227 protein-coding genes, 8 tRNA genes, 3 rRNA genes and 6 pseudogenes (1 of these 244 cut by a window edge) are annotated in these 230,686 nt (G+C 45.7%); 62 read left to right on the top strand and 182 right to left on the bottom strand.

What is annotated here, in order from left to right; all coding sequences use genetic code 11:
* From QUD86_RS01220 to QUD86_RS01190, 7 genes are all read right to left on the bottom strand, one after another.
* Window positions 1–257 carry the 5' portion of a CopD family protein gene (locus tag QUD86_RS01220; protein WP_100379329.1) on the bottom strand. The gene continues 169 nt to the left of window position 1, outside the view, so 257 of the gene's 426 nt are visible here — the first part of the coding sequence; the start codon lies at window positions 255–257; the stop codon falls past the left edge of the window.
* Window positions 258–320: 63 nt separating this feature from the next.
* A complete protein-coding gene (locus tag QUD86_RS01215; protein WP_286297443.1) occupies window positions 321–1,598 on the bottom strand; it encodes a glutamate-5-semialdehyde dehydrogenase in 1,278 nt (425 codons plus the stop codon).
* Between the two features lie 103 nt (window positions 1,599–1,701).
* Window positions 1,702–2,793: a DNA polymerase III subunit delta gene (gene holA / locus QUD86_RS01210; protein ID WP_286297442.1), complete on the bottom strand. Its 1,092-nt coding sequence runs from the start codon at window positions 2,791–2,793 to the stop codon at window positions 1,702–1,704.
* 16 nt (window positions 2,794–2,809) lie between these two features.
* The gene (locus tag QUD86_RS01205; protein WP_286297439.1) at window positions 2,810–3,337 is read right to left on the bottom strand and encodes an LPS-assembly lipoprotein LptE; all 528 of its coding nucleotides are present in this window, start codon (window positions 3,335–3,337) and stop codon (window positions 2,810–2,812) included.
* Window positions 3,338–3,403: 66 nt separating this feature from the next.
* On the bottom strand, window positions 3,404–6,088 hold the full coding sequence (gene leuS / locus QUD86_RS01200; RefSeq protein ID WP_286297437.1) for a leucine--tRNA ligase: 2,685 nt from the start codon (window positions 6,086–6,088) through the stop codon (window positions 3,404–3,406).
* 64 nt (window positions 6,089–6,152) lie between these two features.
* Window positions 6,153–6,953: a 4-hydroxy-tetrahydrodipicolinate reductase gene (gene dapB, locus QUD86_RS01195; RefSeq protein WP_286298568.1), complete on the bottom strand. Its 801-nt coding sequence runs from the start codon at window positions 6,951–6,953 to the stop codon at window positions 6,153–6,155.
* 142 nt (window positions 6,954–7,095) lie between these two features.
* A complete protein-coding gene (locus tag QUD86_RS01190) occupies window positions 7,096–7,683 on the bottom strand; it encodes an outer membrane protein assembly factor BamE (protein ID WP_286297436.1) in 588 nt (195 codons plus the stop codon).
* 43 nt (window positions 7,684–7,726) lie between these two features.
* On the opposite strand from QUD86_RS01190, the gene fur reads away from it, so the two are divergent.
* Window positions 7,727–8,185: a ferric iron uptake transcriptional regulator gene (gene fur, locus QUD86_RS01185; protein WP_286297434.1), complete on the top strand. Its 459-nt coding sequence runs from the start codon at window positions 7,727–7,729 to the stop codon at window positions 8,183–8,185.
* Window positions 8,186–8,323: 138 nt separating this feature from the next.
* On the opposite strand, the gene gap is transcribed toward fur, so the two are convergent.
* Window positions 8,324–9,352 (bottom strand): type I glyceraldehyde-3-phosphate dehydrogenase, encoded by a 1,029-nt coding sequence (gene gap, locus QUD86_RS01180; protein ID WP_286297432.1) that lies wholly within the window; start codon window positions 9,350–9,352, stop codon window positions 8,324–8,326.
* 50 nt (window positions 9,353–9,402) lie between these two features.
* Complete coding sequence (tkt, locus tag QUD86_RS01175) at window positions 9,403–11,406, bottom strand: transketolase (protein ID WP_286297429.1); 2,004 nt, start codon at window positions 11,404–11,406, stop codon at window positions 9,403–9,405.
* 43 nt (window positions 11,407–11,449) lie between these two features.
* On the opposite strand from tkt, the gene QUD86_RS01170 reads away from it, so the two are divergent.
* Window positions 11,450–12,211 (top strand): 16S rRNA (uracil(1498)-N(3))-methyltransferase, encoded by a 762-nt coding sequence (locus QUD86_RS01170; RefSeq protein ID WP_286297427.1) that lies wholly within the window; start codon window positions 11,450–11,452, stop codon window positions 12,209–12,211.
* Between the two features lie 38 nt (window positions 12,212–12,249).
* On the opposite strand, the gene QUD86_RS01165 is transcribed toward QUD86_RS01170, so the two are convergent.
* On the bottom strand, window positions 12,250–12,870 hold the full coding sequence (locus QUD86_RS01165; RefSeq protein ID WP_286297426.1) for a barstar family protein: 621 nt from the start codon (window positions 12,868–12,870) through the stop codon (window positions 12,250–12,252).
* A 137-nt stretch (window positions 12,871–13,007) separates the two neighbouring features.
* Complete coding sequence (locus tag QUD86_RS01160; protein WP_286297424.1) at window positions 13,008–15,383, bottom strand: NADP-dependent malic enzyme; 2,376 nt, start codon at window positions 15,381–15,383, stop codon at window positions 13,008–13,010.
* An 84-nt stretch (window positions 15,384–15,467) separates the two neighbouring features.
* On the opposite strand from QUD86_RS01160, the gene thiL reads away from it, so the two are divergent.
* From thiL to QUD86_RS01145, 3 genes are read left to right on the top strand one after another with little or no spacing between them, the layout of a single operon-like run.
* Complete coding sequence (thiL, locus tag QUD86_RS01155; protein ID WP_286297423.1) at window positions 15,468–16,508, top strand: thiamine-phosphate kinase; 1,041 nt, start codon at window positions 15,468–15,470, stop codon at window positions 16,506–16,508.
* A gap of 10 nt (window positions 16,509–16,518) precedes the next feature.
* Window positions 16,519–17,094, top strand: a complete 576-nt coding sequence (locus QUD86_RS01150; RefSeq protein ID WP_286297422.1) for a phosphatidylglycerophosphatase A family protein — start codon at window positions 16,519–16,521, stop codon at window positions 17,092–17,094.
* Between the two features lie 2 nt (window positions 17,095–17,096).
* Complete coding sequence (locus QUD86_RS01145) at window positions 17,097–17,642, top strand: CinA family protein (RefSeq protein WP_286297421.1); 546 nt, start codon at window positions 17,097–17,099, stop codon at window positions 17,640–17,642.
* A 37-nt stretch (window positions 17,643–17,679) separates the two neighbouring features.
* Here the strand turns inward: QUD86_RS01145 and corA are convergent, their stop codons facing one another.
* Complete coding sequence (corA, locus tag QUD86_RS01140) at window positions 17,680–18,651, bottom strand: magnesium/cobalt transporter CorA (RefSeq protein WP_100379342.1); 972 nt, start codon at window positions 18,649–18,651, stop codon at window positions 17,680–17,682.
* A gap of 74 nt (window positions 18,652–18,725) precedes the next feature.
* Here corA and pyrF point away from each other — a divergent pair, with 74 nt between their 5' ends.
* Window positions 18,726–19,571 (top strand): orotidine-5'-phosphate decarboxylase, encoded by an 846-nt coding sequence (pyrF, locus tag QUD86_RS01135; RefSeq protein ID WP_286297420.1) that lies wholly within the window; start codon window positions 18,726–18,728, stop codon window positions 19,569–19,571.
* A gap of 88 nt (window positions 19,572–19,659) precedes the next feature.
* Here the strand turns inward: pyrF and mtgA are convergent, their stop codons facing one another.
* The 6 genes from mtgA to mpl are packed head-to-tail and all read right to left on the bottom strand — an operon-like array spanning window position 19,660 to window position 26,384.
* Window positions 19,660–20,424 carry a monofunctional biosynthetic peptidoglycan transglycosylase gene (gene mtgA / locus QUD86_RS01130; RefSeq protein WP_286297418.1) on the bottom strand — a complete coding sequence of 255 codons (765 nt, stop codon included), beginning with the start codon at window positions 20,422–20,424 and terminating at the stop codon, window positions 19,660–19,662.
* A gap of 21 nt (window positions 20,425–20,445) precedes the next feature.
* Window positions 20,446–21,354 carry a shikimate dehydrogenase gene (gene aroE, locus QUD86_RS01125; protein WP_286297417.1) on the bottom strand — a complete coding sequence of 303 codons (909 nt, stop codon included), beginning with the start codon at window positions 21,352–21,354 and terminating at the stop codon, window positions 20,446–20,448.
* 27 nt (window positions 21,355–21,381) lie between these two features.
* Complete coding sequence (locus tag QUD86_RS01120; RefSeq protein ID WP_286297414.1) at window positions 21,382–22,212, bottom strand: energy transducer TonB family protein; 831 nt, start codon at window positions 22,210–22,212, stop codon at window positions 21,382–21,384.
* Window positions 22,213–22,225: 13 nt separating this feature from the next.
* Window positions 22,226–24,214 carry a ribonuclease catalytic domain-containing protein gene (locus QUD86_RS01115; protein ID WP_286297413.1) on the bottom strand — a complete coding sequence of 663 codons (1,989 nt, stop codon included), beginning with the start codon at window positions 24,212–24,214 and terminating at the stop codon, window positions 22,226–22,228.
* A 2-nt stretch (window positions 24,215–24,216) separates the two neighbouring features.
* Window positions 24,217–24,945, bottom strand: coding sequence for a beta-ketoacyl-ACP reductase (locus QUD86_RS01110; RefSeq protein WP_286297412.1), 729 nt, complete (start codon window positions 24,943–24,945; stop codon window positions 24,217–24,219).
* Window positions 24,942–26,384 (bottom strand): UDP-N-acetylmuramate:L-alanyl-gamma-D-glutamyl-meso-diaminopimelate ligase, encoded by a 1,443-nt coding sequence (gene mpl / locus QUD86_RS01105; RefSeq protein ID WP_286297411.1) that lies wholly within the window; start codon window positions 26,382–26,384, stop codon window positions 24,942–24,944. The genes QUD86_RS01110 and mpl overlap by 4 nt, the downstream gene beginning before the upstream one ends.
* A gap of 26 nt (window positions 26,385–26,410) precedes the next feature.
* On the opposite strand from mpl, the gene QUD86_RS01100 reads away from it, so the two are divergent.
* The 6 genes and pseudogenes from QUD86_RS01100 (at window position 26,411) to QUD86_RS01070 (ending at window position 32,162) form a co-directional block, all read left to right on the top strand.
* Window positions 26,411–26,938, top strand: a complete 528-nt coding sequence (locus tag QUD86_RS01100) for a TlpA family protein disulfide reductase (RefSeq protein WP_286297409.1) — start codon at window positions 26,411–26,413, stop codon at window positions 26,936–26,938.
* A 269-nt stretch (window positions 26,939–27,207) separates the two neighbouring features.
* Complete coding sequence (gene aroQ / locus QUD86_RS01095) at window positions 27,208–27,657, top strand: type II 3-dehydroquinate dehydratase (protein ID WP_286297408.1); 450 nt, start codon at window positions 27,208–27,210, stop codon at window positions 27,655–27,657.
* A gap of 36 nt (window positions 27,658–27,693) precedes the next feature.
* A complete protein-coding gene (gene accB, locus QUD86_RS01090) occupies window positions 27,694–28,164 on the top strand; it encodes an acetyl-CoA carboxylase biotin carboxyl carrier protein (RefSeq protein ID WP_286297407.1) in 471 nt (156 codons plus the stop codon).
* Between the two features lie 10 nt (window positions 28,165–28,174).
* On the top strand, window positions 28,175–29,539 hold the full coding sequence (gene accC, locus QUD86_RS01085) for an acetyl-CoA carboxylase biotin carboxylase subunit (RefSeq protein ID WP_286297406.1): 1,365 nt from the start codon (window positions 28,175–28,177) through the stop codon (window positions 29,537–29,539).
* A gap of 66 nt (window positions 29,540–29,605) precedes the next feature.
* Window positions 29,606–30,526: pseudogene (prmA, locus tag QUD86_RS01080) on the top strand (50S ribosomal protein L11 methyltransferase); the annotation flags it as partial.
* Between the two features lie 676 nt (window positions 30,527–31,202).
* Window positions 31,203–32,162, top strand: coding sequence for a carbohydrate kinase family protein (locus tag QUD86_RS01070; RefSeq protein WP_286297405.1), 960 nt, complete (start codon window positions 31,203–31,205; stop codon window positions 32,160–32,162).
* Between the two features lie 114 nt (window positions 32,163–32,276).
* On the opposite strand, the pseudogene QUD86_RS01065 reads toward QUD86_RS01070, so the two are convergent.
* From QUD86_RS01065 to QUD86_RS01045, 5 genes and pseudogenes are all read right to left on the bottom strand, one after another.
* Window positions 32,277–32,737 (bottom strand): annotated as a pseudogene (locus tag QUD86_RS01065) (histone H1-like DNA-binding protein).
* A gap of 331 nt (window positions 32,738–33,068) precedes the next feature.
* Window positions 33,069–34,229: a ribonucleotide-diphosphate reductase subunit beta gene (locus QUD86_RS01060; protein WP_286297403.1), complete on the bottom strand. Its 1,161-nt coding sequence runs from the start codon at window positions 34,227–34,229 to the stop codon at window positions 33,069–33,071.
* Between the two features lie 45 nt (window positions 34,230–34,274).
* Window positions 34,275–37,244, bottom strand: coding sequence for a ribonucleoside-diphosphate reductase subunit alpha (locus tag QUD86_RS01055; protein WP_286297402.1), 2,970 nt, complete (start codon window positions 37,242–37,244; stop codon window positions 34,275–34,277).
* A gap of 273 nt (window positions 37,245–37,517) precedes the next feature.
* Window positions 37,518–38,333: a 1,6-anhydro-N-acetylmuramyl-L-alanine amidase AmpD gene (gene ampD, locus QUD86_RS01050; RefSeq protein WP_286297401.1), complete on the bottom strand. Its 816-nt coding sequence runs from the start codon at window positions 38,331–38,333 to the stop codon at window positions 37,518–37,520.
* 4 nt (window positions 38,334–38,337) lie between these two features.
* Complete coding sequence (locus QUD86_RS01045) at window positions 38,338–39,126, bottom strand: cytochrome C assembly family protein (protein ID WP_286297399.1); 789 nt, start codon at window positions 39,124–39,126, stop codon at window positions 38,338–38,340.
* A gap of 80 nt (window positions 39,127–39,206) precedes the next feature.
* On the opposite strand from QUD86_RS01045, the gene ffh reads away from it, so the two are divergent.
* Window positions 39,207–40,589 (top strand): signal recognition particle protein, encoded by a 1,383-nt coding sequence (gene ffh / locus QUD86_RS01040; protein ID WP_286297398.1) that lies wholly within the window; start codon window positions 39,207–39,209, stop codon window positions 40,587–40,589.
* 11 nt (window positions 40,590–40,600) lie between these two features.
* Here ffh and QUD86_RS01035 read toward each other — a convergent pair whose 3' ends face one another.
* A complete protein-coding gene (locus tag QUD86_RS01035) occupies window positions 40,601–42,343 on the bottom strand; it encodes a proline--tRNA ligase (RefSeq protein ID WP_286297397.1) in 1,743 nt (580 codons plus the stop codon).
* 48 nt (window positions 42,344–42,391) lie between these two features.
* Between QUD86_RS01035 and QUD86_RS01030 the strand changes: the two genes are divergently transcribed.
* Window positions 42,392–42,988 carry an RNA pyrophosphohydrolase gene (locus QUD86_RS01030; RefSeq protein ID WP_286297395.1) on the top strand — a complete coding sequence of 199 codons (597 nt, stop codon included), beginning with the start codon at window positions 42,392–42,394 and terminating at the stop codon, window positions 42,986–42,988.
* The gene (locus QUD86_RS01025) at window positions 42,985–43,554 is read left to right on the top strand and encodes a CNP1-like family protein (protein ID WP_286297393.1); all 570 of its coding nucleotides are present in this window, start codon (window positions 42,985–42,987) and stop codon (window positions 43,552–43,554) included. The genes QUD86_RS01030 and QUD86_RS01025 overlap by 4 nt, the downstream gene beginning before the upstream one ends.
* A 48-nt stretch (window positions 43,555–43,602) precedes the next feature.
* On the opposite strand, the pseudogene proB reads toward QUD86_RS01025, so the two are convergent.
* The 4 genes and pseudogenes from proB to rplU all read right to left on the bottom strand — a co-directional run.
* Window positions 43,603–44,379, bottom strand: a pseudogene (gene proB / locus QUD86_RS01020) (glutamate 5-kinase); the annotation flags it as partial.
* Window positions 44,380–44,407: 28 nt separating this feature from the next.
* Entirely contained in the window at window positions 44,408–45,496 is a 1,089-nt protein-coding gene (obgE, locus tag QUD86_RS01015; RefSeq protein ID WP_100379365.1) for a GTPase ObgE, read from the bottom strand.
* A gap of 89 nt (window positions 45,497–45,585) precedes the next feature.
* Window positions 45,586–45,843, bottom strand: a complete 258-nt coding sequence (gene rpmA, locus QUD86_RS01010) for a 50S ribosomal protein L27 (RefSeq protein WP_100379366.1) — start codon at window positions 45,841–45,843, stop codon at window positions 45,586–45,588.
* 32 nt (window positions 45,844–45,875) lie between these two features.
* Window positions 45,876–46,187, bottom strand: coding sequence for a 50S ribosomal protein L21 (gene rplU / locus QUD86_RS01005; protein WP_100379367.1), 312 nt, complete (start codon window positions 46,185–46,187; stop codon window positions 45,876–45,878).
* A gap of 75 nt (window positions 46,188–46,262) precedes the next feature.
* On the opposite strand from rplU, the gene QUD86_RS01000 reads away from it, so the two are divergent.
* Entirely contained in the window at window positions 46,263–47,267 is a 1,005-nt protein-coding gene (locus QUD86_RS01000) for a polyprenyl synthetase family protein (RefSeq protein WP_286297391.1), read from the top strand.
* Here QUD86_RS01000 and QUD86_RS00995 read toward each other — a convergent pair.
* Window positions 47,264–48,199 carry a hypothetical protein gene (locus tag QUD86_RS00995; RefSeq protein ID WP_286297390.1) on the bottom strand — a complete coding sequence of 312 codons (936 nt, stop codon included), beginning with the start codon at window positions 48,197–48,199 and terminating at the stop codon, window positions 47,264–47,266. The genes QUD86_RS01000 and QUD86_RS00995 overlap by 4 nt on opposite strands.
* 56 nt (window positions 48,200–48,255) lie before the next feature.
* Between QUD86_RS00995 and QUD86_RS00990 the strand changes: the two genes are divergently transcribed.
* Window positions 48,256–49,023 carry a fumarylacetoacetate hydrolase family protein gene (locus QUD86_RS00990; protein WP_286297389.1) on the top strand — a complete coding sequence of 256 codons (768 nt, stop codon included), beginning with the start codon at window positions 48,256–48,258 and terminating at the stop codon, window positions 49,021–49,023.
* A 78-nt stretch (window positions 49,024–49,101) separates the two neighbouring features.
* Here the strand turns inward: QUD86_RS00990 and QUD86_RS00985 are convergent, their stop codons facing one another.
* On the bottom strand, window positions 49,102–50,121 hold the full coding sequence (locus QUD86_RS00985; protein ID WP_286297388.1) for a 2-dehydropantoate 2-reductase: 1,020 nt from the start codon (window positions 50,119–50,121) through the stop codon (window positions 49,102–49,104).
* A 117-nt stretch (window positions 50,122–50,238) separates the two neighbouring features.
* Complete coding sequence (locus QUD86_RS00980) at window positions 50,239–51,654, bottom strand: high affinity choline transporter 1 (RefSeq protein WP_286297386.1); 1,416 nt, start codon at window positions 51,652–51,654, stop codon at window positions 50,239–50,241.
* Between the two features lie 140 nt (window positions 51,655–51,794).
* On the opposite strand from QUD86_RS00980, the gene QUD86_RS00975 reads away from it, so the two are divergent.
* On the top strand, window positions 51,795–52,745 hold the full coding sequence (locus QUD86_RS00975) for a phytoene/squalene synthase family protein (protein ID WP_286297385.1): 951 nt from the start codon (window positions 51,795–51,797) through the stop codon (window positions 52,743–52,745).
* Here the strand turns inward: QUD86_RS00975 and QUD86_RS00970 are convergent.
* A complete protein-coding gene (locus tag QUD86_RS00970; protein WP_286297384.1) occupies window positions 52,742–53,254 on the bottom strand; it encodes a methylated-DNA--[protein]-cysteine S-methyltransferase in 513 nt (170 codons plus the stop codon). The two genes, QUD86_RS00975 and QUD86_RS00970, sit on opposite strands and share 4 nt — an antisense overlap.
* A 116-nt stretch (window positions 53,255–53,370) precedes the next feature.
* Between QUD86_RS00970 and QUD86_RS00965 the strand changes: the two genes are divergently transcribed.
* Genes QUD86_RS00965 through zapD form a run of 6 tightly spaced genes read left to right on the top strand, consistent with a single transcriptional unit; the run spans window position 53,371 to window position 58,702 of the window.
* Window positions 53,371–54,654: an HlyC/CorC family transporter gene (locus QUD86_RS00965; RefSeq protein ID WP_286297383.1), complete on the top strand. Its 1,284-nt coding sequence runs from the start codon at window positions 53,371–53,373 to the stop codon at window positions 54,652–54,654.
* Window positions 54,651–55,733 (top strand): GspE/PulE family protein, encoded by a 1,083-nt coding sequence (locus QUD86_RS00960; protein ID WP_286297381.1) that lies wholly within the window; start codon window positions 54,651–54,653, stop codon window positions 55,731–55,733. The genes QUD86_RS00965 and QUD86_RS00960 overlap by 4 nt, the downstream gene beginning before the upstream one ends.
* Window positions 55,724–56,797, top strand: a complete 1,074-nt coding sequence (locus QUD86_RS00955; protein WP_286297379.1) for a type II secretion system F family protein — start codon at window positions 55,724–55,726, stop codon at window positions 56,795–56,797. Before QUD86_RS00960 ends, QUD86_RS00955 begins: the two co-directional genes overlap by 10 nt.
* Window positions 56,794–57,297, top strand: a complete 504-nt coding sequence (locus QUD86_RS00950; protein ID WP_286297378.1) for a prepilin peptidase — start codon at window positions 56,794–56,796, stop codon at window positions 57,295–57,297. Before QUD86_RS00955 ends, QUD86_RS00950 begins: the two co-directional genes overlap by 4 nt.
* Entirely contained in the window at window positions 57,252–57,938 is a 687-nt protein-coding gene (coaE, locus tag QUD86_RS00945; RefSeq protein ID WP_286297377.1) for a dephospho-CoA kinase, read from the top strand. The genes QUD86_RS00950 and coaE overlap by 46 nt, the downstream gene beginning before the upstream one ends.
* An 11-nt stretch (window positions 57,939–57,949) precedes the next feature.
* The gene (zapD, locus tag QUD86_RS00940) at window positions 57,950–58,702 is read left to right on the top strand and encodes a cell division protein ZapD (RefSeq protein WP_286297375.1); all 753 of its coding nucleotides are present in this window, start codon (window positions 57,950–57,952) and stop codon (window positions 58,700–58,702) included.
* Here zapD and QUD86_RS00935 read toward each other — a convergent pair.
* From QUD86_RS00935 to secA, 4 genes are all read right to left on the bottom strand, one after another.
* Complete coding sequence (locus QUD86_RS00935; protein ID WP_286297374.1) at window positions 58,699–59,118, bottom strand: NUDIX domain-containing protein; 420 nt, start codon at window positions 59,116–59,118, stop codon at window positions 58,699–58,701. The genes zapD and QUD86_RS00935 overlap by 4 nt on opposite strands.
* A 12-nt stretch (window positions 59,119–59,130) precedes the next feature.
* Window positions 59,131–59,991 carry an ATP-binding protein gene (locus tag QUD86_RS00930; RefSeq protein WP_286297372.1) on the bottom strand — a complete coding sequence of 287 codons (861 nt, stop codon included), beginning with the start codon at window positions 59,989–59,991 and terminating at the stop codon, window positions 59,131–59,133.
* Between the two features lie 11 nt (window positions 59,992–60,002).
* The gene (gene argJ / locus QUD86_RS00925) at window positions 60,003–61,238 is read right to left on the bottom strand and encodes a bifunctional glutamate N-acetyltransferase/amino-acid acetyltransferase ArgJ (protein ID WP_286297370.1); all 1,236 of its coding nucleotides are present in this window, start codon (window positions 61,236–61,238) and stop codon (window positions 60,003–60,005) included.
* A 70-nt stretch (window positions 61,239–61,308) separates the two neighbouring features.
* Window positions 61,309–64,074: a preprotein translocase subunit SecA gene (gene secA / locus QUD86_RS00920; protein ID WP_286297369.1), complete on the bottom strand. Its 2,766-nt coding sequence runs from the start codon at window positions 64,072–64,074 to the stop codon at window positions 61,309–61,311.
* A gap of 55 nt (window positions 64,075–64,129) precedes the next feature.
* On the opposite strand from secA, the gene QUD86_RS00915 reads away from it, so the two are divergent.
* Window positions 64,130–64,633 carry a hypothetical protein gene (locus QUD86_RS00915; protein WP_286297367.1) on the top strand — a complete coding sequence of 168 codons (504 nt, stop codon included), beginning with the start codon at window positions 64,130–64,132 and terminating at the stop codon, window positions 64,631–64,633.
* Window positions 64,634–64,650: 17 nt separating this feature from the next.
* On the opposite strand, the gene lpxC is transcribed toward QUD86_RS00915, so the two are convergent.
* The 19 genes from lpxC to bioB all read right to left on the bottom strand — a co-directional run bounded on the left by lpxC (window position 64,651) and on the right by bioB (window position 85,670).
* Complete coding sequence (gene lpxC / locus QUD86_RS00910; protein ID WP_286297365.1) at window positions 64,651–65,565, bottom strand: UDP-3-O-acyl-N-acetylglucosamine deacetylase; 915 nt, start codon at window positions 65,563–65,565, stop codon at window positions 64,651–64,653.
* A 25-nt stretch (window positions 65,566–65,590) separates the two neighbouring features.
* Entirely contained in the window at window positions 65,591–66,091 is a 501-nt protein-coding gene (locus QUD86_RS00905) for a peroxiredoxin (RefSeq protein ID WP_100379381.1), read from the bottom strand.
* 111 nt (window positions 66,092–66,202) lie between these two features.
* Window positions 66,203–67,543: a cell division protein FtsZ gene (ftsZ, locus tag QUD86_RS00900; protein WP_286297362.1), complete on the bottom strand. Its 1,341-nt coding sequence runs from the start codon at window positions 67,541–67,543 to the stop codon at window positions 66,203–66,205.
* A 55-nt stretch (window positions 67,544–67,598) separates the two neighbouring features.
* Window positions 67,599–68,828 (bottom strand): cell division protein FtsA, encoded by a 1,230-nt coding sequence (ftsA, locus tag QUD86_RS00895; RefSeq protein ID WP_286297360.1) that lies wholly within the window; start codon window positions 68,826–68,828, stop codon window positions 67,599–67,601.
* Window positions 68,829–68,850: 22 nt separating this feature from the next.
* Window positions 68,851–69,717: a cell division protein FtsQ/DivIB gene (locus QUD86_RS00890; protein ID WP_286297357.1), complete on the bottom strand. Its 867-nt coding sequence runs from the start codon at window positions 69,715–69,717 to the stop codon at window positions 68,851–68,853.
* Entirely contained in the window at window positions 69,714–70,727 is a 1,014-nt protein-coding gene (locus tag QUD86_RS00885) for a D-alanine--D-alanine ligase (RefSeq protein ID WP_286297352.1), read from the bottom strand. Before QUD86_RS00885 ends, QUD86_RS00890 begins: the two co-directional genes overlap by 4 nt.
* Window positions 70,720–72,156 carry a UDP-N-acetylmuramate--L-alanine ligase gene (gene murC / locus QUD86_RS00880; RefSeq protein ID WP_286297351.1) on the bottom strand — a complete coding sequence of 479 codons (1,437 nt, stop codon included), beginning with the start codon at window positions 72,154–72,156 and terminating at the stop codon, window positions 70,720–70,722. Before murC ends, QUD86_RS00885 begins: the two co-directional genes overlap by 8 nt.
* Window positions 72,153–73,226, bottom strand: a complete 1,074-nt coding sequence (gene murG / locus QUD86_RS00875) for an undecaprenyldiphospho-muramoylpentapeptide beta-N-acetylglucosaminyltransferase (protein ID WP_286297349.1) — start codon at window positions 73,224–73,226, stop codon at window positions 72,153–72,155. The genes murC and murG overlap by 4 nt, the downstream gene beginning before the upstream one ends.
* Complete coding sequence (gene ftsW / locus QUD86_RS00870; RefSeq protein WP_286298565.1) at window positions 73,223–74,452, bottom strand: putative lipid II flippase FtsW; 1,230 nt, start codon at window positions 74,450–74,452, stop codon at window positions 73,223–73,225. Before ftsW ends, murG begins: the two co-directional genes overlap by 4 nt.
* Before the next feature lie 38 nt (window positions 74,453–74,490).
* Window positions 74,491–76,077 carry a UDP-N-acetylmuramoyl-L-alanine--D-glutamate ligase gene (murD, locus tag QUD86_RS00865; RefSeq protein ID WP_286298564.1) on the bottom strand — a complete coding sequence of 529 codons (1,587 nt, stop codon included), beginning with the start codon at window positions 76,075–76,077 and terminating at the stop codon, window positions 74,491–74,493.
* 42 nt (window positions 76,078–76,119) lie between these two features.
* Window positions 76,120–77,289, bottom strand: coding sequence for a phospho-N-acetylmuramoyl-pentapeptide-transferase (gene mraY / locus QUD86_RS00860; protein WP_286297347.1), 1,170 nt, complete (start codon window positions 77,287–77,289; stop codon window positions 76,120–76,122).
* Window positions 77,280–78,719, bottom strand: a complete 1,440-nt coding sequence (locus QUD86_RS00855) for a UDP-N-acetylmuramoyl-tripeptide--D-alanyl-D-alanine ligase (RefSeq protein ID WP_286298563.1) — start codon at window positions 78,717–78,719, stop codon at window positions 77,280–77,282. The genes mraY and QUD86_RS00855 overlap by 10 nt, the downstream gene beginning before the upstream one ends.
* A 20-nt stretch (window positions 78,720–78,739) precedes the next feature.
* Window positions 78,740–80,281, bottom strand: a complete 1,542-nt coding sequence (locus QUD86_RS00850) for a UDP-N-acetylmuramoyl-L-alanyl-D-glutamate--2,6-diaminopimelate ligase (RefSeq protein WP_286297345.1) — start codon at window positions 80,279–80,281, stop codon at window positions 78,740–78,742.
* Between the two features lie 8 nt (window positions 80,282–80,289).
* Window positions 80,290–82,062: a peptidoglycan D,D-transpeptidase FtsI family protein gene (locus QUD86_RS00845; protein ID WP_286297343.1), complete on the bottom strand. Its 1,773-nt coding sequence runs from the start codon at window positions 82,060–82,062 to the stop codon at window positions 80,290–80,292.
* Window positions 82,059–82,325, bottom strand: a complete 267-nt coding sequence (ftsL, locus tag QUD86_RS00840) for a cell division protein FtsL (RefSeq protein ID WP_100379392.1) — start codon at window positions 82,323–82,325, stop codon at window positions 82,059–82,061. Before ftsL ends, QUD86_RS00845 begins: the two co-directional genes overlap by 4 nt.
* On the bottom strand, window positions 82,322–83,272 hold the full coding sequence (gene rsmH, locus QUD86_RS00835) for a 16S rRNA (cytosine(1402)-N(4))-methyltransferase RsmH (RefSeq protein WP_286297339.1): 951 nt from the start codon (window positions 83,270–83,272) through the stop codon (window positions 82,322–82,324). The genes ftsL and rsmH overlap by 4 nt, the downstream gene beginning before the upstream one ends.
* A gap of 12 nt (window positions 83,273–83,284) precedes the next feature.
* A complete protein-coding gene (gene mraZ, locus QUD86_RS00830; RefSeq protein ID WP_286297336.1) occupies window positions 83,285–83,713 on the bottom strand; it encodes a division/cell wall cluster transcriptional repressor MraZ in 429 nt (142 codons plus the stop codon).
* A 275-nt stretch (window positions 83,714–83,988) separates the two neighbouring features.
* On the bottom strand, window positions 83,989–84,618 hold the full coding sequence (coq7, locus tag QUD86_RS00825) for a 2-polyprenyl-3-methyl-6-methoxy-1,4-benzoquinone monooxygenase (RefSeq protein WP_286297334.1): 630 nt from the start codon (window positions 84,616–84,618) through the stop codon (window positions 83,989–83,991).
* Window positions 84,619–84,632: 14 nt separating this feature from the next.
* Window positions 84,633–85,670, bottom strand: coding sequence for a biotin synthase BioB (bioB, locus tag QUD86_RS00820; RefSeq protein ID WP_286297332.1), 1,038 nt, complete (start codon window positions 85,668–85,670; stop codon window positions 84,633–84,635).
* An 89-nt stretch (window positions 85,671–85,759) separates the two neighbouring features.
* Here bioB and bioA point away from each other — a divergent pair, with 89 nt between their 5' ends.
* Genes bioA through QUD86_RS00800 form a run of 4 tightly spaced genes read left to right on the top strand, consistent with a single transcriptional unit; the run spans window position 85,760 to window position 90,285 of the window.
* Window positions 85,760–87,106, top strand: coding sequence for an adenosylmethionine--8-amino-7-oxononanoate transaminase (gene bioA, locus QUD86_RS00815; protein WP_286297330.1), 1,347 nt, complete (start codon window positions 85,760–85,762; stop codon window positions 87,104–87,106).
* The gene (locus QUD86_RS00810) at window positions 87,103–88,338 is read left to right on the top strand and encodes an aminotransferase class I/II-fold pyridoxal phosphate-dependent enzyme (protein ID WP_286297328.1); all 1,236 of its coding nucleotides are present in this window, start codon (window positions 87,103–87,105) and stop codon (window positions 88,336–88,338) included. The genes bioA and QUD86_RS00810 overlap by 4 nt, the downstream gene beginning before the upstream one ends.
* An 8-nt stretch (window positions 88,339–88,346) precedes the next feature.
* Window positions 88,347–89,063, top strand: a complete 717-nt coding sequence (bioD, locus tag QUD86_RS00805; RefSeq protein ID WP_286297326.1) for a dethiobiotin synthase — start codon at window positions 88,347–88,349, stop codon at window positions 89,061–89,063.
* A gap of 19 nt (window positions 89,064–89,082) precedes the next feature.
* Window positions 89,083–90,285 carry a M20 aminoacylase family protein gene (locus tag QUD86_RS00800; RefSeq protein ID WP_286297324.1) on the top strand — a complete coding sequence of 401 codons (1,203 nt, stop codon included), beginning with the start codon at window positions 89,083–89,085 and terminating at the stop codon, window positions 90,283–90,285.
* Window positions 90,286–90,298: 13 nt separating this feature from the next.
* Here QUD86_RS00800 and QUD86_RS00795 read toward each other — a convergent pair whose 3' ends face one another.
* The 3 genes from QUD86_RS00795 to apaG all read right to left on the bottom strand — a co-directional run bounded on the left by QUD86_RS00795 (window position 90,299) and on the right by apaG (window position 92,770).
* Complete coding sequence (locus tag QUD86_RS00795; protein ID WP_286297322.1) at window positions 90,299–91,075, bottom strand: enoyl-CoA hydratase; 777 nt, start codon at window positions 91,073–91,075, stop codon at window positions 90,299–90,301.
* A 25-nt stretch (window positions 91,076–91,100) separates the two neighbouring features.
* Window positions 91,101–92,270 (bottom strand): murein transglycosylase A, encoded by a 1,170-nt coding sequence (gene mltA, locus QUD86_RS00790; RefSeq protein WP_286297321.1) that lies wholly within the window; start codon window positions 92,268–92,270, stop codon window positions 91,101–91,103.
* 125 nt (window positions 92,271–92,395) lie between these two features.
* On the bottom strand, window positions 92,396–92,770 hold the full coding sequence (gene apaG / locus QUD86_RS00785; RefSeq protein WP_286297319.1) for a Co2+/Mg2+ efflux facilitator ApaG/CorD: 375 nt from the start codon (window positions 92,768–92,770) through the stop codon (window positions 92,396–92,398).
* A 49-nt stretch (window positions 92,771–92,819) separates the two neighbouring features.
* Here apaG and rpe point away from each other — a divergent pair, with 49 nt between their 5' ends.
* Genes rpe through trpC form a run of 5 tightly spaced genes read left to right on the top strand, consistent with a single transcriptional unit; the run spans window position 92,820 to window position 97,441 of the window.
* Window positions 92,820–93,545 (top strand): ribulose-phosphate 3-epimerase, encoded by a 726-nt coding sequence (gene rpe, locus QUD86_RS00780; protein WP_286297318.1) that lies wholly within the window; start codon window positions 92,820–92,822, stop codon window positions 93,543–93,545.
* A complete protein-coding gene (trpE, locus tag QUD86_RS00775; protein WP_286297317.1) occupies window positions 93,545–95,050 on the top strand; it encodes an anthranilate synthase component I in 1,506 nt (501 codons plus the stop codon). Before rpe ends, trpE begins: the two co-directional genes overlap by 1 nt.
* Window positions 95,034–95,600 carry an anthranilate synthase component II gene (locus tag QUD86_RS00770; protein WP_286297315.1) on the top strand — a complete coding sequence of 189 codons (567 nt, stop codon included), beginning with the start codon at window positions 95,034–95,036 and terminating at the stop codon, window positions 95,598–95,600. Before trpE ends, QUD86_RS00770 begins: the two co-directional genes overlap by 17 nt.
* A gap of 2 nt (window positions 95,601–95,602) precedes the next feature.
* A complete protein-coding gene (gene trpD / locus QUD86_RS00765) occupies window positions 95,603–96,625 on the top strand; it encodes an anthranilate phosphoribosyltransferase (protein WP_286297313.1) in 1,023 nt (340 codons plus the stop codon).
* Between the two features lie 12 nt (window positions 96,626–96,637).
* Window positions 96,638–97,441 (top strand): indole-3-glycerol phosphate synthase TrpC, encoded by an 804-nt coding sequence (gene trpC / locus QUD86_RS00760; RefSeq protein ID WP_286297312.1) that lies wholly within the window; start codon window positions 96,638–96,640, stop codon window positions 97,439–97,441.
* Here the strand turns inward: trpC and QUD86_RS00755 are convergent.
* Window positions 97,430–97,990 (bottom strand): hypothetical protein, encoded by a 561-nt coding sequence (locus QUD86_RS00755; protein ID WP_286297311.1) that lies wholly within the window; start codon window positions 97,988–97,990, stop codon window positions 97,430–97,432. The two genes, trpC and QUD86_RS00755, sit on opposite strands and share 12 nt — an antisense overlap.
* 130 nt (window positions 97,991–98,120) lie before the next feature.
* Here QUD86_RS00755 and QUD86_RS00750 point away from each other — a divergent pair, with 130 nt between their 5' ends.
* Entirely contained in the window at window positions 98,121–98,468 is a 348-nt protein-coding gene (locus QUD86_RS00750; RefSeq protein WP_286297309.1) for a hypothetical protein, read from the top strand.
* 83 nt (window positions 98,469–98,551) lie between these two features.
* Here the strand turns inward: QUD86_RS00750 and ychF are convergent, their stop codons facing one another.
* On the bottom strand, window positions 98,552–99,646 hold the full coding sequence (gene ychF / locus QUD86_RS00745) for a redox-regulated ATPase YchF (RefSeq protein ID WP_286297306.1): 1,095 nt from the start codon (window positions 99,644–99,646) through the stop codon (window positions 98,552–98,554).
* Window positions 99,647–99,685: 39 nt separating this feature from the next.
* Between ychF and QUD86_RS00740 the strand changes: the two genes are divergently transcribed.
* Genes QUD86_RS00740 through QUD86_RS00725 form a run of 4 tightly spaced genes read left to right on the top strand, consistent with a single transcriptional unit; the run spans window position 99,686 to window position 104,236 of the window.
* Window positions 99,686–100,960: an FAD-dependent monooxygenase gene (locus tag QUD86_RS00740; protein WP_286297304.1), complete on the top strand. Its 1,275-nt coding sequence runs from the start codon at window positions 99,686–99,688 to the stop codon at window positions 100,958–100,960.
* Entirely contained in the window at window positions 100,953–101,669 is a 717-nt protein-coding gene (locus tag QUD86_RS00735; RefSeq protein ID WP_286297303.1) for a DsbC family protein, read from the top strand. Before QUD86_RS00740 ends, QUD86_RS00735 begins: the two co-directional genes overlap by 8 nt.
* A gap of 6 nt (window positions 101,670–101,675) precedes the next feature.
* Window positions 101,676–103,460, top strand: coding sequence for a M61 family metallopeptidase (locus QUD86_RS00730; protein WP_286297301.1), 1,785 nt, complete (start codon window positions 101,676–101,678; stop codon window positions 103,458–103,460).
* Window positions 103,460–104,236 (top strand): uracil-DNA glycosylase, encoded by a 777-nt coding sequence (locus tag QUD86_RS00725; protein WP_286297299.1) that lies wholly within the window; start codon window positions 103,460–103,462, stop codon window positions 104,234–104,236. The genes QUD86_RS00730 and QUD86_RS00725 overlap by 1 nt, the downstream gene beginning before the upstream one ends.
* A 54-nt stretch (window positions 104,237–104,290) precedes the next feature.
* Here the strand turns inward: QUD86_RS00725 and QUD86_RS00720 are convergent, their stop codons facing one another.
* Window positions 104,291–104,560, bottom strand: coding sequence for a hypothetical protein (locus tag QUD86_RS00720; RefSeq protein WP_286297297.1), 270 nt, complete (start codon window positions 104,558–104,560; stop codon window positions 104,291–104,293).
* A 29-nt stretch (window positions 104,561–104,589) separates the two neighbouring features.
* Between QUD86_RS00720 and hemA the strand changes: the two genes are divergently transcribed.
* From hemA to QUD86_RS00690, 6 genes are all read left to right on the top strand, one after another.
* Complete coding sequence (gene hemA / locus QUD86_RS00715; RefSeq protein WP_286297295.1) at window positions 104,590–105,906, top strand: glutamyl-tRNA reductase; 1,317 nt, start codon at window positions 104,590–104,592, stop codon at window positions 105,904–105,906.
* Window positions 105,907–106,986: a peptide chain release factor 1 gene (gene prfA / locus QUD86_RS00710; protein WP_286297294.1), complete on the top strand. Its 1,080-nt coding sequence runs from the start codon at window positions 105,907–105,909 to the stop codon at window positions 106,984–106,986.
* A gap of 11 nt (window positions 106,987–106,997) precedes the next feature.
* Entirely contained in the window at window positions 106,998–107,876 is an 879-nt protein-coding gene (gene prmC / locus QUD86_RS00705) for a peptide chain release factor N(5)-glutamine methyltransferase (protein WP_286297293.1), read from the top strand.
* Window positions 107,877–107,970: 94 nt separating this feature from the next.
* The gene (gene grxD, locus QUD86_RS00700; protein WP_100379419.1) at window positions 107,971–108,282 is read left to right on the top strand and encodes a Grx4 family monothiol glutaredoxin; all 312 of its coding nucleotides are present in this window, start codon (window positions 107,971–107,973) and stop codon (window positions 108,280–108,282) included.
* Between the two features lie 46 nt (window positions 108,283–108,328).
* On the top strand, window positions 108,329–109,603 hold the full coding sequence (locus QUD86_RS00695; RefSeq protein WP_286297292.1) for a DNA recombination protein RmuC: 1,275 nt from the start codon (window positions 108,329–108,331) through the stop codon (window positions 109,601–109,603).
* Between the two features lie 15 nt (window positions 109,604–109,618).
* A complete protein-coding gene (locus QUD86_RS00690) occupies window positions 109,619–110,944 on the top strand; it encodes an MFS transporter (protein WP_286297291.1) in 1,326 nt (441 codons plus the stop codon).
* An 11-nt stretch (window positions 110,945–110,955) separates the two neighbouring features.
* Here the strand turns inward: QUD86_RS00690 and QUD86_RS00685 are convergent, their stop codons facing one another.
* The 9 genes from QUD86_RS00685 to petA form a co-directional block, all read right to left on the bottom strand.
* On the bottom strand, window positions 110,956–111,630 hold the full coding sequence (locus QUD86_RS00685) for a class I SAM-dependent methyltransferase (protein WP_286297288.1): 675 nt from the start codon (window positions 111,628–111,630) through the stop codon (window positions 110,956–110,958).
* A complete protein-coding gene (locus QUD86_RS00680) occupies window positions 111,627–112,307 on the bottom strand; it encodes a glycosyltransferase (RefSeq protein WP_286297287.1) in 681 nt (226 codons plus the stop codon). The genes QUD86_RS00685 and QUD86_RS00680 overlap by 4 nt, the downstream gene beginning before the upstream one ends.
* Window positions 112,297–114,177, bottom strand: coding sequence for an O-linked N-acetylglucosamine transferase, SPINDLY family protein (locus tag QUD86_RS00675; RefSeq protein ID WP_286297286.1), 1,881 nt, complete (start codon window positions 114,175–114,177; stop codon window positions 112,297–112,299). The genes QUD86_RS00680 and QUD86_RS00675 overlap by 11 nt, the downstream gene beginning before the upstream one ends.
* A 60-nt stretch (window positions 114,178–114,237) precedes the next feature.
* Window positions 114,238–114,313: transfer RNA gene (locus tag QUD86_RS00670), tRNA-Thr, on the bottom strand.
* An 18-nt stretch (window positions 114,314–114,331) separates the two neighbouring features.
* The gene (locus tag QUD86_RS00665; RefSeq protein ID WP_286297285.1) at window positions 114,332–114,739 is read right to left on the bottom strand and encodes a ClpXP protease specificity-enhancing factor; all 408 of its coding nucleotides are present in this window, start codon (window positions 114,737–114,739) and stop codon (window positions 114,332–114,334) included.
* Window positions 114,740–114,769: 30 nt separating this feature from the next.
* Window positions 114,770–115,381 carry a glutathione S-transferase N-terminal domain-containing protein gene (locus tag QUD86_RS00660; RefSeq protein ID WP_286297284.1) on the bottom strand — a complete coding sequence of 204 codons (612 nt, stop codon included), beginning with the start codon at window positions 115,379–115,381 and terminating at the stop codon, window positions 114,770–114,772.
* Window positions 115,382–115,480: 99 nt separating this feature from the next.
* On the bottom strand, window positions 115,481–116,254 hold the full coding sequence (locus QUD86_RS00655) for a cytochrome c1 (RefSeq protein WP_286297283.1): 774 nt from the start codon (window positions 116,252–116,254) through the stop codon (window positions 115,481–115,483).
* Window positions 116,255–116,284: 30 nt separating this feature from the next.
* Window positions 116,285–117,685 (bottom strand): cytochrome b, encoded by a 1,401-nt coding sequence (locus QUD86_RS00650; protein WP_286297282.1) that lies wholly within the window; start codon window positions 117,683–117,685, stop codon window positions 116,285–116,287.
* Window positions 117,686–117,695: 10 nt separating this feature from the next.
* Window positions 117,696–118,298 (bottom strand): ubiquinol-cytochrome c reductase iron-sulfur subunit, encoded by a 603-nt coding sequence (gene petA / locus QUD86_RS00645; protein WP_286297281.1) that lies wholly within the window; start codon window positions 118,296–118,298, stop codon window positions 117,696–117,698.
* A 137-nt stretch (window positions 118,299–118,435) separates the two neighbouring features.
* Between petA and mscL the strand changes: the two genes are divergently transcribed.
* Entirely contained in the window at window positions 118,436–118,858 is a 423-nt protein-coding gene (gene mscL / locus QUD86_RS00640; RefSeq protein ID WP_286297280.1) for a large conductance mechanosensitive channel protein MscL, read from the top strand.
* A gap of 470 nt (window positions 118,859–119,328) precedes the next feature.
* Here mscL and QUD86_RS00635 read toward each other — a convergent pair whose 3' ends face one another.
* A complete protein-coding gene (locus QUD86_RS00635; protein ID WP_286297279.1) occupies window positions 119,329–120,870 on the bottom strand; it encodes a tetratricopeptide repeat protein in 1,542 nt (513 codons plus the stop codon).
* Window positions 120,871–121,469: 599 nt separating this feature from the next.
* On the bottom strand, window positions 121,470–122,636 hold the full coding sequence (locus tag QUD86_RS00630) for a porin (RefSeq protein ID WP_286297278.1): 1,167 nt from the start codon (window positions 122,634–122,636) through the stop codon (window positions 121,470–121,472).
* Window positions 122,637–122,844: 208 nt separating this feature from the next.
* On the opposite strand from QUD86_RS00630, the gene QUD86_RS00625 reads away from it, so the two are divergent.
* Window positions 122,845–124,326 carry an SEL1-like repeat protein gene (locus QUD86_RS00625; protein ID WP_286297277.1) on the top strand — a complete coding sequence of 494 codons (1,482 nt, stop codon included), beginning with the start codon at window positions 122,845–122,847 and terminating at the stop codon, window positions 124,324–124,326.
* Here the strand turns inward: QUD86_RS00625 and tatC are convergent.
* The 10 genes from tatC to hisB all read right to left on the bottom strand — a co-directional run bounded on the left by tatC (window position 124,311) and on the right by hisB (window position 129,992).
* Window positions 124,311–125,108, bottom strand: a complete 798-nt coding sequence (tatC, locus tag QUD86_RS00620; RefSeq protein ID WP_286297276.1) for a twin-arginine translocase subunit TatC — start codon at window positions 125,106–125,108, stop codon at window positions 124,311–124,313. The genes QUD86_RS00625 and tatC overlap by 16 nt on opposite strands.
* Before the next feature lie 6 nt (window positions 125,109–125,114).
* Window positions 125,115–125,594, bottom strand: coding sequence for a Sec-independent protein translocase protein TatB (tatB, locus tag QUD86_RS00615; RefSeq protein ID WP_286297274.1), 480 nt, complete (start codon window positions 125,592–125,594; stop codon window positions 125,115–125,117).
* Window positions 125,595–125,609: 15 nt separating this feature from the next.
* Window positions 125,610–125,843, bottom strand: a complete 234-nt coding sequence (tatA, locus tag QUD86_RS00610) for a Sec-independent protein translocase subunit TatA (protein WP_286298561.1) — start codon at window positions 125,841–125,843, stop codon at window positions 125,610–125,612.
* Window positions 125,844–125,859: 16 nt separating this feature from the next.
* Window positions 125,860–126,216, bottom strand: coding sequence for a histidine triad nucleotide-binding protein (locus QUD86_RS00605; RefSeq protein WP_286297273.1), 357 nt, complete (start codon window positions 126,214–126,216; stop codon window positions 125,860–125,862).
* A gap of 13 nt (window positions 126,217–126,229) precedes the next feature.
* Complete coding sequence (locus tag QUD86_RS00600) at window positions 126,230–126,631, bottom strand: phosphoribosyl-ATP diphosphatase (protein WP_286297271.1); 402 nt, start codon at window positions 126,629–126,631, stop codon at window positions 126,230–126,232.
* A 42-nt stretch (window positions 126,632–126,673) separates the two neighbouring features.
* Window positions 126,674–127,075: a phosphoribosyl-AMP cyclohydrolase gene (gene hisI, locus QUD86_RS00595; protein ID WP_286297269.1), complete on the bottom strand. Its 402-nt coding sequence runs from the start codon at window positions 127,073–127,075 to the stop codon at window positions 126,674–126,676.
* Window positions 127,076–127,108: 33 nt separating this feature from the next.
* On the bottom strand, window positions 127,109–127,867 hold the full coding sequence (gene hisF / locus QUD86_RS00590; RefSeq protein WP_286297267.1) for an imidazole glycerol phosphate synthase subunit HisF: 759 nt from the start codon (window positions 127,865–127,867) through the stop codon (window positions 127,109–127,111).
* An 11-nt stretch (window positions 127,868–127,878) separates the two neighbouring features.
* On the bottom strand, window positions 127,879–128,640 hold the full coding sequence (hisA, locus tag QUD86_RS00585; protein WP_286297266.1) for a 1-(5-phosphoribosyl)-5-[(5-phosphoribosylamino)methylideneamino]imidazole-4-carboxamide isomerase: 762 nt from the start codon (window positions 128,638–128,640) through the stop codon (window positions 127,879–127,881).
* A gap of 31 nt (window positions 128,641–128,671) precedes the next feature.
* Window positions 128,672–129,334 (bottom strand): imidazole glycerol phosphate synthase subunit HisH, encoded by a 663-nt coding sequence (gene hisH, locus QUD86_RS00580; protein WP_286297264.1) that lies wholly within the window; start codon window positions 129,332–129,334, stop codon window positions 128,672–128,674.
* A 70-nt stretch (window positions 129,335–129,404) separates the two neighbouring features.
* Entirely contained in the window at window positions 129,405–129,992 is a 588-nt protein-coding gene (gene hisB, locus QUD86_RS00575) for an imidazoleglycerol-phosphate dehydratase HisB (RefSeq protein ID WP_286297263.1), read from the bottom strand.
* A gap of 113 nt (window positions 129,993–130,105) precedes the next feature.
* Here hisB and hisC point away from each other — a divergent pair, with 113 nt between their 5' ends.
* A complete protein-coding gene (gene hisC / locus QUD86_RS00570; protein ID WP_286297261.1) occupies window positions 130,106–131,173 on the top strand; it encodes a histidinol-phosphate transaminase in 1,068 nt (355 codons plus the stop codon).
* Between the two features lie 6 nt (window positions 131,174–131,179).
* Here the strand turns inward: hisC and hisD are convergent, their stop codons facing one another.
* The 16 genes from hisD to QUD86_RS00490 form a co-directional block, all read right to left on the bottom strand.
* Window positions 131,180–132,499 (bottom strand): histidinol dehydrogenase, encoded by a 1,320-nt coding sequence (gene hisD, locus QUD86_RS00565; protein WP_286297259.1) that lies wholly within the window; start codon window positions 132,497–132,499, stop codon window positions 131,180–131,182.
* A gap of 1 nt (window position 132,500) precedes the next feature.
* Window positions 132,501–133,127 carry an ATP phosphoribosyltransferase gene (gene hisG, locus QUD86_RS00560; RefSeq protein ID WP_286297257.1) on the bottom strand — a complete coding sequence of 209 codons (627 nt, stop codon included), beginning with the start codon at window positions 133,125–133,127 and terminating at the stop codon, window positions 132,501–132,503.
* A gap of 20 nt (window positions 133,128–133,147) precedes the next feature.
* The gene (gene murA, locus QUD86_RS00555) at window positions 133,148–134,422 is read right to left on the bottom strand and encodes a UDP-N-acetylglucosamine 1-carboxyvinyltransferase (protein WP_286297255.1); all 1,275 of its coding nucleotides are present in this window, start codon (window positions 134,420–134,422) and stop codon (window positions 133,148–133,150) included.
* A gap of 41 nt (window positions 134,423–134,463) precedes the next feature.
* Window positions 134,464–134,712, bottom strand: a complete 249-nt coding sequence (locus QUD86_RS00550; protein ID WP_286297253.1) for a BolA family protein — start codon at window positions 134,710–134,712, stop codon at window positions 134,464–134,466.
* 66 nt (window positions 134,713–134,778) lie between these two features.
* Window positions 134,779–135,552 (bottom strand): ABC transporter permease, encoded by a 774-nt coding sequence (locus QUD86_RS00545; protein ID WP_286297251.1) that lies wholly within the window; start codon window positions 135,550–135,552, stop codon window positions 134,779–134,781.
* Between the two features lie 11 nt (window positions 135,553–135,563).
* Window positions 135,564–136,316, bottom strand: a complete 753-nt coding sequence (locus QUD86_RS00540) for an ABC transporter ATP-binding protein (RefSeq protein WP_286297250.1) — start codon at window positions 136,314–136,316, stop codon at window positions 135,564–135,566.
* Between the two features lies 1 nt (window position 136,317).
* Entirely contained in the window at window positions 136,318–136,578 is a 261-nt protein-coding gene (locus QUD86_RS00535; protein WP_286297248.1) for an STAS domain-containing protein, read from the bottom strand.
* A 12-nt stretch (window positions 136,579–136,590) separates the two neighbouring features.
* Window positions 136,591–137,238, bottom strand: a complete 648-nt coding sequence (locus QUD86_RS00530) for an MlaC/ttg2D family ABC transporter substrate-binding protein (protein ID WP_286297246.1) — start codon at window positions 137,236–137,238, stop codon at window positions 136,591–136,593.
* Between the two features lie 89 nt (window positions 137,239–137,327).
* Window positions 137,328–138,077: an MlaA family lipoprotein gene (locus tag QUD86_RS00525; RefSeq protein WP_286297243.1), complete on the bottom strand. Its 750-nt coding sequence runs from the start codon at window positions 138,075–138,077 to the stop codon at window positions 137,328–137,330.
* Window positions 138,074–138,556 (bottom strand): outer membrane lipid asymmetry maintenance protein MlaD, encoded by a 483-nt coding sequence (mlaD, locus tag QUD86_RS00520; RefSeq protein ID WP_286297240.1) that lies wholly within the window; start codon window positions 138,554–138,556, stop codon window positions 138,074–138,076. Before mlaD ends, QUD86_RS00525 begins: the two co-directional genes overlap by 4 nt.
* A gap of 21 nt (window positions 138,557–138,577) precedes the next feature.
* Complete coding sequence (gene mlaE / locus QUD86_RS00515; RefSeq protein ID WP_502928871.1) at window positions 138,578–139,369, bottom strand: lipid asymmetry maintenance ABC transporter permease subunit MlaE; 792 nt, start codon at window positions 139,367–139,369, stop codon at window positions 138,578–138,580.
* Window positions 139,370–139,371: 2 nt separating this feature from the next.
* Window positions 139,372–140,226 (bottom strand): ABC transporter ATP-binding protein, encoded by an 855-nt coding sequence (locus tag QUD86_RS00510; protein ID WP_286297236.1) that lies wholly within the window; start codon window positions 140,224–140,226, stop codon window positions 139,372–139,374.
* 10 nt (window positions 140,227–140,236) lie between these two features.
* Complete coding sequence (locus tag QUD86_RS00505) at window positions 140,237–141,700, bottom strand: glutamate synthase subunit beta (RefSeq protein WP_286297234.1); 1,464 nt, start codon at window positions 141,698–141,700, stop codon at window positions 140,237–140,239.
* A gap of 52 nt (window positions 141,701–141,752) precedes the next feature.
* A complete protein-coding gene (locus QUD86_RS00500) occupies window positions 141,753–146,498 on the bottom strand; it encodes a glutamate synthase-related protein (RefSeq protein WP_286297231.1) in 4,746 nt (1,581 codons plus the stop codon).
* Between the two features lie 206 nt (window positions 146,499–146,704).
* Window positions 146,705–147,409, bottom strand: a complete 705-nt coding sequence (locus tag QUD86_RS00495) for a transposase (protein WP_286297228.1) — start codon at window positions 147,407–147,409, stop codon at window positions 146,705–146,707.
* A 12-nt stretch (window positions 147,410–147,421) separates the two neighbouring features.
* A complete protein-coding gene (locus QUD86_RS00490; RefSeq protein WP_286297225.1) occupies window positions 147,422–149,749 on the bottom strand; it encodes a penicillin-binding protein 1A in 2,328 nt (775 codons plus the stop codon).
* 172 nt (window positions 149,750–149,921) lie between these two features.
* Here QUD86_RS00490 and QUD86_RS00485 point away from each other — a divergent pair, with 172 nt between their 5' ends.
* The 4 genes from QUD86_RS00485 to aroB are packed head-to-tail and all read left to right on the top strand — an operon-like array spanning window position 149,922 to window position 153,393.
* Window positions 149,922–150,602 (top strand): hypothetical protein, encoded by a 681-nt coding sequence (locus QUD86_RS00485; protein ID WP_286297223.1) that lies wholly within the window; start codon window positions 149,922–149,924, stop codon window positions 150,600–150,602.
* The gene (locus QUD86_RS00480) at window positions 150,599–151,735 is read left to right on the top strand and encodes a secretin GspD/PilQ domain-containing protein (protein WP_286297222.1); all 1,137 of its coding nucleotides are present in this window, start codon (window positions 150,599–150,601) and stop codon (window positions 151,733–151,735) included. The genes QUD86_RS00485 and QUD86_RS00480 overlap by 4 nt, the downstream gene beginning before the upstream one ends.
* 12 nt (window positions 151,736–151,747) lie before the next feature.
* Window positions 151,748–152,272 (top strand): shikimate kinase, encoded by a 525-nt coding sequence (locus QUD86_RS00475; protein ID WP_286297220.1) that lies wholly within the window; start codon window positions 151,748–151,750, stop codon window positions 152,270–152,272.
* A gap of 8 nt (window positions 152,273–152,280) precedes the next feature.
* Window positions 152,281–153,393 carry a 3-dehydroquinate synthase gene (aroB, locus tag QUD86_RS00470; RefSeq protein ID WP_286297216.1) on the top strand — a complete coding sequence of 371 codons (1,113 nt, stop codon included), beginning with the start codon at window positions 152,281–152,283 and terminating at the stop codon, window positions 153,391–153,393.
* A gap of 14 nt (window positions 153,394–153,407) precedes the next feature.
* Here the strand turns inward: aroB and cyaY are convergent, their stop codons facing one another.
* Window positions 153,408–153,836, bottom strand: a complete 429-nt coding sequence (gene cyaY, locus QUD86_RS00465) for an iron donor protein CyaY (RefSeq protein WP_502928870.1) — start codon at window positions 153,834–153,836, stop codon at window positions 153,408–153,410.
* Between the two features lie 2 nt (window positions 153,837–153,838).
* Here cyaY and lptM point away from each other — a divergent pair, with 2 nt between their 5' ends.
* Window positions 153,839–154,027, top strand: coding sequence for an LPS translocon maturation chaperone LptM (gene lptM, locus QUD86_RS09500; protein ID WP_353506534.1), 189 nt, complete (start codon window positions 153,839–153,841; stop codon window positions 154,025–154,027).
* Window positions 154,027–155,325 carry a diaminopimelate decarboxylase gene (lysA, locus tag QUD86_RS00460; protein ID WP_286297214.1) on the top strand — a complete coding sequence of 433 codons (1,299 nt, stop codon included), beginning with the start codon at window positions 154,027–154,029 and terminating at the stop codon, window positions 155,323–155,325. Before lptM ends, lysA begins: the two co-directional genes overlap by 1 nt.
* A 70-nt stretch (window positions 155,326–155,395) precedes the next feature.
* Here the strand turns inward: lysA and QUD86_RS00455 are convergent, their stop codons facing one another.
* Complete coding sequence (locus QUD86_RS00455; protein ID WP_502928885.1) at window positions 155,396–156,067, bottom strand: c-type cytochrome; 672 nt, start codon at window positions 156,065–156,067, stop codon at window positions 155,396–155,398.
* 189 nt (window positions 156,068–156,256) lie between these two features.
* On the opposite strand from QUD86_RS00455, the gene yihA reads away from it, so the two are divergent.
* The gene (gene yihA / locus QUD86_RS00450) at window positions 156,257–156,922 is read left to right on the top strand and encodes a ribosome biogenesis GTP-binding protein YihA/YsxC (RefSeq protein WP_286297211.1); all 666 of its coding nucleotides are present in this window, start codon (window positions 156,257–156,259) and stop codon (window positions 156,920–156,922) included.
* Window positions 156,906–157,925, top strand: a complete 1,020-nt coding sequence (gene hemB / locus QUD86_RS00445; protein ID WP_286297208.1) for a porphobilinogen synthase — start codon at window positions 156,906–156,908, stop codon at window positions 157,923–157,925. Before yihA ends, hemB begins: the two co-directional genes overlap by 17 nt.
* Before the next feature lie 55 nt (window positions 157,926–157,980).
* On the opposite strand, the gene dsbD is transcribed toward hemB, so the two are convergent.
* The 53 genes and pseudogenes from dsbD to QUD86_RS00180 all read right to left on the bottom strand — a co-directional run bounded on the left by dsbD (window position 157,981) and on the right by QUD86_RS00180 (window position 198,158).
* The gene (dsbD, locus tag QUD86_RS00440; protein WP_286297206.1) at window positions 157,981–159,654 is read right to left on the bottom strand and encodes a protein-disulfide reductase DsbD; all 1,674 of its coding nucleotides are present in this window, start codon (window positions 159,652–159,654) and stop codon (window positions 157,981–157,983) included.
* Between the two features lie 5 nt (window positions 159,655–159,659).
* Window positions 159,660–159,992 (bottom strand): divalent-cation tolerance protein CutA, encoded by a 333-nt coding sequence (gene cutA, locus QUD86_RS00435; protein ID WP_286297205.1) that lies wholly within the window; start codon window positions 159,990–159,992, stop codon window positions 159,660–159,662.
* A 68-nt stretch (window positions 159,993–160,060) separates the two neighbouring features.
* The gene (gene rplQ, locus QUD86_RS00430; protein ID WP_286297204.1) at window positions 160,061–160,453 is read right to left on the bottom strand and encodes a 50S ribosomal protein L17; all 393 of its coding nucleotides are present in this window, start codon (window positions 160,451–160,453) and stop codon (window positions 160,061–160,063) included.
* A 16-nt stretch (window positions 160,454–160,469) separates the two neighbouring features.
* Window positions 160,470–161,450, bottom strand: a complete 981-nt coding sequence (locus QUD86_RS00425) for a DNA-directed RNA polymerase subunit alpha (RefSeq protein ID WP_286297202.1) — start codon at window positions 161,448–161,450, stop codon at window positions 160,470–160,472.
* A 22-nt stretch (window positions 161,451–161,472) separates the two neighbouring features.
* Window positions 161,473–162,096, bottom strand: coding sequence for a 30S ribosomal protein S4 (gene rpsD / locus QUD86_RS00420; RefSeq protein WP_286297200.1), 624 nt, complete (start codon window positions 162,094–162,096; stop codon window positions 161,473–161,475).
* Between the two features lie 117 nt (window positions 162,097–162,213).
* On the bottom strand, window positions 162,214–162,621 hold the full coding sequence (gene rpsK, locus QUD86_RS00415; RefSeq protein ID WP_011901923.1) for a 30S ribosomal protein S11: 408 nt from the start codon (window positions 162,619–162,621) through the stop codon (window positions 162,214–162,216).
* Between the two features lie 18 nt (window positions 162,622–162,639).
* The gene (gene rpsM / locus QUD86_RS00410) at window positions 162,640–163,005 is read right to left on the bottom strand and encodes a 30S ribosomal protein S13 (RefSeq protein ID WP_100379466.1); all 366 of its coding nucleotides are present in this window, start codon (window positions 163,003–163,005) and stop codon (window positions 162,640–162,642) included.
* Window positions 163,006–163,028: 23 nt separating this feature from the next.
* Window positions 163,029–163,145 carry a 50S ribosomal protein L36 gene (gene rpmJ / locus QUD86_RS00405; protein ID WP_012357167.1) on the bottom strand — a complete coding sequence of 39 codons (117 nt, stop codon included), beginning with the start codon at window positions 163,143–163,145 and terminating at the stop codon, window positions 163,029–163,031.
* Window positions 163,146–163,179: 34 nt separating this feature from the next.
* The gene (gene infA, locus QUD86_RS00400; protein WP_088526684.1) at window positions 163,180–163,398 is read right to left on the bottom strand and encodes a translation initiation factor IF-1; all 219 of its coding nucleotides are present in this window, start codon (window positions 163,396–163,398) and stop codon (window positions 163,180–163,182) included.
* 4 nt (window positions 163,399–163,402) lie between these two features.
* A complete protein-coding gene (secY, locus tag QUD86_RS00395) occupies window positions 163,403–164,740 on the bottom strand; it encodes a preprotein translocase subunit SecY (RefSeq protein WP_286297184.1) in 1,338 nt (445 codons plus the stop codon).
* A 20-nt stretch (window positions 164,741–164,760) separates the two neighbouring features.
* A complete protein-coding gene (rplO, locus tag QUD86_RS00390) occupies window positions 164,761–165,201 on the bottom strand; it encodes a 50S ribosomal protein L15 (protein WP_286297183.1) in 441 nt (146 codons plus the stop codon).
* A gap of 24 nt (window positions 165,202–165,225) precedes the next feature.
* Window positions 165,226–165,414, bottom strand: coding sequence for a 50S ribosomal protein L30 (gene rpmD, locus QUD86_RS00385; RefSeq protein WP_286297182.1), 189 nt, complete (start codon window positions 165,412–165,414; stop codon window positions 165,226–165,228).
* A 24-nt stretch (window positions 165,415–165,438) separates the two neighbouring features.
* On the bottom strand, window positions 165,439–165,957 hold the full coding sequence (rpsE, locus tag QUD86_RS00380; RefSeq protein WP_286297180.1) for a 30S ribosomal protein S5: 519 nt from the start codon (window positions 165,955–165,957) through the stop codon (window positions 165,439–165,441).
* 18 nt (window positions 165,958–165,975) lie between these two features.
* Window positions 165,976–166,329, bottom strand: coding sequence for a 50S ribosomal protein L18 (gene rplR, locus QUD86_RS00375; protein ID WP_286297178.1), 354 nt, complete (start codon window positions 166,327–166,329; stop codon window positions 165,976–165,978).
* Between the two features lie 11 nt (window positions 166,330–166,340).
* Entirely contained in the window at window positions 166,341–166,874 is a 534-nt protein-coding gene (gene rplF, locus QUD86_RS00370; RefSeq protein ID WP_286297177.1) for a 50S ribosomal protein L6, read from the bottom strand.
* A 10-nt stretch (window positions 166,875–166,884) separates the two neighbouring features.
* Window positions 166,885–167,280, bottom strand: coding sequence for a 30S ribosomal protein S8 (gene rpsH / locus QUD86_RS00365; RefSeq protein ID WP_100379473.1), 396 nt, complete (start codon window positions 167,278–167,280; stop codon window positions 166,885–166,887).
* Window positions 167,281–167,304: 24 nt separating this feature from the next.
* Entirely contained in the window at window positions 167,305–167,610 is a 306-nt protein-coding gene (gene rpsN, locus QUD86_RS00360) for a 30S ribosomal protein S14 (RefSeq protein ID WP_100379474.1), read from the bottom strand.
* A gap of 9 nt (window positions 167,611–167,619) precedes the next feature.
* On the bottom strand, window positions 167,620–168,162 hold the full coding sequence (gene rplE, locus QUD86_RS00355) for a 50S ribosomal protein L5 (RefSeq protein ID WP_100379475.1): 543 nt from the start codon (window positions 168,160–168,162) through the stop codon (window positions 167,620–167,622).
* Between the two features lie 16 nt (window positions 168,163–168,178).
* The gene (gene rplX / locus QUD86_RS00350; protein WP_100379476.1) at window positions 168,179–168,487 is read right to left on the bottom strand and encodes a 50S ribosomal protein L24; all 309 of its coding nucleotides are present in this window, start codon (window positions 168,485–168,487) and stop codon (window positions 168,179–168,181) included.
* Window positions 168,488–168,496: 9 nt separating this feature from the next.
* Window positions 168,497–168,865: a 50S ribosomal protein L14 gene (gene rplN / locus QUD86_RS00345; RefSeq protein ID WP_011901910.1), complete on the bottom strand. Its 369-nt coding sequence runs from the start codon at window positions 168,863–168,865 to the stop codon at window positions 168,497–168,499.
* A 187-nt stretch (window positions 168,866–169,052) separates the two neighbouring features.
* Window positions 169,053–169,322: a 30S ribosomal protein S17 gene (rpsQ, locus tag QUD86_RS00340; RefSeq protein ID WP_286297169.1), complete on the bottom strand. Its 270-nt coding sequence runs from the start codon at window positions 169,320–169,322 to the stop codon at window positions 169,053–169,055.
* Window positions 169,323–169,334: 12 nt separating this feature from the next.
* Window positions 169,335–169,529, bottom strand: a complete 195-nt coding sequence (gene rpmC, locus QUD86_RS00335; protein ID WP_286297168.1) for a 50S ribosomal protein L29 — start codon at window positions 169,527–169,529, stop codon at window positions 169,335–169,337.
* Between the two features lie 14 nt (window positions 169,530–169,543).
* Window positions 169,544–169,957 (bottom strand): 50S ribosomal protein L16, encoded by a 414-nt coding sequence (rplP, locus tag QUD86_RS00330; RefSeq protein WP_100379479.1) that lies wholly within the window; start codon window positions 169,955–169,957, stop codon window positions 169,544–169,546.
* A 2-nt stretch (window positions 169,958–169,959) separates the two neighbouring features.
* Complete coding sequence (gene rpsC, locus QUD86_RS00325; RefSeq protein ID WP_286297166.1) at window positions 169,960–170,793, bottom strand: 30S ribosomal protein S3; 834 nt, start codon at window positions 170,791–170,793, stop codon at window positions 169,960–169,962.
* 8 nt (window positions 170,794–170,801) lie between these two features.
* The gene (gene rplV / locus QUD86_RS00320; protein ID WP_198508743.1) at window positions 170,802–171,134 is read right to left on the bottom strand and encodes a 50S ribosomal protein L22; all 333 of its coding nucleotides are present in this window, start codon (window positions 171,132–171,134) and stop codon (window positions 170,802–170,804) included.
* A gap of 7 nt (window positions 171,135–171,141) precedes the next feature.
* Window positions 171,142–171,420, bottom strand: a complete 279-nt coding sequence (rpsS, locus tag QUD86_RS00315; protein WP_011901904.1) for a 30S ribosomal protein S19 — start codon at window positions 171,418–171,420, stop codon at window positions 171,142–171,144.
* Window positions 171,421–171,439: 19 nt separating this feature from the next.
* Window positions 171,440–172,270: a 50S ribosomal protein L2 gene (rplB, locus tag QUD86_RS00310; RefSeq protein ID WP_100379482.1), complete on the bottom strand. Its 831-nt coding sequence runs from the start codon at window positions 172,268–172,270 to the stop codon at window positions 171,440–171,442.
* 2 nt (window positions 172,271–172,272) lie between these two features.
* A complete protein-coding gene (rplW, locus tag QUD86_RS00305; protein ID WP_286297163.1) occupies window positions 172,273–172,587 on the bottom strand; it encodes a 50S ribosomal protein L23 in 315 nt (104 codons plus the stop codon).
* Window positions 172,584–173,204 (bottom strand): 50S ribosomal protein L4, encoded by a 621-nt coding sequence (gene rplD, locus QUD86_RS00300; RefSeq protein WP_100379484.1) that lies wholly within the window; start codon window positions 173,202–173,204, stop codon window positions 172,584–172,586. The genes rplW and rplD overlap by 4 nt, the downstream gene beginning before the upstream one ends.
* A gap of 11 nt (window positions 173,205–173,215) precedes the next feature.
* Window positions 173,216–173,872 carry a 50S ribosomal protein L3 gene (gene rplC / locus QUD86_RS00295; protein ID WP_286298555.1) on the bottom strand — a complete coding sequence of 219 codons (657 nt, stop codon included), beginning with the start codon at window positions 173,870–173,872 and terminating at the stop codon, window positions 173,216–173,218.
* 198 nt (window positions 173,873–174,070) lie between these two features.
* Entirely contained in the window at window positions 174,071–174,382 is a 312-nt protein-coding gene (gene rpsJ, locus QUD86_RS00290; RefSeq protein ID WP_011901899.1) for a 30S ribosomal protein S10, read from the bottom strand.
* A gap of 121 nt (window positions 174,383–174,503) precedes the next feature.
* Entirely contained in the window at window positions 174,504–175,694 is a 1,191-nt protein-coding gene (gene tuf, locus QUD86_RS00285; RefSeq protein WP_286297132.1) for an elongation factor Tu, read from the bottom strand.
* Between the two features lie 50 nt (window positions 175,695–175,744).
* A complete protein-coding gene (gene fusA / locus QUD86_RS00280) occupies window positions 175,745–177,847 on the bottom strand; it encodes an elongation factor G (protein WP_286297147.1) in 2,103 nt (700 codons plus the stop codon).
* A 27-nt stretch (window positions 177,848–177,874) separates the two neighbouring features.
* Window positions 177,875–178,345, bottom strand: a complete 471-nt coding sequence (rpsG, locus tag QUD86_RS00275) for a 30S ribosomal protein S7 (RefSeq protein WP_015420229.1) — start codon at window positions 178,343–178,345, stop codon at window positions 177,875–177,877.
* 164 nt (window positions 178,346–178,509) lie between these two features.
* On the bottom strand, window positions 178,510–178,890 hold the full coding sequence (gene rpsL / locus QUD86_RS00270) for a 30S ribosomal protein S12 (RefSeq protein ID WP_062307031.1): 381 nt from the start codon (window positions 178,888–178,890) through the stop codon (window positions 178,510–178,512).
* A 176-nt stretch (window positions 178,891–179,066) separates the two neighbouring features.
* Window positions 179,067–183,329, bottom strand: coding sequence for a DNA-directed RNA polymerase subunit beta' (gene rpoC / locus QUD86_RS00265; RefSeq protein WP_286297139.1), 4,263 nt, complete (start codon window positions 183,327–183,329; stop codon window positions 179,067–179,069).
* A gap of 1 nt (window position 183,330) precedes the next feature.
* Window positions 183,331–187,431 carry a DNA-directed RNA polymerase subunit beta gene (rpoB, locus tag QUD86_RS00260; protein ID WP_286297137.1) on the bottom strand — a complete coding sequence of 1,367 codons (4,101 nt, stop codon included), beginning with the start codon at window positions 187,429–187,431 and terminating at the stop codon, window positions 183,331–183,333.
* Between the two features lie 227 nt (window positions 187,432–187,658).
* Window positions 187,659–188,030 carry a 50S ribosomal protein L7/L12 gene (rplL, locus tag QUD86_RS00255; RefSeq protein WP_286297135.1) on the bottom strand — a complete coding sequence of 124 codons (372 nt, stop codon included), beginning with the start codon at window positions 188,028–188,030 and terminating at the stop codon, window positions 187,659–187,661.
* Window positions 188,031–188,182: 152 nt separating this feature from the next.
* Window positions 188,183–188,707 (bottom strand): annotated as a pseudogene (rplJ, locus tag QUD86_RS00250) (50S ribosomal protein L10); the annotation flags it as partial.
* 246 nt (window positions 188,708–188,953) lie between these two features.
* On the bottom strand, window positions 188,954–189,655 hold the full coding sequence (rplA, locus tag QUD86_RS00245; RefSeq protein WP_100379491.1) for a 50S ribosomal protein L1: 702 nt from the start codon (window positions 189,653–189,655) through the stop codon (window positions 188,954–188,956).
* Window positions 189,656–189,657: 2 nt separating this feature from the next.
* Entirely contained in the window at window positions 189,658–190,089 is a 432-nt protein-coding gene (gene rplK / locus QUD86_RS00240) for a 50S ribosomal protein L11 (RefSeq protein WP_100379492.1), read from the bottom strand.
* A gap of 153 nt (window positions 190,090–190,242) precedes the next feature.
* Window positions 190,243–190,815 (bottom strand): transcription termination/antitermination protein NusG, encoded by a 573-nt coding sequence (gene nusG / locus QUD86_RS00235; protein ID WP_286297134.1) that lies wholly within the window; start codon window positions 190,813–190,815, stop codon window positions 190,243–190,245.
* A gap of 7 nt (window positions 190,816–190,822) precedes the next feature.
* Window positions 190,823–191,200, bottom strand: a complete 378-nt coding sequence (gene secE / locus QUD86_RS00230; RefSeq protein ID WP_286297133.1) for a preprotein translocase subunit SecE — start codon at window positions 191,198–191,200, stop codon at window positions 190,823–190,825.
* A gap of 20 nt (window positions 191,201–191,220) precedes the next feature.
* Window positions 191,221–191,296 (bottom strand) — tRNA-Trp (locus tag QUD86_RS00225).
* Between the two features lie 10 nt (window positions 191,297–191,306).
* Complete coding sequence (tuf, locus tag QUD86_RS00220) at window positions 191,307–192,497, bottom strand: elongation factor Tu (protein WP_286297132.1); 1,191 nt, start codon at window positions 192,495–192,497, stop codon at window positions 191,307–191,309.
* Window positions 192,498–192,558: 61 nt separating this feature from the next.
* Window positions 192,559–192,633 (bottom strand) — tRNA-Thr (locus QUD86_RS00215).
* Between the two features lie 45 nt (window positions 192,634–192,678).
* Window positions 192,679–192,752, bottom strand: a tRNA-Gly gene (locus tag QUD86_RS00210).
* 84 nt (window positions 192,753–192,836) lie between these two features.
* Window positions 192,837–192,921: transfer RNA gene (locus QUD86_RS00205), tRNA-Tyr, on the bottom strand.
* Window positions 192,922–193,024: 103 nt separating this feature from the next.
* A 5S ribosomal RNA gene (gene rrf, locus QUD86_RS00200) occupies window positions 193,025–193,138 on the bottom strand.
* 106 nt (window positions 193,139–193,244) lie between these two features.
* A 23S ribosomal RNA gene (locus QUD86_RS00195) occupies window positions 193,245–196,118 on the bottom strand.
* Between the two features lie 267 nt (window positions 196,119–196,385).
* Window positions 196,386–196,461 (bottom strand) — tRNA-Ala (locus QUD86_RS00190).
* Between the two features lie 30 nt (window positions 196,462–196,491).
* Window positions 196,492–196,568: transfer RNA gene (locus QUD86_RS00185), tRNA-Ile, on the bottom strand.
* Between the two features lie 57 nt (window positions 196,569–196,625).
* Window positions 196,626–198,158, bottom strand: a 16S ribosomal RNA gene (locus QUD86_RS00180).
* Together the 16S, 23S and 5S rRNA genes with 5 tRNA genes alongside form the textbook arrangement of a ribosomal RNA operon.
* A 495-nt stretch (window positions 198,159–198,653) precedes the next feature.
* Here QUD86_RS00180 and QUD86_RS00175 point away from each other — a divergent pair.
* Window positions 198,654–199,310 carry a GNAT family N-acetyltransferase gene (locus QUD86_RS00175; protein ID WP_286297131.1) on the top strand — a complete coding sequence of 219 codons (657 nt, stop codon included), beginning with the start codon at window positions 198,654–198,656 and terminating at the stop codon, window positions 199,308–199,310.
* Here QUD86_RS00175 and QUD86_RS00170 read toward each other — a convergent pair.
* The 3 genes from QUD86_RS00170 to QUD86_RS00160 are packed head-to-tail and all read right to left on the bottom strand — an operon-like array spanning window position 199,307 to window position 200,979.
* Window positions 199,307–199,672 (bottom strand): c-type cytochrome, encoded by a 366-nt coding sequence (locus QUD86_RS00170; RefSeq protein ID WP_286297130.1) that lies wholly within the window; start codon window positions 199,670–199,672, stop codon window positions 199,307–199,309. The two genes, QUD86_RS00175 and QUD86_RS00170, sit on opposite strands and share 4 nt — an antisense overlap.
* A 13-nt stretch (window positions 199,673–199,685) precedes the next feature.
* On the bottom strand, window positions 199,686–200,345 hold the full coding sequence (locus QUD86_RS00165) for a BON domain-containing protein (protein ID WP_286297128.1): 660 nt from the start codon (window positions 200,343–200,345) through the stop codon (window positions 199,686–199,688).
* Window positions 200,346–200,376: 31 nt separating this feature from the next.
* Complete coding sequence (locus QUD86_RS00160) at window positions 200,377–200,979, bottom strand: phosphoheptose isomerase (RefSeq protein WP_286297127.1); 603 nt, start codon at window positions 200,977–200,979, stop codon at window positions 200,377–200,379.
* A gap of 108 nt (window positions 200,980–201,087) precedes the next feature.
* Between QUD86_RS00160 and rsmI the strand changes: the two genes are divergently transcribed.
* A complete protein-coding gene (gene rsmI, locus QUD86_RS00155) occupies window positions 201,088–201,993 on the top strand; it encodes a 16S rRNA (cytidine(1402)-2'-O)-methyltransferase (protein ID WP_286297125.1) in 906 nt (301 codons plus the stop codon).
* A gap of 46 nt (window positions 201,994–202,039) precedes the next feature.
* Here the strand turns inward: rsmI and QUD86_RS00150 are convergent, their stop codons facing one another.
* Window positions 202,040–202,531, bottom strand: coding sequence for a c-type cytochrome (locus tag QUD86_RS00150; protein ID WP_286297123.1), 492 nt, complete (start codon window positions 202,529–202,531; stop codon window positions 202,040–202,042).
* A 106-nt stretch (window positions 202,532–202,637) separates the two neighbouring features.
* Between QUD86_RS00150 and QUD86_RS00145 the strand changes: the two genes are divergently transcribed.
* The 4 genes from QUD86_RS00145 to gcvH all read left to right on the top strand — a co-directional run bounded on the left by QUD86_RS00145 (window position 202,638) and on the right by gcvH (window position 204,640).
* Window positions 202,638–202,713, top strand: a tRNA-Arg gene (locus QUD86_RS00145).
* Window positions 202,714–202,902: 189 nt separating this feature from the next.
* Window positions 202,903–203,937 (top strand): fatty acid desaturase, encoded by a 1,035-nt coding sequence (locus QUD86_RS00140; protein WP_286298777.1) that lies wholly within the window; start codon window positions 202,903–202,905, stop codon window positions 203,935–203,937.
* 41 nt (window positions 203,938–203,978) lie between these two features.
* Window positions 203,979–204,164: a hypothetical protein gene (locus tag QUD86_RS00135; protein ID WP_129560400.1), complete on the top strand. Its 186-nt coding sequence runs from the start codon at window positions 203,979–203,981 to the stop codon at window positions 204,162–204,164.
* A gap of 83 nt (window positions 204,165–204,247) precedes the next feature.
* Entirely contained in the window at window positions 204,248–204,640 is a 393-nt protein-coding gene (gcvH, locus tag QUD86_RS00130) for a glycine cleavage system protein GcvH (RefSeq protein WP_286297117.1), read from the top strand.
* Here the strand turns inward: gcvH and priA are convergent.
* The 25 genes and pseudogenes from priA to dnaA all read right to left on the bottom strand — a co-directional run bounded on the left by priA (window position 204,637) and on the right by dnaA (window position 230,586).
* Window positions 204,637–206,817: a replication restart helicase PriA gene (priA, locus tag QUD86_RS00125; protein WP_286297116.1), complete on the bottom strand. Its 2,181-nt coding sequence runs from the start codon at window positions 206,815–206,817 to the stop codon at window positions 204,637–204,639. The two genes, gcvH and priA, sit on opposite strands and share 4 nt — an antisense overlap.
* Window positions 206,818–207,029: 212 nt before the next feature.
* Window positions 207,030–208,142, bottom strand: coding sequence for a uroporphyrinogen decarboxylase (gene hemE / locus QUD86_RS00120; protein ID WP_286297115.1), 1,113 nt, complete (start codon window positions 208,140–208,142; stop codon window positions 207,030–207,032).
* Window positions 208,143–208,156: 14 nt separating this feature from the next.
* Window positions 208,157–208,573 carry a F0F1 ATP synthase subunit epsilon gene (locus QUD86_RS00115; protein ID WP_100379504.1) on the bottom strand — a complete coding sequence of 139 codons (417 nt, stop codon included), beginning with the start codon at window positions 208,571–208,573 and terminating at the stop codon, window positions 208,157–208,159.
* Between the two features lie 21 nt (window positions 208,574–208,594).
* Window positions 208,595–209,995: a F0F1 ATP synthase subunit beta gene (atpD, locus tag QUD86_RS00110; RefSeq protein ID WP_100379505.1), complete on the bottom strand. Its 1,401-nt coding sequence runs from the start codon at window positions 209,993–209,995 to the stop codon at window positions 208,595–208,597.
* 57 nt (window positions 209,996–210,052) lie between these two features.
* Window positions 210,053–210,922 carry a F0F1 ATP synthase subunit gamma gene (atpG, locus tag QUD86_RS00105; protein ID WP_100379506.1) on the bottom strand — a complete coding sequence of 290 codons (870 nt, stop codon included), beginning with the start codon at window positions 210,920–210,922 and terminating at the stop codon, window positions 210,053–210,055.
* 17 nt (window positions 210,923–210,939) lie between these two features.
* Window positions 210,940–212,481: a F0F1 ATP synthase subunit alpha gene (gene atpA / locus QUD86_RS00100; RefSeq protein WP_100379507.1), complete on the bottom strand. Its 1,542-nt coding sequence runs from the start codon at window positions 212,479–212,481 to the stop codon at window positions 210,940–210,942.
* Window positions 212,482–212,525: 44 nt separating this feature from the next.
* Window positions 212,526–213,062, bottom strand: coding sequence for a F0F1 ATP synthase subunit delta (locus QUD86_RS00095; protein ID WP_286297109.1), 537 nt, complete (start codon window positions 213,060–213,062; stop codon window positions 212,526–212,528).
* A 1-nt stretch (window position 213,063) separates the two neighbouring features.
* The gene (locus QUD86_RS00090; RefSeq protein WP_286297107.1) at window positions 213,064–213,534 is read right to left on the bottom strand and encodes a F0F1 ATP synthase subunit B; all 471 of its coding nucleotides are present in this window, start codon (window positions 213,532–213,534) and stop codon (window positions 213,064–213,066) included.
* Between the two features lie 63 nt (window positions 213,535–213,597).
* The gene (atpE, locus tag QUD86_RS00085) at window positions 213,598–213,864 is read right to left on the bottom strand and encodes a F0F1 ATP synthase subunit C (RefSeq protein WP_100379510.1); all 267 of its coding nucleotides are present in this window, start codon (window positions 213,862–213,864) and stop codon (window positions 213,598–213,600) included.
* A gap of 46 nt (window positions 213,865–213,910) precedes the next feature.
* Window positions 213,911–214,786 carry a F0F1 ATP synthase subunit A gene (atpB, locus tag QUD86_RS00080; RefSeq protein ID WP_286297100.1) on the bottom strand — a complete coding sequence of 292 codons (876 nt, stop codon included), beginning with the start codon at window positions 214,784–214,786 and terminating at the stop codon, window positions 213,911–213,913.
* Window positions 214,787–214,793: 7 nt separating this feature from the next.
* A complete protein-coding gene (locus QUD86_RS00075) occupies window positions 214,794–215,321 on the bottom strand; it encodes an ATP synthase subunit I (RefSeq protein ID WP_286297099.1) in 528 nt (175 codons plus the stop codon).
* 67 nt (window positions 215,322–215,388) lie between these two features.
* Complete coding sequence (locus QUD86_RS00070; protein WP_286297096.1) at window positions 215,389–216,279, bottom strand: ParB/RepB/Spo0J family partition protein; 891 nt, start codon at window positions 216,277–216,279, stop codon at window positions 215,389–215,391.
* A 23-nt stretch (window positions 216,280–216,302) separates the two neighbouring features.
* Window positions 216,303–217,073, bottom strand: coding sequence for a ParA family protein (locus tag QUD86_RS00065; RefSeq protein WP_286297093.1), 771 nt, complete (start codon window positions 217,071–217,073; stop codon window positions 216,303–216,305).
* Window positions 217,074–217,079: 6 nt separating this feature from the next.
* On the bottom strand, window positions 217,080–217,745 hold the full coding sequence (gene rsmG / locus QUD86_RS00060) for a 16S rRNA (guanine(527)-N(7))-methyltransferase RsmG (RefSeq protein WP_286297092.1): 666 nt from the start codon (window positions 217,743–217,745) through the stop codon (window positions 217,080–217,082).
* Window positions 217,738–219,663, bottom strand: a complete 1,926-nt coding sequence (mnmG, locus tag QUD86_RS00055) for a tRNA uridine-5-carboxymethylaminomethyl(34) synthesis enzyme MnmG (protein ID WP_286297091.1) — start codon at window positions 219,661–219,663, stop codon at window positions 217,738–217,740. The genes rsmG and mnmG overlap by 8 nt, the downstream gene beginning before the upstream one ends.
* 185 nt (window positions 219,664–219,848) lie before the next feature.
* Window positions 219,849–220,778, bottom strand: coding sequence for a branched-chain amino acid ABC transporter permease (locus tag QUD86_RS00050; RefSeq protein WP_286297090.1), 930 nt, complete (start codon window positions 220,776–220,778; stop codon window positions 219,849–219,851).
* 1 nt (window position 220,779) lies between these two features.
* Window positions 220,780–221,700, bottom strand: a pseudogene (locus QUD86_RS00045) (branched-chain amino acid ABC transporter permease).
* A gap of 16 nt (window positions 221,701–221,716) precedes the next feature.
* Window positions 221,717–222,943, bottom strand: coding sequence for an ABC transporter substrate-binding protein (locus QUD86_RS00040; protein WP_286297088.1), 1,227 nt, complete (start codon window positions 222,941–222,943; stop codon window positions 221,717–221,719).
* 22 nt (window positions 222,944–222,965) lie between these two features.
* Window positions 222,966–223,668: pseudogene (locus QUD86_RS00035) on the bottom strand (ABC transporter ATP-binding protein).
* On the bottom strand, window positions 223,665–224,432 hold the full coding sequence (locus QUD86_RS00030; RefSeq protein WP_286297085.1) for an ABC transporter ATP-binding protein: 768 nt from the start codon (window positions 224,430–224,432) through the stop codon (window positions 223,665–223,667). Before QUD86_RS00030 ends, QUD86_RS00035 begins: the two are co-directional and overlap by 4 nt.
* A gap of 90 nt (window positions 224,433–224,522) precedes the next feature.
* Window positions 224,523–224,747 (bottom strand): DUF3717 domain-containing protein, encoded by a 225-nt coding sequence (locus QUD86_RS00025; RefSeq protein WP_286297082.1) that lies wholly within the window; start codon window positions 224,745–224,747, stop codon window positions 224,523–224,525.
* A 10-nt stretch (window positions 224,748–224,757) separates the two neighbouring features.
* Complete coding sequence (locus QUD86_RS00020) at window positions 224,758–225,252, bottom strand: SET domain-containing protein (RefSeq protein WP_286297079.1); 495 nt, start codon at window positions 225,250–225,252, stop codon at window positions 224,758–224,760.
* A gap of 5 nt (window positions 225,253–225,257) precedes the next feature.
* A complete protein-coding gene (gyrB, locus tag QUD86_RS00015) occupies window positions 225,258–227,756 on the bottom strand; it encodes a DNA topoisomerase (ATP-hydrolyzing) subunit B (RefSeq protein WP_286297076.1) in 2,499 nt (832 codons plus the stop codon).
* 11 nt (window positions 227,757–227,767) lie between these two features.
* On the bottom strand, window positions 227,768–228,883 hold the full coding sequence (dnaN, locus tag QUD86_RS00010; protein WP_286297073.1) for a DNA polymerase III subunit beta: 1,116 nt from the start codon (window positions 228,881–228,883) through the stop codon (window positions 227,768–227,770).
* Window positions 228,884–229,146: 263 nt separating this feature from the next.
* The gene (dnaA, locus tag QUD86_RS00005; RefSeq protein ID WP_502928869.1) at window positions 229,147–230,586 is read right to left on the bottom strand and encodes a chromosomal replication initiator protein DnaA; all 1,440 of its coding nucleotides are present in this window, start codon (window positions 230,584–230,586) and stop codon (window positions 229,147–229,149) included.
* Window positions 230,587–230,686: the final 100 nt, after the last annotated feature.

Genomic DNA, 230,686 nt, shown 5'->3' with positions numbered 1-230,686 from the left:
TTAGCGTGCATCCAAATCTCACCACGGCCGATTTTGAAATGCATCCACAGCGTAATGCCCAATATCACCGCTGGCACAGCCAAGATAGTCATAAACCGAAAGAGTCGATCAGCCATTCCTAAAAGGCGGGCATAGACCTCGGGATTTTTCTCATCCGCTAAATTAACAAAAATACGAGGCAGATAAAATAAGCCCGCAAACCAAGAAGTAATCAAAACAATGTGGAGTGTCTTAGTCCACAGGTAAGCATTTCCCATTTTTAGTCCTTTTTCTTTATGTGTATGTTTATTTATTTGTATTCATTGCATTTAACAATGGATTTAACCGCGAATCTCGCCATGACCCTTAACGATGTATTTTAAGGAAGTTAAGCCATCAAGACCCACAGGGCCACGGGCATGGAGTTTGTCATTCGAGATCCCAATCTCGGCACCTAAGCCATATTCAAATCCATCAGCGAAACGGGTGCTAGCGTTGACCATTACGCTTGCACTATCGACTTCACGCAAAAAACGATTGGCTTGTACTGCGTTATTAGTAATGATGGCATCAGTATGCTTACTGCCATATTGCTCGATATGCGCCATAGCTTCATCCATATCAGCAACCGTTTTAATCGACAAGATCGGTGCTAAATATTCTGTTTGCCAATCTTCTTCCGTAGCGTTTACCAAATTACTCAAGCCAGCAGTCTCCAGCGTTTTGCGAGTGAGTCCGTCAACCCGTAGCTCAACTCCTTTAGCTTGGTAGATTTTGCATAATTCAGGGAGAACTTGTGGCGCGATAGCGGCATTGACCAAAAGAGTCTCCATAGCATTACAAGGAGCATAGCGCTGCGTCTTCGCGTTGTCACACACCTTAATCGCCATGGCGATATCGGCATCGGCATCAATATAGGTATGGCAAATTCCATCTAGATGCTTAATCATCGGCACTCGCGCCTCAGCCATCAAGCGCGCAATTAAACTTTTTCCTCCACGCGGCACGATCACATCAATATATTGCGTCATGGTGATCATTTCACCAACGGCAGCACGATCAGTAGTAGTAACTACTTGTACTGCATCCATTGGTAAGTGGGCAGCATCTAAGCCCTCTTGTATCAATTGAGCCAAAAGGGTATTGGAATCAATCGCTTCTGAACCCCCTCGCAGAATGACTGCATTGCCCGACTTTAAGCACAAGGCAGCCGCATCAATCGTAACATTCGGACGAGATTCATAAATGATGCCAATCACCCCTAAAGGTACTCGCATTTGACCTAACTCAATACCTGAGGCCTGCGCTTGCATTGGAGTCATTTGCCCAATAGGGTCAGCCAAAGAAACAATCTGCTCTAAGCCCAGCGCCATCGACTCAATCGTCTTTGGGGTCATTGTGAGTCGATCAATAAAAGCCGCATCTTGGCCGTTGGCTTGCGCCCGGGCAACATCGAGTTGATTTACGTTTTGGATTTCATTTGTACGTTCACGAATGATCTTAGCAATATGCAATAGCGCTTGGTTTTTCTGCTCGCTAGAAGCACGCGCCATCGCACGCGAAGCCTCGCGGGCTCGCATACCAATATCTTGCATCATGTGTTTTATTGCCTGATTCATTTTGTATTGCTCATTCTTTTTGACTCATTCTTTAATATGCTTTCTTTATTATTTATGCTTTATGTTCAGTTGCATCTAATTCAGTTGCATCTAATCCACATTGCTAGCGCAATAAACTACCTACCAAACGCAAGCCATCCCAAGGATCTGCCGGCAATTCTGCCGCATATAGCCCTTTGGCTTGACGATCTAAACCTGCCGCTAACTGCATTGCCCTACGCAATCTCAAAGGCTGCACTCTTTTTAAGGCCAAAGGATACAGTCGCTCTTTATTGCCCCAAATACGATTAGCCCGCATCAGTTGCTGAACCGACTCACCCGCATCGCTTGCGGCCTTTAGTTTCGATAGTATCCGAAGCTCTTCGGTTACGCTCCACAAAATAAGCACTAAGGGCTCACCCTCACCCTTCAGGCCATCTAACATCCGATTTAAACGGGCTAGATCACCAGCCAGCATGGCTTCAGTCAACTCAAACACGTTGTATCGAGCCACTTTCAAGATAGCCGAACGAATTTGCTCTTCCGTGAGCACCCCCGTTGGATGCAATAAGCCCAGTTTTTGGATTTCTTGATGGGCCGCAATGAGGTTGCCTTCCACCTGATCCACCATAAAACTTAAGGCACGTTGACCATTGGGGCCGGGCTCTACCTCTTGGCCCTGGCTTTTCAGGCGCCCTGCAATCCATTGTGGCAATTGCGCTCGATCCAAAGAATCCAACTGAATCGCCATACCTGCCTCATCTAAGGCACTAAACCAGGCGGATGTCTTCGTCTTACCATCTAATTTAGGCAAAATAATACAAACCACGGTGTCTGGGCCTTCAGAGCCAATACTTTGCGACTCAATTTGGGCTGCAAATTGCTTTAACGCTTCAGCACCATCACGCCCCGGTTTGCCAGTAGGTATCCGTAACTCCACCCAGCGCTTGTCACCAAATAGAGACATCGTCTGACCCGCATTTAAAAGCGCACTCCAATCAAAGCCGCGTTCTTGCAACAGAACCTCACGCTCGGTATAGCCTAATTTTTTTGCAGCAGCGCGGAGTTGATCCATGGCTTCCATCATGAGCAGCGGCTCATCACCACTAAAAACATAGAGTGGCTTAATAGATGAGGGCGTGGATGAGGGTGTAGATGTGGATATCGACGCGTTGAGCGACCTCAAATGCACCTGAAACGCATCGCTCTTAACCATGGTGAACCTTCACCCCTTAAAAATCTTTTGTTTTCGGCGCTCTGGCCGAAGCAGCAACCCGACGCAGAATTTGAACGGATAAATCACGTCGCATCGAAGTCAAAAATTGCTGAGTCTGAGCATCCGAAGCCAAGACTGTAGATACCGTGAAATCCATGTCTCGAGTGAGATAGATTTCTGATTCGGGCACTACGTCATTACCCGCACTATCAAAAGCCCTAAATCCAACTCGGATATTTAAACGATAAGCGGATACCTGACCATTAGAGTTGTAAGCCAGAATCTCTCGACCATTTAAATCGCTGGTGATATCCAAAATCAGATCAGCATCTTTAGGGTTGATGGCTACTTTTGCATCTGTACCCGTCAAAATTGCCGTCTGTAAATCTGCACGCAAAGGTGGTGATGGACTACCAGTAATTGCAAGCACTCGGTAAGGTAAATCCACCATGCCACGCAAGCGAAAACCGCAAGCTACCAGACCGCTAAATGGGGCGATCACTAGCAAGCCAAGCAGACTCCGTCGAGAATAATTTACGTCCATGTCTTTGGTTTTTCTTTAATTTCTCTTTAGTTTCTTTAGAGTTTATTTTGAATGTTTACTAATTAACTACGCAACAATATTCACTAAGCGACCAGGAACCACGATCACCTTCTTAGGGGCGGCACCATTGAGTGCCTTGAGTGCTGGCTCGCTCTGTAATGCCAAAGCCTCAATCTGCTCTTTAGTCGCATCCACTGCCACCCGAATGTCACCCCGCAGCTTGCCATTAATTTGAAGCATGATGGTCAGTTCAGTTTGTACTAGCGCCTGCTCATCCACCACCGGCCATGCCGCATCCATCAGGGATCCAAAAGACTGCTTAAAGCCCATCTCTGCCCACAATGCATGGGTCAGATGCGGCACTACGGGATACAAGACCCGCAGCAAAATACTGAGACACTCACGGAGTACCTCTGGGCTTACTGCGGGCTTTGAGGCGACAGTAGCATCCAGTTTGATTGGCTCTAATACATTAAGCATTTTCATGGCAGCGGAGACGACCGTGTTGTACTGGCGTCGCTGATAGTCAAAGTTAGCCTGCTTTAAGATCAAATGTACTTCGCGGCGCAAGGCTAGCTCGGTATTACTAAATGTAGTTGGCAACGCTGCTTTTGCTGCTCGAATCACATCTGCCTGACTACTCGAGTACATCCATACTCGGCGCAAGAAACGAGAAGCACCATCGACCCCAGCGCCAGACCACTCGAGCTGCTGCTCTGGCGAAGCGGCAAACATCACAAATAAGCGCGCAGTATCAGCGCCATACTCATCAATCAAGGCTTGGGGATCAACACCGTTGTTCTTACTCTTAGACATTTTTTCAACGCCGCCAATGATGACGGGCGTATTAGTAACATCTCCACGTAATTTAGCGCTTTGTGGGCGGCCTTTTTCATCTAGGTCTAGTTCAATATCTAGAGGATTGAGCCACACTTTCTTACCAGAGGCTTCTTCAGAGTAGTACGTTTCATTCAGAACCATACCTTGCGTCAGCAGGTTTTGGAATGGCTCGTCAAAAGTAATGAGGTCAAGATCCCGCATGACCTTAGTCCAGAAGCGGGCGTACAACAAATGCAAAATCGCATGCTCTATGCCGCCAATGTACTGGTCCATCGGCATCCAGTATTCATTACGCTCATCAACCATCGTCTTTGCATTTGGACCGGTGTAGCGCATGAAATACCAAGAAGAATCAACAAAGGTATCCATTGTGTCTGTCTCACGACGCGCAGGCTTGCCACATTTAGGACATGCGACATTTAAGAAGTCAGCACGCTTATTTAGTGGATTACCGCTTCCATCAGGGACGCAATCTTCTGGCAATACGACGGGCAAGTCTGCCTCAGGCACAGGAACCGCGCCACACCCTGGAGTGCGTTCATCACCACAATGAATAATCGGAATTGGTGTGCCCCAATAACGCTGACGAGAGATACCCCAATCCCGCAAGCGATACGTAGTCTTCGCCTCGCCAATCCCTAATTTTTTTAGATCTGCAGCAACAGCGTCTACTGCCACCTCGAACGACATGCCGTCATACTTGCCACTATTAAGGCACTCGGTACCCTCTTTCTGGGCATACCAATCTTGCCAGTGGCTAGTATTAAACAGGGTGGATGGGCTACTCAAGGCCACTACCTGCTTAATTGGTAACTGGTATTTCTGAGCAAAAGCAAAATCGCGCTCATCATGTGCGGGCACGCCCATCACAGCACCATCACCATACGACATCAAAACATAATTTCCGACCCACACTGGAATCGGTTCGTTCGTTAAAGGATGAGTGACATACAAACCCGTAAACATGCCTTCTTTATCTTGGGTCGCTAAATCTGCCTCGATAACGCTACCCGTTTTGCATTTCTCAATAAAAGCAGCAAGCTCAGGATTATTTTTACCTGCATGCGCTGCTAAAGGATGCTCTGCAGCAACCGCACAAAAGGTAACGCCCATGATGGTGTCTGCACGTGTCGTAAAGACATATAACTGACCATTCTGAATGGCTTTCCCTTGCGCATCTGCAATTTCATGCTTAAAGGCAAAACGCACACCTTTACTTTTACCAATCCAATTTTGCTGCATCGTTTTGACGCGCTCAGGCCAGCCTAAATTATCCAACCCAGAAATGAGTTGCTCTGCATATGCAGTGATGTTGAAGTAGTAGCCAGGAATCTCACGTTTTTCTACTAAAGCACCTGAGCGCCAACCGCGCCCATCAATCACCTGCTCATTGGCCAAAACCGTTTGGTCAATCGGATCCCAGTTCACTAGTTGGGTTTTACGATAAGCAATCCCTTTTTCAAGCATCTTTAAAAAGAGCCACTGGTTCCAGCAATAGTAATCCGGATTGCAGGTTGCAATTTCTCGTGACCAGTCAATCGATAAACCCATCGTCGACATTTGCTTTTTCATATAAGCAATGTTGTCGTAGGTCCACTGAGCTGGAGGCACTTTATTCTGAATAGCCGCATTTTCTGCTGGCATACCAAACGCATCCCAGCCCATTGGCATCAGCACGTTGTAACCCTGCATACGCAGCTGCCGTGCCATAACATCGTTAATGGTGTAGTTGCGCACATGCCCCATATGCAACTTACCCGATGGGTATGGAAGCATTGAACAGGCGTAATATTTTGGCTTTGGTTTTCCAGAAGCATCTAATGCATCTTCAGAAACCTTATAGACTTGTGCACTGTCCCAATCAGCGCGCGCTGCTGCCTCAATATTGCGGTGATCATAATTCTTAGTCATTCAATACAACTCTTTTCTTTTTTCTTTTTTCTTTATTTTTGTTTCTTGTTTTTTCTAGGCTTGTCTAGTTCCGCAAACCAAGCACATCTTGCATGTCATATAAGCCCGAATTTTGGCTTTGTAAGAACCGCATGGCCCGCAAAGAACCTTGGGCATAAGACTGGCGGCTAGAGGACTTATGACTGATTTCAATCCGTTCGCCCTCTCCGGCGAATAAAACCGTATGGTCGCCCACAATATCGCCTCCGCGTATCGTTGCAAAACCAATAGATCCCGATTTACGCTCACCGGTATGACCTTCTCGAGCATAAACAGCGACATCATCGAGCTTCTCACCTAGGGCCTGGGCAATCACCTCACCCATCTTTAATGCAGTACCTGATGGCGCATCTACTTTATGGCGGTGGTGCGCCTCAACAATTTCTATGTCATAGCCTTCGTTAAGCATCTTGGCGGCAATTTCTAGCAACTTGAATGTGGCATTAACGCCCACACTCATATTGGGGGAAAAAACAATGGCCAGATTTTTAGAGGCTATCTTCAGTGCATCGATTTGCTCTGGACTTAAACCCGTGGTACCAATAATGATTTTGCTGCCCGTCTTTTGGGCTACCTCTAGGTAGGCCATCGTCGCTTCCGGACGTGTGAAGTCAATTAAGAACTGAGCATCACCCAGCGCTTTAGCAATATCAGACGTAATCACAACACCTGTTTTTTTACCTAAGAATGCACCCGCATCTTCGCCTAATTGAGGACAAGCATCATGCTCAAGCGCGCCTACCAGTTCGGTATCCGAACCATTCAAGACAGCCTCGATCAACATTTTTCCCATGCGGCCGGTAGCGCCAGCAATTGCAATCTTCATCATTCGATTCACCACTTCTTATATAAACAATCTAGAAATTCAATCACGCTTAACCTTTGCTTGGCTTTTGCTTAGTGCTTACTTAGTTTTTACTTAGTTCTTACTAAGCACCATTGCTATTTTTAAGCGCAATAGAAGTTATTTATTTCGTAACTGCTGGCAAGTTATTGCTTGGGCTGGGCACCAGGAGTTCTGGCTGCTGCAAGGGAGGCGTCACTGGAGGCTTATTTGATCCAGTCATCACATCCCAAAAAGATCTCTTGGTCTTAGCATAGCCATCAATCTCCGCTACTAACTCAACCTCGGTTGGTAAGGCATCACCTTGAAACTTAACTAACTTGTCGCCCTCAAAGAACACCGTCACACGGCGCTCTTTACCCATCACCTGATTGGCACGCTTGAATTCAAAAACATAATCCCAGCGGTTCGCATGAAAGTAGCTAGCTAATAGCGGTGTACCTAAAATTTGACGAACCTGCTCACGGCTTTGGCCTACAGCTAACTTCGCGTATTGCTCGCTAGAGATAAAGTTGCCCTGAACCACATCGGGAACATAAGGCTGAAATACTTTATTCATCCAAGCGCGTTGCGTATTATCGACAGCGCTACCGCAGCCAGTAATCAGGACTAAGCCACTAAGGGAGGCCATCAGCAAGCCTAAGCGTGCAAGGCTCAAAGCCCCGCAAGTGGCGTTCAGGAGGCGAGTAAAAAGTTGGGGACAATTTTGCATGGCAGGCCGTATCATTAAGACATTGATTTTAGCTCCCAAACCCATGAATATGAACCAAAACCCTACGCCCACTGATTTACGCGATATTGGCCTCAAAGCAACGGGTCCGCGCATCAAAATATTGGACTTTTTTCATCAAAATGGTGGGACCCACTTTAGCGCTGAAGATGTCTTTATGGCTCTTGCCAAAGAGGATAAAGAAATCGGTCTAGCTACCGTTTATCGTGTTTTAACCCAATTTGAGCAGGCCGGCCTCTTGCTACGTAGCCATTTTGAATCGAGCAAAGGCGATAGCCGGGCGATCTATGAGCTCAATGAAGGCCAACATCACGACCACCTGGTTTGCTTAGATTGCGGGCATGTAGAGGAGTTTGTAGACGAAGCCATTGAAAAAAGGCAGCGCGATATCGCCAAAAACCTTGGTTTTAAGCTCCAAGAGCACTCCTTAGCCATGTATGGCCACTGCCAGAAGCGAAATTGTCGTAATAAGCAGAAGATCTAAAAAAGTTAAAAGGGGCTTAATTAAAAGGGGCTTAATCAAGAAGTTAAGCGAAGATCATTAAAAAAGACCCCATTTGAGGTCTTTTTTAACAAATAAAGCTTGTTTTAACAACAATTAAGCATTGTTACAGGCCGCAAATTACTTCACAGCCATCAATGCCTCAGCTGCGTTGAGCATTTGTACAGAATATCCCCACTCATTGTCATACCAAGCCAATACCTTCACTAGCTTGCCATCTGCCGAGACTCGGGTTTGGGAAGCGTCATAAATACTGGGGCGAGGGTCATGATTAAAGTCAATGGAAACTAATGGCAGGGTATTGAAGCCTAAGATCCCTTTTAATTCGCCCTCACTCGCTGCTTTAAGAATGGCATTAACTTCATCCACGCTAGTGGCACGACTAGCGGCAAACGTTAAATCCACAACAGAAACATTGATGACTGGCACGCGCATAGCAAAACCATCAAATCGCCCTGCTAACGCTGGTAACACCAGACCAACGGCTTTTGCTGCACCGGTCTTGGTTGGAATCATGCTGCTAACGGCAGAACGAGCCCGACGCATATCGCTGTGATACACATCCGTCAGTACTTGATCATTGGTAAAAGCATGAATGGTGGTCATTAAGCCAGACTCGATGCCAATTTTTTCGAGCAATGGTTTCACTAACGGGGCTAGGCAGTTAGTAGTGCAGCTGGCATTAGAAACTACGACGTCGCTAGGCTTGAGGACTTCTTGGTTCACACCATACACAATGGTGGCATCGACATCTTGATCTCCTGGCGCAGAGATTAATACCTTTTTTGCACCTTGAGCAATATGCACCAAGGCTTTTTCTTTAGAGGTGAACTTTCCAGAGCACTCTAAAACCAAATCCACGCCCAACTCACTCCATGGGGTTTCTAATGGATTGCGTGTGGAGAACATTTTGATGCGATCGCCATTCACGATCATGCAATCACCATCTACCTTTACTTCAGCAGGAAAACGACCGTGCGCAGAATCGTATTGCGTGAGATGGGCATTGATATCGATTGCACCCATCGCATTGATTGCCACAATCTGAATATCTCGCCTAAGCTTTCCATTGACCTGATCTTCATATAAGGCACGTAAGACCATGCGGCCAATGCGGCCGTAACCGTTAATTGCGACACGAATTGTCATTTCATTTTCCTAACTAATATTAAGTTCTTTAATTACTACCAAAGTATTCATTATTTTTTTGCAATGCATTGCCGCACGGTTTTCGCAATCTGATCAACCGTTAAACCAAAGTACTCATACAGTTGAGGCGCCGGTGCTGACTCACCAAAAGTATCGATGCCATGAACTGCTGCGCAAGCATATTTCCACCAAAAATCACTGACGCCGGCTTCCACTGCAATGCGCGGTACGCCATTCGGTAGTACCGATAATTTGTAAGCGGCATCTTGCTGATCAAAAACCGAAGTCGATGGCATGGAAACCACTCGAATACCCAGCTTACCTGCACTCTCTTTTTCTAAGCGCTCGGCTGTTTGTAATGCAAGTGCGATTTCAGATCCGGTAGCAATGATGACTGCATCCGTTTTCACTTTTGTCGAATGGCGTAAAACATATCCGCCCCGAGCAATATCTTTAATCTGCTGCGCAGTGCGAGATACAAAGGGACAATTTTGACGACTAAAAATCAAGGCACTTGGCCCATTTTTACGTTCCACTGCAGCACCCCAAGCGACAGCACTTTCTGTCGTATCACAGGGGCGCCAGACCATCAGATTTGGAATGAGACGTAGGCTGGCTACTTGCTCAACCGCCTGGTGCGTTGGACCATCTTCACCCAAACCAATAGAGTCATGCGTAAAGACAAAAATACTCCGTAGCTTCATCAAGGCGGCCATGCGTATAGCATTGCGACTGTAATCGGAGAAAGTTAAAAAGGTTCCACCAAAAGGAATATATCCGCCATGTAAAGCAATGCCATTCATGATGGCGCTCATCCCGAATTCACGCACACCATAATTAATATGATTGCCCCACTGATTAGCACGCACAGGCTTGCAAGCACTCCAATTAGTGAGGTTAGAGCCCGTCAAATCTGCAGACCCACCCATAAATTCTGGTAACGCAGGAGCTAGTGCTTCGATTGCATTTTGACTAGCCTTACGGGTAGCGATGGTCTCCGCTTTCGATTGGCAAGTCTTCAGATAAGCATTCAGGGTTGATGAAAAATCTTTTGATAAGTCACCTTGCATACGACGCTGTAATTCAGAAGCGAGTTCTGGGTATTGATTTTTATAGGCTTGGAATGTTTTATTCCATTCATGCTCTGCGTTTTGCCCACGCTTTTTAAAGTCCCATGCTGCGTATATGTCACTAGGGATTTCAAAAGGAGCGTAAGGCCAATTCAGTGCAATGCGTGTCTCGGCAATTTCAGCAGCGCCTAAAGGTGAGCCATGAACTTTATCGCTGCCTGCCATGTTAGGAGAGCCCTGACCAATGGCCGTCTTGCAACAAATTAATGTGGGTTTATCACTCTGCTTTGCTTTTGCAATAGCACTGGCAACGGCCTCTGCATCATGACCATCCACATTGCGAATTACATTCCAGTGATAAGCTTCAAAACGCTTAGGGGTATCTTCATTAAACCAAGAGACGACCTTTCCATCAATTGAGATACCGTTGTCATCCCATAGAGCAATTAACTTTTTTAACTGAAAGGTGCCTGCCAATGAGCAGACCTCATGACTAATACCCTCCATCAAACAACCATCACCTAAAAAGGTATAGGTAAAGTGATCAACAACGTTGTGACCAGGGCGATTAAATTCTTCAGCCAATAACTTTTCTGCCAGCGCCATACCTACTGCGTTAGAAATACCTTGGCCTAAGGGACCGGTAGTTGTCTCTACACCTGGAGTAATTCCAAACTCGGGATGTCCGGGTGTTTTGCTGTGAAGCTGACGGAAATTTTTTAATTCACCAATAGGTAAATCGTAACCCGTGAGGTGCAATAAGGAATACAACAACATCGAACCATGACCATTGGATAAAACAAAGCGATCACGGTTTATCCAATCTGGATCGGTAGGATTATGTTGGAGATGTTCATTCCAAAGACCCACAGCAATGTCAGCCATTCCCATCGGCATCCCTGGATGTCCAGAGTTGGCTTGTTGAACTGCATCCATGGATAAAGCACGAATGGCATTGGCCATACGAATTTGAAGATTAGACATCGTAAATTTGGTCTCGAGAAAATAAATTAGTTATATTGCAGTAATGCCTCAATTTTATCTTCCCGGGCCTTGGGAAATCCAAAAGCCAACTTCTCTCACTCCAGAGCTTGCCCACCACCTACGTGTTCGGCGCATCCAAGCTGGTGAATCTTTCCCTATTTTTGATGGTAAGGGCCAGATTGCACAAGCTAAGCTGCTATCTCTGAGTAATAAGTCTGGGGAGGCAGAACTCAGTGCTATTCGCCTAGATACCCATCGAGAGAGCCCTTACGCCATTACTCTAGCCCAGGGCCTTGCTGGTGGTGACAAGATGGACTGGATCGTCGAGAAGGCGATTGAAACAGGCGCTCAAGTCATTGCCCCATTGCAATGCGAGCGCTCAGTCATCAAATTAACCCGCTCGAGCGATGCCGATCGTGCCCAGAAGCGGGTTTTGCATTGGCAAAGCATTGTGCAGGCAGCCTGCGAGCAATGTGATCGCACTGTTTTAGCCGAAGTTGAACCCATCCAGATCTTTGAGGAATACCTCAAAAAGCCTCAAAAAGCCTCACTTAAGCTACTTTTAAGCCCTGATGCAACACAAAGCCTGCATTCGGTATTGATTGCGGCAACCCCGCAAGACATTGTTTTAATGATTGGGCCTGAAGGTGGCCACTCTCTTATAGAAGAAGAAAAAGCGCAGTTAGCAGGCTTTCAGTTGGTTTCTTTAGGTGCCCGCGTTCTCAGAACAGAAACTGCAGGCATTGTTGCCATTTCTACCGTACACAGCATTTGGGACCCTGAAATGCAAAATCGCCTCAAATAGAGGCGATTCACGCTGATTTTCGGAGTCAATTCCCTAAATCAAACGAAAGAATAAAAGACCCGGTAGGGCGTGCGGCGCTCTGACCAGAAATCTACTGCATCACGAAATACATCCAATAGGGTTTCACGGGCTTCTTTGTCAAACTTCTGAGTACAAGGCAAGCCTTCCAAAACCACTACAAAACCGGTTTGTGGACCACTCTTATCAAGGGTAGTTGTTAAAGAATCCAACAGAGGGTCGTAGTTTTTAGCCTGTTGCTTGGTAAAGGTATAGGCAATTGCAATTGCTTCTAACACTTCACTTTTAGTCATCGCATTTGCGCAGTTTGCGTAAATAAAATGCTGGCCTAGTTCTGTTGCCGCTTCCTGTAGATCAGGTGTACGAAAAGCCCGAATCGATTGAACGATATTAGGGCGCACACTGCGCAACATTGCCGGTGGTCCGGCATCGCGAACTGCCAAGGCGGCACGCCAAGATGCTGTCACTTTTTTTCCCGAGACTTGATTTGCTGCATAGGTTTGTAAACGAGATAAGCCGCCCTGGGCATAGATATTGGCAGCAGATGCCTCAGTTTCGAGTCGATCGTTGCTATCCCAACTTTCAGCTCGGCTGTGTTCTGCAAAGCCTGCTGTGTTGCCGTTTTCAGAGCGATTATTCATGATGGGTGCTAGGTTACCCTTAACACGCCATCAAATCAAGCCCAATTACAGCACTTTTTATATAAACCGTTGATTTATATCAGAATAATTTAAGTTAGCAAGTACTAGCCAACTTAAATTATCCATCAATAACCGCCCTAGACAGCTGCCCTAGCGTTACTAGCAGCCTCAACCACCGCCAAAGTCGTCACATTCACAATTCGGCGCACCGTTGCTGCAGGCGTCAGAATATGAATCGGTTTGGCAACGCCCAACAGCAATGGACCAATTGCAATGCCATTACCAGCTGCTGTTTTGAGTAGGTTGTAAGAAATGTTGGCAGCGTCAATATTGGGTAGCACTAACAAATTAGCATCGCCCTCTAATGGGGAAGACGTTACCGCACCAGCCCGAATAGTCGCATCTAAAGCACTATCTCCGTGCATCTCACCATCCACCTCTAACTTTGGATCGGCCTTTTTGATCAACGCTAAGGTGTCTCGCATTTTGACCGCAGATGGCGCGCTACTGGAGCCAAAGTTGGAATGCGATAAAAGCGCCACCTTAGGCTCAATACCTAACTTGCGCATCTCATTTGCAGCCATGATGGTTAATTCAGCTAACTGTTCAGCAGTAGGATCGATATTGACATGGGTATCGACTAAAAATACTTGGCGACCCGGCAGTATCAAGCCCGACATAGCACCATAAACATTGGCACCAGGTTCATGACCCACTACCTCGTTCACATACTGAAGGTGAGTCGCGAAGTTGCCTACTGTTCCACAAATCATGCCATCGGCCATCCCCTTGCTGATCAGAATCGAACCAATCAAACTATGACGACGACGCATTTCTAGTTTGGCGAACGACTCTGTAACACCCTTACGCTCAGTCAACGCTAAATAGGTTTGCCAGAAATCCCGAAAGCGTGAATCATTTTCAGGGTTGACGATCTCAAAATCTTCACCAGTCTTGATACGTAATCCAAATTTTTCAATGCGATGTTCGATCACAGCCGGGCGTCCAATTAAGATCGGTGTCGCAAGATGCTCATCCACAATAATTTGTACGGCACGTAATACGCGCTCATCTTCACCCTCAGCAAACACAATCCGCTTTTGATTTGCTAGAACATCTTTAGCAATACTAAATAACGGTTTCATCAAAGTGCCAGAGTGATAAACAAATTGTTGCAACTGGTTGCGGTAAGCATCAAAGTCTTTAATCGGACGCAATGCAACACCATCATCCATTGCTGCCTTAGCAACCGCAGGTGCAATGACCGTAATTAAACGTGGATCAAATGGCTTTGGAATTAAATAGTCAGGGCCAAAAGAGAGATTCTCAATGCCATAAACAGAGGTCACTACTTCACTCTGCTCCGCTTGTGCCAATTCGGCTACAGCCTTTACCGCAGCGACTTCCATACCGCGCGTAATCGTCGTCGCGCCCACATCTAAGGCGCCACGGAAGATAAACGGAAAGCATAAAACATTGTTCACTTGGTTAGGGTAATCCGTACGACCGGTAGCCATGATGGCATCTGGGCGAACTTCCTTGACTTCCTCAGGCAGAATTTCTGGGGTTGGATTTGCTAAGGCATACACCAGTGGCCTGGGTGCCATTTTCTTCACCATATCTTGCTTTAGTACGCCGCCTGCAGACAAGCCTAAGAAAATATCTGCGCCTTCAATCGCTTGATCTAAAGTGCGCAGCTCTGTCTCTTGGCAGAAGGGCTCCTTCTCAGGGTCCATTAATTCTTGGCGACCCTTATAAGCAATGCCGGCTAAGTCAGTAACCCAAATATTTTTACGGGGAACGCCTAAATCTACCAACAAATCTAAGCAAGCCAAAGCCGCTGCACCAGCACCAGAGGTAACCAACTTGACGTTACCTACATCTTTGCCCACCACTTTTAAGCCATTCAGAATCGCAGCAGCGACCACAATCGCCGTTCCATGCTGATCATCATGAAAAACGGGAATCTTCATGCGGGCCTGTAACTTCCGCTCAACTACAAAGCAATCCGGAGCTTTAATGTCCTCTAAGTTGATGCCACCAAAGGTAGGCTCCAGTGCCGCAATAATTTCGACTAGTTTATCGGGGTCGTTTTCATTCACTTCGATATCGAAAACATCAATACCAGCAAATTTCTTGAAGAGCACTGCTTTGCCTTCCATCACCGGCTTACTGGCCAGCGGTCCAATATTTCCTAAACCCAAAACAGCAGTGCCGTTGGTGATCACGCCTACTAAGTTACCGCGGGCTGTATAACGAAATGCATTCGCAGGATCTTTGACGATCTCTTCACATGCTGCAGCAACTCCAGGGGTATAAGCTAAAGCAAGATCTCGCTGATTGGTCAGTTGCTTGGTAGCGGCAATCTCAATCTTGCCAGGTACAGGAAACTCATGGTAATGAAGAGCAGCCGCCCTTAAATCAGCTATTTGCTGTTCTTTGGTGCTGCTGTTTGGCTTACTCGTTGGATTGTTTGTTGGCTTATTTGTTGGCTTATTTTCTGGCTTACTCATTCGTTCACACACCCATCAGGCTTATACAGAGGTTTAATTCTAATCCTCTCGGATGTCCAACTCCCAACAGCCATAAAATGGGACATGTATTTTCAACCCCCTCAAGATCCTCAATCTACTCGACTAGGTGAATTTGACCTGATTCAGCGTTTCTTCAAAATGCATTCAGAACAAATGCTTGCCGCTAATCCAGGATCAGTCACTCTGGGAATTGGAGATGATTGCGCGTTATTGGCAAACCAAGCCAATGAAGACATGGCCATTACTAGCGATATGTTGGTAGAGGGTAGGCATTTTTTTGCTGGGGCAAATCCTGGGTGGCTCGGCTGGAAAGCCTTAGCAGTAAACCTCTCAGACCTAGCAGCCATGGGGGCTCAGCCCTTAGGCTTCACACTGGCGATTGCTTTACCTAGCGCTGATCCCCACTGGCTCGAGCGTTTTAGCAAAGGACTGTTTGCCATTGCCAATCGGTTCTCCTGCCCATTAATTGGTGGTGATACTACGGCGGGCCCGCTAAATATTTGTATTACCGCTTTTGGAAGTACCCACAAAAAAAGTGCTATCCGAAGATCCACTGCATTGGATGGCGATGACATCTGGGTATCGGGATGCGTTGGTGATGCCAGGCTCGCTCTTGCTGCATTGCGTCATGAAATACAACTTCCACTAGTAGATCTGGATGCCATTGAATCTCAAATGCACCAACCCGTCCCCCGAGTTGAATTAGGACTCGCTTTACGAGGCATTGCCCATGCCGCGATCGATGTTTCGGATGGTCTACTGGGGGACTTAAAGCATGTCTTGCGTCAATCTCAAAAAGATGCAGAAATCGTATTAGATCAACTACCCAAGTCACCAACGCTATTAAAGCAGCCGCTAGATCTTCAACGCTTATATGCGTCCTGCGGTGGGGATGATTACGAGCTCTGCTTTACAGCGCCCACCCATCAACGAACTGCTATTGAAAATTTGAGCACAACATTACAGTTGCCACTCACCCACATTGGCACCATGAAGCCTATGAAAGGCTCTGAGCCTGAGATGACTCTCATTGACCATGATGGAAAAAAATTGCCTGCATCAACCATAGATACCTTTCTTCAATCTTTTGATCACTTTGCATGAGCACTAAGGCATGAGCCCAAAAACGAGTCAATCCGCCATCACCAAACCGAATCTTCAATGGGTCTTTGCTAGCCCTATACGTGCCTTGGCCTTTGGGTTTGGCAGCGGGCTGGCCCCGTTTGCCCCTGGTACCGCCGGCACACTGTGGGCTTGGGCGATATTTTTGCTGGGTCAATCTTTTTTAAGCACAGAACAGTTGCTGTGGATTGTTGGAATCGGACTACTGCTCGGATGCTGGATCTGCGGACGGGTGAGTGAAGAATTAGGTAAAAAAGATTTTGGCGGAATCGTATGGGATGAAATGGTGGCTTTTTGCTTGCTGCTGATTTGCCTCATGCCGACTCATTTTTGGGTGCAGCTGTTGGCATTTGCACTCTTTCGATTCTTTGATGCAGTTAAACCTGGGCCCATTGGTTGGATTGATGCGCACTTTAAAAAAATAGAAGCCATCGACAGTACTACTCCTTCGAGTAGTCGGCAAATTCTTTGGCGTGGTTTTGGAATCATCGCTGATGATCTTGCGGCTGCACTATTGACATTCCTCACGCTGGCACTGGCGCACGCTGGCCTGATGGTACTCTCGTAAATATGACCACTGCAAACCAACATCAGCCGCCCTTAGCATTGGCTGCGTCACTCACTACGTCACTCGCTACGTCACTCACTAAGCATGGCTGGACCATTGCACTCGCAGAGTCCTGTACTGGAGGCTTAGTGTGTGCTGCCCTAACTGACCTTGCTGGCTCAAGCGATTGGTTCGAGCGTGGCTATATTACCTATAGCAATCAGGCTAAAACAGAATGCTTGGGCGTGTTAGCTCAAACGATTGATTCTTTTGGGGCTGTCAGCGAACAAGTCGCTCAAGAAATGGCTGCGGGTGCCCAAGAGCAAGCCAATGTCAATGTCGCTATTGCGATTACCGGCATCGCTGGCCCTACCGGTGGCTCAGTAGAAAAGCCTGTTGGCACGGTTTGCTTTGCATGGGCTGTGAGAGAAAGTCTGGGAAAAAATACTAGCAACGTCACTAACAACGTCACAGTTGCAACAATGCATTTCACCGGTGATCGTCAAGCAGTTCGTGAGCAAGCGCGTGATTACGCACTGTCTAGATTATTGGCGCTACTGCCTGCCTAAAGCAATATCACTAAGCGCTCAAGCGAAGCTAAAAAAATTAACGAGAGCTTAACCAGCCCTTATGACGGAAGTACCACAATGGAATCATCGCTGAAATCATCATCGAGATGATGGCCACTGGATAACCCCAGGTTTGCTCTAGCTCAGGCATGTAACGGAAATTCATACCCCAGACGCTGGCTAGTAAGGTAGGCGGCATTAAGGCAACTGATACCACCGAGAAGATCTTGATGATCTTACTTTGGTTCAAGTTAATAAAACCAACCGTTGCATCCATCAAGAAGTTAATCTTGTCGAATAAAAATGCCGTGTGGTTTTCTAATGAGTCGATGTCACGCAAAATCTGACGCGCCTCTTCCTGCTGCTCATCAGACAATAATTTACTGCGCATCAAAAAGGACAATGCACGGCGGGTATCCATTACATTGCGACGGATACGTCCATTCGTATCCTCTTCTTTGGCGATGGTTTCGAGCACTTCTTCTGCATCGTTATCGGTAATGTCATCTTGTAGAACGCGCTTACCGGCTTGCTCGAGATTTTCATAAACCTCTTCTAGAGCATCGGCAGAATATTCAGCATCAGTCGAATACAAATCGAGCAAGACATCTTTGGCATTACTAACTGAACCTGGACGTAAACGCGCCCGCAGACGGACTAAACGGAAAACGGGTAAATCCTCATCATGAATCGAGAAGAGGACTTGCTTAGTGAGTACAAAAGCAACCCGAACGTTACGGGAGGTTTCTTGTTCGTCCAGTAAGAAATCGGTACGAATATGGAGATGGCCATCGTCGGCCTCAAAATATCGCGCAGAAGCTTCTAAGTCGCCTAAATCATCTAATTCAGGTAAAAGAACGCCAAAAGCTTCTTTAATCCAAATGAGCTCTTCCTCTTCAGGGTCAACAACATCGATCCAGATCGGGTTTGAATACTGCAACAATTCATTGCGATCTTCCACTTGCTCTTGAGAGAGCCGGCCGTTTTGCAGGACGAACAGGTTGATCATGGTGAACTCCTAAGGAATGAGCGCTAGTTTATCCTATAGAACATGACAGTTTCACTAAAATAAACTTAAATCCAATGAACTCAAGCTCAAATACCTTTACCCAACAACTCCAGTCTGCGTGGGCCTCCCAAGGCAGCATGTTGTGCGTCGGTTTTGACCCAGATCCTAAACGCCTGCCCGCGATCTTTCAGGGAAGGCCTGAGGGTCTCTTTGAGTTTTGCCGTGAAATCGCAGATGCTACTGCAGATGCGGTTTGTTCCTTCAAGCCACAATTTGCCTACTTCGCCTCTCAAAGGGCTGAAGCCCAGCTTGAAAAGCTCATTGGCTACCTGAAGGATCAATACCCCCATATCCCCGTGATCCTAGACTCCAAGCGGGGTGACATCGGAAGCACTGCCGAGCAGTATGCCCTTGAGGCCTTTGAGCGCTATGGCGCCGATGCCGTCACTGTGAACCCGTATATGGGCTTTGACTCGATTGAGCCTTACCTTGCCCACCCAGGAAAAGGGGTCATCGTTTTATGCCGCACCTCAAACCCCGGAGGCTCAGACCTACAATTTTTGAAAGTGAGCCCGGATGGTCAGCCCCTGTATCTGCACGTAGCAACACTAGCCGCGCAGCAATGGAATGCCTCCGGACAAATTAGCTTAGTTGTTGGAGCCACCTTCCCAGAAGAAATCGCACAAGTACGGGCCATTGTTGGAGAGATGCCCCTACTCGTTCCGGGGATTGGTGCTCAAGGTGGCGATATTGACGCTACCGTCAAAGCAGGCTGCATTCCTCATCGGCCCGGCACAGGCATGATGATTAACTCATCAAGGGCCATTTTGTACGCAAGTGCAGGCCCTGATTTTGCCGAGGCCGCAAGAAAAGTAGCCTTTGCTACGCGTGATGCGCTGGGTTTAGCTAGCGCTGAATAAACGATCGTATTACTAGCGGTGCTGTTGCTGGTTGTTGCTAGTTGTTGCTGGTTGTTGCTAATCGTTGCTAGTTGGGCCACTAGCGATCTTATTTCTTCAGGGTGGTTGATGCCAAGGCTACTCTATCCATATTTTCTAGAATAAAGTTTTGTCGCGTTGGAAAATGAATATTCGCCTTACGGCAGTACTGGGCTTTGTCGAAACACTTAGGTGCCGGCAAAGCGGAGGCTAGTGCTGCCGATTGCTCGCGGCCTAATGCATTAGGCGCAATCCCAAAGTAATGCTGTGATGCTGCTCCAATACCAAAAATACCCTCACCCCACTCTACTGAGTTGAGATAAATCTCAAAAAGTCTTTTCTTGGGAAGTATTAGCTCAAGCAAGCCAGTAATGATGAGCTCCTGCCCCTTACGGAAATAATGTTGCTCTGACGATAAGAACAGGTTTTTAGCTAACTGCTGAGTGATGGTGGATCCACCACGTAATGCGGTGCTAGATTGGGCGCTATTAGCGGAGTTGCTTTGCTTGCTTTGCTTGCTTTGCTTGCTTTGGGCATTTTTAACCCAGGCTTTTTGCATATCGTCTACCCGCACACCCAGATGCTGAAAAAAAATATCGTCCTCACTTACAAGAACAGCCCGCTTGAGGTCAACGGAAATGTTGTTGTAAGGCACCCAGGAGGATTGAACTGCGCAAGCCCAACGCAGGCCACATAAGCGCCAATCTTCTGCACGCTGAAAGGCGGTACTGCTGGGGTTAATGAAAACCCATAAACCAATTTGAATTACAAAATAGATCTGCATGGCGATAAAGCCACCGAAAATACACTTTAAAAAATAGCTAAGCCAGCGCATCGGTATTTAATCTAAAGGGGTTTAGATGCTGCGTAGCTCGTTCAATACAGCGCGAGGATCAATCACTTCGCTCCACTGTGAACCACGCCAGATCAGAAATGCATCAGCGGCTTGTTCAACCAACATTCCCAATCCATCGCTGACACGGGCACCTCTTTGTAATGCTTGCCGCATCAACAGCGTCACTTGGCCATAAACCATATCGTAGGCAAATGACTTTGTTGAAAAAATATGATTCGCCACTGCATCAGTAATGGGCGATGCATTACTTAATCCGGCTGCAGTTGCATTAATAACCAAATCAAAAGGAGTATTGCTAATTGCAGAACCTGCTAAGTCAATCAAGCGGGCAGACTGCAGAGCGACCTGGCGCGCACTAGCTAGCTCGCAAAATAATTGCACCAATGCATCTGCTTTAGGAGCAGAGCGATTAGCCAAGACCAATTGTTGCGGTAGTTGGTCTAACAGAGGACCCAATACACCCCGGGCAGCACCGCCGGCACCTAAAACCAGAATACGAGCACCTTGCATCTGAATGCCTTGCGCTAATAAATCTCGCACTAAGCCAGCACCATCCGTATTGTCACCAACAATTTTTCCATTCTGAATCGATAAGGTATTTACAGCACCCGCTAGTTGTGCACGTGGACTAAGTTCTTGAGCGAAAGCTTTAGCGTCTAACTTAAATGGAACGGTTACGTTCATCCCCTTGCCGCCGGCAGCAAAAAATACCTTGGCGGCTGTTTCAAAATCATCTAGTGCGGGCTGCAAGCGGCCATAGTGAATCGCTTGCTGTGACTGCTCTGCAAACCGTTTATGAATAGTAGGAGACTTGCTATGGGCAATAGGATTGCCGGCAACTGCGTAGACATCCAAGCCAGGAAATTGAGCGGGGTCTAGATTACATTCGATGATTTGGTGTTGACTCATATGGATTACAGGATAAGCGTATTTTGATTAACGGCGTAACTCTAAGCGGTCAGAACCATCTCGTGTGAATTCAAAAGTAGAAATCCAATCCAAAATATCAATCTGACGTTGCATTTCAGCTGGGAAGGGTCCAAATGGAGCAGATGCTCTCACAATTGCCATGGCCTGACGATCTAATTCGGGATTGCCTGAACTGCGACCGATACTGAGCCCATCCTTACCTGCTGGATTGCTAGCAATACGGCCTTGAGAATCGACGCTCACCACGATAACTAAGCTGCCATACAGGGGTCGGCCATTAGCCCGAGGAAAAAAAGCACTGCCATAGGTCTCAATTTTTTGACGCATCGCATCGTAATACTGCGCAAACACTACTGCCTTAGTACTAGCGCCCGTTAAGACCTTACGACGTGGCTCACGTCCATTTACTTGTAAACGCTTGGCTAACTCAGCCTCAAGTGCATTGAGTTGTGATGTCACCTTTTTCTCATCCCCACTTTTGCGACCGCCAGAAAGTGCTTTTTCTGCATCTAGCTTTGCCAACATCTGCTGTTGTTGTTTTTCTAATACCTCCACTCGCGCCTCACTACCTAGCCTAGCTCGGTGCATTGCCGTTGCATCTTGATTTGCGGTATTGCCACCCCCACTCAAATCTGCCTGCGCTAACTTACTAGCCTGCTTGGGACTGGTTTGATTGCTAGCATTTACCAACACAACACTGAGTGGCGTATTCAGGCGTCTGCTCTGGATCTCTCCAATACCCCAGCGAAAAGATAAGAAAATAAGGTGCAGAACAATCGATACGCACAAAGCTGAACGGAACGGGTGACGCTGCCAATGGCCTTGCAAGAAAGCCAAGAAGGACCTCAATCTAGGTAGCGCTGACATCACTCGCAATGACTTCAGGTGTGACAATATGAAGCACCCGCACTCCAGCACTTAATTGCAATAGATCAACATCATCGATCATGACTTCTGCACGCGTCATGCGAGGATGCGTTGCCAACTCCGGTACGGATAAGTGCAAAGGAATAGGCTCTAACCGTGACATACCCTCTTTTAAATGCCTGACAAATACTTGCTTAGGCAACGCCTCTTGTCCAATCCAGCGTAAGCACCAGTATTTTTCAAGTCGGTCTTGATATTCACCATAGGCCTGATAACAAGATTCAAAGTCGGCGGCAATACCCATTAAAGCGGCGTCTCGTGGCGGAAAAGGAGCAACCATTTTTGCCATGACACCATGCTTAGCAATCGCCAGCAATTGTGATTGATTGACCAAATCAGAATAACGGCGCAGAGGCGATGTACACCAAGCGTAATAATCTAAACCCAAGCCTTCATGTGGTCCTGGAGTAGTTTGCATGCGGGTCCTCAATGGGCCCCAGCCCTTTTGGGTGCGAAAGATCCCGGGCAAACCATGATCAGCCAATAAACGTCCCGATGCACTATTACAGTAGATCATCCACTCAGCCACAATCGTATCGAGAATGGATCCCCGTTGACGCGCAGTAATGTCTACACGCTGGACACCATCGTGCTCTTGAATTTGAAAATGAAAATCTCTTGCCAGCGCATTAGGGTCAATGACGCCTAATTTTTCTGGGCGCAATCCATTCACGACCCGTTGCTCTTGGCGACCTGCATGTAACAGCTTGGCAGCATTCCAAAGCACCGACAGTTCTTGGCGATAAGAAAATTGAGCCTGCGTATCAACCAGGCTTTCTTCAGTTACTTGATGCTCTAGATTTTCCAAACGCAAATTCGAACCCATTGGAACCATCTCGGCACGCAACTGCAAAGAATCTTTATCTACTACTCCCGCACTATCAAGATCAACATAAATAGATAAAGCTGGACGTGGCGCACCCTCATCCAATGAAAACTGCCCAATCACCGCATCGGGCAGCATCGTGATCTTATCCCCAGGAAAATAGACTGTAGACATGCGTGAACGGGCAGCTTGATCTAAGGGATCATCCTTAGTAATAACCAGTCCTGGAGCCGCAATATGAATACCAATGCGATGACCACCTCCATCAATGGATGCCACTGATAAAGCATCATCAATTTCTGTAGTGCCAGCGTCATCAATGGAAAAGGCAATGACCTTGGCTACAGGGAGTCCTGCAATAGCTTGCTCAAAGACCGCCTGATCCACCACTAGTGAAGCATCGTGAGCAGAGCCACCAGGAAAATGGGCTTTCAAAAACATCCCTTGGTGATAATCCAAAGGCGAATCAATCGCCTTACATCGGATCATCAGTTGTGCTGGAGATTCACCTGATTCTGTACACGCTGCAATAAATGCTTTGTATGCTGAAGTATTTTTATCGGGAGAGAACAATAACTGGCTTGCTTGCGATGCAAGCGCTTCAGGGAAAACTCCGCAAACCAATTCTTTTTGCCAGATCGCCTGTTGCTCTGATTCTTTTTGCTTGCGCTCTATAGCAGCTAAGCCCGCTTGCAACTGCTCTAGCGGCGCCCGCTGAAATCGTCCGCGCCCTTTACGACGAAAAAACACGGGTGCACTTTGTAACGCAATAGCTAAGGCAGTCTGTTGCAAAATATTAGCTCCAGCGCCAAAGTATTCAAGCGCTACATCCACCAGACTAAACTCTTCATCGGGAGCACAGTCCCATAAAAAGGATAGATCGATTTCTTTGGCTAGCGTACTGGCCTCATCCATTAATGCTTGTGGCTCAGGCTTTTCAAATCGTAGCCAGACTTCCTTAGCCTTAAGCTTGATTTTCTTACCAGACAGACTGGTGGCTTGCCAGGACTCTGTATCCCCACTACCAGATGCTGACTGCACTGTGGCGACCTTGATGTCACCACCCTCCTCATATAAAAGATGCATATTTAAAGAGAGATCCCGCCGCTGGCTTCAAGTGCAACCCCATTTACATAGCTAGCTTCATCGCTTGCTAAAAATAAATAGATATTGGCTATTTCTTCTGGAGTTCCGAGTCGCCCGAGCCAACTTCGTCGCTCAATATCGCGCAAAATATTTTCAGGCATCGCGTTGACCATTTCAGTAGCAATAAAACCTGGGCAGACTGCATTCACACGCACTCCTTTAGCCCCGAGTTCTCGGGCCCATGTTTTGGTGAAACCGATGACTCCAAACTTGCTCGCAGCATAGTTTGTCTGCCCAAAGTTTCCATAAATACCAACAACGCTCGAGGCGTTCACGATAGAACCCTGGCCAGCTTCTAACATGTGGGGTACCACCAATTGAGCGCAATTAAATACCCCCTTCAGATTGACATCAATAACTGCATCAAACTGTGCTTCGGTCATCTTGACCAAGCGGGCATCTTGAGTAATGCCTGCGTTATTAATCAAAATATCAATCCGGCCATGGCGCTGCATGATTTGATCTACCGCTGCCTGAATACTCACGCGATCGGTGACATTGACCACATGAGCCTCAGACCCCGGAACTTGATCGACGGCGGCTTTTATTGCCTCTGGATCAATATCCGCAATCATCACCTTTGCACCCTCTTGAGCAAAACGCTTGGCAGTTGCAAAACCAATACCCTTAGCAGCCCCCGTGATGATGGCTACCTTATCCTTTAATCTCATCGGATTGACCCGCTTTCTGGTTTCTGGTTTTTGTCTAATGCTATTTTTTTAATTGCAGTTAAGATTTTCTGATGAATTCCACCGAATCCGCCATTGCTCATGACCAACACGTGATCACCAGGTCTGGCCTCTTGTGCAATTGCTTGCGCTAATGCATCGATATTATCGTAGGCTCTGGCACGATCTGTTTGAGTAATGTTGAGCGGGGATAACACTGTATTTAAATCCCACCCCAATGATTCTTTTCCGGCATCTGCGCCATAGGCAAATATTTTGTCCGCCGCATCTAAGCTAGCCGGTAGCTGGGCTTTCATAACGCCTAGCTTCATGGTGTTCGAGCGTGGCTCGAGCACCGCCAAAATGCGCGCTTGACCTACACGTCGACGTAAGCCATCTACCGTAGTGGTAATCGCGGTAGGGTGATGCGCAAAATCGTCATAGACCGTCACCTCATTTTCAACCCCAATTGTTTCTAGGCGTCGCTTAACGTTTTTAAATTCTGCTAGCGCTCTAGCAGCGTCAGCAGGCGTAATACCAATGTGATTTGCAGACGCAATAGCGGCTAATGCATTGAGTTGATTATGGCGACCCATGACTCCTGAATCCGCTGCCCAGGTCACGGCGGCAAGGGCTTTACCACCCTTCATCACAGTAAAGCCGTCACCTTCTTCAGAGATCAAAGACCATTCATTTTTCTCAGCTTGGCCAAAACGCTCTACTGGAGCCCACGCACCCCGCTCAATCACACGCTCTAAAGCGGGCTCTTCGCCATTGACTACCAGCAAACCATCACTAGGCACCGTTCGCACGAGATGGTGAAATTGGGTTTCGATAGCGGGCAAATCCGCAAAAATATCCGCATGATCAAACTCTAAGTTATTGAGTAAAGCAGTGCGGGGTCGGTAGTGTACGAATTTACTGCGCTTATCAAAAAAGGCTGTGTCATATTCATCTGCCTCAATAACAAAATATTGACCTTCACCTAAGCGAGCTGAGACTGTGAAATTCAGTGGCACGCCACCAATTAGATACCCTGGCTTATATCCGGAAAATTCTAAGATCCAAGCCAGCATGGCTGATGTCGTTGTTTTCCCATGAGTGCCCGCCACTGCCAATACGTGCCTACCAAACAAGACCTGCTCACCAAGCCACTGTGGACCCGAGGTGTATGGGAGGCCCTGATTAAGAATGGCCTCCATCAATGGATTGCCTCGAGAAACCACATTGCCGATCACAAATAAATCGGGCATTGTCTGAAACTGTAATAATTGATCTGGCGAAAATCCCTCAATGAGATCAATGCCCTGGGCTTCAAGCTGTGTACTCATTGGTGGATAAACGTTGGCATCACAGCCGGTAACGCGGTGTCCGGCCTGCCGAGCGATAGCGGCAATACCGCCCATGAAGGTGCCGCAAATGCCTAAGATATGAATATGCATCACTGAATTTTAGCGAAGGAGTTGGAATGAACAGAAGACAATGGGTAATCATCGCCATTACGGGTGCCTTGGCATTACTTGCTGGTGTGCTGACTTCCCAATGGATTTATCAAGCAGGTCTCGCAAAAGATCCAGCAATTAAGGCTTTTTTTGCTAATTCCTGGAAAACACCAGACGGAAATGCTGTTGATACAGCCCAATGGCAGGGGAAAGTCTTAGTCGTGAACTTTTGGGCCTCCTGGTGCCCTCCTTGCGTAGAAGAAATGCCTACCCTAGATAAACTACAGGCTGAGTTTAAAAATCAAAATGTCTTATTTGTTGGCATTGGCATCGATTCACCCTCTAACATTCGTCAATTCTTAGAAAGTACCCCTGTTTCTTATCCCATCGTTATTGGAGGGTTAGAAGGCAGTAGCCTGTCAAAGCAAATGGGCAATGCTCAGGGCGCCCTCCCGTACACCGTTGTAATTGATGCCCAGGGTAAAGCCACTAGCAGTAAGCTTGGCAAGATAAGCGAAGAAGAGCTCAGAAAATACATAAAATCCGCTTTATAAGCATTTTTATTGTGTTTTATCGTCAATTAAATTAGGGTTAGCAGTATTGTGTAAGCATTATTTAAGCCTACTCAACCCCATTTTTTTATTTGAAGCACTTAAAAAATATAAATAAGCGCCACTTTTGGGCTTTTTTACAGGCGTCAGGGTTATACTCATTTAAGAGCTTTGCAAACCGTTTGACAGGGTAAATTCGTATTTTCTTATTGAAAAATTTTCCTTGGCTAAGATATTCAATCTAACTTAACTGTTGCTAAAAAGACTGATAAATGTCAAAAAATATCTCAATTCTTGTTATCCAAGGCCCAAACCTCAATTTACTGGGGACACGCGAGCCAGAGATATATGGCAAAACGACGATGCAAGATATTCATATCAAGCTTGAAGCGATCGCAAAGTCAGCGTCTGTGGATCTATCGACCTTCCAAAGCAATCATGAGGGCGAGTTGATTGACCGTGTTCAAAAAGCTAAACAAGACGGCATCGACTTCATCATCATCAATCCTGGTGCCCTTACCCATACTAGTGTTGCCTTACGGGATGCTTTGGCGGGTGTTGCCATTCCATTCACAGAAGTGCATCTTTCCAATATTCATCAGCGTGAAGAGTTTCGCAAACACTCTTATCTATCTGACATTGCCACTGGCGTCATTTGTGGCTTAGGCCCTATTGGCTATGAGCTGGCCCTACAAGCGGCTGTTGCACGTTTAAACCCATAACTATTTGTTCAGCATTACTAAAAAGGAATCCCTCCCATGGACCTGAGAAAACTCAAAACCTTAATCGACCTTGTTTCTGAATCAGGCATTTCTGAATTAGAAGTCAATGAGGGTGAAGACCGCGTACGTATTGTTAATGCTGGATCCTCAGTGCCAGCGGGCCAGATTGTGTACGCTAACCAGGCTCCGATACAGCAGATGCAAGGCAATCCGGCAGCAATTGTTTCGCCAGCTGCTGAGGCGCTCATTCCTCAAGAAGCTCCGGCTGAAACAGGTTTTGTGGCTCGCTCCCCGATGGTTGGCACTTTCTATCGCGCAGCAAATCCGGAATCTGCAAATTTTGTCAACATAGGCGATACCGTCAAGATTGGACAGACCCTATGCATCATTGAAGCTATGAAACTACTCAATGAGATTGAATCTGAAAAAGATGGCGTAATTAAGCAAATTCTGTGTGAAAACGGTCAAGGGGTTGAATTTGACCAGCCGCTTTTCATCATCACCTAGATCGGCCCATATGTTCACTAAGATCCTCATCGCTAATCGCGGTGAAATTGCACTTCGCATCCAACGCGCCTGTCGTGAGTTGGGAATTAAGACGGTAGTGGTGTATTCAACTGCCGACAAAGAAGCTAAATACGTCAAACTTTCAGATGAAGCCGTTTGTATTGGACCTCCCCCTTCCACCCTCAGTTACCTCAATATGCCGGCCATTATTTCTGCGGCAGAAGTGACTGATGCCGAAGCGATTCATCCAGGCTACGGCTTTCTGTCAGAGAATGCCGATTTTGCAGAGCGGGTAGAAAAATCTGGGTTTTCTTTTATTGGTCCTACCTCGGCATCCATTCGCTTAATGGGTGACAAAGTGTCTGCCAAGCGCGCCATGATTAAGGCGGGCGTTCCTTGTGTACCAGGATCTGAAGGCGCCTTGCCAGATAACCCAAAAGAAATTATTGCCACAGCTAAAAAAGTAGGCTACCCAGTCATCATCAAGGCTGCTGGCGGGGGTGGTGGACGTGGAATGCGTGTTGTTCACACCGAAGCGGCATTAATTAATGCTGTGAATATGACCAAAGAAGAAGCTGGTCGCGCTTTTGGTAATCCAGAAGTCTATATGGAGAAGTTTCTTGAGAAGCCTCGCCATGTAGAAATTCAAATTTTGGCCGATACCCATGGAAACGCTATTTGGCTAGGTGAGCGTGATTGCTCTATGCAGCGTCGCCATCAAAAAGTAATTGAAGAGGCGCCAGCACCGGGTATTGATCGTCGCTTAATCGCCAAAATTGGCGAACGCTGTGCTGAAGCATGCCGAAAAATTGGTTATCGCGGTGCCGGTACTTTTGAATTTCTGTTTGAAGATGATGAGTTCTTCTTTATTGAGATGAATACCCGTGTCCAAGTCGAGCACCCAGTGACTGAAATGATTACCGGTGTTGACATTGTTCAGGAGCAGATTCGGATTGCCGCTGGCCTCAAATTAAGTTACCGCCAAAAAGATATCGTCTTTCGCGGCCATGCGATTGAATGCCGCCTCAATGCAGAAGATCCATTTAAGTTCACCCCTAGTCCTGGTCGCATTGGTTCATTCCATATGCCAGGAGGCCCTGGTATTCGGGTAGATTCCCATGCTTATAGTGGCTATGTAGTGCCCTCTCATTACGATTCTATGATCGGAAAATTGATTGCTTATGGCAATACTAGAGAGCAGGCAATCCGCAGGATGCAAATTGCCCTCTCTGAGATGGTGATCGATGGCATCACCACCAATGTGCCACTGCATCGTGAGCTTATGCTTGATCCCAACTTTATTGAGGGTGGTACCAGCATTCACTACCTGGAGCATCGCCTTGAAGAACAGGCCGCTAGTCGGGGTAAGCCGTAAGTTGTAAGCCAAGAGTTTAAAGCCTTGATCCTGACGTGCAATTCATTTCATCTATGTGGGTAATACATGTCTTATCGTGAGTTAGTTTTTACAGTCCCCGCAGAAATTGCAGAGCCTTTTGGTGATGCTTTGTTAGAGCTAGGTGCACTTTCAGTCACGGTGGAAGATGATGCTGCCGGTGGTTACGATGAGAATCCCCTTTATGGCGAGCCAGGTCTCTCTCCCGAAGTTCAGGCCTGGGATCGCTCCTCGGTCACAGCATTATTTAATCCAGAGATTGATGGTTCTGCAGCCGAACATTTCATTCCAGAACTCTTAAGCTCTCTCAAGGTGGCCGGATTTCATCTACCGACACCTCAAGAAAGAATTGTTGAGGACCAAGATTGGGTACGCTTAACGCAAAGTCAGTTTGCCCCCATTCAAATTGGTGAGCGTATTTGGGTGGTTCCCTCATGGCATGAAGCACCTATCGACCCAAACGCTATTTGTTTAGCAGTTGACCCGGGGCTAGCATTCGGTACGGGTAGTCATCCCACAACACACCTATGCCTACTGTGGCTTGAGCAAAACAGCCAACTTCAAAATCAAAGTCTCTTGGATTATGGCTGTGGATCTGGAATTCTTGCGATTGCCGCAGCAAAATTAGGCTGTAGCCCAGTCGTAGGAACCGATATCGATCCTCAAGCGATGGTGGCTGCTAGCAGCAATGCGGAAATCAATCACACAACAATCCGATTTGTTCTACCCAATGCTGGCGAGCCGGAGTTAGCAGCGCAGACAAAATATGACATCGTGATGGCCAACATCTTGGCAAATCCACTGCAAGTGCTCGCACCTGCACTAGTAAATAAGATGCGTGTTGGCGGAAAAATTGTCTTGTCTGGTGTTCTAGCGCGCCAAGCAGAAGAGGTCATCGCAACTTACAGCCAATGGTTAACCCTAGCTGTCTGGAAAGAGAGTGACGGTTGGGTTTGCTTGCATGGCACCCTCAATGCAAAAATGGATGACACCAATCATTCTTTTGCGGTAACTCAAAAAAAAAGTCTTAAATTTATTGCCTTAGGTCTATTTTTTATTCTGCTCATCCTTTTTGCTGAGCACCTTTCAAGAAATGCACTATTGCCAGCGCTTGCAACCCGCGTTGATGGAACATCTTCACCGATAGCATCAAGTGCATTTTCAATTTTGCAGCAGGTGGATGAAAAATTATGTCGTGCGCTAGGGTGCGTCAATCGCTCTACAAGCGATTTCTCTGCGTGGAAAATAACTACTGCCACCCTTGCGTCAGAAAACTCGCGAGAGGGCCTTAAAACAGCTTCAAATCAATCTGTACTGCAAGTGGAAATACAAAATCGTCTTGCGATCTCTGTTTTATTTCCAAATTTAGAAATTTCTCTCACTGATGCTGAGGAATCTGAAATGAAATTAATTTTGCTGACTCCACAAGATTGGGTACCAAGCGCTTGGCAAACATCGCATCCCAATTTTTTACTTCGCGGCGCTCCCTCTGGTGAAATTTATCGCTTAGAACTGCCGCTATCTCTTCCGCAAAACGCGGCAGGCTATCGCGTTAGGGTTTTTTATCCTTAATTCCTTTGCACCTTAATTCATTCACTCCTTTGCTCCCTCACTCCTTCATTTATCTTTTATTAGAAAGTAACTTATGGCCAGCTTGATCTGCGGCTCAATTGCATACGACACCATCATGAACTTTGAAGGCAAATTTGCCGATCAAATTTTGCCTGAGCAAATTCATATTCTGAATGTGGCCTTTTTAGTACCGACCATGCGCCGCGAATTCGGTGGGTGTGCAGGCAATATCGCTTACAACCTCAATTTACTGGGTGGTGACCCCATCATCATGGCTACCGTCGGAAATGACGCAGGCCCTTACCTAGATCGATTAAAGCAATTGCAGATTGATGCGACACACATTCGTCAAATAGAGACTGGTTTTACAGCCCAAGCCATGATTACTACGGATCAAGCAAATAATCAAATCACGGCATTTCATCCGGGAGCTATGAATGAATCTCATCTCAATTTAGTTTCAGCAGTAATACAAGAGCGTACGCAAAGCGCCAAAGGCACCGCAAAATTTGGCATTGTTGCGCCCGATGGTCGTCAAGGCATGTGGGAGCACTGCCACCAATTAGCCGAAGCTGGTGTTCCATTTATCTTTGATCCAGGCCAAGGTCTGCCTATGTTTAATGGTCCAGAGCTACTAGAGCTGATTGATATAGCCAGCTATCTCGCTGTTAATGACTACGAAGGTGAGATGCTTTCCCAAAGAACCGGACTTAGTCTGGCAACAATTTCAGAAAGAGTGAAGGCTTTGATTGTGACCAAAGGTGCTGAAGGGGCAGATATTTACGTTGACGGCAAATGTATTGCCATTCCGCCCGTGACAGCGGCAAAAATAGTGGATCCCACCGGATGTGGTGATGCATTTCGTGGGGGACTGCTCTTTGGATTAGAGAATGGCATGGACTGGGAATCCACTGGTCGACTGGCCAGCTTAATGGGTTCGATCAAAATTGCCCACCAAGGGCCTCAAAATCATCAAATCAGTAAAGATGAGATTGTGTCTCAATTTAAATCCGCCTTTGGTTTTGCATTCTAAAACCCCATAAGGACTAAAAATTCCCTTTATCTAGGGCATTTGAGGATCAAACGGCAATAAAAAAGGGATCTCGTGAGAGATCCCTTTGAACTTAACCCGCTCACAAGTCAAAACTTATGGGCGTGTAACAGTTGGGAAGGGCCAAGCGGCAGCCGGATTCAACGTAGTTGAAGCGGCAACTTTTTTAGCCACGGGCTTTTTTACTGCTTTGCCCGCTTTCTTCGCAGCAGGCTTACTTACTTTTTTTTTGCTACTTTTTTGGCAGCAGGCTTCTTAGCAGCAGCTTTTTTGGCAGCAGGCTTCTTAGCAGCAGCTTTTTTAGCAGCAGGCTTCTTAGCAGCTACTTTTTTAGCAGCAGGCTTCTTAGCAGCTACTTTTTTAGCAGCAGGCTTCTTTTTTGCTACTTTTTTAGCGGCTGGCTTTTTAGCAGCTACTTTTTTAGCAGCAGGCTTCTTTTTTGCTACTTTTTTAGCGGCTGGCTTTTTAGCAGCTACTTTTTTAGCAGCAGGCTTCTTAGCAGCTACTTTTTTAGCAGCAGGCTTCTTTGCAGCAACTTTCTTCTTGGCGATTGCCATAGTAATACTCCTTCACGTGAAGATGAATACGAACTACCGATTAAGAAAACCCGACCATTCAATCCCGGCTTGCTTTGCAGCATGCTGGGTGACGAGCGAGCTATTCATCGGCGCGCGGCTTGATGCTAGGTGCTGCACGCTAATGAATCTTGGAAAAAAAGCCGTTGCCCCAAGGGACAACGGCTTTTTAAATTTGCTAGAAAAAATAGAGAGAGTAATCCAGACACCCTTGAATAAGGGTTTTCGGATTTGAGTCTGGTTTTGCTGACTTTTAAAACTATCCAACCGTCTAATCTCCTATTTAGCCGGCTATGCACTTTTTAGTAAGCTACTACTCCCAACTTAGTGCACCACCAGTTTGGTACTCAATAACGCGTGTCTCAAAAAAGTTTCGTTCTTTTTTCAGATCAATCATTTCTGACATCCATGGGAATGGATTCTCTTCATTTGGGAACATGGCGTCAAGTCCTATTTGCAAACATCTGCGATTACAGATGTATCTTAGGTAACCTTTGAACATGGGCGCGTTCAATCCGAGCACTCCGCGAGGCATCGTATCTTCGGCATAACGGTACTCTAATTCCACCGCTTTTTCGAAGATCGATTTGATCTCATCTTTGAACTCGGAGGTCCATATCTGGGGGTTCTCCAGCTTAATTTGATTAATTAAATCAATGCCAAAATTGCAGTGCATAGACTCGTCACGCAAGATGTATTGATACTGCTCAGCAGCACCTGTCATTTTGTTTTGACGACCCATTGCAAGTATTTGCGTAAAACCAACATAAAAGAACAAACCTTCCATGACGCAAGCAAAAACAATCAATGAACGAAGCAACTTTTGATCGTTTTCTAATGTACCTGTCTTGAAATTTGGGTCAGTTAATACATTAATAAACGGAATTAAGAACTCATCTTTAGCGCGAATCGATTCAATTTCGTTATACGCATTGAAAATTTCACTCTGATCTAGGCCTAAAGATTCCACAATATATTGATAGGCATGGGTGTGAATCGCTTCTTCAAAAGCCTGGCGCAGTAAGTATTGACGGCACTCTGGGGCAGTAATATGGCGATACGTTCCCAAAACGATATTGTTTGCCGCTAAAGAATCCGCAGTGGTGAAGAAACCAAGGTTGCGCTTAATAATGCGACGCTCATCCTCTGTAAGGCCGTTTGGATCTTTCCAAAGCGCGATATCGCGGTTCATATTGATCTCTTGTGGCATCCAATGGTTTGCACAGCCAGCTAAATACTTTTCCCATGCCCACTTATATTTGAATGGCACAAGCTGATTTACATCAGTCTTGGCATTAATAATGCGCTTATCCGCTACATTGACGCGGCTGGTCATTTTTTCGGCAACGATTGCCGCCAACGGAGCCAAAGCAACCTCATCCATCTTTGGACGCGGCGTCTCTGCAACCATTGGTTGATCGACAAGACCTGATTTTACAAATGCTGGGGCAACTTCTTCTTCCCAATTCAACATAAACTTCTCCCTAATTTTTCTTTTTAGATCCAATAAGCAAATGGCTTATTGGCATGCTTCACATTCTTCAAATCCATCATCACCTGGGCGCATCGTGCACGCCGGACCATCTAATTCTTGAGCTGCTGCCGCTGCATCCGTGCCGTTCACACCGCCGCCGCTAGAAACCGCATTGAGTTGGCCGCCTTTCACAGTAGACTTCTCAATATGAGTCGCCGCCATGGTACGAAGGTAATACGTTGTCTTTAGACCGCGCAACCAAGCCAACTTGTACGTGTCATCTAATTTCTTGCCAGATGCACCACCCATATAGATATTGAGTGACTGCGCCTGATCAATCCACTTCTGACGACGGGATGCTGCTTCAACCAACCAACTTGGCTCTACTTCAAATGCAGTAGCGTACAAATCACGTAAATCTTGTGGAACACGATCAATCTTGGATAAAGTGCCATCAAAGTACTTCAAATCCGCAATCATCACTTCATCCCACAAACCACGATCTTTTAAGTCGCGTACCAAATACTCATTAACTACCGTGAACTCACCTGACAGATTGGACTTCACAAACAAATTCTGGAATGTAGGCTCAATACATGCCGACACACCAATGATATTGGAAATCGTCGCAGTCGGTGCGATGGCAACGCAGTTTGAATTACGCATACCAAACTGCTTAATACGCGCACGTAAACCTTCCCAGTTCATTGTGGAAGAGCTATCAACTTCTAAGTAACCGCCGCGCTGCTCTGCCAACATTGCTACTGAGTCTTGCGGAAGAATGCCGCGATCCCACAATGAGCCCTTATAGGTCGTATAGACGCCCCGCTCTTCAGCCAATTCGTTTGAAGCTTGATAGGCGTAATAACAAACGGCTTCCATCGATGAATCTGCAAACTGCACTGCCTCATCACTAGCGTATGGAATGCGCTGCATGTGCAAGCAATCCTGGAAGCCCATGATGCCCATACCCACAGGGCGATGCTTTAAGTTTGAATTCCGCGCCTTAGCAACCGCGTAATAGTTGATGTCAATTACGTTATCGAGCATACGCATTGCCGTGCGCACTGTCTTTTGCAGTTTCTCGTGATCCAAAATCATTTTGCCAGATGCATCTGTTGTCATGTGTGCCGTTAGGTTCACAGAACCTAAGTTACAAACAGCAATCTCACTTTCATTGGTATTGAGCGTGATTTCAGTACACAAATTTGATGAGTGAACTACGCCAATATGCTGTTGTGGGCTACGGATATTGCAAGGATCTTTAAAAGTGATCCATGGGTGACCCGTTTCAAACAACATGCCTAGCATTTTGCGCCAGAGTTGCTGCGCAGGAATACGGCGGAATGGCTTTAATTGACCATCGTCTGCTTTTTTCTCGTAAGCAACATAAGCCTCTTCAAATGCTTTACCGTACTTGTCATGCAAATCAGGAGTGGTCGATGGTGTAAATAAAGTCCAATCAGCACCCTCCATGACACGCTTCATAAACAAGTCAGGAATCCAGTTGGAGGTATTCATATCATGGGTACGACGACGATCATCGCCCGTGTTCTTACGCAACTCTAAGAACTCTTCAATGTCTAAGTGCCATGTTTCTAAATAAGCACAGACTGCACCCTTACGCTTACCACCTTGATTAACTGCAACTGCCGTGTCGTTCACTACCTTTAAGAAAGGCACAACACCTTGAGACTTACCGTTGGTACCTTTAATATGACTTCCCAAGGCGCGAACATTGGTCCAGTCATTACCTAAGCCACCAGCAAATTTAGATAAGAGTGCATTTTCTTTGAGTGCCTCATAAATGCCTTCCAAATCATCATCTACGGTTGTCAAATAGCAGCTTGATAGCTGCGGACGTGTCGTCGCTGAGTTAAACAAGGTTGGCGTACTGGACATGAAATCAAAAGTAGATAGGATTTCATAAAATTCAATGGCACGACGTTCACGATCTAACTCGTTTAAAGACAAGCCCATGGCAACGCGCATGAAAAACGCTTGTGGCATTTCAATACGGCGATCTTCAATATGCAAGAAGTAGCGGTCGTACAAAGTCTGTAGGCCAAGGTAGTTAAACTGCAAATCGCGGCTTGCGTCTAATGCAGCAGCCAATCTTGGCAGATCAAACTCACGCATACGTGGGTCTAACAACTCAGCGGTAATGCCTTCATTAATGTAACTAGCAAAGTAAGGGGCATATTCCGCCTGCATATCGCCTTGCAATACTTCGCGACCCAAAATTTCTTTACGGATCACGTGCATCAAAATACGTGCAGTAACCTGGCTATACGCTGGGTCATTTTCAATGAGGGTACGTGAAGCCAAAATAGCGGAGTCGTATACCTGCGCCAATGGCACGCCATCATATAAGTTCTTGATGGTTTCGGTAATGATCGGGCCTGCAACGATTTGAGTACCCAAACCTTCGCAGGCAGCCTCAATAATCGTACGCAAAGCCGCCATATCGAGCCATTTCTCCTGGCCGTTATCGTTCACCTTCAGTCCAGATTGGGCAGCATCGGTCGCGGCCTGACTTTCTTGCGCGGCACCTTGCTGAGTGGCACGCTCTTGATTTCGCTTTTCGCGATACAAGACATACGCACGAGCAACGTTATGCTCGCCACTGCGCATCAAAGCTAATTCAACTTGATCTTGGATATCTTCAATATGAAAAGTGCCGCCATTGGGACGACTGCGCAATAAGGCGCGAACGACCGCATGGGTTAACTGTTCTACTTGCTCGCGAACACGTGCTGAAGCCGCACCTTGACCACCATTGACCGCCAAAAATGCTTTTGTGACCGCGATCGCAATTTTAGAGGGCTCGAATGCCACAACAGAACCATTGCGTCGAATAATTTTGTAGTCGGACAGCTGAGTGGCTTGGCCACCACCAATACCGCCTGCAATAAAGCCGGCAGATGGGGTCTGACTCATCGAGTCCGAAGGGTTCATTCCTGGGTTATTGCTACTGGTAGTTTGTTCTGCTGTCTGAGGGTTAGCGTATGTCATCTGTTTCCTGCTTATTTATAGTTATTTGGACAAAAAATTATTAAAAATTAAGGGGGTAAAACTGTCTCCAACCACTACATCTAGTGTCTGAAATTGAATTTGGTACTAAGTATAGGGAATAAATGGGAATTTAGAAATCAATTATCTCAAATAATTGTAAGTATTTTCCCTAGGATTTCGGCTTATTTTGGGGCCACTTTGGTGCAGGATATTCTCCCCTATTCATGCAAAGGGCAAGAAAGTGAGCAAGTACTCACGTACTAAAAATTAGTACTAGCGGGAATGCAATCCAAAGGGTAATTTTTCTGATGAGATGTTGCTTTTTGTCCGAAACTTTTCCCAGTCGAAGGAGATGCCTGGATCTGTTTTTCTATTTGGAGCGATATCACTATGTCCAGCAAAAGCAAGATTTGGGTACATTGACTGCAATTGCCCCGATAAGGTTGCTAGCGACAAATATTGAATTTCTTCAAAAGGATGGTTGCCATCACCCTCTAATTCCACTCCAATCGAAAAATCATTGCACTTCTCGCGCCCCAAGAAAGATGAAAGCCCCGCATGCCAAGCCCTGTTGTGGGTTGACACTAATTGAAAAATCTCGCCACTGCGAGCAATCAAAAAGTGACTGGAAACAGTCTGATCAGCGATTTCTTCAAAGTAGGGGTCTAAAGCAGAATCCAGCTTATTTTGAAAAAAATCAACCACAAATTGAGTACAACGGCCCTTAACGAAGCCCCCTGGGGGCAAGCTGATGTGATGAATGACCATTAAATCAGGATTCGTACCCTCCGGTCTGGCGTCTTGATTTGGGGACACTCTCCAAAGAGCAGATCCCAGCCAACCTGAGGCATCGATCGCATTCAGATGCCCCATAGAACAGTAATACCGCTCTTCATTGATGAGGGCGCTTGATTTTGGTAAATGCAATTGGCAGTACTGACATTGCACCATCGCTTCAGGAGCTGACCTTTTAGGCTGCAGAGCGCAATCTCCTAAATCCTGGTTCGCGCTGACTTTCGCCCGATTTTTGCCTTTAAACCATAGATAAAAAATGATCACACCAGCAAATAATAAAATCCACTTAGTCAAAATATCACGCTCTGTGAAGAATCACTTCTAAAACAAATCGACTACCTGCGTAGGCCAGTAACAATGCCGTATAGGCGCTCAGGACCCAACGTAGGGCGACGCGCCCTCGCAAACCGACACTCCAGCGCGCAATTAACAAACTGCCAAATAAAAACCAAGAAAGTAAGGCAAAGATTGTTTTGTGATCAAAAACCAAAGGTTTGCCAAATAGGGTTTGCGAGAACAGCAGGCCTGAGAATACCGTCAGACTTAAAAGTGCAAAACCCACATAGAGTAAATTAAATAGGAGACTTTCCATCGTCATCAACGGTGGCAGATCTTCCAGCCAATGCGCTGAGCGGCCTCTGGGGGCAATTGCTAATTGGCGATGTAAGGCACGGTCTTGCACGGTCATTAAAATGGCATGCATTGCTGCCAGGGTTAGTAAACCAACCGCAATCGTAGCCACAATAAAGTGCCCTTTAAACCAGGGGTCCGAGACGGCAGTAGGTGAAATAATCGTTCCGGAAAATAGCAACGGTAGAGTGGAGCACAGCAGCGCAAAAAATAAAACCATCCAACGCAAACTGGCGATAGGTAAAAACCAAGATTGAAACCAGTAAAACGCGAGCCCGACCCACGCTATTAAAGAAAGGTCTTGTGCAAAGCCAAAGACAAAGCCCTGTGCCGTGAAAACAGAGTCATGTAGTTGTAAACCATGAATCAGCAAAGCCAGCAGAATGGTGGCCTGAATGAGAAAAGTGAATACGGGAGGCTCGACTTTTGCCTTGGATCTCCAACTTAAAAAAGTCAAAAGAAACAAATAAATTGTGAATGGGAGCCATCCGCTGCCCGAGTAACCTAAAATGTCCATCTGGAAAGTCTAATCGATAAATGCTAGAGAACCTCACTGATCGCCTATCTCGTGTTGTAAAAACAATGCGTGGAGAGGCTCGCCTCACCGAAAGTAACACGTCAGAAATGTTACGGGAGATCCGCCTTGCCTTACTGGAGGCTGACGTAGCGCTTCCTGTCGTGAAATCTTTACTCGAACAAATCAAATTTAAAGCCCTAGGTGAAGAGGTTGTTGGCAGCCTTAGTCCAGGCCAAGCTTTAGTGGGAGTAGTCCAGCGCGAACTTGCCCAAGTCATGCGTGGCGATGGCGCACAAGCTGGGGAGCTCAATTTAGCGACCCAACCACCGGCAGTCATACTGATGGCGGGCCTCCAAGGTGCGGGTAAAACGACTTCAGTCGGCAAGCTAGCTAAGTACCTACAAGAGAAGAAGAAAAAGAAGGTTTTAACAGTCTCCTGTGACGTCTACCGCCCAGCAGCGATTGAGCAGTTAGAGATGGTCACCAAACAAGTAGGTGCTGAGTTTTTTCCGAGCAATATCAATCAAACGCCAAATGCAATAGCACTTGCCGCCTTAGATTGGGCGCGACGTCATTATTTTGATGTTTTATTAGTCGATACGGCTGGACGCCTGGGTATCGATGAAGCATTAATGCAAGAAATCAATACTCTGCATACCAGCCTAAATCCTATTGAGACCCTATTTGTAGTTGATGCCATGTTGGGGCAGGATGCTGTCAACACAGCCAAAGCATTTCATGAAGCTCTTCCACTCACTGGCGTGATCTTAACCAAGCTAGATGGTGATGCTCGTGGAGGCGCCGCATTATCAGTACGTCAAATCACTGGGGTGCCACTTAAATTTATTGGTGTCGCCGAAAAAATGGATGGCCTTGAGGCATTTGATGCTGATCGTATGGCTAACCGTATTTTGGGCATGGGTGACATTCTGGCGCTTGTTGAACAAGCTCAACAAAACGTTGATGTTGCCAAAGCAGAAAAGTTAGCCGGCAAAATTGCCAAGGGCGGATTTGATTTAGGTGACTTCAGAGATCAACTATCTCAAATGCAAAAAATGGGCGGCATGGCCAGCTTGATGGATAAATTGCCAAGTCATATGGCACAAGCAGCCTCTAAAACTAATCTGAGTGTTGCCGATAAGCAAACACAGCGGATGCGCGGCATCATCGATAGCATGACCCCACGCGAACGCATGAAGCCCGAATTACTGAAAGCCAGCCGTAAACGCCGCATTGCTGCCGGTGCCGGTGTTCAAGTACAAGAAGTCAACCGCCTACTAGCGCAGTTTGATCAAATGCAAACGATGATGAAACAGTTTAAAGGTGGCAAGATGGCACGCACGATGGCGTCGATGGCTGCAAAAGGAGCCGCCAAAGGACTTGGCGGCTTGTTTAAGAAGTAATTCAGAAGTAATCAAGCAATCAATTGCTTTGCAGTCTGTACTGCTGCAATAACTTTCTCCTTAATCTCTGACAGTGGAATATTTTGGGATTCTGCATCCGTACGCCCCTTAAATTCCGCCTGAGAATCTGCCAAGCCACGGTCGCCGATAACCACCCTGAATGGCACTCCGATCAATTCCCAATCAGCGAACATGACACCCGGTCTCTCGCCACGATCATCCAGAACTACATCGATTCCAGCGGCGACTAATTCACCATGCAATTGATCTACGGCAGAACGCACAGCCTCTGACTTATCGTAGCCCATTGGGCAGATCACCACTTCAAATGGAGCCATTGAAATCGGCCAAACAATGCCGCGCTCATCATTGCCTTGCTCAATAGCAGCCCCTAGCAAACGCGTTACGCCGATACCATAGCAACCCATTACCATCGGTTGCGCTTTGCCCTGTTGGTCTAAATAGGTACAACCCATCGCTTCAGAGTAACGAGTGCCTAGCTGAAACACATGCCCAACCTCAATACCGCGACAAATATCTACCGCACCCTTGCCGTCAGGAGAGGGATCGCCTACCACCGCGTTACGAAGATCCATAACCATAGGCTCTGGTAAGTCTCGACCCCAGTTCACCCCAGTCAAGTGGTATCCAGACTCGTTCGCACCGCAAACAAAATCAGCCATATGGGCAACAGTATGGTCTGCAACGATCGTGACAGACGGAGCAATACCGACCGGGCCTAAATAACCTGCCAGTGAATTGCATGCAAGTTTAATTTCTGCCTCGGTTGCAAAGCGCGATTGCGCCATACCGGGAATCTTGCTCGCCTTAATTTCATTTAACTCGTGATCTCCCCGAATCAACAGCATAAATAAGGCGGCTTCACCCTCTGTTTGCTCTGCAGCAAATAGCAATGACTTCACTGTTTGCTCAAGTGGCAATCCTAAGAATTTTGCAACGTCAGCGCAATGGGTTTGATCTGGCGTCGCAATTTTTGTCATATCTTTCGTAGCATCGGCGCGCACCGCTAACAAGGAAAGCGATTCTGCCGCCTCGAGATTGGCTGCGTAATCTGAGTTCGGGCAATACACAATTGCATCTTCACCAATATCGGCAATGACGTGAAACTCCTGACTACCAGACCCGCCAATAGCGCCGTTATCCGCAGTAACTGCGCGAAACTTCAAACCCATCCGAGTAAAAATACGGGTGTATGCATCAAACATGATTTGATAAGACTTCTTTAATCCTTCGGTATCACGATCAAAGGAATAAGCATCTTTCATACTAAACTCACGACCACGCATAATGCCGAATCGAGGACGGCGCTCATCTCGGAACTTGGTTTGGATTTGGTAAAAATTAACTGGGAGTTGCTTATAGCTTTTGATTTCGTTACGCGCTAAATCCGTCACCACTTCTTCAGAGGTAGGCTGAATAAGAAAATCGCGGTCATGACGATCCTTGATGCGGAGTAACTCCGGCCCCATCTCTTCCCAACGACCGGTTTCTTGCCATAGCTCAGCAGGCTGAATCATAGGCATCAATAACTCGATCGCACCAGCACGATTCATTTCGTCACGAATAATGCTTTCGACCTTACGAATGACCTTTAACCCTAGCGGCAAGTAATTATAAATACCAGCATTAAGCTTACGGATTAGGCCGGCGCGCACCATCAGCTTGTGCGAAACCACCTCAGCGTCCGAAGGGGCTTCTTTAAGTGTGGCGAGGAATGACTGTGATGCTTTCATGTATGGATATAATCAAATCATTGATTTTAAAGGATTTGAGACGCGATCATGCTTGACCGTGAAGGATATCGACCCAATGTCGGCATAGTCCTCCTCAACGACCTAAACGAGGTTTTCTGGGGAAAACGCGTTGGGCAGCATTCGTGGCAGTTCCCGCAAGGCGGAATTCAGCATGGTGAAAGCCCTGAACAAGCCATGTATCGCGAATTGCAAGAGGAAGTGGGTTTGCTGCCAGAACACGTCCAAATCATTGGGCGAACAAAGGATTGGCTTCGTTACGAAGTCCCTGAGGAGCTTTTACGCCGCCAACACACCAGCAGAGCCCATCGCGTGAACTACCGCGGTCAAAAACAAATTTGGTTTTTATTGCGCTTAGTGGGTCAAGACCATAATATTGACCTGAATGCCTCCGAGCATCCCGAATTCGATTCATGGCGCTGGGTTCCTTTTTGGATTCAACTCGATAGCGTGATTGATTTCAAGCGCGAGGTTTATCAATTAGCCCTTTCTGAGCTGGCAAGATACCTTTCCAAAGGTATTCGGATGCAACAGCTGGCTTGGGGCTCGCCACTAGACTTGTTTCAATCTTTTTATGCAGACGAAGCCAATCAATCCAATGATACAAAACCGACCGATAAGCCATGACAACACATTATTTTGACCGCATTGCTCTGTATTCTTTTGGCTTAGCGTTGTGTACCGCTTTAGCGGGCTGCGCCGGTGACCCGCTAGAAAGTGGGGTCGATCCTTTTGCGCCGATGATTTTTAAGGAAGGGAGCACGGCTATGCCCTTGAACCCACCCAATAAAGCGAGCCTGCAGCCATTTTACGTTTCTCAGCAAACGGTTTTTAAGTTTGCAGTAGATACCGACTCGATTCTCATTGGTGCAGACGGCATTACTCGATATACGGTTGTGCTAACCAGCCCGAACGGAAACACCCAGACCCAATATGAGGGCATCCGCTGTGATTCTTTTCAGTGGCGCTTATATGGCACATTCGATAACAACAAATGGCAAGAAAATCCACTGAGCACTTGGTTGCCCATTAAAGACCACACCCCTAATCGGTATCAAGCCGCATTGGCTCAGGGCGCTTTTTGTAGTTTTAATACCCAAGAGAAAGACCTGAAATCAATCGTCAAATCGCTCAATCCGAATGGCTTTACAGGTCAAACAAAACCGACGAATTCTTTTGGAGTAGTGAATTAATTCATTGAAGAAAAAACCACTTAGCTATTTGTAAAGCAGTGCTTAAGCTGCGGTAAGGCGAGTGCCCATTTTTTCACCGTTAATTAAGCGGGTGAGTACCTGTGTTTCATGACCAGAAGCGATCACGGTAGAGGCGCCTGTTTGTGCTGCTACTTTTGCAGCAAGTACCTTGGTTAGCATGCCGCCTTTACTCAGTTCACTAGCAGCGCCACCGGCCATTTTTTCTAAAGCAGGATCTCCCGCTACCGCTGTGTTTAGCAAAGTAGCACTAGCATCTTGACGTGGATCGGCAGTAAACAATCCACCTTGATCCGTCAAAATCACGAGTAGATCGGCGTGCACTAAATTCGTTACTAGTGCAGCTAAGCTATCGTTGTCACCAAACTTGATTTCATCCGTAACAACGGTGTCATTTTCGTTGATGATGGGAACCACACCCAACTCAAGCAAAGTCTCCAGAGTGGCCTTTGCATTTGCGTTGCGTTCTGCATCGGCTAAATCGGCATTGGTTAATAAAACCTGTGCGCTTCGTAAATTAAACCGCGCAAAGCAGCTTTCGTACACCTGAACCAGACCCATCTGGCCGACAGCCGCAGCTGCTTGTAATTGATGAATGTCTTGTGGGCGCTTAGTCCAACCCAATCGCTGCATTCCTTCAGCGATTGCCCCAGAGCTCACCATTAAGACTTCGTGACCCGCGCCCAATAATGTCGCTATTTGTTCAGCCCATTTCGCTATGGCAGCATGATCCAAACCCTCGCCATTATTAGTGACGAGGCTTGATCCGACTTTGACAACAATCCGCTGGGGTTTCTGAATATCCATATTGAATGTGAATTTCAAATAAAACTAATTAATCTGGGGTTTTGTCTTCTGGATGATCTTGATAGCGAGGATCTGCAGCACGCTCATCTGCATCGTCCCGATCTTTTCGAACAGAATCTAAATAATCTTGCAAGGCATAGCAAAGCTTATCGCAACCCAATCCCGTTAAAGCAGAAATCTCAAATACAGGGCCAGTCCACTTAAACTTTTTAATAAAGTTAGCCACTACCTTCGCACGATCCTCTTCAGGAATCATGTCGACTTTATTCAGAACCAACCAACGGGGTTTCTCAACAAGTGCCTCGTCGTACTTACGCAACTCATTCACAATCGCTTTGGCATCTGCTACGGGGTCAATATTGTCATCGAAAGGTGCCACGTCCACCAGATGCAAGAGCACACCAGTGCGTTGCAAATGCCTTAAGAATCGATGTCCCAAACCAGCGCCCTCTGCAGCACCTTCAATCAAGCCAGGAATATCTGCAATGACAAAACTGCGCTCACTACCTACTCGCACTACGCCTAAATTAGGATGTAAGGTAGTAAATGGGTAATCAGCAATTTTGGGACGTGCATTAGAAACCGCTGTAATCAGAGTGGACTTACCAGCATTAGGCATGCCTAACAACCCGACATCAGCCAAGACTTTCAATTCTAATTTGAGTTTGCGGCGCTCGCCATCTTTACCGTTAGTCTTCTGACGTGGAGCTCGGTTAGTACTACTTTTAAAGTGAATATTTCCCCAGCCACCAACGCCACCTTGAGCTAAGCAGAGACGCTCACCGTGGGTAGTTAAATCAGCAATGGGTTCACCTGTGTCGTAGTCAGCAATGATGGTGCCTACTGGCATCCGCAATTCAATGTCATCACCTGCGCGACCATAGCAATCGGCACCACGGCCAGGTTCCCCATTTTTTGCAGTGTGGGTTTTAGCGTAGCGATAGTCGATCAGCGTGTTGATATTGCGATCAGCCGTAGCCCAGACGCTTCCGCCCTTGCCGCCATCGCCACCATCAGGCCCACCGAATTCGATAAACTTTTCGCGGCGCATAGAGGCGCTTCCGGCGCCACCTTGGCCAGCAATCACTTCAATACGTGCTTCGTCAATAAATTTCATGAATAAAAAAGGCCTCGCTTAGCGAGGCCTGTTCCTAAGAGTTAAATTCGGATAAATCGGAATAAAACGAATCTCAGTCAGGCGCCTAATTACAGAGGCAAAACTGAAACCTGGGCCTTCTTCAAAGCACCCTTAACGCCAAATTCCACTTTACCTTCAATTAATGCAAATAAAGTGTGATCTTTTCCAATGCCAACGTTTGCACCAGGATGAACCCGTGTTCCACGTTGACGAATAATGATGCTGCCAGCATTAATATGCTCGCCGCCAAAAACCTTAACGCCTAAACGTTTCGATTCTGAATCGCGACCATTTCGCGTCGAGCCGCCGCCTTTTTTCTGTGCCATATTTTTCTCCTGCTATTCGCCGTTAGCCTAAATTAAGCTTTGATGGTGTTAATCAGAATTTCTGTGTAATTCTGACGATGGCCTTGGTGCTTTTGATAGTGCTTGCGACGGCGCATCTTAAAGATTGTCACTTTATCGTGACGTCCCTGGGAGACGACAGTGGCTATCACAGCTGCACCATTAACCAATGGATCACCCAATTTGAGTGAAGCGCCTTCGCCTACGGCGAGGACCTGATCAAGAGTAATTTCGCTGCCGATTTCCGCTGGTATCTGTTCTATTTTCAATTTTTCACCAGCAGCAACTTTATATTGTTTGCCACCGGTTTTTATGACCGCGTACATGGTTTGAAACCTTAATTAATATCTACATTTAAGCTAATCCACCCTGGATGAGCTAAGCCGATTATTATATCTTGCATGACGAGCACTGTCAAAACCCATCAATTAAGTCAAATTTTGACCCCAATTTCCTTAGATTTCAAGGGTTTAGACGATGTTATTCGCCTACGCCTAGCGTCTAAAGTCGCCCTGATAGACCAAATCTCGGCTTATATCATCCAGGCAGGGGGGAAACGGATCAGGCCAGCCTTACTCCTGCTGGTCAGCAAGGCCCTAGCCCCTGGTCAGGAAAACCCCCACGCACTGGAATTGGCAGCTGTAGTCGAATTCATTCACACAGCCACCCTGCTGCATGATGATGTCGTGGATGAATCTACCCTCAGAAGGGGGCGTGAGACGGCCAATGCTGCATTTGGTAACGCTGCCAGCGTGCTCGTGGGTGACTTTCTCTATTCAAGAGCTTTTCAGATGATGGTGGGGCCAAATGACCCCCGAATCATGGAAATCCTTTCTGACGCCACCAATACGATTGCTGAGGGGGAGGTCTTACAACTCCTCAATATGAATGATCCAGAGGTAGATGAAGATAGCTATCTTCGCGTAATCCGCTTTAAAACAGCCAAGTTATTCGAGGCTTCCGCTGAGCTTGGTGCTATTTTGGCTGGCGCCGATGCCAAACAACGGGAACAATCCGCAGCATTCGGTAGGCATATTGGAACCGCCTTTCAATTAATGGACGATCTGCTGGATTACACCGCAGATGCAGCCCAGATGGGAAAAAATGCTGGGGATGATTTACGTGAAGGCAAGCCTACGCTTCCATTGATTTACCTTTTAGAGAACGGTAGCCCGGAAGAACGTTTACTAGTACGCGAAGCTATTGAACAAAATCAAGATCTCCCAGAAGATGTATTTGCGCAGATTCTTAATGCGGTCCAACATTCAGGCGCTTTGGAATATACCCATGCCACCGCAAAAAGAGAGATCGATCTAGCGTTGGAGTACATTGCGGATTTTCCACAAAACGAAGCTACTACCGCATTACGGGCTCTTTGCGAATATTCCCTGGCAAGACAGACCTAAACTCCAACACTTTTCATTCTCAGCTCTCGCGCTGTCTCTCTAGCGCACTCGACCTCTTCACGCAATCGGGCAAGCTCAAGCGCAGAAAGCTTTTCAAGATTGGAGTAGTCTAATTTCCAATGAGGATCTTTTGACCAAATCAGCGGTGACTGCACGGTGGTGCGGGGTCCAGGAGCGCTTTCCAAGACACGCAATGCTAAAGCAAAGTTAGCTGATTGCGCTTGAGGATTATTAGGTAAACCTGCAGCATTTCCCAGAGGAAAATCGCTAAATAACAAGCGCGGCACGCCGCAATACTCCACGATATCTTTTGCCGATCCCATGACTACCGTTGGGATTCCCGCCTCCTCCAAATAACGTGCCAATAAACTTTGGCTTTGATGACAAATAGGACAGTTCGGAATTAATACAGCTACATCGACTTGGTCCGCACGCAGCATCTTCAAAATCAATGGGGCATCGACTTCCAATGTATGTCGCTGACTCCGGTTGGTGGGTAGCCCATAAACATTTCTTGATAGTGACTGAATGCGGCCATTATTTACTTCTTGCATAGCAGCATTAAGCGGAAGCCAGCATTGCATGTCTGCCATATCGGCATTTTTTCTATCGATACCGACATGCGCAATACGCAGATCTATCTCACCAACCATCGGCAAACCATATGGCTCATAAAATTTTGCTGCTGCGTTGTATGGCGCCCCACTTCCTTGTGGCCCTTTGCTAGCATCAAACGGGACGGCAGTGGTCACCAATCCCACAACGGATTGGCTTAATGGCTTCTTTAAAGCGGTAAAGGGAACGTCCCCATAGTGCGCCCATACATACGGTGTGTCGTATCCGAGGCCAAGGTAATAACTCCGCGTACGCTCTATATATCGAATCGGCTGATCAAATTCAGGTGCAAATGTTAATTCAGTGGGTTGATTCATAGCTCTAACTCTGTAAGATAATGCTTCATCAATATTAACTACCAAGAGAAATGATTATGGCTCAATGGCTTAGATTTCAATACCAAGGTAAACCTGGCCTTGGACAAATGCAAGGGGAACAGATTGCCGTCTATGAAGGTGACCTCTTTCAAAATCCACAGGCCACTGGAGAAACCATCAAACTGACGGATGTCACGATCGATATTCCCTGCACTCCCTCCAAGATGGTGGCAATGGTGGATAACTTTCATGCCTTAGTAGCCAAGCTTGCGCATACAGTACCTACGGAACCCCTCTACTTTCTTAAGGGCAACAACTCATTTTTAGCCGCAAATCAAACGATTCGTACGCCTGACTCATACTCAGGAAAAGTAGTCTATGAAGGCGAATTAGGAATCGTCATCGGCAAAGACTGCCACCAAATGAATGAGGCAGAAGCTGCAAGAGCCATTTTTGGCTACACCTGTATTAACGATGTCACCGCTATTGAAATTCTGAATCGCGATCCAGGATACGCCCAGTGGACACGTGCAAAAAGTTTCAATACGTTTGGCGTGTTTGGACCCTACATCACAACTGATATCGATCCAAGCAAGCTGACGGTTAAAACAATATTAAATGATCAGGAGCGTCAAAATTATCCCATTGCCGATATGATTTTTTCACCGGCACAATTAGTTAGCCTCATTTCACAGGACATACCACTGCTACCAGGCGACATTATTGCCTGCGGCACCTCTGTGGGTGTTGGCTCCATGAAGCCAGGCAGCAAGGTCAGCATCATCATTGATGGCGTCGGTCAATTAGATAATGTATTCGAGTAAGTCTACTGCGTATCTGCCTTAAAAAATAAAGCTTCACCCCAGAAATAGGGTGAGGCTTTTTGTTGCAGACAATATTTTTTAATATCCCGATACTGACGGTAAAGCCAAACTTCCTTTTGAAGCCTGTACGTTGTCATCCAGGTATTTAGTGAGTGCGAACACCGTGCTTAAACAAGGGGTAGGTGTCTCAGTAATGTTGCCCAACTCAATGACTGAACCTAGTAAGGCATCTACCTCTAAGCTGCGACCGGCCTCCAAATCTTGCAGCATCGAAGTCTTATGTTTACCTACTTTTTCTGCGCCAGCAATACGGCGATCAATATCAACTCGGAAGGTAACGCCTAACTTTTCTGCGATAGTTTGTGCCTCGGCCATCATGCTACGTGCCAACTCTTTCGTTAATGGGTTTTGGCAAATACCTTCTAAGGTTCCATGAGTTAATGAGCTGATTGGATTGAAGGTCATATTTCCCCATAGCTTCAACCAAATCTCAGAACGAATATCTTCCAAGATCGGTGACTTAAATCCCGCAGCAGTCATCATGTCAGAGATCTTCTGAATACGGTCCGTAACTACACCATCTAACTCACCCAAAGGAAATCGATTGCCTTCAACGTGGCGAATCACTCCCGGAGCCTGAGTAAAAGTAGCCGGGTAAACAACACACCCAATAATATTGTTTGGATTGATGGCTTTTTTAGCAACACCACCAGCATCTACTGTTTCTACTGAGTGATCTGGATAATCTCCCTCTAGCTTTTGAAAGTACCACCATGGAATCCCATTTTGCATCGGGATCAAAATGGTATCTGGGCCCATGATTGAAGCGAGATCATGAATGATCGGTTCAACTTGATGCGCTTTAACAGCCAAAATAATGACATCAGGTGTCTCTACATCAGCAATTTTTTCAACGGCTTTTACTTGGGCAACTAAGGGTGCAGGTTGGTCAGCCATAATTAAAGCAAGGCCACGTTCTTTAATTGCCGCTAGCGTAGCGCCACGGGCAACTACAGTCACCTCATTGCCCGCTCGCGCCAGCATCACTGCAAGATAGCCGCCAATAGCACCACCTCCACCGATTACACAAATTTTCATAAAAACTCCATCAGAAGAAAAAATATTGAATTGAAGTCATATTAGATGAGAATAATGTGCTACGCAATGAGGTGCCGCAACTACTATTAAATTTTACTTAGTCTTAACAATTACTAGTTAAATTGGGCTCAATCGACCCCTGGGCACCAATCCGCCTAAAAGCATGCCAACAATACTGGCAAACAAACCGGCTAATTGAGGGGGAAGGATGGCATGCGGTGCTAACGTTTCGCAACTTATCCACACAGTCAGGCCGCATACGACTGATAGCAAACCCCCTAAAGAGTTCGCCCTAGACCAGTACACACCAAAAGCAAGCGGAACAAAAGCGGCAACCAAGGTGACCTTATAGGCGTTCTCAACCATCTTGAATATCGATAATTCAGAATTAATGGCAAAAAAGGTAACGACAACTGTAAAACACAAAACAGTCATTCTCATCACCTTGAGTAAGTCTTGATCAGATAAATGCTTAAAGAACCCTCTAACGATATTTTCCGCAAAGGTTACCGATGGCGCCAGCAGGGTAGCGCTTGCACAACTCTTAATTGCAGAAAGAAGTGCTCCAAAAAACATCACTTGGGCAATCATGGGCGCATGATTCAAGATCAACTTAGGCAAAATCATTTGAGGATCAGTATTGAGATATTGCTTCACTAGATCCGGACTAATAATAGTGGCCGCATAGGCTAGGTAGAGAGGGACAAAAGCAAAAATGAAATACATCACCCCTCCCAATAATGCAGCCTGCACTGCAATATTGGCGTTCTTAGATGAAGTAATCCTCTGAAATACATCCTGCTGTGGAATGGATCCCAACATCATGGTGCATAAGGCAGCAGTAAAACCCAGGATAGAGGCGAGATTCATATCAGGCCAAAAGTTTGAGAATTGACCGGCGGCAGCTGCATGCTCAATCACCACGCTAATTCCACCCGTTTGAGAGGTGATTTCACCACCGATGTACAGCATGCCAATCACAATGATGATCATCTGAATAAAGTCTGTAATCGCTACCGACCACATGCCTCCAAACAAGGTATAGATCAATACACTACCAGCACCGATCAACATACCGCCAGTTTGGGAAATACTGCCGTCGGACACCACACTAAAAACCAAGCCTAGGGCCTTAATCTGCGCTGCAACCCACCCTAAATAGGACACCACAATACACAGCGTGACTAAAACCTCAACGGTACGCCCATATTTTTCCCTGAAAAAATCGCCAATTGTTAGCATTCGGCGGTTATAGAGATGACGGGCAAAAAAGAGACCCACCAGTATTAAGCACAAAGAAGAACCAAAGGGATCGGAAACAATCCCTCCTAGCCCTTCCTTTAAAAAGGTTGCGGGAATACCGAGAACAGCCTCAGAACCAAACCAAGTGGCAAACACGGTAGCGGTCACCACTGGCAGGGGCAGGCTATGTCCTGCTGCTGCAAAGTCAGCGGTATTTTTAACCCGTAGAGCTGCCCACAGACCGATGCCTACCGATATCACCCAATAGATGATGACAAACCAAATCAACATCGCCTTATGTCTCCTCAAGGAATTTTGTCAAATTATATGGCTTTGTCACTTATGTCATCTAATGCCGTCTGATGCCATCTAATACCGAAGAGATCAATCCGGCTATGGCTGTCTGAGATAATTCATGAGTGCATTTATCAGTGAACCCCCAAGAAGATTTGGCTTATCAAAAAGCCATCTTAGGCTCTGTTTCGCGCACTTTTGCTCTCACCATTCCCCTGCTCCCACCAGAAATGGAAGTGGTGGTCGGAAATACCTATTTACTGTGCCGCATCGTCGATACCATTGAAGATGCGGTAGAACTCACTCCGACTGAAAAACAAACCCTATCTAAGTTATTTTTAGACTCTGTTTTAGGAGCTGCCCCCGCTGAGTCCTTTGTTGCCCCCTGTTTGTATGCACTAAAAAATCACTCCAATACAGATGAGCTTGATTTAATTGCTCACATCCCAACTGTTTTACGCATCTTTCATACTTTTCCCCAAGCTAACCAAGCAGCCATTAGTCGTTGCGTTTCTATCATGTCGGATGGGATGACTCGCTTTCATCATCGACAAAATAAGGATGGCCTCAAAGACTTAGCTGAATTTGAAGACTATTGCTACGTCGTTGCCGGAGTAGTTGGAGAACTCCTCACAACACTTTTCGCTTCCTATTCGCCAGTATTTGACAGGCGCATTAAAGGACATGAAGCATTAGCTATTGGATTTGGACAGGCCTTACAAATGACCAATATCCTCAAGGACTCCCCAGAGGACCAGGCGCGCGGCGTGAACTGGAAGCCCGCACGACTGAATCAGTCAGACCTCCTCCAAATCGCTACCGATAAATTAGCAGACTCCTTAAAATATATTCTCCTGATCCCAAAAAATGAGGCTGGTATGAGGCGCTTCTGCTTCCTTGCTTTTGGTCTTGCGGTAATGACCTTAGGAAAAATTGCTGATAGATCGGCAATGTTCAATTCATCAAGCGTAAAGCTCTCCCGAAATACCGTATGGATTTTTTATGCCTTTACAAAGGTCGCTGCAACGAGTGATTACTTAGTAAAGGCGTTCTATTTTGTTGCTTCTCGTAGGCTGAGACAGCCTTAAATAGCGCCCTCATGCTTTAGTAGCCAAACTTTAATTTGGCGATAAAAACCAGGATTATCTTCCCCCATAAATCCGCCAATACCCTGAGTCGACACTACTCGATGACAGGGGATCACTAATGGATAAGGATTGGCTCCGCAAGCCGATCCCACAGCCCGAGGCCCACTTTGAATGCCCTTTGCAATCGCCCCATAACTTGTAGTATTGCCAGTCTTGATTCCTGAAATAGCGCCCCATACTTTTTGTTGGTGCACAGTTCCAGTAGGCTTTAAGGGCAAATCAAATATAGCTGCCGCATCAATAAAGTACCGGGCACACTGTTTTACAAACACCTTCGCCAATGCATTGCCAGGCGAAAGACCGACGCTTCCCAGGGGGAGGTAGTCTATTTTAGAGATCATCAGGCTCCCCTCCACTAGTTCAGTCTGAAGACCCAAGCAAGCAAAAGGGGCTTCAATGATGCAATATTCAACTGATTGGGGGGTGGAGATCAGTTTGATGTCAGTCATGCGACGATTCTGACATACATCTCAGTCCGCATGAACCCAGTTTTCTAATCTGCCTATAGCTAGTGAAACCACACTTTGCTATATTGAATCCTCCTTATTCTTTCTAGGCATATTTGATGGACACTTTTTTTGATGACTGGCCGTTTGTTGGTCAAGTTGCACTAGTCCTGTTTTTGCTAGCACTTTCGGGCTTCTTCTCGATGACCGAGACAAGCATGCTGTCTTCTAACCGGCATCGACTCAGGGCAATGGCCAATAACGGCAATCCTGGCGCTGCACTGGCCGAGCGACTACTAAAAAGAATCGATTCTTTACTCTCTGTTCTGCTCATCTCCAACAATTTGATCAATACCATTCTGCCGATCTTAGTGACTGGGATTGCATTGCACTTATTTGGCGATAGTGCATTAGTTCTATCGATTGCTACCTTAGTTGTGGCAATGTTAATTATCATTTTTAGTGAAATTATTCCCAAAGTCATTGGTGCCGCTTTTCCAGAAAAAATTGCCAGTAACGTAGGGTGGATTATTCTGCCATTGGCTTATGTTTTAAAGCCACTACTTTGGTTGATTAACGCCTTAGTATCAAATCTCATGAAGATTTCCGGATTGCAAACCTCTACTGAAAGTAGAGCCATGAGCAAGGAAGAATTGCGTAGCCTTGTCCTAGAATCTAACCGCTTTGTTTCTACTCACCATAGAAATATTCTGCTGAATTTATTTAACTTAGAAAACATCTTGGTCGATGATGTAATGACACCTCGCTCCAAAATTGAAGTGCTAGATGTATCAAGGCCAATCAATGAGGTGATGGAGCAATTGGAGACGTGTTATCACAATAAACTACCTGTTTGTGATGGTGACTCTGAACGTATTATTGGTATTCTTTCGGTAAAAAAAGCACTGTCTTTGCTCGGTAATAATGAATTGCACCATGAAGACTTTAAGGCGCTTCTCAATGAACCCTACTTTATACCCAGTGGCACACCTGTGTTACAACAAATGCAATTCTTTCAAGACAATCAACAGCGCTTAAGCTTGGTAGTCAACGAATACGGCGAGCTACTAGGCTTAGTGACTTTCGAGGATATTGTCGAAGAATTAATTGGTGAGTTTACAACCTCATTTTCTAATCTCTCTCATGATCCACGCTGGCTTAAAGACGGCACCTACCTTGCGAGTGGGACTGCTGCCCTGCGAGACTTAAATCGCCTTCTAGATCTGAATTTACCGCTTGAAGGACCGCGCACATTAAATGGGCTCATCCTTGAAAAATTAGAGGCTATTCCGGATCATGACGTCAGCATCAAAATTGCCAATGTTGTATTAGAAATTGTGCAATTTGATGAGCAAGGTGTTAAAACTGTCAAACTCTACAGACCTCATCCAAATCTAGATTGAGTCGCTCACAACAGGATTCACTCCATGACTCACACATTATTCATACCTGGTACAAGATTGCGGTTCACGCGTTAAATTCCAGAGCAACGGATATTCATATCGAGGCAAGGTCTCAGGAAACCATTGTCCGTGTGAGGATAGACGGACAACTAGAAATGCAAAGTCAATTTCCGATTGATCTGCATGAGCGCCTGCTTGCTCGCATCAAAATATTAGCTCGCTTAGATATCGCTGAGAAACGCTTACCGCAAGATGGCCGTCTTTCAATTGGGCTCGATTTCAGTAAGCCCAATATTGATTGCCGGGTTTCTATTCTGCCTACGCTGTATGGTGAAAAAGCAGTTATCCGCATACTCCCTAGCCAAATAGAAGATCTGGACCTCAATAAACTTGGCTTGCTGCCAGAACAATTGGCAATTTTTCATCAAGCCATCCGCCAGACCAATGGCCTGATCTTGGTGACCGGCCCCACAGGCAGCGGTAAAACCCGCACACTGTATAGCTGTCTAAATGCGTTGAACCAAATTGAACGCAATATTTGCTCTGTAGAGGATCCTATTGAAATACGACTCCCAGGAGTCAATCAAGTTGCCTATCACCCACGTGCAGGTTTAGATTTTCCCATCATCATCCGCGCCTTATTAAGGCAAGATCCTGATGTCATCATGATTGGTGAAATACGAGATGCAGCTACTGCGCAACTGGCCATTCAGGCTGCACAAACAGGCCATCTAGTATTGAGCACCCTGCATACTCGCAATGCTTTAGGCGCATTAAGTCGGCTAAAGATGCTTGGTGTTGATCAAGAATCTGTCGAATCGTGTCTTCGCTGCGTTAGCTCACAAAGACTGGTGCGCAAACCCTGTCGTTTCTGCACGAACCATGGCGGGCTTTCGAAATGCTTGCATTGCAGAGGCTCTGGTTATTTTGGTCGAGTGGGAGTACATGAGGTACTAGGTAGTAATGAATTAAATGGATTAACTCCCCACTGCAATCTGTACACGGCTGGCAGAAAAGCAGTTCAAGCAGGATTAATTGATCAGGAATCCTTGGATGCTGAGGTAGGTATTTGGCACTAATTAACCCATTTTTAAATCGATCTTTGAGTAAAACGGAGCAGCTCCACTTTTCTCAGCAATTATTGGCGCTACTTCATGCAGGCCTGCCTCTACTCAATTGCATACGGCTGATTATTCAATCCGCCCCAAAGTCTAGGCAATCATGGTTAAAAAATCTTCATGCGCTTCTTCAAAAGGGCAACAGCTTCTCTCACTGTTTAAGTGCGCAAGGCGGGAAATTTTCTCCTGAGTTTTATAACCTGATTAGAGTAAGTGAAAGGTCTGGAGATCTTGCACTAGCATTGCGTACTATCTCTGAGCAACTAGAAGCCCAAATTGAATTACGTAGAAAAGTACTCCAGTCTTTGACTTATCCTGTAATCACTTTATCCACCTCATTCTTACTAGTCTTAGTCATGATGGTTTGGGTGGTTCCTGTTTTTAAGGATGTCTTTAGTCATTTCCAGGCAGAGCTTCCAACGCCAACTAAGGTGCTCATTGCTATTTCAAGCACGATACAAAGCAATTTTATAGAGCTACTGAGTCTATGTTTTTTAGGGCTAGGGGCTTTTATTTATAGCTGGATTAGATTCATCTCCTTGCAAAAGTATTGCGATAAATTCACCCTCCGTCTACCCTTAGTAGGTAATTTAGTGCGGTTAGCAACGCTCAGTCACTGGTGCAGAACCCTGGGCCATCTTTTAGAGGCCGGCCTACCCCTTCCGGATGCACTTCGAGTGACGGCGCAATCATCCAACAACTGGGTAAGCCATGACATGAGCGCTGAAATCTTTAAACATCTGACCCGTGGATGGCCATTAGGCGAATCACTTAAAAGAGCCGATCCACACTCCATACTTTTAGACATTGAAACTTTGTTGCTACTGCATATTGGCGCTGAAGGGGGATCATTATCGGAAATGCTCAATAAGCGAGCGCATACTCTGGGGTCTCAGCTCAGTGGACAGCTACACACACTGAGTCAGAGCTTAGAGCCTTTACTCATTCTTTTGGTCGGCATTATTATCGGCAGCTTAGTCATCATCTTGTATCTTCCAATCTTTAACTTAGGACAAATCATTTGATTGATCCCCAATATATTGCCGTGATGGCGAAGGCTGGGTTCGTAGGAACCCTTCTCTATTTGGCCTATGTTGATTGGCAAAGCTTTCGGCTTCCCAATCGTATTACGATCCCCCTCATCGCATTAGGTCTTGTATTTAATTACACAGCTCAGTTGCCCATCACAACCCCGCTAGCGTCACTTCTTGGTATACCCGTGGGATATGGCGTTATTTGGGCCTTAAATGCTATCTACAAACTTTACCGAGGCCAGAACGGCATCGGTATGGGTGATGCCAAGTTGCTAGCAGGCTTGGGCGCATGGCTAGGCTGGAGTACGCTCCCCAGCATTCTTCTGATAGCCTCGATCACCTCATTAATAGTCGGATTTGCGTGGCTCAAGTTTAAATCGTATTCATTAAGCCAGGCACTACCTTTTGGCCCTTTTTTAGCCATTGCTGGCATCATTGAGTTGCTATGGCCTCAAATCATTCCAACTCTACTACTGCCCAAATTGATTTAGGCATCCTAAAAGGGCATATTCCTTTGGTCGGCCTAACCGGCGGGATTGGCTCTGGAAAAACCCTAGTGAGCGATCAACTTGGCGCGCTGGGTGCTGGAATTATTGATACCGATCTGATTTCTCATGAAATTACTGCATCTGGTGGAAGTGCCATTCCATTGATTAAAGCGGTATTTGGACTTGAATTTATCGACGCCACAGGAGCGTTAAATCGGCTTCAAATGCGTAAGCTAGTTTTTAAGAATCCCGATGCCAGGCAAGCCCTCGAAGGCATTACTCACCCCCTGATTCGCCAAGAAACTGCTAAGCGTGCATTAGCACTATCGACAACAAAGGTCCCATATCTAGTATTTTCAGTGCCACTGTTGATCGAGTCTGGAACCTGGATCAAACTCATTGACTATTTAGTCGTGGTTGATTGCCCAAAAGAAACCCAAATAGAGCGAGTGATGCAGCGCAATAATCTGACTCGTGATGAAGTAGAGGGCATCCTGAATGCTCAAGCTAGTCGAGAAGAGCGCCTTATTCGTGCCAATGCAGTCATTGAGAATCAAGGTGATCTAGATAGCCTGAATAAAGCAGTTCTCAATCTGCACCAAAAACTACTAAAAATTAGTTATCGCACCACAGGTTCATCATAGAATAGAGCCTTGTGATCGTCTACGAATATCCCTTTAACGAACTCGTTCGAAGCATGCTTCGGCTGGAGTATCTGTTCGCCCGCTTTAATCACTTTCTTAGATCAGATGATCCTGAGCTTCATCACAATGCCATCGCAATGCTGTTCGATTTGGGTGATATCGGCTCTCGTGGTGACATCAAATCCCTTCTCCTGAAAGAATTCGAGCGTCAAAAATATACTTTGAATGGCTTAAAGTCATCTCAAAAAGTAGATCAAGAAGCGCTATCCCAAACGATTTTAGATATCGATAAGGCCGCACTAGATATCAATCGATCCATGGGTAAACCGAATGCTGTGATTACTGAAAGTGAGTGGCTCAATGGTATTCGTACACGCCTGAATATTCCTGGTGGAACTAGTCCAATAGATTTACCTAGCTACCATGCTTGGAAGAATAGTCCCTCCAACCAGCGCAGAGAAGTATTAGAAAAATATGTAGCGCCACTTTTGCCATGGCAAGAGGCCTGTCAAATATTTTTACGCCTACTACGTCAATCTGGTGAAGCTAAAAATGTCGTTGCTCACCAAGGATCATTTCAGCAAGCCCCTTCGGGTAAGGTCTATCAATTGATGCGGATTGCTGTTGAAGATGATTTGCTCTTTTCTGAGATTAGCGCAAACAAATATTTACTCTCTATTCGTTTTATGAAAACTGACCGAGATTGTAAGCCGCAACTGGTAAGTGACGATGTACCATTTAGATTAACGCTCTGCCAGTTTTAAGTCTTCAGTAAGCCTCTTAGTTTTTCTAACATCGGCCAAGCCGCAGGCAACAAAGGTTCAACACTAGGCGCTTGATCCGAAAGTAATTGCCAAGACAGCTGCTGACCCTCACACCCAGTAGGAGTCCCGCTCCATTGACGTATCACACTGACATGTAAACGCACATAAGCATGTGGATAGTCATACTCCAAAACAGTTAGCTCTTCGCTAGCATCAATGTCAATGCCAAGCTCTTCTTGTAATTCACGTTTAAGTGCATCAAAGACAGACTCACCAATTTCGATTTTTCCACCGGGGACCTCCCAGTAGCCTGCATAGGGCTTACCTTCAGGACGCTGGCCTAATAAATATCGACCCTCAGAATCTAATAGAATCCCTGCAGCCACCTCAGTAATCGGACGGTCGCCTTGACTCATGGGCGTCTCAAGTTATGTGGCATGTAAGCCAGCCCAATGCTTAGCAAATTGCCAAGCTACTCGACCCGAGCGTGAGCCACGCTCTAAGGCCCAGACTAATGCTTCTGCGCGAGCAGCTTCAATCTGCTTGTCGCTCAAACCAAAATGAGCCAGCCAATGCGCAACAATGCCAAGGTATTCATCTTGTTTTGGTGGATAGAACGACAGCCATAAGCCAAATCGCTCAGATAAAGAAATTTTCTCCTCTACCACCTCACCCGGGTGAATCTCTCCGTCATCACTATGTGCATATGTCAGGTTGTCTTTCATATACTCGGGCAATAAATGACGCCGATTCGATGTGGCGTAAATCAAAATATTATCGACCTGAGCTGATACCGAACCATCCAATGCAGACTTCATGGCTTTGTAGCCCGATTCACCATCCTCAAATGAGAGGTCATCACAAAAAATAATAAAACGCTCTGGTCTATCAGCCAATAACTCTGTGATGTCGGCTAAATCGGCTAAGTGCTCTTTTTCTACCTCCACCAAGCGTAAGCCCTGACTTGCGAATTCATGCAAGCTAGCTTTAATGAGGGAAGACTTTCCAGTGCCGCGTGCACCTGTTAATAAAATATTATTCGCTGGTTTTCCGAGAATAAAATTTTTCGTATTGTCTCGAATTGAATCACGCTGACGATCAATGTTTTTAAGGTCATCAAATGAAATGTCTGCCACATGCTTGACGGGTTGCAAAAATCCAATACTCCCAAAAATACTATCACGCCGACGCCATCTAAAGGCTGTAGTGGACGTCCATTGCTCTTGAGTCAACTGCTTTGGTAAAAATGTTTCAAGATGACTTAAGAGTTGGTCTAATTTTTCATTCATAGAGGATCTTGTTATGAGCGGTAATCGGCGTTGATAGAGACGTATTCATGTGATAAATCACAGGTCCACATAGTTTGCTGCGCAGAGCCCCTACCTAAATCAATTTTGATGGTGATTTCTGGGGCCTGCATTACTCTTTGACCATCCGCCTCTTGGTAATCTGGATTGCGTCCACCATCTTTTGCCACCCAAACATCCCCAAGCCACATCTGCACTTGGTCCACATCAAGATCCGTAATCCCAGCATAACCAATCGCCGCCAGAATGCGGCCCAAGTTTGGATCACTAGCAAAAAAAGCTGTCTTCACCAAAGGTGAGTGAGCTACTGCTTCTGCTACAAGACGGCATTCTTGTGCCGTCTTACCACCGCCTACATCAATGGTTATGAACTTTGTCGCACCTTCACCATCTCTTACAATCATTTTCGCCAACTGCTGAGCCAGCGTAATTAAAGCGTTGCGTACAAGACGATAGTTCTCATCATCCACAGACTGAATATCGACTAACGCCTGGCCTGTTGCCATCACGATAAAGGAATCATTTGTTGAGGTATCGCCATCAATCGTAATTGCATTAAAGGATAGGTCTGCTACCTCACGGGTTAGTGCAGCAAGTAGGCCAGGGGCAAAACCAGCATCCATCGCGATGAAGCCAAGCATGGTTGCCATATTCGGATGAATCATTCCTGCACCCTTGCAAATACCGGTCATCGTGACAGGGCCTGCAGATGTTTGCACCGTGATCGAACTCGCCTTAGGTTGGGTATCGGTTGTCATGATGGCCTCAGCAGCATCAAGCCAATGGCCTTCATCCAAATTAGCTACTGCCTTGGGTAGATTGTTGATGATTTTTTCAATGGGGAGTGGCTCTAGAATGACTCCGGTTGAAAAAGGCAGAATCTGTTCTGGGTTTAGTTTTAAATCTTGGGCGAGCGCCTTACAAGTAGCTAAAGCATCTTTCATGCCTTGCTCACCAGTTCCTGCATTGGCATTGCCAGTATTGACCACTAAGGCAAGAATTTCACCATGCTCACCATTCTGAGCCAAATGCTCACGACAAACTTGAACAGGGGCAGCGCAAAACCGATTGAGTGTGAAAACACCAGCGACCTGCGATCCCGGCACTAATGTCATCACCAGCAAATCTTTGCGGTTCGCTTTTTTGATACCGGCTTGAGCAATACCCATCCGAAAGCCTTTGACTGGCTTAAGTTGGTCTTTTTGGGGGAGAGGTAAGTTCACTGTCATGATTTGACAATTGTAGATGAGGCATTCAAGAGCCGCCTAATCTGGCAGCTCTTATGTACTAATATGCAATCTAAGCTAATGCGCCGCAACAGCTCTTGTATTTTTTACCGCTACCACAAGGGCAAGGATCATTTCTACCAATCTTTGGTCCAGTTCGAGCAGGAGCAGGAGTCACAGCAATCGCTGCACCACGATCCCCCGTTGATCCAGCAATTTCATTATCGGCGTTGGCATGTTGGTATTGAACGTCAGAAAGCCTAGCAAGGTCTTCATTCATTGACTCGGCAGCCTCATCTAATTCGCTTGCACTACGGATCTGCACGGTCATGATGCTTTTGACAACATCATTCTTAATCACATTCAGCAATTCGCCATACAACTCAAATGCCTCGCGACGATACTCTTGCTTTGGATCTTTTTGGGCGTAGCCGCGCAAATGAATACCCTGACGCAAATGGTCCAAGGCGGCTAAATGTTCACGCCAATGGGTATCCAAACTATAGAGCAAAACAGAGCGTTCAAAACCAGCAAAAGAGGCTCGACCAGAAAGTTCTACTTTGGCGTCATACACTTCGTTTGCGGTCTGTAACACCCTATCAACAATCTGAGCATCATCAACCGATGCAGAATTCTCAACCCAATTCTTCAGATCAAGAGTGAGACCCCAATCGCTCGCCAGTACTTTCTCAAGCTCTACTAAATCCCACTGCTCTTCCATCGACTCCAGCGGAACATACAAGCCACAAATACTCCGCAACACATCTTCACGTAGGTTAGCAATTAAATCACCGGCATCACTACTCTCCAACACTTCATTTCGTAAGCGATATGTTTCCTTACGCTGATCATTCGCCACATCGTCGTATTCCAACAACTGCTTACGAATATCAAAGTTGCGACCCTCTACCTTGCGTTGTGCAGACTCAATAGAGCGAGTCACCATACCAGCTTCAATAGGCTCGCCATCTGGCATTTTGAGACGATCCATCACAGCCCGCAAACGTTCTCCAGCAAAAATACGGAGAAGGGAATCATCCAAGGAAAGGTAGAAACGGGAAGATCCAGGATCACCCTGACGTCCAGAACGGCCACGCAATTGGTTGTCAATACGACGACTTTCGTGGCGCTCTGTACCAATGATGTGTAAGCCGCCAGCACTCAATACTTGATCATGCAAACTTTGCCACTCATCTTGTAAGGCCTTAATCTTGCTTGATTTTTCAGCCTCTGAAAACTGATCATCCGCTTCAATTAAAGAAGATTGTTTGCCTACATTGCCGCCCAACACAATATCGGTTCCACGACCAGCCATATTGGTGGCAATAGTGATCATCTTAGGCCGGCCAGCCTGAGCAATAATCTCGGCTTCACGTGCATGTTGCTTGGCATTCAAGACCTGATGCGGCAACTGGCTCTTGTCCAAAATACCCGCAATTAATTCAGAGTTTTCAATTGAAGTGGTTCCAACCAATACTGGCTGTCCCCGCTTATAGCAATCTTCGATATCTCTAATGACTGCGTCGTAACGCTCACGAGACGTTTTATAAATTTGGTCTTGACGATCTTTTCTTTGGCTGATGCGATTGGGCGGCATCACCACTGTTTCAAGACTATAGATCTCCTTGAATTCATAAGCCTCAGTATCTGCAGTACCGGTCATTCCCGCCAACTTGCCATACATACGGAAATAATTCTGGAACGTAATCGTTGCTAGTGTCTGATTCTCATTCTGAATCGGTACACCTTCCTTAGCTTCTACCGCCTGATGTAAGCCGTCCGACCAGCGGCGCCCCTGCATTAATCGTCCAGTAAATTCATCGACGATGATGACTTCATTGTTCTGAACAACGTACTGTTGATCTCGGTGATACAAGGTATGCGCACGAAGCGCTGCATACACATGGTGCATCAGAGTAATATTTTGTGGGGCATATAAAGAATTGCCATCATTTAACGCGCCTAGCTCGACTAAAGCCGTTTCTGCCTTGTCGTGCCCTTGCTCTGTTAAATAGACTTGTTGTGTTTTTTCATCTACCCAATAATCGCCAGGTTTTTTAACTCCAGTACCATCTGCTTTTTCTTCACCAATTTGCAATTCTAAATATGCTGGTAAAGCATTAATCTTTAAGTAGAGGTCCGTATGATCTTCTGCCTGACCGGAGATGATTAATGGAGTACGTGCCTCATCAATCAGAATAGAGTCTACTTCGTCAACAATGGCATAAGCTAAGCCGCGCTGCACGCGCTGGCCGAGATCCTGGACCATATTGTCGCGTAAGTAGTCAAAACCAAACTCATTATTGGTTCCGTAAGTAATGTCAGCAGCGTAAGCCTCATGCTTAGTGGTGTGATCCATTTGTGACAGATTCACGCCGACCTTCATCCCTAAAAAGTTATAGAGAGTTGCCATCCACTCAGCATCACGCTGAGCCAAGTAATCGTTCACGGTTACAACGTGCACACCATTGCCACTTAATGCATTGAGATAAACAGGAAGTGTTGCGGTGAGCGTTTTGCCCTCTCCTGTACCCATTTCAGCAATCTTGCCCTGATGCAGTGCTAGACCACCCATAATCTGCGAGTCAAAGTGGCGCATCTTCATTACTCGGGAGCTGGCTTCACGCACGACAGCAAAAGCTTCCGGAGTGATGCTATCGAGCGATTCGCCGGATGCTAGACGAGATTTAAACTCAGCAGTTTTAGCTTGAAGTGCAGCATCATCCAAAGCTTGCAGGCTAGGCTCGAAAGCACTAACTTTGGCAACCACCTTGCGATACTGTTTTAATAAGCGGTCGTTTCGACTGCCGACCAGGGTTTTTAGAAGACCGATTACCATGGGATATTGAAGTAAATTAAGACCTTGAGTTTATCACCCGTACCCTCTTTTACCCATGAACTTTGCACCTAAGCCCCCTCGCAAGAAAGCAGCCCATGAATGGCTCGACTATCTTCGTCATTCTGAGGGTCTTGGGGGAATTTTAGCCAAGACAGAGGATTTAGTTCGGCTCAAAGTGGCCCTAAAGTCTGCTTTGACTACGCTGGATTTAGACCACCTAAGCCCAAAAATTGAGCCAGGCTGGAGATCAGGAGGTCAAAATGAGCTCTTTTTATTAGTCAGTGGAGCTAGCATTGCTACTCGCCTTCAGCAGATTTTACCTAGCTTAATCAATGAGTTATCCAAAAATGGGGTCATTTGCTCAGCCATTAAAGTTCGCACAAAACCTGCACCAGCAAGCTGGGAGATTAAGCCCCAAACCGCTCGCAAGACCACTGAACGTGCAAAAGGATTTAACCCTGTGGCAAGAGCTTCTTGGGAGTCATTGCTAGAGAAGTTAGCCCCGGATTCAGAATTGCGCAAGGCGGTCGAACGACTGCTTCAGAGTAAACCGAAGTAATTTGGGAGCCTAAGGAGTTAGAAAAAGAGGGGCTGGCTTTCTTTTGAATAGGCTTTTGGTGCCTTATTTTCAGAAAAACTATCAATCTCATAAGAACTTGGGTCTTCTAAAAGCTTTCGCAGTAAAGCATTATTCAAAGCATGGCCTGACTTTTCTGCAATATAAGATCCAACAATCGGGTGACCCACTAAATAAAGATCCCCAATCGCATCCAAAATCTTATGTCTTACGAACTCATCTTCATAACGCAATTCTTCGTTATTCAGGATGCGATGCTCATCTAACACAATGGCGTTGTCTAAACTGCCGCCCCTTGCCAAACCCATTTCCCGCAATGCTTCGACCTCATGTGCGAACCCAAAGGTGCGTGCACGTCCGATTTCACTACGGTAGGCATGCTCAGCAAAATCAACAATAAAGCGTTGTCCCGTCTTATCCACGGCGGGATGCTTGAAGTCAATTGTGAAATCCAATTTAAAACCAAAGAATGGCTCTAAGCGAGCAAGCTTATCGCCCTCTCTTACTTCAATTGGTTTTTTAATAACGACAAATTGTCTGGCCGCATTCTGCTCTTCAATGCCAGCAGATTCTATCAAGAACAAAAATGAAGCAGCGCTACCGTCCATGATGGGCACTTCTTCACCATCTAACTCAATGATGAGATTGTCAAGGCCCAGTCCTGCACAGGCTGAGAGTAAATGCTCGACAGTAGAAACGCGCACACCCTCATTTTGAATAACAGACGCAAGGCGCGTATCACATACAGCTAGCGCAGTGGCTGGCACGACTGACTGCGCTGGAGTATCTACCCGAACAAATAAAATTCCTGAGTTAATAGGGGCCGGCTTAATCGACAAGGTAACCTTGCGACCCGAATGCAAACCAATACCGACAGTTTTGATCGGGGCAGCAATTGTGCGTTGTTTCATCATGCTTTATTTACTCAGGAATAATTACTTACAGTTGTTTTAATACTGAAGCGGCGTCGCTTACCTCGAACTTACCTGGTGCCTCGAGATCTAGCGTTTTCACCACACCATCTTGAACAATCATAGCGTAGCGTTGTGAGCGAACACCTAAGCCACGGGCAATCAGGTCAAACTCCATACCTAATTTTTTAGTGAACTCCGCACTACCATCACCTAGCATACGCACTTTATTGCCCACCTTCAAATCGCGGCCCCAAGCACCCATAACAAAAGGATCATTTACTGACACACACCAAATCTCGTCCACACCCTTAGCTTTGAGTGCGTCAAAATGCTCAATAAATCCAGGAACATGTTTTGCGGAGCAAGTAGGCGTAAATGCACCAGGCAACGCAAAGATCACCACTGTTTTACCAGCAGTCAATTTTTCAACTTCGAACGCATTAGGTCCGATGGAGCAACCTTCAGTCGCCTCATCTAAAAATTCGTACAAAGTAGCATTAGGTAACTTCTGTCCAACTGCAATCATAAAATCTCCATTAAATAGTCGTCATAAATCTGCCAACGCTAGCGCGGGATTCGTCGTCCGGAGGGGCGCCGCGCTGGCATTTTGTAACTTACCATTACATCAAGCAATAGTTTAATCTGCTTGTTTTCGTAAAAAGGCTGGTATTTCATAATAATCAGCGCCTTTATCCAGCATAGTTCTTGCCTGAGGTGAGCTATCAGCACCCAATGTAGGTGCAGGTGTAGCCTCTCGTGAACTACGGAACACACGTGGCAAATCATATTGACTGTAATCAACCCCACTGGCTGCAGGCTGCACTGGCATTGAAGATGCATTACTTGCACCTACCACGGCCATTCCAGCATTAGTACCTAACGCTGAGTCGATACTGACCCTCGTCATTGCTGCAGATGCACTTGATGGGGCAAAGCTATTTAAATCAGCCATGGTTGGCATAGCATCATGAGTTCCTGTTGCTTGTCTCCAAACCACTTCTGGTTGATGATGTTGCCGTGCTTGGGGATTATTTAAGCCAGTAGCTACTACCGTTACCCTTAATGCATCACCTAAGCTCCCGTCATACACGGTACCGAAAATAACGGTTGCATCATCAGCAGCATAACCACGAATCGCAGCCATCACCTCACGTGTTTCAGACAGTTTTAATGAGCGGCTAGCAGTAATATTTACTAACACGCCACGCGCTCCAGAAAGATCAACACCCTCTAGCAATGGAGATGCAACTGCCGCTTCTGCAGCCAAGCGCGCACGATCCATACCGGAAACTGTTGCTGTACCCATCATGGCTTTACCCTGCTCGCCCATGACTGTCTTTACGTCTTCAAAGTCGACGTTAATTAAGCCTTGTACATTGATGATCTCTGCAATACCAGAAACCGCGTTATGCAACACATCATCAGCGCAAGCAAATGCTTTATCAAACTCAGCATCCTCACCCATCACTTCGAAGAGTTTTTCATTGAGAACCACAATCAAAGAATCAACATAAGACTCCAGCTCAGCCGCACCGTTTTCTGCAACCTTTAGGCGCTTAACACCCTCGAAATCAAATGGCTTACTAATGACGCCCACCGTCAAAATGCCCATCTCTTTCGCGACTTGTGCAACGATTGGTGCTGCACCAGTACCAGTTCCACCACCCATACCCGCAGTAATGAACACCATATGCGCACCCTGTAATGTATCTGCAATGCGCGCTCTTGCTTCTTCAGCAGAGGCTGCACCGATTTCAGGCTTTGCGCCGGCGCCGAGACCGCTAGAACCTAGTTGCAAATTCACAGAGGCCTCAGAACGCTGTAATGCGCCGGCATCGGTGTTCATGCAAATAAACTCTACGCCGTTCACACCACGACGAATCATATGCTGAACAGCATTGCCGCCAGCGCCACCGACTCCAACCACTTTGATAATGGTTTTTCCGGCCATTTCTTGATCTAACATTTCAAATTCCATATACCCTCCAAGGTAAATAAGGTACTACATTGACGACGAAGTAAAAAACAAAAACTTAAAAATTTCCTGCGAACCATTCCTTCATGCGCGAGATCACACTTTGTAACGCGCCCGATTGAGATACTCTGCGGCCGCGTAATAATTGCGCCTGACCTTCCATTAATAAACCGATGCTAGTAGCAAATCGTGGGCTACGTAACACCTCATGTAAGTGACCGCGATACTCTGGCGTACCAATACGGGCAGGTCTTAAGAAGACTTGTTCAGCTAATTCAACCATGCCCGGCATTAAAGTACTGCCGCCAGTAAGCACGATTCCTGAAGACACCATATCTTCGTAACCAGAATCACGCACTACGCCGCGCACTAAGGTAAATAATTCTTCAACGCGTGGCTCTATTACTGCTGCTAAAGCTTGCTTGGACATGGGGCGCGGCTCGCGATCACCCACACCCGGCACATCAATCATGGTTGCTGGATCAGCCATATCTTGGCGGGCAATGCCATATTGAATTTTTAAATCTTCGGCATCAATTGTAGGAGTGCGCAATGCCATCGCAATATCGTTCGTAATTTGATCGCCTGCGATTGGAATCACGGCGGTATGACGGATAGATCCTTGGCAATAAATTGCGATATCGGTAGTGCCTCCACCGATATCGATCAATACCACACCAAGCTCTTTTTCATCGTCGGTAAGCACTGCCAAACTAGAGGCTAACGGTTGAAGAATTAAGTCATTGACCTCTAAGCCGCATCGTCTTACACATTTCACAATATTCTGGGCTGCACTCACTGCGCCAGTAACAATGTGTACCTTAACTTCAAGCCTCAGTCCACTCATACCAATTGGCTCACGGACATCTTCTTGTCCATCAATAATAAATTCTTGAACCAGAATATGAAGAATCTGTTGGTCGGTGGGAATATTGATTGCCTTAGCAGTTTCTAAAACACGCTCAATGTCACCTGCCCCTACTTCTTTATCTCGAATAGCCACCATGCCGCTAGAGTTAAAGCTCACAATATGATTTCCGGCAATGCCAGTAAATACCTGAGCAATTTGACGGTCAGCCATCACCTCAGCTTCTTCAAGCGCCTTCTGAATAGACTGTACTGTCGCCTCAATATTGACGACAACCCCTTTTTTCAAACCTTTAGAGGCGGTTTGTCCAACGCCAACTACATTAAATTGACCATCAGGGGCTAATTCAGCAACCAAAGCAACTACTTTTGAAGTGCCAATATCTAACCCTACTAATAAATCGCGATTGTCTTTACTCATGATGATTTTCTATTCCGATTTTTCATTGCTTTTGCTCTGTCTTTTTAATGCCTGCTTCATTATTTTTCATGCCTGTAGATGCAAGATGTACAGTAAAACCATTCGCATATCGCAAATCAATGGCATCAATCCGATTGGCCCATTTTTCCTGCACTTGGGGCCAATATTTAAATAAGCGAGCTACCCTATCCTCAGTCAACGTTTTGTCTGAATTTTCTTCATCACGACCAAACTCCACTCTCATGCCATTGGAAAGCTTGACATGCCAAGCGTAACGCTCAGATAAGGTCAAACTTTTGACTTCCGCATTCCAAGGTTTAAACCAGGCATTAGCTTTTTCATAAAGGCGCTTCACCTCTTTACTAGAGTCCTCTGGTCCTGAAACATCAATCAACTGAATGTTGTCACTTACATCTGACACACGCCCTGAAAAAAGTTCCCCATGGGTATTCATCAGCGTATGGCTATCTGCTCCACTCCAAATGCCAAACGGTTTTTGCTCCTCAATAGTGATCGCCAAACCATTGGGCCAAACTCTACGAACATTGGCGTGACGTACCCAAGGCATCGTCTCAAATCCGCGCTTAACATCCTCTAGTCTCACGCTAAAAAAGTTTCCTTGTACTGTGTCTAAAACCTGCTGCCTAACAACGGGTTTATTGATATGCATCAGTGTCTGTCCAACAGCAGGTTCAATGACCACTTGCTTTAAAACAAAAACTGGTCGCTGACTGAGCCAAACTAAAACCCCAATAAGTAATATCGCTACAAAGCAAAGCACTAAAAACCGACTCAGTTTTTGCATCCGATGCGGATAATCCCAAAGCGGGGAAGCTAGTAAAGAGAAAATTTCACCAGAACCGCTGATGAAGGAGCTCACTCGACTCATAGTTGCTTTACCTTCACAGCACTCAGTGTCTGACTCAGAATCCATAGCACTAATTCAGCATAGTCAATCCCAGCAGCTTTTGCAGCCATTGGTACCAAAGAATGAGAGGTCATTCCTGGAGAGGTATTCATCTCGAGCAAATAAGGTCGGCCTGTTTTTTGATCTAACATGACATCTGCACGACCCCAGGTGTTACAACCCAATGCGCGATACGCAGCTAGTGATAAATTTTGAACAGCAAGATTGATTTCTGGAGATAAGCCAGTCGGACATAAATACTGCGTCTCATCAGAAAAATATTTGTTATGAAAATCATAGTTTGCTTGCGGCGGAATAATTTTGATAACGGGCAATGCCTCGGCAGTTTCGCCAAAACCCACTAAAGGACATGTGAGCTCATCTCCAATAATGCATGTCTCTGCAATGACTTTCATATCCATAGCGCTGGCAAGCGCATAAGCCGCAGGCAACTGTTCTATGGATTGCACTTTAGTTAGCCCTAAGGAAGATCCTTCATGTGCTGGTTTCACGATTAACGGCAAACCTAAATGCTGAACTACTGCATCCCAATCACTATCTACTGTCAACTCCTCGAACTCGGGAGTGGAAAGACCATTACTTAACCAAATTTGCTTAGTGGCAATCTTATCGATTGCTAAAGCCGAGGCCAATACACCACTGCCGGTATAAGGCAGATCCAACAGCTCCAGTAACCCTTGAATGGTTCCATCCTCACCAAAACGTCCATGTAGCGCAATAAAGATACGATCGAATTTTTCACTCGCTAGTTCTGTTGCGCAGCGCAGGCCAGGATCGAAAGCGTGAGCATCAACCCCCTTTGACCTCAACGCCTCAAGAACACCACCTCCGGACATCAGGGAAATCTCACGCTCTCCAGAGCGTCCACCAAGCAAAACACCAACTCGCCCAAGTGACTCGATATTCAGATTCGCTAAGTCTTTCTTAACGCGCTCAGCCCAAGAAAGTATCTGACTATTCTGATTAGCCATGCTTTACCTCCGCTAAGGTGTGAGGTAATCCTGAAATTGAACCAGCGCCCATCGTAATTAAGACATCGCCATCTCGAAGTACAGCGCTTAATTTTTGAGGCATTTCAGCAACCGTTGATGCAAACTCCACAGCTGAGATATCGATGACGCCACTACCGTCCTGGTCTGTTGCAAGCACTGCCTTTATAAGGCTTTCACTATCTGCACCATGAATCTTTGCTTCACCGGCCGGATAAACCTCTGTTAGAACTAAGGCATCGAAGTTTTTCAGAACCTGCACGAACTCACCAAAGCAATCACGCGTTCGCGTAAATCGATGTGGCTGGAATGCCAACACCAATCTTTGGTCTGGATAAGCACCGCGAGCAGCAGCTAAAGTAGCGGCCATCTCTACCGGATGATGTCCATAGTCATCAATCAAAGTAAAGCTGCCGCCACTAGCCAATGGAATCGCACCATGCTTTTGAAATCGGCGGCCAACGCCACTAAATTGAGATAGCGCCTGAACAATGGCTTCATCGCTTACACCCAACTCTGTTGCAATGCCAATTGCAGCCAAAGCATTTTGTACATTATGTAAGCCAGGTAGGTTCAATTGAATTTGCAAAGGTCCTGGCTTGTTACCATGTCGACGCACAGTCCTACGATCTACCGTGAAATGCATTCGAGTGCCTTCAGCACGAACGTTACTGGCACGAATATCAGCATCTTCTGACAGGCCATAGCGTAATACTGGCTGCGATACAAAAGGAATGATGTCTCTAACATTTTCATCATCAATACAGAGGACCGCTACACCATAGAAAGGCATCTGCTGAGTAAATTGTACAAAGGCTTGCTTTAGCCTAGCCATGTCGTGCTGATAAGTATCCATATGATCAGCATCGATATTAGTAATGACCTCCATTGCTGGAAATAGCTGTAAGAATGAAGCATCTGATTCATCAGCCTCAACTACAATAAATTCGCCTTGACCTAAGCGCGCATTAGCACCCGCAGAATTTAATTTTCCACCAATCACAAATGTCGGGTCTAGACCACCCTCAGCCAATACTGATGCAACTAAACTAGTAGTAGTTGTTTTTCCATGAGTACCTGCAATTGCAATACCCTGCTTTAAGCGCATTAGCTCGCCCAACATGACTGCACGCTGAATGACCGGCACTTTTGCCGAACGCGCGGCTAAAACTTCAGGATTATTGCCAGTAACCGCCGTAGAAATAACAACCGCCTCTGCGGTACCAATATTTTTAGGATCGTGTCCTATATGAATAGTGGCCCCTAACTCTCTAAGTCGTTTAGTGACAGCACCCTCAGCTAAATCCGAGCCAGAGACCTGATAGCCCAAATTGAGTAGAACCTCAGCAATGCCGCTCATGCCTGCACCACCAATACCAACAAAGTGAATCTGCTGAACGATATGCTTCATATTCTGACTCCTGCACAGTCTGCACAAACTTCAGCTACCCGCTGAGTTGCATATGGTTTTGATAATGCATACGCACGCTCGGCCATGATCTGCAAATCTTGGCGGCTGTAATTTTGAATAAGCAATGCAAGATTTTCTGGAGTGAGGCCATGCTGAGGAATGAGTACTGCTGCATCTGCATTTGATAAAAATTGAGCATTTGCAGTTTGATGATCATCAATTGCATATGGGAAAGGAATTAAGCAGGAGGCAACGCCACAAGCAGCAATTTCTGAAACAGTCATTGCGCCCGACCGACAAATAACTAAATCTGCCTGGGCATATGCTGCTGGCATATCCTCGATAAACGGACGAATATCAGCATCGACTCCTAGCGCTTGATATCGCTGCTGCAAGTCAGTTAAGTGCTTATCGCCAGCCTGATGGATGATGCTTGGCCGTGAAGCCTTATCTATCATCGCCAGAGCCGCAGGAATAACTACATTTAAGGCGGCGGCACCTAAACTACCACCCACTATCAAAATAGATAAGTTCCCAGTACGCTGTTCATAACGCTTTGTAGGTGATTCTAAAGAATCAAATTCTGCACGAATAGGATTGCCTACCCACTCAGCATCCTTCATCACCCCTGGGAAACCCGTTAAGGTCCGCATGGCAATTTTAGATAAAGCTAAATTAGCGCTACCCGCTACTGAATTTGCTTCATGCAACACTAGTGGTCTATTGAGCAATTTACTCATCAAGCCACCAGGAAAGCTAATGTAGCCACCCATACCTAAAACCACATTAGGTCTTAAGCGACGTAAAATTTTCCAACTCTGAATACTCGCTCTAATGAGGTTCATGGGTAGCATCAATTTAGCTTTAATACCTTTTCCACGAAGCCCCCCAAAATCAACTGCCTCGAATGGAAAATCACATGCTTTTACCAATCGATATTCCATTCCGCTTTGATTGCCAAGCCAAGAAACCTTCCAGCCACATATACGTAGGTACTCTGCAACTGCAAGCCCAGGGAAAATATGTCCGCCAGTTCCACCAGCCATCACTAGAATTGAAGGTTGCGTCATAGCTTACCTCCACGCATCAAGATACGATTTTCGTAATCAATTCTGAGCAGCATCGCCATAGCAACAGCATTCATCAAAATGCCAGAGCCACCATAACTTACTAGTGGCAGTGTTAGTCCTTTAGTCGGCAGTAAACCTAAGTTAACGCCCATATTAATGAATGCCTGCCAACCAATCCAAATCGCTACACCTTTGGCAGCAAGCCCAGCAAAGCTTCGATCTAATTGCAAAGCAGTCCGGCCAATTAAAAAAGCGCGACGCACGATCCAGTAAAACAAGAAGATCATTACTACAACGCCTACAAATCCGAGTTCTTCACCAATCACAGCCATGATGAAGTCTGTATGGGCTTCTGGTAAGTAGTGCAACTTTTCAACACTGCCACCTAAACCCAAACCAAACCACTCACCACGGCCAAATGCCATCAATGAATGGGTTAACTGATATCCTTTATTAGCTGCGTTATCCACCTGCCATGGGTCCATGAAAGCCAGCATCCGACCTCGACGAAATGGCGACAGCGCAATCATGATGGCACCACTCAGCAATCCAACCAATACAAGACCACCGAACAATTTTGCGTTAATACCACCCAAAAATAAAACACCAAACGCAATTAAAGCCACCACAACAAACGCGCCCATGTCTGGTTCATCCATGAGTAATCCACCCACTAAAGCAACGGCGACGCCCATTGGTAGCATCCCCTTAACAAATGAATGTAAATGCTCTTGGCGCTGTACGGTATAGCTCGCAGCAAAAATCACAGCGGCAAACTTCATCAGTTCCGATGGCTGAAAGTTCATTAGCCCTAATGGAATCCACCGCTTAGCTCCGTTCACGCCTTTACCAACACCTGGAATTAACACTGCGATCAAAAGTAGCACTGTAAAACCAAAAATAATAGGAGAGTAGCGATCCCATACTTTGGTCGGAATCTTAAAAACCCAGATAGCAACACCAATCGCAATCGTAAGAGAAATTACATGGCGAATTAAAAAGAAATTACTACTGTAATTTGCATACTTAGGTCCATCGGCCAAAGTAATCGAGGCAGAATAGACCATCACTAAACCAATAAGCATGAGCGATAGAACAGCCCATACTAATAACTGGTCATAATCCATCATCTTGGAACGAGTTTGCTCCACACCCGATACAGCATCTCTTAAGCCACTTCGAAAATGATCAATTCCACCCCTAGAGAAATTCCAGAAGCGCCCCAAACCTAATCGGTTCTCAGGAAAGAATTTTTTTCTCAAATTCAAGCGTGCACTCCCTCGAATTGCATGCCCAACTCTTCAACTTCCGCGATAAATACTTCGGCACGTGCAATGTAATCACTGAACTGATCAAAACTAGCGCAGGATGGAGACAATAAAACAATATCCCCAGACTGCGCTTTTTTAGCAACTTCTTGCACTGCATTTTGCAAAGTTTGACTCATAACGCAGGGGACGACCCCATCTAAAACCGCGGCAATTGTAGGGGCATCTTTACCAATCAAAAAGGCACCCTTTACAAATCTTAAGGCTGGCTCACGCAAAGGACTGAAATCCTGACCTTTTCCATCACCGCCTGCAATTAACCAAATACGCTTGCCAGATTCATTTGCACTAAATCCATTGAGTGCAGCAACAGTAGCACCTACATTTGTACCTTTACTATCATTGACGTACTCAACGTTAGCAACGATAGCTATGCTTTGTACTCGATGTGGCTCACCGTGATAATCCCGCAGACCATGTAACAGGACATTCATGGGCAATCCTGCAGCCCTTGCTAAAGCCAGTGCAGCCAGAGCATTAAGGGCATTATGACGACCACGAATACGTAGTGCATCTGCTGGAATTAATCGTTTTAGACGCAGTGGCTCCTCATCTACCACCACTGTCTTACGGCGACGCTTTGGTTGAAGCTCTAAATCCTCATCAATCTCAGCCCATACCAACCAGTCAATACCACCCGCTCGCAAGTCATGCTCAATACCAAAGCCACCCTGCTCATCAGGTCGATTTGAACCAAAAGTAACTATTGATTTGCTGGCCCTTTGCTCTTGAGACAGTAGGCTCAATACCAAGGAGTCATCGCGATTTAAAATGCAGATAGTGTCTGAGCCAAAAATATTGGCTTTAGCACTAGCGTATGCCTGCATATCACCATGCCAATCTAAATGGTCTTGCGTAATATTTAATACAGCCGCTGCAGTTGCGTTAAAGGTGCTCGTATATATCAGTTGAAAACTCGATAACTCTAAAACCCAAATTTCAGGTAAGTCGCTAATCTGATCTGACTCATCTAAACAGGCCATAAGTTTATTTAAAGCAGCAGGACTAATGTTTCCCGCTACGGCTACCTTCTTCCCAGCGCGTTCACATAGTTGGCCCGTTAATGCTGTTGTGGTGGTTTTACCATTGGTTCCAGTAATAGCTAACACGGCTGGTTTATATACTGACTGATCTACCTGAGCCATCCGATCTAGTGCGGCAATCGCTCTAGCAAAGAATTCCATCTCACCCCAGATATCCACATCCAACTCGTGTGCTTTTGCTAAAAATGACTGAATAGGCTCATGCAGCGGAGATAGTCCTGGACTAATTCCAATAACGTCAACGTGCTGAAGAAGTAGAACATCAAGGGATCCGAGAAAAACATCCTTTAGCCCAGAAGATTCCAAGTCGCTCAACCAGGCTTTTTGTTGCTCACTCAGATTTACACGTTCACGAGTATCGGCAAGGCTTAGCTTAGCCCCATTTCGTAGGCACCACTTAGCCATCGCATAGCCAGATTCGCCTAATCCAAGGATTAAGAAATGTTCGGGACCTTGGTATTCCGCATCCTTTAAGAGCATTGGATTTGCGAAAGGGTTATCTAAAATATTCATATTTTTGGCTTACCGTAATTTCAGGCTCGACAGGCCAATGAGTACTAATAAAATAGTGATGATCCAGAATCGCACGACTACTTGTGTTTCGCGCCAGCCACCTAATTCAAAATGGTGATGTAGCGGCGCCATTCTAAAAATACGGCGCCCCTCTCCAAAACGTTTTTTGGTAAATTTAAACCATAAGACTTGCAATATGACTGAACAGGTTTCAGCAACAAAAATGCCGCCCATCACAAACAGTACGATTTCTTGACGAACAATCACTGCGATAGTGCCTAAGGCGCCGCCTAATGCAAGCGCGCCTACATCGCCCATAAATACTTGGGCAGGATGTGTGTTGTACCAAAGAAAGGCTAGGCCTGCGCCTCCCATCGCTCCACAGAAAATCATGAGCTCACCAGCACCAGGAATATAAGGGAATAATAAATATTTAGCGTATATGGCATTTCCCATTACATAAGCAAATGCGCCCAGAGCGGCTCCGACCAAAATCACTGGCATGATGACTAGGCCGTCAAGACCATCCGTCAAGTTCACCGCATTACTACTGCCTACAATCACTAAGTAGCTCAAAATGATGAAGCCCATTACTCCCAATGGATAGCTAATTTCCTTCATGAACGGAATCAGCAAATTAGATTTTGCGGGTAGATTTAAAGCAAAACCACTCCGAAGCCAATCTAAGAACAACTGCAATACTTTGAGATTATTCACCTCAGATACAGAGAATGCTAAGTAAACGGCGGCAAATAGCCCAATTAAGGTTTGCCACAAGAATTTTTCCTTTGAAGCCATACCCTTGGGATCTTTACGAACCACTTTGCGATAGTCATCTACCCAGCCTACTAGACCAAAACCAAAGGTCACAATCATCACAATCCAAATAAATCGATTACTGAGGTCCGCCCACAGCATGCAAGAAATAAAGATGCCCAGCAGAATCAACACACCACCCATTGTTGGTGTGCCTGATTTCACCAAATGCGTTTGAGGGCCGTCAGTGCGCACTGCCTGACCCATTTTTAATGCCACCAGCTTACGAATAACCCAAGGGCCTGCTGCTAAGCCAATTAAAAGGGCGGTCACAGTTGCCATCACCGCTCTAAAGGTAATGTAATTAAATACTCGGAAGAATCCGTAGTCATCCTGAAGCCATTGCGCCAATATTAAGAGCATGTCTTAGCCTCCTCTAGCAAAGCCTGAACCACGCGCTCCATACGCATAAAACGAGATCCTTTAACCAAAATATCCAACTGCTGATCCTGACTGTTGGGCAGCGCTCCCAATTGAGTGCTCATTACCTCTAGTAATTGATCAATATCCATAAAGTGAAATGCGTGAGAAGTGAGCGCCCGCTCATTTTTGATCTTATTAAAACCCTGCGCCGCAAAATGAGATTGCTCCCCTAATGCAAAGAATTGAGCAATTCCGCATTCAGCTGCATAAGCTCCAACCTCTTCGTGAAAAGCAGGGCCTTGATCTCCGACTTCACCCATATCACCCAACACGAGCCAAGATATATTTCCTGATCGCTTTAGTGAATCAATCGCAGCACAAACAGAATCAGGGTTAGCGTTATAAGTGTCATCAATCAGCGTACGCTGTGCACTTAAGTATTTAGACTGCATCCTGCCGTTAACCGGGGAAAAAGACTCTAAGCCTGTTTTAATATTTTCAAGACTAAGGCCCGCACCCAAAGCAACGGCACTAGCTGCAAGCGCATTCCTGATGTTATGGTCGCCCAGCGTATTGAGTCGAACCTCAATAACGCCTTGCTCAGTTTGAATTTCAACTTTTCCATTGGATAGGGATGAGCCCGTTACTGATGCGCTAATAACTTGATGATCAGTTGCAAAAGCAAAATCTATCACCTTACGATCCACAGAGGCTTGACGCCATAGACTAGTAAATTCAGAATCTGCCGGAAAAACTGCCACGCCATTAATCGGTAATGCGCTCAGCGCAGTCGCATGCTCGATTGCGACCGCCTCGACTGTAGCCATGAATTCTTGATGCTCACGTTGAGCATTATTGATTACTGCAATGTTGGCTTGTGCAATAGCAGCTAGCTGGGCAGTCTCACCAGGATGATTCATCCCCAACTCAATCACAGCCAACCGATCGCTCTCGCGCATACGCAAGAGGGTCAATGGCAGACCGATATCATTATTCAAGTTTCCCTGAGTCACAAGCACCTGGTCTAAGCCTACTGCCCCCTTAAATATAGAGGCAATCATTTCTTTAACAGTAGTTTTTCCATTGGAGCCAGTGACAAGGGCTACTGGAATCGAAAACTGTGCACGCCATGCTTGTGCCAGCTGACCCAAGCTTTTTCTAACATCTGGGACGCATACTGCCGGAAGATGCTTTGGACACTTATCTAGACTGGAAACAAGTGCAGCACTAGCGCCCGCACTTTCCACATCATCCAAAAAATCATGGGCATCAAATCGATCGCCTACCAAGCTAATGAACAGTTCACCCGCCTGAACCTTTCGACTATCGCTACTTACTCGCGAAATTGATAATGTTTTGGCATCTTCGGGTGCGATGTGGAGCAGCTGACTGCCTGGTAGCATTGCCTGCATTCGAGATAGCGTAGTCATTGGCTTTGTAATGAATGGACTCACACGCTTCTCCCCGCAGCGAGCTGGACATGTTCTTGATCAGAGAAATCAAATTTCTTACCATTAATTTCCTGAGTAAATTCATGACCTTTTCCGGCAATGAGCACAACATCCTTTACATCTGCATGACGTACTGCCGCCATAATTGCAGCAGCACGATCCGAAACAAATTGCACATTTTTTACATCAGCTGTCATGCCTGCTTTAATCATGGCAATAATGGCGTCTGGCTCTTCAGATCTGGGATTATCACTAGTGACAATGACATGATCAGCAAACTCTTGGGCTACAGATCCCATTTGCGAACGCTTACCCATATCGCGATCACCGCCGCAACCGAATACGCACCATATTTTTCCACCCCTTTGATTGGCTATAGGGCGAAGTGCGTCTAACGTTTTAACTAGTGCATCGGGTGTGTGCGCATAATCCACAACAATAAATGGGTGTGCTGTTTTATGAGATCGATGGAGTTGAATTAACTCCATACGACCCGATACTGGGCTTAACTTCGTTATTCGTTTTGTAGCCTCATCACACGGAAACCCTTGACTCAATAGAATAGTCCAGACTGCCAAACAATTACTGAGATTAAACGCACCTATTATTGGGAGCTGCACTAATGCTGAATCAATGCCCTCACAGCTCAAGACGGACTGATAGCCCATCACAGATACAGCGCTATTTTTTGTATATGCTCGTTTTAGGCGGTCTCCGAATTTCTCAAATTCAGTGAAGGCATCTTGACTAAGTGCATACCCCCAAACTTGAGGGCCATTTTTAGCCAACAAGCGAGTTGCAAGCTCGCGACCAAATGCATCATCAAAGTTAATCACTGCATGCAAAAGACCAGGCTGCTCAAAGAGCATTGCTTTTGCCTTGGCATAATCAGACATTGTGCCGTGATAATCCAAGTGATCTTGTGTCAAATTAGTGAATACAGCGCACTCAACTATCAGGCCAGCAACTCGACCTTGGTCTAGCGCATGTGAAGAAATTTCCATTACTACTTGGCTCGCACCAGCATCTACAAATTCTTTTAGTTGCGTTTGTAAACGAGGGGCATCAGGTGTTGTATAGCCAGTACGTACTAAGCAGTCTACAAAACCAGTGCCGAGGGTTCCAAGCAATCCTACCCGATGATTTTTCTCATCCATAACTTGCGCAAGCCATTGGGTAATCGTAGTCTTACCATTAGTACCAGTAACACCAATTACCCGAAGATGATCGCCGGGATACCCATACCATTGCGCACAAAGCGGACCTGCCAATGAGGCAAGATTCTCAATAGCAAAACATTGGGGATGCTCTAGATAGGGATTTGCAATATCACCAGAAGGATCAAATACGATAGCTGCAGCACCATTTTCTAAGGCAGCGTTAATATAATGCCGTCCATCACGCAGCGCATTACCATGACCCACGGAATATGCAAAGAAAATATCACCCTTCTGAATCTGACGAGAGTCAGCACATGCTCTTGCCGAAGCAGGAGTCAGTTCACGCAAATGGGAAACCAATAGATGAGGTTCTGTATACATAACTGCCATCATCTTTTAAGAACCACTGGCTGCGTCTTCATGGCAGCACTTTGAATATCGCTAGGAATTTTTCCGTCTAATGAGGCTTGCCTTGTATTGCTATCTGGCAGAATATTTAAGGAACGTAAGGTTTCACTAACGATCGTTGAAAATACGGGTGCAGCAACATCACCACCATAGTGACTCCCGCCCGTAGGTTCATCGATCATGACTGCTACAACAATACGTGGCGCACTGATAGGTGCAAGTCCAACAAAATAAGCGCGATATTTATTACCGTAGCCCTTGCCTACCAACTTATGTGCCGTACCCGTCTTTCCACCCACGCGATAACCTTCAGCCTGCGCCTTAATTGCCGTACCACCTGGCTCCGTCACAGATTCCATCATGCTGCGCATCTCAATCGCAGTCTTAGCAGAAATCACATGTGTTCCCGGCTTAAAGTCTGGACTTCTCTCAATCGTTAAGGGAACTAACTCGCCATCACGTGCAAAAATCGTATAGGAACGAGCAACCTGGAATAGCGAACCGGAGATGCCATATCCAAAGGCGATTCGCGCCTGGTCTGTCGGCATCCATTTTTTAAAGGGATGCACTGTTCCAGCAACTGCACCAGGAAAGCCAATCTTTGGAGCCTGCCCCATACCAACAGAGGTGTAAAAATTCCACATCTCTTCTGCCGAGAGATTATTCATCGCAATTTTCGCTGTCCCAATATTGCTTGATTTCTGAATAATTTGGGAGATTGTTAAATTGCTATAGGGATGGGTATCGGTAATTGGCTTAGGCCCGACCAAATACTTTGCACCTATCACCATATTTGTTGTTGGTGTAACGGCACCCTTTTCCAAAGCAATGGCAATCGTAAGTGGCTTCATTGTTGAACCAGGTTCAAATGTATCGGTCAACACCCGATTACGTAATTGTTCGCCGGTTAGTTTTCTACGATCATTTGGGTTATAGCTTGGGTAATTTGCCAACGCTAAAATTTCCCCTGTCTGAGTGTCTAGTACTACAGCACCACCTGCACTGGCACGATGCTGCTCGACAGCATTTTTAACTGCGTTGTAAGCTAAGAATTGAATTTTGCTATCGATAGAAAGTTGCAGATCCTTACCGTTCTGCGGTAATTGCAAAATAGCGACATCCTCAACTACGCGCCCTAAACGGTCAACCACCACTCTTCTTTGGCCAGGATGCCCAGCTAATTCTTTTTCTCGGGAGAGCTCCATCCCCTCCTGCCCACGATCCTCGACATTGGTGAAGCCCACAACGTGCGCCATCGCCTCACCTTCAGGATAAAAACGGCGGTATTCGTTGTTTAAGCCAATACCTGGAATTTCTAATTGCTTAATTTTCTGCGCCACTACTGGATCAACTTGACGCTTTAAGAAAATTTGCTTGCGTTCTTCTTTTAGTTTTTTACGTAATTCTGCCTCACCCATTTGTAAGAGGCCGGCCAACTCACGAATCTTCTCAACCGATAGGTCGTCTGGAACAGTATCGTTATAAGCAATAATCGACTTTGCCTCTAAGCTCGTTGCGATTACTTGCCCATTGCGATCTAAGATTTTTCCCCGAGAGGCTGGTAGCTCTAACTCTCGCTGTGTACCACGCACACCTTTGGCTTCATAAAATGCATTTCCAGGGCCTTGAATCCAAAAGGCGCGAATAAGCAACATCATGAAGACGAAGAACAATAGAAACAACATGAGGCGTGAACGCCACATTGGAAGACGCAGTACTAAATTTGGCGTCGTTGAAAATCCAACTGGCCTCATCTTGCTTCCTTCAGATACAAGGTACGCTCAGGAGAAATTGGCACCATGTGTAATTGGTTACGAGCTACATCACGAATTCTGGCGGACTTTGATAGGTTGCGTTGTTCATACTCCAAACGTAACCAATCTTGATTTAGTTTGCGCTCTTCAATTTGCGCACGCTCTAATGCGATAAATAATTTTCGCGCACGTTGCTGTGAAGCTACCAAAGACAGGGCGCAAATCAACAGTAGCGCAAGCAGTGTAAAGGTTGCCCGATTCAAGCTGTTGCTCCTAATCTCTTTTCGGCTACTCGCATAATGGCTGAACGAGCACGAGGATTTTCGCGCACCTCATCAGTACTTGGTTTAATTCGCCCAATAATGGCCAATTCACTTTGCGGCAAATCCCTATCGCGTACCGGTAGACCTCGAGGAATCTCTACTTTAGAGTGGGTCTGTAAAAATTGTTTAACAATACGATCTTCTAGAGAATGAAAGCTAATTACTGCCAGTCTTGCGCCCGGCTTTAGCAAGGTAAGCGCGGCCTTTAATCCCCGTTCGAGATCTTCTAATTCACGATTTATAAAAATACGTAAGGCTTGAAAGGTTCTTGTAGCAGGATCTTGTCCAGCTTCTCGGGTTCGAACTACGCTTGCAACTAAAGTTGCTAGCTCTAAAGTTGTTTTTGGTGCCAACCCTGCTTCACGCTTAGCCACAATTGCTTTTGCAATTTGAAATGCAAAACGCTCTTCGCCATAGGTCTTAATCACATGGGTGATTTCTTCTGGGGATGCTTGTTCCAACCACTGCGCAGCAGTTAGGCCTTGGTCCGTATTCATCCGCATATCTAACGGACCCTCTCGGCGAAATGAAAAGCCCCGATGCGCCTCGTCTACTTGTGGAGAGCTGATGCCGAGATCCAACAAAATACCATCGACGGATCCTGGCTCTGCATACTGATCCATCTGCGCAAAGCTATCGTGCACGATATGTAATCGCTGATCGTTGATTTGCTGAGCTACTGCGATCGCATCCAAATCCTTGTCGAATGCAATCATTTTCGCACTGGAAGGAAGTTGGGCCAGCAATGCCTTTGTATGCCCACCACGCCCAAAAGTCCCATCGATCAAGATGAGATTTTCTGTTGTGCTGTGACTGGTGATGAGTGGGCCGCTGATTAGTGCTGTCACCGCCTCGGCCAGTAGTACTGGGCGATGAGTTGTATTCATGACACCCTGTCATCAAAAATTAAATTGCTTTAACGCTTCAGGCATACCTTGCGCAATGGCAGCCTGCTCTTTTGCAGCATAGGTCGCTGCATCCCACAATTCCAGATGGCTACCCATGCCTAGCAACATCACTTCTTTTTCAATCCCTGCTGCAGAACGCAATTCAGGGCTGACTAAAATTCTTCCAGCACCATCCAAATCTATTTCAGCAGCGTTACCTAAAAATATGCGACGCCACCAGTGGGCATCCATTGGCAATTGGGCAACGCGAGAACGAAATGCTTCCCACTCGGGGCGTGGGAATAAAAGTAGGCATCCATCAGGGTGTTTCGTGAGCGTAATGCGACCCTCGCCTTGAACTAACAAGGCGTCACGATGCTTTGCCGGCACAGACATGCGGCCTTTTGCATCTAAATTGAGAGCTGACGCACCTTGAAACACTGATTTAACCCCACTTTTTCACACTTCCTCCCACTTTAGAGGATCGTTATAAGAGGGTCAAGTCTTTTTGGGTCTTTTTTAGGAAATTATCTATTGATTACAAAGACTTAGCGTGATGTGTTCATAAAATAGTGATTGTAAAAATACTATCTGAAACAGTCACTTGGAATATACACTTAAGGATAAATCTTAGCTATTTAGGGAAATAACTGGTAAATGTACTGTATTGATAAACAGTAATTGGTCTTCAAAATGAAACTGCCAACTATTTAGCATTAGATTCTGTAAGCAGTTTTAGTCATCAATGTAGAAACAGCCTGCATAATTTTTTTAATTGGCTCCGGCAGAGGTTCTCCACCAGCAGAAATTGCCGCCCGACCATGCTCAATTTCATCTTCACGCATTTGGTCCACGATAGCGCGCGAACGATGGTCCTGTTGGGGTAATTTGTGAAGGTGACTTTCTAAGTGATTTTCTACCTGTTTTTCAGTCTCGGCTACAAAGCCCAAGCTCCACTTATCGCCCGCTAAGCCAGCCACGATACCGATTGCAAAAGATCCTGCATACCAAATAGGATTAAGGTAACTCGTGTGTGAGCCAAGCTCTTTCAAGCGAATTTCACACCAAGCTAAATGATCCATCTCCTCTTGCGCAGAATCGCTCAGCATTTGCTGAATTTCACCCCTACGAGCCAGTAATTTTTGAGCTTGGTACAGCGCCTGGGCACAGACTTCGCCTACATGATTTACCCGCATCAGCCCAGCAGAATGCTCTCGATCAGCAGTTTCAAGTTGATCAGCTGAATAGGCATTTGATCCTGGCATAGGCCGGTGGGCATGAGCCCCGCCCGCCATCGACCGAAGCGCAGTATCGAACTCCATAATGAGACGGTCAACAAAAGCCATAGCTGATCGTACTCTTAGATTAAAACTTCTGCTTTTGAACTTTGCTTCGTCTTTAGTCCAAGATCAGCCAAAAGCGCGCGGTCCTGCTCAGCCTCTGGATTACCGGTAGTAAGTAGTTGCTCACCATAGAAAATAGAGTTAGCTCCAGCCTGAAAACACATCGCTTGAACCGCTCTTCCCATCTCTTGGCGACCTGCAGATAAACGCACCCGTGCCCGCGGCATCGTAATCCGAGCTACCGCGATTGTTCTAACAAATTCCAAAGGGTCTAGGGGTTGTTGATGCTCTAGAGGCGTGCCTGCGACAGGCACTAAATGATTGATCGGAACAGACTCAGGATAGGGGTTTAAGTTGGCAAGGCGCGCCAAAAAAGCGGCACGCTGCTCTCGAGTTTCACCCATCCCAACAATGCCACCGCAGCAAACTGACATACCCGCAGTACGTACATTAGCTATCGTATCCAAACGATCTTGATAGCCTCGGGTTGAAATGACTGAACGATAAAAGTCTTCACTTGTGTCTAAATTATGATTATAAAAATCTAAACCCGCCTCCTGAAGCGCCAGAGCCTGACTGGCTTCTAGCATTCCTAGTGTGGCGCAGGTTTCTAGACCTAACGCTTTTACACCCTTAATCATGGCGGCTACTTTTTCGATATCCCGATCCTTAGGCTCGCGCCAAGCAGCACCCATGCAAAAACGATTAGAGCCCGCAGCCTTCGCAGCTCGCGCAGCATCTAAGACCTCGTCTAAATCCATTAATTTATTGGCCTTAACATCTGTGTCGTAGCGGGCAGCTTGTGGGCAGTAGCTGCAATCCTCAGGGCACCCCCCAGTTTTAATAGAGAGTAAGGTAGCCAATTCGACATCGCCATCAGGAAAGCTCAATCGATGCACTTCTTGCGCCCGAAACATCAGCTCACTAAATGGCAACGCAAACAGGGCCTCGATCTGGGAAACACTCCAAGGCCCAGATGCATCAAGCTCCCGATACAAATCCGCTTTAGACTGCACTTGAGTAAGGGTTTTTTCAGCAATTTGAGTAGCTGGCATAGTCGAATTCCAGAAAATAGATCAATTTAAGCCATAAACATAACAGATACGGGCGCAAATTAGGAAAAACTAGTGGTCAAATACTAAACATGAAGGTTATTACCAACTCTAATCAAACGCCGTTAGTTGCGCGTAGCCAGGATGCTGTTTGGCATCCCTGCACCCAAATGAAACATCATGAGTCTTTTCCATTGATTGCCATCACCAGAGGAAAAGGGGCATGGCTTTTCGATGAAAAAGATAGCCCACTACTCGATTGCATTAGCTCTTGGTGGACTAATTTATTCGGGCACTCCAATCCTCGCATCAATCAAGCCATTACCGATCAACTCGAAAAAATTGAACATGTCATGTTGGCAGGGTTCACTCATCCACCGGTAGTGGAGCTATCAGAAAAGTTAGCCGCTTTGACCAAGGGGAATCTAGGTCATGTTTTTTATGCATCTGATGGCGCCTCTGCCGTAGAAATTGCCCTCAAGATGAGTCACCATTTTTGGCGACTGGGCAATCAACCCAATAAACAAAAGTTTGTTTGCCTACAAAATGGCTATCACGGCGAAACACTGGGCGCACTAGCGGTAACTGATGTGGCTATCTTCCGAGATGCTTATGGTGCATTGTTACAAAGCGTATTCACCATACCATCGCCCGATGCCCGCAAAGCAACACTGGGTGAGGACGCCGATGAGATTGCGAGACAGGCAGCAAAAAAATTAGAAGAACTACTGGAAGTTGAGCATGCCAATATTGCCGCCATCATTGTTGAGCCGTTAGTGCAATGTGCTGGGCAGATGGCGATGCACTCACCTGAATACCTACGTATCGTCAGAGCCCTTTGCGATAAGTTTGATATCCATCTCATCGCTGATGAAATTGCGGTAGGCTGTGGACGTACTGGAAAATTCTTTGCCTGTGAGCATGCAGGGATATGGCCAGACTTCTTGACATTATCTAAAGGGATTAGCGGCGGATATCTACCGCTATCGCTCTCCATGACTACTGACAAAATTTATCAAGCATTTTATGGAGATAAAACTCAACAAGGTTTTTTGCATTCGCACTCTTACACTGGAAATCCTCTCGCTTGCGCAGCCGCCTTGGCCTGTTTAGCAATTTTCGAAACAGAATCTGTACTTCAAAATAATATTGGACGTAGCAGTGACCTTGCTAAAGCATTTGCTTGGGCTAAAGAGGATGAGCGCATCGAGCATTGGCGCCAGCAAGGCATGATCCTTGCTTTTGATATCAAGCCGCATGTTCTTCAAAGCCAAGCGCATTTTGCTCGCGAGATGTTCTCAGCCAGTATTCAGGAGGGTATCTTGATCAGACCTATTAGCAATACGATTTATGTGATGCCCCCTTATATCTTGTCTCAAGAAGAAACAATTCAGATGGGTAAATCAGTCCACAGTGCTTTAAATCGGACGCTGCTATGAGTCAGAAATTTAGTGCGCTGCAGATGGCGAAAGATCAGATTGATGATCTAGATTCGAAGTTGTTAAAGCGCAAGCTGCGCACCACAAAGTCAGCCTGCGATGTCGAAATCACCATTGATGATCGTCAGCTCAAAGCATTTTGTAGCAATGATTATTTGGGCTTAGCGAATCACCCAAATTTAGTCGAGGCCCTAGCACAGGGCGCAAAGCAATATGGTGTTGGCAGCGGCGCATCTCATCTCATTAGCGGTCATAGCATCGCTCACGATTTGCTGGAGAAAAAATTAGCCTCTTTTCAGAGTCAACATATTCCAAATACACGGGCGCTTTTTTTTAGCACTGGCTATCTTGCTAATATGGCCGCTATTACTGGCTTGGTTCGACTTGCTGCTTCTGGTGATGTCAGCATTTATTCAGCGGCACTCAATCATGCCTCACTGATTGATGGCGTACGTCTCGCTAGTGCACAAACAAAAGCAACCGTGGCCATTTTTGATCATCAAAATCTAGATGCGCTAGATGTAATGCTCAGTAAGGATAGGCATTCACTCAAGATTATTGTGCTTGACGGCGTTTTTAGTATGGACGGGGATATTGCGCCAGTGAGCAAGCTCATTGAAATCGCCAACCAGCATAACGCTCTTCTACTGATTGATGATGCCCATGGTTTTGGGGCTCTTGGTCAACATGGGCATGGCATTCTTGAGCAATTTAATGTCCATTCAGAGCGCATTATTTATATTGGTACGCTCGGAAAAGCAGCCGGCGTGAGTGGCGCTTTTGTTTGTGCCTCCGCTCCATTTGTTGAATGGCTGATTCAAAAGGGTCGCCCCTACATTTACAGTACTGCAACACCACCAGCTATTGCACATACCGTTTTAAAAAGTCTCGAACTAATCGAAGGTCCAGAGGGAATACGTCGTCGTCAACAGTTAAATCAACTGATTACCGTTTGGCATCAAGAGATGCATTTTTCTCATTGGGAAAAAGTGCCTTCATGCACCGCTATTCAACCGATTATTTTGGGCAGCAATGCCAATGCTTTGGCGGCAGCGAAGTTACTAGATGAGGCGGGTTATTGGATTCCAGCGATTCGTCCGCCGACCGTTCCTATTGGGAGCGCACGTTTAAGAGTGACCTTCTCTGCTAATCATAGTATTGAAGATCTATCTGAGCTCATCCATACGTTAAAAATCATCGAGCAAAAAGTTATTAAGGGGTCTCAATCTTGAGTTCTCTTATGAATCTATCAACTGGTTTTTTTATCACTGGCACGGATACCGAAATTGGTAAAACCTTAGTAGCGGGCGCCCTTATTTTGAAGTTAAAAGAAGCCGGTCAAATATCGGCTGGTTTTAAACCGGTAGCTGCTGGAACTTATATCGATGCTAGTGGTCAAAAATGCAATGAAGATGTAGAAACATTAAGTTTGGCCTCAGGACTAAACTCACGAGAGCATGTGCTTTGTCCTTATGTCCTAGATGAGCCGGCGGCTCCACATTTAGTAGCTAAAGAACAGGATATCCGCCTAGATTGCGCTGTCATTCTCGATGCCCTAGGAGTACTTACAACTCAGTTTGACGCTGTAGTAGTGGAAGGTGCTGGTGGTTTTTTAGTGCCCCTTAACAGCCAAGAAGATTTGGGTGATTTGGCCCAAGCGATCGATTTGCCGGTCATTCTGGTGGTCGGAATGCGTTTAGGCTGTATTAATCACGCATTACTTACTTGTGAAGCTATTCAATCTAGACAACTCAGTATTGCGGGATGGGTTGCAAATACCCTTTCTGAGGAAATGCCGTTTTTAGAAGAAAACATCCAGACTTTGAAAGATCGAATCTTTGCACCCTTCCTAGGCGTTATTCCCAGCCTTCCACAAACATTCCAGAAGCAGGCGAATAGCCCCTACTCCATGGATGCCTTACATTTTGCTGCGCAGTATATAAGGCTGCCCCAGTAAATTCGGATAAGATAAAGCCATGCGATTACTTCCAGAAATTATCGACTCTGCAGCAGCGATACAAGAAATCCGACGCAATATTCATGCCCATCCCGAACTGCGTTTTGAAGAAAACCGTACCTCTGACTTAGTTGCAGAGGCACTTTCTAGCTGGGGAATTACGGTATTTCGGGGGCTCGGAAAAACAGGTGTTGTTGGTAAGCTGGAAGGCGACTTCGGTGCCGGCAAAATAATTGGCTTACGTGCCGACATGGATGCCTTGCCGCTGCAAGAACATAATGCCTTTGAACATACTTCAAAAAACCCCGGCAAGATGCACGCTTGCGGTCATGATGGCCACACCGCCATGCTCTTGGGTGCCGCACAATATCTCTCAAATCATCGTGACTTTAAGGGCACAGTGATTTTCATTTTTCAGCCAGCAGAAGAGGGTGGTGCTGGTGCTCAAGCAATGATTCAAGATGGTCTCTTTGAGCAATTTCCATGTGACGCAGTCTTTGGTTTACATAATTGGCCTGGACTTGCTGAGGGGCACTTTGGAGTCACCTCAGGACCGATGATGGCCTCTAGTAATAGCTTTGAAATTACGATTAGAGGAAAAGGGGGGCATGCCGCCCTTCCGCACAATAGTGCAGATCCGCTACTTGCTGGAACCCAAGTGGTGCAAGCCCTACAAAGCATCATTACACGCAATAAACGCCCTATAGATGCTGCTGTTTTATCGGTGACGCAATTTAATGCCGGCAAGACTAATAATGTGATCCCTGATAGCGCTTTTATCGGCGGTACAGTTCGCACTTTTACGCTAGAAGTGCTCGATCTGATTGAGCAAAGGCTTAAAGAGATTTCTCATAACATTGCTAGCGCTTTTGATTGCCAGGCTGAGGTTGGTTTTGTCAGAAGCTATCCACCACTCATTAACCATGATCGAGAAGTGCAATTTGCAAGTGAGGTCATGGTTGAATTAGTGGGCCCTCAAAATGTCAATACATCGATCGATCCAACTATGGGTGCAGAAGATTTTGCATTTATGTTGTTGGAGAAACCCGGTTGTTATGTGTTTTTAGGGAATGGAGATGGGGATCATCGCTCCGTTGGTCATGGCATGGGTCCATGCCATCTTCACAACCCCTCTTATGACTTTAATGACGCCCTGATTCCGGTTGGTGTGAGCTACTGGGTCAAGCTAGCTCAACGTTACTTAGCGAAAGAGGCGCTCTAAGTAACAAGCATTTTTAAGAGTTTGTAAATTTGGCTGGACGCTTTTCTATAAACGCTGTCATCCCCTCTTTTTGATCGTTTGTAGCAAAACAAGCATGAAATAACCGACGCTCAAAACGAATACCTTCAGACAAGGTAGTTTCATAAGCCGCGTTGATAGATTCCTTGACCATCATCGCTGTGATCAAAGGCATATCAGCAATTGTTTTTGCAATCGCTTTTACTTCTGTTAGAAAATCAGCTTGCGGGAAAATACGGGCAACCAAACCTGCACGTTCCGCTTCGACAGCATCCATCATGCGACCAGTCAGAGCAAGATCCATAGCCTTGGCCTTTGACACTGCACGCGTAAGACGCTGCGTGCCACCAGCGCCAGGAATAATGCCTAACTTTACTTCTGGCTGTGCAAATTTTGCGCTATCGGCAGCCATGATGGTGTCGCACATCATCGCTAATTCACATCCGCCACCAAGAGCGTAACCAGATACTGCCGCAATCACCGGCTTGCGAACCTGCTTAATTTGTTCCCAGTTGCGCGAAATAAAATCGCCGCGATAGACATCCTGAAATCCATACTTTGCCATCGCTGCAATATCAGCGCCAGCAGCAAATGCTTTTTCACTACCCGTCACAATGATGCAGCCGATACCATCATCCGCATCGAAGCCCAACATCGCCGCACCTAGTTCATCCATCAACTCATCGTTTAGGGCATTCAAAACCTGAGGGCGATTTAAAGTAATGATGGCAACCTTGCCCTCTACTTCAGTCAATATGGTGTTGTAGCTCATGTATCTCTTTCCAATAGGTACTCATTTAACGTGGTAACAATAACCACATCTTGCCATCCTGTTTCATGCGCCCAGCCAATTCGCCAGCAGCATCTCCCGAACCCCAATAGTAGTCTGCCCTCACCCCACCCACAATAGCCTTACCAGTATCTTGCGCCATGACAAGTTTCTGCAAGGCTTGCTTACTTAAGGGTCTTGTCGTACTTAAAAAGACCGGCGCTCCTAGTGGAAGCGCTCTTAAGTCTACGGCAATACTGCGCTCACTCGTGAGCGGTACGCCTAGCGCACCAATGGGCCCCAGATCAGCACTCACCTTACCGGGAAGCTCTTTAAAGAAAACAAATCTAGGGTTGGCATTCAGCATCTCTTCGACTCGACCGGGGTTTCGCTTGGCCCATGCTGAAATACCCTGCATGGTTGCCTCACTACGGGTGATTTCCTTACGATCAAGCAACCACTGTGCAAAAGACTTGAAGGGCTGATCATTCGTCCCGGCATAAGCTAAACGCAGCACGCGGCCATCATCTAAGCGAATTTTTCCAGATCCTTGAATTTGCATAAAAGCAGCCTCCACAGGATCTTTTACCCAAGCAATTTCAGATCCACGCAAGATTCCTGAGCTCATCAATTCTGAGCGGGGTGGTGCAGGGCTGGGCTTTGAACTTTTCCACGAAGGGGGATAGGCATAGAGCGGAACAGTGTAAGTGGCAGTTCGGGTCTGAGAGCCATTTAACACTGGCTCGTAATAACCAGTAACTAAGCCTGTCTCATTTCCATTGGCGCTATTACGGATCTCATAGGCCTGGAAATTCGCCTCAAAATACTGACGGATTGCGTCATCATCCCGCACTGAAATGTTGCTCGCTTGCATACAAACTTGGCGCCAATGAATCTCGCTATTGCGCTTTCGTAAGGCTTCACAGCTCTTGAGCCAGGCTGGCCAAGCGGAGGTAAGGTCATCTTGCTGCCAGCCAGGTAAAGCTTGCCATGACACCGCCTGAAATTGAGCGATGGGGGAGCTATAAGCTGCTGGGGGGCTGCTGCTTGAGCGGGAAGATCCCGGTCCTCGCGTAGGAGGACTCATGCAGCCGATGATCATGCTAGCAAGAGCAATAGCGAATACACTTCGAGCTAGGGTTTGCTTGCTCCAGGCAAAATCTGCTTTATTACTCAATAGTTTGGATATAAAAATCATGATTGCCAATGTACTCGATGAATACCCAATGATCCTATTTGTCTTAGAAGGTGGCCTGGCTTTAGCGTTACTACTCTTCATTGTCCTTTGGACCGGTAAGGGCAAAAAATAGCTTTTCTAGGGTATTAATGCAAGGTTCTAGGCATTACTAGAGCAAATTCTAGAATAGGCGCCTGGAAAAACTGAGCTTCTTCAGTAACGCAAAAGAACTCACCCCGCATGGTTCCCGCTGGCGTAGGTAAAGTAGCCCAGCTGGTGTACTCAAACTGCTCACCAGGCCTCAGAAGCGGTTGCTGCCCTACAACGCCCAGCCCGCGGACCTCTTTTACGTCATTGTCGCCATCCGTAATGAACCAATGGCGGCCAATGAGCTGCACATTAGCTGTGCCAGCATTCCGTATGGTGACAGTGTAAGCAAAGGCAAATTGCCTATTCTCGGGGTCAGACTGTTCCGGTAGGTACTGAGTTTTGACCGTAATCGTGATTTCGTGAGGATTCATGCTCGAATTCTGCGCTATCCCGAAGCCAACTGCAAGCTAGAATCTAGGTATGGATATCCAGAAATCAGCTTCAAATACCCAATTTCTTATTGCCCCCTCTATTTTGTCGGCTGACTTTGCCTGCCTTGGTAAAGAAGTTCAAGACGTTCTTTTGGCGGGCGCAGACTGGATTCACTTTGATGTGATGGATAACCACTACGTTCCCAACCTCACCATTGGGCCGTTGGTGTGCGAGGCAATTAGGCCGCATGCTACAAAAGATGGCAAACCAGCCATGATTGATGTGCACTTAATGGTTGAGCCGGTAGACCGTCTTGTTCCCGATTTTGCTAAAGCCGGGGCAAACCTCATTAGCTTTCATCCCGAGGCAAGTCCGCACGTCAATCGCACATTGAATTTGATTCGCGACCAAGGCTGTCAGGCCGGACTGGTCTTCAATCCCGCCACCCCCCTTGATCATTTGGATCACACCTTAGAGTTATTAGATTTAGTGCTCCTGATGTCTGTAAACCCGGGCTTCGGTGGGCAATCCTTTATTCCCAGTACGCTGAACAAAATCACACAAGTACGCGCACGCTTAGATCGCTACCAAGCAGAGACTGGGCGGCATATTCGTCTAGAAGTAGATGGCGGCATTAAAGTCGACAACATCGCTCAGGTCGCTAAAGCAGGGGCTGATACCTTTGTTGCTGGCTCCGCAATCTTTGGAAACAAAAATTATGCTTCCGTGATTGATGCTATGCGTTCAGAACTAGCGAACTCAGGAATTGCGTAATGCAGCATGAAGAATTTCTAGCGCTTGCAAAGCAGGGCTTTAATCGCATCCCCTTAGTAAAAGAAGTATTGGCGGATTTAGAGACGCCGCTGTCTCTTTACGTCAAACTGACGCAAGCCTTCGGCCAAAAGAATACCTATCTTCTAGAATCTGTTTTAGGTGGAGAACGCTTTGGCCGCTTTTCTTTTATTGGGCTGCCAGCTAAAACGATTTTAAGAACGATCGGCACACCAGATGCCCCAGTTACTGAGGTCTTACTTAATGGGCAAGTCATTGAAACGAATCATGACAATCCTTTAGATTTTGTAGATGCTTTTTTTAAACGCTTTAAGGTTGCCGTGCAGCCTGGCTTACCCCGCTTCTGCGGAGGTCTAGCCGGTTATTTTGGATATGACACGGTTCGCTATATCGAATCTCGCTTAGCCAAGCACCAGCTTCCTGACGAATTAGGTGTGCCTGATATTCAGCTAATGCTGACAGAAGAGCTGGCAGTCATCGATAACGTCGCAGGCCGTATTTACCTTATCGTTTATGCCAATCCTGATATTGCTGATAGCTTTAATCAGGGCCAAGCTAGGTTAAAAGAAATATTAGCCTGCCTCACTAAGCCGGTGACTATACCCGCTTCACTACCTAGTACTAAAACTGAATTAATCCGCCAATTCAAGGCGGCCGACTATGAACGCGCTGTACTAAAAACCAAAGAATATATTTTGGCTGGTGATTGCATGCAAGTTGTCATTGGCCAACGGATTAGTAAGCCTTTCACTGATTCGCCTTTGGCTTTATATAGAGCATTGCGCTCTTTAAATCCATCGCCCTATATGTACTTTTATGATTTTGGTGAAATGCAGATTGTGGGTTCATCCCCAGAAATACTGGTGCGCCAAGAAAATCGTGAAGGTGAAAAAATTGTCACCATTCGGCCGCTAGCAGGAACACGTCCACGCGGTACCTCGCCCGAAGAGGATGATCGCCTAGCCAAAGAGTTGCTTGCCGATCCTAAAGAAATTGCAGAGCACGTCATGCTCATTGATTTAGCACGCAACGATGTAGGCCGCATTGCTAAAACGGGAACTGTCAAACTAACGGATTCCATGTCGATCGAAAAATATTCTCATGTGCAGCATATTGTCAGTTCAGTAGAAGGTGAATTGCTGGACAATATGAGCAATATGGATGTTTTACGCGCCACCTTCCCTGCTGGAACTTTATCTGGCGCCCCTAAAATTCGGGCGATGGAAATTATTGATGAAATGGAAGTAGTAAAACGTGGGGTCTATGGTGGTGCTGTGGGTTACCTCTCCTTTTCTGGCGACATGGATGTCGCGATTGCGATTCGTACAGGCGTTATCCGAAACGGTATGTTGCACTCTCAAGCAGGTGCGGGTGTTGTTGCTGACTCTGACCCTACTGCTGAGTGGAAAGAAACTGAGGCCAAAGCGCGTGCCGTATTAATGGCAGCTGATTTAGTGCAAGGAGGACTCGATGCTCCTCATGATTGATAACTATGACTCGTTTACTTATAACCTAGTGCAATATTTTGCAGAACTAGGCGAAGAAGTTAGAGTGTTTCGTAACGATGAGATTAGCGTTAAAGAAATCGCCAATATCAATCCTGCGCGTATTTGTATTTCCCCTGGACCGTGTAGTCCAACAGAAGCAGGCATCTCCGTAGAAACAATCAAGCGTTATGCAGGGCATATTCCAATTCTAGGAGTTTGTCTTGGGCACCAAGCGATTGGCGAGGCTTTTGGTGGCAAGATTATTCGCGCCCAAAAAGTAATGCATGGCAAGACAGATGATATTCACCATAGTGGCGTTGGTGTATTTAAGAACCTTCCAAGCCCATTTAAAGTAACTCGCTATCACTCCCTAGCTATTGAGAAAAGTTCCTTGCCAGAGGTGCTAGAAATTACTGCCACCTCCTCAGATGGAGAAATCATGGGTGTACGGCATCGTGAGCTCGCAGTGGAAGGCGTGCAATTTCATCCAGAGTCTATTCTTTCTGAGCATGGCCACGCCCTACTCAAGAATTTTTTGCAAACGAAATAACTATGCCTATTAGTCCTCAACAAGCATTACAACGCTGCATTGAGCATCACGAGCTTTCTCATGATGAAATGACCGCAATAATGCGCCTCATCATGAGCGGTGAAATACCGCCAACATTAGTGGCTGGCTTATTAGTCGCCCTACGTACCAAACAAGAAACCGTTGGTGAAATTACGGCTGCTGCTCAGGTGATGCGTGAGTTTGCCACCCCAGTACATATTGAGGATAGGACTAACTTAGTAGATGTGGTTGGTACCGGCGGTGATGGCGCCCATACCTTTAATATTTCTACAGCAGCGATGTTTGTTGCTGCTGCTGCAGGCGCAAAGATTGCCAAGCATGGTAATCGCAGTGTGAGCAGCAAATCAGGCAGTGCTGACATTTTGGAATCACTTGGCGTAAACCTGACACTTTCGCCGGTACAAGTAGCGCAATGCATCGCTCAAACCGGGGCAGGCTTTATGTTTGCACCCAACCATCACCCGGCAATGAAAAATGTTGCACCGATTCGTAAAGATTTAGGCGTGCGCACTATTTTTAATATTCTAGGGCCGCTTACCAATCCAGCAGATGCCAAGCGTATCTTGATGGGGGTATTTCATGCAGACTTGGTTGGTATTCAGATTCGGGTATTGCAAGCCATGGGAATGGATCATGCTCTTGTGGTGTATGGTCTCGACGGTTTAGATGAGATCTCACTCGAGGGCCCTACTTTGGTGGGCGAACTTAAGGATGGTCTTGTACGTGAATATGAAATTCATCCGCAAGACTTTGGCCTAAGCACTGCGTTAACTAATAGCTTCAAAGTTAGCAATGCAGCGGAATCCAAAGCTATCGTCTTAGACGTGCTCAACAAAATCCCTGGCCCAGCAAGCGATATTGTTTGCCTAAATGCAGGAGCAGTGCTGTATGTTGCCGACATCGCCCCCAGTATTGCTAGTGGTATTGAAATAGCGAAAGCGGCTATTGCCTCTGGTGCAGCACGCCAAAAACTTGATCAATTTGTTGTAGCTACCCAAAAATAATTAAAGCCCCTGATGAGTGATATTCTCGAAAAAATTGTTTCCACTAAAAAAGTGGAAATTGCTATAGACTCCAAAAAAATATCCCTTGCTAACCAGCGTGAGCAAGCCGAAGAAAATAACCGTGACGAGACTTTGAGGCCACGGGGTTTTATTCACTCAATCCATCAGAAAATCATCTCTGGCAAAGCGGGCGTTATTGCCGAGATTAAAAAAGCAAGTCCCAGTAAAGGCGTCTTGCGGGAGCACTTTCATCCAGCAGAAATTGCACAGTCTTATGCCAATAATGGCGCCGCCTGTTTATCGGTTCTAACGGATAAGGATTATTTTCAAGGGGCGAACGCTTATTTACAGGCTGCACGTGCGGCCTGCAGCATCCCCGTTTTACGCAAAGACTTCACGATTGATCCTTATCAAATTTATGAAGCTAGAGTGCTAGGTGCAGATGCCATTTTATTAATAGTGGCCTGCCTAGAACGCAATCAAATGCGGGAATTAGAAGCCTGCGCCCATGAGCTCGGCTTGGATGTGCTGGTGGAAGTACACAGCGCACCTGAATTAGAGCAGGCCTTGGATCTCAAGACTCCACTGCTCGGCATCAATAATCGTAATTTAAAAACTTTTGAAGTCACGCTTCAGACCACTTTGACATTATTGTCGATGGTGCCTGCTGATAAAACGATCGTGACAGAATCTGGAATTATGAATCGTGCGGATGTTCAATTAATGCGTGATCATCATATCAACGCCTTTTTGGTGGGCGAGGCATTGATGCGCGCTACTGATCCTGGGGCTGCGCTAGGTGAGTTATTTAATTAAGCGATTTATTGGTCGCACTAAATCTAATCCATATTTAATTACCGCGATCAATAAAATAGTTCCAAGGATATCGCCAACCAACATCGCTATGAAGTGGTTAAAAGTACCCGCATCATCAAATCCCCGAATAGCAAACCACCACTGATGCAAGCCCGCACTTAATAAAGAAAAGATCAAAATACAAGCAGATAGCTTAGGTAGGCTGAAATTGCTCATATCGGGTGTAACTTGAATATTGTTTAGTACAAACACTCTGGCCAAATAAGGCGCAAACCCTGAAATCAAACCAATCCCAATACAGCTTGTGAGGTCGGGTGGATTCTCACCCGTGTAGCTAATAAAAAATGAGCCCAGCACAATGCCAAGCGCCCCTGGAAAACCAAAGATTAAGACCAGGAATAGTCTGAGCCCTGCAGGAAGGTAAATCCAATTCACTCCAAAGCTAAAGGATAAGTGCTGGGTAAGCCAATTATTGAGATAAAACAATATGCTATAGGCAAGCAAACTGATGCAGATAGCCGCTAGCCAATCTGGTAATAATTTTGTCATTACTATCAGTATGGATTAATTTATGAAAACATATCGTTGACCTATTAGGGCAAGGGTTTATACTGATAGCTCTATAGCTAGTGATTTAAATCATGTTTTTTTAGACAAAAATCACATAAAATCTCCTTTAATGAACAAACCAAAATCCTCCTATTTACGCTTTCTCAATTTACTCGATGCTTTAGATCGAATGAATCCAGGGAAAAAACTCGACAGCACCGAGCAAGAATTACTCAATAAAGTTGTTGTGGGATTTCATGCCAAACAATCGCTGTTGGTGGGTGACCTTATCTCCTTGTCTGAGCTTGGATCGCAAGCCACTCTCCATGGGCGTCTAAAAAATCTGAGTGCTATGGGTTACATCAAGATGGTGAGCAATGATGATGGCCGCAAAAAAGAGGTGCTCCCCTCTAAAATAGCTTTAAAGCGCTATGAAGAAGTTTCTAAATGTCTAGAAAAGGCTGCTAAAGCAGCTTAATTTGGACCTATTCTTTCCCCTACTTGGGGTATTAAACTAAAAAAGCCCTATTGAGGGCTTTTTTAATGTGGTCGCAGGTGGATTTAGACGTTAAAAAGGAAATTCAATACGTCGCCATCTTTAACGACATACTCTTTGCCTTCGGCGCGCATCTTACCGGCCTCTTTGGCTCCAGACTCCCCTTTGAACTGAATGAAATCCTCATAAGCAATCGTTTGCGCGCGAATAAATCCCCGCTCAAAATCTGTATGAATGACTCCAGCAGCCTGAGGTCCGGTGTCCCCTTTGTGAATCGTCCATGCCCGAACTTCTTTTACGCCAGCGGTAAAGTAAGTCTGCAGACCCAATAGGTCATATCCGGCCCGAATCACGCGATCTAAGCCCGGCTCTTGCATGCCTAGGTCAGCTAAAAACTCTACTTTGTCTGCATCGTCCAAGTCGGCGATTTCAGCCTCAATAGCGGCGCATACCGCCACTACTGGTGCACCCTCTTTGGCAGCATGCTCTTTTACGGCATCAAGGTGCGGGTTATTTGTAAAACCATCTTCTTTGACATTGGCAACGTACATGGCAGGTTTTGCAGTAATAAGGCAAAGCGGCTTAATAAGAAGGTGTTCGTCTTCCGTCAAATCCATGCTGCGCACAGGTAGTGCTTGATCAAGATGAGCCTGAACCTTAGTCAAGACAGCAACCAAGGCAGCCGCATCTTTATCGTTACCAGACTTGGCAGCCTTACTAGAGCGATTGAGTGTTTTTTCAACGGTAGCTAGGTCAGATAAGGCTAGCTCGGTGTCAATAACCCCAATATCGGCAATCGGATCAATCTTGCCTGCGACGTGAATGATGTTCGCGTCTTCAAAGCAACGCACAACATGAGTAATAGCGTCGGTTTCACGAATATTAGCCAAGAATTGGTTACCAAGCCCCTCACCTTTGGAGGCGCCGGCCACCAAGCCCGCAATATCGACAAACTCGACTGCAGCGGGCAATATTCGCTCAGGTTTGACTATCTCAGCCAAAGCGGCCAGACGGGGGTCAGGAACCTCTACTACGCCTACATTAGGCTCGATCGTGCAGAAAGGATAGTTTTCCGCCGCGATCCCAGCCTTGGTAAGCGCGTTAAAGAGGGTAGATTTGCCGACGTTAGGCAGGCCGACGATGCCACATTTTAAAGACATGAGGCTATTGTAAAGGGCTACTTTCGATATCATCGAGATATGTCAGAAGCGCGCCAAAATATTCCTAGTGAATTACCAAAAAAAACTGCCCAATTAAGGGTGGTTGATGTTGCCGTAGTGGGAGGCGGCATCGTCGGCAAGGCATGCGCGCTGGGTTTAGCGCGGCTAGGCCTTCAAACTATTCAGATAGCGCCTGACCTTGGATCTGCCGTTCCTGAGCCTCATGGCGATCAATGGGGTCAGCGCATTTATGCCTTTTCACCAGGCACCCAAAAACTACTATCCCATTTACAACTCTGGGACGCACTCGATCATCGACGCCTACAGGCAGTCAGAGATATGAAAATTTTTGGTGACCGCGGCGATAAACAAGATCAACTACATCTTTCTGCTTTTGAAGCAGGCGTACCCCAGCTTGCTTGGATCGGGGAAGCCAACTTAATTGAGCACACATTAGATCAGGCATCGCGCTTTCAAAATAAATTGGAACGCGTGAATGCATCTGTAGAGAAAATAGCAATCCTTTCCCATGGGGTGGACTTACACCTTGCGAATGGTTCTGAGGTTCATGCACGGCTGGTTATTGCAGCTGATGGGTCAAACTCCCCCATGCGAAATGAATTAGGCATTTCGATTAGCGAAGAAAGCTACTCGCAAAATGCAGTAGTGGCCAACTGGACTTGCACACGTGCCCACCTTGAAACTGCCTACCAATGGTTTTTACCTGGCGGTGACATTGTCGCTATGCTGCCCCTTCCAAACAAACAAGTCTCAATGGTGTGGTCTACCTCTACTGAAAACGCAAATCATCTTTTAACGCTAGATCAAGCAGCTTGGACTGAAGCGTTTTCCAATATTGCTCAGGGTGCGCTCGTAGCGCAGTTAGGCGTCTTAACGCTACACTCGAAAGTAGCTACCTTTCCACTCAAGAAAATGAAGGCGGATCGATTCATTGGGCCAGCAGAAAATCCACAGGTAGTACTTATCGGTGATGCTGCTCATGTCATCCATCCACTTGCAGGACAAGGTTTAAATTTAGGCTTGAGAGATGTAGCGAGCCTGCTGCAGATTATTGGCAAACGAGAATCCTTTCGGTTGCTCAATGATCAGGTGTTGTTGCGTCGATATGAGCGACAACGTCAAGGTGACACTAGCGCCCTCTTGTGGGTAACCGATAAACTCAAAAAATTATTCTCGGCCAGCAGTGCGACAGAGCGTCAGTTACGCAACTGGGGTCTAGGCATAGTGAATCGCAGTCACTTTATAAAACGGAGTCTGATTGAACGCGCCCTTGGAGATATTAATCTTGAATAAACTATTTTTTAACCTTGCTGCTGTATGTGCACTCCTCTTTTCTGTGGGGCCTCTACATGCACAATCTGAGCAACAGATTAAGTCTGAACTTCAAAAAAAGATTGGCGCCAATACCAAGATTAAGAGCGTGAGCGCCTCACCGATTACCGGCATCTATGAAGTCATGGTTGGTAACGAGGTGTTTTATACCGATACCAACGCAAAATACCTGATTCAAGGTGAAATTATTGAGCTTGCTAGCGGCAAAAACATTACCGAGCAAAGACAGGCTGATCTGAATCGAATTAAATGGTCTGAGCTATTGCCAGCCAATGCCTTAAAAGCCGTACGAGGCAATGGAACTAGGCAACTTGCCGTGTTTTCAGATCCCAACTGCGGCTATTGCAAGCGCCTCGAAAAATCCTTACAGCAGCTAGATAACGTCACAATCTATACCTATTTGATTCCGATTTTATCCGCCGACTCTGCACAGAAGTCTAAGCAAATTTGGTGCTCTGCAGATCCGCAAAAAACCTATGTTGACTGGATGATTAATGGCATCGCACCTAGTGGCAAGAGCGACTGCACAACCCCCTTAGACAAAAATATGGCCTTTGCAAAAACCTATGGAATCACAGGCACGCCTACCCTTTTCTTTACTGATGGCAGTCGCTTTCCGGGCGCAGTACAAATTGTAGATATTGAAAAGAAATTTAGTAGTTTGAAGTAACTGATCATGAAAATCCCTCATCCCTCAGATTGGCCCGCTATTCAATATACGATTTGGTCAACTGATTTAAATAGTCACCGCTTTCATGTCAAGCTTCGTATTGACAATCCACTTCCCGGCGGGCAGATCATCCAAATGCCAAGCTGGATTCCAGGAAGCTATTTAATTCGGGACTTTAGTAAACATATTGAAACCATTCAAGCATATGTTGCTGACAAGCCAAATCAACAACTAGCACTTGAACGCATTGATAACGATCAGTGGCGCTTACCCAATGTAGTTGGCCCTGTTGAAATTCTGACTACGGTATATGCATTTGATTCCTCCGTTCGCACTGCTTATTTAGGTGCTGATCGTGCGTTTATCAATGCTAGTAGTTTGTGTTTATTTGTGAAGGGTCAAGAGCTATTACCTTGCGCCCTAATTCTGATGCCACCTCAAGATGCATCTGCTAATGATTGGACAGTCCAGACAAGTTTGCGCGCAGCTAAGGTTGATAGCCAAGGCTATGGCTTTTATCTTGCCAAAAATTATGATGATTTGCTTGATCATCCGATTGCTATGGGCGTGTTTCAGATTGCGCATTGGAAATCCAATGGCGTATCCCATAGCATGGCGATTCAGGGATGTATCCATGAGGTTGATTTAGCGCGATTGGCAATCGATCTACAAGCGATCTGTACGTGCACCATTAGTCTTTTTGAGCCCACATCAAAACAGGCTCCGTTTAAGAATTATCTGTTTCTGGTAAATGCTGTACTTGCTGGCTATGGCGGTCTTGAACATCGCGATAGCACTGCCCTGCTCTGTCGACGCGATCAGATCCCACAGATCCATACACCCTTAGATGAAACTGCTTATCGTGAGTTCCTCGGTCTTTGTAGTCATGAATATTTTCATGCTTGGCTTGTAAAGCGCATTCAAGCTAAAGCCTTTCAACCCTATCAACTTAATCGCAGAAACCATACGCGCTTGCTTTGGTTATTTGAAGGCTTTACTAGTTACTACGATGATCTACAGCTGCTACGTAGTAAACGGATTGATCTGAAGACCTATCTCAAGCTTGTTGCCAATCATTGGAATGCCGTTCTACGAGGCCCTGGAAGACATAAGCAAAGTTTGGCTGATAGCTCTTTTGATGCCTGGACGAAGTACTACCAGGCAGATGAGAACACGCCCAACGCAGTAGTAAGCTACTACGGTAAAGGGGCATTGCTTGCCCTAGGTCTTGATCTTCAAATTCGGATATTTACCCTCAATACACAATCACTGGATGATTTGATGCGCCTCATTTGGCAACGTCATGGTCTCACCCTCAATGGTATTGCCGAGAATGGTCTTGATGACTTAATGGTGGAATTGCTAGGGCCTGGTTTTAATAAAACCTGGAGCGCCTTTAAAACTCGCTATATTTTTGGCGTTGAAGATATTCCGCTACAGAAATGGTTTGACCAAAACTGTATTTCAGTTCAAACAAAAGCACACACCAAGCTAGAGAAAGTGAAACTTCAGTTGGGTATGCGTCATGTTGATGTTAATGGCTGGCTCAAGATATCGCATGTGCTTGATGGCGGTGCAGCGCAACTAGCCGGACTTGCCCCTGGGGACTTGCTTGCCAGTATCAATGGCGAACGTATCACTGCAGCCCGCCTCGATACCGTTTTATCTAGTTTGGTAAGCAAACAAGTTATCACCATCAGTTTTTATAGGGACGATCTAGAGCATCAATGCATGACTACATTAGAAGAGAATCAAATGCCGACACAATATGACTTTACTGCAGCGCATTAATGACGGCATTTTCTCCTGCAGATATTCCTGAAGATTGGCGCAGTCTATTAGGTGATTATTTTGAATCTACCCAATGGCAAACTCTACAAAGTAAGCTTCAAGCAGAAATTGATCTGGAAGGCAGCCTGATTAGGCCAGAGCCCCAGAATTTCTTCAAAGCCTTATCGCTGACCGCCCTTTCTAATGTCAAGGTGGTGATTCTGGGTCAAGATCCCTATCACTCGCCAGGCCTTGCTCAAGGTTTGGCCTTTTCTGTTCCCGGCCACATTCCCCTCAACTCTCGCCAATTCCCAAGCTCACTTCGCAATATTCGTAAAGCATTAGCCTTAGAGGGCTTTGGCGCTCTTTCTAGTGGAGATTTGCATGACTGGGCAAAGCAAGGCGTACTCCTGCTCAATACCGCGCTGAGCGTCAAATTAGGCGAAGCAGGAAGCCATGCAAACTTGGGTTGGAAATCGCTCATTGATCGACTGATTGCTGAGTTGGTCAAGTACCAACCAAATCTTGTCTGGATGCTGTGGGGCGGACACGCCCAGTCCAAGCTAGCCCTTATTGAATCGGGATCTCAGCAGCTTATTCTGCAATCCTCCCACCCCTCAGGACTGGGGGTGTATAAAACCGATCAGCCATTCTTACAGCCTGATGGAAAAGCCAGTTGTGGGCATTTTAAAAAAGCCAATACATGGTTAACAGAACATGGTCTGAGCCCAATATGCTGGGTTAACCAATCTGGCGAGGATCTCTGTGCGTCGGATCAAGGCTCGCTGTTTAGTTGAACACTTCATGAGTTGCAGTTAGTTACTCAGTTAGTTAGTTAACTACTTAGTTAGCTACCTGGCAATCACCGCATAAAGGTAGCCTGACAGGCTAGCAGCCACAATTGCACTGAGCCACTCCAGTATTTGTCCGGATTGGAAGAATCCAGTCCACTGCCCTGCGAAAGAGCTGGCAAAAGCCGCTAGGAAACCGATCAGAGCCGCCCAAAGGAGCTTCTGACGCGATAGTTTGAGTGATCGGGGGCGTGGATAGGACACCCAGGCAAATAAGCCGGATACGCTGCCGATTAGTAAAAAAGCTAAAAACCCCATTGCAACCCCCATTTATACCGCATCAATTCTATAATCGCACAATGAAGTTGTTGACACTTGGCATCAATCATCACACAGCGCCGATTGCTATTCGAGAAAAAGTGGCCTTTGCCCCTGAATTTCTTCAAGAAGCGTTGCACGATCTTCGCCAACATCTCGTTGGCGCGAATCAGGCTGGGCTGCCAGAAGCCACTATTTTATCTACCTGCAATCGTACGGAAATTTATTGCGCTGCAAATGATGCCAATGCGGCTAGCTTATTGCATGAAGCTACCTTTGACTGGCTAGCTAAAACCCAACAGCTAGCAGCAAGTAGCTTACAACCCCACGTATATGCGCTACCCCAGTCCGATGCCGTACGACATGCTTTTAGAGTAGCTTGTGGACTAGATTCGATGGTGATTGGTGAGACCCAAATCTTAGGTCAGATGAAGGATGCTGTGCGTACAGCTAATGATGCAGGCGTCCTTGGAACTTATCTCAATCAACTTTTTCAGAAGACATTTGCAGTCGCTAAAGAAGTGCGTAGCTCTACAGAGATTGGCGCCCACTCGGTGTCGATGGCTGCTGCATCGGTACGACTCACGGAACGGATCTTTGAAACCATTGCAGACCAACGCGTACTGTTTATTGGTGCCGGAGAAATGATCGCGCTATGTGCAACCCATTTTGCTGCGCGCAAACCAAAAGTAGTAGCGATTGCCAACCGAACAACCGAGCGCGGTCAAGAATTGGCGGATTCTATTGCTGATCAGGATATTAAGACAGAATCATTGAAGTTATCCGATCTTCCTAGTCGATTACATGAATTTGATGTGATCGTTTCTAGTACTGCGTCATCATTACCAATTATTGGTTTAGGTATGGTTGAGAGTGCACTTAAGCAACGTCGCCACAAACCCATGGTGATGATCGATTTAGCAGTACCACGTGATATTGAGTCCGAGATTTCTCGTTTAAATGATGTGTATCTCTACACTGTAGATGACCTTGGCATCATGATTCAAACGGGCGCTTCTTTGCGCCATGCGGCAGTAAGTCAAGCCGAAGCGATTATTGAAGATCGTGTTGGAAACTTTATGCACTGGATGCAAGGCCGTAAAACAGTCCCATTGATTCAGGATATTCAACAACAGGGTGAACATCTTAGACAGCTTGAGCTCGATCGCGCCATGAAACGCTTGATGCGGGGCGATGATCCCCAAGAAGTCCTCAATGCAATGGCGCAAGGCTTGACTAATAAATTTTTACATGGCTCCCTCCATGCTTTGCAACACTCTCATGGTGCCGAGCGTGATGCACTAATTAAATTACTACCCAAATTATTTTCCTCACACACTAAGCCAGAAGATCATTAGATGAAGCCTAGCATGCGGGCTAAGTTAGATCATCTAGATACACGCTTAGCCGAACTCAACTCCCTGTTAACTACTCAAGAGTCTACGAAAGATATGGATCAATATCGAAAGCTCACGCGTGAGCATTCGGATATTGCAACCGTGGTTGAGCAGTTCGGTTTATATAAACAGGCTGAGTCAGATGCTCAGGCGGCTGAGGATATGCGTAAAGATCCTGATATGAAGGACTTTGCTGATGAGGAGCAAAAGCAAGCGCAGGCGACGATGGAGGTGCTAGCAGAAACACTGCAAAAACTATTGCTTCCCAAAGACGTGAATGATGAACGCAATGTGTTCTTAGAGATCCGGGCCGGTACTGGTGGTGATGAGAGCGCCCTGTTTGCTAATGATTTGTATCGTATGTACATCCGCTTTGCAGAGCGCCAGGGCTGGAAAGTCGAAATTGTGAATGCCGCTGAATCAGATTTAGGCGGCTACAAGGAAGTGGTCTTACGCCTAGTGGGTCAATCGGTCTACTCTCGCCTCAAGTTTGAATCTGGTGGTCATCGCGTTCAGCGAGTTCCCCAAACTGAGACTCAGGGACGCATTCATACCTCGGCATGCACCGTTGCGGTGATGCCAGAGGCAGATGAATTAGAGGCCGTCAAAATCAATCCCGCTGAACTACGCGTTGATACTTTTCGCGCTTCTGGTGCAGGTGGTCAGCACATTAATAAAACAGATTCTGCAGTTCGTATTACGCACTTACCCACTGGCACTGTGGTGGAGTGTCAGGATGATCGTAGTCAACACCGCAACCGCGAACAGGCTATGAAAGTATTGGTTTCTCGAATCATGGATGCCCGTGAACGAGAAAAACATCAACTGGAAGCGCAAACCCGCAAGTCTTTGGTAGGCTCTGGTGATAGAAGCGATCGCATTCGGACTTATAACTTCCCACAGGGTCGCATTACCGATCATCGAATTAATCTCACGCTCTACAAAATCGACTCAATGATGGATGGCGACTTGGATGATTTGTGTAATGCCCTGGCTTCTGAGCATCAAGCGGAGCTACTGGCGGCACTAGGCGATCATTAACGACCTCTCAGATGAATGTAACCCACTCATTAAAGGTACTGCTTAGCAACTCAAGATTGCCGCCCAAGGAAGCACGAATTCTGCTGGCCCATATTTTGGAGCAGCACTATCAACTCCCTCGATCCGCCTTAATGTCTCGTGACGATATGGTGCTCAGCGAAGCAGCGCAGAATGCATGGCAAGACCTTGAAGCGCGCAGAATGCAAGGTGAGCCTATTGCTTATGTCTTAGGGAAGAAAGGGTTTCACAATATTGAACTACGGGTTGCTCCAGGCGTTCTCATTCCTCGTCCTGAAACTGAATTACTAGTCGATATTGCCTTAGCTGAAATCAGTCGGCTATCCCAGATCCAGGACCAAAGCGGGCCAATTCAAGTGCTAGACCTGGGAACAGGCTCTGGCGCGATTGCTCTTGCTATTGCCAGCGCTGCCCCAGAAGTCGTCGGCATGGCAACTGATCAGTCAGAAGATGCACTATCGATTGCACAAGAAAATGCGCAATTATTAGGACTTAGCAATAGGGTGAAGTTTGCTAAAGGCAATTGGTATGAGGCGCTTGATGCCCAAATGCGCTTTGACGTCATTGTGAGCAATCCTCCGTATATTGCCCATCTTGATCCCCATCTAATTGAGGGAGATTTGCGGTTTGAGCCATCATCTGCCCTCACAGATTTCGCCAGCGGGCTTACCTGCTTAGAGGCAATTATTTCTCGGGCGGATCCATACTTAAAGCTAGGGGGGTTGATTGCCGTAGAACATGGATTTGACCAGTCTGAAGGCATAGTTCAGCTAATGGGCATGGCAGGCTTGGTGGATATTCAGGTGCATCTCGATTTAGCGGGCCACCAACGCGCCGCCTCTGGTAGAAAAAGTCGATCAGATCCATCATAAGATTCAAGCGACAGACTTATTAGCCCTTTTTTCTATATAGGCTTAAAATTCACTTTATTAACAGCAATATATTAACGACGTCTCTTAGGAAAACATGATGGATAACCAAGCAAAAATTCAAGAAATCGTAACTAGCCACCCTGTAGTGCTATTCATGAAGGGTAATGCACAGTTTCCTCAGTGCGGTTTCTCCGGCAATGCGATCAATATCTTACGCACCTGTGGTGTTAACGATATCTTTACAGTGAACGTACTGGAAGATGAAGGCATTCGCCAGGGCATCAAGCAATTTTCAAACTGGCCTACTATTCCTCAGCTCTACATCAATGGTGAGTTTATTGGTGGCTCAGACATCATGACGGAGATGTTTCAAAGTGGTGAACTTAAAACATTAGTGCAGGCTTAATTACTCAAGCTCATCCTGTTGATATTGCTCAGTCTTTGTTCGATTCGTGACATTTGATTTAAGCGCCCTGCTTTTATTTGGCCTGCCATTGGGTATATGTGCAGGCCTTTTAGTTTATGCGCTGAACTTACGATCCGCTCTTACACGAAGCCAAGAACAGATTCAGAGTGAAGTGACCCTAGCTACTAATTTAAGAACTGAGCGTGATCACGCTTTACAACAGGCTATTCGACTAGAGGCAGAATTAAATTCTGAACGCAAGCAAGGGCTTGGCAGAATTGAGTCTATCAACGAAGCCAAAGAAGCCCTCACTAGTCAGTTCAAGAATTTAGCCAATGAAATTTTGGAAGATAAATCCAAACGCTTTGCTGAGCAAAATGTAGCCAGTTTAGATGCATTGCTTAAGCCACTCCAAACCAAACTGAGTGAATTTAAAGAGCAAGTCAATACCTCTTATGGCAATGAGGCGCGTGAACGTTTTGCTCTCAAAAATGAAATCGAGCGCCTTGCTAACCTCAATCTACGCATGTCGGATGAAACACGTTCCCTCACTCAAGCCTTAAAAGGGGATTCTAAGGTGCAGGGTAATTGGGGTGAACTGGTACTGGAGTCAATCCTAGAATCTTCTGGCCTACGTAAAGGTGAGGAGTATCTAGTTCAAGATAGTCACACTCTGACCGACGGCTCACGCCTCCAGCCTGACGTAGTAGTCAAGCTTCCCGAGGGTAGAAGTCTTGTAGTGGATAGCAAGGTATCGATTACTGCTTATGCACGGCATGCTCAAGAAACTGACCCCATCATTGCCGAACAAGAATTAGCAGCCCATATTCAGTCGCTTCGGCAGCATATTCAGGGGCTGTCTTCGAAGAACTACAGTGCACTCTACGGAATTGGCTCGGTAGACTTTGTGCTGATGTTTGTTCCCATCGAACCCGCTTTTTTGTTGGCCTTAAAAACAGCGCCTAATCTGTATCAAGAGGCGCTCTCTAAAAACATTGTTCTAGTGTGCCCGAGTACCTTGATGGCCACCCTACGAACAGTAGCTCACCTCTGGCGCCAAGATCATCAAAATCGTAATGCACTAGAAATTGCAAAACAGTGCGGCACTTTGTACGACAAATTTGTAGGATTTGTTGATGACCTTGAAAAATTAGGTCAGCGTTTAGATCAAGCCCAAACTAGTTACCATGACGCGTTTAATAAATTGAAGTCGGGTAAGGGTAATCTCATTCGCACGGCAGAGAAAGTGCGTGAGTTAGGTGTAAAGCCAAGCAAAAGCTTATCTACCCCCCTCATTGAATCTGCTGCAGAGCCTGAATAAAAGCATCTCTTAAGTTTGACAAAATCCGATACCCACTCCTATAGAAAAGTGGCTGTTGCCGCTTGTTTTGGTACTTTTTTAGAATGGTATGACTTTCTAACTTTTGCTACCTTAGCAGTCATCTTTGGCCCCTTATTCTTTCCCTCTAGCGACCCTAATACCGCCCTATTAGCCAGCCTAGCCACCTTCGGTGTGGGCATGGTAGTCAGACCCCTAGGCGCTGCCTTTTTTGGTTCACTAGGCGATCGCATTGGCCGTAAACCAGTGTTTATGATCACGATTAGCTTGATGGGTTTTGCCACGGTCAGTGTTGGCTTTTTACCTACCTATGCCGATATTGGTATTTGGGCAGCAGTCTTACTAGTAGGGCTCAGGCTCCTTCAAGGCCTTTCTGCTGGCGGTGAGATTGGTGGGAGTGCGGTTTATCTGACCGAGCATGCTGGAAATGAATCTCGTGGGTTCAAGACAAGCTTTTTACAACTCATGGGGCCACTGGGAATTTTAGTCTCGACTATTCAGGTGGCTTTACTTAGGCTCTATCTTAGCGATGAGCAATTTCAGTCCTGGGGTTGGCGGGTGCCGTTTTGGATATCACTACTACTGCTGATCATTGCGTTTTGGATACGTAGCTCCTTAGAAGAGACCCCTGTTTTTCTGGAACTTAGTAAAAAAGGAGCAAAAGTAGAATCACAACTGGTCAATAACTTTAAGGATCCAGAAATTCGTAAGAGAATGTTTTTACTGTTCTTTTGCGTTTCGTCTAGTGGCGCTATATTATTTTTCTGTGTGCAGGTCTACACGGCGATTTTTCTCAAAACCTCTGCCCAACTTCCAAGTGGGCTAGTGGATCAACTCAGCATCTACGCAACGTTGATTCTTTTCCCACTGACTATTTTTGCGGGATGGTTGTCAGATCAGATTGGTAGAAAGCCAGTAGTGATCTCTGGCCTTGTATTTGGGGCAGCGTTTATTTACCCGGCATTTGAGATTTTGCAAATGCTCAGCACCGAATATCTTCAGTCTGGCCAATACAGCTTCGTAGTCAAAATTGGAATGGTTCTGACTGCTTTATCACTGCCACTTGCATTAGTTATCGGCCCGCAAACAGCGCTACTAGCCGAGCTCTTTCCAGCCAAGAGCAGAAATAGTGCAGCTACCCTCTCCCATAACCTGGCTGCCGGATGGATAGGCGGATTATTGCCTCTTATTGTTACTGCCCTAAATCAATGGTCTGGGAATAGTGTTGCCGGGCTTTGGTATCCCACTGTATTTCTGGGATGCGGGGCTGTTATTGCATTGCTTTATCTGCCAGAAACCAGAAAAAATAATCTAAATCAGTAGTTAAATGTAATTTAATGTTTTTTCACAGCCCTAATTACGTATTGCAGTGGAAGAGAATCGCTTACGGCCACTTGAGGATCTGCCCCAGCAACTTTTGCCATCTCAGCAATGAGCGGTAAAAATCTTTCTCTCATTGGCTCATCAAAAACTCTAGGAAGACCTGCCTCAATCGCAAATCCAGCTTGATCAAACATTTCCACAATAGTCTGACGCGTAAACCATCGTAAGTGTGTTCTATCCATTAAGCCATCTTTTTCGTAGCGAAAATCACCAACACTTAGCCTAACCTGTAATGACCAATGCTGAACATTAGGAATGCATGCCACGATTGTGCCACCCTCTGGAAGTGCCTTATGTATAAGATTTAAGATTGTCCATGGATCTCGAAGGTGTTCGAGAGTATCTCCAAAAATCCAACAATCACGATCCTTCATTAAATTCCAAAACTCAACGCCCGCCTGCTCTATATCAAGTACAGCAGTTTCATTACAGTAACGAAGTGCAGATTCCGCATAGGCAGGATCAATTTCTATTCCGAAATAATTAACTTCGGGGGAAATTTTTTTAAGCTCCCTGGCAAGAGACCCGGAGCTACACCCAATTTCAATGATTTTTTTGGCTTCAACGGGGATTAGATTTAGTAAGTCGGGGTTATGAAACTCATGAATAGGTGTTTGATCCATCATTGACCCCACTTTTGAATATAGGCATCATAAGAATTTTTCCAAGATGGCGAGCCAAAGTTTCCACCGCTTTCATGTATCAAAGAGATAGCTGCGGTACCACATGAAAGCCCTCTTATTTCCGCCTGCCTGCATATGTCCATGTCATAAAAATGAAAATCAAATTTCTCGTCAAATCTAATATAGCTTCTGATTAGTGTCTCACTAAATGCTGCCAGCATTACTCCATCTAATAGCATTACTTGCTGCATAGGAGGCCCAAAAAAACTTAAGTCATCTGGGGGGAAACATTTACCATGTCCTATAAGGCCACTTAAATTCTCTTGAGCATCAAATTGCAAAGTTAAATCTGGGAAAGCCCAGCTCGGCTGAAAAGGAACTCTTCTTTTATTTCCACAAACACCAACAATTGAGAATACTTGCAGGGCATTAGCAAGAGCATCCATCCAATGATAATCAATCAAATGTACATCATCATGCATGAAAATAAGAAGTGATGGAGAAGCTAAGCAAGATTCTATTACTGAATTATAAATCTTAGAAAGGCCTAAAGAATTTTCAGGAAATAAGCAAATCTCGATTTGTGGCGATTGATAAAGAGCTAAAGATCGTCCAGTTGCTGTATTTGCATAAAAAGAATCTGAGCTCTCTCTGGTCGCAACAACAAATTTAATGTTCATTGATAAAGATATTTTCTGGCATTAGATCATTTTTGGATAAATTAATAGCCTCAATATAAGCAGCCTCAATAGTCCTAGTAAACTCGATAGAATTAAATAACTTTGTGGAAAGCCTATTTTCTTTTAATTTATCTTTTATAACCTGAATTTTTTTAGGGTTCATTGCAAGCTCTACAGCTAAATTTTTATATTCTTCAATAGAGTAAGTAATCATTTCCGGCAAACTTATAGCGGTTAATAAGCTAGCACCCATTCGGGCTGAGAACGTCTCTCCCGTTAGAGTCAAAACTGGCAGACCCGCCCAAAGGGCATCACTCGCTGTCGTACCTGCATTATAGGGGGATGTATCTAAAAATAAGTCGCACACACGGTACCTGGCTAAATATTCCGAATATGGCAAATGCTCACTAAAAATAAGCCTCTTTCTATCCAGACCGCGAGCTTCAAATTCAACAAAGAGATTATTTTTTACTAAATCATTTGCAGCAAATAAAAATAAAATACTATCTTGAGCTAATTTCAATACATCACACCATGCATCAAAAATTTTAGGGTTTATCTTATAGCTGTTATTAAAACAGCAAAAGGCAAACGATTCAGACGGTATCCCAAAGTCTTCTTTTGTAAAAATTTTCTCTGAAATTTTTCTTTTAGAGTCGTTTACTTGGAAACTTGGTAAATAAATAATCTTCTCAGAATAAAACGCTTGATATTTTTCTGGAATCGCTACCCTATCAGCAATAATGTAATCGATATAATCAGCCCCAGCCGTTCCTATATATCCAATATAGCTAATTTGAATCGGTGCGGCTCGAAACGAAAATATTCCCAACCTACTGTTTTCTGTTAGACCACCCAAGTCTACCGCTACATCAATTCCCATAATTCTTGTAAGCTCAGCAACCTCTTGATCATTTTTATTTGTAATATCTATAAATTGGTCAAAAGAATTTTTTAATCTTAAATTCATTTCTCCTACTGGATGATCTCCTATTGAAAAAGCGTATATTTCAAATTTACTTCTATCATGCAGCTCAAAGAGCTCGGCAGTTAAAAATGCAACTGGATGATTTCTTAAATCTGGTGAGTAATATCCAATCTTAATTTTTTCTTTTATTGGGGTGGTGATATTACCTAAGTTTAACAACTGGGGGTGCTCGGATTGTGTGTAGCGGCGCGCCAAGAGTTGATTGAACTCTGGATCATCATAGGCAGCTAAGAACGGAAAGGGATGGGCTTTTGCCTTACCTTGAATAAACTTTTCTTTAAATTCATGAAAATGACAATCTAGATCAATCCAATCGCAGATATTCATCTTAACTTCTAAATAAGAGCCATATGCATAATCAATACTCCCATCATATTGGATTGCGGCCTCATAAGATTTCAGCGCCAAATTAAAATGACCTAACTTTTTGAGTGCGTTACCTTTTCCATTATGAGCTACTGCGTAATGAGGATGCAGTCTAATGGCCTCATCATAACTTTCTATCGCTTCATCATATCTGCGCATATCGCACATTACATTTCCGCGGTTACTGTAGACTTCCATGTAATTTGGATCAAGAGTTATAGCTTTGTCATAACTTTTTAGAGCCTCTTGAGGAAGGTGAAGTTTTCTTAAAATATTCCCTTTATTGCTATGAGCAAGTCCATTCTTTTGATTGTATAAAAGAGCTTTATCAATCATCTTTAAGGCTAAGATAAAGTCTGTTTGGATGGCATAAATTACAGCCAATAGCCTATAAGCTTCTGATTCTTTGGGAGACATCTTAAGAGCTTGTTTTAAAAGTCTTTCAGCATTTACAAAGTCATTCCTTTGCAGAGATTGCATTGCGAAGTTTAGAGTTTGACCGGTTTGTGGGTTCATATGATTATGAATTTGGTCGTTTATTAAATTGAAAGTAGGTTAACTTTAATTTAAGAGAAGTGGTGCCCCTTGTCCGACTCGAACAGACCACCTACTGATTACAAATCAGTTGCTCTACCAGATGAGCTAAAGGGGCAACGATCAATATTGTAGCCTACTTCACAATCGTCAAGCTTGGCCTATTGGGCTTAGGCTTGTCTGCAGGTGCATCTGACCGCCCTGCAACGTGCAATGCGGATACCTTTGCTGGATCAAATGGGAAAGACATTCCCTGTCCATTTTCCTTGGCATAAATTGCCAATATATGCGTCACAGGAACCATGATTTTTCTAGGTATCCCCCCAAATCGGGCCTGAAAGCTAATCCAATCATTGTCTAGATTAAGTTGATGGCAAGCCTCTACAGAGAGATTGAGAACGATTTCGTTATTCTTGACGAACTCCATTGGCACTTCCACTCTCTCATCCACAAATACTGCAATGAAAGGCGTAAAACCAAAATCCGTGCACCACTGATGTAGAGCACGGATTAGGTATGGTTTGTTGCTTGGAACGTCAGACATGCTGATATTTCCGCTTACAGAATGTGTCGCTTAGCGACGCATTACCTTTTCAGAAGGTGTTAAAGCTTCGATATAAGCAGGTCTACTGAAGATACGCTCGGCGTACTTGAGTAAAGGAGCGGCATTACGGGATAAATCAATACCGTAATGCTCTAAACGCCACAACAATGGTGCTATTGCAACGTCCAGCATGGAGAACTCTTCGCCCAACATGTACTTATTTTTTACAAAAATCGGTGCAAGTTGAGTTAAGCGATCACGAATAGCCAAACGCGCTTTTTCATGGACCTTCTCAGCAGGCTTGCCTTTTTCATTTTCTAAAGCTGATACATGTACAAACAATTCTTTTTCAAAATTGAAGAGGAAAAGGCGTGCACGTGCGCGAGCAACTGGATCAGGCGGCATCAATTGTGGATGAGGAAAACGCTCATCAATATATTCGTTAATGATGTTGGACTCATACAAAATCAAGTCGCGCTCAACCAGAATAGGAACCTGGCCGTAAGGGTTCATCACAGAGATATCTTCGGGCTTGTTAAACAAGTCCACGTCACGAATCTCAAAGTCCATGCCTTTTTCGAAAAGCACCAAACGGCAGCGTTGCGAGAATGGGCAATTAGTACCCGAATACAACACCATCATAAATTTATTCCTTAAATTGCTAAATCAATACAACACATTACTGCTTTAAATTTAAATCTGAATCTGGATATTAAGTTAAGCCCGAATCACAGCTCATCATTAGTGAATATCTTTCCAATAGGCTTTATTTAAACGCCAAGCCAACAAGGTAAAGATTGCTAAGAACAAGAGAACAATTACGCCAAGACGCTTGCGCTCTAATTGAACTGGCTCAGCCATCCAAGATAGGAAAGACACTAGGTCAGCAATATTGTCGTCATACTCTTGGGGCTTCATCGTGCCTGGGGTCAACTGCTCATACCCAACAAACACTTTCTCAACCCTAGTCTCATCGTGCGGATCTTTACGATCCTCAAACTTCGCTGCTCTCTCACCTTGTAGCTGCCATAAAACATGGGGCATACCTACGTTTGGATACACAAGATTATTCCAACCTGTTGGCGTGGTGTCGTCTTTGTAGTAAGTGCGGAAATAGGTATACAGCCAGTCTGTTCCACGTGCGCGGGCTTCAACAGATAAGTCTGGTGGTGTTTTACCGAAATACGCCTTGCCATCCTTTGGCGTCATCGAGATGGTCATCAAATCGCCTACTTTGGCATCATTCAGAATCAAGTTATCTTTGATCTCTTGATCCGTCAAACCAATATCGCGTAAGCGGTTGTAACGCAAACTTACTGCTGAATGGCATCCCGAGCAATAGTTCACAAAGATCTTGGCGCCATTTTGTAGTGAAGCATTGTTACTAACGCGGTTAGGGGCCTTATCTAATGGAAAGCCTCCCTCGCTAGCATTAGCCGCTAATCCAAAACCTAAGGCGGCGAGCAAAACCGTAGCCTGCAGTAAGCCCGTTACAGTTCGTAGAATTCGTTTCATACTAGTTCCTAATTTTTCTCAGGGATTAAATTAATGGGCTGCAAAAGTAATGCGATCAGGAACCTGCTTGAATGTACCAAGCTTGCTCCAGAACGGCATTGCTAAGAAAAAGCCCAGATAATAAATAGTGCAAATCTGAGAAATCTTTTCATATACGGGTGATGGTGGCTCAATACCGAGGTAACCCAAGATAATGAAGCTGACCACGAACACACCATAGATGTACTTATGAAATTGCGGGCGATAGCGAATGGATCGCACTGGTGAGTGATCAAGCCAAGGCAAGAAGAATAAGATCACTACAGAGCCACCCATGATGACCACACCCCAGAATTTGGCATCAAACGCATAAAAGCCAGCTGCCAAAATAACGGCAATCGCAACGCACGCGCCTTTGACTTTAATCTCTTTGCTACGTAAGGCAAACATGCCTAATATCAGTGCCAAGAAAATCCACAATGGCAGCAAGAAATTAGTCGTAGTGGCACGCAACATCGAGTAGAACGGTGTGAAATACCAAACCGGTGCAATGTGTGTTGGTGTTACAAATGGGTTTGCAGGGATAAAGTTATTCGCCTCAAGAAAGTATCCGCCCATTTCTGGGGCAAAGAATACGATTGAAGCAAAGATGATTAAGAAGCCGCCCAAATACATCACATCATGAACGCTGTAATACGGATGGAAAGGAATGCCGTCTACTGGATTGCCTTTGGCATCTAGCGTATTTTTAATCTCTACGCCATCTGGATTGTTTGAGCCTACTTCATGCAATGCCAAAATGTGGGCCGCAACTAAACCAATCAATACCAATGGAATAGCGATCACATGGAAGGCAAAGAAGCGGTTGAGGGTAGCATCACCAACAACATAGTCACCGCGCAACCAAAGGGATAAATCTGGCCCGATTAGCGGAATAGCGGAGAACAAGTTCACAATAACCTGAGCACCCCAATAGGACATCTGACCCCAAGGCAGCAAGTAGCCAAAGAAAGCTTCGCCCATTAAGCACAAGAAAATGGCGCAGCCAAAGATCCAAATGAGTTCACGAGGCTTACGATATGAGCCGTAAATCAAGCCACGGAACATGTGCATATAAACCACCACGAAGAACATAGAAGCACCAGTGGAGTGGGTATAGCGAATCAACCATCCCCAAGGCACTTCGCGCATGATGTATTCAACAGATTCAAATGCCTTAGCTGCATCTGGCTTGTAGTTCATTACCAAGAAAATACCGGTAACAATCTGAATTACCAAGACCACAATTGCCAAAGCACCAAAGATGTAGAAGAAATTGAGGTTTTTAGGAGCGTAGTACTCGCTCATATGGCGTTTAAAGGCCTCGGTTACTGGTAACCGTGAGTCAACCCAAGCCATCAATTTGACAGCTGCAGATGAGCCTGCAGGGACTTCTTTTTCGTGAAATGCCATTTATCTCTCCTTAGGCCTTCTTATCGTCGCCGATGATAATCTTGGTGTCGCTTAAATACATATGCGGCGGTACTTCAAGGTTATCGGGAGCGGGTTTATTCTTAAACACACGGCCTGCCATATCAAAAGTAGAGCCATGGCAAGGGCAAAGGAAGCCGCCTTGCCAAGTATTCGGCAAGGAAGGCTGTGGGCCTGATTCAAACTTAGGGGTAGGCGAGCAACCAAGGTGGGTACAAATACCGACCACTACTAAATACTCAGGCTTGATGGAGCGCCATTGGTTTTGTGCGTATGAAGGGGTGTATTGGGCTGGATCCCTTAAAGAATCAGGGTCTGCAAGCTCAGAATCAATCTTAGATAGCTCTGCCACTTGCTCAGGGGTGCGACGCACAACCCAAACTGGCTTTCCGCGCCATTCAACCATGCGCATCTCATCTGGCTTCATATCGGCGATATCAATCTCCACTGCCGCTCCGGCAGCCTTGGCGCGCTCTGAGGGCTCAAAACTGTCGACAAAAGGATATATGGCAGCAGCAGCGCCAACACCACCTACTGCTGAAGTAGCGATCAGCCACTTGCGGCGGTCTTTATCCATACTGGGGTCGTTACTCATTTACAAAATTCCTTGGAAGAATATTTATAGGTAGAAAATACTTAAAGATGAGATTTTAAAGTAAAAATTGAGGTGTGTAAGTAAGTTGTGTGGATAATCCCCAGGAAATTGGGATTCAAATCAAAAGAAAGGTCAATATGAGCGTTTTAAAGGAATTTAGAGACTTTGCAGTCAAGGGCAATGTGATCGATTTGGCTGTTGGCGTCATTATTGGCGGGGCATTTGGGAAAATTGTGGATTCCCTGGTCAACGACATCGTCATGCCAGTGATTTCTACCCTACTGGGTGGCCATATTGACTTTACCAACCTCTTTTTAGTCCTGGGCAAGATTCCTGAAGGCATCCCCCGTAACTTTGATGCCCTTAAAAAGGCTGGTATCCCCATCTTTGCTTATGGCAATTTCATCACCATATCCATTAATTTCATCCTATTGGCGTTTGTAATCTTTCAAATGGTCAAGATTGTGAATCGAGTCAGAGCAATGGATGAACCTCCTGCGCCAGCAGAGCCTGAAAACACAACCTTACTCCGAGAGATACGAGACCGCTTAGGTAAATAACTGGCCCCTAATGACACCCTGACGCCTCAAAATGATGCGCTTCCTGTTCTCAAGAATTACTCTGTAAGTTTTGAGAATACTTTTTTAGAACCGGCAGTGGTTAAGCAGTTCTTTATTCTATCGAACAGGTTGCCGCTCATTCTTATTGGATAGTCTCGCTCCTCGCATACTCGAGGATAAGTGTCATATGATTTTTACTTTTTATTTAATAAGCTTTTTTAAGCTTACTTCCGCCTAAAAAATATTGCCGATTGATGCCATCAATATACTAAATGCACCCTTCATTTAGCGCAGGAGATGATGCCACATGGACTACTTATGACTTAATGAACGTCTACACCCAGTCTCCACAGTCAGTAGTGCGTTGATATCTACTCCGTACATTATTAATTACTTTTGATATTTTCAATACGTTTTTGTAACCGTTTTTGCGGGTACATGACATTGAGTTTAGGATTTGGTCGTCTAGCCTATAGCCTATTTAAATCACCCCTTACTCGCTCCAATACCCCCTCCCAGTCACCTAAACTTTTTTGTCGATATAGCTTTACCGAAGGATACCAAGGGCTATCACTTCTACCCAAAAACCAACGCCAGTCTGGTGCATAAGGCAATAAAATCCAGGTCGGCTTTCCTAATGCTCCCGCTAAATGTGCCACACTAGTATCCACACTAATGATTAAATCCATTAACTCACAAAGTGCCGCTGTATCTGCAAAGTCTTGCATTTCATCGCCATAGAATTGGATATGAGGATTTTCTAACAAAGTAACCTTATCAGCCTGTCGCACGTCTTTTTGTAAACAGACGTATTTATATTCTGACGGTAAGTACGAAATAATTTTCGAAAGCTCTAAGCTGCGATTGTGATCATTTTTATGAATAGTGCTGCCACTCCACACGATGCCGACTCGTGGCACGCTGATTTTTCCCAGCTTATTTCTCCATGCAAGTTTCTTTTCTTCGTTACTTTGGATATAGCGAAAAGATGACGGAATAGTTTCCAGTGCAGTATGAAACACAAGAGGCAAGGATAACAAAGGGCATTGATAATCAAAATCTGGAATTTTTTGACCCTTGGCTACTATTTCACTTATACCCTCTAGGTTTTTTAACAGCGGAACCAAAGGAGGCTGAACTTCTAAAATTACCTTCGCTCCAAGCTTAGCCACTAATTTGGCGTAGCGACAAAAGTGAATCGTATCTCCCATACCTTGCTCTGCGTACAAAAGAATAGTTTTCTCTTTAAGCGACTGGTCACCCAACCAAAGTGGCTCTGAAAAGGTTCGGACGAGATTTTTTATTTCTGCCGTCTTCCATCTCACTTCGTAACCTTTCCACCCCAGTTCAAGATTACCATTCAGGAGCAAAGCCAAGGACTTATTCCAAGCTACCTCTACATCACTAGGATCTAATTGAATAGCTGCATCATAATTAAAATTTGCCTGATCTAATTTATTCAGCTTCATAAATGTGTTTCCACGATTTAAGTATGCAGTTGTAAATTTCGGATGTAGCTTAATGGCTTCATCATAGTCCATTAAAGCCTCTTCATATCTCATCAGACCATCTAGTGAGCTACCTTTGTTTGACCATGATTCCGCCAATTTTGGATCTAGATGAACAGCCTTATCTAAAAATATCAGCGCCTCTTCATGGCGCAAGAGCTTATTAAGGGTGGCGCCCATATTAACCAGCGCTGAATTATGGTTTGGGTTTAGTTGAAGGGCTTTTTCATAAAAAAACAGAGCCTTGCGATCATCTTCTTTTCTTGAGTAAATGAACCCCAAACTATAAAAAATTTCTGGCTCATGCATCAGTACAACTGACAGTTGCGTAAGTATTTCAATAGCCAGATTAAGCTTGTTGCTCTCTGCACACTGTATTGATAAATTGAAAAGATAATCTAAATTATTGCCTCCCTCTTCAATTGCATCCAGTATCAATGACTGACTTAGAGCTAGATCATCTTCCCTAATATGTTTAATTACCTTAGTAATAGATGATGTCATACAAACATTATCTGTAAATGCTCTAGTTAAATCAAGTTATTGCCCGCTATTCTCAATGGGAGATTCTGGCACCCCCTCGGTTCATTTTTGACAATATCGCCTATCTACTGAATCAAGGAAATATCAGACACAATGTGTAAGCAGTCTGAGTGTGAATGTAAAACTGCAAACCATACAGAAAAATCACTATGTCACCATAGTGGGTCTATTTAATACGAAACCAATCTTCAACTAGCTCGCGCTACTAGACCGTAAGAAAGTGTGGTGATTGCCAACAATAAATCACGTTAAATATGTAATGATTAGAAAATAATAAATTTAGCGCCCCTGGCAAGCAAGCGGCATTTCCCATAACGGCTTCATCTGACTGTAGTCGCAATTTACTCCAATTGGTGAGGTTGTACTTGCCAAACAACCGCTAAGTGCAAGTAGCCCGATCGCCATACAAATTGCTGCGCATTTCTTCATATTTTCACCTCAATATTTACCCCGCTCTTTTTTACAAAAGAGTTTTAAATATATAAAAAACCCACTGTGTTGCCACAGTGGGTTTTATTTATTGCATAACTAATCTTTAGCTAACTTGCGTTAGCGTCAAATTAGAAAGTGTGACGTACGCCAACTGCGTAGTTGTTAGCACCCAAACTTGGCTGACTTGCGCTAGCACTTGACTGCTGTGTTGAGCCAAAAATTGCATACAAGTTTGTACGCTTGCTTAGGTAGTAGTTAGAGCCCAACTGATAAGCAGTGAAGTTCACTGTTGGGTTAGCTACGCCGAATGAGTCATAACGACCTGTACCAGCACTTGCCCAAGCTTCAATTGCTGGAGTGATGTAACTACGAACACCGATCTGCTGAGCAGTACGACTTACATAGTCATTTGCTGTGATCTGTGAAGTTGCTTTACGGTTGATGTACTGAGCGTATGCCTTCAAGATACCGAAGTCATATGTACCAGCGAAATACATTTGGTTGTCGCGTACGTTTGTTCCACCAGTAGCGTTAGACCAAATTGCTGGACTAACATTGTTCGCTGACTGACGTGAATTCAAAGCCTGGTAGTTTGCTGTTACCAAGAGTTTTGACCATGTGTAGTTAACGCCAACACCCCAACCGTTTTGGTTGTTAGTTCCGCCGGTTATAGTACTGCCAGTCGCAGCTTGAGTTGTATCTTGGTTGTTAGCTGTGTAAAACGCTGTGCCTTTGAAACCAGCAACAGTATTTGACTCTACTTTAACCATGTTTGATGTACGGATTGTGTAGCCATCAGTGTTACTTGTAGAAGTTGCTTGAACAACACCAGCATTGCCGCTGTTAGCAGGAGCGATTGGATAGATTGCGTCGCCAACCATGTTGTTCTGCTGGTTTGCAGAAGTTACTGCTACAGCACTGTGGATTGGTGTGTACTGAGTACCAAAAGAGATTGCACCGATTTTGTTGTCTTTTAAGCCAACAAAAGTTTGACGGTTGTTGAATGTTGAAGCTGTTACGTTGGTTGGCTGAACACCAGTTTCGATAGTGAAGAATGCAGACATACCGCCGCCTAAATCTTCAGTTCCACGGAAGCCTAAACGACTTGTGGACTCAGCAGATGAGCCGATTGAACTGTAAGTACCTTTTGCTGGAACGCCAGTAGATGATGCACTGCGTACGTTACCGCCAATGTAACCAACATCCAAAATACCGTAAACAGTCACTGATGACTGAGCTTGTGCAGCTGATGCAAATGCACCGATTGCTGCAACTGCTAGTAGTGATTTTTTCATTCTTTAAATCTCCATAAATTGAAAGTAATGCCCAAATAAAAATGGGACTTACGAATTTTGCTTGTATTGCCTTGCTAGACTGGTGGTTAGGGTATTTAAGCGCTGTTTTTGCTTGTCAAAAGATAGTTTTTTGGCTTTCTTCGTTGTATCAGGGCAACAAGGCCTTTGTTTTCTGTCTTTTTAGGCCTTTGAATGCCAAAATTGTCATATGGCAAGCCGTGAATTCTTAAAAATCCTGCAGTCCGCCCGTTTAGGTGATGTTTCCGCGCAACAAAATGTAGCTGCGGCTTACCTCACTGGCGCCTACAAAACCCCGATTCAACCCTCTAATGCTTTGATTTGGCTAGAAAAATCCTATCTTTCCATTAGCAATCAAGAGCTTAGCAATTTAAGCTTAGAAATTAGTCTAGGTTCTGGCGATAACCCCAATCACCCCCAATTGGTTGGCATTTTGGAGCAAATTGCTACTGTGCCTTTGGCTGCTACCCTCAATTCAACTGCTTTTGGCTTTGGCTGGGAAATGTTTTGGCAAATGGCGCAAATGGATATATCAGTAAGTCAGGCTGTCCAGTGGCAACTGGCCGATCTACTACTACACCCAGATAAAAAAGCACTTCAAGCTCATCTTGTTAATTGGCTTACAAATAAACGCAGTGAGCATCGCGAACAGAGCGATGGTCATTTTGTATCTTTGCAAAAACAAGCAAAAGAATTTTTAAATAATCTAGCGGCTATCGATACGCCATTTACCTTGTCAGCAAAAACCTTACTCATTCAACTGCAACCCAGAGACGAGGCACTCTCCTCACTCTGGCATGCCTGGTTGGACGATCAAAATGAAAGCGCTCTATTGCAAGCGGCTGAGCTTGGCCTCACTGTTGCCAAGTACACCTTAGGCTTAAGACTGGCACAAACAACTCAAGCTCCCACATTAACGAATAACAGCTCTGGAAAATCGAATGCCTATTTGAAAAAGGCAGCCTATTGGTTAGACATGGCAGCAAAAGATGGTGATCGCAATGCTTGGTTTGCTTTAGGAGAAATGTATCGCCGCCCTCAGTTTTCTGGATACAGCGCAACCGAGAGCGATCGTTGCTTTGGTATGGCAGCAGATCTAGGTCATGCACAGGCGCAGTTTTTAAAAGGCGCTCATTTATGGCGTAAGCGAGAAAAGTTCGAAGAAAAAGTACGCGGTCTGCAAGCTTCTTACTGGATATGGCAGGCTCATCAACAAGGCGTACCTGAAGCAAAATTATTACTTTCTAAGGTTTTAGAAAATATTAGCAATCAAGAAAGCAACGATTGGCATCGCCTGGCTACCTATGCCCAAACGGTCATTAGTCATCATGCCGAGCATCAACTGGATCAAGAATGGCTTTTAATGTGTCATCGCCTCATTATTGCCAATCAATTTAATCTGAGCAAAGCTGAGCTTTTACTATGCGAAGTTAGCCAACTACAGCATGAGCATTGTGTGGTGGTAGACATCAGACATGAGCTACCCAAAATACTTCCTAGATTAATTCAGATTGATACCACCCAGCAACGCCGTTGCTTACTAGCGGCAGCTAAAGCATTTGTAGGAAGTGAATCAGATCAAGAAGGCAATCTGCGACAAAGACGCTATCGGTTTGATCGGCTAACCGAGTGGCTTAATACTCACTACGCGCAAGATCAAGCGGTAGTCTGAGCACCCGAATCATTGGCATCGGCAGAGTCATCATCGGCTGGCTTGGGCACATAAAAACGAGCAATCAACAGGCCTAACTCGTACAGCAAGGTCATTGGCACCGCTAATAAGAGTTGCGAGAGCACATCTGGTGGGGTAACCACTGCAGAAATCACAAAAGCACCCACAATCACATAAGGGCGGATTTCTCGTAGCTTTGCTAAGGAAACAATTCCCATGCGCACCAACACAACCACCACTACCGGCACCTCGAATGTAATACCAAATGCTAAAAAGGTAGTCATGGCAAAACTCAGATAGTTATCGATGTCAGTCGACATCTCCGCGCCCAAGGGAGCGTTGTAACTAGCCATAAACTCAAAGACCGTTGGGAATACCAGAAAGTAAGCGAAAGACATGCCGAAGATAAATAAGCTGTAACTACTCACTACCAAGGGCACAATTAATTTGCGCTCATGTTGGTAGAGGCCAGGGGCAATAAACGCCCACAACTGATACATCACGACTGGTAAGGCAATCAGAAAGGCCACCAGCATGGTGACTTTCATGGGGACAAAAAATGAGCCGGTGACATCAGTCACAATCATTTTTCCGCCAGCAGGCAGGGCCTTTAATAGGGGCTGCGCAAACAAATGAAAAATGTCAGGCGCCCAATACACCAAAGATACAAAAACGATGATGATGGCTAGACCAGATTTAATAACCCGATCACGTAATTCATATAAATGCGATAGGAATGATTCTTGAAGACCGGAGTCTTCGGATGTATTGTTATCTGACATGCGTAATTAGTTATTACTTGCGCTATGGTGAAAGCGCTTCATTCTGGCGGCGCCCGATTGCACTCGAGTGCGGATGCCTGCTGAGCGTTTGAACCAAACAGGCCTAGCTGCACGCCGCACACCCCAGCTTTTACGCCCTTGGCGCATAGACTTACCCAGCACCTCTTTGGCGTCTAGAGGTGCTCTGGTGTAATTACTTTCGTAAATATCCGCTTGATCACTCAGGTTTGCTTGTGCCTCATGAACTGTTGACGCAATGCTGTTTTCTACTTCTTTAAACATCGAGGTACTGTCTTCGCGAAGCTTCTTAAACTCCTCGACTTCCATTTGGCGACTAACCTCAGATTTGACATCCGCCATGTAACGTTGTGCGCGACCAAATAAGTTGCCAGCCATGCGGGCAACCTTAGGCAGACGTTCTGGACCAACCACCACCAAAGCAACGACTGCGATGAGTGCGAGTTTGGAAACTCCAAGGTCAATCATGGGTACATCGCATGATTATTGCTTAATGTCTTTAGCGTGCACATCTACCGTTTTTTCAGCAACAGTAGCGTTTTGCTGTATTTGATCTGGGGTTTCTGTCTTAGGCTCTTCAGATGTTTTCATGCCATCCTTAAATCCTTTAACAGCACCACCTAAATCAGCACCCATATTGCGTAGTTTCTTAGTTCCAAATACCAACATCACGATAACCAACACAATTAACCAATGCCAAATGCTAAATGAACCCATCATCAATCTCCTTGGATTATTTTTTCCACGGGCGTGGTCCGCCCATCACATGCAGATGTAGGTGATAAACCTCCTGACCTCCATCTGCACCATTATTTACTACTAATCTAAACCCGCCATCCATACCAGGACGACAACCCTGCTCTTTTGCTAGCCGGGGTGCTAATTCCATCATTCTACCTAGCATTGGCGCATCGACAGGCTGCGCAGACTCCAGCATGGGAAGGTGATTCTTCGGAATAATGAGGAAATGAACCGGTGCCGCAGGGTTAATGTCATTAAAAGCGTAGATTTCCTCATCCTCATAGACCTTTTGGGAAGGAATAAGGCCTTGAGCAATCTTACAAAACAAGCAATTGGGATCATGACTCATGACATTGCACTCTTTATTCTTTATCAGCAGCTTTACGGGCCGCTTTCTCTTCAATACCCGAGGTGCCAAGGCGACGCTCTAGCTCGGCAATGACGTTTTCAGGGCGAAGATTAAATTGGGATAGTGCAATTAAGCAATGAAACCAGAGATCGGCGATCTCCCCAAGCAATAACTGCTGTTGCTCGGGCGCTAAATTGGCATTACGAGAATCCTTTGCTGCCATCACTGTCTCGGTAGCTTCCTCACCAATCTTCTTCAAAATCCCATCATCACCCTTAGAAAACAGCAGCGCAGTATAGGAAGTCTTAGGGTCCATCTGACCCGCCTTGAATGCATCACGGCGCTGATCAACCACATTGGCCAAATTAGCCAGCGCAGAATCCAAATTCGATGAAAGTTGAGCTTGAGTTGTCATAAGATCATTTTATGTCTTTTGGGTATTGCAGGCGAAGTTTGATTACTTTTGAGGGGTAGATTCATCTAGCCAGCTTGTACCGGCACAATCCCAGCTCTGAAAAAAGCAACTATGCTGGCCAGTATGGCAAGCAATGCCATCTTTTTGCTCCACCAATAGCAAAATAGTATCCCCATCGCAATCCAAGCGAATTTCTTTTACTTTTTGGGTGTGGCCAGATTCCTCACCCTTGTGCCATAGCTTTTGACGTGAGCGAGTCCAATAGACTGCTTCACCCAAGCGCAAAGTCGCTAACAAAGCATCTCGGTTCATCCAGGCCATCATCAAAATATCTTTACTACCAAGCTCTTGGGCAATCACTGGAACTAAACCTTGCTCATTCCAGCTCACAGCATCAAGCCATGGCCCTGCTTCTATATTGGGATTTGGTGTAAATGGACTCATCTTTTGATCAACTCTACACTTTTCTAATACGCGTTAAATACGAACAGGAATACCTTGGCTAGCCATATATTCTTTTGCTTGGCCAACCGTGTATTCACCATAATGAAAAATACTCGCTGCTAGTACGGCATCGGCATGGCCTTTGGTGATGCCATCGACTAAATGCTGCAAATTACCGACCCCGCCCGACGCTATAACCGGAACGCTCACAGCATCACTGACTGCCGCGGTTAACTCCAAATCAAAACCATCTTTGCTGCCATCGCGATTCATACTCGTGAGCAAGATCTCGCCAGCACCACGTTTAGTCACCTCTGTTGCCCATGCAACGACATCCATTCCCGTAGCCGTTCTGCCGCCATGGGTAAAAACTTCCCAATGACCGGCTGGTGTTTTTTTGGCATCGATCGCAACAACAATGCACTGTGAACCATAGTGGGCGGCAGCATCAGAAACTAAATCGGGATTAGTTACCGCAGAAGAGTTTATGCTCACTTTGTCTGCGCCTGCATTGAGCAAACGTCTGACGTCCGCTACTACACGCACACCACCACCAACCGTCAGTGGAATAAAAACTTGTGAGGCAACAGCCTCAATGATGTGCAAAATAAGATCGCGCCCATCAGAGGTGGCGGTAATATCTAAAAATGTAAGTTCATCAGCGCCCTGCGCATCATAGCGGCGCGCGATTTCAATAGGATCACCCGCATCGCGTAAGCCAACAAAGTTGACCCCTTTCACTACGCGCCCTGCCGTTACATCAAGGCAAGGAATAATTCTTTTAGTGAGCACTGAATATCACTCTAGATAATTTTCTTAGTCAATTTGAGTGTTAACTCATCTGCGTATTGTTGGGCTGCCGTTAAATCTAAATCGCCAGCATAAATAGCGCGTCCCGCAATCACACCCATAATGCCCTCTGCTTCGGCTTCACAAAGTGCTTCAATATCTTGATTATTGGATAAGCCACCGCTCGCAATCACCGGAATACGAATCGCTTGAGCTAATTTAATGGTGGCGTCCATATTGACACCCTTGAGCATGCCATCGCGCCCAATATCCGTATAAATAATGGCTTCGACACCCCAGTCTTCAAACTTCTTGGCTAAATCAATCACTTCGTGTCCTGTGATCTTGCTCCAACCATCGGTAGCTACTTTGCCATCACGCGCATCGAGGCCAACCATGATGTGCCCTGGAAATGCTGCACAAGCGTCTTGAACAAAACCTGGGGTTTTTACTGCAGCCGTACCAATAATCACCGTAGAAATACCGTCATCTAATAAGCGTTCAATCGTTTCCAGATCACGAATACCGCCACCTAGTTGAACCGGGATTTCATTGCCTACTGCTTTCAGAATCGATTTGATTGCAGATTCATTTTTCAGCTTGCCGGCAAAGGCGCCGTTGAGATCAACCAAATGTAAGCGACGTGCGCCCTTACTGATCCAATGGGCTGCCATAGCACCCGGGTCCTCTGAGAACACCGTGGCTCGATCCATATCACCTTGCTCAAGTCGAACACAGTGGCCATCTTTTAAATCAATTGCAGGAATAAGTAGCATAGCAGCGCGTTAAGTAAACGTTATAGAAATATTAAGGTTGCCAAGAAACAAAATTTTGATAGAGCTTTAATCCGTATTCTGCACTTTTTTCTGGATGAAACTGCGTCGCAAAAATATTATCCCTTGCTACGGCAGAAGTAAACCAATCACCGTATTCGGTTGAGCCCACAATGTCTTCTTTACGCTGCGGCACAACATAGTAACTATGAACAAAATAAAAGCTAGTGAGGTCCGGAATGCCATCCCACAAAGGATGTGCTCTATCTTGACGCACTTGATTCCAGCCCATATGCGGAACCTTGTAAACCGATCCATCGGGTTGACGCCTGCCCGTTAATGCAAAACGCTGAACTTCGCCTGGAATAAGCCCTAGGCAGGGAGTCCAGGGTTGTTTGGCATTCGTGCGCACTTCGGCACTTTGATCAAACATCATCTGCTCACCAACACAGACGCCTAATAATGGCTTGTTTTTAGCTGCTTCTAGCAATACTTCCAGCAGGCCCGATTCTTGGAGATGCTTCATACAGTCAGGCATAGCGCCTTGACCAGGCAACACTACCCGATCGGATGCGCTGATCTCCTCTGGCTTGCTAGCAATCACCACGTTAGCATCCGGGGCCACATGGTGGAATGCTTGATAAACAGAACGCAAATTACCCATTCCGTAATCAACAATTGCAATGGTTTGTGCCAAAGTGAACCTGTGTTTTCTTATGCTTTAGCAGTCTTCAGTCTTCCAGTAAAAATACTAGAAGCACCCTAAATTACAGACTACCCTTAGTGGAAGGAACGACGCCTGCTGCCCGTGGATCGATTTCCAAGGCCATCCGAAGTGCGCGACCAAAGGCTTTGAATACGGTCTCAATTTGGTGATGGGCATTGATTCCCCGCAAATTATCAATGTGCAGTGTCACACCAGCATGATTCACAAAGCCGCGGAAGAACTCAATACTGAGGTCCACATCAAAGTCACCGACCCGTGCTCGCGTAAAAGGAACATTAAATTCCAGGCCAGGGCGACCTGAAAAATCAATGACTACCCGAGATAAAGTCTCATCTAAAGGCACATAGGAATGCCCGTAACGGGTGATACCCGCTTTGTCGCCTACTGCCTTCGCAAAGGCCTGACCCAGGGTAATACCCACATCCTCGACAGTGTGATGATCATCAATATGCGTATCGCCTGTAGCGATCACTTTGAGGTCAATCATGCCGTGACGGGCAATTTGATCCAGCATATGGTCTAAAAAAGGAACGCCGGAGGCGAGCTCAGCTTTTCCTGAGCCATCTAAATTGATGACAATTTGAATTTTGGTTTCCGAAGTGTTTCGGGTAACGTCGGCTTGCCGCATGCTTACGTGCGCCGCGAGGCGAAGTGTTGATTGAAGCCTCATAATATCATTTCTAATGCTGAATTAATTACTGCATTTTTTACTTACCTGCTGATTTTTGACCAGAGTCCCTCATGAGCCGTTTTTGGAACCCCGTTGTTCACACCCTCACTCCATACGTTCCCGGAGAACAACCGCAAATGGAGCGACTGGTAAAACTCAACACCAATGAGAGCCCTTACGGCCCATCACCCAAGGCACTGGCGGCCATTGAGCAGCACAATAATAACGATTTAAGGCTCTATCCCGACCCTGAAGGTATCGCCCTAAAAGAGGCTATTGCCACTTTGCATGGTTTGGACCCAAAGCAGGTTTTTGTCGGTAATGGCTCGGATGAAGTGCTTGCTCACACCTTTTTAGGGCTCCTTAAGCAAGCCAAGCCAGTTCAATTCCCCGACATCACCTATAGCTTCTACCCGGTGTACTGCAAACTATTTGGCATTGACTATCAGACGATTCCATTGGGCTCAGACTTTGCGGTGCATCCTGCGGATTTCAAGGTTCCTAGTGGGGGCATCATTTTTCCCAACCCCAATGCCCCTACTGGGCGATCCATTCCCAGAACAGAAATTGAGGCCTTGTTAAGCCGCAATCGTGATTCAGTAGTGGTCATTGATGAGGCTTATGTGGACTATGGAACCGAATCTTGCATTCCGCTCTTGCGTGGATCAGCTTGTCCAGAGAACTTACTTGTCGTGCACACCCTCTCTAAATCCCGCGCTTTAGCAGGCTTACGTGTGGGCTTTGCGGTAGGTCACACCGACTTGATTGAGGGCCTTGAGCGAGTCAAAAATAGTTTTAATTCCTACCCGCTAGGTAAGTTAGCCCAAGCGGGTGCAATCGCTGCTATTGAAGATCAGGCGCACTTAGAGTCAACCTGTGCCAAGGTCATTCAGACCCGCGAACACTTAGTACAAGCATTAGCAAGTCTGGGTTTTGAAACCTTGCCGTCCACGGCTAACTTTATTTTTACGTGTCACCCAAAGCATGCGGGAGCAAAGCTGTATCAAGCCTTACGTGATCGCGGCATCATCGTGCGCCACTTTAAACTGCCCCGTATTGAAGAGTTCCTTCGCATTACCATTGGCACCGATGATCAAACAAATACGTTGATTGCTGCCTTGAAAGAAATTCTGGTCTAAGTGTAATTACTTCAGACGCATTTCAGCTGCACGGGCATGGGCTTGAAGACCTTCACCATGCGCTAAAGTGCTTGCTACTGCGCCCAAGGTTTGGGCACCTGCTTCGCTAACCTCAATCATGCTCGAACGCTTAATAAAATCGTAAACACCTAAAGGCGAAGAAAAGCGCGCAGTACGGGCCGTTGGTAAAACATGATTAGGGCCAGCACAATAATCGCCTAAGGATTCGCTTGTGTAGTTGCCCATAAAAATAGCGCCGGCATGCCGAATCTGTTCTGCCCACTGGCGTGGATCAGTCGTACAAATCTCTAAATGCTCAGCAGCAATCTGATTGGCAATATCACAAGCCTCTGCCATATCTTTAACTTCAATCAATAGCGCACGATTGGTAAGCGAGGTCTCAATCACCTTCTTGCGAGGCATCTCTGGTAATAATTGATTGATGCTCATTTGTACGCGCTCAATGAAACTGGCGTCGGGGCAAAGCAAAATAGACTGCGCTAATTCATCATGTTCAGCCTGCGAAAATAAATCCATCGCAATCCAATCCGGATTACTTGAACCATCACAGAGCACTAAAATTTCTGATGGGCCGGCAATCATGTCAATACCGACAGTACCAAAGACTCTACGCTTGGCTGCTGCCACATAGGCATTACCAGGACCCACAATCTTATCAACAGCAGGAATGGTTTTGGTGCCATAAGCTAAGGCACCTACGGCCTGCGCACCACCAATCGTAAAGACACGGTCTACCCCAGCTAACCAAGCCGCAGCCAGGACAAGCGGGTTTCGTGTTCCGTCTGGTGTGGGTACAACCATGATCACTTCAGATACTCCAGCAACCTTTGCTGGAATCGCATTCATTAGTACCGATGACGGATAAGCCGCTTTGCCACCAGGTACATAAATGCCCACACGATCCAGTGCAGTGGCTTTCTGGCCTAAACGAGTGCCATCAGGCTCGGTATATTCCCAAGAGTGGCAACCGGTTTCAATCTTTTGTCGCTCGTGATACGCGCGTACCCGTTGCGCAGCAATCTCTAAGGCAGTCCTCTGCTCTGCTGCTAAGCCCTCATAGGCCCGCTGTAACTCTTGCTTAGAAATTTCTAATTCAGTAACGCTAGCAACACTCAAACGATCGAACTGTTTTGTGTAATTCAAAACAGCAGCATCTCCATGGGCTTGCACTTGCGCCAAAATCTTCACGACTGCTGCATCAATCGCCTCATCATCAGCCATCGGCAAAGAAAGGCTAGACAACAGAATTTCTTTGAATCCTAAATCACTACTATTCAGGCGTTTTACTTTAACTGCTGTAGACATATTATTTAAGCAACTCAAAGAAGGGCTGCAACTGAGCACGTTTACGTTTATATGAGGCCTGATTGACTACCAGTCGTGCGCTGATATCTGCAATAGACTCAACTTCAATTAAGCCATTGGCGCGCAAAGTATTTCCGGTAGAAACTAAATCGACGATTGCATCGGCTAAACCAACTAAAGGGGCTAACTCCATCGATCCATACAAATGAATCGTATCAATGTGTACGCCCTTGTTCGCAAAATGCTCGCGAGCGCAATTGACATACTTAGTGGCTACTTTTAAACGAGAGCCTTGTTTTACAGCGGCCGCATAGTCAAAGCCCTCTTTTACCGCTACTGACATGCGACATTTGGCAATATTGAGATCAAATGGCACATACAAACCATCCGTTCCGTTTTCCATTAATACATCTAAGCCAGCCACCCCAAAATCTGCCCCACCAAATTGAACGTAGGTAGGCACATCCGAAGCACGCACAATAATTAAACGCACATCGGGGTTGGAGGTTTCAATAATCAGTTTGCGTGATTTTTCAGGATCTTCAAGCGGACGAATACCGATCTTGGATAAGATCTCGGCAGTTTCTTCAAAGATGCGCCCCTTTGAAAGGGCTAAAGTTAACTTCATGTCTTAATTATCTATCAGGCTTAATGAACTCGCTTGATCTGAGCCCCTAATAAAGTCAGTTTTTGCTCCATCCGATCATATCCGCGGTCCAAGTGGTAAATACGGTCTACTTGCGTTTCGCCTTGAGCGGCCAAACCGGCAATGACCAAACTGGCCGATGCCCGTAAATCCGTTGCCATCACCACTGCACCAGAAAGCTTTTCAACGCCTTGGACTACAGCGGTATTGCCTTCAATCGCAATATCCGCCCCCAAACGATTCATCTCTTGAACATGCATGAAACGATTTTCAAAGATGGTTTCAGTAATGGTGGCAGTGCCACTAGCGATTGCATTGACTGCCATGAGCTGCGCTTGCATATCCGTCGGAAAGGCAGGGTACTCAGAAGTACGGAAATTAACGGCTTTAGGACGCCCCTTCATAGAGGCCTTAATCCAATCGGGCCCTACTTCCATCTCTAAACCAACTTCTTTTAATTTAGCCAGAACAGCATCTAGCGTATCTGGACGGCAATGTTTTACCAGCACCTCCCCACCAGTGGCCGCAACTGCACATAAAAACGTACCCGTCTCAATACGGTCAGCGATGACTGTATGCTCAGCACTATGCAGTTTCTCAACCCCTTGAATGACGAGGCGGTCACTGCCAATGCCTGTAATCTTGGCGCCCATCTTCACCAGCAGTTCAGCCAAGTCCCCTACTTCAGGTTCCCGTGCAGCATTTTCTAAAATAGTAGTGCCGCTCGCGAGAGTGGCGGCCATTAGTAAATTTTCAGTACCCGTAACGGTAATCATGTCCGTCAATATTGAAGCTCCCTGCAAGCGCTCTAGGGGCGGCTTCATTTCTGCCTGAATATAACCACTCTGAATTTGAATGGTCGCCCCCATCGCCTTTAAGCCTTTAATGTGCTGATCTACTGGACGCGCACCAATAGCGCAACCTCCGGGCAGCGACACTTTAGCGCTATGCATTCTGGCTAGCAAAGGGCCGAGCACCAATATCGAAGCCCGCATGGTTTTCACCATCTCATAGGTGGCTTCAGAGCTCTTGATATCCGCCGCATGGAGCACTACATGCGTTCGATTGGCCTCATCTGGGAAGGATACTTTGACACCGATCTCTTGTAAGAGCTTGAGCATAGTGCGCACATCCTGCAAATCTGGGACGTTACGCAATACGATAGCTTGATCGGTTAATAGGCAAGCGCACAAAATCGGGAGTGCGGCATTTTTAGCCCCAGCAATCAGTACTTCGCCCTTGAGCGGAGTACCGCCCACCATACTTAATTTGTCCATGAATTGATTCCAGTAAAAACTAATCGTTTACAACAGATACTTTAGGCTGTGGAGTTTTGGGAAAACTCTTCAGGTGTAAAAGCCTTGATAGAAAGGGCGTGCACTTCGGCTTTCATGCGATCGCCCATTGCAGCATAGACTAATTGATGGCGCTGAATTAATCGCTTACCTGCAAACTCAGGGCTCACAATCGTGGCAAAAAAATGCTGGCCATCACCTTCAACCTGAATATGCGTGCAAGTAATACCTTGCTGGATATATCCCTCAATTTGTTCTGGGGTGGGCAACATACTTTCTCCTAATTACGAATTATTTTGTATTGGTGATTCTTTATTCAGTACACAGACAATGACGCGTTAACTTCTAAGTTTGTAGCCTTTTTGTAATAAACGCAAAGCTACGGCTGAGACTAAGACAAAAAAACAAACAATGATCACAAGACTTCTCCAAGGCGAAATATCAGAAACGCCAAAGAAGCCGAAACGAAATCCATCAATCATGTAGAAAAAAGGATTGAAATGGGAAACAGTTTGCCAAGCAGCGGGCAGGGAATGTATCGAATAAAAGACGCCTGACAACATTGTTGCCGGCATGATAATAAAGTTCTGAAAGGCGGCTAATTGATCATATTTATCAGCCCAGATACCAGCAATGAGGCCCATACTTCCTAATATGGCTGCACCCAAAAATGCAAATGTCAAAATCCACAGTGGGTATTCAAATGCAGGCGGTGCATACAGCGCAGTAATGGCCAACACACCAAATCCGACGACGACCCCACGAAATACTGCGGCCAGTACATAAGCAGCATAAAACTCTAAATGGCTAAAGGGTGCCAATAGTACGAATACCAAGTTACCAGTCACTTTTGACTGAATCAAAGATGAAGAGGTGTTGGCAAAAGCGTTTTGGAGAACGCTCATCATGACTAAACCAGGAATTAAGAAGGTTGAATAGCTCAAGCGGCCATAAATTTCTCTACCTTCCAATACTTGACCGAAAATCATCAGGTACAAAATAGCTGTCAAGACCGGCGCTGCAACCGTCTGAAATCCTACCTTATAAAAACGTTTAATTTCTTTACGCAAGAGCATCGGAAATCCGCTGCTGTAAATTAAAGCAGGGGGCATAAGAATCTTTTTCACAATACGCTACCCGACATAATATTGACAAAAACATCCTCAAGATCGGTTTTACCTTCACCGTCTTTTTTAATTGAGCCGTACTGACTAAGTAAATTTTGAGTGGTGTCTAGAGCAACAATTTTTCCTTGCTTGAGCATTGCAATACGCTGGCAGAGTGCTTCGGCCTCTTCCAGGTAATGCGTTGTCAACACAATCGTGTGACCGTCTTGATTAAGACGGCTAATAAATTGCCACAGGGATTGACGTAACTCCACATCGACCCCTGCTGTAGGCTCATCTAAAATGATGACTGGCGGTCTATGCACCAGCGCCTGCGCAACCAGAACCCGTCGTTTCATACCGCCGGATAAAGAGCGCATATTACTATCCGCCTTATTAACCAGATCAAGATTTGCCATGATCTCATCAATCCAAGCATCATTATTTCGGATACCAAAGTAACCCGACTGAAATTGCAATGTTTCACGCACCGTAAAAAAGGGGTCGAACACTAACTCTTGCGGCACGACGCCCAACATTCGGCGAGCCTCACGAAAATGGCTCTGTACATCTGCCCCCATAATCGCAGCATGGCCATGATCCGCAGTTGCTAAACCGGCCAAAATAGAGATCAGCGTTGTTTTGCCCGCACCATTAGGTCCCAGCAAACCAAAAAACTCACCTTGCTCAATTGATAGGGAAACGTGATCTAGTGCCCTTAGTGCGCCATAGTTTTTGGATATGCTTTTAATCGAGATTGCTGGATACATACTATGACAAACCGAGCAATGCCGATACACCGTATACACCGGCTAGCACCCTTAACTTTTCTGGGGCTCCAGTCATTTCTAGATTTAAACCACGAGCCTGCAAGTTCTTTTGCCATGAGATTAAGACGGTCAATACCGTTGAATCAAAATCGTTAAGGCCAGAGCAGTCAATCAATCCTGATGTAGTCAAGCTCAGCAAGCCGTCTCTCTCCAACTGCACCGCATTAGCTTGTGTTACTGAAGAGGGCAATAAAAATGACATTTTTATTGAGGCTTAATTAGCGGGCTTCGCAGTTGCAAGCTGCTTGTTTCGGTCCTGCAGAAATTTCACTAGGCCATCGATGCCATTTTGACTAATTTGATTGGCGAACTGATTTCGATAAGCCTCTACTAACCACACACCCATGATGTTCATATCATAGACTTTCCAACCATTGGCGGTTTTCTCAAGGCGATAGTCAAGCGATACCGGATCGCCTCGCCCAAGCACAACCGTCTTGACAATAACTTCCTTGTCGTCTGGAGCTGCACGTAAGGGCTTAAATTGAATTGTTTGATCTCGCAACTGACTCAATGCACCCGAATAAGTGCGCATCAACAAGCTTTTAAATTCTGCTATTAATTGTGCCTGCTGTTCAGGGGTCGCCTTTTTCCAATTTGGGCCCATGGCCATTTCAGTAGTGCGGCGCATATCCGCATAAGGAAGAATCTTTTTCTCAACCAATTCGACAATGCGAGGAATATTGCCTTTCTGAATCTCTGGGTCCGATTTAACAGAAGCCATCACATCGGACACCACTGATTTAATCAGGCCATCGGGAGTCGACTGATCAATGACTTGAGCGCCAGCATTGGTCAATGCCAAGAAGAAGCCTGCAAGCAATGTCGCAAGGTAGCGTTGAATTTTTTTGTTGCTTTTCATATATTCTCGATCAAGACTCTATAACGAAGTTCATTTTAGATGCTTTACATGCAGCTGCTTTAAATGCGGCCGCTTTAGATCGGCAATTATTATTCATAGGGATTTTGATACACAGGCACTAAGGGCTCTTCATCATCGCGCCCCTCATTAATTTGATACTGACGCCGCTGAATATAGGCATCACGTACAAAGCTGTATTTATCAATTGCCGCACCATCGAGCAAGTCACCAGCCTCGTAATAAGTGTTTCGCCCATTGACTACGCGTAAACCGGTAATGCTATTTCGTAAACCGATATCGTTGATGTACTTAAATAAGTAGTCTGACTCCAGATCAGCGCCCGTACCAAAGGTATCGCGCACACTACTAGGTCCAAAAAATGGCAGTACTACGTAGGGCCCCGACGGTACGCCCCATACGCCAAAGGTTTGACCCCAGTCTTCTTTATGTTTTGGTAAACCGCCTGGGGTTGCTAAATCAATTAGCCCACCTAAACCCATTGTGGTGTTGACAACTACCCGCATGAGGTCTGTAAATGCATCGGCTGGCTTACCTTGCAGCAAGTTTTGCAATGCAGTGTAGATATCACTGTAGTTACTGAAGAAGTTATAGACTCCATCGCGAATGAACTCCGGCAACACAAAGCGATATCCAGTTACTACTGGCTTAAGTACGTAGGCATCCAAGCCTTCGTTAAACTCAAAAACGGATCGATTAAATGGCTCCCAAGGATCTGCCGGAGAACGCTCCACTCCTGCGGGAATAGATGCACATCCCACAATCACCGATACTAAGCCAAGCAATACTATGCGCCTTAGCTTTTTCAGTAATGACATCATTTTGCTGCGCTCTTGTCTTGGCCGCTATCAGCAGCCTTGTTGTATAAGAATTGACTGATGAGGCTTTCTAAAACAATAGCGGACTGAGTTTGCGTAATGCGATCACCCGAGGCTAGCATGTCATCCGAGCCGCCTGCATCCAAGCCAATGTATTGCTCACCTAGTAAGCCAGAAGTCAGAATTTTCGCTGCCGAGTCTTTGGGGAACTTATACCCATCTTCGATAGTCATCAGTACAGTTGCCTGATACGTTTTATCGTCAAAAGAAATATTGGCAATTCGCCCAACCACTACTCCAGCACTCTTGACTGGCGCACGTGGCTTGAGTCCACCGATATTGTCAAAACGCGCAGAAATTTTATAGGTTGGCGCAAAGGAAACGGCATTCATATTGCCGACCTTGAGGGCTAAAAATAAAGCCGCTAGCAAACCTATTGCTACAAAGATTCCGACCCAAACATCAATTGCACTTTTTCTCATAAGAGTCCTAGTTCATACTTTCTAATTCGAGAACATCATTGCGGTTAGCAAAAAATCTAATGCTAAAACTGATAAAGAAGAGATCACCACGGTACGAGTAGTCGCTTGCGAAACACCTTCGGGAGTAGGTTTTGATTCATAGCCCTGATAAAGCGCAATAAAAGTGACGGCCACACCAAACACCAGACTTTTGATCAAGCCATTGCCTATATCCGAGAAAAGATCAACGCCCCCTTGCATCTGCGACCAAAACGCACCAGAGTCCACACCAATCAGCGGAACCCCTACAAAGTAACCACCCATCACCCCTACTGCAGTAAAAATCGTTGCCAAAATAGGCATTGCAATAATACCCGCCCAAAGTCGTGGGGCGATCACACGACTAAGCGGATCAACAGCCATCATTTCCATAGCGCTTAATTGCTCACCGGCTTTCATCAAGCCAATCTCTGCTGTCAGTGAAGTACCGGCTCGACCAGCAAATAACAAGGCAGTAATAACGGGACCTAATTCACGGGTCAGTGAAAGCGCAACCAGTAGACCTAAGGCCTGCTCCGAGCCATAGCGGTTCAAGGTGTAATACCCCTGCAAGCCCAGCACAAAGCCAACGAATAAGCCAGATACAGCAATGATTACAAAAGAGTGATTGCCGACGAATAAAATCTGATCACATACCAGGCGGGGTCGTTTTAATAAAAATCCAGAGCGCACGATCACGGCCGCAAACATGCGTGCAGCAAGGCCTAAGCTGGTGAGATTGTGACGTACGAAAAATCCTAGATCTCCTAGGAGATCGATGGATTTGTGCAGCATATTCATAGTGCCTTCACCCCAAAATCGTCTTCAAGAGTTTGCCCTGGGTAATGAAATGGCACAGGACCATCTGGTGACGCATCTAAAAACTGACGGACAAAAGGATCTGTTGAGCGGCTCAATTCTTCTGGTGTGCCTTGTGCACCAATCCGACCATTGGCAATGAAATACACGTAATCTGCGATTTCAAATGTTTCCTCAACATCGTGGGTGACCAAAAGGCTAGTTGCTCCTAAGGCACTATTTAAGTCACGAATCAAGCGAGCAGTAATACCCAATGAAATGGGATCTAATCCTGCAAAGGGCTCGTCATACATAATCAAAGGTGGATCTAATGCAATGGCTCTTGCTAAAGCTACACGACGCGCCATACCACCAGAAATTTGCGAAGGCATTAAATCTCGCGCACCCCGTAAACCCACTGCATTTAATTTCATCAGAACTAAAGAGCGCAACAAAGCTTCCGTCAAATCAGTATGCTCACGCAACGGAAAGGCGACGTTTTCAAAAACACTGAGGTCGGTGAATAGCGCGCCAAACTGGAAGAGCATACCCATACGACGGCGCGCGGCCATCAGTTCAGCCGCATTCATTTTGCCAATATCAGCACCTTCGAACAGCACTTGACCTGACTGGGCTGCAAACTGCCCACCAATCAGGCGCAAGATAGTAGTCTTACCGCACCCCGAACCACCCATCACCGCAACCACTTGGCCGCGACGGAACTCCATATTGAGTCCAGATAGGATTTGTCTCCCACCTAAGTCGTAAGCAAAGTTCACATCCTCAATAGAAACCACGATCTCGCTTGAAGAATCTTGCTTGGTATTCACTGAGTTCGACGTGTAGCGGTTCATATCCCTCACATTATCGCGGCAGGACGGAAGACCCCATTAAATACTCATCTACTGCTTGGGCGCACTGACGACCCTCACGAATAGCCCAAACTACTAAGGATTGGCCGCGACGCATATCGCCAGCAGCAAATACCTTGGGTACATTGGTTTGATAGGCATTTTGACCATCCACTGTCGCTTTTGCGTTACCACGGGCATCTTTTTCCACACCAAAGGCATTCAAGACTTGTTGGGCAGGGGATACAAAACCCATCGCCAATAGGACTAAATCAGCCTTAATCTCAAATTCAGAATTGGGCACTTCTGACATCTTTCCGTCTTTCCACTCCAAACGAACGCCAATCAGCTTCTCCAACTTGCCATCTTTTCCTTCAAAACGCTTGGTTCCGACAGACCAATCACGCTCACAACCCTCTTCATGGGAAGAGGAAGTGCGTAACTTGGTTGGCCAATATGGCCACACTAATGGCTTGTTTTCTACTTCTGGGGGCTGTGGCAATAATTCAAACTGCGTAATTTGCGCTGCACCATGCCGATTTGAAGTACCCACACAGTCAGATCCCGTATCTCCGCCACCGATGACGACAACATGCTTGTCAGTTGCTCGAATCTCATTCTTAAGATCGCCGGCGTTCTCTTTGTTCTGCGGAATTAAGAACTCCAAGGCATAGTGCACACCAGCCAACTCACGGCCAGGTACAGGTAGATCACGAGGCTGCTCAGCGCCACCGGTAATAACGACAGCATCGAAGTCTTTCATCAGCTGATCAGGTGAGACTGTTTTAGTTGAGTAATTTTTGACCTCAACTCCCATCGCCTCTTTACCTACGAAAACACCTGTTTCAAACTTCACGCCTTCGGCCTGCATCTGCTCAACACGACGGTCGATCAACCATTTTTCCATTTTGAAATCGGGAATACCGTAGCGCAACAATCCACCGACACGGTCGTTTTTTTCAAATACCGTGACATCATGACCAACGCGGGCCAATTGCTGTGCTGTTGCCATACCAGCGGGGCCACCGCCCACTACTGCAATCTTTTTACCGGTCTTGGTTTTTGGTGGCTGCGGAACAACCCAACCATTTTCCCAGCCTTTATCAATAATGGCATGTTCGATTGACTTAATCCCTACGGCTTCACTGTTAATACCTAATGTGCACGCAGCTTCACAAGGTGCTGGACAAATGCGGCCAGTGAACTCCGGAAAGTTATTGGTTGATTGCAATACATCCAATGCATTCTTCCAATCATTTTGAAATACCAGATCGTTGAAATCGGGAATGATGTTGTTCACAGGGCAACCGCTATTGCAAAAAGGAATGCCGCAGTCCATACAACGGGCACCCTGTACCTTAGCTTCTGCATCTGTCAATGTCACTACAAACTCTTTGTAATGATGAAGACGTTTTACTGGTGCTTCGTAGGTTTCTGCTACGCGCTCAAAATCCATAAATCCAGTGACTTTACCCATATCGAATCCTTAGTTTTCTTTTCTGACTGTCTATATGTATTGGTTAACTTACTTACGCAGCAACTGTTTTGTTTTGCGCTTTTTCCCATAACTCACCTAAGGCACGCTTGTACTCAGTAGGCAGCACCTTCACAAAACGACTGCGCGCATTATCCCAATCCGCTAAAAGGACTTTTGCGCGCTCGGAACCCGTGTGACGGAAATGGCGCTCAATCAAGTTCTTCAAAATTTGCTCATCGGTCAAACGCTCACCACCATCCTTCACATCAACAGGAGCATGCCACTGAGACTGAGGCATATCAGCAATTTGCTCTGCAGAGGGCAGTACTTTGTGCAGGCTGGCCATACTAGTATTGCAGCGCTTTTCGAATAAACCATCTTCGTCATACACGTAAGCAATACCCCCACTCATACCAGCAGCAAAGTTACGCCCAGTTGCGCCGAGAACGACTACGGTTCCACCTGTCATATATTCGCAACCGTGGTCGCCAGTGCCTTCTACAACAGTAGTCGCACCTGAGTTACGCACTGCAAAACGCTCGCCAGCAACGCCATTAAAGAATGCTTCGCCACTAATCGCGCCGTACAGGACGGTATTACCCACAATAATATTCTTCGCCGTATCGCCACGGAATTCATGTGGTGCACGCACAATGACACGTCCACCAGATAAGCCCTTGCCAACATAGTCATTACCATCACCCACTAAATCTAGCGTGATGCCGTGGGCTAGAAATGCTGCAAAGCTTTGTCCAGCAGTACCGTTCAATTGAATATGAATCGTGTCATCAGGCAAACCAGCATGGCCATAACGCTGAGCTACTTCACCAGAAAGCATCGCGCCCACTGTACGGTTCACATTCTTTACCGGAACGATAAAGGAAACTTTCTCGCCACGTTGAATTGCAGGCTCGCTCTTCTCGATCAAAATATTATCCAAGGCACTGCCCAAGCCATGCTCTTGAGTGAGGATCTGATAGCGAGGTGCATCAGCAGCGACCTGTGGCTCAGCAAAAATCTTACTGAAATCCAAGCCATGGGTTTTCCAGTTATCGATCCCCTTAAGGGTATCTAAGAAGTCAACTCGCCCAATCAAATCATCGAACTTGCGAATACCCAGTTGCGCCATAATTTCGCGCACTTCTTCAGCAATAAAGAAGAAGAAGTTCACTACGTGCTCTGGCTTACCAGAGAACTTTTTACGCAATTCTGGATCTTGAGTAGCAACACCCACTGGACAAGTATTAAGGTGACACTTGCGCATCATGATGCAACCTTCAACTACTAGTGGGGCTGTTGCAAAACCAAATTCATCTGCGCCCAGTAATGCGCCAATGACGACGTCACGCCCGGTCTTCATCTGACCATCGGCCTGAACACGAATACGACTACGCAAACCGTTCAGTACTAAAGTTTGCTGGGTTTCTGCTAAACCCAACTCCCATGGAGATCCTGCATGCTTAATGGAGGATAGTGGTGAAGCACCAGTACCACCGTCATGCCCAGCAATCACAACGTGATCTGCTTTTGCCTTAGCAACACCGGCTGCAATAGTGCCGACACCGACCTCAGAAACAAGCTTGACTGAAATATCAGCTGCAGGGTTCACGTTCTTTAAATCATGAATTAACTGCGCAATATCTTCAATGGAATAAATATCATGGTGAGGTGGCGGAGAAATCAAGCCAACACCAGGAACAGAAAAGCGCAGCTTGCCAATGTAATCGGAAACCTTGCCGCCTGGTAATTGACCACCTTCGCCTGGCTTGGCACCTTGCGCCATTTTGATCTGAATTTGATCAGCAGAACGCAAGTATTCCGTTGTTACGCCGAAACGACCTGAAGCCACCTGCTTAATTTTGGAGCGTAATGAATCGCCATCCAATAAAGGGATGTTCGCTTCCACAACATCACTACCCAAAATACTCGCTAAGGTTTCTCCTTTTTTAATTGGAATACCCTTGAGTTCATTGACGTAACGATTAGGGTCTTCGCCGCCTTCGCCAGTATTCGATTTACCGCCAATGCGATTCATTGCAATCGCTAAAGTAGCATGGGCTTCGGTAGAAATAGAGCCTAAAGACATCGCGCCTGTTGCAAAGCGTTTCACGATTTCTTTTGCCGATTCCACTTCATCCAACGGAATCGCTTTAGCCGGATCCAACTTGAACTCGAATAAACCCCGTAAAGTCATTTGGCGCTTGGTTTGATCGTTTATCAGGTTTGCATACTCTTTGTAAGTTTGATAGCCCTTCTCAATGCCGACGCGGGTTGAGTGCTGCAGCTTCGCAATCGTATCGGGCGTCCACATATGATCCTCACCCCGAATACGGAAAGCATACTCACCACCCGCTTCCAACATATTGGTCAAAACTGGGTCGGCACTAAACGCAGATTGATGCATCCGCAGAGCCTCCTCGGCTACTTCGAATACACCGATGCCGCCCACATTGGATGGTGTGCCCTTAAAGTAATGATCAATCACATCATGATTTAAACCAATCGCTTCAAAGATTTGCGAGCCGGTGTAAGACATGTAGGTAGAGATGCCCATTTTGGACATCACTTTTTGCAAGCCCTTACCAACCGCTTTAACAAAATTCTTAACCGCTTTTTCTGGCGATAAATCACCAGACAGGCCTTTAGCCATTTCGGCCAATGTTTCTAGGGCGAGGTATGGATGAATTGCTTCTGCTCCATAGCCAGCCAAAAGCGCGAAATGATGTGTTTCACGTGCACTGCCAGTTTCAACTACTAAACCAACGCTAGTGCGCAATCCTTTTTCAACCAAGTGTTGATGAATTGCTGAGGTAGCCAACAATGCCGGAATCGCAACGTGCGCCTCGTCAACTTGGCGATCACTCACAATTAAAATGTTGTAACCCGAGCGCACAGCATCTGCCGCTTCTGCACAGAGTGAAGCTAAGCGCGCCTCAATGCCTTCTTTACCCCAAGATGCTGGATAGCAAATATCCAACTCATATGAACTAAATTTGCCGTTGGTGTAGTGCCCAATGTGACGAATCTTTGTGATGTCGTTAAAGTCTAAAATCGGCTGACTTACTTCTAAACGCATTGGTGGGTTGATATTGTTCGTATCCAATAAATTGGGTTTTGGCCCAATAAATGAAACCAAAGACATCACCATATTTTCACGAATCGAATCAATCGGCGGATTAGTTACCTGGGCAAATAATTGCTTAAAGTAATTGTAAAGAGGCTTGTTCTTACTAGAGAGTACAGCTAAGGGACTATCGTTCCCCATTGACCCGATTGCCTCTTCGCCATTCATCGCCATTGGGGCCATGAGATATTTAATATCTTCTTGTGTGTAACCAAAAGCTTGCTGGCGATCTAATAATTTTGCCGCTGGACGAATGCTTGCTTTTTCTTCGATCAAGTCAGCCTTACTGGCATCTACTTCGTCAAGCTTAACGCGTACTGCATCAATCCAACTCTTATAAGGCTTTGCTTTTGACACGGCATTTTTAAGCTCGATGTCATCAATGATGCGCCCTTGCTCCATGTCAATCATGAACATCTTGCCTGGCTGCAAGCGCCATTTTTGAACAATCTTACTCTCAGGAATCGGCAGTACACCGGCTTCAGAACCCATGATGACTAAGTCATCATCCGTTACGTAGTAACGTGCTGGGCGTAATCCATTGCGGTCTAATGTTGCCCCAATTTGACGGCCATCTGTAAATGCCATAGCCGCTGGTCCATCCCATGGCTCCATCATAGAAGCGTGGTACTCATAAAAAGCGCGACGATTTTCGTCCATTAATGCATGCTGCTCCCAGGCTTCTGGGATCATCATCATCATGGCCTGGGCTAATGGATAGCCCGCCATTACCAATAACTCTAAGCAGTTATCAAAGCAGGCCGTATCTGATTGGCCAGGATAAATGAGTGGCCACAATTTCTTCAAATCGTCACCGAGTACTGGAGAGCTAATTGCACCCTCGCGAGCGTTAACCCAATTCACATTACCCTTAACTGTATTGATCTCGCCGTTGTGCGCAATCATGCGATATGGGTGAGCCAATTCCCATGCTGGGAAGGTATTTGTTGAGAATCGTTGGTGCACCAAAGCCAATGCAGAAACCGTACGTGAATCTTTCAAATCCTGGTAATAGGCGCCTACTTGGTTTGCTAATAACAACCCTTTGTACACAATAGTACGGGCTGACATTGATGCCACGAAATATTCTTTGCCATGTTTTAAATGTAAATCCTGAATGGCGTGACTAGCAGTTTTGCGAATGACATAAAGCTTACGCTCTAATGCATCGGTAGTCATGATGTCGCGTCCGCGCCCAATAAAAATTTGACGAATAAATGGCTCTGTCATTCTGACTGTTGGCGACATTGGTAGCTTAACGTCGATTGGAACATCTCTCCAACCCAAAACGACCTGCCCCTCTAAACGTACTGTACGTTCTAGCTCTTGCTCGCAAGCCAAGCGTGAGGCATGCTCTTTTGGCAAGAAAATCATACCGACGCCATATTCACCAAAAGGTGGCAACGCAATTCCTTGCTTCGCCATTTCTTCTCGATACAGCAAATCTGGAGTCTGAATCAGTATCCCAGCGCCATCACCCATTAACGGATCTGCACCCACAGCACCCCGGTGGTCTAAGTTCTCCAGAATCTGTAATCCTTGAGCAACGATCTCGTGGGATTTTTTACCTTTGATATGCGCAACAAATCCTACGCCGCACGCATCGTGCTCATTTTGAGGGTCATAAAGTCCGTGAGCGATGGGGCGAAGTGGTGATTGAATTTGGATAGTCATGATATTTCCGAGCGCCTTTAGTGGCTTGATTACTTTTAGAAGATCAAATATAGGGGAATACCCATGCTGATGCAATAGAAATAAAATCACTCTGTCCCATTTAATTATGGGTTGAACTCCAAAGTGAAATTATAAAAGGGACAGAGTCAGTATCTTGCCGAGGAAAACAGATCTGGTCATACCCCTCTAATACTCTCTAATACTCTCTAAGCCATTGAAATAATTGAAGTTATCTTCTTAGGGCGGCCCCGATGACGAATCTTAGCCTGCTCGGGATTGCTCTTAAAAAGCTTTTGTGCGTAAACATCACTCACCCAGGGCTTTGAGCGTAGCAGGGCTTCTGTAATTTGTTGATCCTCCCAATGGGGGGCGCCTTCCTTTACAAAGGTAGCCCAAGCCATTTGCCTTTCGAAGGGAGTGTTCCCCAATTTCCAAAAGTGCTCATGGTTCACCAACCAAGTTTCGGCAGTCCCACTAATATGCGATCCAAAACTAGTCCAGCTAGATTCCTGTGGACTTGACTCAAATCCCGATCTCACTGGGTTGAGCTCAATGTAACGTTGACACCGCAAAAAATAATCGGGGTCTATCAAGGACGATCGATACCGCCCCTCCCAAATAGTGCCAGAGCGATGTTGCTGCTGATTAAAGTATTGAACATAACGTCGACCCAAAGACTGCATCGTTTTAGCAAGTGAATCAGCATGCTGGGGTGTTATCAAAAGGTGAACATGATTTGGCATCAAAGCAAATGCATGCACGGAGCAAGAAAATTGTTTAGCAGCTTCGCGCAACCAGTCTAAATAGATGCGACGATCAGCATCTTTAAGAAAGATTGTTTCCCGATTATTCCCAAGCACCATCACATGCATTGCTTGGCCAGGAATGATCGTACGCGCCTGTCGTGCCATTACCCTAACGAACTACTGAAGTTCGCGCACCCCATTACCATTGGAAAATTCAGGGATAAACCAGTCGCCGTCCAATTGACTAACGCCTGCAGGTACTTCACGCGTCTGTTGTGGCTCGTCTCGTAGAGCAGTTGCCATATAGGAAGTCCACATAGGCAAAGCAAGACCGCCACCAGTCTCTCGATCACCTAAGCTGGCAGGCTTATCAAATCCAATCCAGGCAATAGCCACCACCTTTGGGTTATATCCTGCAAACCATGCGTCATGAGAGTCATTGGTAGTGCCCGTTTTACCGGCAATGTCACTTCTTCCTAGCTTCGCTCTAGCACTAGCAGCCGTTCCGGTCTTAGTCACTTCTTGAAGCAAGCTATCCATCACAAAAGCGGTGCGCGCATCCAGTACGCGTGTTGCATCTACTTTTGCCTGGGTTGGCTTTGCCTCGAACAAGACAACCCCTTTTGAATCCACCATCTTATTAATTAAGTAAGGATCAATGCGATAGCCGCCATTAGCAAAAACACTGTAAGCAGAAGCCATTTGCAATGGGGTCACTGAACCAGCGCCGAGCGCCATGGTTAAGTAGGGAGGGTGTTTCTCGGCTTCAAACCCAAAGCGTTGAATGTAGTCCTGCGCATAAGAAGGGCCAATAGCGCGAATAATTCGGACTGAGACTAAATTTTTAGATTTGGCCAGCGCATTTCGCAAACGCATCATGCCATCGTACTTGCCGTCATAGTTTTTAGGTTGCCATGCCTGACTACCGGTCTCCATACTTCCAATCGACAGCGGTGCATCGTTGACCATCGTGCTAGGTGAGAAACCTTTTTCAATCGCAGCGGCATAAATGAATGGCTTAAAGGATGAGCCTGGCTGACGCTGTGCCTGCGTTACATGATTAAATTGATTGCGACGAAAATCAAATCCACCTACTAAGGAAAGTATCGCGCCCGTCTCGGCATTCATTGACACAAAGGCTGCCTCTACTTGAGGCAGTTGTGCCAACTTCCAAATTCCACTATCAGATAACAGCCTAATAATTGCACCGGCACGTAAGCGTTTTTTTGGTTGAGTGCTATCTGTCAAGGAGGCTGTAGCCAATTTCATTCCCTCCCCTTTTAGAGTGATAGTGTCCCCAGTTGCGATCATCACTTGCATCTCTTTAGGCTTGACATCGAGCACAACGCCGGACTGCAAATCGTCTAGCTGCGGATGTGCAAGCAGGGCCTCATCAATCGCACGTTGACGCTTGACAGTTTCCTCGGGAAGCTCAATGAATCCCTCGGGGCCGCGATACGCGTGGCGCAGATCGTATTCAAAAATACCGCGACGCACTGCTTTATAAGCCGCATCTTGGTCAGCCTTCAGGATAGTGGTGTAAACATCAATGCCCTGAGAGTAGATTGCCTCACCGTATTGGGTGAACAATAATTGCCGCACCATCTCCGATGGAAAGTCAGCTCTAGTACTGAACTCATTTCCAAGGCCGCGGATGTGCAACTCCTCGGCCATAGCTATTTGATATTGCTCTGGGGTAATGTAGCTTAGGTCTCGCATGCGCTGCAAAATATATTCTTGGCGAATTTTTGCGCGACGGAAATTACTCACTGGGTTATAGGCGGAGGGAGCCTTCGGTAAACCCGCCAGCATCGCAGATTCTGCAATCGAAATATCTTTTAACTCTTTACCAAAATAAATTTGCGCTGCACTAGAAAAACCATACGCTCGCTGACCCAAGAAAATTTGATTCATGTAGATTTCAAGAATCTTGTCTTTACTTAGTTGGGCTTCGATCTCCCAGGCCAGTAACACCTCATAAATTTTCCGGCTAAAGGTTTTTTCATTACTGAGGAAAAAATTACGAGCGACCTGCATGGTGATAGTAGAGGCGCCCTGAGACAAATTGCCTCGCAAGTTCGTTAAGGTGGCTCGCAATATACCAACGTAATCTACTCCGCCATGCGAATAAAAACGGTCATCCTCAATAGCCAAGACTGCATTGCGCATTTTTATCGGAATCTCATTGAGGGGAATGACCTTGCGACGTTCCTCTCCAAACTCACCTATGAGCACCTTATCGGCTGTATAAATTCGTAAGGGAGTTTTAGGGTTGTAATCCACCAAGGCTGAAATCTTAGGCAAATTAGGCTTAGCTATTAAGAAAGCGTAACCCAGCATTAGCATGCACACCACTGCAAATACCATACCCATAATGAGCAATGCTTTCACTAATGGGTTACTGCCTGATGTTGAGCGCCCTACTAGCTGTTGTGTTGAGCGTCGGTCGGGCTGCCGGCTAAATCGCCGATTCAATGGTGGCTTGTCTTGTGGGGGGATTGCCATATTGTCAAATTATAGGGTGCTTGGCTGATCTACTACTGATCTATTACTGATCCACTACTGATCTACTATCAAACTCCACAACCCCTATTAGGAAAATTTGGGGTTCGATTTTCTGACAAGCCATTGCGCATATCCTGATTCTTTTTCTCTTCCCCAGGGAAAACAATATGGCATGCCCCCACGCCAAATCTCCCCCCAATCCTTTGATGACATTTTGAGTGACCTAGGGGATGATCCAGCTATTCCCGACCCCCATGGCATTCGTAAGCCTTCTGCGCCACCAAGACCGCAGCAGGAGTTCGCCAAAAACACAAAATCTACCGCCTTTTGTTTAGAACACCTTCCACTAAAGGACTTCAAAATCAGTCCTTTTTTTCTCTACGCCTGCGCCTTTTTAGCGCTATCAGCTGGTCTCTTTTTGATTTTAGAGTCCAATAAATCCAGCTCTGCAGCAGAATTGGAGCCGCTACAAATTCAATTATCAAGCCTACAAAAACAGTTTGATTTAGCCAAAATAGAACGGGAGCATGATTTAGAGGGCCTTTATGAAGAAATAGACTTATTAGAAGTAAGTATTCACTTGTTAGAGGAAAAAACACCATCATTATCAGCTCAAAACAAAACGCTCCCCATCCCCCATGAGGCGGATCTGCGTCGCTGGAAGTATCTAGGGTTAATTCGCGTAAAGGGTGTTGAGCAGGCTTTTTTTCACAACGGGAAAGCCAGCGTGATGCTGGCTAAGGATGGGCTTGCTTTGGGTGACTGGCGTCTAAGCCAAGCCCAAAAGGAAGGGGCGGTACTAACCCACCCCAAAGGCAAATCGATTACTTTTCAATCGTCCAAACCAGAATGAATTCATTTAAAAAGGCGCGTCTTTTACCCATCCTTTACATCACTATTTTTGTGCTGAGTTTATGCAAAATGTGCCCACTAGCCGCCAAATCTGCTCAATCTGCTCAAGAAATCAGCATCTCATCCGGTCCACAGGATGGGCTTATTAGCCTACAGTTTCATCAAATAGAGCTAACTGCGCTTTTACAAGTGTTGGCTAAAGTGGGCAATACGAACTTTATCTTGAGCGAATCAATTCAAGGCAAGATTACAGTGGATCTAAATGACACCCCCTGGAAAACAGCCTTAGATTCCATTCTGGCAAGTCGCGGACTTCGCTTAGTCAGAAACGGAGGCATTTACTGGATTGGGCCTCACGCAGAAATCCAGAGCTTCCAAAAGTTTCGCAGGGAGGATGCCGCCCTCCCGTTTGGCGGAGACCATATTAATAGTCCTCGTCAGATTCTGATTGAAGCCCGTATTGTTGAGGCAGATCAGCGCTTTGCTCGAGAGCTAGGAGTCAAACTAGGGTATCAAGCTGCAAACGCGAACAACCCCAATCAAAATACCAGCGCTGGGGTAGATTTAGCCGGAACTGGCTTGAATGGCTTTAATCCAGCGACTCTAGCTGCAACCCTCATCTCTAAAAATGCAGCAAGACTCTTACAAATCGAGCTCTCAGCACTGGAATCGGATGGTCAGGGCAAGATTTTGTCCAACCCGCGCATCATGACGGGGGATCAAGTCAAGGCTGTTATCGAGCAAGGTACTGAATTGCCGTATCAAGTGAGTAGCCAAAGCGGTAGTAAATTACAGTTTCGTAAGGCCAATTTACGTTTGGAGGTTTTACCCAAAATTCATCCGGATGGAAAAATATCGATGCTGGTGGGCATCAATAAAGACACGATTGGTATGAAAACCGAGCAGGGCTATGCAATCGATACCAAGAACTTGAGCTCTGAGGTAACGGTTGAGAATGGGGGTACAGCCATTATTGGGGGAATTTTCCAAACCACGGAACGAGAGGATGAGGTGAAGATTCCCCTGCTGGGAGATATCCCTCTGATTGGGCACTTATTTCGGCATAAATCCAAATTAGCAGACAAAACTGAATTATTAGTTTTCTTAACTCCCACTGTTTTAGACAAACCCTAATAAAATCGGAGAGTGAACTCTTCATCAAACAATATTTTTCTGATTGGCCTTATGGGTGCCGGCAAATCCACAGTTGGAAAACTGCTTGCTAAAAAATTAGGGCGCCAATTTTTAGATGCCGATCATGTCATTGAAGAGCGCTGCGGTGTAAAGATCCCGGTCATCTTCGAGATGGAGGGAGAAGAGGGCTTTCGGAGGCGTGAGGCTCATGCCATCAAAGATAGTACTGCTGAACACAATATTATTTTGGCTACCGGTGGTGGTGCGATCTTATTAGCTGAAAATCGACAATTACTGAGCGAGCGGGGCACAGTCATCTATCTACACGCAAGTCCGGTTGAGCTCTGGCATCGGACTAGAGGCGGTGAAGGTAGGCCGCTGCTAAAAAATGGTGATGCTAAAAAAATTCTCGAAAACCTATATGTCATTCGGGATCCCCTCTATCGCGAAATCGCCGACCACATTATTGAAACGGGTAAGCCCAGTGTTAATCAACTGGTTAACACTCTCATTATGCAACTTGAACTTTCTGCCTGAACCCACCCATGAAAACATTAGAAGTTGATCTCGGTAATCGTAGCTACCCTATTCATATTGGTACAGATCTTATTGATCAACCTGAACTCTTTCAGGCTTGTGCAAAAGCCACCTCTATTTTTATAGTAAGCAATACGACCGTTGCTCCCTTGTATGCACAGCGCCTTACCAAAACGTTACAAACACTGGGTAAGCCAGTGAGGACGATTGTTTTACCAGATGGTGAGTCTTATAAGGATTGGAAAAATCTCCAGCTCATTTTTGATGATCTACTTCAATTTGGCGCTGATCGCCAAACCATGTTGGTAGCTCTGGGTGGTGGTGTAATCGGTGATATGACTGGCTTTGCAGCAGCAAGCTTTATGCGAGGCATTCGTTTTATTCAGGTACCAACAACGCTCTTGGCACAAGTTGATTCATCTGTGGGTGGAAAAACAGGGATTAATCACCCACTTGGCAAAAACATGATCGGTGCCTTTCATCAACCTGTAGCCGTGATTGCGGATCTCAATACCCTCAAAACCTTACCGGCACGTGAACTTTCCGCGGGGCTTGCCGAAGTAATTAAGCATGGTGCAATTGCGGATGCTGCCTTCTTAGATTGGATTGAAGTCAATACACAAACTTTATTGGCATGCGATACCCAAGCTATGGCACATGCTGTGCTGCGCTCTTGCGAGATCAAATCCGCAGTGGTTTCGGCTGATGAACGAGAGGGTGGTATTCGTGCCACCCTTAATTTTGGCCATACCTTTGGCCACGCCATTGAAGCTGGCATGGGTTACGGCGAATGGCTTCATGGTGAAGCCGTAGGCTGTGGCATGGTGATGGGCGCTGACCTATCTTGTCGCATGAACTACATCACGCCATCTGAAGTGGCTCGTTTAACCAAGATTATTGAATCTATGAACCTACCAATTAAGCCACCTCAATTGGGTGGGCAGCGTTACATGGAACTCATGCAAGTGGACAAAAAAACTGAAGGCGGGCAAATTCGCTACGTGGTTCTAGAAAAAATAGGTAAGGCAATTATTCAGAGTGCGCCTGAGGTGCTGGTACTTGAAGCCTTAACTGCCGCAGGGGCTGAGATAGGGACTGAGACTGGGGCCGGAGCTCCTTAATGTGATCTCGATGCTTATTTGGCGATTAAGCTTACTTTGATTGCCTGACCTGCTTGAGCACTAGCAAACTCAGATAAGTCACCCAAGAGTTCGCGCCCCGTTTTAGTGTCCAACCAGAGGGGCTGCGCAAGTGATCCAGCCCAACGATAGTGATACCCGCCTGATTTAGCTGCGACCCAGATTTCGTGCAAAGGAGGCTGTGTATTGACAATAATGACACTACGATCCTTAAAGCGGATATTGATGACATTGCCACCTTGACGCTCTACGTCCAGATCTAGATCCAGAGCATCATCTGCCGCCTCTAGTGCTGCCTCGATTGATTGCAACAGATTGCTACCCAGTTGATAAAACTGCTTGTCATCAATGATTTCAGCGCTGGAGTTGTTTGGATTCATATTGGAGTCCTGCATGCTATATTCAATCATTCGTTTTAGAGACATTCATGATAGCGACTCTTATAAGCACTCTCGGCATTAGCCTTTTAATATCCCTTGCAGGGTGTGGGGTAAGAGGACCACTGTATTTACCTAATGTGCCAACGGCTCCAGCTCCACCTTCCGAGTCAGAACCTAAAGGTAAGCTCTACCCACCCCAAAGCCCTACCGCGACTAATTCAACACCGGCCAAGTAATGACAAATAAAACAATTCCCCTTCCAGAGTTAACGGGATTTACAGAACGTGACGGCAGCTGGTTCGCTGAAGATATTCCGCTAGCAGATTTAGCGAAAGAGTATGGAACTCCCCTGTACATCTATAGCAAAAAAGCTTTAACACAAGCCTATCAAGCTTATGACAAGGCCTGTATTGATAACACTGGCAAAAGGCGCGCCCGAGTACATTACGCTATGAAGGCCAATAGCAACTTAGCTGTGATTGATTGCCTTAAAAAACTAGGCGCTGGATTTGATTTAGTCAGTGGTGGTGAGTTGGCGCGTGCACTTGCCATCGGCGCAGATCCCAAAAGTCTAGTATTCGCTGGTGTTGGTAAATCAGCTAGTGAAATTGCTCAAGCATTACAAGCGGGCGTTAAATGCATCAATGTAGAGTCGATTACAGAGCTTCATCAAATCAACCGCGTAGCGACTAAGCTTCATTGTCGCGCCCCCATTTCCTTACGAGTCAATCCAGATGTTGATGCCCAAACACATCCCTATATTTCAACTGGATTAAAGGGAAATAAATTTGGGATTGCCTATCATGAGGTTCTCACAGCCTATAGAGAGGCTGCACTACTGTCACAAATTGATGTGGTCGGAATTGACTGTCATATTGGCTCGCAAATTACTAGCACTGCCCCTTATTTAGATGCTTTAGACAAGGTATTGGAATTAGTTGCCCAATTAAAAAATGAAGGTATTGACATTCACCATTTAGATTTGGGTGGTGGCCTAGGAATTTCTTATGGCGATGATAATCCGCCCGATATTACTGACTTCACTAACATTCTTTTGAACCGTGTTGCAGAGCGTGGCTTTGCCCATTTAGATATAGTGCTGGAGCCAGGAAGATCACTGGTAGGTAACGCCGGCATCCTGCTTACTCAAGTCGAATATCTCAAGCCAGGGGAAGAGAAAAACTTTTGTATTGTAGATGCTGCAATGACTGAGTTAATGCGGCCTGCACTGTATGAGGCTTATCACAGCATTGTTCCCGTAGAAACAAAAAAGGTGGCAAGTGCTACTTATGACGTTGTGGGACCTGTTTGTGAATCCGGGGATTGGCTTGGCAGAGATCGCACCCTCGCAGTTGAGGAAGGTGATTTATTAGCAATCTTATCTGCAGGCGCTTATGGTTTTGTTATGGCCTCTAATTACAACACCAGACCTAAACCAGCTGAAATTATGGTGGATGGTAAAAATGCTTACGTTATTCGTGCACGTGAAAAAACGGCTGGTCTCTTTGCAACTGAGAAAGTCCTGCCGAACTAAATCGGTCAGTCCTGTAATAAAAAAATCCCGCTAACTTAGCGGGATTTTGTTTTGTTGTTCACAGTCTTGATTAACGCAAACCAGCCATGTAATCAGAAACTGCTTTCATTTCTTGATCCGAAAGCTTCGTAGCAATAGAGGTCATCTGACTGCTATTTTTACGAGTGCCTTCTCTAAAAGCCATCAGCTGCGTTGTGCTGTATTCAGCCCATTGCCCGCTTTGACGTGGATATTGTGACGGTATACCGGCACCATTTGGACTATGGCAACCAGCACACGCAGCAACACCTTTAGAAGCAATGCCACCACGATAGATGCTTTGGCCCAATTCAATCGTCTCTTTATTTTGAGCGACGCCTAAAGAAGGCTCTTGTTTGACTAAATAAGCAGAAATATTGTACATATCCTGCTCTGTCAAGGCAGCAGACATACCGGCCATCACTGCGTTTGCACGGGTACCGTCTTTATAGTTCTTGAGTTGCTTCGTGATGTACGCCGCATGCTGAGCAGCTAGCTTAGGCCATGCGCCTGAAGCACTCTTCCCATTAGCCCCATGACAACCTACACAGGCCACTACGCCACGGCTAGGATCGCCATTTGAGTACAGGGCTTCCCCTGCTGCAGGATCCGCTTTTGGCTTACCTGGGACCACGGGCTTAGCTGCTGGAGCCTCAGCCATTGGTGCCATAGCAGTCGCTGAGGCAGGATCTGCTGCATTTACTAAGCCAGAAAAACCGGTCATAGTTATAAAAAAGCCAACTGCTAAGCTAGCGCTAAAGCTAGTTAATTTGGAGATTTCAGAGGATTGACGCATTATGTTTACCTTGGCAAAAATTCTTCATCAGTGTTTGGGCCCTACTTTTACAACCCTTTACCCAACACCATGAAATATATTTCATAGTTTTGCGTGATTTTACAATAGCTTCTGAATATGTCTAAACTCTTCCAAGCCCGTTTCGCGACCACAGTCAACGACACCCATTGCCTACCCGCTACCCCGTTGAGGGAGGTGGCTTTTGCTGGGCGCTCAAATGCCGGCAAATCCAGCGCTATTAATGTGCTTTGCAATCAAAAAAGACTCGCTTTTGCCAGTAAAACACCGGGTCGTACCCAACATATCAATTATTTTGGCCTTTTTGCCAAAGACGATCTATTGGCTTATTTAGTGGATTTACCAGGTTATGGCTATGCAGCGGTAAATCATGACACAAAGTATCACTGGAACGCCCTTCTCAGTGATTATTTGCAAGAGCGTGAGCAACTGGTAGGCATGGTGCTCATTGTCGACTCTAGGCGCGGAATTACCGAGCTCGATGAGCAAATGATTCAGTGGTTTGTCCCGACTGCTAAGCCGATTCATATTTTGCTTAGCAAGTGTGACAAGCTCAATAAAAGCGAATGTAAACATACCCTTGAAGCAGTTCGTAAGCAATTGCAGCAATACGACCCCAATCTTCCAGAAGGCACAGGCGAGTCTGAACGACTGACGGCACAATTATTTTCTAGTACAAAGCGAATTGGGCTTGAAGAGGCCGACAATATTGTTCTTAAATGGTTATTTGATGCAGAGATCACAAAAGATGACATCCCAAGCTAATACTTTCCTGAATTTTCCTGCCCACCGTCCGCGTCGCATGCGACGTGAAGATTGGTCACGGCGCATGATGCAAGAAAATGTACTTACCGTAGATCATCTGATCTATCCCGTCTTCTTATTGGAAGGCACTCAAAAATCGCAAGCTGTTGCCTCGATGCCAGGCGTTCATCGCATGTCATTAGATTTACTTTTTCCGATTGCACAAGAATGTGTCACATTAGGCATTCCAGTGATGGCCCTCTTCCCCGTTATCGATGCTGCCTTAAAAACACCCGATGGAAAAGAAGCATTTAATCCCAATGGGTTGATACCTACTGCAGTTCGTGAACTCAAAAAGCGCTTTCCTCATTTAGGCATCATGACTGATGTTGCTCTTGATCCGTACACTAGTCACGGCCAAGATGGCATCTTAAATGAGCAAGGTCACATCCTAAATGATGAAACATCTGCCGTTTTAGTTCAGCAAGCAATCACTCAGGCACAGGCAGGTGTTGATATTGTGGCTCCCTCAGACATGATGGATGGTCGCATTGGAAAAATTCGCGAAGCCCTTGAGAGCCATCAACTCATACACACTCGCATCATGGCTTACTCGGCTAAATATGCATCTGCTTTTTATGGTCCATTTCGAGATGCCGTGGGCTCTTCAACCCATTTAGGCAAGGCAGATAAAAAGACTTATCAAATGGATTGTGCCAATGGGGATGAGGCTTTGCGGGAGATTGCTTTAGATATTAGCGAAGGTGCGGACATGATAATAGTCAAGCCTGGAATGCCCTATCTGGACATCGTACGTAGAGCAAAAGAGGCGTTTAATTACCCCACTTATGCCTATCAAGTGAGTGGTGAATACGCCATGCTCAAGGCAGCTGCGCAAAATGGATGGCTTGATCACGATGCAGTCATGATGGAATCATTGCTTGCATTTAAGCGTGCAGGCGCAAATGGAATCCTGACTTATTTTGCCCTTGATGCTGCCCGTCTTTTAAAGGAAATAAAGTAAGGCATCGCCAGCATTTAGCTTTTAGCTTTTGCCTTTGCTTTACGCTCATGATTCATTACTGATTTTCAAGGGCCTTTTTAAGACGCTCCTCAAATCGTTGTGGTGGCATATAGCCAATCACGCGCTGATCTTTTAATTCAACTGAATTCAGGTTGAATAACAAAATTCCGGGCGGCCCAAATAATCCAAAACGCTTTAAGAGTGCCTGATTGTCAGCGCTATTTTTTGTCACATCCGCCTGAATCAAAATAAATCTCTCGAGCTCCAGGTTTACATCAGGGTTCGCAAATGTATTGACTTCCATCTCCTTACAAGAGATGCACCAGCCTGCATAAAAATCGAGTAGCACTGGCTTTTGTAGCTCCTTCGCTTGCGCTAAAAGCTGATCTAACTGCGCACTAGTTTCAATTACAGAAAAGTGCGCATTGCCTATTACGTGTTGACGCTGTCCGTTAGCGCTAAGTTTGGTGAGCGGTGCGCTGCTATCCTGCCACAATGGTGATGCAATCCAGGCTGCCGTTGCTACCAACAAGACACCAAGCGTCCTTTGCAACCAAATCATCCAAATACCCGTTGACGGGATCAGATTACGTGCTTCCACTGCAATAAAGAGCAAGGGTAGGCCCATGCCCAAAGCCATGACAAATAGCAATCCAGCCCCCAAACTCATGGATCCTGTTTGGGCAATAAATGTTAGTACTCCAGCTAAGGGAGCAGTAATGCAAGGGCTTGCTACTAAAGTCGAAATACCGCCTAATGCAAACGCACCCACAATACTTCCGCCTTTTTGCCGCCCTGCCAGTTTATCTATCTGTTGATGCCATGTTTGCGGCAATCTAAGCTCATACAGACCAAATAGGCTGCCCGATAGGGCTAGGAGCAATAAAGCAAATGTAGCCAGTGCTATTGGGCTCTGCAAGGCCCTTTGAACACTTCCCCCTAGGGCTGCCATCAACACACCGGCTGCGGCATATACCAATGCCATACCTAAAACATACGCAAGCGCTAATGCACTAGCTCGACGCTTTGAAGCTGGCTTTCCACCTTGAGATCCAAAGATGATGCTAGAAAGAATGGGTAGCATTGGCAGCACACAGGGTGTAAATGCCAATGCAAGGCCTAAAATAAAAAATGCCAAAAATAAATAAGCTAATGGAGTGCTTTCCAAAAATCGGCCAATAGTATTGACATCATCCCGCTCTCGCCATAAATCCATTAACCCTAACTTTGGCTTTAGATCGGCACTAGCCAATCCTTCTGTTATTTCAGGCAATGGGCCAGCTTTAACGCCCGGCCCTGCGAGTAAGAAGCGTAGCGTCATTGGTGGGTAACAAATGCCGGCTTCGGCACAACCCTGCAATTGAACATGAATATTAATTGCCTCACCATTTTGAGGTTTTATATCTAGCAACGCCGTAAAGGGTTGCTTGTATACCTGCAGTCTTTTTTGGAAAGTCTCATCAAATTTTTCAATGCCCAGGGGTAATGCTGGCTTAAGGCTAACAAGCATATCTTCTTGATTACCCGCCTGAAACTTTAAAGATTCTTTATATAAGTAATACCCTTTTGCGGGCGCAAACTTTATTTCTATCTGACGAGCATTTTCTAGCCAACTAGCCTCGACTAAAAAGGCTTTTTCAGGGGGCAAAAAATCAGGGGCGCTGACTGCTTGGCTCGCAAAGAGAAAAGAAGTGGCAAAAAAGAGGATGAGATGTTTAATGAATTGCATAAGCTTTACTTTACCTCTGCTTGTACCCATTTGCCATACTGCACCTCATATTCCTCTGGTTTAAACGCAATAATTTCAGGTAAATCATAAGGATGGCCTGCTTTAATGAAGGCGCAAATATCATTCCAATGACTTAAATTGGTCTTAGCAGAAAACATGACTTCACTTCCTTCGCAAATCTTGCCTTGCCATCGATAAAGTGAATAAACCCCATCTTGAATTTGTACGCATGCCGCTAGATTTTGCTCTATTAATTGGCGCGCCACTATTATTGCATCCTCCCGATTAGGGAAGCTACTAACGACTACTAATAGTTTAGATTCGAGCTCTTGATTCATGAACTTTTGGCAATCCAATAAATGAAAAAAGCCAGACCGAAGCCTGGCTTTTAATCATTGAAAAGAGATTAAACCTCTTCAACTACTGCTGTTTCTTCAACTTCAGGGCGATCGAGCAACTCAACCAAAGCCATAGGTGCATTGTCACCATGACGGAAGCCAAACTTCAAAATACGAAGATAGCCACCTGGTCGTGTTGCATAACGTGGTCCAAGCTCTGTAAAGAGTTTAGTCACAATATCGCGATCGCGCGTGCGATTAAAAGCCAAGCGACGATTTGCTAAGTTATCTTTTTTACCTAAAGTAATTAAGGGCTCAACAACCATACGCAACTCTTTTGCTTTTGGCAAAGTGGTTTTAATCACTTCGTGCTCCAAAAGAGAGTTGGACATGTTGCGCAACATCGCCAAGCGATGTGATGATGTTCTATTAAGTTTGCGTAAGCCGTTTCCGTGACGCATGATGCTTCCTTTCTAATTATTTCTCGAGGTTAGCTGGAGGCCAGCTTTCGAGTTTCATGCCAAGACTTAAGCCACGAGCCGCCAATACATCTTTAATTTCATTCAATGACTTACGACCTAAATTAGGCGTTTTCAATAACTCATTTTCAGTACGTTGAATGAGATCGCCAATATAGTAAATATTTTCAGCCTTCAGGCAGTTAGCAGAACGCACTGTAAGCTCAAGATCATCTACAGGACGCATCAACATTGGATCAACCATTGAAGAGCGACTTGGTGCAAGATCACCAGAAATTTCACTGCTTTCAAGCGCTGCAAAGACTACCAACTGATCAACCAAGATAGTAGCTGCTTGACGAATTGCTTCTTCAGGAGTCAACACACCATTGGTCTCAATAGTCATTACTAGACGATCAAGGTCGGTACGTTGTTCAACACGAGCAGACTCAACAGCGTAGCTAACGCGACTTACTGGACTAAAAGAGGCATCCAACACAATTCGACCTATGATCTTAGTGGCTTCATCCTGATATTGACGCATATTTCCAGGAACATAGCCACGACCTTTTTCAACCTTGATTTGCATGTCTAACTTACCACCAGCAGATAAGTGAGCAATAACGTGTTCAGGATTGATGATTTCTACATCGTGTGGCAAATCAATATCTTTTGCTGTAACAACGCCTGGGCCTTCTTTGCGCAAATTAATAGTCACTTCATCGCGTGACTGTAATTTAAATACAATACCCTTGAGGTTCAACAGTAAGTTCACTACATCTTCTTGTACGCCATCTAATGTAGAGTACTCATGAACAACACCGGCAATAGCTACTTCAGTTGGTGCATAACCACCCATAGAAGACAATAAAACACGACGCAAAGCATTTCCGAGTGTATGACCATAGCCACGCTCGAAAGGCTCCATCACAACCTTAGCTTGGTTGGCGGTAAGCGCTTCAACAGAAATAATCTTTGGCTTGAGCAAATTTGTTTGCATATTTTTCCTTGAGAGTGCTTAATTAACGTGAATACAATTCAACGATCAAACTTTCATTAATTTCACCGCTAATATCTTCACGGTCTGGCACCTGCTTAAATGTTCCTTCAAGCTTAGCTGCATCTACTGATACCCAGGTAACCGCGGCCATCTGACCAACTAAACCTAGTGATTCAGCAATACGAGCTTGTTTTTTTGCTTTTTCACGAATAGAAACCACATCACCAGGCTTTACCTGAATAGATGGAATGTTTACTGGCATGCCGTTGAGCATCACAGCACAGTGCGATACCAATTGACGCGACTCAGCTCTTGTAGAACCAAAACCCATGCGATAAACCACATTGTCAAGGCGTGACTCTAGCAACTGCAATAACATGGAGCCAGTGTTACCTTTGCGACGCTCTGCCTCAGCAAAATAACGACGGAATTGACGCTCTAAAATTCCATAAATACGCTTAACTTTTTGCTTTTCACGCAATTGATTACCGTAGTCAGAAGTTCTTGAGCCAGAGGTACGGCCATGTTGACCAGGCTTTGTATCTAACTTGCACTTGTCTGACAGGGCGCGACGTGCGCTCTTTAAAAATAAGTCGGTACCTTCCCGACGTGCTAACTTGGCCTTAGGCCCTAAATAACGTGCCACGATGCTTTCCTTTCATTGCCGAAGTCTTACGACTTGCGGTGAGTTCATCTTTTAAATCAGATGAACAGTGGGCTTTAATAAAAAACTACTAAAAAATTGTGCTACGCACCGTCAATATTAAATACGACGACGCTTTGGAGGACGGCAACCATTATGTGGAACTGGAGTTACGTCTTGAATCTCAGTAATTTTGATGCCTAAAGAATTCAATGCACGGACCGCTGATTCACGACCAGGACCAGGACCCTTAATCTGTACTTCCAAATTCTTGATGCCACACTCAACAGCTGCTTTACCAGCAACCTCTGCAGCTACCTGAGCAGCAAATGGTGTTGATTTACGTGAACCTTTAAAACCTTGTCCGCCAGATGTAGCCCATGAAAGCGCGTTACCTTGACGATCAGTAATCGTAATAATGGTGTTATTAAAGGAAGCATGAACGTGAGCAATACCGTCAGCTACATTCTTTTTTACCTTTTTGCGTGCGCGCTGTGAAGCTGCGGAAGCGGATTGTTGTTTTGCCATGTCAATAAACTTTCTTGATTATTTCTTCAGTTGTACGCCAGACTTACGCGGGCCCTTACGGGTACGGGCATTTGTCTTTGTACGCTGACCACGAACAGGCAAGCCTTTGCGATGGCGAACGCCGCGATAGCAGCCTAAGTCCATTAAACGCTTGATGTTCATCGTTACTTCACGACGAAGGTCACCTTCAGTAATGAATTTACCTACTTCATCACGTAACTTTTCCAAGTCACCATCAGTAAGATCTTTAACTTTTTTATCAATAGCAACACCAGTGGTTTTACATATCTTTTGAGCACGAGTTGTACCAATGCCAAAGATTGCTGTCAAACCAATGACAGTGTGTTGATGATTTGGGATATTTACCCCAGCGATACGTGCCATGAGATTTCCTCTTAATTAACCAATTAGCCTTGACGCTGCTTATGACGCGCATCTGATGAACAGATAACACGAACAACGCGTTTGCGCTTAATGATCTTGCAATTTCTGCAAATACACTTAACGGATGCTAAAACTTTCATAACTCACCTCTTAAAAATAGATACAACTTAATCTTTACTTCGCCCGGAATATGATTCTTGCGCGCGTAAGGTCGTAGGGAGTTAACTCCACAGTCACCTTATCTCCTGGCAATATGCGAATGTAATGCATTCTCATCTTCCCAGAAATGTGCCCAAGCACCACATGTCCGTTTTCTAGCTTCACGCGAAACATTGCGTTCGGCAAATTTTCAATAATCTCACCCGCCATCTGAATTACATCGTCCTTAGACATTCAGTTAAGCGCCCATCTTAAAATTAGCTTTTTTCATTAAAGAACCATACTGTTGTTGCATAACAAATGACTGAACTTGAGCCATGAAATCCATTGCAACAACGACAATAATCAACAATGAAGTTCCGCCAAAATAAAATGGCACGTTGTACTTCAATACTAAAAATTCTGGTAGCAAGCAAACCAAAACCATATAAATTGCACCAGCAAGTGTCAAGCGAACCAAAATCTTGTCAATGTAACGACCAGTCTGATCACCTGGACGAATGCCTGGAACAAAAGCACCACTCTTCTTCAAGTTATCTGCTGTATCGCGACTATTGAAGACAAGGGCTGTGTAAAAGAAACAGAAGAAAATGATTGCTGCTGCATACAAAATTGTATAAACCGGTTGACCTGGCGCTAGTGTCGACGCTAGATCTTTGATGATCCTGCTAAACATATTGGTTGGTTCACCTGACGTAAACCATCCAGCAATAGTTGCAGGAAACAAAATAATAGATGAAGCAAAAATAGGAGGGATAACACCAGCCATATTCAGCTTAAGGGGAAAATAGGATGACTGACCACCATAAACTTTATTACCCACTTGTCGTTTTGCATAATTTACTAAGAGGCGGCGCTGGCCGCGCTCCACAAACACTACAAAATAGGTAACCGCTATACAAATCACAACAATAAGCAGAGCAGAAAGAATATTCATTGATCCAGTGCGAACTAGCTCAAGCAAGCTTCCTATAGCCGTTGGTAGACCGGAAACGATACCGCCAAAAATAATAATAGAGATACCGTTACCAAGACCGCGCTCAGTAATTTGCTCGCCGAGCCACATCAAGAACATCGTGCCAGCAACCAAAGTTACAACGGTGTTTAATTCAAATATCAAACCTGGATTTATCACCAATCCTGGCTGGGCCTGCAATGCAACAGATATACCCAATGCCTGAAATGTTGCTAAGACAACCGTGCCGTAACGCGTGTACTGTGTAATCTTACGCTGACCAGCTTGTCCTTCTTTTTTCAAGGACTCCAACGTAGGAACCACAATCGTCATTAATTGCATGATGATCGATGCAGAGATGTAAGGCATGATTCCAAGAGCAAAAACGGTGAAACGAGATAACGCGCCGCCTGAAAATAGATTGAACATTCCCAAAATACCATCTTTTTGGCCTGAGAACAGTTGAGCTAACTGATCTGGGTCAATGCCAGGTACGGGGATGTGAGCACCCAAACGAAATACGAGCAAAGCTAGCAGCAGGAAAACTAAGCGTTGGCGTAATTCGCCAAACTTATTACCTGACTGCGTTGTGCTTGCTGTTTTTGTAGGTGAGAGTGCCATTAATTAACTTAAAAAACGAATTAAACTAACTCAACTAATTTGCCACCAGCCGCTTCAATAGCTGCTTTAGCACCGGCTGTTGCTGTTATCCCTTTGAGGGTTACAGCAATACTCAACTCACCAGTTTTAATTACTTTAACTGCATGAATTTGCTCGCCAGCAAAACCGTGGGCTCTCAATACTAATAAGTCGACTTCTGGCAAGTTAATTTTTGCTAAATCATTTAGAGTGATCTGGCCAACATGACGACGTGTCAAAGATACGAAACCACGCTTTGGCAAACGACGATACATTGGCATCTGACCGCCTTCGAAGCCCACTTTGTGGAATCCACCTGAACGAGACTTTTGACCTTTGTGACCACGGCCAGCAGTTTTTCCAAGACCGGAACCGATACCACGACCTACGCGACGGCGGTTTTTCTTGGATCCCTCTGCGGGTTTGAGTGTATTGAGTTGCATATTCTTCGCCTATATACCTACTATTTAGTTAATAACTTTAACTAAATAAGAAACTTTATTAATCATTCCGCGAACTGCTGGAGTGTCTTCTAATTCAGAAACAGAATTAATGCGACGTAGACCAAGTCCACGAACAGTTGCACGGTGGCTTTCGCGAGTACCGATCAAACTGCGCACTAATTGCAGCTTAACTTTGGATAGAGTTGTTGTCATTTATAGATTCCTAATCTTGTGGTCTTAACCGAGAATCTCTTCAACTGATTTACCGCGCTTAGCAGCAATTTCAGAAGGAGTACTCATCTTGCTTAGGCCATCAATCGTTGCACGAACCATGTTGTAAGGGTTTGTTGATCCAAGTGATTTCGCAACAACGTTCGTTACACCCATCACATCGAAAATAGCGCGCATTGGACCACCGGCAATTACGCCAGTACCGTCTTTAGCAGGAGAAATCATCACGCGTGATGCGCCATGTTTACCAATAACAGTATGTTGCAAAGTACCTTTACGTAAGGAAACTTTAATCATCTTACGACGCGCTTCATCCATTGCTTTTTGAACGGCTACAGGCACTTCTTTAGATTTACCTTTGCCCATGCCGATACGACCATCGCCATCACCAACTACGGTAAGTGCAGCGAAGCCCATAATACGACCACCCTTAACTACCTTAGTTACGCGATTAACCGCGATCATCTTCTCGCGAAGACCATCATCACGCTCTTCGTTTTGCATCTTATTTTGCATTTTTGCCATGTTTTTTCCTAAACGCTATTAGAACTTCAGGCCGGCTTCACGCGCAGCTTCAGCTAAGGCCTTAATACGACCGTGATAACGATGACCGGAGCGATCAAAAGCTACATCAACAATGCCTGCTTTAACAGCACGCTCAGCAACTAACTTACCAATTTGCTTGGCAGCATCAGCGTTTCCACCATTTTTAATTGCAGCTCTTAAGTCTTTTTCCATAGTGGAAGCGGCAGCTACAACCTTAGTACCGCATGGGCTATAAACCTGTGCAGAAATGTGTGTGTTACTACGGATAACTGTTAAGCGATTTGCTAGGGCCTCAGCAATGCGAATGCGAGTCTGCCGTGCACGTCTTTGTCTGGATTCGTCTTTATTCATTTTTATCTCGCTTACTTCTTCTTAGTTTCTTTCAGATGTACAACCTCATCAACGTAGCGAACACCTTTGCCTTTGTATGGCTCTGGTGAACGGTAAGCGCGAACTTCAGCTGCAACCTGGCCAACTTGCTGCTTGTTGGTGCCTTTAATAATAATTTCGGTTTGAGTTGGAGTCTCAGCTTTTATACCCATTGGAAGGTTATAAATAATGTCATGGGAGAAACCTAACTGCAACTTCAAGGATTCGCCTTGAGCTGCCGCACGATAACCTACCCCAACCAAACTAAGCTTGCGCTCAAAACCTGCTGTAACACCGATAACCATGTTATTGACTAAAGCGCGAGCAGTGCCTGACTGAGCGCCCGCTTCTGGCGAGTCGTTGTTTAAAATAACGGTTAAAACGTCATTTTCTTGCTTCAAACCAACTGAAGGGTGCAAATTGTGCGTCAGAGTTCCTAATGGACCTTTGACAGTGATCATTGCACCATTAATACTGATTTCAGCGCCCTTAGGCACTGTAATGGGTGATTTACCAACACGAGACATATTTCTCTCCTTACGCGACGTAGCAAATAACTTCGCCACCAACGCCGTTTGCACGTGCTTTGCGGTCTGTCATTACGCCTTGTGGGGTTGAAATAATTGCAATGCCCAAGCCATTCATTACTTCAGGAATGTCGTGGCGTCCTTTGTAGATGCGTAGACTTGGTGTTGATACACGGTCAATACGCTCAATTACAGGGCGGCCTGCATAGTACTTAAGATCAATATGGAGCACTGGCTTAGCAGCTTCACCTTTGATCTCAAAACTATCAATATAACCTTCATCCTGCAAGACTTTTGCAATAGCTACTTTTACTTTTGACGACGGCATCAAGACTACGGGCTTCTGCACTGCTTGCGCATTGCGGATCCGGGTCAACATGTCGGCGATTGGATCGCTAATACTCATGAGTTCTCCTAATTCTTTCGCCGCTTACCAGCTGGCCTTGGTTAATCCGGGGATTTCGCCACGGAAGGCGATTTCGCGAATTTTGCTACGGGCTAATCCAAACTTACTGAATACACCGCGTGGGCGACCTGTTAATGAACAACGATTTCTTTGACGAATCGGGCTTGCATTCCGTGGAAGCGCTTGCATTTTCAAACGAGCTTCGTACCGCTCTTCATCACTGCGCGACTGGTCAGCGATGATTGCCTTTAGTTCGGCACGCTTAACAGCGTACTTCTCTACAGTTTTAGCGCGCTTATTCTCGCGCTCAATTAGGGATAGTTTTGCCACGTTAGCCTCTTAATTGCGGAATGGGAATTTGAACGCTGCTAACAAAGCTTTTGCTTCTTCGTCAGTTTTAGCGGTCGTCGTAATACTAATGTTGAGACCACGCAGAGCATCAATTTTATCGTATTCGATTTCAGGGAAAATAATTTGCTCTTTAACGCCAATGTTGTAATTACCGCGGCCGTCAAATGCCTTACCAGAGATACCCCGGAAGTCACGAACTCGTGGCAGAGCAACAGTAACAAAGCGATCTAAGAATTCGTACATACGTTGTCCACGTAACGTTACCATGGCACCGATAGGATAGCCTTGACGAATCTTGAAACCCGCGATCGCTTTTTTTGCTTTTGTTACGACTGGCTTCTGACCTGCTACTTTTGTCAAATCACCAACCGCATTTTCGATAATTTTTTTGTCATTCACCGCGTCACCCAAACCCATATTCAGGGTAATCTTAGTGATGCGTGGAACTTGCATTACAGACTTGTAACCAAACTTGGTCATTAAGTCGGCCATGACTTTTTCTTTGTAATGTTCTTGAAAACGTGTGCTCATAATTTTTCCGTATCCCTTATGCGCTTAATGTTGCGCCAGTAGTTTTCAGGAAACGCTGCTTTTTACCGTCAACGAGTTTAATACCAACACGTGATGGCTTGCCGTTTCCGTCAACCAAAGCAACATTAGAAATGTGAACAGGCATTACCTTGTCAATCATTCCACCAGTAATACCGGCAGCTGGATTAGGTTTTACGCTCTTCTTATAAATATTTACACCTTCAATTACTAACTTATGCTCAAGAACTGTCGTTACAGTTCCTTGCTTGCCCTTATCGCGGCCAGTTAATAGAATGACGGAATCACCTTTACGAATCTTTTTCATATCAGCCTCTTAAATAACTTCGGGGGCGAGAGAAACGATCTTCATGAACTTTTCAGTACGCAATTCGCGCGTTACTGGTCCAAAGATACGTGTGCCAATTGGCTCTAGCTTTGCGTTGAGCAGTACCGCAGCGTTTGCATCGAATTTAATCAATGAACCGTCTGGCCGGCGAACACCCTTAGCAGTTCTCACCACTACAGCGTTGTATATGTCACCTTTTTTTACACGGCCACGTGGAGCAGCGGATTTCACGCTTACCTTGATTACATCACCGATACTGGCGTAACGACGCTTAGAGCCGCCCAATACCTTGATGCACAAGACTTCACTGGCGCCAGTATTATCGGCAACCTGTAATCTACTTTCGGTCTGAATCATTTTTTAATCCCCAACTTGTTAGCCAAAGGCAAACAGTCTTGGTTCCGTCTATGGGCTATAGCGAAAGCTAAGGCCCGGAATTAATGAAAAAACACTGCTTCAACTAATAAAACTAGCGAAGCCTTCTATTCTACTACGAAAAACAGGGGAAAGGTAAATAAATTTACCAAATTCCCTTTATATTTCTTTAAATACCTTTTGAAGCTTCTACTAAACGGGTTACAACCCAAGATTTAGTGCGTGAAATTGGTCTAGATTCTGCAATTTCAACGGTATCACCCATCTTGTATGTACCAGCCTCATCATGCGCATGGTATTTTTTTGACTTTCCAACATACTTGCCGTAGAGAGCGTGCTTTACTTGACGCTCGACCAGCACAGTCACGGTTTTTTGCATTTTATCGCTAACGACACGGCCCACGAGGGTCCGGTTTAAGGGTTTAGATAATTCTGTCATATCCCTTTTTCCTTATTTCTGTGCAGTTTTTTGGGTAATAAAGGTTTTAACACGAGCAATCTCGCGCTTATTCTTACCCAATTGGCTGGTATTGGTGAGTTGCTGTGTACCCTTTTGCATACGGAGCTTGAAGCTTGTCTTCAGAAGCTCAGTTAATTCTGCATTTAAGGCAATCAGATCTTTTGATGCTAATTCTGTCTTTTTCATAATCTCTATTCCAATCAACCTAAGTGGCGAATCACGAATGTAGTTTGTAAAGGCAACTTAGCTGCAGCAAGCTTAAAAGCTTCGCGCGCCAAAGTCTCATCTACGCCATCCATCTCGTACAAAATCTTACCTGGTTGAATTTCAGCTACGTAGTACTCTGGATTACCTTTACCGTTACCCATACGTACTTCAGCTGGCTTTTGTGAAATTGGCTTATCTGGGAAAATACGAATCCAAATTCGGCCACCACGTTTGATGTGACGTGTCATTGCGCGGCGAGCAGATTCAATTTGACGTGCTGTCAAACGACCGCGACCGACCGCTTTTAAACCGAAGTCACCAAAAGCTACAGAACTACCGCGTGTTGCCACTCCGGTATTGCGACCCTTTTGTTCCTTGCGATACTTACGACGCTTTGGCTGTAACATGCTTACTCTCCTGACTTCTGCGCATCAGCAGCTGCAACTTCTACAGTAGCTTCAACGGCTTTACGTACACGCTTCACGGCTGGCTTAGCAACCACTAATGGCTTGTCTTCGCCTGCTGGTTTACGTGCAGTTGTTTTAGATGGTGCACGACGTGGCTTTCTATCATCGGCTGCTGGCTCTGCTGTAACTACTGGAGCATCTGCACCACGACCAAGTGTGTCGCCTTTGTAGACCCATACCTTAACACCAATAATGCCGTATGTTGTTTCCGCTTCAGATGTAGCGTAATCAATGTCAGCCTTCAAAGTGTGAAGTGGAACACGGCCTTCGCGGTACCACTCACGACGAGCAATTTCTGCGCCATTTAAACGACCAGAAGACATGATCTTAATTCCGAGTGCACCAAGACGCATAGCATTTTGCATAGCACGCTTCATTGCACGACGGAACATAATGCGCTTCTCAAGCTGTTGCGTAATTGAATCCGCAATTAACTGGGCATCAACTTCAGGCTTACGAATCTCTTCAATATTGACGTGAACAGGAACGCCCATGCGCTTTTGTAATTCGCGACGGAGCACTTCAATATCTTCGCCTTTTTTACCGATAACAACACCAGGGCGTGAGCTATAAATCGTAATGCGGGCATTCTTTGCAGGACGCTCGATGATTACCTTGCTAACTGATGCATTCTTTAATTTCTTCTTCAGATAGATGCGGACATCTACGTCCTCTTTAAGCATCTTTGCAAAATCAGTATTATTTGCATACCAACGTGATGTCCAGTTCTTCGTTACCGAGAGTCGGAATCCGGTGGGGTTTATCTTTTGGCCCATATCTTTCCTTAGTTACTCAAGGTCACGGTGATGTGACATGTTTGTTTTTCAATTTGATTGCCACGACCCTTAGCGCGCGCAGTAAAGCGCTTTAAAGACGTACCTTTATCAACAAGAATAGTTGATACCTTGAGTTCATCAATATCAGCGCCATTATTGTGTTCAGCGTTGGCCATTGCTGACTCAACTACTTTCTTCACAATAAAAGCAGCTTTTTTAGGGCTGAAATTCAAAATGTTCATAGCGCGCGAAATTGGCAGTCCACGAATCTGATCAGCGACCAAACGTGTTTTTTGCGCAGAAATGCGGGCACCGCGGTGCATTGCTTTAACTTCCATCATCATCCCCTTACTTCTTCGTTACTTTCTTGTCAGCAGCGTGACCTTTGAAAGTACGGGTCAAGGCAAATTCGCCTAACTTATGACCCACCATGTTTTCTGATACATAAACCGGAACGTGCTGTCGACCGTTGTGAACTGCAATTGTCAAACCAATGAAGTCTGGCAATATCGTTGAACGGCGTGACCAAGTTTTAATCGGTTTCTTGTCTTTATTTGCCTGTGCAACTTCAACTTTTTTTACCAAGCTGGCGTCGCAAAAAGGACCTTTTTTAGCTGAACGTGTCATATCTATTTATCCTTATCGCTTAACGTTTTTGACGACGTTGAACGATCATCGAAGTTGTGCGCTTATTGCGACGTGTACGATAACCTTTGGTTGGAGTGCCCCATGGAGATACTGGTACGCGGCCTTCGCCTGTCTTACCTTCACCACCACCGTGTGGGTGATCTACTGGGTTCATTGCCACACCGCGAACGGTTGGGCGAATACCACGCCAGCGATTTGCACCAGCTTTACCAATAACGCGCAAGCTATGCTCTTCGTTACCAACTTCACCAATAGTAGCGCGACACTCGATCAAAATACGACGTACTTCACCGGAACGTAAACGTACCTGAGCATATACACCTTCACGAGCTAGCAGTACTGCAGATCCACCAGCAGAACGTGCAATCTGCGCACCTTTACCAGGTAGCATTTCCACGCAGTGGATTGTGCTACCAACTGGAATATTACGAATCGGCAAATTGTTACCAGACTTAATTGGCGCCTCTGAACCACTCATCAATGGCTGACCAACAACCATACCTTTAGCTGCCAAAATATAACGACGCTCACCATCTGCAAACAAAACCAATGCGATATTTGCACTGCGGTTTGGATCGTATTCAAGACGCTCAACTTTTGATGGAATACCATCCTTGTCATTGCGCTTAAAATCTACGACGCGATAGTGATGCTTATGTCCACCACCCTTATGACGGGTAGTGATGTGACCATTATTGTTACGACCCGCTTTTTGAAACTGTGGCTCCAACAATGCTGCAAAAGGTTTACCTTTATGCAGATCGGGGTTTACCACCTTGACCATTGAGCGACGACCTGGTGAGGTCGGTTTTGTCTTCATCAAAGGCATGATTAATTCGCCTCCGCTTCAAAGTTAATTTCTTGACCTGGCTTCAAACTGACATAAGCCTTCTTAGTGTGATCGCGACGACCTTCAAATCGGCCATAGCGCTTTGGCTTACCTTTTTGATTTACGATTTGAACTGAGTCAACTTGCACTTTAAAGAGCAATTCAACTGCTTGCTTTACATCGCTTTTGTTTGCATCGCGCATAACCTGGAAAACTACTTGTTCGTTTTTCTCTGCAACCATGGTTGCTTTTTCAGAGATAACCGGTCCAAGTAGAACCTTCATCAAATTATGATCATTTTTACGAACTTGGGTCATTTGAGCATCTCCTCGATTTTTGCAATCGCAGCTTTGCTTACCAATATCTTTTTGTAGCCTACTAAAGCTAATGGATCGGCATGCTGTGGCTCGCACACTGCAACTTTATGCAAGTTGCGTGATGCTAAAAATAAATTCTCGCTAACTTGATCAAGAATAATCAACACTGAATCCAATCCCATTGCCTTAACTTTGTCAGCTAAGACTTTGGTTTTTGGAGCATCAAGTTTGAACTCGTCAACAATATTTAAACGGCCTTCGCGTGCTAACTGAGAAAGAATTGATCTCATACCAGCGCGATACATTTTCTTGTTTACTTTTTGGCTGAAATTTTCTTCAGGTGAGTTCGGGAATATACGACCACCTCCACGCCACAGCGGGGAAGAACTCATACCAGCACGAGCACGTCCAGTACCTTTTTGACGCCAAGGTTTTTTGGTGGTGTGCTTAACTTGTTCACGGTCTTTTTGTGCACGGTTACCGCTTCGTGCATTTGCTTGATACGCAACAACAACTTGGTGTATCAATGCCTCGTTATATTCACGTTCGAATACTTCTGGTGAGCCTTGAATGCCTGCACCTAAAGTTCCGTTATCTTGGAGAAGCTTAAGTTCCATATTCGTTCTCCTTATTTCTTCTTCAACGGTGTTTTAACCGCTGGAGTAACGATTACTTTACCGCCTGGGGCACCTGGAATAGCGCCTTTAACCATGATCAGATTACGTTCTGTATCAATGCGTGCGATGACTAAATTTTGTACTGTACGTGTTTCATCACCAAGGTGGCCTGTCATGCGCTTACCTGGAAATACGCGACCTGGATCTTGCGCCATACCGATGGAACCTGGCACGTTATGTGAACGTGAGTTACCGTGTGAGGCGCGACCTGATGCGAAGTGGTGACGCTTGATGGTACCGGCATAGCCCTTACCAATTGTCACACCCTGAACATCCACTTTTTGACCCGCAGCAAATGCCGTGTCAGCAGGTATAACTTGACCTGTTGTCATTTCAGCTATTTTTGCGGCATCTAAATGAAATTCGTTGAGTGCGTTACCAGCCATCACACCTGCTTTAGCAAAGTGTCCAGCCATTGATTTGGTTACGCGAGTAGCTCTACGTGTGCCATGCGCTAACTGGATAGCGTTATAGCCATCAGTTGCCTGGGTCTTGATTTGAGCGACTCTGTTATCGCTCACGTCAATTACAGTAACGGGAATTGCTTCCCCTTCGTCTGTAAATAGACGGGTCATGCCGATCTTGCGACCGATTAAGCCTAAGCTCATATTCATGCTCCACGCCGACTTCGATTGGTCGGCAAAATTTAATTTAAGTGATTTACAAGTAAAAGTACTTCTAAATCAATAAGTTACGACATTTTTGATGCTAATAAAAACTTTAAATTCGCCCAATTAAATGTGCGAAGCCTTAGATTCTATCCCGAAAGTCCTGTCGATGCAAGTGCAAAGACAGGAAATACTCAATTATTGCAACTTAATTTCTACGTCCACACCCGCTGGTAAGTCTAATTTCATCAATGCATCTACTGTTTTTTCTGTAGGATCAACAATATCCATTAAACGTAAGTGTGTACGAATCTCTAGCTGATCACGTGATGTTTTATTTACGTGTGGTGAACGCAAAATATCAAAACGCTCAATGCGAGTTGGCAAAGGAACTGGGCCCTTAACCACTGCGCCGGTGCGCTTAGCTGTATCAACAATCTCAGCTGCTGATTGATCAATTAAACGGTAATCAAATGCTTTAAGACGAATACGAATTTTTTGGTTTTGCATATTAATTCCAAAGAGCGTTGCGGTGCTGCCGCGTTATATTTCTAAAGAGCTCGGTGACATCAGCAGCACTGATGTCACCGGTTAGCAAACCGCTAAATATAGTTACTAAATAAACCTTAAATCAAGCCAAAATCTTAGCAACCACTCCGGCGCCAACTGTACGGCCACCTTCACGAATCGCAAAACGTAAGCCTTCTTCCATCGCGATTGGCGCGATGAGTTTGACAGTAATCGTCACGTTATCACCAGGCATCACCATTTCTTTGTCTGTTGGCAACTCAATTGAACCAGTTACGTCCGTAGTACGGAAGTAAAACTGAGGACGATAGTTGTTAAAGAATGGTGTATGACGTCCACCTTCATCTTTACCCAAGATATAAACCTCGGCTGTAAAGTGAGTATGTGGTGTGATTGAACCTGGCTTAGCCAATACTTGACCGCGCTCTACTTCTTCACGCTTTGTACCGCGCAACAAGATACCGACGTTATCGCCTGCTTGACCTTGGTCGAGCAATTTACGGAACATCTCTACACCGGTACAAGTCGTTTTGATTGTTGGCTTGATACCAATAACTTCAATCTCTTCACCAACCTTAACAATACCGCGCTCGATACGGCCAGTAACGACAGTACCGCGACCGGAGATGGAGAACACATCTTCTACAGGCATCAAGAACGCACCATCAATTGCGCGCTCTGGAGTTGGGATGTAGTTATCTAGTGCTTCAGCCAACTTCATAATGGCAACGGAACCCATTGGGCCTTCATCACCTTCGAGTGCTAACTTAGCAGAACCTTGAATGATTGGAGTGTCATCACCAGGGAAGTCATATTTAGAAAGAAGCTCACGCACTTCCATTTCGACTAACTCTAATAACTCAGCATCATCAACCATATCGCATTTGTTTAAGAACACGATGATGTATGGAACACCTACTTGGCGAGCCAAGAGGATATGCTCACGCGTTTGTGGCATTGGACCATCAGCTGCAGAACAAACCAAAATAGCGCCGTCCATCTGGGCAGCACCGGTAATCATGTTCTTGACATAGTCAGCATGTCCTGGGCAATCAACGTGAGCGTAGTGACGATTGGCTGTCTCATACTCAACGTGTGCAGTATTAATCGTAATACCGCGTGCCTTTTCTTCTGGAGCAGCATCGATTTGATCGTATGCTTTTGCTTCGCCACCAAATGCTTTTGAAAGCACGGTAGCAATCGCTGCTGTTAAGGTAGTTTTACCGTGGTCAACGTGACCGATAGTACCAACGTTTACGTGCGGTTTTGTCCGCTGAAACTTTTCTTTTGCCATTTTTTGTCTGCTTTCTTTAGCTAGTCAATATTCAAAATAATGTGGATAAATTACTTCGCTTTAGCAGCCATCACTGCTTCAGCTACGTTCTTAGGTGCTTCGGAATAATGCTTAAATTCCATGGTGTAGGTAGCGCGACCTTGGGTCAACGAGCGCAAGCCAGTCGAGTAACCAAACATCTCTGCTAACGGCACTTCTGCACGAACAATCTTGCCGCCGCCTGGAATGTCATCCATGCCTTGCAAAATACCGCGACGTGAAGAGAGATCGCCCATCACGTTACCCATGAAATCTTCTGGTGTTTCTACTTCAACAGCCATCATAGGTTCGAGCAATACTGGAGATGCTTTACGCATACCATCTTTGAACGCCATCGAACCCGCCATCTTAAATGCGTTTTCGTTTGAGTCAACATCATGATATGAACCGAAGAACAATGTTGCTTTGATGTCTACAACTGGGTAACCAGCCAAAATACCGGAGTTCAAAGTTTCGATAATGCCTTTTTCTACTGCAGGGATGTATTCACGGGGAACAACACCGCCCTTAATAGCGTCAACGAATTCAAAACCTTTACCTGGTACCTGTGGCTCTAACTTCAATACTACGTGGCCATACTGACCGCGGCCACCAGATTGCTTAACAAATTTACCTTCAACTTCTTCGCAAACTTTACGAATTGTTTCGCGGTACGCAACTTGTGGCTTACCAACAGTTGCCTCAACACCAAACTCACGACGCATACGATCAACCAAAATTTCTAAGTGGAGCTCGCCCATTCCAGAAATAATTGTTTGACCTGATTCTTCATCTGTTTTTACGCGGAACGAGGGATCTTCTTGTGCCAAGCGATTCAAAGCCAGGCCCATTTTTTCTTGGTCAGGCTTCGTCTTTGGTTCTACAGCTTGAGAAATCACTGGCTCTGGGAATACCATGCGCTCCAAAATAACGATACCGTCTGGATCGCACAATGTTTCGCCTGTAGTTGCATCTTTAAGGCCAACTGCAGCTGCGATGTCGCCTGCGTAAACTTCTTTAATTTCTTCGCGTTGGTTTGCATGCATCTGCAGCAAACGTCCAACACGCTCTTTTTTGCCCTTGATTGGGTTGTAGATCGTGTCGCCCGACTTCATCATGCCCGAGTAAACACGGAAGAAAATAAGCTGTCCAACAAATGGGTCAGTCATGATCTTAAATGCCAATGCAGAGAATTTCTCTTTGTCGTCAGCTTTGCGGGTTGTTGGTGTGCCGTCTTCCAGTTCACATGGAACTGGTGGTACATCTAACGGCGATGGCAGTAACTCAACCACTGCGTCCAACATCGCCTGAACACCTTTGTTTTTGAAAGCAGTTCCGCACAACATAGGAACGATTTCATTGGCAATGGTGCGCTGACGCAATGCAGCTTTGATTTCTTCTTCGGTCAGCTCTTCGCCGCCAAGATACTTTTCCATCAACTCTTCAGAGCTTTCGGCAGCAGCTTCAACTAATTTTTCACGCCATTCATCAGCAGATGCTTTTAGTTCAGCTGGAATTTCTTCGTAATTAAATTTGATACCCTGTGACTCGTCATCCCAAATAATGGCTTTCATCTTCACCAAATCAATCACGCCTTTGAAATTTTCTTCAGCGCCGATGGGAATTTGAATCAAAATTGGATTTGCTTTAAGGCGTAACTTCATCTGGTCATAGACCTTGAAGAAGTTTGCACCAGTACGGTCCATCTTGTTGACGAATGCCAAACGAGGCACTTTGTACTTATTAGCTTGGCGCCATACAGTTTCTGACTGTGGCTGAACACCACCAACGGCGCAGTACACCATACAAGCACCATCAAGTACACGCATGGAACGCTCAACTTCAATGGTGAAGTCTACGTGTCCTGGGGTATCAATGATGTTGATGCGATGCTCAGGAAAATTACCGGCCATGCCTTTCCAGAACGTTGTAGTAGCAGCAGAAGTAATCGTGATACCACGCTCTTGCTCTTGCTCCATCCAGTCCATGGTTGCTGCGCCATCATGTACTTCACCAATTTTGTGATTAACACCGGTGTAGAACAAAACGCGTTCTGTGGTTGTTGTCTTGCCTGCGTCAATATGCGCAGAAATACCAATGTTGCGGTATCTTTCTATGGGGGTTTTACGTGCCACTGTTAGTGCCTTTTCTTTGCTGTGCGATTAGAAGCGGAAATGTGAGAAAGCTTTGTTAGCTTCAGCCATACGGTGAACTTCTTCACGCTTCTTCATTGCGCCGCCACGACCTTCAGCAGCTTCTAATAGTTCATTTGCTAAACGCTGAGCCATGGATTTTTCTCCACGCTTCTTTGCAGCTTCGCGCACCCAACGCATTGCCAAAGCAGAGCGGCGTGATGGGCGAACTTCAACTGGAACCTGGTAGTTTGCACCACCAACACGGCGACTCTTTACCTCAACCATTGGCTTTACATTGCCCATGGCTGTTGAGAAAACTTCGAGCGGTTCTTTATTTGCTTTTTTCTCGATATGATCAAAGGCACCGTACACGATACGCTCTGCAACCGATTTTTTACCGTCCAGCATTAGGACGTTCATGAATTTTGCTACTTCTACATTGCCGAATTTTGGATCAGGCAAGATTTCCCGTTTAGGGACTTCACGACGACGTGGCATAACAACTCCTTCAGTTCAGTTAGGGATGATCCACATGGATCATCCGCTTCGGCTGCTCTACTATGTAGATGAAACTCCATCTAAACGGAACAGCCACTTACTTGTCTTTTAAGTCTGACAAACGAAGACTCACTACCAAATTCTTTGTAATACTCAGCAGCTAATTAAGCAGCCTTCTTAGCGCGCTTAGCACCATACTTGGAGCGTGACTGCTTACGGTCTTTAACACCTTGCAAGTCAAGCGATCCACGAACGATGTGGTAACGCACACCTGGTAAATCCTTTACACGACCGCCACGGATCAACACAACTGAGTGTTCCTGGAGGTTATGGCCTTCACCACCAATGTATGAAATAACTTCAAAACCATTGGTTAAGCGCACTTTAGCTACTTTACGTAACGCAGAGTTTGGCTTTTTTGGAGTAGTTGTGTACACGCGCGTACAAACACCACGACGCTGCGGACTATTTTGCAGAGCTGGGCTCTTACTTTTAACAGTCAGCCGGCTTCTTGGCTTACGTAATAATTGATTAATTGTTGGCATAAATAGCTCGGTTAGTACTTCTTTGTTGCTTTCTTTAAGAAAATCAATGACTTAGATAATTTCTAGGTCAAAAAGACCCTCTTCTCAATCAGTAGAACTCAGCATTCTAGCCTGACCAGCTCTTCCCGTCAACCTACAAGGGGAAAAACTGGCCATTTCTGGCCAAAAATACCAAATTAGCTTGGATCCGCCTCTGCAGCAGGAGCAATTACCTCTGCCTCTATTTCTACAGGCATATCGGCTATTGCCTCTTCTTCAGCAGCAATCATTTGAGCGCGATCACGCTCGAATTGCTCTCTGACCTTGCGTGCACGGCGATAAGCCAAGCCAGTACCAGCAGGGATCAAACGACCAATAATGACGTTTTCCTTGAGGCCACGAAGTGTATCGGTCTTGCCCATAATGGCGGCTTCGGTCAATACACGAGTGGTTTCTTGGAAAGAAGCCGCTGAAATAAAGCTGTCTGTAGACAAGGATGCTTTAGTAATACCCAACAATACATTCTCAAACTGAGCTGGGCGCTTACCTGCAGCGATCACTAAATCATTTGCATCATAGAGTTTGGAACGCTCAACTTGCTCACCCGTGATGTAGGCTGTATCGCCGCCATCCGTAATTTGCACACGACGCAACATCTGACGCACGATCACTTCGATGTGCTTGTCGTTAATCTTTACGCCTTGCAAACGGTAAACGTCTTGAACTTCATCGACAATATAGATTGCTAATTCTTCGATACCTCTGAGTGTCAAGATGTCATGTGGGTCAGCAGGACCTTCCACAATCATCTCGCCCTTATTCACAACTTGACCGTCATGAACAAGCACTTGCTTCTCTTTAGGAATCAAGAATTCATTCGATTCACCATCCATATCGGTAATCACTAAACGCTGCTTACCTTTGGTTTCTTTGCCGAAGGAAACTGTTCCAGTGACTTTAGCCAATACAGCAGCATCTTTTGGTGAGCGAGCTTCGAATAATTCAGCAACGCGCGGTAGGCCACCGGTAATGTCGCGAGTCTTCTGTGATTCAATTGGAATACGCGCCAATACTTCGCCAACCTCAACCTTTTGACCATCCTTAACAGTAATCAACGCGCCCACCTGCAGCCCGATATTCACTGGATGATCAGTACCCGCAATCATTACTTCTCCGCCCTTGTCATCAACTAAGTTGATCATTGGACGAACGCCTTTGCTTGCAGCACTACGACGCTTACCGTCAATCACCACCAAAGTGGAGAGGCCAGTTACCTCGTCAACCTGTTTAGCGACAGTAACACCTTCTTCTACGTTATCGAAGCGAGCAATACCGGCGTACTCAGAAATAATAGGACGGGTTAATGGATCCCAAGTGGCTAAGCTTGCGCCAGCCTTTACTGTTGCATCTTCTTTGACAGCCAGAGTTGCACCATAAGGCACCTTATGACGCTCACGCTCACGGCCGTTGTCATCAACAATTAAGACTTCGCCAGAACGTGAAATAACGATCTGCTCACCTTTTGCATTTTTAACAACGCGCATCGTGCCAGAGAATTTCAATGCACCATTAGACTTGGCTTCAATATTGCTTGCCACTAATGCACGTGAAGCTGCACCACCAATGTGGAAGGTACGCATTGTTAACTGAGTGCCTGGCTCACCAATGGACTGGGCGGCGATCACACCAACCGCTTCACCAACGTTCACCATACCGCCACGACCAAGGTCACGACCGTAGCACTTGGCGCACAAACCAAAGCGAGTTAAGCAAGACAATACTGTGCGCACTGTCACTTCATCGATGCCTAAGGCAACGATTTCATCAACATGGTCTTCATCCAATAATGTGTCATGCGCAACGATAACTGCCTGGGTATCAGGGTGAACAACATCACCAATACAGACACGACCCAAAATACGATCGCGTAATGCTTCGATAATTTCACCGCCCTCAACTAAGGCCTTCATCTTCACGCCGCTTGTTGCGCCACAGTCATCCTCAATCACGACGAGGTCTTGTGTAACGTCACATAAACGACGGGTCAAGTAGCCAGAGTTCGCTGTTTTCAATGCAGTATCAGCCAGGCCTTTACGTGCACCGTGGGTAGAAATGAAGTACTGTAAAACGTTCAAGCCTTCACGGAAGTTTGCTGTAATTGGCGTTTCAATAATCGAGCCATCAGGCTTGGCCATCAAGCCACGCATACCGGCTAACTGACGAATCTGCGCTGCAGATCCACGTGCACCAGAATCCGCCATCATGTAGATGGAATTGAAAGATTCTTGACGAACTGTTTTGCCGTTACGATCGAGAACGTCAACGTGTGACAACTCATCCATCATCGCTTTGCCAACCTGATCACCAGCAGCACCCCAAATATCTACCACGTTGTTATAACGCTCTTGGTTGGTTACAAGGCCTGACATAAACTGCTTGTCATACTCTTTTACTTTGGTAGACGCTTCATTGATGATGCGTTCTTTTGAAGTTGGAATCAACATATCGTCGATTGCAACCGAAATACCCGCATTAGTTGCCAAACGGAAACCGGATTGCAAAAGTCGATCGGCAAAAATAACTGTCTCACGTAGGCCGCACTTACGGAACGAAGTGTTGATTAAGCGAGAAATTTCTTTTTTCTTCAGCGGCTTATTGATTTCCTCAAAAGTCATACCCTTAGGCAAAATCTCTGACAGGATGGCACGGCCAACTGACGTTTGATAAATCTTGGTCTTTTCAGCAAAGCGGGCCTCGCCCTCTGCCTTCTTGTCCACGATTTCATGCTCGGTAATACGAACTGCAACGCGTGACGCTAATTCCACTTCACCGGCTTCGTATGCGCGCACAACCTCGGTAATGTTAGCGAAAACCATGCCTTCGCCCTTACCGTTGATCTTGTCACGAGTAGCGTAGTACAAGCCCAACACCACGTCCTGTGAAGGAACAATCGATGGCTCACCATTCGCTGGGAACAGTACGTTATTCGAGGCCAACATCAATGTACGCGCTTCCATCTGCGCTTCCAATGACAATGGAACGTGAACCGCCATTTGGTCGCCGTCAAAGTCCGCGTTAAATGCCGCGCAGACTAATGGGTGCAGTTGAATTGCCTTGCCTTCGATCAGCATAGGCTCGAAAGCCTGAATGCCAAGACGGTGTAGGGTTGGCGCACGGTTCAGCATAATTGGATGCTCACGAATCACTTCTTCGAGAATATCCCAAACGATTGGCGTCTGACTTTCAACTTCTTTCTTTGCAGCCTTAATCGTAGTTGCAATTCCTAAAGTCTCAAGCTTGTTAAAAATAAATGGTTTGAATAACTCCAAAGCCATTAATTTTGGCAAGCCGCACTGATGTAACTTGAGCGTAGGACCAACTACGATGACTGAACGACCTGAGTAGTCAACGCGCTTACCTAGCAAGTTTTGACGGAAACGACCACTCTTACCTTTAATCATTTCTGCTAAAGATTTGAGAGGACGCTTATTCGCGCCAGTCATTGCCTTACCGCGACGACCATTGTCAAGCAATGAGTCAACCGCTTCTTGCAGCATGCGTTTTTCGTTACGAACAATAATCTCTGGTGCACGCAACTCTAATAAGCGCTTTAAGCGATTGTTGCGGTTGATCACACGACGATAAAGATCGTTTAGATCGGAAGTAGCAAAGCGACCGCCATCCAATGGCACTAACGGACGTAGTTCTGGTGGCAATACTGGCAACACTTCCATGATCATCCAGTCAGGCTTAATTCCTGAAGTCTGGAATGCCTCTAGCACTTTTAAGCGCTTGGCATATTTTTTAATCTTGGCATCACTACCAGTCGCCTTTAGATCTGCGCGAATGACTTCTACTTCACGATCTATATCAATACCGCGCAATAGATCCCGAATACCTTCTGCGCCCATGATGGCAGTAAATGCGCCATCACCGTACTCTTCAGTCTTGGCAATGAACTCGTCTTCAGACATGATCTGCCCACGCTTCATTACACCCTCAGGGGTCATGCCAGCATCTACAACTACATAGGCTTCAAAATAAAGAACGCGCTCAATATCCCGCAAGGTCATATCAAGAACCATGCCCAAACGGGATGGCAATGACTTTAAGAACCAAATATGAGCAACTGGCGCTGCCAACTCAATGTGGCCCATACGCTCACGGCGTACCTTAGCGAGAGTTACCTCTACGCCGCACTTTTCACAAATTACGCCACGGAACTTTAAGCGCTTGTACTTACCGCATAAGCACTCGTAGTCTTTGGTTGGACCAAAAATTTTGGCACAAAACAGACCATCACGCTCGGGCTTAAAGGTCCGATAGTTAATGGTTTCTGGTTTGCGAACTTCGCCAAAAGACCATGAGCGAATTTTTTCAGGAGAAGCGAGACCAATTTTAATTACGTCAAATTGTTCGTCGCCCTGCGTTTGCTTAAATAAATCGAGCAATGCTTTCATATCAGTTGCGCTCCATGTCAATGTCAATACCCAACGAGCGGATTTCTTTTACCAACACGTTGAAGGATTCGGGCATGCCAGCATCAATAGTGTGCTCGCCCTTGACGATGTTTTCATAAACCTTGGTACGGCCTGCGACGTCATCGGACTTCACTGTCAGCATTTCCTGCAAGACATATGAAGCACCGTATGCTTCGAGGGCCCAAACTTCCATCTCACCAAAGCGCTGACCACCAAACTGTGCTTTACCGCCAAGTGGCTGTTGCGTTACTAAAGAGTAAGGTCCGGTTGAGCGAGCATGCATCTTGTCATCCACTAAATGGTGGAGCTTCAAGACATGCATCACGCCAACGGTTACTGGACGCTCAAACTGATCGCCAGTACGGCCATCACACAGAATCATTTGCTGACGGGATGGCGTCATCTTCAAAGAAGTTGCTACTTCTTCTGGATAGGCCAACTCGAGCATTCTGCTAATTTCCGCCTCAGTAGCGCCATCAAATACTGGCGTTGCAAATGGCAATCCTTGACGTAAGTTCTCCGCCAAAACCATTACTTGCTCATCGGTAAAGTTGTCTAAGTCCTCAATGCGGCCTGTTTCGTTATAAAGCTGCTTTAAAAACTTACGGAGTTCAGCCTGTTTAGCCTGCTCCCGAACCATCTCGTCGATACGTTTTCCAATACCTTGGGCAGCCCAACCTAAGTGGGTTTCCAATATCTGGCCAACGTTCATACGGGAAGGCACGCCCAATGGGTTCAAGACGATATCAACAGGTCTGCCATCAGCCATAAATGGCATATCTTCAGCAGGAGCAATTTTAGAAACCACCCCTTTATTACCATGACGACCGGCCATCTTGTCGCCAGGCTGCAATCGACGTTTAACTGCTAAGTAGACTTTGACCATCTTCGTTACGCCGGGCTGTAAATCATCACCCTGGGTTAACTTAGTACGCTTCTCTTCAAAAGCATCGTCAAACTGCTTACGCTTGGCTTCAATAGAAGATTTCACTGCTTCAACTTGTGAGGCAACATCTTCCTCTGCAGGACGAACATCGAACCAATGGTATTTATCCAAGTCGGCAAGGTATTCCTTATCGATCTTGCTGCCTTTAGCTAATTTCTTAGGTCCGCCATTGGCAACTTTACCAATCAACAGTTTTTCTAAACGCATGAAGGCATCGCCCTCAACAATACGCAACTGATCGTTTAAATCCAAACGATAGCGCTGTAGCTCTTCTTGAATAATGGCTTGTGCACGTGCATCGCGCTCAATTCCTTCACGGGTGAAGACTTGAACGTCAATAACTGTACCGATCATTCCAGAAGGAACACGTAAAGATGTATCTTTTACATCAGACGCTTTCTCACCGAAAATCGCACGAAGTAACTTCTCTTCAGGTGTCAGTGTTGTCTCGCCCTTCGGAGTTACCTTGCCAACCAATACGTCGCCGGCTTGAACTTCAGCTCCAATATAAACAATACCGCTTTCATCTAAACGCGAGAGTTGTGACTCTGCTAAATTTGAAATGTCACGTGTAATTTCTTCTGAGCCTAGCTTGGTATCGCGTGCAACAACGGACAGCTCCTCAATATGAATTGAAGTGTAACGGTCATCAGCAACTACCTTCTCAGAAATCAAAATTGAATCTTCAAAGTTGTAACCGTTCCATGGCATAAATGCCACGGTCATATTTTGACCCAAGGCTAACTCACCCAAGTCTGTCGATGCACCATCAGCTACCACGTCACCACGAGCTACACGATCTCCAACTTGAACGATCGGACGCTGATTGATGTTGGTATTTTGATTTGAGCGGGTGTACTTAATGAGGTTATAAATCTCGACACCAACTTCGCCAGCCGCAGTTTCATCATCGTTTACACGAATAACGATACGGTTTGCATCAACGTAATCCACAATACCGCCGCGGTTAGCCAATACAACTGTGCCGGAATCCACTGCCACAATGCGCTCTAGGCCTGTTCCAACTAATGGTTTATCAGGGCGTAAGCAAGGAACTGCTTGACGCTGCATGTTCGCACCCATCAATGCACGGTTCGCATCATCATGCTCTAAAAATGGCACAAGCGAAGCCGCTGCAGAAACGATTTGACTAGGCGCTACGTCAATAAAGTCAACGCGCTCTGGACTGACCATCATCGTTTCGCCGGCTTGACGAGCTGAAACCAGTTCGTCAGCTAATTTGCCGCTCTTGTCGATTGTTGCATTCGCCTGCGCGATAACATATTTAGCCTCTTCAATCGCCGAGAGATACATTACTTCATCACTTACTTTACTGTTTGCTACTTTACGATACGGCGTCTCTAAGAAACCGTGCTCGTTTAGGCGTGCAAATAGCGCGAGTGAGTTGATCAGACCAATGTTTGGTCCCTCTGGCGTTTCGATAGGACAAACACGACCGTAGTGAGTAGGGTGTACGTCACGCACTTCAAAGCCAGCGCGCTCACGTGTTAAGCCACCAGGTCCCAGTGCTGAGATACGACGCTTATGCGTGATCTCTGACAGAGGATTTGTTTGGTCCATAAACTGAGACAACTGTGAAGATCCGAAAAATTCACGAATAGCCGAAGAAATTGGCTTGCTGTTGATCAAGTCATGCGGCATGAGATTTTCTGTTTCGGCTTGGCCGAGACGCTCTTTCACAGCACGCTCTACGCGTGATAAGCCTGCACGAAATTGATTTTCTGCTAACTCACCAACACAACGTACGCGACGATTGCCCAGGTGATCGATGTCATCAACCTCACCTTTGCCGTTACGTAAATCAACAAGTGACTTAATGGTTTCCAGGATATCTTCATCCGATAGAACCATTGCGCCTTCCATCTCTGAACGACCGAGACGGCTGTTAACTTTCATACGACCAACGCGAGATAAATCATAACTATCTTCGTTGTAGAACAAACGCTGGAATAAAGCTTCAACAGCGTCTTCTGTTGGTGGCTCGCCAGGACGCATCATGCGATAGATGGCAATACGAGCCGCCATCTGATCCGCGGTTTCATCTGTACGCAGTGTTTGTGAGATGTAAGCACCAGAATCTAAGTCATTGGTATAAATAGTCTCTAGTTGCTTGATGCCTGCATCACGCAATGTAGCCAATAACTCTTCCGTGATTTCATCATTGGCATAGGCCAAGATTTCACCTGTATCTGGATCAATAGTATTGCGCGCAACTACACGACCAACTAAGTAGTCATCAGGAACAATAATGTTCTTGGTTTTAGCGGCCTCGAGTTCACGAATATGCTTTGCATTGATGCGCTTGTCTTTTTGAATGACAACAACGCCATCCTTATCTAGCACATCGAAGTTAGCCATCTGACCACGCAAACGCTCTGGAACAAACTCCATTGCAGCACCGTTGGCTGTCAACGCAAAATGGTCAAAGTTAAAAAAGTTTGCCAAAATCTGTTCGTTGTTTAAACCAATTGCTTTTAGCAAAATGGTAACGGGCATCTTACGACGACGGTCAACTCGGAAATACAATACGTCCTTAGGATCAAACTCAAAATCGAGCCATGAACCACGGTAAGGAATAATGCGCGCTGAGAATAGGAGTTTTCCGGAACTATGCGTCTTGCCTTTATCGTGCTCAAAGAACACGCCTGGGGAACGATGCAACTGAGACACAATGACGCGCTCAGTGCCGTTAATCACAAATGATCCGTTATCAGTCATGAGTGGAATTTCACCCATGTAAACTTCACTCTCTTTTACTTCTTTTACCTTAGTAGGTGCTTCGCGATCGTAAATGATCAAGCGAACTTTTGCACGTAAAGCTGAGTGATAGGTATAGCCACGCTGCTGACATTCTTTAACATCAAATGGCGGCTGCGCCAATTGGTACGACACATATTCCATGCGTGCGTAGCCATTGTTTGACGTAATAGGAAATGCCGATGTGAAAGCGGCTTGAAGTCCCTCAGTGAGACGAGACATTGCCGGCTTATCAGCCTGTAAAAATTTAGCGTAGGATTCCAGCTGGGTTGCGATCAGGTACGGAACCTGGTGATTATTTACTCGCTTAGCAAAGCTTTTACGGACTCGCTTGCGTTCGGTGAAGCTGTAGTTCATTTCATCTCCGAATTCAGCGACTGTACAAAGATTTGGCGGTTGGCCACTACCAACCTCTGGCGGACAACACTCAATCGCATAGATTCAGTGTCCGACCAAACTTGCATTCTGCAGTCGTATCAGAAGGCAAACCCGATTTCAATTACAAATGAAATCGGGTTTGACCACTAAAGGTCAAACCCAACTGAGCTAACGCTTCTTTTTGAGAAACGTTAGCACTTGTTGTATTACTTAATTTCTGACTTCGCGCCTGCTTCGTCAAGCTTCTTCTTAGCTTCTTCAGCGGTCTTTTTATCAACAGCCTCTTTGATTGGCTTTGGAGCACCGTCAACTAAGTCTTTTGCTTCTTTTAGGCCAAGACCAGTAATTTCGCGAACAGCCTTAATTACTGATACTTTGTTTGCGCCAGCTTCAAGCAAGTTAACAGTAAATTCTGTTTGCTCTTCAGCTGCAGCAGCGCCAGCACCAGCTGGGCCAGCAACAGCCATGGCTGCTGCGGATACGCCAAACTTCTCTTCGAACGCCTTAACTAAGTCGTTCAAATCCATTACGGACATGCTGCCTACTGCATCAATGATTTCTTCTTTAGTAATCGCCATTTTTAGCTCCTAATACTTTAATAGTTAACTGTCGCTTATTCAGCGGCAGGGGTTTCAACGTTTGGTTCTGTTCCAGCTTCTGGAGCAGCTGCAGGTTCTGCACTAGCTTCTGGAGCTGCGGCTTCGGCAGTAACTTCTGCTGGAGCTGCTACTGCGGCTGGCGCTACTTCGGCCACTGGAGCGGGTGCTCCTGCTGCCTTTTGTGCTGCTACTGCACCTAATACGCGAGCCATTGCAGAAACTGGTGCCAACATCACACCCAATAACTGAGATAACAACTCATCGCGACTAGGAATTGCCGCTAATGCTTTAACGGCTGCTACATCTAGCAATTTACCGTTGTATAAGCCAGCTGTAATAACGAGCTTGTCTTGAGTTTTAGCAAAGTTCTGCAATACTTTTGCCGAAGCAATCGGATCAGCAGAGATGCTATAAATCAAGGGCCCAGTCATCGAATCAGCAAGAGGCTCAAACTGTGTGCCTTGTGCAGCACGGCGCGCCAATGTGTTCTTCAAAACGCGAAGATAGACACCATGGTCACGTGCACTTGCACGAAGCTTTGTCAACTGCTCAACTGGAATACCACGGTATTCAGCAAGCACGACTGTTTGAGCTCCCGCCAATTGAGCGCCGACATCAGCAACAATCGCTTTTTTGTCTTGTACATTCAAAGGCACGGTTTAACTCCTTAAAAACCAACTGTTTCCAGTTGGGGTTACACACCAGCGTCTGATCATTTGTCACAAAAAATTGTGAAATCTTTTCAGGGTCGCCATCTGCGCTGGCCATCACTCTCGTAACGATTAAGAATCTATTTCTTGACTAGCAAATGAATCCGCCAACGGTCTTTGATGTTCGGCTTTTATTGGTTACAACAAAAGCCGACCCAAAGTTCTTTTTGCTACAAAAAGCGCTTTACTGTATTACTGCGCTGCCTGTATCGATGCTTGGTCAACCCGTACGCCTGCACCCATGGTGCTGCTTACGGCGACCTTTCTTAAATAAATACCCTTTGATGCTGGAGGTTTTGCTTTATTCAAAGCCTCAAGCAATGCAAGTAAATTGGACTTTAATGCAGCTGGCTCGAATGAACGACGGCCAATACTGGCATGCACAATACCGGCTTTGTCGACACGGAACTGCACTTGACCTGCTTTTGCATTTTTAACTGCAGTAGCGACATCCGGAGTTACTGTTCCCACTTTTGGATTCGGCATTAAGCCGCGTGGGCCCAATACCTGACCCAATGTACCAACAATTTTCATCGTGTCTGGAGAGGCGATCAAAATATCAAAGTCAATTTTTCCACCTTTGATTTGCTCGGCCAACTCTTCCATGCCAACAATTTCTGCACCAGCTGCTTTAGCTTGTTCAGCTTTCTCGCCTTGGGCAAAAACTGCTACGCGTACATGTCTACCAGTACCGGCAGGAAGCACAACCGCTCCGCGCACTACTTGATCAGATTTTTTTGCGTCGATACCGAGCTGAACCGCTACGTCGATAGATTCATCAAACTTTGCAGTTGCACACTCTTTAACCAAGTTCAATGCATCTTCTAATGCATAGAACTTATTACGATCAACTTTAGCTTCGATTGCTTTTAAACGCTTAGATAACTTAGTCATGATTACAGGCCTTCCACTGTGATGCCCATTGATCGGGCGCTACCAGCGATTGTTCTTACAGCAGCATCCATATCAGCAGCTGTTAAATCGGGCATTTTTGCTTTAGCAATCTCTTCTGCTTGAGCACGAGTAATTGTTCCTACCTTATCGGTATGAGGACGTGGTGAACCTTTTTCAATTTTCGCAGCCTTCTTAATCATGATTGTCGCTGGAGGCGTCTTCATGATGAATGTGAAGCTCTTATCTGCGAAAGCAGTAATCACAACAGGAATAGGTAAGCCTGGTTCCATGCTCTGTGTTTGAGCATTGAACGCCTTACAGAATTCCATAATATTAAGTCCACGCTGACCCAAAGCTGGGCCGACTGGTGGGGATGGGTTTGCTTTACCTGCAGGTATCTGCAGTTTGATAAAGCCAATAATCTTCTTTGCCATTAATTGCTCCTTTAAGCGCGCCTAATTGTCACCAATGAGACCGCTGTTGAGTAAACGCTTCGCTAGTTTTTTGGCTTTCTAGCTCCGCTCCTCGGTTATTACTAACCTCTTGCACTGCTTTTTTCACTACACAAAGCCTAAAGCCTTGTTTTATTACATTTTTTCTACTTGCCCGAACTCCAGCTCAACTGGAGTACCGCGGCCAAAAATTGTAACAGAAACGCGCAATCTAGACTTCTCGTAATTTACTTCTTCAATATTTCCGTTGAAGTCTAAGAATGGACCTTCCTTAACTCGAACCATTTCACCCACTTCAAATAAGGTTTTAGGCTTAGGCTTGTCAACACCAGCCTGCATTTGATCCATAATTTTTGTTACTTCAGCAGTAGAAATGGGGCTTGGACGATTTCGAACGCCACCAACAAATCCAGTTACTTTTGGAGTATTTTTAACTAAATGCCAGCTCTCATCAGTCATTTCCATTTCAATCAATACATATCCAGGAAAGAAACGGCGCTCACTAACTGACTTTTGGCCTGCTTTAATTTCAACAACTTCTTCAGATGGCACTAAAATACGGCCAAATTTATCAAGCATTCCTGAACGTGCAATGCGCTCCTCAAGTCCGCGCTTCACGCTTTTTTCCATTCCAGAATAAGCATGGATTACATACCAGCGCATATTGCCAGTTGCTTGTGGATTCGAGACTAATTCAGCATCAATCATTATTTACTCACTTCCAGCCAAGAAAGACTGAAAAAACTAGCCATTCAATTAATTTGTCTGCAACCCACAAAAATATGGACATCACCAGGACAAAGCCAAATACGACTAGGGTCATTTGAGTCGTCTCTTTACGAGTAGGCCAAACAACCTTTTTTACTTCATACCAAGAATCTTTTGCATAGGCGACAAAACGTCGCCCATCAGGAGAAATAGCCACAATAAAAACTGCAAAAGCGATGCCGCCAAATAAAACCAGAAGACGAATTAATAAAGATTGATCGGCTAGCGTGTAGTAGAGCACCAACGCAGCAACGACAATTAAAGCAGCGAGTCCTGAGACCCAGCTACTTTTTTCTTCAGAATTACCTACTGTTTGTTGAGACATATCACTTCCAGTTCAAATCGTGGCAGGGGCGGAGGGCATCGAACCCCCAACCTTTGGTTTTGGAGACCAACGCTCTGCCAATTGAGCTACACCCCTTCATCCTAAATCAAGCCAAAATCTTAGCAACCACTCCGGCGCCAACTGTACGGCCACCTTCACGAATCGCAAAACGTAAGCCTTCTTCCATCGCGATTGGCGCGATGAGTTTGACAGTAATCGTCACGTTATCACCAGGCATCACCATTTCTTTGTCTGTTGGCAACTCAATTGAACCAGTTACGTCCGTAGTACGGAAGTAAAACTGAGGACGATAGTTGTTAAAGAATGGTGTATGACGTCCACCTTCATCTTTACCCAAGATATAAACCTCGGCTGTAAAGTGAGTATGTGGTGTGATTGAACCTGGCTTAGCCAATACTTGACCGCGCTCTACTTCTTCACGCTTTGTACCGCGCAACAAGATACCGACGTTATCGCCTGCTTGACCTTGGTCGAGCAATTTACGGAACATCTCTACACCGGTACAAGTCGTTTTGATTGTTGGCTTGATACCAATAACTTCAATCTCTTCACCAACCTTAACAATACCGCGCTCGATACGGCCAGTAACGACAGTACCGCGACCGGAGATGGAGAACACATCTTCTACAGGCATCAAGAACGCACCATCAATTGCGCGCTCTGGAGTTGGGATGTAGTTATCTAGTGCTTCAGCCAACTTCATAATGGCAACGGAACCCATTGGGCCTTCATCACCTTCGAGTGCTAACTTAGCAGAACCTTGAATGATTGGAGTGTCATCACCAGGGAAGTCATATTTAGAAAGAAGCTCACGCACTTCCATTTCGACTAACTCTAATAACTCAGCATCATCAACCATATCGCATTTGTTTAAGAACACGATGATGTATGGAACACCTACTTGGCGAGCCAAGAGGATATGCTCACGCGTTTGTGGCATTGGACCATCAGCTGCAGAACAAACCAAAATAGCGCCGTCCATCTGGGCAGCACCGGTAATCATGTTCTTGACATAGTCAGCATGTCCTGGGCAATCAACGTGAGCGTAGTGACGATTGGCTGTCTCATACTCAACGTGTGCAGTATTAATCGTAATACCGCGTGCCTTTTCTTCTGGAGCAGCATCGATTTGATCGTATGCTTTTGCTTCGCCACCAAATGCTTTTGAAAGCACGGTAGCAATCGCTGCTGTTAAGGTAGTTTTACCGTGGTCAACGTGACCGATAGTACCAACGTTTACGTGCGGTTTTGTCCGCTGAAACTTTTCTTTTGCCATTTTTTGTCTGCCTTTAATTTACTCGTAAATCAAAAAATTACATGATAAATAATTTCAATCATGGTGCTCATGGGCAGGATCGAACTGCCGACCTCTCCCTTACCAAGGGAGTGCTCTACCACTGAGCCACATGAGCTAATACTTACTAATATTTTATAAAAACAACGGCAGTTGGAATGATTGGAGCGGGATAAGAGAATCGAACTCTTGACCGAAGATTGGAAATCTGCTGTTTTACCATTAAACTAATCCCGCAGTAATCTCACCAAATCACATCAACTACAGAAGCAATTATCAATCTAATACCTCTCAATACAAACAGACCGTTAATACAGTCTGTGGTGGAGGGGGTAGGATTCGAACCTACGTAGGCATAGCCAACAGATTTACAGTCTGCCTCCTTTAGCCGCTCGGACACCCCTCCGTCAACCTAATATTCTGACTCCGAATGGAGTATCTGTCAATCTCTAAACGCTTTGCACAAGTAAAAACGCCCAGACCTAAGAGGGTCTGGGCGTCGCATTGGTGCCCGGCAGTTACCTACTTTCACACGGGTAATCCGCACTATCATCGGCGTAAAGTCGTTTCACTGTCCTGTTCGGGATGGGAAGGAGTGGTTCCAACTTGCTATGGTCACCGGGCGTAGAGGGTCGAACTGTTGATAAATCAACAGTTCTATTTGAGTAAGCATGTAATTTGGGTTGCAGATTAAATCTGGCAAACATCCAACACAATAGTGCTGGTTATAGGATCAAGCCTAACGGGCAATTAGTATCAGTTAGCTTAACGCATTACTGCGCTTCCACACCTGACCTATCAACGTTGTGGTCTTCAACGACCCTTTATGTAGGTTAAACCTACGGGAGATCTCATCTTCAGGCAAGTTTCCCGCTTAGATGCTTTCAGCGGTTATCTCTTCCGTACATAGCTACCCTGCGATGCTTCTGGCGAAACAACAGGTACACCAGCGGTACGTCCACTCCGGTCCTCTCGTACTAGGAGCAGCCCCCGTCAAATCTCCAACGCCCATGGCAGATAGGGACCAAACTGTCTCACGACGTTTTAAACCCAGCTCACGTACCTCTTTAAATGGCGAACAGCCATACCCTTGGGACCGGCTACAGCCCCAGGATGAGATGAGCCGACATCGAGGTGCCAAACACCGCCGTCGATATGAACTCTTGGGCGGTATCAGCCTGTTATCCCCAGAGTACCTTTTATCCGTTGAGCGATGGCCCTTCCATACAGAACCACCGGATCACTATGACCTGCTTTCGCACCTGCTCGACTTGTCGGTCTCGCAGTTAAGCACGCTTTTGCCATTGCACTTTAGGTACGATGTCCGACCGTACCAAGCGTACCTTCGTACTCCTCCGTTACACTTTGGGAGGAGACCGCCCCAGTCAAACTGCCTACCATGCACTGTTCCCGACCCGGATAACGGGCCAAGGTTAGAACCTCAAACAAACCAGGGTGGTATTTCAAGGTTGGCTCCAGCGGAACTAGCATCCCGCTTTCAACGCCTCCCACCTATCCTACACAGACCGGTTCAAAGTCCAATGCAAAGCTACAGTAAAGGTTCATGGGGTCTTTCCGTCTAGCCACGGGTAGATTGCATCATCACAAACATTTCAACTTCGCTGAGTCTCAGGAGGAGACAGTGTGGCCATCGTTACGCCATTCGTGCAGGTCGGAACTTACCCGACAAGGAATTTCGCTACCTTAGGACCGTTATAGTTACGGCCGCCGTTTACTGGGACTTCAATCAAGAGCTTGCACCCCATCATTTAATCTTCCAGCACCGGGCAGGCGTCACACCCTATACGTCCACTTTCGTGTTTGCAGAGTGCTGTGTTTTTATTAAACAGTCGCAGCCACCTTTTTATTGCAACCCTTTCGTCCTCCCGTTGTTCACGGTCAAACTACAAGGGCGTACCTTATCCCGAAGTTACGGTACAAATTTGCCGAGTTCCTTCTCCTGAGTTCTCTCAAGCGCCTTAGAATACTCATCTCGCCCACCTGTGTCGGTTTGCGGTACGGTCTTGTTAAACTGAAGCTTAGAGGCTTTTCTTGGAACCACTTCCAATCGCTTCGTGAATAAATTCACTCGTCTCACGCCCTTGAATCCCGCTACCGGATTTACCTAGTAGCCATCTCCAACGTAAGAACCGGGACTTCCAACACCCGGACAACCTTCCGCGATCCGTCCCCCCATCGCATTTAACAATGGTCCAGGAATATTAACCTGGTTCCCATCAGCTACGCATCTCTGCCTCGCCTTAGGGGCCGACTCACCCTGTTCCGATGAACGTTGAACAGGAAACCTTGGGCTTACGGCGAGGGGGCTTTTCACCCCCTTTATCGCTACTCATGTCAGCATTCGCACTTCTGATACCTCCAGCATCCTTTACAAGACACCTTCACAGGCTTACAGAACGCTCTCCTACCATCACATTACTGTGATCCGCAGCTTCGGTTATATGCTTAGCCCCGTTACATCTTCCGCGCAGGACGACTCGATCAGTGAGCTATTACGCTTTCTTTAAAGGATGGCTGCTTCTAAGCCAACCTCCTGACTGTTTTAGCCTTCCCACTTCGTTTCCCACTTAGCATATATTGGGGACCTTAGCTGGCGGTCTGGGTTGTTTCCCTCTTGACACCGGACGTTAGCACCCGATGTCTGTCTCCCGTGCTTGCACTTGTAGGTATTCGGAGTTTGCTATGGCGCAGTAATCCGCAATGGACCCCACTACCATGACAGTGCTCTACCCCCTACAGTGATACACGAGGCACTACCTAAATAGTTTTCGGAGAGAACCAGCTATTTCCAGTTTTGTTTAGCCTTTCACCCCTATCCACAGCTCATCCCCTAACTTTTCAACGTTAGTGGGTTCGGTCCTCCAGTACGTGTTACCGCACCTTCAACCTGGCCATGGATAGATCAACTGGTTTCGGGTCTACACCCAGCAACTAGCGCCCTATTCGGACTCGCTTTCGCTACGCCTTCCCTATTCGGTTAAGCTTGCTACTGAATGTAAGTCGCTGACCCATTATACAAAAGGTACGCAGTCACCCCTTACGAGGCTCCTACTGTTTGTATGCACACAATTTCAGGATCTATTTCACTCCCCTCCCGGGGTTCTTTTCGCCTTTCCCTCACGGTACTTGTTCACTATCGGTCGATTACGAGTATTTAGCCTTGGAGGATGGTCCCCCCATATTCAGACAGGATTTCACGTGTCCCGCCCTACTTGTCTCTAGCCTAGTACCACTCAATAATTTTCACATACGGGACTATCACCCTTTATTGTTGGACTTTCCATTCCATTCTGTTAATTACTGAGATATCACTAGAAGGCTGTTCCCATTTCGCTCGCCACTACTCTGGGAATCTCGGTTGATGTCTTTTCCTCTCGCTACTTAGATGTTTCAGTTCACGAGGTTCGCTTCTCATACCCTATGTATTCAGGTATGGATACCACAAAAGTGGTGGGTTTCCCCATTCAGAAATCCCCGGATCAAAGCTTATTTACCAGCTCCCCGGGGCTTATCGCAGGTTATAACGTCTTTCGTCGCCTGTAATCGCCAAGGCATCCATCATGTGCACTTATTCACTTGATCCTATAACGAGCACCATTGCTAGTAACCGTTACAGGTTTTACTTCTACAACTGACATGTTTGCCGTAATCCAAACTATAAGTACGTATTAAAGAACTTTAAAAACTCGTTTGATATTACTGATTGATGATTCAATCTTTACCCTATTACATTGTCTAATGCTCTCTCAAAGAAACATTAGACACTTTGCTTACTCAAATTTTTAAAGAACAGCCATAAATGGCAAAACTAAACAATTAAATGTTTGTTTAGTTTTGACATTTAGATGATGGTGGAGGATGACGGGATCGAACCGACGACCCCCTGCTTGCAAAGCAGGTGCTCTCCCAGCTGAGCTAATCCCCCAACGTTCCACTAAGTCTTGTTTCTGGCTGGTGGTGGGTCTGGTAGGACTTGAACCTACGACCCCTGCGTTATCAACACAGTGCTCTAACCAGCTGAGCTACAGACCCGTGGCTTTTATTGTCAACCGATAAGTGTGGGCACTAAAATCCAGCATCTTTCTCTAGAAAGGAGGTGATCCAGCCGCACCTTCCGATACGGCTACCTTGTTACGACTTTACCCCAGTCATGAACCCTGCCGTGGCAGTCGCCCTCCTTGCGGTTAGGCTAACGGCTTCTGGCAAAACCCACTCCCATGGTATGACGGGCGGTGTGTACAAGACCCGGGAACGTATTCACCGCGACATTCTGATCCGCGATTACTAGCGATTCCAGCTTCACGTAGTCGAGTTGCAGACTACGATCCGGACTACGATGCATTTTCTGAGATTAGCTCCCCCTCGCGGGTTGGCAACCCTCTGTATGCACCATTGTATGACGTGTGAAGCCCTACCCATAAGGGCCATGAGGACTTGACGTCATCCCCACCTTCCTCCGGTTTGTCACCGGCAGTCTCTCTAGAGTGCTCTTGCGTAGCAACTAAAGACAAGGGTTGCGCTCGTTGCGGGACTTAACCCAACATCTCACGACACGAGCTGACGACAGCCATGCAGCACCTGTGTTCACTTTCTCTTACGAGCACCTAATGTATCTCTACTTCGTTAGTGACATGTCAAGGGTAGGTAAGGTTTTTCGCGTTGCATCGAATTAATCCACATCATCCACCGCTTGTGCGGGTCCCCGTCAATTCCTTTGAGTTTTAATCTTGCGACCGTACTCCCCAGGCGGCTGACTTCACGCGTTAGCTACGTTACTCAGGATGAAAATCCCGAACAACTAGTCAGCATCGTTTAGGGCGTGGACTACCAGGGTATCTAATCCTGTTTGCTCCCCACGCTTTCGTGCATGAGCGTCAGTGTTATCCCAGGGGGCTGCCTTCGCCATTGGTATTCCTCCACATATCTACGCATTTCACTGCTACACGTGGAATTCTACCCCCCTCTGACACACTCTAGCTATACAGTCACAGGCGCCATTCCCAGGTTAAGCCCGGGGATTTCACGCCTGTCTTGTATAACCGCCTGCGCACGCTTTACGCCCAGTAATTCCGATTAACGCTTGCACCCTACGTATTACCGCGGCTGCTGGCACGTAGTTAGCCGGTGCTTATTCTTCAGGTACCGTCATTCCCGGACTGTGTTAGAGCCGGTGTTTCTTCCCTGACAAAAGAGCTTTACAACCCGAAGGCCTTCTTCACTCACGCGGCATTGCTGGATCAGGGTTTCCCCCATTGTCCAAAATTCCCCACTGCTGCCTCCCGTAGGAGTCTGGGCCGTGTCTCAGTCCCAGTGTGGCTGATCGTCCTCTCAGACCAGCTACTGATCGTCGCCTTGGTGGGCTTTTACCCCACCAACAAGCTAATCAGGCATCGGCCGCTCTAATCGCGCGAGGTCTTTCGATCCCCCGCTTTCCCCCTCAGGGCGTATGCGGTATTAGCACAGCTTTCGCTGCGTTATCCCCCACGATAAGGTACGTTCCGATGTATTACTCACCCGTTCGCCACTCGCCACCAGGTGCAAGCACCCGTGCTGCCGTTCGACTTGCATGTGTAAGGCATGCCGCCAGCGTTCAATCTGAGCCAGGATCAAACTCTTCAGTTTAATTCCTGTGATCCTTGCGGATCGTCGCACTCATTCAAAAGAAATTGACTTGGTAATAAAACCAAATCTTTTTACTGTCTATGAGTACTATTTATTTACATCTGTCCCGAAGGACTTGATGCTTTCACTTAGTACCCACAATTATCGGTTGACTAATTTTTAAAGAGGGCTGACTTGTTTCGTATTTCAAATAACACTCAGCAGAGAGATAAGACTATAGCGCACTAATTTTGGGTCGTCAACACCTTTCGTAGTCTTTTTCCTTAAATAACGACTTTTTTTTCTTACTTTTAAAAAAACATGTTTAAAAACAATGATTTATGTTTTCAAAATAATTTATCTTTTTTTAAAAAATTTTCTATTTCATTCATTTTTTATCTTCTTGTATTCATTTTGATGCTGTTCACATCCGTTTTTATTCTTTTTTTGACGGTGTTGTTCTGTGTATTAAGGGAAAACCCTTATATTTTCCGTAAAAACTGCTAATATGATGCTATGCACAAAAATGTTCTTACCAATCAAGCTGCTACCCAGCTTAGCGCCACCAGCTTTCCTATTCCGGTACTTGAGCTACATGCGGGCTATAAAGACCAAATCCTTCTTCATCTCTTGGCGCTCAACGATGATGATCGTTGCTTGCGCTTCGGTACTCAAACATCGAATGAGGTCATTGAACGTTATGTTGACCGCATTGATTTCAATAAGGACGCTGTCTTTGCCAGCTTTGACTCCAACTTAAACATGATAGGAATGGCTCATTTAGCCTACCTTCCTAAAGCGATGGGTCGAGTTAGTGCTGCGGAGCTGGGCGTCTCTGTTCTTTCGGGGGCTCGGGGAAGAGGAGTGGGGGCGGCATTATTTCAGCGTTCAGCTGTACATTCTCGCAATACGAAGATTGATTCGCTATTTGTGCATTGCCTGGCCAACAATAAAGCCATGATGAGTTTGGCTCAGAAGGCGGGTATGCGAGTTGAATATGCCGATGGTGATGCAGATGCCTACCTAGAGCTCTCTCCGGGAACAGCTGGAACGATGGTAGATGAAGCTGTAAACGAGCAATGGGCAGGCCTCGATTACTCCCTAAAAGAAAATATCAAGCGATCTAGTTACCTATGGCATTGGTTGTTGGGGCGGCCTTACACTTCAACTTAGTTAGGAACAATTGCCCCACGCAATATCCAAGTAACTAGGCTGGCTATTTCATCATCACTCAATTTGCTATTTCCGGGCATCGGCACTACACCCCAAGATCCCGCGCCCCCTTTGCGAATTTTATTTTTTAACAAAGATTCCGCCCCTGGATCGCTTCTATATTTTTTTGCAACGTCTTGAAAGCTGGGGCCTACAATTTTTTTATTGACTGCGTGACATCCTAAGCAAGCATTTTGCTTGGCAAGCAGAAGCGCAGCGTGGTCTTGATTTAAGGCGTTCACAGCATTCGCACTTTGCGAATGGGTCGCCATAAAAAATAGAAGGAGAAATATTCCCAATATATATTTTGATGGCCACACCATTTTTAAAAATCTTTTAGAAGTTCGAGGGGGTAGTAGGTTGAGCCTCTTCTGCTTTACCTTGTTTTTCTAGGCGCACTTTTTCTGCCTCAGAAATAATATCAAAGAATACGTAAACATCTTTTACGCCCGTAGCATTGCTGGCAACTTTCTTAGCAATTTCTGCTTCATTTTTCGTCAACATCCCCATCAGGAACACACTACTTCCTTCAGCAATGATTGCCATTGAATTCGATGGCAGATTATTAATAAAAATCATTTGGGTTTTGATCTTTGATTCTAGATAAGCATCATTGGCGCGTGCAGAAAAGCTACTATTGGGCCCAACAAGAAGCTCATTAAATACTGAGCGCGCATTCTTCATCGCTTTTACGTACTCAGTGGCCTGAAACTTTATGTCTGTATTTTTTACTTCTCCAGTCAATAACACTTTTTGATTAAATGATGTAACGGTTATATGTGCGCTGTCGCCAAATTTTTTAATTAGGGCATTGCCTGCCTCTAGTTCAATCCCTTTATCAATCGCTTGCACGCCCGGAGTACGACGATCTGCCATTACGGCGATGCCGCCCACCGCACCCGCGGATGCGGCACCGACAGCAACTACTGCGCAAGCGGAGAGTTGAGACAGGATGGTCAAAGCAATAACTAATTTACTGGAGGCTTGAATTCGCATTTGGGTACTCTCTAAAAAGATTGGGTATTTTTTAATCTAAAAGAAGATGGTCAACGCCATCACACAATGCATGAAGCAACACTAAATGGGTTTCTTGTATACGAGCAGTTCTGGAAGAGGGTGCACATAGGTGAATATCATCGGGGCCCAACAACTGCGCAATTTTTCCTCCGCCGTTGCCAGTAAGCGCAATAATGTGAATGCCCATTTTTTTTGCTGCCTCAATTGCTGCAACGACGTTTTTCGAGTTTCCGGAAGTAGAGATTCCCAATAAGATATCGCCTGGCTTACCAAGACCGCGCACTTGCTTGCTAAATACTTCATCGTAACTATAGTCGTTCCCAACAGCGGTCAAAATAGAGGAATCGGTTGTCAGCGCGATGGCCGCCAACTCTTGTCGCTCTCGCTCAAACCTCCCAATGAGTTCAGCGGCAAAATGTTGTGCATCTGCTGCTGACCCTCCGTTTCCGCAGGCCATTACTTTTCCGCCGGCGCGCAAACATCTAGTCATTGCAATAACTCCATGAGCCACTTGATCTGGAAGTATTTTTTCGGCCTCTTGCTTAACAGCAATACTATCGAAAAAGTGCTGGGATGTGCGAGCGCTCAACCGCTCTAAAGTGTCTTTGTCCATCACAATATTATGCGCCAAAAAGAACCTAAATTCACTTGCTGGCTATCGAATTGAAAAGGGACGTATTCTCTTACTTATGAATACCTCCCTAAGCAGAAGATTCCCTTCATGGATTTAAGTAACCTCGATTTTTTAAAACAGCAAGACATGCCAAGCGGCGCCCTATACATGGTTGCCACTCCGATTGGAAACATGGGGGACATCACCTTGAGGGCGCTACACATCCTCAATTCAGTAGATGGTATTGCCTGCGAAGATACCCGCCACAGTGGGCCACTATTGCAGTATTTCGGTATCCATAAAAAATGCCTGGCACTGCATGAGCATAACGAAATTACAGGGGCGCAGACTATCATCGAGCGTCTCTCCCAAAATGAGCGCTGGGCCTACATATCGGATGCGGGGACTCCAGGAATATCAGATCCCGGGGCAAGACTTGTAAATGCAGTCCAAAAAGCGGGCTTTCGAATTATTCCCGTGCCAGGTGCCAGCGCCATTTCCACTGCCATTTCTGCAAGCGGCACGGTTATGCTGCCATCCGAGGGGCGTTTTCAGTTTCTGGGTTTTTGGCCAAACAAGGCAAAGGAGCGAGACGCGTTTCTTCAAGAGCTTCAAACGAGCCCTAAAACTACTATCTTTTTTGAGTCGCCCCATCATATTCAAGCAACCCTAGCATTACTGGGTAAGCAACTAGAATCTGATCGCCAAATATTGATCGGCCGAGAGCTTACTAAAAAATTCGAACAACTAGTTTCCCTAAAAGCCGCAGACATTGCGCAATGGCTTGAAAAAGCAGAGAGTCTCAGGGGGGAGTTCATTATTTTAGTAGCGGGCCGTCAAGCCAATGGGAGCGAGGCTCCAGAGCATGCAAGCCTACTATTGTGGGCAAATGCCCTCAGCCCCTATTTGGCGAGCAAAGAAATCGCAGCCGTACTTGCGCAGGTACTGGGAATGAGCAAGAAAGAGGCCTATCAGGTTGCATTGGCAGCTAAAGAGCAAAATCCTAAAAAGTAAAAAAGCTGGCATTAAGCCAGCTTTTTTGTTTCATTTTTACTGAGGTTTATTTCTCAGCAGGGGCCTTTGGCTCTGAGAGTTTTCCACCAGCTGCATTGGCCATATAAACAACTGCACGGCCCAACTCGTAGTCACTTATATCTGCAGGGTTTGCGCCGCCACGGGCAGGCATTGCGCCTTTGCCTTTAATCACCGAAGTGAGCAATCCATCGTAACCCTTACCTAGACGTGCAGCCCAAGCACTAGTATCGCCAAATTTAGGGGCTCCAGCCGCACCAGCCACGTGACAGGAAGAACAGACCGCTTTGTAAACCTGCTCCCCTGTCTGCATTTCCCGTGGCGCACTGGCGTCTTTAAAGTTCAGCTGGGCTACCGGCTTTATTAGTTGCTCCGCTGAAGCCTGTGCATCCACTCGCTTTCCACTGTTGACGTAGACCAACAACAACAAAATGATGATTAGCGGCACAAAAAAGCACGCAAACACCATGATGATTAACTGTTTAGGGGTCTTAATTAGATTTCCGTGCTCTTCGCTCATAGGACTTTTTGTTATTTAACGGGTTTAAAGTAGATTTGAACAGATTATAACGAGAGCTCGGCCCTGTAGGCACTTACAATGTGCGAGCATGCGTTTTTCTCAACAAGCGCCCGTAGCTCAGTGGATAGAGTATTGGCCTCCGAAGCCAAGGGTCGCAGGTTCGATTCCTGCCGGGCGCACCAGTGTGAGGGGGTTTTTGACATACGTCATACGAGAAATTATGAATAAGGCTATCATTTCCACTTAACTTATTGATCCTAATCATGTCTACACATTTAAACACTACCCTTTCTGAGCCATCCATACTCAATCCACTGGCCCCCGAGCTGCCATTGCCGCACCGGAAGATTATTCGTGGCTGGTTAATTCCCATGGCACAGGGCGAAACAGCGAAGGCGCTGCTATTGCTGGTGACTGATGCTGTTTTGTGGCTTGGCTGTATTGCTGGAACAATTTTTGTAGAAAGTATTTTGCTCAAAATTGTTTTTGGTATCGTGGCCGGTTTTGTAACTGGACGTATCTTTATTTTGGGCCACGATGCATGCCATCAAAGCTTCACGCCCCATCGCGAACTAAATAAAGTACTGGGACGCATTGCTTTCTTACCATCCCTAACGCCATATAGCCTATGGGACGTAGGCCATAACGTGGTTCACCACGGCCAAACTAATCTGAAGGGCTTTGACTTCGTTTGGGCTCCATTGTCTAAATCTGAATTTGACGCCTTACCTGCTTGGCGTAAAAGTCTAGAGCGCTTATATCGAAGCGGCTGGGGACCTGTCTTTTATTACCTCATTGAGATTTGGTGGAGACGCGAGTACTTTCCTAACGCACAAAACAAACCCGGCAATCGTCCAATCTTTTTAAAGGACAACCTACTTGTTACTGCATTTGCCATTATTTGGATTGCCTGCTTGATTGCTGGCGCCCTAGCTACAGACCAATCGGTATTAACTGGCTTACTTACTGGATTTGCACTGCCTTTCTTGTTCTGGAATGGCATGATTGGTTTTGTGGTCTATGTGCACCATACCCACCCAAATGTATCCTGGTATGACAAGAAATCAGAGTGGTTGCGTGCCCAACCCTTTGTTTCTACCACTGTCCACCTTACTTTTAACTGGATCTGGGGCAAACTGATGCACCACATCATGGAGCATACTGCACATCACGTAGACATGAGCGTTCCCTTGTACCGGTTGCCAGAAGCACAAAATACACTTGAAACCATCCTTCCAGAGCGTATTTTTATCCAAAAATTCTCCTGGGCTTGGTACTTTGATACTGCCCGTAAATGCAAGCTATATGACTTTGAAAACAAAGCTTGGCTTGATTTTGATGGCAACAAGATGGCCGAATCTGTCAGGGTCGTTCTAAGTCCAGCTCCGTCGGCACAAAACGGGTAAAATAGGTCTCCTGTAAAAGATTTGGATTACCCGGATTGCCCATGACTACATCTACTCCAGCCGCCACTCAAGACACTTCTCAGAGCCTGAAATTCTGCTCATCTTGCAGTCGAGAGAAGCGCCTAGAAGGCGGCACCTGGATACCAACTAGTAACCGCAAGCAACGCTGGATTTGTGCCAGTTGTTTATACAATCGTACGCATCGCACCGGATCTGCAAAAACCTAACTCCAACTGTTGGATTTATTGTGGTTCGCGTCATTCACTCCGTCCTGTCATGGGGTCTTTCTTTGTTCGCAATGGGTTAATTCATGAACACTCAAGATACATTCAAGTTTGCACAAACCCACGAGTGGGCCAGCGCGGAAGGGGATGATTTAATTTGGGTTGGAATAAGTCATCATGCCCAAGAGGCACTTGGTGATGTTGTGTTTTTTCAGGCGCCCACAATTGGTCAACAAGTAAAGCAGGGTGAAGCAATTGCAGTCATTGAGTCGGTAAAAGCGGCGAGTGATATTCATGCGCCGATTAGCGGGGAGATTGTTGCCCTTAATGCCGATATGGACTCATCCCCAGAAGCAGTGAATGAAAAGCCGTATGCAATGTGGCTCTTTAAAATCAAGCCGTATTCTGCTCAGTCCCTTGATGAAGAATTGAATGCTTTAATGAATTTGGATCAATACAGCGCTAGTGCTGGGAACTAAATAGCAATTGGATCGCGCTCGATTAACCAGCGCACTCGCGATGCCTTACTAATACGTCCTTGAGAATTTTGACGCAAATGCTGATCAATCACCTCAAGAGCCTCTTGTAATATTTTGCGATTAAGAGACTCAATCACTAATTGAGCTCGCTCAGATCCGGCAACCCGCATGATGGGCTTAGGAACGGGATCGTAAACCTTCAACTCTTTTGTAATAACGCCACGCCCCCTTAAAAACTGCTTTAGCTCATTTAAAAATTGAATTGCCTTCTCTAGACTTTTCCCCTCGGCATGTATCAAGGCTTGATAGGAGCAAGGCGGTAATTTTGCCTCCGCTCTTTCGTTCGCAGTAAACGCTAAAAAACCATCAACGTCATGGCGTAATAAATATTGATAAACCGGTGACTCTGGATATTGTGTTTCGATATAAATAGCACCACCATCCTCCCCATTAGTGCCCGATCTTCCAGCGCGCCCCGCTACTTGTACCAATTGTGCAAATAATCGTTCCGCCGCCCTAAAGTCAGCAGAATATAAGCGGCTATCGGCATCTAGCACCGCTACCAGCCCGATGTTCTGGTAGTCATGACCTTTTGCGATCATTTGCGTGCCGACGATAATATCGACATTGCCCTCATGTATTTCTTGAAAAAGCGCTTCCGCTCCTTTGCTTTTTCTACTTGAATCTATATCTACTCTTAATACTCTTGCATTGGGCCACATTTCTTCAACAGCATCTTCTAGTTTTTGTGTTCCATGTCCCAGTATTTTTAGATCAGCGTTGCCGCAATCCGGGCAAAAACTAGGAATACTTTTGACTAACCCACAATGGTGACAATTTAACAATGCTTTGTTTGCAATAGATCCTGCCTTATGCATGACGGTATAAGTTGAACACTGCGCACACTTTGATAGCCAATTACATGCATTGCAACTCAGCACTGGGGCAAAGCCACGTCGGTTAATCAGTATTAGGCTTTGTTTTTTTGCCTCTAGATTTTTTGTAATGGCCAGCGCTAATGTTTTAGTAATGAGGCTTTTCTGTTTGGGTGCGCCAACGTCGCCAGGGCTATATTGATTTTGTGGGTCACGCGTATTGATTAAATGTACTATAGGTAAGCCCGCTCCCTTCGCACGTTGATCTAATCTTATATTTTCATATCGACCTGACTGTGCAGCCATCCATGTTTCTAATGATGGCGTTGCTGAAGACAATAAAATGGGAACACTCAGATCATGCGCTCTCCATATAGCCAAGTCTCTAGCTGAGTACCTTATTCCATCCTGCTGCTTGTAGGAGGCATCATGCTCTTCATCTACTACGATTGCGCTGAGGTAGGGGAGGGAGGTTAAAGCCGCTAATCTCGTTCCTAAAATAATTTTCGCCCTCCCTGTCATTGCCTCGTACCATGCGATGCCTCTTTTTTTTTCGCTCACTCCACTGTGCAAAACCACCATCTTTTTTTCTGGAAAATAGGCGCTAACTCTTCTTTCTAGCTGTGGGGTTAAATTTATTTCTGGCACCAATAAAAGTACTTGCGCGTTTTCATCCTCTAGAATACTTGCAAGCCAATTTAAAAATACCGCTGTTTTGCCGCTACCCGTTTGTCCTTGCAGCAAGATTGCTCTAAAGCTGCCAGCTTTTTCCTTATTGGCAAGTAGTGCATGTAAGGCTTCTTTTTGATTGGGGTTTAACTGGTCTTCTGTAATTAAACCTTCAGGTATGAGGGCTTTATTTTTGGATTTCTTTTTTTCTGCTTCAGCTATTTTTTGAAGAATCCCGTCCCATCCATCTGACTTTTTCCACATTTGTGGAATAGTCGGCAAGATTGTTTCCCCTAGCGAGTGGACGTAATACTGGCTTGCAAAATTTATTAGGCGCAACATAGAGGGGTCTAACGGTGGCAACGGTGCCAAAAGATTGACTGATTTTAGTTTTTTAATATCAAAATCAGAGTGATCACTCACTTTTATAACAAGACCAACACTCTTTGATCTTCCAAGCGGCACCTCTACCAAATTACCTATTTCTGGTAATTTGCCTATTTTTTCAACATCCCAAAGATAGTCGAATCCTTGGGCCAAAGGCTTATCGAATACCACTTGAACCACAACAGGCTTAAGCATTGTTTGCCTTAGGGCACTGTCTTTGCTTGTGGATAAGTCTGTGGATATCATATGAAAATCAATTTTCTGTTGCTTATTCTATAGAATTTTATTTTGAAGTCATAATTCAATATTTTCATTAATAGTCATATTAATCAAGTATTTACAAAGTTTATTAAATGTAGCTATTGAGAGTTGCTTCCAATCTCACTGTATTTATATGGCCGCACTAATATGTGCATAACTTTTCCCAAAATTGGTGCTAAGTTAGCAGTTACTTTGAGTTATTCGACGGCTCTGAGTGCTTTTGACTTTGAGATTACCGCAGCAGATAGCGCGCTTACACTTTCTGGCGGAGTAAATTGATTAATGCCATGTCCCAGATTAAAAATATGTCCATCAAGTGGATGCAATCCGGGCTTAAGTGGGGGCGCCTTTGCTAAATCAACCAGCAAGGCTGAAGTTGCCGCTTCAATCTGACTTGGGTCAGAAAATAGAATTAGTGGGTCTAGATTGCCCTGCAAGGCTAAGGGCTTATTAATTTCTAGTAATTGCTTGCGGGCTCGGCTTAACGGCATGGTCCAGTCTATTGCAATGACATCGGCGCCTGCTTGTGCAATGTCATTTAACCAGATCCCGCCACCTTTGGTAAACATAATGACGGGTATTTTTTTACCTTCATATTCACGCGGTAACAGCTCAATTACTCTTTGCATTGAAGACAGAGACATGCGCTGGTACCAGCCATCTGGCAAAAGGCCTCCCCAAGTATCAAAGATCATTAATGCTTGAGCGCCTGCCTTTACCTGCTCCAATAAATAGGCGGCAACTGACTGTATGTTGATCTCTAATATATGATTTAGTAAGTCGGGACGACTGAACATCATTGTTTTTGCATGGCGAAAATCATCAGATCCCGATCCATCAATCATGTAGCAAGCTAAGGTCCAGGGACTTCCTGAAAATCCTATTAAGGGAACGCGTTGCTTACCATCCTGTATGAGCGCTTTACGAATCTCTGAAACTGCATCAAAAACATATTTGAGCTGATCCATATCGGCAGCTCGTAATTTTTTTACTGCTTCTTCTGTGCGAAGTGGCTTATCAAAACTTGGGCCTTCACCCGCCGTAAATTTCAAACCTAAACCCATTGCATCGGGAATGGTCAAAATATCGGAGAATAGTATTGCTGCATCTAGTGGGTAGCGATCCAGCGGTTGCAATGTCACTTCAGTTGCATAGGCCGGATTTTTTGCAAGACCAAGAAAGCTGCCGGCTCTTGCACGTGTGGCGTTATATTCTGGAAGATATCGGCCCGCTTGACGCATGAGCCAAAGCGGGGTTTGGTCAACCGCTTCGCCCAAGCAGGCCCTTAAAAACCGGTCATTTAACAGCAAAAGGGGGCCGGTTTTTATTTTTTACGCCGAAAACGCGCAAGCGCCGCCAACTGTGCTGCCGCCATTGCAAACTCTGACTGAGCTAAAGCCAAATCAAAGTCTGTTCCGCGATTCTGCATTGCTTCTTCGGCGCGCTTCTTCGCTTCAATCGCTTTTGCTTCGTCTAGATCATGGCCACGAATAGCGGTGTCAGCCAAAACTGTAACGTGATCAGGCTGCACTTCTAAATAGCCACCCGCAACAAATACAAACTCCTCATCGCCATCTGCTTTTTCAATGCGTACTGAACCAGGGCGAATACGAGTAATTAAAGGGGTGTGGCCACGTAAGATGCCGAGCTCGCCATTTTCACCGGGAAGCGCTACAAATTTAGCTTCACCACTGAAAATAGATTGCTCTGCACTCACAACATCAACGCGTATGGTAGACATGATTTCCCTAGATGAGTTCGATTAAAGCTTCTTAGCTTTCTCAATGGCTTCATCAATTGAACCCACCATGTAGAACGCTTGCTCTGGCAAGTGATCCAATTCACCACTACAAATCATTTTGAAACCACGAATAGTCTCTTTTAATGATACGTATTTACCTGGTGAACCTGTAAACACCTCAGCAACGTGGAAAGGCTGTGACAAGAAGCGCTGAATCTTACGAGCGCGTGACACGGCCAACTTATCCTCAGGGGACAACTCATCCATACCTAAAATTGCAATAATGTCGCGCAACTCTTTGTAGCGCTGTAATGTCATCTGCACTTCACGAGCAACATCATAGTGTTCCTGGCCAACTACTTGTGGATCAAGCTGGCGACTCGTTGAGTCCAATGGATCAACTGCTGGATAGATTCCCAGAGCAGCGATATCACGTGAAAGTACTACCGTGGAATCTAAATGCAAGAAGGTTGTTGCTGGTGATGGGTCAGTCAAGTCATCCGCAGGAACATACACAGCCTGAATAGATGTAACAGAGCCGGTCTTAGTAGAAGTAATGCGCTCTTGCAATTTACCCATTTCTTCTGCCAAAGTTGGCTGATAACCAACGGCGGAAGGCATACGGCCTAGCAGCGCGGATACTTCAGTACCAGCAAGAGTAAAGCGGTAAATGTTATCAACGAAGAACAAAATATCGCGACCTTCATCACGGAATGCTTCAGCCATTGTCAAGCCTGTTAACGCAACACGTAAACGGTTGCCAGGTGGCTCATTCATCTGACCAAAAACCATCGCTACTTTATCAATAACGTTCGACTCTTTCATCTCATGATAAAAGTCATTTCCTTCGCGGGTACGCTCGCCCACGCCTGCAAACACAGATAAACCAGAATGCTGTTTGGCGATGTTATTAATTAATTCCATCATATTGACGGTTTTTCCTACACCGGCACCACCGAACAAGCCAACCTTACCACCCTTGGCAAATGGGCAAACCAGGTCGATAACCTTAATACCTGTTTCGAGCAAATCAACCGATGGCGACAGTTCATCGAACTTTGGCGCTGGTTGATGAATGGAGCGTCGTACATCGGTAGCAATTGGCCCCGCATCATCAATTGGGCGGCCAAGAACGTCCATAATGCGACCTAATGTAGCCGGCCCAACAGGAACAGAAATTGGGCCGCCGGTAGATTTAACTTCCATACCGCGACGCAATCCATCGCTTGCACCCATGGCAATAGCGCGCACTACGCCATCGCCGATCTGCTGCTGAACTTCAAAGGTTAAGCCTTTTTCAGCAAATGATTTCTCACCACTTTCAACTAATGTCAATGCATCATAAATGTTTGGCATTTTGTCACGTGGGAATTGAATATCCACCACTGGACCAATACATTGCACAATATTTCCGTTGCTCATCGCATTTCTCCGCTTTTAATTCTGTAAATTCTTTTCGTATTCCTAAACGCTGACCGCTTAAACAGCGGCCGCTCCACCAACAATCTCTGACAGCTCTTTAGTAATAGCCGCTTGTCGTGTTTTGTTGTATTCCAACTGCAACTCACCAATCACATTCTTCGCATTATCCGAAGCGGCCTTCATCGAAACCATCCTTGCAGATTGTTCAGAAGCCATATTTTCGGTAACTGCTTGATAAATCATTGCTTCCACATAACGCTTTAACAAGCCATTCAAAATAGATTCGGCATCTGGCTCGTAGATATAGTCCCAAGAGTTGCCTGCCTTTTCCTCCGGCGTTAAAGCCGCTGGCTCCAAAGGCAACAATTTTTCCAATACCGGCTCTTGTTTCATTGCATTAACAAAACGGGTATACGCCAAATACACAGCATCAATTTCGCCACGCTCGAATGCCTCTAATTGCGCAATAATTGCCCCAATCAATACATCCATATGTGGCGTGTCGCCAATCTGAATAATTTGGGATAGCAGTTTTGCTTTAGAACGATTCAAAAATTGCAGCCCTTTAGAGCCAATCGCTGTATAGGAAATTTCAATCTTCTGCTCTTGAAAATCGCGTACTTGATTTGCAATCAAACGCAGTACGTTGGTATTTAAACCGCCGCACAAGCCCTTGTCTGTTGTAACTAGAATCGTGCCAACTTTTTTAATCTCACGAGTCGCCATATAAGCAGGACGAAACTCTGGATTAGCTTTAGAGAGGTTAGCGACAATCTCACGAATTTTTTCAGCATATGGGCGCGCATTACGCATGCGCTCCTGGGCGCGACGCATCTTAGATGCGGCGACCATTTCCATTGCTTTCGTGATCTTGCGCGTATTTTGTACGCTCTTGATCTTGGATCGTATTTCTTTTGTGCTTGCCATGATTTATGCGGATCCTCTTAGAAAGAGGCTGAGCGCTTGTAATCCTCGATCGCAGCACGTAAAGCAGCTTCGTCATCTTTGTTCAGATCCTTAGTCTCTTCAATACGCGCAACTAAATCTGCGTATTTTGATTTCAAATGATCTTGAAGGCCTTTTTCAAATGCCAGCACATGCTTTACTTCGAGGTCATCAAAGAAACCATTATTGACTGCGTAAAGTGAGGCAGCCATTTCCCAAACTTGCAAAGGCTTGTATTGAGCTTGCTTACACAATTCAGTAACGCGACGACCGCGCTCTAACTGTTTGCGTGTTGCTTCATCAAGATCAGAAGCGAACTGCGCAAAGGCAGCTAATTCACGATACTGCGCCAAGTCAGTACGAATACCGCCAGACAATTTCTTGATAACCTTGGTTTGAGCTGCTCCACCAACACGAGAAACTGAAATACCCGCATTAATAGCAGGACGTACGCCAGCATTAAACAAGTCAGTTTCTAGGAAGATCTGGCCATCGGTAATGGAGATCACATTGGTTGGAACGAATGCAGATACGTCACCTGCTTGCGTTTCAATAATAGGCAATGCAGTCAATGAGCCTGTTTTACCTTTAACTGTGCCGTTAGTAAACTTCTCTACATAATCTGCGCTTACACGAGCAGCGCGCTCAAGCAAACGTGAGTGGAGATAAAACACATCGCCAGGGTAGGCTTCGCGACCTGGTGGACGACGTAATAGCAAAGAAATTTGGCGATAGGCAACAGCTTGTTTTGTAAGGTCGTCATAAACAATCAACGCATCTTCACCGCGATCACGGAAGTACTCACCCATGGTGCAGCCAGCATAAGCTGAAAGATATTGCATGGCCGCCGATTCAGAGGCGCTTGCCGCAACAACAACGGTGTATTCCATCGCGCCCAACTCAGTTAGTTTGCGAACTACGTTTGCAATAGTGGATGCTTTTTGACCAATCGCAACATAAACGCAATATACGCCTTTACCTTTTTGGTTAATGATCGCATCTACCGCAACCGCTGTTTTACCTGTTTGACGATCGCCAATAATCAACTCGCGCTGACCACGGCCGACGGGAACCATTGCATCAATAGCCTTTAGGCCTGTTTGTAGTGGCTGGCTAACAGATTGGCGCGCAATTACTCCTGGCGCTACTTTTTCAATAAAGTCTGTTAACTTCGTGTTGATTGGACCCTTGCCATCAATTGGCTGTCCAAGGGCATTTACCACTCGGCCAAGAAGCTCTGGGCCAACTGGCACTTCTAAAATGCGGCCCGTACACTTTACTGGATCGCCTTCTTTAATGTGGGTGTATTCACCCAACACCACTGCGCCAACTGAATCACGCTCAAGGTTTAGAGCAAGGCCGATCGTGTTGTTAGGAAACTCCAACATTTCGCCCTGCATCACACCAGATAAGCCATGTACACGGCAGATACCATCGGTTACTGAAATAACAGTACCCTCGTTACGAACCTGGGAGTCAATGCCCATTTCGCTAATTCGGCTTTTAATCAGTTCACTGATTTCGGAAGGATTGAGTTGCATTACTTACTCCTGGGTCTTATTTCGTATGTTCTTAATAGGGATATTTATGCGCTAAGACTTATTTGCATTTGAGCTAATCGTGCTTTTACAGAACTATCCATTACCTCATCGCCAACTTGAATGCGAACGCCGCCAATCAAAGCTGGATCAACTTGAATGGTTGGACGCAATTCTTTGCCCCCAAAGCGCTTCTTCAAACTTGACAACAAATCATTTAACGCAGATCCCTCTAAAGGAAATGCGCTAGTAATCATTACTTCTGCGGCGCCTTCGCTTTTATTTTTCATACCCTCAAATTGACTTGCAATTTCGGGCATGGCTGATAAGCGATGGCTTTGAATTACCAAACTCAAAAAGCTAGCAACCTTGCCGTCTAATTTCGTCTTCATCATGCCGGAGAGTAGCTTACCTAAATCAGTCGCAGAAACTTTTGGATTATTCGATAGGCCAGCAACTTCTGGTAACGCAGCCAACTGCGCCAACTCATTTAGCTGGTCTATGAAGCTAGCAAAATCAGCAGGCTTAGCGCTTTGAAAAATCGCTTCAGCGTAGGGGCGTGCAATCGTTGCTAAATCGGCCATATCAGAGCTCTGCCTTCAATTGATCAAGCAAAGCACCGTGCGTCTTCGCGTCGACTTCACGACGCAGAATTTGCTCAGCGCCTTTAACGGCCAGAACTGCCACTTCGGCACGCAACACTTCGCGGGCTTTAGTAACTTGTTGATCGGCGTCTTGCTTGGCTTGAGAAATAATGCGAGCGGCCTCGGCTTGTGCATTCGCCCGAATCTCTTCTGCGGACATTTGTGCACGTTTTTCAGCTTCGGCAACACGCTGCACACCTTCTTGGCGTGCCTTTGTTAATTCTTGTTCGGCTGCATTGTTAGCCGATGCAAGCGCTTCTTTACCACGCTCAGCAGCAGCCAAACCATCGGCAATTTTTGATGAACGCTCATCTAATGCCTTAACTAGCGGTGGCCACACAAAGCGTGCAACAACCCACCATAAGACAAAGAAGACGATCATTTGCGCGAATAGAGTCGCGTTCAGATTCACGATATTCCTTTCAGTATTGTAGTGAACGGTTGGACGACCAAATGGTCATCCACGCCAAAACAATTACTTAATAACTGCGAGGAGTGGGTTTGCGAAGGCAAATAACATTGCAACACCAACACCGATCAAAAACGCGGCATCGATCAAACCAGCCAAAAGGAACATTTTTGTTTGGAGTGGCTCCATCAATTCTGGTTGACGCGCACATGCTTCGATGTATTTACCACCCATCAATGCAATGCCCAAACAAGCACCGATAGCGCCTAGGCCGATAATCATGCCAATGGCGATTGCTGTAAAACCCTGAATGTTTGCTAGAAATTGTTGCATGTTGCTGACTCCTGAAGTTAAAGAGATAAGTTAAAAATAAAAAATCTTAGTGGTGACTGTGTGCTTGCCCGATGTAGACCAAGGTCAACATCATAAAAATGAAGGCTTGCAACAAAATCACCAAAATGTGGAAGATGGCCCAAGCTGATCCAGCAATAACGTGGCCCACCAATCCGAACAAGGATAAATCTAAATTAAAGGTCCAAACACTACCAAGCAGGGCGATTAATAGGAAAACCAACTCTCCGGCATACATATTGCCAAATAGTCGCATTCCAAGTGAAACTCCCTTTGCGAGATACTCAATGATGTTTAAAGCAACATTAAATGGGGCTAAATACCACTTGGCACCAAATGGGGCTGATATTAATTCATGCAAGAATCCGCCAAAGCCCTTGACCTTAAAGCTATAAAAGAAAACCAATAGCAATACCGACATCGACATACCCATCGTAGCGTTCAGGTCGGTCGTGGGTACCAGTCTGTGGTGGGGCACGTGCACACCAAAACTCTCGATGAAATGATTAACACCCAATACCCAATCCACTGGAATCAGATCCAAAGTATTGAGCAAAATAATCCAGAAGAAAACGAATAGGGCTAAAGGAGCAATAAAGGAGCGATCCCCATGCACAATGCTTTTCGCTTGCGTATCAACCATCTCCACAATCATTTCCACAAAACATTGGAAACGACCAGGAACACCTGGCGTAGCACGGCGAGCCGCAATCAACAGAATAAAAACCGTAAGCAAGCCCATCAAGGAGGCCCAGAAAATAGTATCTAAATTGATGATGCTGAAATCAACGATCGACGTTTGTGGACCGCCCGAATTGGTAAGGTTTTGTAGGTGCTCAGAGATATACGCTGTTGGCGTCATTTTTTCTGCTGCCGCATGGGCTGTGTTTACTTCGCTAGACATCTCTTAACTAGTCCTTTGGTTCAATCTTGTTTATTACTTTTCGGCGCCAAAACCACGCCAGCCACACACATTTGAGGGCAAGCACATAAGTCACCAATAGAGGGACCCACATGACACCCGGAATTAAGACCGCAACTCCCAAAAACATCAACAGCGTAACGACGATTTTAATGAACTCGCCGGAAACTAACGCCGCTAAAAATTTACCCGGATTTAACTGTTGCGTCTTTTTTGCCGCTTCAAGCCTCAACAAAAATAAGGCGGAAGGCAACACACTAGTTAAACCACCTAAAAAGGCCGACTGAGTATAAACGCTTATCCCTCTCGGCTCCCCAAAAAATGACCAAATCACCATACTAAGCATGGTGAGCGCTGTCTGTGCAAGCAAAATTCTCCAAGGCGACAGAGATGGGTACTTTATGGCGTTGTTTTTTTGAAGCTCCGCCATCTCCGCCTTACTTAAAACCCGATAAACCTCTTCTTCTGGCTTTTCCCAATCGCTTGCCTCAGAAAATTGATTTTTTTGAGGAATCAATTTAGCCCCGCAAGTTTAAGGTGCGCCCCGCAATAGGTCAATTGATTTAAGGTCATTTAAGGGGTATTTACGCTTGAATACCGAGCTTTTTTAGCAAAGAGTCCAGCTCATCAAATTGGCTAAAGCGAATTCTGAGCTCGCCCCCTTTACCCTTAAGCTTAAAATCCGCACTCAAGCCGATTAAATCGGCAATTTCTTGCGTCAAACGACGCATATCAGGGTCGCGGCTGGGTGTACCGCTATCGCCTGACTTTATTTTTGTCTTTTTATCGCCAATTTGACCCCCTGCTAAAGCCAAGGCAGTAGACATTCTTTCGGCCTCACGAACCGATAAGCCTTGGGCAGCTATTCTTTGCGCCAAAGCAACTTGGCTGGCTCCGGGCAAGGGAAGCAATGCGCGTGCATGGCCCATATCAATAGCACCCGCCAAAAGCATTGCCTGAACCGGCTTTGCTAACTGACTTAAGCGTAATAAGTTTGTAATGGCGCTGCGAGATTTTCCAACCGCTTTAGCGGCCTGCTCATGAGTGAACCCGAACTCCTCAATTAAGCGCGCCAATCCTTGAGATTCTTCCAGCGGATTTAAATCCTCTCGCTGCATGTTTTCGACCAAAGCCATTGCAGCAGCAGCTTGATCATCAGCACCAGAAACCAGCACCGGAACCTCTTTTAATCCAGCCAAAGTTGCGGCCCGAAAACGTCGCTCGCCAGCAATAATTTCGTATTTCCCGGGAGAAACCAAGCGAACTAACAGCGGCTGCATTACGCCTTGCTCACGAATACTTTCCGCCAGCTCCTGAAGAGCGCTCAACTCCATCTTTTGGCGTGGTTGATATTTTCCCGCTTGTAATGCCGTTAATGGCAGACGATTAATTTCTGCAACGGCATCTTGAGGCACCTTGTTACCGAGCAATGCATCGAGCCCGCGACCCAAACCTTTTTTCTTAATTGCAACCATAATATTTTTAATTGTCCCTGGCTTTACATTTGTTTAATGCGCTCTATCATTTCAGCGCCAAAATCCAAATAAGATTTAGCGCCTCGTGATGTTTTATCGAAAACCACCCCAGGGAGCCCATAGGACGGGGCTTCTGCCAGACGCACATTGCGAGGAATAATAGTTTTAAATACCTTATCGCCAAAGTGTTCTAGCAGTTGATCTGACACCTGTTGCTGCAATGTCATGCGCGAATCAAACATCACGCGCAAAAGACCAATGATGACTAAATCAGGGTTGAGATTGGCATGCACCTGTTTGATCGTATTTACTAAGTCCGACAAACCTTCAAGCGCAAAGTACTCGCATTGCATTGGCACAATCACACCATTGGCCGCACACAATCCATTTAGTGTTAACAAAGAAAGAGCGGGTGGGCAATCAATCAAAATAAAATCATAATCATTGGCCACTTCAGAAAGCGCTACTTTCAAACAGCCTTCGCGATCATCAAAATCTACTAACTCTATTTCGGCGCCCGCTAAATCACGATTTGCTGGTAGAACATCATAGCCCGCACTTTCACATCGCAGTGCACTTGCCTTGACTGAAGAGAGTCCGATTAACACCTGATAAACCGTGTTTTTTAAATCCGCCTTTTCAATGCCCGAGCCCATCGTTGCATTACCTTGTGGATCCAAGTCCACCAATAAAACGCGCTGCTGATGGCCCGCCAATCCGGCGGCCAAGTTAACAGCAGTAGTCGTTTTACCGACTCCACCTTTTTGGTTTGCAATACAGAATATTTTGGCCATTTTTTCTTAAGGAGTGAAGGGGGTTATCGCAGGGGACAGCACTAATAAGCGTCGTTCCACCGCTAGAAGCGGAATATGCAAAGACTCATCGGCGAGCAGTGTCCACTTGCTCATGGAAACCCCCAGCAGCTCTTCGTCCGCACGCCTTGCTTTCATGGCAAACACTAAGCCGCCGGGCTTTAATAAAGGCAAAGATAAGTCTAAAAAATGATTGAGATTAGTAAATGCCCTAGAAATAACGGCATCAAATTGTCCGGGCCTAGATTGCGCTACCGCCTCGACGCGCTCACTTAGTACCTCGATGTTTTTCAGAGCCAGCCTTCCTCGAACATGTTGCAAAAAGGCGGTTTTCTTGCGAACCGCTTCAATCAGCGTTAAGTGCCAAGTTGGCTGCACAATAGCTATTGGAATTGCAGGCAAACCTCCGCCCGAGCCAAGATCGGCGATTTTGGGGTTTGTGGCTGTCAAGAACTGACGCATAATTGGTAAAACCGTAATAGAATCAATGAGATGCAGTCGTACTGACTCTTCAGCTCCCTCAATCGCCGTTAAGTTATGCACCCGATTCCAGCGGCCCATTTCCTGCAAAAACAGATCTAGGTCCGCGATATTTGAGGAGTTTAAATCGAGGCCTATATTTTCAATGCCCAAAGCCATTAGTTCGCTACTCATGAATTTCCTCCTGAGCGCGCCCCAAGCCTTTTTTGAGATAGACCAGCAACAAGGAAAGGGCGGCAGGGGTGACCCCAGAAATTCTGCCGGCCTGACCTAAGGTTTCTGGCTTGTGAAGATTCAGCTTTTGCTGAACCTCTTTGGATAGGCCAACAACCTCGGTATAGTCTAAAGACTCAGGCAAGGGAAAGGATTCGTTATAGGCTTGTCGTGCAATTTCTGCCGTTTGTCGATCTATATATCCTTGATATTTAATCGATATTTCAACTTGATCACTAATTTGACCCGCCAAACCTAAATCGTTATCCAAGCTGCCTACAGACCAAAGGCCGTTTTCTAAGCCAGTAATCGCATCGTAAGTGAGGCCTGGTCGACGTAAAATTTCAGCCAAACTACACTCATGAGATAGGTCTTGGCCTAAAAGCTGTGATAGCGCCTTTGCTGCATGGTGTTTTGGGCCCACCCAAATGTCTTGAAGTCGCGATGTTTCACGTGAAACAGCCTCCTGCTTTCTACAGAAGGTTCTCCAGCGATACTCATCAACTAAGCCAAAATCATGTCCGATGGTTGTGAGGCGCAAATCAGCATTGTCTTCACGTAAGCTTAAGCGGTATTCGGCGCGGCTAGTAAACATACGATAGGGCTCTTGGACCCCCATGGTAATCAGATCATCAACCAAAACACCAATGTAAGACTCACTTCGCTTAGGCACCCAAGGCTCTTTACCTTGGGCCGCTAAACCCGCATTAATGCCGGCAAGCATGCCCTGAGCGGCTGCTTCTTCATAGCCTGTTGTGCCGTTAATCTGGCCGGCGAAATAAAGTCCACCAATGGCCCTAGTCTCCAGACTATGGCGTAAGTGGCGGGGATCAAAAAAATCATACTCAATTGCATAGCCAGGTCGCACAATTACTGCGGCCTCCAACCCCCGAATACTGCGCACCAAATCCCATTGAACATCGAAGGGAAGGCTCGTAGAGATTCCGTTAGGATAAAACTCGTTAGTTGTAAGACCCTCAGGCTCCAGAAATATTTGATGACTGTTTCTTGAAGCGAAGCGGTGGATTTTGTCTTCTATAGAGGGGCAGTAACGGGGTCCAACCCCCTCAATCACGCCGGTATACATTGGAGACCGATCTAGGCCGCCACGAATAATGTCGTGTGTTTGCTCATTTGTATGAGAAATCCAGCAAGGAACCTGCTTGGGATGTTGCTCGGGACGACCCAAATAAGAAAACACTGGCACGGGATCTAAGTCGCCGGGCTGCTCCAGCATGACAGAAAAATCAATGGTCCGGCCATCAATTCGGGGTGGGGTGCCTGTTTTTAATCTTCCCTGCGGAAGCTTTAACTCTTTTAAACGGTCGGACAAAGAAACAGCCGCGGGATCGCCTGCTCGTCCCCCGGCATAGTTGTTTAATCCTACGTGGATTTTTCCATTCAGAAACGTCCCCGCAGTAAGCACTACCTTCTTGGCAGTGAACTCCAAACCCATCTGAGTAATAACGCCCTGGACCTTATCGCCCTTGACGACTAAGTCATCAACGGCTGCCTGGAAAAGGGTTAGATTTTCCTGGTTCTCAAGGCGATGCCGAATGGCTGCCTTATATAAAACACGATCAGCCTGAGCGCGGGTTGCGCGAACCGCAGGCCCCTTGCTTGAATTTAGAATTCGAAACTGAATTCCAGCCTCATCTGTTGCTGCAGCCATGGCACCACCCATCGCGTCAATCTCTTTAACTAGGTGGCCTTTACCAATACCTCCAATAGAAGGATTACAGCTCATAGCGCCCAAACTCTCAATACTATGGGTAATCAATAAGGTATCGCAACCCATGCGCGCCGAAGCAAGTGCGGCCTCAGTCCCAGCATGACCGCCGCCAACCACAATGACATCGAAATTTTTTAGATAGCGCATGAATTGCCTTAGATAGGGCGATGATCATAGCATTGTGTGGGTTTCACGTGAAACAATTGGCCACTCTAATGTCTATATTGCGATACTATATAACACAAGCTATTGATTTAATTAAATATTTTAAAAATATTGCAGTCGACACTAAAGATCCGCCCCATGACAAAAACACTCTAGAAAAGATAGGGCTAGCTTTTGCTCTTGAAAAAATGAGCAATCTCACCAACGACACCGCGTCGAAATGCCAAAACACAGATAACAAAAATAAAGCCAGTAGCAATAGTGCTCCATGAGCCGATGTTAGCTAAATAATTTTGAAGCCCAACAACAATGCTGGCACCAACTACTGGGCCAAGAATAGTCCCCATGCCACCCAAAAGCGTCATTAACACTACTTCGCCCGACATATGCCAATGAACATCTGTCAGTGTTGCCAACTGAAAAACTAAAGTCTTTAACGATCCAGCCAAACCAGCAAGGGCGGCAGAAAGCACAAACGAAATCAACTTAAAACGGTCAACGTTATAGCCAAGAGAAATAGCGCGCGGCTCATTCTCTCGAATAGCCTTAAGCACCTGCCCAAAAGGTGAGTGCACGGTACGCAAGATCAAAGCAAAGCCGCCCAAGAAAACGGCCAACACAAAATAGTACATCGTGACGTCGTTTTTAAGATCAATAAAACCAAAAAGCATTCCGCGAGGCACACCCTGAATTCCGTCTTCACCGCCAGTAAAGGGAAGTTGTACTGCTAAAAAATATACCATTTGAGAGAGAGCCAAAGTCACCATCGCAAAATAAATACCTTGGCGACGAATCGCTAGCGCACCAATTAAAAAACCCAACACCGCAGAACAAAGAACGCCCAAAAGAATGGCAAGCTCAGGAGATAGGCCAATTTCTTTACATAAATAGGCGGTGATGTAAGCGGAGGTTCCAAAGAAGGCAGCATGCCCGAAAGAAAGAAGGCCCGTAAAGCCTAATAACAAATTAAACGCGCAAGCAAAAAGAGCAAAGCACAACACCTTCATAGCAAATACTAAATAAATAAAATCCTGAAAGGGTAGCAGCAAAGCCAACAAAACCAAAACAGCATAGACCCACTTAACATTTAAGTTCATATTATTTTTCCCGACCAAAAAGACCGGCAGGGCGAATTAATAAAACAATCGCCATGATGACAAAGATAATAACGCCTGATGCTTGGGGATAAAAAACTTTGGTTAGCCCCTCTACTAGACCCAAAGCAAGTCCGGTCAGAATCGAACCCATGATAGAGCCCATGCCACCAATAACTACAACAGCAAAAACCACAATAATTAAATTGGAACCCATTAATGGGTTTACTTGAAAAATAGGCGCAGCAAGAACACCAGCAAAGCCTGCGAGGCCAACGCCGTATGCGTAAGCTAACGAAATCATTAGCGGCACGTTAATACCAAAAGCTTGAAGTAATTTTGGATTCTCTGTACCCGCGCGAAGATAGGCGCCCAGCTTTGTTCTTTCAATAACATACCAAGAAGAAAAGCAAACAGTTAAAGAGGCGACCACTACCCAGACGCGATATTTAGGCAAGATGATGCCGATAGCTTCTAGCGGGATTGCCCCTTGCAAAATTTCTGGTGCGGAATAGCTTTCACCTGAAATGCCATACCAATGCCGGAACATTCCTTCGATGATGAGCGCCAGACCAAAAGTGAGTAGCAGCCCATACAAATGGTCTAAGTGATAAAGGCGTCGCAACATGGTGCGCTCTAGAATTAAACCAAACCCCGCCATCACCAAAGGAACAAGTATTAGAGCAAACCAATAATTAATTGAAAAATCAGGGAAGCCAAACCATTACCCAACTTGAGTTAACCCAATCCAGGCAACAAAAGCACCCATGGTGTATTGAGCACCATGAGAGAAATTGATGATATTGAGAAGGCCAAAAATAATGGCTAAGCCCAAACTTAGAATCGCATAGAACGATCCATTGATAAGCCCCACCAAGAGCTGAGCAGCCAGTCCTTGGGGGGTAATTCCTAAAAGTTCAAACATGTTAGTTAAGGCTCAATTACTTATTAGTAACCAATTTACATTTTGACAATGCAAGTGGCTGCGTTGCTTCGGCAGCAGGAATCACTGCGCGCACATTGTAATAATCCCAAGGGCTCTTTGATTCAGATGGTTTTTTCACTTCCAACAGATACATATCATGCTCGAACTTACCATCAGCACGAATTTTGCCTTTAAACAAACCATCATCAATATTTGTAGACTTCAACACCTTCATAACCGCCTGGGTATCGTCAGTGCCGGCTTTTTGAACCGCGTTTAAATAAGCAAGGACTGATGAATAAACGCCAGCTTGGACCATGGTTGGCATACGCTTGTGTTGCAAAATAAAACGCTTAGAAAATTCACGTGTCTTGTCGTCTTTATCCCAATAAAAACCCTCTGTCAAATACATTCCTTGCGCAGCATTCAAACCTAAAGAATGCACATCAGAAATGAACATGAGCAATGGAACAACCGTTTGCTTTTTATTGACACCAAATTCAGAGGCTTGTTTAACCGTGTTAATCGTATCAGCGCCCGCATTAGCTAAAGCAACCACATCAGCACCACTAGCCTGCGCCTTTAGTAGATATGAAGAGAAATCGCTATTAGGAAATGGATGCTTACTAGTTCCCAAAACTTTACCGCCATTCGAAGTAACCACTGCAGTAGCGTCTTTTTCAAGCGCAGCTCCAAATGCATAGTCCGCCGTAATGAAGTACCAATTCTTTTTTCCCTGCTTAACTACAGCCTTGCCAGTGCCATTTGATAGCGCGTAAGTGTCATATGCCCAATGAACATTATTTGGGGTGCACTTTTCATTGGTAATGGTTACTGAACCAGCACCCGAGACCAAAGTAATTTTATTTTTTTGCTCAGCCACCTCCATAACCGCTAAAGCAACGTTGGTCGACACCAATTCAACAATGACATCAACACCATCTTTGTCGTACCACTCTCGCGCTTTATTGGCGGCAATATCAGCTTTATTTTGATGGTCAGCACTTACCAACTCAATCTTTTTACCAATTACTATGCCGTCTTTTGAAAAGTCCGCAATCGCCATTTTTGCTGCGATAACGGCGCCAGGGCCAGCTAAATCTGAATATATGGAGGATAAATCTGTCAGCACCCCAATTTTGACAACGTCACCACTTACTTTAGAGCCGCTTTGAGCGAACACTGGATTGGTGCCAAACAGAGCGCCCGCAACCAGACATGCGGTTATTTGCTTTAACTTCATTCCCATCTCCTATAGAAAATCACTAGATACCAAGATACTCGTTTAATAAGGTGGCTTTTTCTGCCAACTCTCTCTGCTCAACCACCTCAACCACCCTGCCGTGCTCTACAACATAATGCCGATCCGCCAAAGGTGCCGCGAACCTAAAATTCTGCTCCACTAAAATAATAGTGAACCCTTTATTCCTTAGACTGCTTACCACTTCGGCCAATTTCTCAACAATGACCGGGGCCAGGCCTTCAGTAATTTCGTCTAATAGCAGTAATTTGGCGCCAGTCCTCAGAATCCGAGCCATTGCCAACATTTGCTGCTCTCCGCCAGATAGTCGGGTGCCAGGGCTATTGCGCCGATCATATAAATTAGGGAACATCTCGTAGATTTCGTCTAGACCCATACCGCCCGCGGCTATCTCCGGCAGCAGAAGTAAGTTTTCCTCCGCGCTTAAGCTGGCAAAAATACCTCTCTCCTCAGGGCAATATCCAATACCTAGTCGTGCAATCTTGTAAGTTGGCATGGCAATGGTTCCTCACCATAGATGCAAACAGAACCTTTTTTTTGCTGGTTAAGCCTAAGATCGTTTTAAGAATTGTGCTTCTGCCGGCGCCATTTCGACCCAATAAAGTAACTACCTCCCCATTGTTTACAGAGAAATTTACTCCATGCAAAATATGGGACTCTCCATACCAGGACTCTAGACCTTCAACCTTCAGCGCAACCGAACTCACAACACACCCCCACCTTGGCTGCCCATATAAGCCTCAACAACCAACGGATTACAAGAAACCTCTTGATAAGAGCCCTCCGCTAGAACCGAGCCACGCTGCAAAACGGTGATGCGATTAGCAATTGAAGAAACCACCTTCATGTTGTGCTCCACCATTAAGATGGTGCGGCCTTTAGACACGCGCTCAATTAGCTCGGTTACCCGCTCCACATCCTCATGCCCCATACCTTGAGTCGGCTCGTCCAATAGCATGAGCTCCGGCTCCATTGCAAGGGTGGTCGCAACCTCTAACGCTCTTTTGCGACCATAAGCCAAGTTGATTGCCTCTACATCGGCAAAATCAGCCAAACCTACTTCACATAAAAGCTCTTCCACCCTTTCATGAAGAACCTTCAAAGAGGCGCCCGATTTCCAAAAATGGAAGCTCGAGCCCAATCCCTGCTGCAGTGCAACACGGACATTCTCTAAAACACTGAGGTGCGGAAAGACCGCTGAAATTTGAAAAGAACGAATGATGCCGCGCCGCGCTATCTGGGCAGGGCGCTCTTTAGTAATGTCTAAACCGTTAAATATAATTTGGCCACTAGATGGCTCTAAAAACTTAGTAAGCAAATTAAAGCAAGTTGTTTTGCCGGCGCCGTTTGGCCCAATAAGAGCATGAATAGAGCCACGAGCTACATTTAAATTAACATCACTAACCGCTTGAAAACCTTTAAAGGTTTTCCCAAGACTGACGGTTTTTAATATGGTGTCTTGCAAGCGCAATTCCTTGAACTATTTAAAAACAAAGGACAAGCATACCTTAAGCAATCACTTATCTATATAGCAGTAACCCTAAAGGGGTCATGATAGTTTTTACTTATTTTGTATATTTTTTAAATAGCCTTGAATAGCAAACATTGCAGATTCATCCAAAATATCCATAGGCACCCTTTGGGCGCCCTGCATGATCATTAAGGCATAAGGCTTAGCCAGTGCTGCAGCTTCAGGGCAAAGGTGAAGCTCTTCCCCTGGCGCGGGTGATTGGCTGCGCCAATAATTAATTGCTAACTCTAATTCTTGAATGGATAAAAATACCATTGGGGGCGGACTACTTAGAGTCAAGGGACAGCATGGTGCCACGGCACTTTTTTGCACCACAGCGACAGCTGTAATCTTTTTTCATCTGCTTTGTAATGGGGCCCTCAACATCAAGTGAGTAGTCGTAAAACAACTCCTCACCAACTTTGAGATCGCGCTTAGCGTAAATAAAAACGCGGGGCTCCCCGACAAAACTGTCTTCGCGAGTTTCGCAGCTAGGCTTACAAGAATGATTGATCCATCGCGCCGCATTACCGCCATACTTCGCATCAATACATCGACCGTCTTCAAGAGAAAAATAAAAGGTGTGATTAGGGTCACTAGGATCATGTGGATGACGCTTTTCAGCTAGCTTCCAACTAATGCGTTCGCCCTTGTATTCAATAATGGCCGCACCTTTTTTAATCGTCTTAGCTACAAACACACCCTTCCCATGAATGGGTGAAGATTGCACAACAACTCGAGTGCGATCAATAGCGGGAGCTAACAACTTCTTTTTACTCATACAAATTAAACATCTAGGTTGCGAGCAATTAAAGCGTTCTTCTCGATAAAGGCACGCCGCGGCTCAACCTCGTCGCCCATTAATGTAGTGAAGACTTGATCGGCCGCAAGGGCATCTTCAATTTTCACTTGGAGTAGCGTTCTAGAGCCCGCATCCATTGTGGTTTCCCACAACTGTAAGGGGTTCATCTCGCCCAAACCTTTATACCTTTGACGACTAAGAATGCGCTCCGCCTCAGATAGCAACCAAGCAAAGGCCGCTCTAAAATCTTGGATGGATTGTTCTTTCTGGTTTTTATCAGGGTCACCGCGGCGCACCTTAGAACCAGGCAAGACCTTACCAGACAATACCGCTGCAGCGTTAGCCAGGCTTTGATAATCATCGCCCTGTACAAAATCGGAATTAATGGCTGAGAGCTTTAGGTTGCCATGAATGCGACGAGATAATAATAATTTGTAGCGCTCAGTACGCTCCTCTTTTTGCACAACAATTTCTGGTGGCAAAGCCAAAGGATTTAAAGACTGGGCTAGCGCAACACGCAAACGCTCAGCCGAATCTTGCGCTTCTTTTTCAGTGTCTAAGTTTAATGGAGTGCCTGACGCAATTGCGCGCAAAGCATCCTCATCAATTGTTCGTGAGAGTCGATCCACAACCGACTGAATCACTTGATAGTGCTTTGCCAACTCTCCTAACGCATCCCCTTCGATAATTTCTCCAGAAGGCATTTGAAGGGAGGCAGATTCGAGGGCAATTTTTAACAATAGTTGATTAAGCTCAACATCATCTTTAATGTATTGTTCGTTTTTACCGTACTTCACCTTGTACAAAGGTGGTTGAGCTATATAAATATGGCCCCGCTCAATCAGCTCGGGCATTTGTCTATAAAAGAAGGTAAGGAGTAGGGTTCGAATGTGGCTGCCATCGACGTCCGCATCGGTCATGATGATGATGCGGTGATAGCGCAACTTGTCAGCCTTGTATTCATCAATACCAATTCCAGTACCCAAGACGGTAATTAAGGTAACCACCTCTTGACTTGCCAGCATCTTATCAAAGCGTGCCTTCTCGACGTTAAGAATTTTTCCTTTTAAAGGAAGAATCGCTTGAAAGCGGCGGTCACGCCCTTGTTTGGCTGAGCCACCCGCAGAATCTCCCTCAACAATAAACAGTTCAGACTTGGTAGGATCTTTTTCTTGGCAGTCAGCCAATTTTCCCGGCAAACCTAAACCGTCAAGAACGCCTTTACGCCTTGTCATGTCGCGTGCTTTACGTGCCGCTTCACGCGCACGTGCCGCATCAACAATTTTGCCGCACAGAATTTTTGCATCTGCTGGACGTTCTTGCAAATAGGCGCTTAAGGCCTCAGCAACAATTTCCTCTACCGGGCCACGAACTTCACTTGAAACCAGTTTGTCTTTTGTTTGGCTCGAAAATTTAGGCTCAGGAACCTTGACCGACAAAACGCAAGCCAAACCTTCGCGCATGTCATCCCCGGAGATTTCTACTTTTGCCTTTTTTGCAACTTCATGTTCATCAATATATTTATTGATAACACGCGTCATGGCTGCTCGTAGTCCGGTAAGGTGTGAACCTCCATCTCTTTGCGGAATGTTGTTAGTAAAACAAAGCACCTGCTCACTAAAGCTGTCATTCCATTGCATTGATACTTCAGCGGTAATGTCGCCACCTAAGTCGGAAGGACGTATACCTTCCGCATAAAAAATGTTTGGATGCAATACATTTTTATTTTGGTTGATGTATTCAACAAAACCTTTAACTCCACCAGAAAAAGCAAAATCCTCTTCTTTTCCTGAACGCTGATCAATTAGTTTAATATGCACACCGTTGTTAAGAAAAGAAAGTTCTCGAATTCTCTTAACAAGAATTTCATAATGAAACTCAACGTTCCCAAAGATTCCTTCGTCCGCTAAGAAGTGCACCTCTGTGCCAGAGAGGCTGGTATCGCCAGTTACCGTAATTGGAGATGTAATAACACCATCCTCATCCAAAATATTACGATTTTGAATTACGCCGCGCGCGAACTCCATGTAATGTGTTTTGCCGTCACGGCGTATTGTTAGCTTTAACCATTTGGATAATGCATTTACACAACTTACACCAACCCCGTGTAGGCCGCCAGAAACCTTGTAACTGTTTTGGTCAAACTTGCCGCCTGCGTGCAACTCAGTCATTACAATTTCAGCCGCACTTCTTTTAGGGTCGTGTTTATCGTCGTATTTGATGCCTGTTGGAACACCTCGGCCATTATCAACAATAGAAATAGAGTTGTCTGTTTGAATTACCACTGTAATCTCGGAACAATGTCCAGCCAGAGCCTCATCAATAGAGTTGTCTAAAACCTCAAAAACAAGGTGATGTAAACCGGTTCCATCGGAGGTGTCTCCGATATACATACCAGGACGTTTGCGGACCGCCTCTAGACCTTCAAGTATTTGAATTGATGATGCACCGTACTGCTCTACTACTTTTTTTTGTTCAGTCATTTTTTTCTAAATTAAATACGCATTGGCATTACGACATACTTGAAATCTTCAGAATTTGGAAGAGTGACAACGGCACTGCTGTTGGCGTCACCTAAACTAATTTGAATATTCTCATTTTTTAAGTTTGACAAAACGTCTATCAAATAACTTACATTAAATCCAATCTCAACATCCTCACCGTCGTACTCAATAGCAATTTCTTCCTGCGCTTCTTCTTGCTCTGCGTTTGTTGACTGAATTGTAATTTTGTTTAATGAAAGTGAAAAACGAACGCCTTTGAATTTGTCCGTAGTTAAAATGGCTGCTCGCTGCAATGCAGACTGTAAAAGTTCTCGGCCAACAACCAATGAGTTTTTGTGCCCTTTAGGGATAACTCGTTGAAAGTCTGGAAACTTTCCTTCAACTAGTTTCGAAATGAGCTCGATATCGCCAAAAGAAAATTTAATTTGATTTGAGGTTAAGCTCATTTCAAGTAAGTCGTCAGAGTCACCCAATAGGTGTTGACACTCGAGAATAGTCTTGCGCGGAATAATAATTTCTTGTTTTTCACCAGAGCCAATTGGTGCCTCTAATAAATCTATTTGCGAGAAAGCGAGTCGATGTCCGTCGGTTGCAACAGCGATCACTTTTTTGCCCTCAACCACCAAAAGCATTCCATTAAGGTAATAGCGAATATCTTGCTGCGCCATAGCAAAGTGCACCTGGCTAATTAACTGACGGAAACTTTTTTGCGTCATCTTCCAGCTAGCCGTTACTTCTCCAACGCTTTGCATAACCGGAAACTCAGCAGCTGAAAGCGTCTGCAGAGAAAAGCGGCTCTTACCGCTTTGAACAACCATTTTGTTATCTTTTAAATTTAATGCAACTGGTCCCTCAGGGAGCGCTCTTAAAATGTCCAGCAGCTTTCTTGCCGCCACCGTTGTTGTTACTTCTTCAATCCCAACTCCAAAATTAGCACTAGTTGTAATTTGAATTTCAATATCTGTCGAGACAAATGAGATTTTGTCACCAACTTTTTTGAAAAGAAGATTTGCGAGTATTGGCAGAGAATGTCTACGTTCAACAATTCCACTTACAACTTGTAATGGTTTTAATAGGCTGTCGCGTGAAGCGTTTACGAGTTGCATTGTTTTTAAGTCCTTGTATATATCTTATTAGTAGTAGTAATAAGGCCTGCAGTTTCCGTGGATAAGTCAAAAATTCCATTAAAAACAACCAATTAAGACAACTAAAACCTGTTGAAAACTTTTGTATAAATACTGCATAAGTTGTGCATAACACTCTTCTGTGCCGCTATTTTTGCATGAAGCGTGGCCTTTTTACAACTTATCCACAATCCATCCCCATACTTATCCATTAACTTATCCACAACTGTTTTTAGTTGGAAAAGTTATGATTTTAATGTTTGCTCGATTACATGGACCTCATGATTCAGTTGACTATTGTGGGAACGCTCCTCACCGATTTTACGCACTGCATGCAATACAGTAGTGTGATCGCGGCCACCAAATAACTCGCCAATCTCGGGTAGACTCTTCTGGGTCAACTCTTTTGCCATAAACATCGCAATTTGCCGCGGACGCGCGATGTTTGCTGGGCGTCTTTTTGAGTACATGTCGGCGACCTTAATGCTATAAAAATCTGCAACGGCTTTTTGGATGCTGTCCACTGAGATTTGTCGGTTTTGTATGGATAAAAGGTCCTTAAGTGCCACTTTAGCGACCTCAATAGTGACTTCTTTGCCATGAAAACGAACATAAGCCAGAATTTTACGTAACGCTCCTTCAAGTTCTCTTACGTTCGACCTTAGGTGCTTGGCAACGAAAAAGGCAACATCCTCACTCATAGGAATCCCTTCGCCTAGCGCCTTTTTCATTAAAATTGCGACGCGCATCTCTAGCTCTGGCGGCTCGATAGCTACAGTAAGCCCAGAATCAAAGCGGGAAATAAGGCGATCATCAATACCCGCCATTTCTTTTGGATAAGTATCACTAGTAATAATTACCTGAGCTTTGTTGCCTAAAAGCGCTTCAAAGGCATAAAAAAACTCTTCCTGGGTTCTTGATTTGCCGCTAAAAAACTGAATATCATCAATTAGCAGCAGGTCTAAAGAGTGGTAATAGCGCTTAAAACGATCAAACGCCTTTTGTTGGTAAGCCCTAACCACATCTGAAACATACTGCTCAGCGTGAATATAGCGAATACGTGCGTTCGGTTTTTCCTTAAGAAGGTGATTTCCAATTGCATGGATTAAGTGCGTCTTTCCAAGCCCAACCCCGCCATATAAAAACATGGGGTTGTAGGAAGTCCCGGGGTTGTGGGCAACCTGAATAGAGGCCGCCCGAGCTAACTGATTGGCCTTACCCGTAACAAAAGTTTCGAACGTAAGGTTAGGGTTTAATTTTGAGTGATCCTCAATTTCAAAGGCTTGCTCATCGACCAAGGTGTCATCCTTAACAACAACCTCTTCCTTGGGGGATGCTCTACCTATGGGGGTTGACAGCAGATCGGCATCTTCTCTGGCCCCGTCAACACTTAATACCAAGTGGATCTTCATGGCGCAGCCAAAATATTCACATGCCAGCGCCTGGAAACGGTCTGAAAAAGTCTTTTTAATCCAATCTAGTTTGAACCTGTTTGGTGCTCCTAGAGTAAGTGACTGTTCACTTTCGTCTTGGCCAACGAAAATCAATGGTTGTATCCAGGTTTTATATTGTTGGGGCGAGAGCTCTCGCGCTAATTTACTAAGCGCATCATCCCAAAATCCCAGTGGGCTAAGCGCATTTAATGTGGGTGAGTTTTGTAAGTTGTTCATTTTTAGAGGATTCATTGTAGCGATCTCCTGAAGTTATCCACAAGCTCTGAAAACGTGGAAAAGCTGTGGATAACTTGTGGATAAAAACTAAAAATTCATAAAAAACAACAAGCTA

The sequence above is a fragment of the Polynucleobacter sp. TUM22923 genome, assembly GCF_030295705.1.
GTDB lineage: Bacteria > Pseudomonadota > Gammaproteobacteria > Burkholderiales > Burkholderiaceae > Polynucleobacter.
Note: the sequence above shows the minus strand (reverse complement) of the source record. Positions and strands in the feature narration are given on the sequence as shown.

Bases quoted from the DNA above. Each gene is read 5' to 3' on its own strand.
- QUD86_RS01215 (WP_286297443.1), bottom strand. From the start codon at position 1,598: ATGAATCAGGCAATAAAACACATGATGCAAGATATTGGTATGCGAGCC.
- holA (WP_286297442.1), bottom strand. From the start codon at position 2,793: ATGGTTAAGAGCGATGCGTTTCAGGTGCATTTGAGGTCGCTCAACGCG.
- QUD86_RS01205 (WP_286297439.1), bottom strand. From the start codon at position 3,337: ATGGACGTAAATTATTCTCGACGGAGTCTGCTTGGCTTGCTAGTGATC.
- leuS (WP_286297437.1), bottom strand. From the start codon at position 6,088: ATGACTAAGAATTATGATCACCGCAATATTGAGGCAGCAGCGCGCGCT.
- dapB (WP_286298568.1), bottom strand. From the start codon at position 6,953: ATGAAGATTGCAATTGCTGGCGCTACCGGCCGCATGGGAAAAATGTTG.
- QUD86_RS01190 (WP_286297436.1), bottom strand. From the start codon at position 7,683: ATGCAAAATTGTCCCCAACTTTTTACTCGCCTCCTGAACGCCACTTGC.
- fur (WP_286297434.1), top strand. From the start codon at position 7,727: ATGAATATGAACCAAAACCCTACGCCCACTGATTTACGCGATATTGGC.
- gap (WP_286297432.1), bottom strand. From the start codon at position 9,352: ATGACAATTCGTGTCGCAATTAACGGTTACGGCCGCATTGGCCGCATG.
- tkt (WP_286297429.1), bottom strand. From the start codon at position 11,406: ATGTCTAATCTTCAAATTCGTATGGCCAATGCCATTCGTGCTTTATCC.
- QUD86_RS01170 (WP_286297427.1), top strand. From the start codon at position 11,450: ATGCCTCAATTTTATCTTCCCGGGCCTTGGGAAATCCAAAAGCCAACT.
- QUD86_RS01165 (WP_286297426.1), bottom strand. From the start codon at position 12,870: ATGAATAATCGCTCTGAAAACGGCAACACAGCAGGCTTTGCAGAACAC.
- QUD86_RS01160 (WP_286297424.1), bottom strand. From the start codon at position 15,383: ATGAGTAAGCCAGAAAATAAGCCAACAAATAAGCCAACAAACAATCCA.
- thiL (WP_286297423.1), top strand. From the start codon at position 15,468: ATGTATTTTCAACCCCCTCAAGATCCTCAATCTACTCGACTAGGTGAA.
- QUD86_RS01150 (WP_286297422.1), top strand. From the start codon at position 16,519: ATGAGCCCAAAAACGAGTCAATCCGCCATCACCAAACCGAATCTTCAA.
- QUD86_RS01145 (WP_286297421.1), top strand. From the start codon at position 17,097: ATGACCACTGCAAACCAACATCAGCCGCCCTTAGCATTGGCTGCGTCA.
- corA (WP_100379342.1), bottom strand. From the start codon at position 18,651: ATGATCAACCTGTTCGTCCTGCAAAACGGCCGGCTCTCTCAAGAGCAA.
- pyrF (WP_286297420.1), top strand. From the start codon at position 18,726: ATGAACTCAAGCTCAAATACCTTTACCCAACAACTCCAGTCTGCGTGG.
- mtgA (WP_286297418.1), bottom strand. From the start codon at position 20,424: ATGCGCTGGCTTAGCTATTTTTTAAAGTGTATTTTCGGTGGCTTTATC.
- aroE (WP_286297417.1), bottom strand. From the start codon at position 21,354: ATGAGTCAACACCAAATCATCGAATGTAATCTAGACCCCGCTCAATTT.
- QUD86_RS01115 (WP_286297413.1), bottom strand. From the start codon at position 24,214: ATGCATCTTTTATATGAGGAGGGTGGTGACATCAAGGTCGCCACAGTG.
- QUD86_RS01110 (WP_286297412.1), bottom strand. From the start codon at position 24,945: ATGAGATTAAAGGATAAGGTAGCCATCATCACGGGGGCTGCTAAGGGT.
- mpl (WP_286297411.1), bottom strand. From the start codon at position 26,384: ATGCATATTCATATCTTAGGCATTTGCGGCACCTTCATGGGCGGTATT.
- QUD86_RS01100 (WP_286297409.1), top strand. From the start codon at position 26,411: ATGAACAGAAGACAATGGGTAATCATCGCCATTACGGGTGCCTTGGCA.
- aroQ (WP_286297408.1), top strand. From the start codon at position 27,208: ATGTCAAAAAATATCTCAATTCTTGTTATCCAAGGCCCAAACCTCAAT.
- accB (WP_286297407.1), top strand. From the start codon at position 27,694: ATGGACCTGAGAAAACTCAAAACCTTAATCGACCTTGTTTCTGAATCA.
- accC (WP_286297406.1), top strand. From the start codon at position 28,175: ATGTTCACTAAGATCCTCATCGCTAATCGCGGTGAAATTGCACTTCGC.
- QUD86_RS01070 (WP_286297405.1), top strand. From the start codon at position 31,203: ATGGCCAGCTTGATCTGCGGCTCAATTGCATACGACACCATCATGAAC.
- QUD86_RS01060 (WP_286297403.1), bottom strand. From the start codon at position 34,229: ATGTTGAATTGGGAAGAAGAAGTTGCCCCAGCATTTGTAAAATCAGGT.
- QUD86_RS01055 (WP_286297402.1), bottom strand. From the start codon at position 37,244: ATGACATACGCTAACCCTCAGACAGCAGAACAAACTACCAGTAGCAAT.
- ffh (WP_286297398.1), top strand. From the start codon at position 39,207: ATGCTAGAGAACCTCACTGATCGCCTATCTCGTGTTGTAAAAACAATG.
- QUD86_RS01035 (WP_286297397.1), bottom strand. From the start codon at position 42,343: ATGAAAGCATCACAGTCATTCCTCGCCACACTTAAAGAAGCCCCTTCG.
- QUD86_RS01030 (WP_286297395.1), top strand. From the start codon at position 42,392: ATGCTTGACCGTGAAGGATATCGACCCAATGTCGGCATAGTCCTCCTC.
- QUD86_RS01025 (WP_286297393.1), top strand. From the start codon at position 42,985: ATGACAACACATTATTTTGACCGCATTGCTCTGTATTCTTTTGGCTTA.
- obgE (WP_100379365.1), bottom strand. From the start codon at position 45,496: ATGAAATTTATTGACGAAGCACGTATTGAAGTGATTGCTGGCCAAGGT.
- rpmA (WP_100379366.1), bottom strand. From the start codon at position 45,843: ATGGCACAGAAAAAAGGCGGCGGCTCGACGCGAAATGGTCGCGATTCA.
- rplU (WP_100379367.1), bottom strand. From the start codon at position 46,187: ATGTACGCGGTCATAAAAACCGGTGGCAAACAATATAAAGTTGCTGCT.
- QUD86_RS01000 (WP_286297391.1), top strand. From the start codon at position 46,263: ATGACGAGCACTGTCAAAACCCATCAATTAAGTCAAATTTTGACCCCA.
- QUD86_RS00995 (WP_286297390.1), bottom strand. From the start codon at position 48,199: ATGAATCAACCCACTGAATTAACATTTGCACCTGAATTTGATCAGCCG.
- QUD86_RS00990 (WP_286297389.1), top strand. From the start codon at position 48,256: ATGGCTCAATGGCTTAGATTTCAATACCAAGGTAAACCTGGCCTTGGA.
- QUD86_RS00985 (WP_286297388.1), bottom strand. From the start codon at position 50,121: ATGAAAATTTGTGTAATCGGTGGAGGTGGTGCTATTGGCGGCTATCTT.
- QUD86_RS00980 (WP_286297386.1), bottom strand. From the start codon at position 51,654: ATGTTGATTTGGTTTGTCATCATCTATTGGGTGATATCGGTAGGCATC.
- QUD86_RS00970 (WP_286297384.1), bottom strand. From the start codon at position 53,254: ATGACTGACATCAAACTGATCTCCACCCCCCAATCAGTTGAATATTGC.
- QUD86_RS00965 (WP_286297383.1), top strand. From the start codon at position 53,371: ATGGACACTTTTTTTGATGACTGGCCGTTTGTTGGTCAAGTTGCACTA.
- coaE (WP_286297377.1), top strand. From the start codon at position 57,252: ATGGCCTCAAATCATTCCAACTCTACTACTGCCCAAATTGATTTAGGC.
- QUD86_RS00935 (WP_286297374.1), bottom strand. From the start codon at position 59,118: ATGAGTCAAGGCGACCGTCCGATTACTGAGGTGGCTGCAGGGATTCTA.
- QUD86_RS00930 (WP_286297372.1), bottom strand. From the start codon at position 59,991: ATGAATGAAAAATTAGACCAACTCTTAAGTCATCTTGAAACATTTTTA.
- argJ (WP_286297370.1), bottom strand. From the start codon at position 61,238: ATGACAGTGAACTTACCTCTCCCCCAAAAAGACCAACTTAAGCCAGTC.
- secA (WP_286297369.1), bottom strand. From the start codon at position 64,074: ATGGTAATCGGTCTTCTAAAAACCCTGGTCGGCAGTCGAAACGACCGC.
- QUD86_RS00915 (WP_286297367.1), top strand. From the start codon at position 64,130: ATGAACTTTGCACCTAAGCCCCCTCGCAAGAAAGCAGCCCATGAATGG.
- lpxC (WP_286297365.1), bottom strand. From the start codon at position 65,565: ATGATGAAACAACGCACAATTGCTGCCCCGATCAAAACTGTCGGTATT.
- QUD86_RS00905 (WP_100379381.1), bottom strand. From the start codon at position 66,091: ATGATTGCAGTTGGACAGAAGTTACCTAATGCTACTTTGTACGAATTT.
- ftsZ (WP_286297362.1), bottom strand. From the start codon at position 67,543: ATGGAATTTGAAATGTTAGATCAAGAAATGGCCGGAAAAACCATTATC.
- ftsA (WP_286297360.1), bottom strand. From the start codon at position 68,828: ATGAGTAAAGACAATCGCGATTTATTAGTAGGGTTAGATATTGGCACT.
- QUD86_RS00890 (WP_286297357.1), bottom strand. From the start codon at position 69,717: ATGAGTCGAGTGAGCTCCTTCATCAGCGGTTCTGGTGAAATTTTCTCT.
- QUD86_RS00885 (WP_286297352.1), bottom strand. From the start codon at position 70,727: ATGGCTAATCAGAATAGTCAGATACTTTCTTGGGCTGAGCGCGTTAAG.
- murC (WP_286297351.1), bottom strand. From the start codon at position 72,156: ATGAAGCATATCGTTCAGCAGATTCACTTTGTTGGTATTGGTGGTGCA.
- murG (WP_286297349.1), bottom strand. From the start codon at position 73,226: ATGACGCAACCTTCAATTCTAGTGATGGCTGGTGGAACTGGCGGACAT.
- murD (WP_286298564.1), bottom strand. From the start codon at position 76,077: ATGCTCTTAAAGGATGCGGAATACCAAGGTCCCGAACATTTCTTAATC.
- mraY (WP_286297347.1), bottom strand. From the start codon at position 77,289: ATGCTCTTAATATTGGCGCAATGGCTTCAGGATGACTACGGATTCTTC.
- QUD86_RS00855 (WP_286298563.1), bottom strand. From the start codon at position 78,719: ATGACTACGCTATCTCGAATGCAGGCAATGCTACCAGGCAGTCAGCTG.
- QUD86_RS00850 (WP_286297345.1), bottom strand. From the start codon at position 80,281: ATGTATACAGAACCTCATCTATTGGTTTCCCATTTGCGTGAACTGACT.
- QUD86_RS00845 (WP_286297343.1), bottom strand. From the start codon at position 82,062: ATGAGGCCAGTTGGATTTTCAACGACGCCAAATTTAGTACTGCGTCTT.
- rsmH (WP_286297339.1), bottom strand. From the start codon at position 83,272: ATGAATACAACTCATCGCCCAGTACTACTGGCCGAGGCGGTGACAGCA.
- coq7 (WP_286297334.1), bottom strand. From the start codon at position 84,618: ATGGCTTTTGTTGACCGTCTCATTATGGAGTTCGATACTGCGCTTCGG.
- bioB (WP_286297332.1), bottom strand. From the start codon at position 85,670: ATGCCAGCTACTCAAATTGCTGAAAAAACCCTTACTCAAGTGCAGTCT.
- bioA (WP_286297330.1), top strand. From the start codon at position 85,760: ATGAAGGTTATTACCAACTCTAATCAAACGCCGTTAGTTGCGCGTAGC.
- QUD86_RS00810 (WP_286297328.1), top strand. From the start codon at position 87,103: ATGAGTCAGAAATTTAGTGCGCTGCAGATGGCGAAAGATCAGATTGAT.
- bioD (WP_286297326.1), top strand. From the start codon at position 88,347: ATGAATCTATCAACTGGTTTTTTTATCACTGGCACGGATACCGAAATT.
- QUD86_RS00800 (WP_286297324.1), top strand. From the start codon at position 89,083: ATGCGATTACTTCCAGAAATTATCGACTCTGCAGCAGCGATACAAGAA.
- QUD86_RS00795 (WP_286297322.1), bottom strand. From the start codon at position 91,075: ATGAGCTACAACACCATATTGACTGAAGTAGAGGGCAAGGTTGCCATC.
- mltA (WP_286297321.1), bottom strand. From the start codon at position 92,270: ATGATTTTTATATCCAAACTATTGAGTAATAAAGCAGATTTTGCCTGG.
- apaG (WP_286297319.1), bottom strand. From the start codon at position 92,770: ATGAATCCTCACGAAATCACGATTACGGTCAAAACTCAGTACCTACCG.
- rpe (WP_286297318.1), top strand. From the start codon at position 92,820: ATGGATATCCAGAAATCAGCTTCAAATACCCAATTTCTTATTGCCCCC.
- trpE (WP_286297317.1), top strand. From the start codon at position 93,545: ATGCAGCATGAAGAATTTCTAGCGCTTGCAAAGCAGGGCTTTAATCGC.
- QUD86_RS00770 (WP_286297315.1), top strand. From the start codon at position 95,034: ATGCTCCTCATGATTGATAACTATGACTCGTTTACTTATAACCTAGTG.
- trpD (WP_286297313.1), top strand. From the start codon at position 95,603: ATGCCTATTAGTCCTCAACAAGCATTACAACGCTGCATTGAGCATCAC.
- trpC (WP_286297312.1), top strand. From the start codon at position 96,638: ATGAGTGATATTCTCGAAAAAATTGTTTCCACTAAAAAAGTGGAAATT.
- QUD86_RS00755 (WP_286297311.1), bottom strand. From the start codon at position 97,990: ATGACAAAATTATTACCAGATTGGCTAGCGGCTATCTGCATCAGTTTG.
- QUD86_RS00750 (WP_286297309.1), top strand. From the start codon at position 98,121: ATGAACAAACCAAAATCCTCCTATTTACGCTTTCTCAATTTACTCGAT.
- ychF (WP_286297306.1), bottom strand. From the start codon at position 99,646: ATGTCTTTAAAATGTGGCATCGTCGGCCTGCCTAACGTCGGCAAATCT.
- QUD86_RS00740 (WP_286297304.1), top strand. From the start codon at position 99,686: ATGTCAGAAGCGCGCCAAAATATTCCTAGTGAATTACCAAAAAAAACT.
- QUD86_RS00730 (WP_286297301.1), top strand. From the start codon at position 101,676: ATGAAAATCCCTCATCCCTCAGATTGGCCCGCTATTCAATATACGATT.
- QUD86_RS00725 (WP_286297299.1), top strand. From the start codon at position 103,460: ATGACGGCATTTTCTCCTGCAGATATTCCTGAAGATTGGCGCAGTCTA.
- QUD86_RS00720 (WP_286297297.1), bottom strand. From the start codon at position 104,560: ATGGGGGTTGCAATGGGGTTTTTAGCTTTTTTACTAATCGGCAGCGTA.
- hemA (WP_286297295.1), top strand. From the start codon at position 104,590: ATGAAGTTGTTGACACTTGGCATCAATCATCACACAGCGCCGATTGCT.
- prfA (WP_286297294.1), top strand. From the start codon at position 105,907: ATGAAGCCTAGCATGCGGGCTAAGTTAGATCATCTAGATACACGCTTA.
- prmC (WP_286297293.1), top strand. From the start codon at position 106,998: ATGAATGTAACCCACTCATTAAAGGTACTGCTTAGCAACTCAAGATTG.
- grxD (WP_100379419.1), top strand. From the start codon at position 107,971: ATGATGGATAACCAAGCAAAAATTCAAGAAATCGTAACTAGCCACCCT.
- QUD86_RS00685 (WP_286297288.1), bottom strand. From the start codon at position 111,630: ATGATGGATCAAACACCTATTCATGAGTTTCATAACCCCGACTTACTA.
- QUD86_RS00680 (WP_286297287.1), bottom strand. From the start codon at position 112,307: ATGAACATTAAATTTGTTGTTGCGACCAGAGAGAGCTCAGATTCTTTT.
- QUD86_RS00675 (WP_286297286.1), bottom strand. From the start codon at position 114,177: ATGAACCCACAAACCGGTCAAACTCTAAACTTCGCAATGCAATCTCTG.
- QUD86_RS00665 (WP_286297285.1), bottom strand. From the start codon at position 114,739: ATGTCTGACGTTCCAAGCAACAAACCATACCTAATCCGTGCTCTACAT.
- QUD86_RS00660 (WP_286297284.1), bottom strand. From the start codon at position 115,381: ATGATGGTGTTGTATTCGGGTACTAATTGCCCATTCTCGCAACGCTGC.
- QUD86_RS00655 (WP_286297283.1), bottom strand. From the start codon at position 116,254: ATGAAACGAATTCTACGAACTGTAACGGGCTTACTGCAGGCTACGGTT.
- QUD86_RS00650 (WP_286297282.1), bottom strand. From the start codon at position 117,685: ATGGCATTTCACGAAAAAGAAGTCCCTGCAGGCTCATCTGCAGCTGTC.
- petA (WP_286297281.1), bottom strand. From the start codon at position 118,298: ATGAGTAACGACCCCAGTATGGATAAAGACCGCCGCAAGTGGCTGATC.
- mscL (WP_286297280.1), top strand. From the start codon at position 118,436: ATGAGCGTTTTAAAGGAATTTAGAGACTTTGCAGTCAAGGGCAATGTG.
- QUD86_RS00635 (WP_286297279.1), bottom strand. From the start codon at position 120,870: ATGACATCATCTATTACTAAGGTAATTAAACATATTAGGGAAGATGAT.
- QUD86_RS00630 (WP_286297278.1), bottom strand. From the start codon at position 122,636: ATGAAAAAATCACTACTAGCAGTTGCAGCAATCGGTGCATTTGCATCA.
- QUD86_RS00625 (WP_286297277.1), top strand. From the start codon at position 122,845: ATGGCAAGCCGTGAATTCTTAAAAATCCTGCAGTCCGCCCGTTTAGGT.
- tatC (WP_286297276.1), bottom strand. From the start codon at position 125,108: ATGTCAGATAACAATACATCCGAAGACTCCGGTCTTCAAGAATCATTC.
- tatB (WP_286297274.1), bottom strand. From the start codon at position 125,594: ATGATTGACCTTGGAGTTTCCAAACTCGCACTCATCGCAGTCGTTGCT.
- tatA (WP_286298561.1), bottom strand. From the start codon at position 125,843: ATGGGTTCATTTAGCATTTGGCATTGGTTAATTGTGTTGGTTATCGTG.
- QUD86_RS00605 (WP_286297273.1), bottom strand. From the start codon at position 126,216: ATGAGTCATGATCCCAATTGCTTGTTTTGTAAGATTGCTCAAGGCCTT.
- QUD86_RS00600 (WP_286297271.1), bottom strand. From the start codon at position 126,631: ATGACAACTCAAGCTCAACTTTCATCGAATTTGGATTCTGCGCTGGCT.
- hisI (WP_286297269.1), bottom strand. From the start codon at position 127,075: ATGAGTCCATTTACACCAAATCCCAATATAGAAGCAGGGCCATGGCTT.
- hisA (WP_286297266.1), bottom strand. From the start codon at position 128,640: ATGCTACTTATTCCTGCAATTGATTTAAAAGATGGCCACTGTGTTCGA.
- hisB (WP_286297263.1), bottom strand. From the start codon at position 129,992: ATGCGGCAAGCCGACGTTACCCGAAACACTTCGGAAACCAAAATTCAA.
- hisC (WP_286297261.1), top strand. From the start codon at position 130,106: ATGAGCCGTTTTTGGAACCCCGTTGTTCACACCCTCACTCCATACGTT.
- hisD (WP_286297259.1), bottom strand. From the start codon at position 132,499: ATGTCTACAGCAGTTAAAGTAAAACGCCTGAATAGTAGTGATTTAGGA.
- hisG (WP_286297257.1), bottom strand. From the start codon at position 133,127: ATGAAGTTAACTTTAGCCCTTTCAAAGGGGCGCATCTTTGAAGAAACT.
- murA (WP_286297255.1), bottom strand. From the start codon at position 134,422: ATGGACAAATTAAGTATGGTGGGCGGTACTCCGCTCAAGGGCGAAGTA.
- QUD86_RS00550 (WP_286297253.1), bottom strand. From the start codon at position 134,712: ATGTTGCCCACCCCAGAACAAATTGAGGGATATATCCAGCAAGGTATT.
- QUD86_RS00545 (WP_286297251.1), bottom strand. From the start codon at position 135,552: ATGCCCCCTGCTTTAATTTACAGCAGCGGATTTCCGATGCTCTTGCGT.
- QUD86_RS00540 (WP_286297250.1), bottom strand. From the start codon at position 136,316: ATGTATCCAGCAATCTCGATTAAAAGCATATCCAAAAACTATGGCGCA.
- QUD86_RS00535 (WP_286297248.1), bottom strand. From the start codon at position 136,578: ATGTCATTTTTATTGCCCTCTTCAGTAACACAAGCTAATGCGGTGCAG.
- QUD86_RS00530 (WP_286297246.1), bottom strand. From the start codon at position 137,238: ATGAAAAGCAACAAAAAAATTCAACGCTACCTTGCGACATTGCTTGCA.
- QUD86_RS00525 (WP_286297243.1), bottom strand. From the start codon at position 138,077: ATGATGTCATTACTGAAAAAGCTAAGGCGCATAGTATTGCTTGGCTTA.
- mlaD (WP_286297240.1), bottom strand. From the start codon at position 138,556: ATGAGAAAAAGTGCAATTGATGTTTGGGTCGGAATCTTTGTAGCAATA.
- mlaE (WP_502928871.1), bottom strand. From the start codon at position 139,369: ATGCTGCACAAATCCATCGATCTCCTAGGAGATCTAGGATTTTTCGTA.
- QUD86_RS00510 (WP_286297236.1), bottom strand. From the start codon at position 140,226: ATGAACCGCTACACGTCGAACTCAGTGAATACCAAGCAAGATTCTTCA.
- QUD86_RS00505 (WP_286297234.1), bottom strand. From the start codon at position 141,700: ATGGGTAAAGTCACTGGATTTATGGATTTTGAGCGCGTAGCAGAAACC.
- QUD86_RS00500 (WP_286297231.1), bottom strand. From the start codon at position 146,498: ATGACTATCCAAATTCAATCACCACTTCGCCCCATCGCTCACGGACTT.
- QUD86_RS00495 (WP_286297228.1), bottom strand. From the start codon at position 147,409: ATGGCACGACAGGCGCGTACGATCATTCCTGGCCAAGCAATGCATGTG.
- QUD86_RS00490 (WP_286297225.1), bottom strand. From the start codon at position 149,749: ATGGCAATCCCCCCACAAGACAAGCCACCATTGAATCGGCGATTTAGC.
- QUD86_RS00485 (WP_286297223.1), top strand. From the start codon at position 149,922: ATGCCCCCACGCCAAATCTCCCCCCAATCCTTTGATGACATTTTGAGT.
- QUD86_RS00480 (WP_286297222.1), top strand. From the start codon at position 150,599: ATGAATTCATTTAAAAAGGCGCGTCTTTTACCCATCCTTTACATCACT.
- aroB (WP_286297216.1), top strand. From the start codon at position 152,281: ATGAAAACATTAGAAGTTGATCTCGGTAATCGTAGCTACCCTATTCAT.
- cyaY (WP_502928870.1), bottom strand. From the start codon at position 153,836: ATGTCTCTAAAACGAATGATTGAATATAGCATGCAGGACTCCAATATG.
- lptM (WP_353506534.1), top strand. From the start codon at position 153,839: ATGATAGCGACTCTTATAAGCACTCTCGGCATTAGCCTTTTAATATCC.
- lysA (WP_286297214.1), top strand. From the start codon at position 154,027: ATGACAAATAAAACAATTCCCCTTCCAGAGTTAACGGGATTTACAGAA.
- QUD86_RS00455 (WP_502928885.1), bottom strand. From the start codon at position 156,067: ATGACCGGTTTTTCTGGCTTAGTAAATGCAGCAGATCCTGCCTCAGCG.
- yihA (WP_286297211.1), top strand. From the start codon at position 156,257: ATGTCTAAACTCTTCCAAGCCCGTTTCGCGACCACAGTCAACGACACC.
- hemB (WP_286297208.1), top strand. From the start codon at position 156,906: ATGACATCCCAAGCTAATACTTTCCTGAATTTTCCTGCCCACCGTCCG.
- dsbD (WP_286297206.1), bottom strand. From the start codon at position 159,654: ATGCAATTCATTAAACATCTCATCCTCTTTTTTGCCACTTCTTTTCTC.
- cutA (WP_286297205.1), bottom strand. From the start codon at position 159,992: ATGAATCAAGAGCTCGAATCTAAACTATTAGTAGTCGTTAGTAGCTTC.
- rplQ (WP_286297204.1), bottom strand. From the start codon at position 160,453: ATGCGTCACGGAAACGGCTTACGCAAACTTAATAGAACATCATCACAT.
- QUD86_RS00425 (WP_286297202.1), bottom strand. From the start codon at position 161,450: ATGCAAACAAATTTGCTCAAGCCAAAGATTATTTCTGTTGAAGCGCTT.
- rpsK (WP_011901923.1), bottom strand. From the start codon at position 162,621: ATGGCAAAACAACAATCCGCTTCCGCAGCTTCACAGCGCGCACGCAAA.
- rpsM (WP_100379466.1), bottom strand. From the start codon at position 163,005: ATGGCACGTATCGCTGGGGTAAATATCCCAAATCATCAACACACTGTC.
- rpmJ (WP_012357167.1), bottom strand. From the start codon at position 163,145: ATGAAAGTTTTAGCATCCGTTAAGTGTATTTGCAGAAATTGCAAGATC.
- infA (WP_088526684.1), bottom strand. From the start codon at position 163,398: ATGTCTAAGGACGATGTAATTCAGATGGCGGGTGAGATTATTGAAAAT.
- secY (WP_286297184.1), bottom strand. From the start codon at position 164,740: ATGGCACTCTCACCTACAAAAACAGCAAGCACAACGCAGTCAGGTAAT.
- rplO (WP_286297183.1), bottom strand. From the start codon at position 165,201: ATGCAACTCAATACACTCAAACCCGCAGAGGGATCCAAGAAAAACCGC.
- rpmD (WP_286297182.1), bottom strand. From the start codon at position 165,414: ATGACAACAACTCTATCCAAAGTTAAGCTGCAATTAGTGCGCAGTTTG.
- rpsE (WP_286297180.1), bottom strand. From the start codon at position 165,957: ATGGCAAAAATGCAAAATAAGATGCAAAACGAAGAGCGTGATGATGGT.
- rplR (WP_286297178.1), bottom strand. From the start codon at position 166,329: ATGAATAAAGACGAATCCAGACAAAGACGTGCACGGCAGACTCGCATT.
- rplF (WP_286297177.1), bottom strand. From the start codon at position 166,874: ATGTCTCGTGTTGGTAAATCACCCATTACAGTGCCTAAGGGCGCTGAA.
- rpsH (WP_100379473.1), bottom strand. From the start codon at position 167,280: ATGAGTATTAGCGATCCAATCGCCGACATGTTGACCCGGATCCGCAAT.
- rplE (WP_100379475.1), bottom strand. From the start codon at position 168,162: ATGAGCACACGTTTTCAAGAACATTACAAAGAAAAAGTCATGGCCGAC.
- rplX (WP_100379476.1), bottom strand. From the start codon at position 168,487: ATGAAAAAGATTCGTAAAGGTGATTCCGTCATTCTATTAACTGGCCGC.
- rplN (WP_011901910.1), bottom strand. From the start codon at position 168,865: ATGATTCAGACCGAAAGTAGATTACAGGTTGCCGATAATACTGGCGCC.
- rpsQ (WP_286297169.1), bottom strand. From the start codon at position 169,322: ATGACAGAATTATCTAAACCCTTAAACCGGACCCTCGTGGGCCGTGTC.
- rpmC (WP_286297168.1), bottom strand. From the start codon at position 169,529: ATGAAAAAGACAGAATTAGCATCAAAAGATCTGATTGCCTTAAATGCA.
- rplP (WP_100379479.1), bottom strand. From the start codon at position 169,957: ATGTTACAGCCAAAGCGTCGTAAGTATCGCAAGGAACAAAAGGGTCGC.
- rpsC (WP_286297166.1), bottom strand. From the start codon at position 170,793: ATGGGCCAAAAGATAAACCCCACCGGATTCCGACTCTCGGTAACGAAG.
- rplV (WP_198508743.1), bottom strand. From the start codon at position 171,134: ATGATGGAAGTTAAAGCAATGCACCGCGGTGCCCGCATTTCTGCGCAA.
- rpsS (WP_011901904.1), bottom strand. From the start codon at position 171,420: ATGACACGTTCAGCTAAAAAAGGTCCTTTTTGCGACGCCAGCTTGGTA.
- rplB (WP_100379482.1), bottom strand. From the start codon at position 172,270: ATGCCTTTGATGAAGACAAAACCGACCTCACCAGGTCGTCGCTCAATG.
- rplW (WP_286297163.1), bottom strand. From the start codon at position 172,587: ATGACCCAAGTTCGTAAAAATGATCATAATTTGATGAAGGTTCTACTT.
- rplD (WP_100379484.1), bottom strand. From the start codon at position 173,204: ATGGAACTTAAGCTTCTCCAAGATAACGGAACTTTAGGTGCAGGCATT.
- rplC (WP_286298555.1), bottom strand. From the start codon at position 173,872: ATGAGCTTAGGCTTAATCGGTCGCAAGATCGGCATGACCCGTCTATTT.
- rpsJ (WP_011901899.1), bottom strand. From the start codon at position 174,382: ATGCAAAACCAAAAAATTCGTATTCGTCTTAAAGCATTTGATTACCGT.
- tuf (WP_286297132.1), bottom strand. From the start codon at position 175,694: ATGGCAAAAGAAAAGTTTCAGCGGACAAAACCGCACGTAAACGTTGGT.
- rpsG (WP_015420229.1), bottom strand. From the start codon at position 178,345: ATGCCACGTCGTCGTGAAGTCCCTAAACGGGAAATCTTGCCTGATCCA.
- rpsL (WP_062307031.1), bottom strand. From the start codon at position 178,890: ATGCCAACAATTAATCAATTATTACGTAAGCCAAGAAGCCGGCTGACT.
- rpoC (WP_286297139.1), bottom strand. From the start codon at position 183,329: ATGAAAGCATTGCTCGATTTATTTAAGCAAACGCAGGGCGACGAACAA.
- rpoB (WP_286297137.1), bottom strand. From the start codon at position 187,431: ATGAACTACAGCTTCACCGAACGCAAGCGAGTCCGTAAAAGCTTTGCT.
- rplL (WP_286297135.1), bottom strand. From the start codon at position 188,030: ATGGCGATTACTAAAGAAGAAATCATTGATGCAGTAGGCAGCATGTCC.
- rplA (WP_100379491.1), bottom strand. From the start codon at position 189,655: ATGACTAAGTTATCTAAGCGTTTAAAAGCAATCGAAGCTAAAGTTGAT.
- rplK (WP_100379492.1), bottom strand. From the start codon at position 190,089: ATGGCAAAGAAGATTATTGGCTTTATCAAACTGCAGATACCTGCAGGT.
- nusG (WP_286297134.1), bottom strand. From the start codon at position 190,815: ATGATTGATGCTGAATTAGTCTCGAATCCACAAGCAACTGGCAATATG.
- secE (WP_286297133.1), bottom strand. From the start codon at position 191,200: ATGTCTCAACAAACAGTAGGTAATTCTGAAGAAAAAAGTAGCTGGGTC.
- tuf (WP_286297132.1), bottom strand. From the start codon at position 192,497: ATGGCAAAAGAAAAGTTTCAGCGGACAAAACCGCACGTAAACGTTGGT.
- QUD86_RS00175 (WP_286297131.1), top strand. From the start codon at position 198,654: ATGCACAAAAATGTTCTTACCAATCAAGCTGCTACCCAGCTTAGCGCC.
- QUD86_RS00170 (WP_286297130.1), bottom strand. From the start codon at position 199,672: ATGGTGTGGCCATCAAAATATATATTGGGAATATTTCTCCTTCTATTT.
- QUD86_RS00165 (WP_286297128.1), bottom strand. From the start codon at position 200,345: ATGCGAATTCAAGCCTCCAGTAAATTAGTTATTGCTTTGACCATCCTG.
- QUD86_RS00160 (WP_286297127.1), bottom strand. From the start codon at position 200,979: ATGGACAAAGACACTTTAGAGCGGTTGAGCGCTCGCACATCCCAGCAC.
- rsmI (WP_286297125.1), top strand. From the start codon at position 201,088: ATGGATTTAAGTAACCTCGATTTTTTAAAACAGCAAGACATGCCAAGC.
- QUD86_RS00150 (WP_286297123.1), bottom strand. From the start codon at position 202,531: ATGAGCGAAGAGCACGGAAATCTAATTAAGACCCCTAAACAGTTAATC.
- QUD86_RS00140 (WP_286298777.1), top strand. From the start codon at position 202,903: ATGGCACAGGGCGAAACAGCGAAGGCGCTGCTATTGCTGGTGACTGAT.
- QUD86_RS00135 (WP_129560400.1), top strand. From the start codon at position 203,979: ATGACTACATCTACTCCAGCCGCCACTCAAGACACTTCTCAGAGCCTG.
- gcvH (WP_286297117.1), top strand. From the start codon at position 204,248: ATGAACACTCAAGATACATTCAAGTTTGCACAAACCCACGAGTGGGCC.
- priA (WP_286297116.1), bottom strand. From the start codon at position 206,817: ATGATATCCACAGACTTATCCACAAGCAAAGACAGTGCCCTAAGGCAA.
- QUD86_RS00115 (WP_100379504.1), bottom strand. From the start codon at position 208,573: ATGTCTACCATACGCGTTGATGTTGTGAGTGCAGAGCAATCTATTTTC.
- atpD (WP_100379505.1), bottom strand. From the start codon at position 209,995: ATGAGCAACGGAAATATTGTGCAATGTATTGGTCCAGTGGTGGATATT.
- atpG (WP_100379506.1), bottom strand. From the start codon at position 210,922: ATGGCAAGCACAAAAGAAATACGATCCAAGATCAAGAGCGTACAAAAT.
- atpA (WP_100379507.1), bottom strand. From the start codon at position 212,481: ATGCAACTCAATCCTTCCGAAATCAGTGAACTGATTAAAAGCCGAATT.
- QUD86_RS00095 (WP_286297109.1), bottom strand. From the start codon at position 213,062: ATGGCCGATTTAGCAACGATTGCACGCCCCTACGCTGAAGCGATTTTT.
- atpE (WP_100379510.1), bottom strand. From the start codon at position 213,864: ATGCAACAATTTCTAGCAAACATTCAGGGTTTTACAGCAATCGCCATT.
- atpB (WP_286297100.1), bottom strand. From the start codon at position 214,786: ATGTCTAGCGAAGTAAACACAGCCCATGCGGCAGCAGAAAAAATGACG.
- QUD86_RS00070 (WP_286297096.1), bottom strand. From the start codon at position 216,279: ATGGTTGCAATTAAGAAAAAAGGTTTGGGTCGCGGGCTCGATGCATTG.
- QUD86_RS00065 (WP_286297093.1), bottom strand. From the start codon at position 217,073: ATGGCCAAAATATTCTGTATTGCAAACCAAAAAGGTGGAGTCGGTAAA.
- rsmG (WP_286297092.1), bottom strand. From the start codon at position 217,745: ATGAGTAGCGAACTAATGGCTTTGGGCATTGAAAATATAGGCCTCGAT.
- mnmG (WP_286297091.1), bottom strand. From the start codon at position 219,663: ATGCGCTATCTAAAAAATTTCGATGTCATTGTGGTTGGCGGCGGTCAT.
- QUD86_RS00050 (WP_286297090.1), bottom strand. From the start codon at position 220,778: ATGAACTTAAATGTTAAGTGGGTCTATGCTGTTTTGGTTTTGTTGGCT.
- QUD86_RS00040 (WP_286297088.1), bottom strand. From the start codon at position 222,943: ATGAAGTTAAAGCAAATAACCGCATGTCTGGTTGCGGGCGCTCTGTTT.
- QUD86_RS00025 (WP_286297082.1), bottom strand. From the start codon at position 224,747: ATGGTATTTTTATCCATTCAAGAATTAGAGTTAGCAATTAATTATTGG.
- QUD86_RS00020 (WP_286297079.1), bottom strand. From the start codon at position 225,252: ATGAGTAAAAAGAAGTTGTTAGCTCCCGCTATTGATCGCACTCGAGTT.
- gyrB (WP_286297076.1), bottom strand. From the start codon at position 227,756: ATGACTGAACAAAAAAAAGTAGTAGAGCAGTACGGTGCATCATCAATT.
- dnaN (WP_286297073.1), bottom strand. From the start codon at position 228,883: ATGCAACTCGTAAACGCTTCACGCGACAGCCTATTAAAACCATTACAA.
- dnaA (WP_502928869.1), bottom strand. From the start codon at position 230,586: ATGAATCCTCTAAAAATGAACAACTTACAAAACTCACCCACATTAAAT.